Origin of the sequence: Streptomyces purpurascens (assembly GCF_045040895.1) — a bacterium.
GTDB lineage: Bacteria > Actinomycetota > Actinomycetes > Streptomycetales > Streptomycetaceae > Streptomyces > Streptomyces purpurascens.
In genome coordinates, this window is sequence record NZ_CP108341.1 from 4,097,854 (window position 1) to 4,323,121 (window position 225,268).

At 70.9% G+C, this 225,268-nt stretch carries 209 protein-coding genes, 1 tRNA gene, 4 pseudogenes and 1 riboswitch (2 of these 215 running past the window's edge); of the genes and pseudogenes, 103 read left to right on the forward strand and 111 right to left on the reverse strand.

All coding sequences use genetic code 11. The features are described 5' to 3' along the window. Together OHU35_RS18550 and OHU35_RS18555 are read left to right on the forward strand one after the other, a co-directional pair. Positions 1-470, forward strand: partial view of an enoyl-CoA hydratase/isomerase family protein gene (locus OHU35_RS18550; RefSeq protein ID WP_189726979.1) — the 3' portion only. Its footprint begins 316 nt before the window's first position; the window shows 470 of its 786 coding nt (coding positions 317-786); its start codon lies off the left edge, out of view; the stop codon is at positions 468-470. A gap of 42 nt (positions 471-512) precedes the next feature. Continuing rightward, on the forward strand, positions 513-1,142 hold the full coding sequence (locus OHU35_RS18555; protein WP_229873155.1) for a flavin reductase family protein: 630 nt from the start codon (positions 513-515) through the stop codon (positions 1,140-1,142). On the opposite strand, the gene OHU35_RS18560 is transcribed toward OHU35_RS18555, so the two are convergent. The 3 genes from OHU35_RS18560 to OHU35_RS18570 form a co-directional block, all read right to left on the reverse strand. Continuing rightward, positions 1,139-2,257, reverse strand: a complete 1,119-nt coding sequence (locus tag OHU35_RS18560; protein ID WP_189726980.1) for a class I SAM-dependent methyltransferase — start codon at positions 2,255-2,257, stop codon at positions 1,139-1,141. The genes OHU35_RS18555 and OHU35_RS18560 overlap by 4 nt on opposite strands. Before the next feature lie 133 nt (positions 2,258-2,390). Further along, positions 2,391-3,245 (reverse strand): alpha/beta fold hydrolase, encoded by an 855-nt coding sequence (locus tag OHU35_RS18565; RefSeq protein ID WP_189726981.1) that lies wholly within the window; start codon positions 3,243-3,245, stop codon positions 2,391-2,393. Between the two features lie 181 nt (positions 3,246-3,426). Next, positions 3,427-4,338, reverse strand: a complete 912-nt coding sequence (locus tag OHU35_RS18570) for an alpha/beta fold hydrolase (RefSeq protein WP_189726982.1) — start codon at positions 4,336-4,338, stop codon at positions 3,427-3,429. Positions 4,339-4,469: 131 nt separating this feature from the next. Between OHU35_RS18570 and OHU35_RS18575 the strand changes: the two genes are divergently transcribed. The 6 genes from OHU35_RS18575 to OHU35_RS18600 all read left to right on the forward strand — a co-directional run bounded on the left by OHU35_RS18575 (position 4,470) and on the right by OHU35_RS18600 (position 8,503). After that, the gene (locus tag OHU35_RS18575; protein ID WP_189726983.1) at positions 4,470-5,090 is read left to right on the forward strand and encodes a TetR/AcrR family transcriptional regulator; all 621 of its coding nucleotides are present in this window, start codon (positions 4,470-4,472) and stop codon (positions 5,088-5,090) included. After that, complete coding sequence (locus tag OHU35_RS18580; RefSeq protein WP_189726984.1) at positions 5,087-5,623, forward strand: GNAT family N-acetyltransferase; 537 nt, start codon at positions 5,087-5,089, stop codon at positions 5,621-5,623. The genes OHU35_RS18575 and OHU35_RS18580 overlap by 4 nt, the downstream gene beginning before the upstream one ends. A gap of 165 nt (positions 5,624-5,788) precedes the next feature. Further along, a complete protein-coding gene (cutA, locus tag OHU35_RS18585; protein WP_189726985.1) occupies positions 5,789-6,115 on the forward strand; it encodes a divalent-cation tolerance protein CutA in 327 nt (108 codons plus the stop codon). Between the two features lie 191 nt (positions 6,116-6,306). Beyond that, positions 6,307-7,557 (forward strand): helix-turn-helix transcriptional regulator, encoded by a 1,251-nt coding sequence (locus OHU35_RS18590; RefSeq protein WP_229873156.1) that lies wholly within the window; start codon positions 6,307-6,309, stop codon positions 7,555-7,557. Positions 7,558-7,649: 92 nt separating this feature from the next. After that, a complete protein-coding gene (locus OHU35_RS18595; protein ID WP_229873157.1) occupies positions 7,650-8,114 on the forward strand; it encodes a hypothetical protein in 465 nt (154 codons plus the stop codon). After that, entirely contained in the window at positions 8,111-8,503 is a 393-nt protein-coding gene (locus tag OHU35_RS18600; RefSeq protein WP_189726988.1) for a hypothetical protein, read from the forward strand. Before OHU35_RS18595 ends, OHU35_RS18600 begins: the two co-directional genes overlap by 4 nt. Here the strand turns inward: OHU35_RS18600 and OHU35_RS18605 are convergent. The 3 genes from OHU35_RS18605 to OHU35_RS18615 form a co-directional block, all read right to left on the reverse strand. Continuing rightward, positions 8,481-9,626: an RNA polymerase sigma factor gene (locus OHU35_RS18605; protein WP_189727083.1), complete on the reverse strand. Its 1,146-nt coding sequence runs from the start codon at positions 9,624-9,626 to the stop codon at positions 8,481-8,483. The two genes, OHU35_RS18600 and OHU35_RS18605, sit on opposite strands and share 23 nt — an antisense overlap. Before the next feature lie 8 nt (positions 9,627-9,634). After that, complete coding sequence (locus OHU35_RS18610; RefSeq protein ID WP_189726989.1) at positions 9,635-10,042, reverse strand: YciI family protein; 408 nt, start codon at positions 10,040-10,042, stop codon at positions 9,635-9,637. Between the two features lie 119 nt (positions 10,043-10,161). Continuing rightward, complete coding sequence (locus OHU35_RS18615) at positions 10,162-11,469, reverse strand: MFS transporter (protein WP_189726990.1); 1,308 nt, start codon at positions 11,467-11,469, stop codon at positions 10,162-10,164. 72 nt (positions 11,470-11,541) lie between these two features. On the opposite strand from OHU35_RS18615, the gene OHU35_RS18620 reads away from it, so the two are divergent. Further along, positions 11,542-12,564, forward strand: a complete 1,023-nt coding sequence (locus OHU35_RS18620; RefSeq protein WP_189726991.1) for a GlxA family transcriptional regulator — start codon at positions 11,542-11,544, stop codon at positions 12,562-12,564. Here the strand turns inward: OHU35_RS18620 and OHU35_RS18625 are convergent. The 3 genes from OHU35_RS18625 to OHU35_RS18635 form a co-directional block, all read right to left on the reverse strand. Further along, positions 12,554-13,603, reverse strand: a complete 1,050-nt coding sequence (locus OHU35_RS18625) for a Zn-dependent alcohol dehydrogenase (RefSeq protein WP_189726992.1) — start codon at positions 13,601-13,603, stop codon at positions 12,554-12,556. The genes OHU35_RS18620 and OHU35_RS18625 overlap by 11 nt on opposite strands. Then, the gene (locus tag OHU35_RS18630; RefSeq protein ID WP_189726993.1) at positions 13,603-14,751 is read right to left on the reverse strand and encodes an acyl-CoA dehydrogenase family protein; all 1,149 of its coding nucleotides are present in this window, start codon (positions 14,749-14,751) and stop codon (positions 13,603-13,605) included. The genes OHU35_RS18625 and OHU35_RS18630 overlap by 1 nt, the downstream gene beginning before the upstream one ends. A gap of 93 nt (positions 14,752-14,844) precedes the next feature. After that, positions 14,845-15,759 carry an SDR family oxidoreductase gene (locus tag OHU35_RS18635; protein ID WP_405506053.1) on the reverse strand — a complete coding sequence of 305 codons (915 nt, stop codon included), beginning with the start codon at positions 15,757-15,759 and terminating at the stop codon, positions 14,845-14,847. Between the two features lie 104 nt (positions 15,760-15,863). Between OHU35_RS18635 and OHU35_RS18640 the strand changes: the two genes are divergently transcribed. Next, positions 15,864-16,790: a cyclase family protein gene (locus tag OHU35_RS18640; RefSeq protein ID WP_189726995.1), complete on the forward strand. Its 927-nt coding sequence runs from the start codon at positions 15,864-15,866 to the stop codon at positions 16,788-16,790. Positions 16,791-17,258: 468 nt separating this feature from the next. Here OHU35_RS18640 and OHU35_RS18645 read toward each other — a convergent pair whose 3' ends face one another. From OHU35_RS18645 to OHU35_RS18660, 4 genes are all read right to left on the reverse strand, one after another. Next, the gene (locus OHU35_RS18645) at positions 17,259-17,741 is read right to left on the reverse strand and encodes an ATP-binding protein (RefSeq protein ID WP_189727084.1); all 483 of its coding nucleotides are present in this window, start codon (positions 17,739-17,741) and stop codon (positions 17,259-17,261) included. Positions 17,742-18,250: 509 nt separating this feature from the next. Then, complete coding sequence (locus OHU35_RS18650; protein ID WP_359893824.1) at positions 18,251-19,132, reverse strand: acyl-CoA dehydrogenase family protein; 882 nt, start codon at positions 19,130-19,132, stop codon at positions 18,251-18,253. A gap of 2 nt (positions 19,133-19,134) precedes the next feature. After that, on the reverse strand, positions 19,135-20,268 hold the full coding sequence (locus OHU35_RS18655) for an acyl-CoA dehydrogenase (RefSeq protein ID WP_189726996.1): 1,134 nt from the start codon (positions 20,266-20,268) through the stop codon (positions 19,135-19,137). After that, positions 20,268-21,464, reverse strand: a complete 1,197-nt coding sequence (locus tag OHU35_RS18660; RefSeq protein WP_189726997.1) for an amidohydrolase family protein — start codon at positions 21,462-21,464, stop codon at positions 20,268-20,270. The genes OHU35_RS18655 and OHU35_RS18660 overlap by 1 nt, the downstream gene beginning before the upstream one ends. An 89-nt stretch (positions 21,465-21,553) precedes the next feature. Here OHU35_RS18660 and OHU35_RS18665 point away from each other — a divergent pair, with 89 nt between their 5' ends. Next, positions 21,554-23,068, forward strand: a complete 1,515-nt coding sequence (locus OHU35_RS18665) for a class I adenylate-forming enzyme family protein (protein ID WP_189726998.1) — start codon at positions 21,554-21,556, stop codon at positions 23,066-23,068. 254 nt (positions 23,069-23,322) lie between these two features. Here OHU35_RS18665 and OHU35_RS18670 read toward each other — a convergent pair whose 3' ends face one another. Both OHU35_RS18670 and OHU35_RS18675 read right to left on the reverse strand, forming a co-directional pair. Then, the gene (locus OHU35_RS18670; RefSeq protein ID WP_189726999.1) at positions 23,323-23,835 is read right to left on the reverse strand and encodes an EF-hand domain-containing protein; all 513 of its coding nucleotides are present in this window, start codon (positions 23,833-23,835) and stop codon (positions 23,323-23,325) included. A 168-nt stretch (positions 23,836-24,003) separates the two neighbouring features. Further along, entirely contained in the window at positions 24,004-24,384 is a 381-nt protein-coding gene (locus OHU35_RS18675; protein WP_189727000.1) for an STAS domain-containing protein, read from the reverse strand. A 326-nt stretch (positions 24,385-24,710) separates the two neighbouring features. On the opposite strand from OHU35_RS18675, the gene OHU35_RS18680 reads away from it, so the two are divergent. Then, the gene (locus OHU35_RS18680; RefSeq protein WP_189727001.1) at positions 24,711-25,292 is read left to right on the forward strand and encodes a sigma-70 family RNA polymerase sigma factor; all 582 of its coding nucleotides are present in this window, start codon (positions 24,711-24,713) and stop codon (positions 25,290-25,292) included. Further along, on the forward strand, positions 25,289-26,578 hold the full coding sequence (locus tag OHU35_RS18685) for a zf-HC2 domain-containing protein (RefSeq protein WP_189727002.1): 1,290 nt from the start codon (positions 25,289-25,291) through the stop codon (positions 26,576-26,578). Before OHU35_RS18680 ends, OHU35_RS18685 begins: the two co-directional genes overlap by 4 nt. A 97-nt stretch (positions 26,579-26,675) precedes the next feature. Here the strand turns inward: OHU35_RS18685 and purU are convergent, their stop codons facing one another. Together purU and OHU35_RS18695 are read right to left on the reverse strand one after the other, a co-directional pair. Continuing rightward, complete coding sequence (gene purU / locus OHU35_RS18690) at positions 26,676-27,557, reverse strand: formyltetrahydrofolate deformylase (RefSeq protein WP_189727003.1); 882 nt, start codon at positions 27,555-27,557, stop codon at positions 26,676-26,678. 46 nt (positions 27,558-27,603) lie between these two features. After that, on the reverse strand, positions 27,604-28,104 hold the full coding sequence (locus OHU35_RS18695; RefSeq protein WP_189727004.1) for an SCO4402 family protein: 501 nt from the start codon (positions 28,102-28,104) through the stop codon (positions 27,604-27,606). Between the two features lie 117 nt (positions 28,105-28,221). Here OHU35_RS18695 and OHU35_RS18700 point away from each other — a divergent pair, with 117 nt between their 5' ends. Continuing rightward, positions 28,222-29,532 carry an ABC transporter substrate-binding protein gene (locus OHU35_RS18700; RefSeq protein WP_189727005.1) on the forward strand — a complete coding sequence of 437 codons (1,311 nt, stop codon included), beginning with the start codon at positions 28,222-28,224 and terminating at the stop codon, positions 29,530-29,532. A 37-nt stretch (positions 29,533-29,569) separates the two neighbouring features. Here OHU35_RS18700 and OHU35_RS18705 read toward each other — a convergent pair whose 3' ends face one another. Together OHU35_RS18705 and OHU35_RS18710 are read right to left on the reverse strand one after the other, a co-directional pair. Beyond that, positions 29,570-31,459: a hypothetical protein gene (locus OHU35_RS18705; protein ID WP_405506057.1), complete on the reverse strand. Its 1,890-nt coding sequence runs from the start codon at positions 31,457-31,459 to the stop codon at positions 29,570-29,572. A 201-nt stretch (positions 31,460-31,660) separates the two neighbouring features. Continuing rightward, positions 31,661-33,046, reverse strand: a complete 1,386-nt coding sequence (locus tag OHU35_RS18710) for a transcriptional regulator (protein ID WP_189727007.1) — start codon at positions 33,044-33,046, stop codon at positions 31,661-31,663. Positions 33,047-33,352: 306 nt separating this feature from the next. Here OHU35_RS18710 and OHU35_RS18715 point away from each other — a divergent pair, with 306 nt between their 5' ends. From OHU35_RS18715 to OHU35_RS18725, 3 genes are all read left to right on the forward strand, one after another. After that, on the forward strand, positions 33,353-34,015 hold the full coding sequence (locus OHU35_RS18715; protein ID WP_189727008.1) for a bifunctional DNA primase/polymerase: 663 nt from the start codon (positions 33,353-33,355) through the stop codon (positions 34,013-34,015). Between the two features lie 113 nt (positions 34,016-34,128). Next, a complete protein-coding gene (locus OHU35_RS18720; protein WP_189727009.1) occupies positions 34,129-34,920 on the forward strand; it encodes an ABC transporter ATP-binding protein in 792 nt (263 codons plus the stop codon). Continuing rightward, positions 34,917-36,509: a transporter gene (locus OHU35_RS18725; RefSeq protein WP_405506059.1), complete on the forward strand. Its 1,593-nt coding sequence runs from the start codon at positions 34,917-34,919 to the stop codon at positions 36,507-36,509. Before OHU35_RS18720 ends, OHU35_RS18725 begins: the two co-directional genes overlap by 4 nt. A 22-nt stretch (positions 36,510-36,531) precedes the next feature. Here OHU35_RS18725 and OHU35_RS18730 read toward each other — a convergent pair whose 3' ends face one another. Further along, the gene (locus OHU35_RS18730) at positions 36,532-37,485 is read right to left on the reverse strand and encodes an alpha/beta hydrolase (protein ID WP_359893435.1); all 954 of its coding nucleotides are present in this window, start codon (positions 37,483-37,485) and stop codon (positions 36,532-36,534) included. Between the two features lie 527 nt (positions 37,486-38,012). Further along, positions 38,013-38,705 (reverse strand): metal-dependent transcriptional regulator, encoded by a 693-nt coding sequence (locus OHU35_RS18735; RefSeq protein ID WP_189727012.1) that lies wholly within the window; start codon positions 38,703-38,705, stop codon positions 38,013-38,015. Positions 38,706-38,986: 281 nt separating this feature from the next. On the opposite strand from OHU35_RS18735, the gene OHU35_RS18740 reads away from it, so the two are divergent. After that, positions 38,987-39,742 carry an SIS domain-containing protein gene (locus OHU35_RS18740; RefSeq protein ID WP_359893433.1) on the forward strand — a complete coding sequence of 252 codons (756 nt, stop codon included), beginning with the start codon at positions 38,987-38,989 and terminating at the stop codon, positions 39,740-39,742. A gap of 37 nt (positions 39,743-39,779) precedes the next feature. Here the strand turns inward: OHU35_RS18740 and OHU35_RS18745 are convergent, their stop codons facing one another. Together OHU35_RS18745 and pdxH are read right to left on the reverse strand one after the other, a co-directional pair. Next, positions 39,780-41,240: a PAS domain-containing protein gene (locus tag OHU35_RS18745; RefSeq protein ID WP_405506061.1), complete on the reverse strand. Its 1,461-nt coding sequence runs from the start codon at positions 41,238-41,240 to the stop codon at positions 39,780-39,782. A 405-nt stretch (positions 41,241-41,645) separates the two neighbouring features. Continuing rightward, positions 41,646-42,314: a pyridoxamine 5'-phosphate oxidase gene (gene pdxH, locus OHU35_RS18750; RefSeq protein ID WP_405506062.1), complete on the reverse strand. Its 669-nt coding sequence runs from the start codon at positions 42,312-42,314 to the stop codon at positions 41,646-41,648. Between the two features lie 284 nt (positions 42,315-42,598). Here pdxH and OHU35_RS18755 point away from each other — a divergent pair, with 284 nt between their 5' ends. Continuing rightward, the gene (locus tag OHU35_RS18755) at positions 42,599-43,699 is read left to right on the forward strand and encodes a citrate synthase 2 (RefSeq protein ID WP_405506063.1); all 1,101 of its coding nucleotides are present in this window, start codon (positions 42,599-42,601) and stop codon (positions 43,697-43,699) included. Positions 43,700-43,779: 80 nt separating this feature from the next. Here OHU35_RS18755 and OHU35_RS18760 read toward each other — a convergent pair whose 3' ends face one another. From OHU35_RS18760 to OHU35_RS18795, 8 genes are read right to left on the reverse strand one after another with little or no spacing between them, the layout of a single operon-like run. Further along, positions 43,780-44,391: a TetR/AcrR family transcriptional regulator gene (locus OHU35_RS18760; protein ID WP_405506065.1), complete on the reverse strand. Its 612-nt coding sequence runs from the start codon at positions 44,389-44,391 to the stop codon at positions 43,780-43,782. Then, entirely contained in the window at positions 44,379-45,113 is a 735-nt protein-coding gene (locus OHU35_RS18765) for an enoyl-CoA hydratase family protein (protein ID WP_405506066.1), read from the reverse strand. The genes OHU35_RS18760 and OHU35_RS18765 overlap by 13 nt, the downstream gene beginning before the upstream one ends. Continuing rightward, complete coding sequence (locus OHU35_RS18770) at positions 45,110-46,678, reverse strand: 4-coumarate--CoA ligase family protein (protein WP_359893429.1); 1,569 nt, start codon at positions 46,676-46,678, stop codon at positions 45,110-45,112. The genes OHU35_RS18765 and OHU35_RS18770 overlap by 4 nt, the downstream gene beginning before the upstream one ends. Before the next feature lie 35 nt (positions 46,679-46,713). Further along, a complete protein-coding gene (locus tag OHU35_RS18775) occupies positions 46,714-47,841 on the reverse strand; it encodes an acyl-CoA dehydrogenase family protein (protein WP_405506068.1) in 1,128 nt (375 codons plus the stop codon). A gap of 56 nt (positions 47,842-47,897) precedes the next feature. Next, positions 47,898-49,748 carry a biotin carboxylase N-terminal domain-containing protein gene (locus tag OHU35_RS18780; protein WP_405509271.1) on the reverse strand — a complete coding sequence of 617 codons (1,851 nt, stop codon included), beginning with the start codon at positions 49,746-49,748 and terminating at the stop codon, positions 47,898-47,900. An 8-nt stretch (positions 49,749-49,756) separates the two neighbouring features. After that, the gene (locus OHU35_RS18785) at positions 49,757-51,355 is read right to left on the reverse strand and encodes an acyl-CoA carboxylase subunit beta (RefSeq protein ID WP_405506070.1); all 1,599 of its coding nucleotides are present in this window, start codon (positions 51,353-51,355) and stop codon (positions 49,757-49,759) included. Further along, the gene (locus OHU35_RS18790; RefSeq protein WP_189727021.1) at positions 51,352-53,019 is read right to left on the reverse strand and encodes an acyclic terpene utilization AtuA family protein; all 1,668 of its coding nucleotides are present in this window, start codon (positions 53,017-53,019) and stop codon (positions 51,352-51,354) included. The genes OHU35_RS18785 and OHU35_RS18790 overlap by 4 nt, the downstream gene beginning before the upstream one ends. Then, the gene (locus OHU35_RS18795) at positions 53,016-53,816 is read right to left on the reverse strand and encodes a TIGR03084 family metal-binding protein (RefSeq protein WP_405506072.1); all 801 of its coding nucleotides are present in this window, start codon (positions 53,814-53,816) and stop codon (positions 53,016-53,018) included. Before OHU35_RS18795 ends, OHU35_RS18790 begins: the two co-directional genes overlap by 4 nt. 191 nt (positions 53,817-54,007) lie before the next feature. On the opposite strand from OHU35_RS18795, the gene OHU35_RS18800 reads away from it, so the two are divergent. After that, complete coding sequence (locus tag OHU35_RS18800; RefSeq protein ID WP_359893422.1) at positions 54,008-54,961, forward strand: hypothetical protein; 954 nt, start codon at positions 54,008-54,010, stop codon at positions 54,959-54,961. 28 nt (positions 54,962-54,989) lie between these two features. Here the strand turns inward: OHU35_RS18800 and OHU35_RS18805 are convergent, their stop codons facing one another. Beyond that, positions 54,990-55,448 (reverse strand): PPOX class F420-dependent oxidoreductase, encoded by a 459-nt coding sequence (locus OHU35_RS18805; protein WP_189727023.1) that lies wholly within the window; start codon positions 55,446-55,448, stop codon positions 54,990-54,992. 63 nt (positions 55,449-55,511) lie between these two features. Here OHU35_RS18805 and OHU35_RS18810 point away from each other — a divergent pair, with 63 nt between their 5' ends. From OHU35_RS18810 to OHU35_RS18820, 3 genes and pseudogenes are all read left to right on the forward strand, one after another. Next, complete coding sequence (locus OHU35_RS18810; RefSeq protein ID WP_229873159.1) at positions 55,512-56,207, forward strand: formylglycine-generating enzyme family protein; 696 nt, start codon at positions 55,512-55,514, stop codon at positions 56,205-56,207. 90 nt (positions 56,208-56,297) lie between these two features. Continuing rightward, positions 56,298-56,456 (forward strand): annotated as a pseudogene (locus tag OHU35_RS18815) (GNAT family N-acetyltransferase); the annotation flags it as partial. A gap of 26 nt (positions 56,457-56,482) precedes the next feature. Next, positions 56,483-57,325 (forward strand): phosphotransferase enzyme family protein, encoded by an 843-nt coding sequence (locus OHU35_RS18820; RefSeq protein WP_189727025.1) that lies wholly within the window; start codon positions 56,483-56,485, stop codon positions 57,323-57,325. Positions 57,326-57,339: 14 nt separating this feature from the next. Here the strand turns inward: OHU35_RS18820 and OHU35_RS18825 are convergent, their stop codons facing one another. The 7 genes from OHU35_RS18825 to OHU35_RS18855 all read right to left on the reverse strand — a co-directional run bounded on the left by OHU35_RS18825 (position 57,340) and on the right by OHU35_RS18855 (position 67,110). Beyond that, on the reverse strand, positions 57,340-58,302 hold the full coding sequence (locus OHU35_RS18825; RefSeq protein ID WP_405506075.1) for an EamA family transporter: 963 nt from the start codon (positions 58,300-58,302) through the stop codon (positions 57,340-57,342). A 154-nt stretch (positions 58,303-58,456) separates the two neighbouring features. Further along, positions 58,457-59,593, reverse strand: a complete 1,137-nt coding sequence (locus OHU35_RS18830) for a lipid II:glycine glycyltransferase FemX (protein WP_405506077.1) — start codon at positions 59,591-59,593, stop codon at positions 58,457-58,459. A 128-nt stretch (positions 59,594-59,721) separates the two neighbouring features. Next, entirely contained in the window at positions 59,722-62,640 is a 2,919-nt protein-coding gene (locus tag OHU35_RS18835; protein WP_405506078.1) for an FAD-binding and (Fe-S)-binding domain-containing protein, read from the reverse strand. Between the two features lie 56 nt (positions 62,641-62,696). Then, the gene (locus tag OHU35_RS18840) at positions 62,697-63,539 is read right to left on the reverse strand and encodes a carbohydrate ABC transporter permease (protein WP_359893412.1); all 843 of its coding nucleotides are present in this window, start codon (positions 63,537-63,539) and stop codon (positions 62,697-62,699) included. A 7-nt stretch (positions 63,540-63,546) separates the two neighbouring features. Continuing rightward, positions 63,547-64,539, reverse strand: coding sequence for a carbohydrate ABC transporter permease (locus OHU35_RS18845; protein WP_189727030.1), 993 nt, complete (start codon positions 64,537-64,539; stop codon positions 63,547-63,549). 102 nt (positions 64,540-64,641) lie between these two features. Then, on the reverse strand, positions 64,642-65,982 hold the full coding sequence (locus tag OHU35_RS18850; protein WP_405506081.1) for an extracellular solute-binding protein: 1,341 nt from the start codon (positions 65,980-65,982) through the stop codon (positions 64,642-64,644). A gap of 108 nt (positions 65,983-66,090) precedes the next feature. Further along, positions 66,091-67,110: a LacI family DNA-binding transcriptional regulator gene (locus OHU35_RS18855; RefSeq protein WP_189727032.1), complete on the reverse strand. Its 1,020-nt coding sequence runs from the start codon at positions 67,108-67,110 to the stop codon at positions 66,091-66,093. Positions 67,111-67,318: 208 nt separating this feature from the next. Between OHU35_RS18855 and OHU35_RS18860 the strand changes: the two genes are divergently transcribed. Further along, complete coding sequence (locus tag OHU35_RS18860) at positions 67,319-68,668, forward strand: mucin-1 (protein ID WP_189727033.1); 1,350 nt, start codon at positions 67,319-67,321, stop codon at positions 68,666-68,668. Positions 68,669-68,741: 73 nt separating this feature from the next. Continuing rightward, positions 68,742-69,860 (forward strand): phosphoserine transaminase, encoded by a 1,119-nt coding sequence (serC, locus tag OHU35_RS18865; RefSeq protein WP_189727034.1) that lies wholly within the window; start codon positions 68,742-68,744, stop codon positions 69,858-69,860. A gap of 82 nt (positions 69,861-69,942) precedes the next feature. On the opposite strand, the gene OHU35_RS18870 is transcribed toward serC, so the two are convergent. The 6 genes from OHU35_RS18870 to OHU35_RS18895 form a co-directional block, all read right to left on the reverse strand. Further along, positions 69,943-71,541 (reverse strand): alpha/beta hydrolase, encoded by a 1,599-nt coding sequence (locus tag OHU35_RS18870; RefSeq protein ID WP_189727035.1) that lies wholly within the window; start codon positions 71,539-71,541, stop codon positions 69,943-69,945. 637 nt (positions 71,542-72,178) lie between these two features. Next, positions 72,179-74,359, reverse strand: coding sequence for a bifunctional polysaccharide deacetylase/glycosyltransferase family 2 protein (locus tag OHU35_RS18875; RefSeq protein WP_189727036.1), 2,181 nt, complete (start codon positions 74,357-74,359; stop codon positions 72,179-72,181). After that, positions 74,359-75,021 (reverse strand): hypothetical protein, encoded by a 663-nt coding sequence (locus OHU35_RS18880; RefSeq protein ID WP_359893405.1) that lies wholly within the window; start codon positions 75,019-75,021, stop codon positions 74,359-74,361. Before OHU35_RS18880 ends, OHU35_RS18875 begins: the two co-directional genes overlap by 1 nt. A 79-nt stretch (positions 75,022-75,100) precedes the next feature. Next, a complete protein-coding gene (locus OHU35_RS18885) occupies positions 75,101-76,618 on the reverse strand; it encodes a cellulase family glycosylhydrolase (RefSeq protein ID WP_405506085.1) in 1,518 nt (505 codons plus the stop codon). A 166-nt stretch (positions 76,619-76,784) separates the two neighbouring features. Next, the gene (locus OHU35_RS18890) at positions 76,785-77,603 is read right to left on the reverse strand and encodes an ABC transporter permease (RefSeq protein WP_405506086.1); all 819 of its coding nucleotides are present in this window, start codon (positions 77,601-77,603) and stop codon (positions 76,785-76,787) included. After that, a complete protein-coding gene (locus OHU35_RS18895) occupies positions 77,600-78,559 on the reverse strand; it encodes an ATP-binding cassette domain-containing protein (RefSeq protein ID WP_189727040.1) in 960 nt (319 codons plus the stop codon). The genes OHU35_RS18890 and OHU35_RS18895 overlap by 4 nt, the downstream gene beginning before the upstream one ends. A gap of 103 nt (positions 78,560-78,662) precedes the next feature. Between OHU35_RS18895 and OHU35_RS18900 the strand changes: the two genes are divergently transcribed. Next, positions 78,663-79,448 (forward strand): TetR/AcrR family transcriptional regulator, encoded by a 786-nt coding sequence (locus OHU35_RS18900; protein WP_189727041.1) that lies wholly within the window; start codon positions 78,663-78,665, stop codon positions 79,446-79,448. Between the two features lie 19 nt (positions 79,449-79,467). Here the strand turns inward: OHU35_RS18900 and OHU35_RS18905 are convergent, their stop codons facing one another. Next, positions 79,468-80,448 carry a WD40 repeat domain-containing protein gene (locus OHU35_RS18905; protein ID WP_405506088.1) on the reverse strand — a complete coding sequence of 327 codons (981 nt, stop codon included), beginning with the start codon at positions 80,446-80,448 and terminating at the stop codon, positions 79,468-79,470. Positions 80,449-80,594: 146 nt separating this feature from the next. On the opposite strand from OHU35_RS18905, the gene OHU35_RS18910 reads away from it, so the two are divergent. Continuing rightward, the gene (locus OHU35_RS18910; RefSeq protein ID WP_359893398.1) at positions 80,595-81,269 is read left to right on the forward strand and encodes an SGNH/GDSL hydrolase family protein; all 675 of its coding nucleotides are present in this window, start codon (positions 80,595-80,597) and stop codon (positions 81,267-81,269) included. Here OHU35_RS18910 and OHU35_RS18915 read toward each other — a convergent pair. After that, a complete protein-coding gene (locus OHU35_RS18915; protein WP_189727044.1) occupies positions 81,257-82,006 on the reverse strand; it encodes an aminoglycoside adenylyltransferase family protein in 750 nt (249 codons plus the stop codon). The two genes, OHU35_RS18910 and OHU35_RS18915, sit on opposite strands and share 13 nt — an antisense overlap. Before the next feature lie 189 nt (positions 82,007-82,195). After that, a complete protein-coding gene (locus OHU35_RS18920) occupies positions 82,196-83,794 on the reverse strand; it encodes an amidase (protein WP_405506089.1) in 1,599 nt (532 codons plus the stop codon). Positions 83,795-83,970: 176 nt separating this feature from the next. Here OHU35_RS18920 and OHU35_RS18925 point away from each other — a divergent pair, with 176 nt between their 5' ends. After that, positions 83,971-84,963, forward strand: a complete 993-nt coding sequence (locus tag OHU35_RS18925) for an aldo/keto reductase (protein ID WP_405506091.1) — start codon at positions 83,971-83,973, stop codon at positions 84,961-84,963. A 206-nt stretch (positions 84,964-85,169) separates the two neighbouring features. Here the strand turns inward: OHU35_RS18925 and thpR are convergent, their stop codons facing one another. After that, positions 85,170-85,742 (reverse strand): RNA 2',3'-cyclic phosphodiesterase, encoded by a 573-nt coding sequence (gene thpR / locus OHU35_RS18930; RefSeq protein WP_405506093.1) that lies wholly within the window; start codon positions 85,740-85,742, stop codon positions 85,170-85,172. A gap of 25 nt (positions 85,743-85,767) precedes the next feature. Here thpR and OHU35_RS18935 point away from each other — a divergent pair, with 25 nt between their 5' ends. Beyond that, positions 85,768-86,289, forward strand: coding sequence for a GNAT family N-acetyltransferase (locus OHU35_RS18935; RefSeq protein ID WP_405506094.1), 522 nt, complete (start codon positions 85,768-85,770; stop codon positions 86,287-86,289). Between the two features lie 31 nt (positions 86,290-86,320). Here OHU35_RS18935 and OHU35_RS18940 read toward each other — a convergent pair whose 3' ends face one another. Together OHU35_RS18940 and OHU35_RS18945 are read right to left on the reverse strand one after the other, a co-directional pair. After that, on the reverse strand, positions 86,321-87,685 hold the full coding sequence (locus OHU35_RS18940; RefSeq protein WP_405506096.1) for an MFS transporter: 1,365 nt from the start codon (positions 87,683-87,685) through the stop codon (positions 86,321-86,323). 26 nt (positions 87,686-87,711) lie between these two features. Then, positions 87,712-88,149: a MarR family winged helix-turn-helix transcriptional regulator gene (locus tag OHU35_RS18945; protein WP_184597761.1), complete on the reverse strand. Its 438-nt coding sequence runs from the start codon at positions 88,147-88,149 to the stop codon at positions 87,712-87,714. 155 nt (positions 88,150-88,304) lie between these two features. Between OHU35_RS18945 and OHU35_RS18950 the strand changes: the two genes are divergently transcribed. After that, entirely contained in the window at positions 88,305-88,487 is a 183-nt protein-coding gene (locus tag OHU35_RS18950) for a ribbon-helix-helix protein, CopG family (protein WP_189727050.1), read from the forward strand. Positions 88,488-88,500: 13 nt separating this feature from the next. Here the strand turns inward: OHU35_RS18950 and OHU35_RS18955 are convergent, their stop codons facing one another. Beyond that, positions 88,501-89,952, reverse strand: a complete 1,452-nt coding sequence (locus OHU35_RS18955; protein WP_189727051.1) for an NCS2 family permease — start codon at positions 89,950-89,952, stop codon at positions 88,501-88,503. 117 nt (positions 89,953-90,069) lie between these two features. Here OHU35_RS18955 and OHU35_RS18960 point away from each other — a divergent pair, with 117 nt between their 5' ends. The 3 genes from OHU35_RS18960 (at position 90,070) to OHU35_RS18970 (ending at position 94,003) form a co-directional block, all read left to right on the forward strand. Next, positions 90,070-90,354: a DUF2530 domain-containing protein gene (locus OHU35_RS18960; protein WP_189727052.1), complete on the forward strand. Its 285-nt coding sequence runs from the start codon at positions 90,070-90,072 to the stop codon at positions 90,352-90,354. Positions 90,355-90,630: 276 nt separating this feature from the next. After that, positions 90,631-91,476: a class I SAM-dependent methyltransferase gene (locus OHU35_RS18965; RefSeq protein WP_405506099.1), complete on the forward strand. Its 846-nt coding sequence runs from the start codon at positions 90,631-90,633 to the stop codon at positions 91,474-91,476. 133 nt (positions 91,477-91,609) lie between these two features. Beyond that, positions 91,610-94,003 (forward strand): HAD-IC family P-type ATPase, encoded by a 2,394-nt coding sequence (locus tag OHU35_RS18970; RefSeq protein WP_405506100.1) that lies wholly within the window; start codon positions 91,610-91,612, stop codon positions 94,001-94,003. A 56-nt stretch (positions 94,004-94,059) separates the two neighbouring features. Here OHU35_RS18970 and OHU35_RS18975 read toward each other — a convergent pair whose 3' ends face one another. The 3 genes from OHU35_RS18975 to OHU35_RS18985 form a co-directional block, all read right to left on the reverse strand. Further along, entirely contained in the window at positions 94,060-94,968 is a 909-nt protein-coding gene (locus OHU35_RS18975) for a hypothetical protein (RefSeq protein WP_189729226.1), read from the reverse strand. 171 nt (positions 94,969-95,139) lie between these two features. Continuing rightward, positions 95,140-98,304 carry a sacsin N-terminal ATP-binding-like domain-containing protein gene (locus OHU35_RS18980; RefSeq protein WP_405506103.1) on the reverse strand — a complete coding sequence of 1,055 codons (3,165 nt, stop codon included), beginning with the start codon at positions 98,302-98,304 and terminating at the stop codon, positions 95,140-95,142. Positions 98,305-98,777: 473 nt separating this feature from the next. Beyond that, positions 98,778-99,692 carry a DUF3027 domain-containing protein gene (locus OHU35_RS18985; protein WP_189729229.1) on the reverse strand — a complete coding sequence of 305 codons (915 nt, stop codon included), beginning with the start codon at positions 99,690-99,692 and terminating at the stop codon, positions 98,778-98,780. Between the two features lie 262 nt (positions 99,693-99,954). Here OHU35_RS18985 and OHU35_RS18990 point away from each other — a divergent pair, with 262 nt between their 5' ends. The 4 genes from OHU35_RS18990 to OHU35_RS19005 all read left to right on the forward strand — a co-directional run bounded on the left by OHU35_RS18990 (position 99,955) and on the right by OHU35_RS19005 (position 103,477). Further along, entirely contained in the window at positions 99,955-101,355 is a 1,401-nt protein-coding gene (locus OHU35_RS18990; protein ID WP_405509273.1) for an MFS transporter, read from the forward strand. 88 nt (positions 101,356-101,443) lie between these two features. Continuing rightward, positions 101,444-101,917, forward strand: a complete 474-nt coding sequence (locus OHU35_RS18995) for a DUF2771 domain-containing protein (RefSeq protein WP_229873357.1) — start codon at positions 101,444-101,446, stop codon at positions 101,915-101,917. Further along, positions 101,887-102,639: a futalosine hydrolase gene (locus OHU35_RS19000; protein WP_359893383.1), complete on the forward strand. Its 753-nt coding sequence runs from the start codon at positions 101,887-101,889 to the stop codon at positions 102,637-102,639. The genes OHU35_RS18995 and OHU35_RS19000 overlap by 31 nt, the downstream gene beginning before the upstream one ends. After that, entirely contained in the window at positions 102,629-103,477 is an 849-nt protein-coding gene (locus tag OHU35_RS19005; protein WP_189729235.1) for a 1,4-dihydroxy-6-naphthoate synthase, read from the forward strand. The genes OHU35_RS19000 and OHU35_RS19005 overlap by 11 nt, the downstream gene beginning before the upstream one ends. A gap of 4 nt (positions 103,478-103,481) precedes the next feature. On the opposite strand, the gene OHU35_RS19010 is transcribed toward OHU35_RS19005, so the two are convergent. Next, the gene (locus tag OHU35_RS19010) at positions 103,482-103,865 is read right to left on the reverse strand and encodes a cold-shock protein (protein WP_189729237.1); all 384 of its coding nucleotides are present in this window, start codon (positions 103,863-103,865) and stop codon (positions 103,482-103,484) included. 164 nt (positions 103,866-104,029) lie between these two features. On the opposite strand from OHU35_RS19010, the gene OHU35_RS19015 reads away from it, so the two are divergent. After that, positions 104,030-104,278: a hypothetical protein gene (locus OHU35_RS19015; protein WP_184599437.1), complete on the forward strand. Its 249-nt coding sequence runs from the start codon at positions 104,030-104,032 to the stop codon at positions 104,276-104,278. Here the strand turns inward: OHU35_RS19015 and OHU35_RS19020 are convergent. Together OHU35_RS19020 and OHU35_RS19025 are read right to left on the reverse strand one after the other, a co-directional pair. Next, positions 104,257-104,880 carry an HAD family hydrolase gene (locus tag OHU35_RS19020; RefSeq protein ID WP_189729239.1) on the reverse strand — a complete coding sequence of 208 codons (624 nt, stop codon included), beginning with the start codon at positions 104,878-104,880 and terminating at the stop codon, positions 104,257-104,259. The two genes, OHU35_RS19015 and OHU35_RS19020, sit on opposite strands and share 22 nt — an antisense overlap. Before the next feature lie 52 nt (positions 104,881-104,932). Further along, complete coding sequence (locus OHU35_RS19025; RefSeq protein ID WP_405506105.1) at positions 104,933-105,937, reverse strand: hypothetical protein; 1,005 nt, start codon at positions 105,935-105,937, stop codon at positions 104,933-104,935. 152 nt (positions 105,938-106,089) lie between these two features. Between OHU35_RS19025 and OHU35_RS19030 the strand changes: the two genes are divergently transcribed. From OHU35_RS19030 to OHU35_RS19040, 3 genes are all read left to right on the forward strand, one after another. Then, positions 106,090-108,639, forward strand: coding sequence for a helicase-associated domain-containing protein (locus tag OHU35_RS19030; protein WP_405506107.1), 2,550 nt, complete (start codon positions 106,090-106,092; stop codon positions 108,637-108,639). A 165-nt stretch (positions 108,640-108,804) separates the two neighbouring features. After that, positions 108,805-108,936 carry a hypothetical protein gene (locus OHU35_RS19035; RefSeq protein ID WP_267944178.1) on the forward strand — a complete coding sequence of 44 codons (132 nt, stop codon included), beginning with the start codon at positions 108,805-108,807 and terminating at the stop codon, positions 108,934-108,936. A 96-nt stretch (positions 108,937-109,032) separates the two neighbouring features. After that, positions 109,033-109,224 (forward strand): hypothetical protein, encoded by a 192-nt coding sequence (locus tag OHU35_RS19040; RefSeq protein WP_189729245.1) that lies wholly within the window; start codon positions 109,033-109,035, stop codon positions 109,222-109,224. Here OHU35_RS19040 and istB read toward each other — a convergent pair. Further along, positions 109,202-110,440, reverse strand: a complete 1,239-nt coding sequence (gene istB, locus OHU35_RS19045) for an IS21-like element helper ATPase IstB (protein WP_405506110.1) — start codon at positions 110,438-110,440, stop codon at positions 109,202-109,204. The two genes, OHU35_RS19040 and istB, sit on opposite strands and share 23 nt — an antisense overlap. A 164-nt stretch (positions 110,441-110,604) precedes the next feature. Between istB and OHU35_RS19050 the strand changes: the two genes are divergently transcribed. Further along, positions 110,605-112,248, forward strand: coding sequence for a DNA repair helicase XPB (locus OHU35_RS19050; protein WP_189729249.1), 1,644 nt, complete (start codon positions 110,605-110,607; stop codon positions 112,246-112,248). Between the two features lie 19 nt (positions 112,249-112,267). Here the strand turns inward: OHU35_RS19050 and OHU35_RS19055 are convergent, their stop codons facing one another. Further along, positions 112,268-112,456, reverse strand: a complete 189-nt coding sequence (locus OHU35_RS19055) for a hypothetical protein (protein WP_184599430.1) — start codon at positions 112,454-112,456, stop codon at positions 112,268-112,270. 282 nt (positions 112,457-112,738) lie between these two features. On the opposite strand from OHU35_RS19055, the gene OHU35_RS19060 reads away from it, so the two are divergent. After that, positions 112,739-114,784 (forward strand): HelD family protein, encoded by a 2,046-nt coding sequence (locus tag OHU35_RS19060; RefSeq protein WP_405506112.1) that lies wholly within the window; start codon positions 112,739-112,741, stop codon positions 114,782-114,784. A 4-nt stretch (positions 114,785-114,788) separates the two neighbouring features. On the opposite strand, the gene OHU35_RS19065 is transcribed toward OHU35_RS19060, so the two are convergent. From OHU35_RS19065 to OHU35_RS19080, 4 genes are all read right to left on the reverse strand, one after another. Then, positions 114,789-115,529: an SDR family NAD(P)-dependent oxidoreductase gene (locus OHU35_RS19065; protein ID WP_189729254.1), complete on the reverse strand. Its 741-nt coding sequence runs from the start codon at positions 115,527-115,529 to the stop codon at positions 114,789-114,791. Positions 115,530-115,556: 27 nt separating this feature from the next. Beyond that, positions 115,557-117,107: a BTAD domain-containing putative transcriptional regulator gene (locus tag OHU35_RS19070; RefSeq protein ID WP_405506113.1), complete on the reverse strand. Its 1,551-nt coding sequence runs from the start codon at positions 117,105-117,107 to the stop codon at positions 115,557-115,559. A 127-nt stretch (positions 117,108-117,234) separates the two neighbouring features. Further along, positions 117,235-117,933: a copper homeostasis protein CutC gene (locus OHU35_RS19075; RefSeq protein ID WP_405506115.1), complete on the reverse strand. Its 699-nt coding sequence runs from the start codon at positions 117,931-117,933 to the stop codon at positions 117,235-117,237. Positions 117,934-118,060: 127 nt separating this feature from the next. Further along, positions 118,061-118,738 carry a maleylpyruvate isomerase family mycothiol-dependent enzyme gene (locus OHU35_RS19080; protein ID WP_189729258.1) on the reverse strand — a complete coding sequence of 226 codons (678 nt, stop codon included), beginning with the start codon at positions 118,736-118,738 and terminating at the stop codon, positions 118,061-118,063. Positions 118,739-118,785: 47 nt separating this feature from the next. Between OHU35_RS19080 and OHU35_RS19085 the strand changes: the two genes are divergently transcribed. The 4 genes from OHU35_RS19085 (at position 118,786) to OHU35_RS19100 (ending at position 125,758) form a co-directional block, all read left to right on the forward strand. Further along, complete coding sequence (locus OHU35_RS19085; protein ID WP_189729259.1) at positions 118,786-119,457, forward strand: hypothetical protein; 672 nt, start codon at positions 118,786-118,788, stop codon at positions 119,455-119,457. Between the two features lie 36 nt (positions 119,458-119,493). Next, positions 119,494-119,829, forward strand: a complete 336-nt coding sequence (locus tag OHU35_RS19090) for a hypothetical protein (protein WP_189729260.1) — start codon at positions 119,494-119,496, stop codon at positions 119,827-119,829. Positions 119,830-120,000: 171 nt separating this feature from the next. Beyond that, entirely contained in the window at positions 120,001-124,665 is a 4,665-nt protein-coding gene (locus tag OHU35_RS19095) for a caspase family protein (RefSeq protein ID WP_405506117.1), read from the forward strand. Positions 124,666-124,699: 34 nt separating this feature from the next. Next, on the forward strand, positions 124,700-125,758 hold the full coding sequence (locus tag OHU35_RS19100; RefSeq protein ID WP_405509275.1) for a GNAT family N-acetyltransferase: 1,059 nt from the start codon (positions 124,700-124,702) through the stop codon (positions 125,756-125,758). Here the strand turns inward: OHU35_RS19100 and OHU35_RS19105 are convergent. Together OHU35_RS19105 and OHU35_RS19110 are read right to left on the reverse strand one after the other, a co-directional pair. After that, the gene (locus OHU35_RS19105) at positions 125,728-126,015 is read right to left on the reverse strand and encodes a DUF4031 domain-containing protein (RefSeq protein WP_189729262.1); all 288 of its coding nucleotides are present in this window, start codon (positions 126,013-126,015) and stop codon (positions 125,728-125,730) included. The genes OHU35_RS19100 and OHU35_RS19105 overlap by 31 nt on opposite strands. A gap of 7 nt (positions 126,016-126,022) precedes the next feature. Further along, complete coding sequence (locus OHU35_RS19110; RefSeq protein ID WP_189729263.1) at positions 126,023-126,406, reverse strand: hypothetical protein; 384 nt, start codon at positions 126,404-126,406, stop codon at positions 126,023-126,025. A 56-nt stretch (positions 126,407-126,462) separates the two neighbouring features. Between OHU35_RS19110 and OHU35_RS19115 the strand changes: the two genes are divergently transcribed. Then, on the forward strand, positions 126,463-127,443 hold the full coding sequence (locus OHU35_RS19115) for a MurR/RpiR family transcriptional regulator (protein ID WP_372498802.1): 981 nt from the start codon (positions 126,463-126,465) through the stop codon (positions 127,441-127,443). Between the two features lie 51 nt (positions 127,444-127,494). After that, the gene (murQ, locus tag OHU35_RS19120; protein ID WP_189729265.1) at positions 127,495-128,427 is read left to right on the forward strand and encodes an N-acetylmuramic acid 6-phosphate etherase; all 933 of its coding nucleotides are present in this window, start codon (positions 127,495-127,497) and stop codon (positions 128,425-128,427) included. A 103-nt stretch (positions 128,428-128,530) separates the two neighbouring features. Here murQ and OHU35_RS19125 read toward each other — a convergent pair whose 3' ends face one another. Both OHU35_RS19125 and OHU35_RS19130 read right to left on the reverse strand, forming a co-directional pair. Beyond that, complete coding sequence (locus OHU35_RS19125) at positions 128,531-129,784, reverse strand: SLC13 family permease (protein WP_405506120.1); 1,254 nt, start codon at positions 129,782-129,784, stop codon at positions 128,531-128,533. A 102-nt stretch (positions 129,785-129,886) separates the two neighbouring features. Continuing rightward, a complete protein-coding gene (locus OHU35_RS19130; RefSeq protein WP_405506121.1) occupies positions 129,887-131,008 on the reverse strand; it encodes a PrpF domain-containing protein in 1,122 nt (373 codons plus the stop codon). Positions 131,009-131,180: 172 nt separating this feature from the next. On the opposite strand from OHU35_RS19130, the gene OHU35_RS19135 reads away from it, so the two are divergent. After that, positions 131,181-132,173 (forward strand): LysR family transcriptional regulator, encoded by a 993-nt coding sequence (locus OHU35_RS19135; protein ID WP_189729269.1) that lies wholly within the window; start codon positions 131,181-131,183, stop codon positions 132,171-132,173. Position 132,174: 1 nt separating this feature from the next. Here the strand turns inward: OHU35_RS19135 and OHU35_RS19140 are convergent, their stop codons facing one another. Together OHU35_RS19140 and OHU35_RS19145 are read right to left on the reverse strand one after the other, a co-directional pair. Further along, complete coding sequence (locus OHU35_RS19140; RefSeq protein WP_189729271.1) at positions 132,175-134,214, reverse strand: hypothetical protein; 2,040 nt, start codon at positions 134,212-134,214, stop codon at positions 132,175-132,177. A gap of 134 nt (positions 134,215-134,348) precedes the next feature. Next, the gene (locus OHU35_RS19145) at positions 134,349-134,594 is read right to left on the reverse strand and encodes a hypothetical protein (protein WP_359893349.1); all 246 of its coding nucleotides are present in this window, start codon (positions 134,592-134,594) and stop codon (positions 134,349-134,351) included. 200 nt (positions 134,595-134,794) lie between these two features. Between OHU35_RS19145 and OHU35_RS19150 the strand changes: the two genes are divergently transcribed. The 4 genes from OHU35_RS19150 (at position 134,795) to OHU35_RS19165 (ending at position 138,119) form a co-directional block, all read left to right on the forward strand. Beyond that, positions 134,795-135,547, forward strand: coding sequence for a helix-turn-helix transcriptional regulator (locus OHU35_RS19150; RefSeq protein WP_405509277.1), 753 nt, complete (start codon positions 134,795-134,797; stop codon positions 135,545-135,547). Beyond that, entirely contained in the window at positions 135,531-135,743 is a 213-nt protein-coding gene (locus OHU35_RS19155) for a DUF397 domain-containing protein (protein WP_405506123.1), read from the forward strand. Before OHU35_RS19150 ends, OHU35_RS19155 begins: the two co-directional genes overlap by 17 nt. A gap of 254 nt (positions 135,744-135,997) precedes the next feature. Beyond that, positions 135,998-137,536 (forward strand): Uma2 family endonuclease, encoded by a 1,539-nt coding sequence (locus tag OHU35_RS19160; RefSeq protein ID WP_405506124.1) that lies wholly within the window; start codon positions 135,998-136,000, stop codon positions 137,534-137,536. A 13-nt stretch (positions 137,537-137,549) separates the two neighbouring features. Beyond that, positions 137,550-138,119, forward strand: a complete 570-nt coding sequence (locus OHU35_RS19165) for a hypothetical protein (RefSeq protein ID WP_405506125.1) — start codon at positions 137,550-137,552, stop codon at positions 138,117-138,119. Between the two features lies 1 nt (position 138,120). Here OHU35_RS19165 and OHU35_RS19170 read toward each other — a convergent pair whose 3' ends face one another. From OHU35_RS19170 to thrC, 6 genes are all read right to left on the reverse strand, one after another. Beyond that, positions 138,121-139,677, reverse strand: coding sequence for a carboxylesterase/lipase family protein (locus OHU35_RS19170; RefSeq protein WP_405506127.1), 1,557 nt, complete (start codon positions 139,675-139,677; stop codon positions 138,121-138,123). Positions 139,678-139,766: 89 nt separating this feature from the next. Then, positions 139,767-140,888 (reverse strand): NADH:flavin oxidoreductase, encoded by a 1,122-nt coding sequence (locus OHU35_RS19175; protein ID WP_189729283.1) that lies wholly within the window; start codon positions 140,886-140,888, stop codon positions 139,767-139,769. Positions 140,889-141,078: 190 nt separating this feature from the next. Next, a complete protein-coding gene (gene groL / locus OHU35_RS19180; protein ID WP_189729285.1) occupies positions 141,079-142,704 on the reverse strand; it encodes a chaperonin GroEL in 1,626 nt (541 codons plus the stop codon). Positions 142,705-143,240: 536 nt separating this feature from the next. Then, entirely contained in the window at positions 143,241-143,444 is a 204-nt protein-coding gene (locus OHU35_RS19185; protein WP_003949956.1) for a cold-shock protein, read from the reverse strand. A gap of 448 nt (positions 143,445-143,892) precedes the next feature. Further along, complete coding sequence (locus OHU35_RS19190) at positions 143,893-144,168, reverse strand: ubiquitin-like small modifier protein 1 (protein ID WP_189729287.1); 276 nt, start codon at positions 144,166-144,168, stop codon at positions 143,893-143,895. 128 nt (positions 144,169-144,296) lie between these two features. Next, positions 144,297-145,583: a threonine synthase gene (thrC, locus tag OHU35_RS19195; protein ID WP_405506129.1), complete on the reverse strand. Its 1,287-nt coding sequence runs from the start codon at positions 145,581-145,583 to the stop codon at positions 144,297-144,299. Between the two features lie 18 nt (positions 145,584-145,601). Then, a riboswitch (SAM riboswitch) is annotated at positions 145,602-145,758 on the reverse strand. Between the two features lie 155 nt (positions 145,759-145,913). On the opposite strand from thrC, the gene OHU35_RS19200 reads away from it, so the two are divergent. The 3 genes from OHU35_RS19200 (at position 145,914) to otsB (ending at position 149,178) form a co-directional block, all read left to right on the forward strand. Beyond that, positions 145,914-146,858, forward strand: coding sequence for a glucosyl-3-phosphoglycerate synthase (locus tag OHU35_RS19200; protein WP_359893331.1), 945 nt, complete (start codon positions 145,914-145,916; stop codon positions 146,856-146,858). Positions 146,859-146,931: 73 nt separating this feature from the next. After that, complete coding sequence (locus OHU35_RS19205) at positions 146,932-148,320, forward strand: trehalose-6-phosphate synthase (protein WP_189729293.1); 1,389 nt, start codon at positions 146,932-146,934, stop codon at positions 148,318-148,320. Positions 148,321-148,326: 6 nt separating this feature from the next. Beyond that, positions 148,327-149,178 carry a trehalose-phosphatase gene (gene otsB, locus OHU35_RS19210; RefSeq protein ID WP_405506132.1) on the forward strand — a complete coding sequence of 284 codons (852 nt, stop codon included), beginning with the start codon at positions 148,327-148,329 and terminating at the stop codon, positions 149,176-149,178. 70 nt (positions 149,179-149,248) lie between these two features. Here the strand turns inward: otsB and OHU35_RS19215 are convergent, their stop codons facing one another. Both OHU35_RS19215 and OHU35_RS19220 read right to left on the reverse strand, forming a co-directional pair. Then, on the reverse strand, positions 149,249-149,494 hold the full coding sequence (locus tag OHU35_RS19215; RefSeq protein ID WP_189729304.1) for a DUF3263 domain-containing protein: 246 nt from the start codon (positions 149,492-149,494) through the stop codon (positions 149,249-149,251). 33 nt (positions 149,495-149,527) lie between these two features. Continuing rightward, on the reverse strand, positions 149,528-150,781 hold the full coding sequence (locus tag OHU35_RS19220) for an ABC transporter substrate-binding protein (RefSeq protein WP_405506133.1): 1,254 nt from the start codon (positions 150,779-150,781) through the stop codon (positions 149,528-149,530). Between the two features lie 133 nt (positions 150,782-150,914). Here OHU35_RS19220 and OHU35_RS19225 point away from each other — a divergent pair, with 133 nt between their 5' ends. From OHU35_RS19225 to OHU35_RS19245, 5 genes are all read left to right on the forward strand, one after another. Then, complete coding sequence (locus OHU35_RS19225; RefSeq protein WP_405506135.1) at positions 150,915-151,856, forward strand: ROK family protein; 942 nt, start codon at positions 150,915-150,917, stop codon at positions 151,854-151,856. Next, positions 151,856-153,067 (forward strand): N-acetylglucosamine-6-phosphate deacetylase, encoded by a 1,212-nt coding sequence (gene nagA / locus OHU35_RS19230; protein ID WP_189729311.1) that lies wholly within the window; start codon positions 151,856-151,858, stop codon positions 153,065-153,067. Before OHU35_RS19225 ends, nagA begins: the two co-directional genes overlap by 1 nt. Positions 153,068-153,196: 129 nt before the next feature. Then, positions 153,197-154,126 (forward strand): 1-phosphofructokinase family hexose kinase, encoded by a 930-nt coding sequence (locus tag OHU35_RS19235; RefSeq protein ID WP_405506136.1) that lies wholly within the window; start codon positions 153,197-153,199, stop codon positions 154,124-154,126. Between the two features lie 332 nt (positions 154,127-154,458). Then, positions 154,459-154,686, forward strand: coding sequence for a hypothetical protein (locus OHU35_RS19240; protein WP_405506137.1), 228 nt, complete (start codon positions 154,459-154,461; stop codon positions 154,684-154,686). Between the two features lie 358 nt (positions 154,687-155,044). After that, positions 155,045-155,419, forward strand: coding sequence for an SH3 domain-containing protein (locus OHU35_RS19245; RefSeq protein WP_189729314.1), 375 nt, complete (start codon positions 155,045-155,047; stop codon positions 155,417-155,419). 85 nt (positions 155,420-155,504) lie between these two features. Here OHU35_RS19245 and OHU35_RS19250 read toward each other — a convergent pair whose 3' ends face one another. Together OHU35_RS19250 and cdgB are read right to left on the reverse strand one after the other, a co-directional pair. Beyond that, positions 155,505-156,458 carry a CBM35 domain-containing protein gene (locus tag OHU35_RS19250; RefSeq protein ID WP_405506138.1) on the reverse strand — a complete coding sequence of 318 codons (954 nt, stop codon included), beginning with the start codon at positions 156,456-156,458 and terminating at the stop codon, positions 155,505-155,507. 119 nt (positions 156,459-156,577) lie between these two features. Next, positions 156,578-158,239: a diguanylate cyclase CdgB gene (cdgB, locus tag OHU35_RS19255; protein ID WP_359893310.1), complete on the reverse strand. Its 1,662-nt coding sequence runs from the start codon at positions 158,237-158,239 to the stop codon at positions 156,578-156,580. 340 nt (positions 158,240-158,579) lie between these two features. On the opposite strand from cdgB, the gene OHU35_RS19260 reads away from it, so the two are divergent. Together OHU35_RS19260 and OHU35_RS19265 are read left to right on the forward strand one after the other, a co-directional pair. Then, positions 158,580-159,164, forward strand: a complete 585-nt coding sequence (locus OHU35_RS19260; protein ID WP_189729323.1) for a flavin reductase family protein — start codon at positions 158,580-158,582, stop codon at positions 159,162-159,164. A 49-nt stretch (positions 159,165-159,213) separates the two neighbouring features. Then, the gene (locus tag OHU35_RS19265; protein WP_189729325.1) at positions 159,214-159,681 is read left to right on the forward strand and encodes a GNAT family N-acetyltransferase; all 468 of its coding nucleotides are present in this window, start codon (positions 159,214-159,216) and stop codon (positions 159,679-159,681) included. Here the strand turns inward: OHU35_RS19265 and arfB are convergent. Further along, positions 159,678-160,115, reverse strand: a complete 438-nt coding sequence (arfB, locus tag OHU35_RS19270; protein WP_189729327.1) for an alternative ribosome rescue aminoacyl-tRNA hydrolase ArfB — start codon at positions 160,113-160,115, stop codon at positions 159,678-159,680. The genes OHU35_RS19265 and arfB overlap by 4 nt on opposite strands. Before the next feature lie 153 nt (positions 160,116-160,268). Between arfB and OHU35_RS19275 the strand changes: the two genes are divergently transcribed. Beyond that, entirely contained in the window at positions 160,269-160,844 is a 576-nt protein-coding gene (locus OHU35_RS19275; protein ID WP_189729329.1) for a TerD family protein, read from the forward strand. Positions 160,845-160,996: 152 nt separating this feature from the next. On the opposite strand, the gene OHU35_RS19280 is transcribed toward OHU35_RS19275, so the two are convergent. Then, entirely contained in the window at positions 160,997-162,388 is a 1,392-nt protein-coding gene (locus tag OHU35_RS19280; RefSeq protein WP_405506141.1) for a M1 family metallopeptidase, read from the reverse strand. Between the two features lie 38 nt (positions 162,389-162,426). On the opposite strand from OHU35_RS19280, the gene OHU35_RS19285 reads away from it, so the two are divergent. Both OHU35_RS19285 and OHU35_RS19290 read left to right on the forward strand, forming a co-directional pair. After that, positions 162,427-162,927, forward strand: a complete 501-nt coding sequence (locus tag OHU35_RS19285) for a hypothetical protein (RefSeq protein WP_189729333.1) — start codon at positions 162,427-162,429, stop codon at positions 162,925-162,927. 75 nt (positions 162,928-163,002) lie between these two features. Continuing rightward, positions 163,003-163,659: a hypothetical protein gene (locus tag OHU35_RS19290; RefSeq protein WP_189729335.1), complete on the forward strand. Its 657-nt coding sequence runs from the start codon at positions 163,003-163,005 to the stop codon at positions 163,657-163,659. A 16-nt stretch (positions 163,660-163,675) separates the two neighbouring features. On the opposite strand, the gene OHU35_RS19295 is transcribed toward OHU35_RS19290, so the two are convergent. Continuing rightward, complete coding sequence (locus OHU35_RS19295) at positions 163,676-164,371, reverse strand: pentapeptide repeat-containing protein (protein ID WP_405506144.1); 696 nt, start codon at positions 164,369-164,371, stop codon at positions 163,676-163,678. A gap of 135 nt (positions 164,372-164,506) precedes the next feature. Here OHU35_RS19295 and OHU35_RS19300 point away from each other — a divergent pair, with 135 nt between their 5' ends. The 11 genes and pseudogenes from OHU35_RS19300 to OHU35_RS19350 all read left to right on the forward strand — a co-directional run bounded on the left by OHU35_RS19300 (position 164,507) and on the right by OHU35_RS19350 (position 175,001). Continuing rightward, positions 164,507-165,667 (forward strand): NAD(P)-binding protein, encoded by a 1,161-nt coding sequence (locus tag OHU35_RS19300; protein WP_189729339.1) that lies wholly within the window; start codon positions 164,507-164,509, stop codon positions 165,665-165,667. A 66-nt stretch (positions 165,668-165,733) separates the two neighbouring features. Continuing rightward, positions 165,734-166,717, forward strand: coding sequence for a zinc-binding dehydrogenase (locus OHU35_RS19305; protein ID WP_189729341.1), 984 nt, complete (start codon positions 165,734-165,736; stop codon positions 166,715-166,717). Positions 166,718-166,784: 67 nt separating this feature from the next. Then, positions 166,785-168,287, forward strand: coding sequence for an MFS transporter (locus tag OHU35_RS19310; RefSeq protein ID WP_405506146.1), 1,503 nt, complete (start codon positions 166,785-166,787; stop codon positions 168,285-168,287). Positions 168,288-168,314: 27 nt separating this feature from the next. Then, complete coding sequence (locus OHU35_RS19315; protein ID WP_405506147.1) at positions 168,315-169,238, forward strand: aminoglycoside phosphotransferase family protein; 924 nt, start codon at positions 168,315-168,317, stop codon at positions 169,236-169,238. A 3-nt stretch (positions 169,239-169,241) separates the two neighbouring features. Beyond that, positions 169,242-170,327 (forward strand): DUF4037 domain-containing protein, encoded by a 1,086-nt coding sequence (locus OHU35_RS19320; protein ID WP_405506149.1) that lies wholly within the window; start codon positions 169,242-169,244, stop codon positions 170,325-170,327. 532 nt (positions 170,328-170,859) lie between these two features. Then, positions 170,860-171,024: pseudogene (locus OHU35_RS19325) on the forward strand (IS1380 family transposase); the annotation flags it as partial. A 995-nt stretch (positions 171,025-172,019) separates the two neighbouring features. Then, complete coding sequence (locus OHU35_RS19330; RefSeq protein ID WP_405506150.1) at positions 172,020-172,583, forward strand: hypothetical protein; 564 nt, start codon at positions 172,020-172,022, stop codon at positions 172,581-172,583. Beyond that, positions 172,574-173,077 carry a hypothetical protein gene (locus OHU35_RS19335; RefSeq protein ID WP_189729349.1) on the forward strand — a complete coding sequence of 168 codons (504 nt, stop codon included), beginning with the start codon at positions 172,574-172,576 and terminating at the stop codon, positions 173,075-173,077. Before OHU35_RS19330 ends, OHU35_RS19335 begins: the two co-directional genes overlap by 10 nt. 551 nt (positions 173,078-173,628) lie before the next feature. Then, positions 173,629-173,976, forward strand: a complete 348-nt coding sequence (locus OHU35_RS19340) for a GntR family transcriptional regulator (RefSeq protein WP_189729351.1) — start codon at positions 173,629-173,631, stop codon at positions 173,974-173,976. A 61-nt stretch (positions 173,977-174,037) separates the two neighbouring features. Next, positions 174,038-174,775: a DUF1648 domain-containing protein gene (locus tag OHU35_RS19345; protein WP_405509278.1), complete on the forward strand. Its 738-nt coding sequence runs from the start codon at positions 174,038-174,040 to the stop codon at positions 174,773-174,775. A 55-nt stretch (positions 174,776-174,830) separates the two neighbouring features. After that, entirely contained in the window at positions 174,831-175,001 is a 171-nt protein-coding gene (locus OHU35_RS19350; RefSeq protein ID WP_189729353.1) for a hypothetical protein, read from the forward strand. 127 nt (positions 175,002-175,128) lie between these two features. On the opposite strand, the gene OHU35_RS19355 is transcribed toward OHU35_RS19350, so the two are convergent. Further along, positions 175,129-175,202: transfer RNA gene (locus OHU35_RS19355), tRNA-Thr, on the reverse strand. A gap of 238 nt (positions 175,203-175,440) precedes the next feature. On the opposite strand from OHU35_RS19355, the gene OHU35_RS19360 reads away from it, so the two are divergent. The 3 genes from OHU35_RS19360 to OHU35_RS19370 all read left to right on the forward strand — a co-directional run bounded on the left by OHU35_RS19360 (position 175,441) and on the right by OHU35_RS19370 (position 178,031). Then, on the forward strand, positions 175,441-176,523 hold the full coding sequence (locus OHU35_RS19360; RefSeq protein ID WP_189729401.1) for an ABC transporter ATP-binding protein: 1,083 nt from the start codon (positions 175,441-175,443) through the stop codon (positions 176,521-176,523). A 219-nt stretch (positions 176,524-176,742) separates the two neighbouring features. Then, positions 176,743-177,198: a hypothetical protein gene (locus tag OHU35_RS19365; RefSeq protein WP_189729403.1), complete on the forward strand. Its 456-nt coding sequence runs from the start codon at positions 176,743-176,745 to the stop codon at positions 177,196-177,198. A 101-nt stretch (positions 177,199-177,299) separates the two neighbouring features. Further along, positions 177,300-178,031: a nucleotidyltransferase family protein gene (locus OHU35_RS19370; RefSeq protein WP_189729405.1), complete on the forward strand. Its 732-nt coding sequence runs from the start codon at positions 177,300-177,302 to the stop codon at positions 178,029-178,031. A 75-nt stretch (positions 178,032-178,106) separates the two neighbouring features. On the opposite strand, the gene OHU35_RS19375 is transcribed toward OHU35_RS19370, so the two are convergent. The 6 genes from OHU35_RS19375 to OHU35_RS19400 form a co-directional block, all read right to left on the reverse strand. Next, positions 178,107-179,795 carry a DoxX family protein gene (locus tag OHU35_RS19375; protein WP_189729407.1) on the reverse strand — a complete coding sequence of 563 codons (1,689 nt, stop codon included), beginning with the start codon at positions 179,793-179,795 and terminating at the stop codon, positions 178,107-178,109. Between the two features lie 128 nt (positions 179,796-179,923). Next, positions 179,924-180,859 (reverse strand): 23S rRNA (guanosine(2251)-2'-O)-methyltransferase RlmB, encoded by a 936-nt coding sequence (rlmB, locus tag OHU35_RS19380; protein ID WP_189729409.1) that lies wholly within the window; start codon positions 180,857-180,859, stop codon positions 179,924-179,926. 115 nt (positions 180,860-180,974) lie between these two features. After that, the gene (cysS, locus tag OHU35_RS19385) at positions 180,975-182,372 is read right to left on the reverse strand and encodes a cysteine--tRNA ligase (RefSeq protein ID WP_189729411.1); all 1,398 of its coding nucleotides are present in this window, start codon (positions 182,370-182,372) and stop codon (positions 180,975-180,977) included. Between the two features lie 135 nt (positions 182,373-182,507). Next, the gene (ispF, locus tag OHU35_RS19390) at positions 182,508-183,002 is read right to left on the reverse strand and encodes a 2-C-methyl-D-erythritol 2,4-cyclodiphosphate synthase (RefSeq protein WP_359893214.1); all 495 of its coding nucleotides are present in this window, start codon (positions 183,000-183,002) and stop codon (positions 182,508-182,510) included. Continuing rightward, complete coding sequence (gene ispD, locus OHU35_RS19395; protein WP_189729414.1) at positions 182,992-183,756, reverse strand: 2-C-methyl-D-erythritol 4-phosphate cytidylyltransferase; 765 nt, start codon at positions 183,754-183,756, stop codon at positions 182,992-182,994. The genes ispF and ispD overlap by 11 nt, the downstream gene beginning before the upstream one ends. A 287-nt stretch (positions 183,757-184,043) precedes the next feature. Further along, complete coding sequence (locus tag OHU35_RS19400; protein ID WP_003953493.1) at positions 184,044-184,526, reverse strand: CarD family transcriptional regulator; 483 nt, start codon at positions 184,524-184,526, stop codon at positions 184,044-184,046. 600 nt (positions 184,527-185,126) lie between these two features. Here OHU35_RS19400 and OHU35_RS19405 point away from each other — a divergent pair. Beyond that, positions 185,127-185,834, forward strand: a complete 708-nt coding sequence (locus OHU35_RS19405) for a DUF461 domain-containing protein (RefSeq protein ID WP_189729415.1) — start codon at positions 185,127-185,129, stop codon at positions 185,832-185,834. 76 nt (positions 185,835-185,910) lie between these two features. Here the strand turns inward: OHU35_RS19405 and OHU35_RS19410 are convergent, their stop codons facing one another. Both OHU35_RS19410 and OHU35_RS19415 read right to left on the reverse strand, forming a co-directional pair. Next, positions 185,911-186,591: a response regulator transcription factor gene (locus OHU35_RS19410; protein WP_030243122.1), complete on the reverse strand. Its 681-nt coding sequence runs from the start codon at positions 186,589-186,591 to the stop codon at positions 185,911-185,913. Further along, complete coding sequence (locus OHU35_RS19415) at positions 186,588-187,880, reverse strand: cell wall metabolism sensor histidine kinase WalK (protein WP_189729416.1); 1,293 nt, start codon at positions 187,878-187,880, stop codon at positions 186,588-186,590. The genes OHU35_RS19410 and OHU35_RS19415 overlap by 4 nt, the downstream gene beginning before the upstream one ends. Positions 187,881-188,144: 264 nt before the next feature. Here OHU35_RS19415 and phoU point away from each other — a divergent pair, with 264 nt between their 5' ends. From phoU to OHU35_RS19430, 3 genes are all read left to right on the forward strand, one after another. Then, positions 188,145-188,846 carry a phosphate signaling complex protein PhoU gene (gene phoU / locus OHU35_RS19420; protein ID WP_189729417.1) on the forward strand — a complete coding sequence of 234 codons (702 nt, stop codon included), beginning with the start codon at positions 188,145-188,147 and terminating at the stop codon, positions 188,844-188,846. Between the two features lie 144 nt (positions 188,847-188,990). After that, on the forward strand, positions 188,991-189,146 hold the full coding sequence (locus OHU35_RS19425) for a hypothetical protein (RefSeq protein ID WP_184599362.1): 156 nt from the start codon (positions 188,991-188,993) through the stop codon (positions 189,144-189,146). 148 nt (positions 189,147-189,294) lie between these two features. Next, positions 189,295-189,543, forward strand: coding sequence for an SCO4226 family nickel-binding protein (locus tag OHU35_RS19430; RefSeq protein WP_189729418.1), 249 nt, complete (start codon positions 189,295-189,297; stop codon positions 189,541-189,543). Here OHU35_RS19430 and OHU35_RS19435 read toward each other — a convergent pair. Then, positions 189,540-190,835 (reverse strand): serine hydrolase, encoded by a 1,296-nt coding sequence (locus OHU35_RS19435; RefSeq protein ID WP_229873370.1) that lies wholly within the window; start codon positions 190,833-190,835, stop codon positions 189,540-189,542. The genes OHU35_RS19430 and OHU35_RS19435 overlap by 4 nt on opposite strands. Positions 190,836-190,892: 57 nt before the next feature. After that, positions 190,893-192,188 carry an MFS transporter gene (locus OHU35_RS19440; protein WP_189729419.1) on the reverse strand — a complete coding sequence of 432 codons (1,296 nt, stop codon included), beginning with the start codon at positions 192,186-192,188 and terminating at the stop codon, positions 190,893-190,895. A gap of 149 nt (positions 192,189-192,337) precedes the next feature. Between OHU35_RS19440 and OHU35_RS19445 the strand changes: the two genes are divergently transcribed. Beyond that, positions 192,338-193,099 (forward strand): phosphoglyceromutase, encoded by a 762-nt coding sequence (locus OHU35_RS19445; RefSeq protein ID WP_189729420.1) that lies wholly within the window; start codon positions 192,338-192,340, stop codon positions 193,097-193,099. Between the two features lie 91 nt (positions 193,100-193,190). Here the strand turns inward: OHU35_RS19445 and OHU35_RS19450 are convergent, their stop codons facing one another. The 5 genes from OHU35_RS19450 to OHU35_RS19470 all read right to left on the reverse strand — a co-directional run bounded on the left by OHU35_RS19450 (position 193,191) and on the right by OHU35_RS19470 (position 198,894). Then, the gene (locus OHU35_RS19450; protein WP_405506156.1) at positions 193,191-194,414 is read right to left on the reverse strand and encodes a tyrosine-type recombinase/integrase; all 1,224 of its coding nucleotides are present in this window, start codon (positions 194,412-194,414) and stop codon (positions 193,191-193,193) included. A 571-nt stretch (positions 194,415-194,985) separates the two neighbouring features. Next, positions 194,986-195,225 carry a helix-turn-helix transcriptional regulator gene (locus OHU35_RS19455; protein WP_405506158.1) on the reverse strand — a complete coding sequence of 80 codons (240 nt, stop codon included), beginning with the start codon at positions 195,223-195,225 and terminating at the stop codon, positions 194,986-194,988. Positions 195,226-195,476: 251 nt separating this feature from the next. Further along, the gene (locus OHU35_RS19460; RefSeq protein WP_405506159.1) at positions 195,477-197,099 is read right to left on the reverse strand and encodes an ATP-binding protein; all 1,623 of its coding nucleotides are present in this window, start codon (positions 197,097-197,099) and stop codon (positions 195,477-195,479) included. Positions 197,100-197,158: 59 nt separating this feature from the next. Beyond that, a complete protein-coding gene (locus OHU35_RS19465; protein ID WP_405506160.1) occupies positions 197,159-197,857 on the reverse strand; it encodes an HNH endonuclease in 699 nt (232 codons plus the stop codon). Further along, positions 197,854-198,894 carry a sigma factor-like helix-turn-helix DNA-binding protein gene (locus OHU35_RS19470; protein WP_405506161.1) on the reverse strand — a complete coding sequence of 347 codons (1,041 nt, stop codon included), beginning with the start codon at positions 198,892-198,894 and terminating at the stop codon, positions 197,854-197,856. The genes OHU35_RS19465 and OHU35_RS19470 overlap by 4 nt, the downstream gene beginning before the upstream one ends. Positions 198,895-199,250: 356 nt before the next feature. Here OHU35_RS19470 and OHU35_RS19475 point away from each other — a divergent pair, with 356 nt between their 5' ends. From OHU35_RS19475 to OHU35_RS19500, 6 genes and pseudogenes are all read left to right on the forward strand, one after another. Then, entirely contained in the window at positions 199,251-200,024 is a 774-nt protein-coding gene (locus OHU35_RS19475; protein WP_405506162.1) for a GntR family transcriptional regulator, read from the forward strand. Continuing rightward, a complete protein-coding gene (locus OHU35_RS19480) occupies positions 200,021-200,572 on the forward strand; it encodes a GNAT family N-acetyltransferase (protein WP_405506164.1) in 552 nt (183 codons plus the stop codon). The genes OHU35_RS19475 and OHU35_RS19480 overlap by 4 nt, the downstream gene beginning before the upstream one ends. Positions 200,573-202,425: 1,853 nt before the next feature. Continuing rightward, positions 202,426-202,572, forward strand: a pseudogene (locus OHU35_RS19485) (DNA mismatch repair protein MutT); the annotation flags it as partial. A 721-nt stretch (positions 202,573-203,293) separates the two neighbouring features. After that, positions 203,294-205,636 (forward strand): M48 family metallopeptidase, encoded by a 2,343-nt coding sequence (locus OHU35_RS19490; protein WP_189729422.1) that lies wholly within the window; start codon positions 203,294-203,296, stop codon positions 205,634-205,636. 97 nt (positions 205,637-205,733) lie between these two features. After that, entirely contained in the window at positions 205,734-206,345 is a 612-nt protein-coding gene (locus tag OHU35_RS19495; protein ID WP_359893197.1) for a DinB family protein, read from the forward strand. Positions 206,346-206,412: 67 nt separating this feature from the next. Next, positions 206,413-206,832, forward strand: coding sequence for a nuclear transport factor 2 family protein (locus tag OHU35_RS19500; RefSeq protein ID WP_405506166.1), 420 nt, complete (start codon positions 206,413-206,415; stop codon positions 206,830-206,832). A 7-nt stretch (positions 206,833-206,839) separates the two neighbouring features. On the opposite strand, the gene OHU35_RS19505 is transcribed toward OHU35_RS19500, so the two are convergent. From OHU35_RS19505 to OHU35_RS19515, 3 genes are all read right to left on the reverse strand, one after another. Beyond that, positions 206,840-207,844, reverse strand: coding sequence for a hypothetical protein (locus OHU35_RS19505; RefSeq protein ID WP_405506167.1), 1,005 nt, complete (start codon positions 207,842-207,844; stop codon positions 206,840-206,842). Positions 207,845-207,900: 56 nt separating this feature from the next. Then, positions 207,901-208,593, reverse strand: a complete 693-nt coding sequence (locus OHU35_RS19510; RefSeq protein WP_405506168.1) for a hypothetical protein — start codon at positions 208,591-208,593, stop codon at positions 207,901-207,903. 101 nt (positions 208,594-208,694) lie between these two features. Then, positions 208,695-209,141, reverse strand: coding sequence for a DUF2000 family protein (locus OHU35_RS19515; RefSeq protein ID WP_405506169.1), 447 nt, complete (start codon positions 209,139-209,141; stop codon positions 208,695-208,697). Positions 209,142-209,190: 49 nt separating this feature from the next. Between OHU35_RS19515 and OHU35_RS19520 the strand changes: the two genes are divergently transcribed. Beyond that, positions 209,191-209,997 (forward strand): AraC family transcriptional regulator, encoded by an 807-nt coding sequence (locus OHU35_RS19520; RefSeq protein ID WP_189729434.1) that lies wholly within the window; start codon positions 209,191-209,193, stop codon positions 209,995-209,997. Here OHU35_RS19520 and OHU35_RS19525 read toward each other — a convergent pair. Both OHU35_RS19525 and mshA read right to left on the reverse strand, forming a co-directional pair. Beyond that, positions 209,994-210,503, reverse strand: a complete 510-nt coding sequence (locus OHU35_RS19525) for a YbjN domain-containing protein (RefSeq protein ID WP_189729436.1) — start codon at positions 210,501-210,503, stop codon at positions 209,994-209,996. The two genes, OHU35_RS19520 and OHU35_RS19525, sit on opposite strands and share 4 nt — an antisense overlap. Beyond that, positions 210,496-211,833: a D-inositol-3-phosphate glycosyltransferase gene (gene mshA / locus OHU35_RS19530; RefSeq protein WP_189729438.1), complete on the reverse strand. Its 1,338-nt coding sequence runs from the start codon at positions 211,831-211,833 to the stop codon at positions 210,496-210,498. The genes OHU35_RS19525 and mshA overlap by 8 nt, the downstream gene beginning before the upstream one ends. Positions 211,834-212,214: 381 nt before the next feature. Here mshA and OHU35_RS19535 point away from each other — a divergent pair, with 381 nt between their 5' ends. The 5 genes from OHU35_RS19535 (at position 212,215) to OHU35_RS19555 (ending at position 217,591) form a co-directional block, all read left to right on the forward strand. Next, a complete protein-coding gene (locus OHU35_RS19535) occupies positions 212,215-213,054 on the forward strand; it encodes a calcium-binding protein (protein WP_405506171.1) in 840 nt (279 codons plus the stop codon). Positions 213,055-213,162: 108 nt separating this feature from the next. Further along, complete coding sequence (locus OHU35_RS19540; RefSeq protein ID WP_359893178.1) at positions 213,163-213,774, forward strand: dihydrofolate reductase family protein; 612 nt, start codon at positions 213,163-213,165, stop codon at positions 213,772-213,774. A 62-nt stretch (positions 213,775-213,836) separates the two neighbouring features. Further along, a complete protein-coding gene (locus OHU35_RS19545) occupies positions 213,837-214,661 on the forward strand; it encodes a class I SAM-dependent methyltransferase (RefSeq protein WP_359893175.1) in 825 nt (274 codons plus the stop codon). A 212-nt stretch (positions 214,662-214,873) separates the two neighbouring features. Further along, positions 214,874-215,962, forward strand: a complete 1,089-nt coding sequence (locus OHU35_RS19550) for an NlpC/P60 family protein (protein ID WP_405506173.1) — start codon at positions 214,874-214,876, stop codon at positions 215,960-215,962. Positions 215,963-216,241: 279 nt separating this feature from the next. Further along, complete coding sequence (locus tag OHU35_RS19555; protein ID WP_189729446.1) at positions 216,242-217,591, forward strand: PP2C family protein-serine/threonine phosphatase; 1,350 nt, start codon at positions 216,242-216,244, stop codon at positions 217,589-217,591. 41 nt (positions 217,592-217,632) lie between these two features. Here OHU35_RS19555 and OHU35_RS19560 read toward each other — a convergent pair whose 3' ends face one another. The 3 genes from OHU35_RS19560 to OHU35_RS19570 form a co-directional block, all read right to left on the reverse strand. Beyond that, positions 217,633-217,965 (reverse strand): DUF2516 family protein, encoded by a 333-nt coding sequence (locus OHU35_RS19560; RefSeq protein WP_031107860.1) that lies wholly within the window; start codon positions 217,963-217,965, stop codon positions 217,633-217,635. A 125-nt stretch (positions 217,966-218,090) separates the two neighbouring features. Then, the gene (locus OHU35_RS19565) at positions 218,091-218,750 is read right to left on the reverse strand and encodes a hypothetical protein (RefSeq protein ID WP_189729448.1); all 660 of its coding nucleotides are present in this window, start codon (positions 218,748-218,750) and stop codon (positions 218,091-218,093) included. 89 nt (positions 218,751-218,839) lie between these two features. Then, a complete protein-coding gene (locus OHU35_RS19570; RefSeq protein ID WP_189729450.1) occupies positions 218,840-219,550 on the reverse strand; it encodes a helix-turn-helix domain-containing protein in 711 nt (236 codons plus the stop codon). Between the two features lie 156 nt (positions 219,551-219,706). On the opposite strand from OHU35_RS19570, the gene OHU35_RS19575 reads away from it, so the two are divergent. Beyond that, entirely contained in the window at positions 219,707-220,678 is a 972-nt protein-coding gene (locus tag OHU35_RS19575) for a GNAT family N-acetyltransferase (protein ID WP_189729452.1), read from the forward strand. 100 nt (positions 220,679-220,778) lie between these two features. On the opposite strand, the gene OHU35_RS19580 is transcribed toward OHU35_RS19575, so the two are convergent. Continuing rightward, on the reverse strand, positions 220,779-221,144 hold the full coding sequence (locus OHU35_RS19580) for a VOC family protein (protein ID WP_031103127.1): 366 nt from the start codon (positions 221,142-221,144) through the stop codon (positions 220,779-220,781). 52 nt (positions 221,145-221,196) lie between these two features. Here OHU35_RS19580 and OHU35_RS19585 point away from each other — a divergent pair, with 52 nt between their 5' ends. Beyond that, entirely contained in the window at positions 221,197-222,183 is a 987-nt protein-coding gene (locus tag OHU35_RS19585) for a YafY family protein (RefSeq protein ID WP_267944135.1), read from the forward strand. Here OHU35_RS19585 and OHU35_RS19590 read toward each other — a convergent pair. Further along, a complete protein-coding gene (locus OHU35_RS19590; RefSeq protein ID WP_189729454.1) occupies positions 222,180-222,773 on the reverse strand; it encodes a DUF6817 domain-containing protein in 594 nt (197 codons plus the stop codon). The genes OHU35_RS19585 and OHU35_RS19590 overlap by 4 nt on opposite strands. A gap of 178 nt (positions 222,774-222,951) precedes the next feature. On the opposite strand from OHU35_RS19590, the pseudogene OHU35_RS19595 reads away from it, so the two are divergent. Further along, positions 222,952-223,125, forward strand: a pseudogene (locus tag OHU35_RS19595) (LysR family transcriptional regulator); the annotation flags it as partial. Between the two features lie 73 nt (positions 223,126-223,198). Here the strand turns inward: OHU35_RS19595 and OHU35_RS19600 are convergent. Continuing rightward, positions 223,199-223,570 (reverse strand): VOC family protein, encoded by a 372-nt coding sequence (locus OHU35_RS19600; RefSeq protein ID WP_405506177.1) that lies wholly within the window; start codon positions 223,568-223,570, stop codon positions 223,199-223,201. A 176-nt stretch (positions 223,571-223,746) separates the two neighbouring features. Here OHU35_RS19600 and OHU35_RS19605 point away from each other — a divergent pair, with 176 nt between their 5' ends. Continuing rightward, a complete protein-coding gene (locus OHU35_RS19605) occupies positions 223,747-224,430 on the forward strand; it encodes a hypothetical protein (protein WP_405509280.1) in 684 nt (227 codons plus the stop codon). Positions 224,431-224,441: 11 nt separating this feature from the next. Here OHU35_RS19605 and OHU35_RS19610 read toward each other — a convergent pair whose 3' ends face one another. Then, positions 224,442-225,089 carry a class I SAM-dependent methyltransferase gene (locus OHU35_RS19610; RefSeq protein ID WP_405506179.1) on the reverse strand — a complete coding sequence of 216 codons (648 nt, stop codon included), beginning with the start codon at positions 225,087-225,089 and terminating at the stop codon, positions 224,442-224,444. A 114-nt stretch (positions 225,090-225,203) separates the two neighbouring features. Here OHU35_RS19610 and OHU35_RS19615 point away from each other — a divergent pair, with 114 nt between their 5' ends. Then, positions 225,204-225,268 carry the 5' end (the start) of a DUF2269 family protein gene (locus tag OHU35_RS19615; protein WP_405506181.1) on the forward strand. The gene runs 460 nt beyond the window's last position, so 65 of the gene's 525 nt are visible here — the first part of the coding sequence; it begins with the start codon at positions 225,204-225,206; its stop codon lies off the right edge, out of view.

Sequence of the window (225,268 nt, forward strand, 5' to 3'; positions counted from 1 at the left end):
ACGGCACGGCGGCCGGCCTCGGCGCCCATCTGGCGCTCGCCTGCGATCTCGTCCTGGCCGCGGAGTCGGCCCGGTTCATCGAGGTGTTCGTACGGCGAGGGCTGGTCCCCGACGGCGGCGGCGCGTATCTGCTCCCCCGCCTCATCGGCCCGCAGCGGGCGAAGGAGCTGATGTTCTTCGGCGACGCGCTCACGGCGACGGACGCCGAACGCCTCGGCCTGGTGAACCGGGTCGTACCGGACGGGGACCTGGACAAGACGGCCCGTGCCTGGGCCGAACGCCTCGCCGCCGGCCCGACCCGGGCCCTCGCCCTGACCAAGCAGCTCGTCAACGCCTCCCTGGACACCGACCGGACCACCGCCTTCGCCGCCGAGGCCGCGGCGCAGGAGATCAACATGACGACGGTGGACGCGCAGGAGGGGGTACGGAGCTTCGTGGAACGACGGAAGCCGACGTACAAGGGCCACTGAGTCTTCCAATCTGACGTACCGTCAGCTTCAATCAGGAGTGTGATGGGACAAGCAGGGATGGCGGAAGCCGCCGTCCGCTACCTCAGGTCGACCCGCACCCCGGCCGCACGGCCCGTGGAAGCGCTGCCGCGCCCGGAGTTGCGCTGCGTGGGCGACGACGAGCGCGCTCCGCTGGACCAGCGGGAGTTCCGTAGCGTCATGGGCCGCTTCGCGACGGGCGTGACGATCGTGACGGCACCCCCCGCCGCTCCCGAAACCCCCGACTCCGCCCCCGCCGGCTTCGCCTGCCAGTCCTTCAGCTCCCTCTCCCTCGACCCGCCGCTCGTGGCCTTCATGGTGGGCCGTACGTCGACGACCTGGCCGCGCATCGCCCGTGCGGGCGTCTTCTGCGTCAACGTCCTGGGCGCCGACCAGGCCGAGCTGTGCCGCTCCTTCGCGGTGAGCGGCGCGGACAAGTTCGCAGGCGTGGCCTACGACAGGACACCCGTCTCCGGCTCACCCCGCCTCTCCGGCGCGGTCGCCTGGATCGACTGTGCGATCCACGCCGTCCACACGGGCGGCGACCACCTGATCGTGGTCGGCCGGGTGAACGCCCTCGGCACGGGCACGGACGATCCGGACGGACCGCTGCTGTTCCACCGAGGGCGCTTCGCGCGGCTGACGGAGGACTAGCCGACGGCCAGCCGCCACAGTGACGTGACCTCGGCGGCCCGTACGGCGTGCAGCGGATCGTCCGTGTCCCGCGCACGGGCGTGGCGCGGGCGCGTGTCCAGCCGGTCGACCACCCGCAGCCCGGCACTCTCCACGGCGGTCATCAGCTGCTCCCGGCTGCGCAGCCCGAGCCGCTCGGCGAGGTCGGACAGCACGAGCCAGCCCTCACCGCCGGGTTCCAGCCGCTCGGCGAGCCCGCTCAGGAAGCCCTGCAGCATGCCGCTGCCCGCGTCGTAGACGCCGAGGTCGAGGTCGGAGGCGGGACGGCCGGGAATCCAGGGCGGGTTGCACACGACCAGGTCGGCGCGCCCCTCGGGATACAGCTCGGGCCCGGTCACCCGGACCACCTCCGTGAGCCCCAACCGCCCCACGTTGTCCCGCGCACACGCCCGGGCCCGGGCACTGACGTCGGTCGCCACGACCTGCCCGACGCCCCGCCGGGCCAGCACGGCGGCGAGCACACCGGTTCCGGTGCCCAGGTCGAAGGCGACGCGTACGTCACCGCCTCGCGGCAGCGGGGCCTGGGCGACGAGATCGACGTATTCGCTCCGGGTGGGCGCGAACACGCCATAGTGCGGGTGAACCGGCGCTTCCAGCGCCGGGACGTACACGCCCTTCTCCCGCCACTGCCGGGCACTGATCACACCCAGCAGCTCGGAGAGGGCGACGGCCACGGGCCCGTCGAACGCCCCGTACGCCTCGGCGACCGCCGGACGCACATCGGGCGCCCGGCGGAGGTCCAGTCCGTGATCCGCGTCCAGCAGGACCAGCAGCTTGCCGAGCACGCGCGCACGGTGGGCACGGAACCGGCGCTGCAGCCGGAAGGTCTCGGCCGTGGTGTCCGCCGCGCCGGGCGCGGTACGCCCGACACGACGGTCCAAGGCACTCAGCAACTGCCGCGCATTGTGAAAATCCCCGCGCCACAGCAACGCGGTGCCCTCACAGGCCAGCCGGTAGGCGACGGCGGCCCGCATCCGGTCGTCGGCTACGACGACCGTGCGGGGCAGGGGCAGTCCGGACTCAGAGTGCCAGCGGGCGGAACGGGGTCGAGACTCGGTCCAGTGGATCGTGGACACGGCGTACTCCTCGGAAGATCGGGCGTGAACGAGCGTGCTGAGTCACGACGTCCACGTCGCCGAGGACCATGCCGAGTGTCATCAACGGACCTCTCGAAGCGGCGAAGCAGCTGGGCTCAGTGTGCCGGATTTTTCAGTCGGGCAGGGCCCGAACGAACCCGGCGACCAGCGTCGCCACCGCCTCCGGAGTCTCCAGGATCATGGGATGGGTGGCGTCGATGCGCTCGACGCCGATCGTCGGCCGGGTGCGGGAGACCACGGCCAGCTCGTCGGAGACCTCTCGGGCGAAGCGGGCGCTGAACTCCTCGAACCACTCCATGCCCGGCGCGGGCGGCAGCCGTCGCCCGGCCTGCACCAGCAGCAGCGGGCGGTCCACGCCGTCCAGCCAGGCGGTGACACCGGGCGCGCCGAGCCGGTGGAGTTCGTCGACGATCTCCAGCGCCGCCGCCCGTTCCGGCAGCGTCTGCCAGGTGCCGTCGGGCAGCGGACGCGCCGCCGCGCGGGCAGCGGCCTCCGCACGGTCGGCGGGAACCCCGAACCGTGCGGAGTTGGCGATCTGCTGCTCGATGTACCCGTCCGGCGCGACCGCCCCGACCGACGCCAGCAGCCCCTCGGTCACCTTTTCGGCGCCCGGGTACTCGCGGCGCCACCAGAACCCGTCGAGGTTCACGGCGGCACGAGCTCGGTCCGGATACGCCCGTGCGTACTCGACGGCGATCAGCCCGCCAAGAGAGTGCCCCACCACGACGGCCTCGGTCACACCGTGCGCGTCGAGCGTGTCGGTGATGTCCCGCACCACGGCGGGAAGCGCCCAGGGCGAGATATCGGGAGAACGCCCGTGCCCGGGCAGATCGATGCCGAGAACCCGATACCCGTCGGTGAGCTGAGCCGCCGAGGCACTCCAGTCGGCCAGCGACCGCCCGAACCCGTGCAGAAGAACCAGTTGCGGGCCGTCGCCCCCATAGTCATGCGCATGCAGGAGAGTCATAGGGGCCTCACCGTAGGCCGACCCACCTCTCCTCGAACACCGAATTACGCCGCTGTGGCCCCGCCTCCGGTCTCACCCGCGCTGAGGGACAGCCCCGTGGCGGCCAATTCGTCGACGTCTCCGTGGCGTTGGCGCACGCGATCCAATCAGCCCCTGCCCGCCGACGGGCAGCTCGGAATTGTCAGTCGACGGAAGCCATGAAGTTCAGCATCCTGCGGTTGATCTCCTCCGCGTGGTCGATCTGCGGCCCGTGGCCCGTGCTGGAGATGATCTCGGCTCGGGCCCCGGGGATCAGACGCGGCACACGCTCCGCCTGCCGCTGCGGGTGTACGAGGAGGCTTCGCTTGCCGAGCACCAGGTAGAGCGGGGTCCGGATGGTGGACAGCTCCTTCTCGGGAAGGGGAAGCGGCGCCGGGCGGCGTATGCGGTAGGCGCGAACCGCCGTTCTGATCATCGCGCGCAGTTCCGGCACGACGAGGACCGGCTGTTCGAGCCAGGCCGCCAGTCGCGGGCGGAGCGCCTTCGGCGCGAAGGTCGCGAAGAGGCTGGCGAAGATCCAGACGAAGAAGCGCAGTCCCACCTTCTCCAAGCCGCCGGGGTCGAGCAAGGTGACCGAGGCGAGGCGACCGGGCCTGCGGTGCGCCTGGTTCAGGACGAGCCATCCGCCGTAGGAGGAGCCGACGAGGTGTACGCGGTCGAGGCCGAGTCCGGCGAGTGTCTCATCCAGCCACTGTGCGGCGCGTTCGGGCTGGTGGATGGGCTCGCGCTGCACGCTGCGGCCGGGATCGCCCGGGGTGTCGATCGCGTAGACCGGGCGGTCCGCGCTGAGGGCGGAGGTGTTCGGGTACCACATCGCGGAGCATGAGCCCGCCCCGTGCACCAGGACGACGGGGGTGCGGGATCGGTCAGCCTCGTTCGCGGGGCCGTAGCGGTAGACGTGCGTGGTGCCGAAGGACGTCTCCACGTCCTCTTCCGCGCGCGCGGGCGCCCCCAGCGCGTAGACCGCATCGCAGGCCGTGAAGTAGCGATCCCGCCAGGCATCGCTCACATAGCGGCCGACATCGGCCTGGGTTCGGGCAGCGGTCTCGGGCATGGCCACCTCCGGCGTATCGATTTCGTGATACGAACGTACCACGTTACTGGTACAGATGTATCATCAAAAGCCCATGGGAGCCGTAGAGCCCATGGGAGCCGTAGCGGGAACGACGAGCGGAGAACCGGCCGATGCCCAAGCGCGTGGACCACGCAGAACGGCGCACCGAGATCGGCGAGGCCCTCATCCGGGTCGCCGGCCGACGCGGGCTGCATACCGTCGGGATGCGCGATGTGGCAGCGGAGGCGGGCGTGTCACTGCGGCTGGTGCAGTACTACTTCCAGACCAAGGAGAAGTTGCTGTTCTTCGGGCTTGAGCTTCTGGCGGAGAGATTCGGGGAACGGGTATCCACCCGTGTACGGGCCGCCGGGGACAGTCCTGGTCCGCGAGAGATGGTCGAGGCGCTGTTGATGGCGGCGCTGCCGGCAGACGACGAGAGCCGCACCTTCCATCACCTCTACACGTCATACGCGGTTCTGGCCGTGAACGACCCGGCACTCGCAGCCCAGCCCTTCATCAAGAACCCTGACACCGCCGAAGACGCGCTGACCGAACTCCTCCGGCAGGCGCAGGAAGCGGCACTGCTCGAGCCCGGTGTGGACGCACGGTTGGAGGCAGCCGGCCTGCTCGCCATGTCCGCGGGACTCGGCACCGGCATCCTCGTCGGCCAGCGCAGCCCGGAGTCCGCGACCACAGTGCTGAACCACCACCTGAACCGAATCTTCCGCACCGGTGAGGTGGTCCTGCCATGAGTGACCGGAGCCCAGCAGCCGTGGAGCTGCGGACCGACCGGCTGTTGCTGAGACGCCCGACCACAGCCGATGTCGACGCGATCTTCGCCGTCCACCGCGATCCTGAGACCTGTGCCCACAACCCGTCCGACGCACTCGCCCGGCTTGAGGAAGCAGAGGCGCTCTACCACCGTTGGGACGATCAGTGGCAGCAGCACGGATACGGGTACTGGGTCGTCCGGCACCACGGCTCCGCTCAGCAGCTCGGATTCTGCGGAATCAAGCCCATGGAACTGCACGGGGCACCGGTCCTGAACCTCTTCTACCGTTTCGCCACCTCTGCGTGGGGCCAAGGCTTCGCCTCTGAAGCCGCAGCCGCGGTCGCCACCTGGGCATCCCGTCACCTGCCCGGCCTCCCGCTGATCGCCCGCGTGCGGCCGGCCAACCTCGCTTCTCAGCGCGTGGCGATACGCGCCGGGCTCAACCGAGCACCGCATCTCGACACCGAGGGATACGACGGCTTCGACTGGATCTACACGAAGCTCCCTGGTTGATGGGCGGCCGCACACCCCCAGTCGAGCCGATCTCATAGCCAAGGCGTAGCCATCACGGAAGCGCGGTCACAACCAACCAACGGGCCAGAGCCCGCAAGCGGACCCGGCCACCCGCCGCCCCGCGATGCCCCTCCTGAACATCTGGCCGCCGCCTACGCTCCCGGCATGGCTGACTTTCTCCAGGTATCGACCGCGACCCCGACTCATGACCAGGCCGTTGAACTCGCCCGTTCGGTCGTCGCCGAGCGACTCGCGGCCGGTGCGCAGATCATCGGCCCTGTTACGTCGGCGTTCTGGCACGACGGCGAGTTCGGCACCGGGGAGGAGTGGCAACTCCTGCTGAAGACCACCCGATCCCGCTACCCCGAGCTGGAGTCCCACCTGCTGAAGCACCACCCGTGGCAGAAACCGGAGATCGCGGCCGTCCCGATCGAGGCCGGCTCGAAGGGATGCCTGGAGTGGATCGCCGCGAACACCGCGCCGCCCGCGTAGCTCAACCGGGCATGTGCTCTGCTCCACGACCGACCTCGTCGACGATCAGGTACAGGACCGGCTTCGTCATGCACGGAGTCCACAGCACACAACTCGCCCCTCGCCTATGCGGAGCGTCGCAGAGCACTCACACACAAGTACCCCCGCCCCATACCCTGACAGTGGACGCTGAACAGAAAAGGGGCGAGACCGTGCCATCTGACGCTACCCCGGACCCCTACGCCGACCCGCTTGTCTTCGGGCCACGACTCCAGATCCTGCGCACCCGCAAGGGCCTCACCCGCGAGCAACTCGGCGGCCTCGTCGGCCGTTCCGGTTCCTGGGTCAAGGGCGTCGAGACGGGCCGTCTCAAGACGCCCAAGCTCGAAGTGATCCTCCGTATCGCCGAGGTCCTGCGCCTACGGGACCTCTCCGACCTCACCGGAGACCAGTCCATGCGGGTCGGCCTCTTCACCGGTCCCGGTCATCCACGCCTCCCTGAGGTGAAGTCGGCGCTCGACGCCTTCCCGCTCACCACCGAGCGCCAGGCGCCCCCTGCCGAGCACCTCCGCGCTCGCCTCGCACGCGCCTGGGCCGCCCGGCATTCTGCTCCGAACCACCGTGAGGTCATCGGCGAGTTACTGCCGGACCTAATCCGCGACGCCCAGGCCGCGGCACGGCAGGCGGACTCCGGACCGGAGCGGCGCGCGGCGCAGGCCGTCCTCGCGGAGGTGTACTCCCTCGCGCAGTTCTTCTGTGCCTACCAGCCCGACGCGGCGCTGCTGTGGCGCGTCGCCGACCGTGCCCTGATCGCCGCCCAGGAGTCCGAGGACCCGCACGCGATCGGCGTCGCCGCGTGGCTCGCCGCTCAAGCACACCGTGACAGCGGGCCCGCCCACTTCGACGCCGCCGACGCCGTGACGATGGGAACGCTGGCCTACCTCGAACCACTGTTGCCGAACGCGAGCGACGATGTCCTCGCGATCACCGGCGCCCTCACCTTCGAAGCCGGATACACGGCAGCCCGCCGAGGCGAGGCGGGCACAGCCTGGAGGCACTGGGACCTGGCCCGGGACATGGCGACCCGTCTGCCCGCCGCCTACTACCACCCGGTGACGTCGTTCTCGCGCGCCATCATGGGCGCGCACGCCGTGACCATCGCCGTCGAGACGCACGCCGGCGGGGAGTCCGTACGGCAGGCGGCCGCCGCCGACGCGGCGACGATCCCGTCGCGGCCGCGACGTGCTCGCCATCGCATCGAGGAGGCGCGCGGCTACCAGCTCGACGGGCAGCCGGACGTGGCCCTCGCGACGCTCAACCAGGCCTACGAGGCGGCCCCAGAAACGATCAAGTACAACGGCTACGCCAAACGCATCGTGCTGGAGGAGACCGAGGCGAAGTCCCCGGCGCGCAGGCGTCGCGCCTCGGGACTCGCGGTGAAGCTCGGCCTTCTCTCAGCGTGAGCAAGGGGGCACAAACTGTGCCCCTGTCGCGGTAGCAGCGCTTCTACGGTCACGGCGTGAAACGGAACGCACGTGACCGGGGAGGCCCCAGCATGCCGAGCAACCACAGCCACTCCGTCTTACCGCCCGTCGCAGCCGACCCCGGAGTGCTCGAACACCCCACCTCGGACCGGCGGTCAGCGGCGGAGCACCGGCTGCTGGCAACCCTTCCGCCCCCAAGCCGCGACCGAGCCCGCCTGGAATGGCAGCAGCACGCCGTAGCCATGCTCCCGCTCGGCATCGATTTCTCCGCCGTACGCATCCCCGGCCGCCTCGTGCTGGCCCTGGCGGACAGCACCGAGCCGTCGGAGCTCGACTGGCGGCCCCTGGACGTGGAGTGCCTGGGCCTCGGCAGCTATCTCGGAGTTCCCAGGGCGGACGCCCTGGAATGCACGCGCGCTCGCGTCACCTACTGGTCGGTGCCGATGGCCTCGGCCGCGACCCTGTGCAGACCCTTGAAGGTCGCCCGGCTGATCGCCGCCGCCAGGCAGTGCCTCGCCACGGAGCGGGAAGCATGAGCGATACGACGGCTCCGTTCGACGCGGCCCTGATCCGGCGCCGGTGCGAGGAAACGCTGTGGGGCCCCAGCGGGCAGCCGCCCGAGCAGCGGGCCCGCCTCCAGGAGATGGAGGGGTACGTACGGCTGCTGGCACCCGAGCTGTCAAAGCTCATGCCTCGGATGCGGGACGGGACGCAGGCCACCGCACAAACCGTCCTGCGGCATGCTGACGAACATCTCAACAGTGCTACGACGTCAGGTGACCTGGCCAGACGACTGCACGACGCCGGTGTCATCGCGCGTGCGCTCCTGGGCCTGCTCCAACGCCCCGGCGAGCTCACCCCCGACCAGGATCGAACAGCCGACACAGTCCACACGCGACCCCTCAGCACCCCCGCCCCGCGTTGAGCCGCGCCGCCTGCCGCATCAGATGATCGCGTTCGGCGAGGTTGGGGGCCCGCCGGGCCGCCTCGGCGTACAGCCGGGCCGCCGTGCCCAAGTCGCCGTCACGCTCGTGGAGGTACGCCGCCACCGCGGCGTGGCGGGGCAGGGAGGGATCCAGTTCCGCGAGCGCCGCCAGCCCGGCGCGCGGCCCGTCGGCCTCCCCCACGGCGACCGCGCGGTTGAGCCGGACGACCGGGCTGTCGGTCAGGCGTACGAGCTCGTCGTACCACTCGACGATCTGCACCCAGTCGGTCTCCTCGGCGGTGGGCGCGTCGGCGTGGAGGGCCGCGATGGCGGCCTGGGCCTGGAACTCGCCCAGCCGGTCACGGGCGAGGGCCGTCTGGAGGATCACGACGCCCTCGGCGATCGACGCGGTGTCCCACCGGCCGCGGTCCTGCTCGGCGAGCGGCACCAGGCTGCCGTCGGACGCGGTCCGGGCGGCACGCCGGGCGTGGTGGAGCAGCATGAGGGCGAGCAGACCAGCCACCTCGGGGTGGTCGATCGCGGTCGCGAGCTGCCGGGTGAGCCGGATGGCCTCGGCGGCGAGGTCGACGTCGCCGGAGTAGCCCTCGTTGAAGACGAGGTAGAGGACGCGGAGGACAGTGGCCACGTCCCCGGGCTGGTCGAACCGCACACCGGAGACCGTGCGTTTGGCCCGGCTGATGCGCTGCGCCATGGTCGCCTCGGGTACGAGGTAGGCCTCGGCGATCTGCCGGGTGGTGAGGCCGCCGACGGCGCGCAGCGTGAGCGCGACCGCCGATGCCGGGGTCAGCGACGGGTGGGCGCACAGGAAGTAGAGCTGGAGCGTGTCGTCCAGCGCGGGCGCCGGGCCGGGCGCCGGTTCCTCCTCGACGCGGTCCTCACGCCGGCGGCGGGCGGTGTCCGCGCGGGTCGCGTCGAGGAACTTCCGCCAGGCCACGGTGATCAGCCAGCCCTTGGCGTCCCGCGGCGGGTCGGCCGGCCAGAGGCGGAGCGCCTCGACCAGGGCGTCCTGCACGGCGTCCTCGGCCGCCGCGAAGTCGGCTCCGCGGCGGACGAGGACGGTGAGCACGCTCGGCGTGAGGCTCCTGAGCAGGGCCTCGTCCATCGGTGACGTCATTCCGTGATGGTGGGCTGCTCGCCGTAGAACGGGCGCACCTCCAGCCACTCGTGGATCGGCTTGCCGCCCGCCCCGGGGGCGGCGGACAGCTCCCCGGCCAGCTCGACGGCCCGCTCGTAGCTGTCGACGTCGATGATCATCCAGCCGGCGATGAGGTCCTTGGTCTCGGCGAACGGTCCGTCGGTGACCGGCGGGCGCCCCTCACCGTCGTAGCGGACCCACGCTCCCTCGGGGGCGAGCGCCTGGCCGTCGACGAACTCGCCGGTCTTCTCCAGGCGGGCCGCGAAGTCGTTCATGTACTGCATGTGCGCCGAGATCTCCTCGGGGCTCCACTGGTCCATCGGGACGTCGTTGACCGGAGCCGGGGCGCCGCGGTAGTGCTTCAGCAGCAGGTACTTCGCCATGATGGTCTCCTCGGTGCTCGTGCGACCCATTGTGGTCGCGTTCACACCGGGGACGGAGCGGGACGCGGGTTCTCGACATCCCCGTCCGACTTTTTTCGGGCTCCCGTGAGAATGACCTGTCACACCGTCGCCGCCACACCGCCCGCCCGCCGCCGGATCACCAGCGCCATCAGCGCCGCCACCGCGCACAGCGCCCCCGACGCGTACCAGACCACGTCGTACGAGCCGAACGCGTCGCGGGCGACGCCGCCGAGGAAGGCGACCAGGGCGGCGCCCACCTGGTGGGAGGCGAGGACCCAGCCGAAGACGATCGCGCTGTCCTCGCCGTACTGCTCGCGGCACAGGGCGAGGGTGGGCGGGACGGTGGCGACCCAGTCGAGGCCGTAGAAGACGATGAAGAAGATCATCGGCGGGTGGACCGAGGGCGCCAGCAGCAGCGGGAGGAACAGCAGCGACACCCCCCGCAGCGCGTAGTACACCGCGAGCAGCCGGCGCGCGTCGAAGCGGTCCGTGAACCAGCCGGAGGCGATCGTGCCGACGACGTCGAAGATCCCGATGACCGCGAGCAGCGAGGCCGCGGCCGTGATGGGCATGCCGTGGTCGTGGGAGGCGGGCACGAAGTGGGTCTGGACCAGGCCGTTGGTGGAGGCACCGCAGATCGCGAAGGTGCCGGCGAGCAGCCAGAACGGGCCGGTGCGGGCGGCGGAGAACAGGACGGACACGGCACGGCGCGCGGCGCCCACCACCGGTGCCGGCTTCGGCACGAACTCGGTCGCGCCGTACGGCTTCTGGCCCACGTCGGCGGGGTGGTCGTGGAGGAGGAGCCAGACGAAGGGGACGACCGCGAGCGCCGCGAGCGCGACCGTCACGGCCGCCGGACGCCACTCGTACCGGTCGATGATCCAGGACAGCAACGGCAGGAAGATGAGCTGGCCCGAGGCCGACGCGGCGGTGAGGACACCGCTGACCAGGCCGCGCCGTTCGGTGAACCAGCGGTTGGTGACGGTCGCCGCGAACGCCAGCGCCATGGAGCCGGAGCCGAGGCCGACCAGCAGGCCCCAGCACAGCATCAGCTGCCACGCCGCCGTCATCCACACCGTCAGGCCGGAACCGAGGGCGATGATCGTCAGGGCGACCGCGACCACCCGGCGGATGCCGAAGCGGTCCATCAGGGCCGCCGCGAACGGGGCCGTCAGACCGTACAGCGCGAGATTGACGGAGACCGCGGCACCGATCGTGCCGCGCGACCAGCCGAACTCGTCGTGCAGCGGGTCGATGAGCAGGCCCGGCACGGAACGGAAGGCGGCGGCGCCGATGATCGTCACAAAGGTGACGGCGGCGACGAACCATGCGCGGTGCACACGCCTGCGGGTCGGCTTGGGCTCGGGCTGGCGGACGGGTGCCGCGGCGTCGGCTGTCTGGGTCACGTCATAGAGCTTCCGATCCGCGCCCGGGACTCATCGAGTGGCCCAAGAGACAGCATTCGCTAGGATCGGGCCATGGCAGCGAGCGCAGCACACCCGGGCTTCCGCCCCCACCGCGTCGTCGTCCTCGCCCTCGACGGCCTGCTCCCCTTCGAACTGGGCATCCCGCACCGCATCTTCGGCCGCCCCAAGGACGCCCGGAGGCGGCACCTGTACGAGGTCGTGACCTGCTCGGTCCGGCCGCCCGGCCCGGTCGTGACGGACGCCGACTTCGACATCCACGTCGCCCACGGCCCGGAGGCCCTGGCCACCGCCGACACGGTGATCGTCCCGGCGTCGTACGAACTCGGCCCGGTCTACGAGGAGGGCGTGCTGACCGACGAACTCGCCGCCGCCCTCGCCCACCTCCGGCCCGGCACCCGGCTGGCCTCCATCTGCACCGGCGTCTACGTCCTGGCCGCCGCCGGCCTGCTCGACGGCCGCCCCGCCACCACCCACTGGGCCGACTCCGAGCGCCTCCAGCGGCTCTTCCCGCAGGTCAAGGTCGACCCGGACGTGTTGTTCATCGACGACGGCGATGTGCTGACCTCCGCGGGCGTCGCGGCCGGCCTCGACCTGTGCCTGCACATGGTGCGCCGCGACCACGGCGCCGCCGTCGCCAACGAGGTGGCCCGCCGTACGGTCGTACCGCCCCACCGCGACGGCGGGCAGGCGCAGTACATCGAGCGGCCGGTGCCCGATCCGCAGCAGGCGTCCACCACCGCCGCCCGCGCCTGGGCCCTGGGCCGCCTGCACGAGCCGATCCAGCTGCGCGACATGGCCGCCCAGGAGTCCATGTCGGTCCGCACCTTCACCCGCCGCTTCCGTGAGGAGACCGGCGTCAGCCCGGGCCAGTGGATCACCCAGCAGCGCGTGGAACGGGCCCGGCACCTGCTGGAGTCCACCGACCGCTCCGTCGACCAGGTGGCCCACGACGCCGGTTTCGGCACGGCCCAGTCGATGCGCCAGCACCTCCAGACGGCGCTCGGCGTCACGCCGACCGCCTACCGGCGGACCTTCCGGGCCGAAAAGGACCGGACGGCGGCCGTCAGAACGTAAGCACCCCCCGCGCCACCCGCCCCGCCTCCGCGTCCGCCGCCGCCTTCTCGAACTCCTCGACCGGATAGGTCCGGGTGACGAGTTCGTCGAGCAGCAGCCGTCCCTGGCGGTACAGGTCGGCGTACAGGGCGATGTCGCGCTGCGGGCGGGAGGAGCCGTAGCGGCAGCCCAGGATGGACTTGTCGAGGTACATCGACGAGACGCGGAAGGACGCCTCGGCCGCGGCCGGGGGCACGCCGAGGAGGATCGCCTGGCCGTGCCGGTCCAGCGCGTCGACGGCCTGGCGGATCAGCTCCACGCGGCCGACGCACTCGAAGGCGTGGTCCGCGCCGGTGGGCAGGACACCGCGCACGCCCTCGGTCGAGGTGAGGAAGTCCGTCGCGCCGAAGCGCCGCGCCACCTCCTCCTTCGCCGGGTTGGCGTCGACCGCCACGATCCGCAGGGCGCCCGCGAGCCGCGCCCCCTGCAACACGTTCAGCCCGATGCCGCCCGTCCCGATCACCAGCACACTGTCGCCCCGGTCCACCCGCGCCCGGTTCAGTACGGCACCCACCCCCGTCAGCACCCCGCACCCGATGAGCGCCGCCGACGCCATGGGGATGTCCTCGGGGATGCGGACGGCCTGCACGGCCTTCACCACCGTGCGCTCCGCGAAGGCCGAGTTCGCCGCGAACTGGTACACCGGCAGGCCTTCGTGGCTGAACGGCCGGCCCGGGCGCCCGATCGCCCCCCGGCACATCGTGGGCCGCCCCCGGTCGCACTCCGCGCACGTACCGCAGTTGGCCAGCGTGGACAGCGCGACATGGTCACCGGGCGCCACATGGGTGACGCCCACCCCCACCGCCTCCACGACCCCGGCCCCCTCATGGCCCAGCACCACGGGAACCGGGAACGGTATGGTCCCGTCCACCACCGACAGATCGCTGTGGCAGAGCCCGGCCGCCCGGATCGCGACCCGCACCTCACCCGGCCCCGGCTCCCGCACCTCCAGGTCCGTCACGACCCGGACCTGCTTCCCGTCGAAGATCACGCCTCGCATCACACGGCCCCCTTGGGCTCCCTGGGCAGGCCGAGCACGCGCTCGGCGATGATCGTGCGCTGGATCTGGTCCGAGCCGCCGTAGACGGTGTCGGCCCGGGAGAACAGGAACAGGTGCTGTGCCGCGTCCAGTTCATAGGGCGACGAGGCCGACCAGTCCGCCGGACCGACGCTCGCCGCCGCGCCCCGCACCAGCACCGCCAGCTCCCCGAGCCGCTGGTGCCAGCCGGCCCACAGCAGCTTCGCCACGCTCGGCGCCCCCGCGTCGCCCGAACCGCCCAGCGTGCGCAGGGCGTTCCAGCGCATGGTGCGCAGTTCGGCCCACTGCCGTACGAGCCGTTCCCGTACGACGGGATCGCGCGCCGCGCCCGACTCCACGGCCGCCCGCACGACGTCCTCGAGCTCCTGGGCGAACCCGATCTGCTGGGCCAGCGTGGACACGCCCCGCTCGAAACCGAGCAGGCTCATGGCGACGCGCCAGCCGTCGCCCTCGCTCCCGACGACCTGCTCCGCGTGCGCGCCGTCGAAGAAGACCTCGTTGAAGTCGCTGGTACCGGTCATCTGCCGGATGGGACGGACCTCGACACGGCCCGGCTGATCCATGGGGACGAGCAGGAAGGTCAGCCCGTGGTGCCGTTTCGACCCGGGCTCGGTACGCGCGAGCACGAAGCACCAGTCGGCCTCGTGCGCGAGCGACGTCCAGATCTTCTGCCCCGTGACGCGATACCCACGGCCACCCTCCTCGCGTACGGCCGCGGTACGGACCCCGGCCAGGTCCGAACCGGCACCGGGTTCGCTGTAGCCCTGGCACCAGAGTTCGTCACCGGCGGCGATCGGAGGCAGGAAGCGGGCCTTCTGCTCCTCGGTGCCGTGGGCCAGGAGCGTAGGCGCGAGCAGGTTCTCCCCGATGTGCCCGGAGCGCGGAGGCGCCCCCGACCGCGCGTACTCCTCCGCCCAGACGACCTGTTGGGTGAGGGTGGCCCTCCGATTCCCGTACCCGTCCGCCCCCCACCCGAGCCCGATCCACCCGGCCGCACCGAGCGTCCGCTCCCATGCGCGCCGCCCACTCTCACCCGTGGCGTGCGCCGCGAGCCATTCACGGACCTCGGCACGAAAGTCCTCGTCATCACGCGCGAACCCGAATTCCACGATCCCGCCTCACTCAAGGTTCCTCAGGGGCGCGGGGAACTGCGCGAACAACCACAACGCACCCGCACCCGCCACACCACACGCACCCCCGAGCTACTGGGCGTTGGGCCGCTCCCCCTCCCGAGCCGCCCTCTCCATCTCCCGCACCCGCTCCAACAAGGGCATCGGATCCACCCCCACCGACCCGGGCAAGAACTCCGCGATCCCCTCCACGGTCCAACCGCCGGAGGCATACGCCGCACGCAACTCCCGCGGCTGCGCCCACACCGCGATCTTCGCCCCCGCGACCGTGTACACCTGCCCGGTGATCCCCTCCCGGGACGCCGCGTCGGACAGCAGATACACCACCAGCGCGGCGACATCCTCCGGCTCCCCGATCTCCGCCAGCTCCATCGGCACACCCGCCGACATCCGCGTCCGCGCGACCGGCGCCACCGCGTTCGCGGTCACCCCGTACTTGTGCAGCCCCAGCGCCGCGCTCCGCACCAGCGAGATGATCCCGCCCTTGGCCGCGCTGTAGTTGGCCTGCGAAACGGACCCCTGGTGGTTCCCGCTCGTGAACCCGAGCAGCGTCCCGGCCCGCTGCTTCCGCATCACCGCCGAGGCCGCCCGGAACACCGTGAACGTACCCTTCAGATGGGTCGCGACGACCGGGTCCCACTCCTCCTCGGTCATGTTGAACAGCATCCGCTCGCGCAGGATCCCGGCCACGCAGACCACCCCGTCGAGCCGCCCGTACGACGCGAGCGCCACGTCGACGACCCGCTGTCCGCCCGCCATGGTGGAGATGTCGTCGGCAACGGCCATCGCCTCGCCGCCGGCCGCCTCGATCTCCTTGACCACGACCTCGGCGATCTCACTGGTCGGCGAGGCGCCGTCGACCGAGACGCCGTAGTCGTTGACGACGACCTTCGCCCCCTCGGACGCCGCCGCGAGCGCGACCGCCCGGCCGATGCCCCGCCCGGCGCCGGTGACGGCGACGACCTTCCCTGCCAAGAAGTTCCCCACGCCCGGCCCCTTCCCGTCCCACGGTTTCTGACGGACCGTTAGATTTCAGGTTCCCGAATTCTACGACCCGTCAGATACGGGAAGACAAGCCCCGGGGAGGACTCATGTCGCTGCCGGACGCGTTCCACGACATCGCCAAGCGCGTGAACAACTGGGGCCGTTGGGGGGCCGAGGACGAGCTCGGCACGCTGAACCTGATCACCGACGAGGTCGTACGGGAGGCCGCGGCCACCGTCCGCAGCGGCCGCCGCGTCCCTCTCGCGCTGCCCCTCGAGCAGAACGGCGTGCAGACGGGGATGATCCCGGGCCGCATCGACCCGCTGCACGTCATGGTGCAGATCAACCAGGAGCTGTTCGGCCCGGGCACGGTCGCGTGCAGCGACGACGCCGTGACCATGGGGCTGCAGGCGGCCACCCACTGGGACGCGTTGCCCCATGTCTCGCACTCGGGCCGGATCTACAACGGCCGCCCGGCCGGCTCCATCACGGCGCACGGCGGCGCCGGGTTCAGCGGCATCGGCACGGTCCGGCACCTCGTCTCGCGCGGGGTCCTGCTCGATGTCGCCCGGGCCCGGGGCACGGAGCGGCTCGACGGCGGGTACGCCGTCACCCCCGAGGACCTGGACGCCGCCGAGGAACTGGCCGGAACGCGGGTACGGGCCGGCGACATCGTGCTCGTACGGACCGGGCAGGTCCAGGTCTGCCTGGCCGGGGACCGGCACGCCTACGCCTACCCGTCACCGGGGCTGTCGATCCGGACGCCGGAGTGGTTCCACGCGCGCGATGTCGCGGCCGTCGCCAACGACACGCTGACCTTCGAGGTGTTCCCGCCCGAGGTGGACGGCCTGTGGCTGCCGGTGCACGCCCTCGACCTCGTGGAGATGGGGATGCCGCAGGGCCAGAACTGGAATCTCGAAAAGTTGTCCACAGCCTGTGGAGAAACGGGGCGCTACGCGTTCCTGCTGTCGGCGACGCCCGAGCCGTTCGCCGGGGCGACCGGGTCCCCGGTGGCGCCGGTCGCCGTTCTCTAGGGCATCGGCTGCCCAGGGTCCCGCTGAAGCTGGATGGCGGCGCCCCGCTGCTCGCCCCGAGCACGGCAGCGTGCGCCGCCACCCATCTCCGGCGCTCCCGCCCCGGCTCCCCTGGCCCTGAAGGGAGCCGACGCCGAATCACGACTCACACTCGCCGAGGGCTGCCGTCACCGAAGCCCTCGCCGTCCCCTCACGGCGAATCGCTGCTCACCAGCGTGAGCACACGGTCACGACGCGTCAACACCCGATTCGGTGATTTGTCGCTTATGCGGTATGTGCCGTAGGCGCGCACGGAAGCACATCCCGGCGCATCGCCGCATGCCATGACGGAACCGGCCGGCCTGCCTGCACCCGTGCCCCGGCTTCGCCGCAAGACCCCGCGGCATGTGCCCCCGTCCACCACGCCTCGCACTCCACGTGCCCGGCGGGCACGGACGAGCGAGGACGGGCAAGCCGAAGGACCGGGCCCTACACCGCCTCGTACGCCAGCCCCTCGAAGGACGTCCCGGCACCGCCGTACGCCGCCGCGCCCCCTCCGCACGACGCCGTGACCTCACCGGACTTCACGCACCGGTCCAGCTCGCACCAGATGCGCTTGCCGGTGCTCTCGACGCTCCAGCCCCAGCGGTCGGCGAGGCCGTCGACGAGGGCGAGGCCACGGCCGCCGGTCGCGTCGTCGTCAGCGCACCGGGGCACGGGGGCCCGGCCGCTGCGGTCGGCGACCTCGAGACGGACCGTGGCCTCGTCCGTCACCGCGTGCGGCAGGGACAGCAGCAGGACCGCGGGGCAGCCGGTGTGCACCACGGCGTTGGTGACGAGCTCGGAGACGAGCAGGATCAGCGTCTCGGCGAGCGGTTCGTCGGCCTGTATGCCGGACCCGGCCAGGCGCGAGCGGGCCCACCGCCGGGCACGCCCCACCTCTGCGGGGTCGGGCCGGATCTCCAGCTGCACTTGAAGCACCTGCACCGCTCACACCATCCGAACCGGCGGACACTTAGGCTCGCGCCTCACGAGGGCCACGATCGTAGCCATTTTCTGCATGGCCAGAACAACGGCCGGGACAAGGATCACGGAACGTGAATCCCTTGTGGGACAGCATGGTTGACGTACAGTCACCCCAACAAGCGCTTCGGGCATATTCCAGCGCGAAGGAGTACCCCTGCGGGATACTGTGCGACGCTCGCCGCGGGGAGTCGAACAGGCGGCGACGCGGGGCCGCGCTGACGGGCAAGCAGCGGCGCGCATCGCCGGATCCGCAGTCGCCCCGGGGGCGGCTGCGGCGCGGCGCGTGTTCAGAACCACTCGCATCTCACACAAGGTACCGGAGCGGACAGCCGACTCCGGGCTGTTACGAGTCACGCATCGGATACGACCCGATATCGACTCTCCGTAATTCCGGCATGCCACAATCCGCGACATCTTTACGGGACTCGTCGGCAATGTCGCAGCCAGCGGGCCTGTCAGGCCACTCCGGCCGCCAGATCGGCCGCGAGGAGTTCCTCACTCTCCGTGACTCCGCCCGCACGTTGCGTTCGAACCCATGCGCGTTTCAGATGCAGATGCACCTCGGACTCCCAGGTGAAGCCCATGCCGCCGTGCACCTGGAGACAGTCGCGGGCGCCGCGCACGGCGGCCTCGTCGGCGAGCAGGCGGGCGGCGGCGATGTCGACCGGGTCGGCGGTGACGGCGGCCGCGTACACCGCGGCGCGGGCCGTCTCCGCCCGGACCAGCATCCCCGCGCACAGGTGCGCCACCGCCTGGAAGGCCCCTATGGGCCGTCCGAACTGTTCGCGGGCCCGGGCGTGTTGCGCCGCCAGTTCGCAGACGCGGCCCGCCGTGCCGAGCTGCTCGGCGGCGGTGAGGAGGACGGCGACGGGGTCCGGGACCGTAGCCGCGCCGCCGGGCACGCGGTGCACGGGCGTCAGCGGGTCGAGGGAGCGCAGCGGCACGGCCGCGGCGGTGTCGCCGCGTACGACGTCGGCCTCCGCCAGCCACTCCGCGAGGCCGCCGTCGACGGCCGTCACGACGGTCTCCCCCGTGGCCGCGCCCGGCACGGTTCCGGCCGCGAGGTGGGTGGCGGCCAGCGGCCCGGGCAGCAGCGCCCGCCCCGCCTCCTCGAACACCAACACGGCCTCGGGCAGCCCCAGTCCGACCCCGCCGTCCGCCTCCGGCAGCCGCAACGCGAAGAACCCGGCGTCGCCCAGGGCCCGCCACAGCACCCGGTCCAGCCGCGCCGGGCCCCGCACGGCCGCCCGCAGCGCCTCCGCGCCGAAGCGCCGGGCCAGCAGCTGCCGCACCCCGTCGCGCAACGCCCGCTGGTCGTCCGTCAACCGGAAACGCACGGTCACCGCCCCTTCGGCAGGCCGAGGATCCGCTCGGCGACGATGCCGTGCTGGATCTGCGAGGTACCGGCCGCGATGGTGTACGAGAGGGACGAGAGGCGGTCGAGGGTCCAGGGCCGGTCCAGGTCGAGGCGGTCCGGGCCCAGGACGTCGGCGGCCGCGTCGTAGAGCTCCTGGCGGGCGTGCGAGTACCGCAGCTTGAAGACCGAGCCTTGGGCCCCGGGCACCCCGCCCGAGGCCTCCGCCGCGCTCACGTTCCACTGCGTGAGCCGCCACAGTGCCCGGAACTCGGCGTTGAGCCTGCCCAGCCGGCGCCGCAGCGCCGGGTCGTCCCAGCGGCCGTTCTCGCGGGCCCGGGCGGCCAGTTCGCCCAGGACGCGGCGGCAGGCGACCACCTCGCCGGCGAAGGCCGTGCCGCGTTCGAAGGACAGCGTCACCATCGTCACGCGCCAGCCGTCGTTCTCGTCCCCGACCCGGTTGGCGACCGGCACCCGCACCTCGTCGAGGAACACCTCGGCGAACTCGGCCGACCCGGCCAGTGTGCGCAGCGGCCGTACGGTGATGCCGGGCGCGTCCATGGGCATGGCGAGCCAGGTGATGCCCCGGTGCTTGGGCGCCGACGGGTCCGTGCGGACCAACAGCTCGCACCAGTCGGCGACTTCCGCGTGGGAGGTCCAGATCTTGGAGCCGGTCACCACGTAGTGGTCGCCGTCGCGCCACGCGCGCGTGCGCAGGGCCGCGAGGTCGGAGCCGGCCTCCGGTTCACTGAAGCCCTGGCACCAGACCTCCTCGCCGCGCAGGATCGGCGGCAGCCAGCGGGCCCGCTGCTCGTGCGTGCCCTCGGCGGCGACGGTCGGGCCTGCGTGCAGCAGCCCCACGAAGTTGGCGCCCACATAGGGCGCGCCCGCCTTCTCGGTCTCCTCCAGGAAGATCAGCCGGGTGGTCGGGGAGGCGTCCCAGTGGACGTCGGCGTATCCGGCGTCGTGGAGCCTGCGCTGCCAGCCGAGGTCGTACGCCCGCCGCCCCGGCCAGTCGTCGGGCGACGGCTTGGACGGCAGACCGGGGAGCACCCGCGCGAGCCACTCCCGCAACCGGGCCCGGAAGTCCTCCTCCTCGGGCGTGTACGACAGGTCCATCAGCGGTCGAGGTCCAGGTCCAGCATGCGGATGGCGTTGCCGCGCATCAGCTTGTAGACCGTCTCGTCGTCGAGGCCCTTGACGTGGTCGAGGGCGACCTCCTTGGTGTGCGGGAAGGTCGAGTCGACGTGCGGGTAGTCGGTCTCGAAGGTGGCGTTGTCGCGGCCGACGACGTCGAGCGAGGCCACGCCGTGCTTGTCTCGGAAGAAGCAGCAGAAGATCTGCCGGTAGTAGTACGTGGACGGCGGCTCGGGGATCGTGTCGCGGACCCCGCCCCAGGCGCGGTGCTCCTCCCAGACGTCGTCGGCGCGCTCCAGGGCGTAGGGGACCCAGCCCATCTGGCCCTCGGAGTAGGCCAGTTTGAGGCGCGGGAACCTCACCAGCACCCCACTGAAGAGGAAGTCCATCATCGAGGCCATCGCGTTGTTGAAGCTGAGCGAGGCCTGGACGGCGGGCGGTGCGTCCGGGGAGGCGGCCGGCATCTGGGACGAGGATCCGATGTGCATGTTGACGACCGTCCCGGTCTCCTGGCAGACCGCGAAGAAGGGGTCCCAGTAGCCGGAGTGGATGGACGGCAGCCCGAGGTGGGTGGGGATCTCGGAGAAGGTCACCGCCCGCACCCCGCGCTCGGCGTTGCGCCGGATCTCCGCGACGGCCAGCTCGACGTCCCACAGCGGGATCAGGCAGAGCGGGATGAGCCGCCCGCCGCTGTCCCCGCACCACTCCTGGACCATCCAGTCGTTGTAGGCGCGCACACAGGCCAGGGCGACCTCCTTGTCGTGCGCCTCGGCGAAGGTCTGGCCGCAGAAGCGCGGGAAGGACGGGAAGCAGAGCGACGCCTCGACATGGTTGAGGTCCATGTCCTCCAGGCGGGCCTTCGGGTCCCAGCAGCCGCGCCGCATCTCCTCCCTGGTGATGCCCTCCAGGGTCATCTCGTCCCGGTCGAAGCCGACGGCGGCGATGTTGCGCTTGTACGGGAACTTCAGGTCCTCGTAGATCCACCAGTCGGTGGGCGGGCCGTCCGGGTCCATCGTGATCCGGTACTTGCCGCCGACGTAGGCGAGTTCACCGATCCCGGCGGTCAGGGGCCTGGGTCCGCGGTCGCGGTACTTGGCCGGCAGCCAGGTGTCGAAGAGGTGGGCGGGCTCGATCACGTGGTCGTCGACGCTGATGATGCGGGGCAGTTCGGTCGCCATGGGTCCCCTCCGCCGGACGGTACTTATCTGATGCAGCGTCAGATAGCATCCCATCTGACGGTCCGTCAGCCAAGCAGCAGGGGGCAGTCGTGAACGAGACCCCGCACGAACTGAGTTCGTCCCGCACGCTGTGGGAGCTGGTCATCCGCCGCGCCGCCCTCACCCCGGACCGGCCGCTCTTCCTCCAGGACGACGAGTCCGGTGGGCGCACGCTGACGTTCGGCGCTCTGCGCGCACGGGCCGAGCGGGTCGCGGCCGGGCTGTACGGCATGGGCGTCCGCCCCGGCACGGTGGTCGCCTGGCAGCTGCCCACCCGGATCGAGACGGCCCTGCTGTCCTTCGCGCTGGCCCGCCTCGGCGCCGTGCAGACCCCGGTCATCCCCTTCTACCGGGACCGCGAGGTGGGCTTCGCGCTGCGCGAGTCGAGGGCGGAGTTCTTCGCGGTGCCGGGCGAGTGGCGCGGCTTCGACCACGCGGAGATGGCCCGGCGGCTGGGCGCGAAGGGCGCCTTCGAGGCGTACGGCGACCTGCCCGACGGGGATCCCTCCGTACTGCCTCCCCCACCCTCCGACGGCACCACGGTCCGCTGGATCTACTGGACGTCCGGCACCACCTCCGACCCCAAGGGCGTGCTGCACACGGACCGTTCCCTGATCGCGGGCGGCTCCTGCCTCGCGCACGCCCTGCGGCCCTCGGGGGACGACGTGGGGTCGATCGCCTTCCCGTACGCCCATATCGGCGGGCCCGACTACACGGTGATGCTGCTGCTGTACGGCTTCCCGGCGGTACTGTTCGAGCAGTTCGCGCTGCCGGACGCGCTGGGGTCCTACCGCCGGCACGGGGTGACCATGGCGGGCGGGTCCACGGCGTTCTACTCGATGTTCCTGGCGGAGCAGCGGAAACGGCCGGGGACCCCTGTGGTGCCGACGCTACGGCTGCTGGCGGGCGGCGGGGCGCCGAAGCCGCCGGAGCTGTACCACGCCGTCGTGCGCGAGATGGGCGTGCGGCTCACCCACGGGTACGGCATGACCGAGGTCCCCATGATCACCATGGGGGCGCCGGACGACACCCCCGAGCTGCTGGCGACGACCGAGGGGCGGCCGCCAGAGGGGATGGAGATCCGGATCGTGGACGGGGAGGTGCGGTTGCGCGGGGAGGCCGTGTGCCAGGGGTATCTGGATCCGGGGCAGACGGCGGAGGCCTTCGACGAGGAGGGGTTCCTGCGCACCGGTGACCTCGGGCACGTGACGGAGACCGGGCACCTGGTCCTCACCGGCCGGCTCAAGGACGTCATCATCCGCAAGGGCGAGAACATCTCGGCCCAGGAGATCGAGGACCTGCTGCACCGGCATCCGGCGGTCGGGGACGTGGCGGTGATCGGCCTGCCGGACGCCGCACGCGGAGAGCTGGTCTGCGCGGTGGTCGAACAGCCACCGGACGCCGAGCCCTTGACCCTCCCGGCCGCCACCGCCTTCCTACGCGCCGAGGGCCTGTCCGTGCACAAGCTGCCGGAACGGCTGGAGCTGGTCGACGCGCTTCCACGGGGCGAGACCCTGCGCAAGGTACTGAAGTACAAGCTGCGTGAGCGGTACTCGGGCGGGTGACGCGGCTCGGGCGTGTGACACGGCCAGGTTGGCTACGCGGCCGGGCGACGCGCCTCGGGCGGGTGACCCGACTCGGGCGGGCTACGCGCCTCGGGCGGGCTACGCGGCCGGGGTGGCTACACGGCCGGGCTACGCGCCTCGGGCGGGTGACACGCCTCGGGCGGGCGACGCGGCCAGGCGGGCGGCGCCGGGCGGGCGGCGCCGCTCGGGCCTGGGTACCGCCCGGGCCGACGCCGCCGCCCAAGCCAGTAGTTCTACTCCGGCACCGTGAAGTAGCGGGCGAAGGCCGGTACGACCTCGGGCTCTCCGACCTTGCCGTCCTCGTCCGCGTCCAGCGCGCCGGCGGCTGTGCGGGCGATGTCCTCGGGGGCGCCGAGGCACGTGAGCACCCGGGCCACTTCCTCGAGCGTCGCCGCGCCGTCACCATCCGTGTCGGCGATGTCCAGTGCCGCGTGCAGGAAGGGACGGGCGATCTCGGCGAACCGGTCCGGGTTGTCGCGCAGGCGCTTGACCGCGCCGTTGACGAACTCCTCGCGCGTGATGCGCTGGTCGCCGTCGCGGTCCGCGATGCCCGCCATGCCCTGCCAGAACGCCTCCGCGCCGCCGTACAGCGCCTGGCCCTTGTCGGACCGGGCCGCTACGGCGAACTCCGCGAGCAGCGCCTTGGCCGCCCCGTAGAAGTCCTCGCGGTCGATGTAGCCGTTGCCGTCCTGGTCGAAGGTGGCGAACCGGGCGGCGATCCTGCGCTCGTACTCGCTGCTGACCATGTCTCTTTCAGGCCGCCTTACGTCAGGTGGGGTGCGTCTCGCTCGGAGCGTACGACGGAGGGGGCCGTTCGGGCGCGGGAAAACGTCACTTGCGCCAAGACCGGGGGAATTCCGGGACAACAGCGTGTCAGAACGGCAACACTCGCCCTACCGTGCGTCATCGGCTCCTCACGCGGACAGGGGTTCGCCCTCGTCACCCAGGGCCGCGTCCACATCGCCGTACACGTCGAACAGCCTGCGCACGCCCAGCGCGCCGAGGACCCGGTTGACATGGGACCCGTCGGCCGCGCCCCGGGCGGGCAGCACCAGCCGCAGCCGGCCCTGGCAGGAGCGGATCAGACGGCGGGCGGCGATGAGCACGCCGACGCCGCTGGAATCGCAGAAGAACACATCGGACAGGTCGAGGACAAGACAGTGGTGCCCCTCGGCCACTACGTCGTGCACACGCTGACGCAGCACCGGCGAGGTCACCAGATCCAGTTCGCCGGACACCTGGAGCACGGCCCATTCGCCCTGCTCGCCGCCGGTCACTTTGAAGGTCACCACCACGCCCTTCGATCGCCAAAACGGAAGCAGTCCCTACGCTTCCTTGCAGCGCGGCTGCCCAGCGGCCGTTCCCTGAAACACAACGCGAAAAACGGACCCCCCGCGAATGAGGCTTGTTTTAGTCGGCTTCGATCCTGTTCGATCCCCTTCAGTCAGGTCTGATCGGAGGGCGGAGGGGTAGACGCCTCTACCACCTGCGGCCGGTCAGGGGGCGCACATTGCCACAAAGGGGCGTGCGCTACCGGACGTGCCGACTACATTCGGGGAGACATCAGGCACACGCTGGACAGGGCACGGGCGCGGACACGAACAGGGGGTGAGGGGGCCGCATGGCGAAAAAGGACGTACCGCCCCGCTGGGACCGCAAGATGCAGCAGCGGCTCGCCCGCGGGGAGGCCGCCGCCCTCGGTGAGCTCTACGACCGGTTCGCCTCCCTCGTGCACGGCCTCGCCCACCGCGTCCTCGGCGACGAGCGCGCCGCCGACGGCATCACCCGCGAGGTCTTCGTCCACGTCTGGGAACATCCGGACGCCTACGACCCCAGACAGGGCCCGCTGCGCACCTGGGTCGCCACGCTGACCCACCGCCTGGCCGTGCAACGCCTGCGCGCCACCGAGACCGCCGCCCTCGCCATCGACGGCTCCGGCACCGCGGAGGAACTGGAGCACCGGGTGCGCCGCGCCTCGGTCGCCGCCCGCGCCGACTACATCGTCCAGTCCATGCCGGTCCCGCTGCGCTCGGCCCTGGAGCGGGCCTACTTCCAGCGCCGCGACTACCGCCAGACCGCCACCGACCTCGGCATCACCGAGGACGAGGCCCGCCGCCGGCTGCGCCTGGGCCTCCAGCTCCTGTCCACCGCCCACGAGACCGAGCCACCCGGCGCACCGCACGGACACGGGGGTGCGGTGTGAGCGGGTCGGACCTCCCCTCGGGCCCGGGCGAGCCGGACGGGCCCGCGTACGACGACGGACAGGAGCCGGGGAAGCCGCCACGGATCCCCACGCCCCGGGCCTCCGTCGAGGACAGCGGGCTGCCGCTGCCCGCGCTGGAGGACCTCGGTGACGCGGCACTGCCTCCCGTACGGCCCGTGCTGGAGCACCCCGTGCTGAAGGCCCTGCTCGGCGCCTGGGCGCTGGCCGCCTGCTCGGCCGAGGAGGCCGTGGCCGTCGAGGAGCACCTCGGCGAGTGCGGGCAGTGCGCCGACGAGGCGCGGCGGCTGCGCGAGGCGGTCGGGCTGCTGCAACGGCCCGAGAGCCTCGACCTGGACCCGTCGCTGCGCACCCGCGTCCTGGATACCTGCCTGGAGCGGCGCCCGCCGCGCATCCCGGTGCCGGACTGGGCCGCCGCGTACGACGCCGAGACCGCGCGCCTGGACGCCCTGCTCCAGGACTTCGGCGACGCCGAGTGGCACGCGCCGGTACGGCTGCGCTGGTTCCGGGCCGACGAGTCGACGAGCCGCCGTACGACCGTCGCCGGGGTCATCGCGCATCTGCTCAGCGTCGACGGTCTGGTGGCGCTCGCGCTGGGCCTGGACGACCCGCTGGGCGACGTCACGTCCCGGCACCCGACGCCGGCGGCCCGCACCGAGGCGTACTGGCGCGCCTCCCACTTCCCGCCCACCCGGGCCGTGCGGGCGCCCTGGCGGGACCAGAGCCACAACCTCGTCCGCACGGTGTCCTTCACGGGCGGCAGCACCGGGAAGATGCCCGTGCCGTACGGCGACTTCGCACTGCCCCTGCACGACGCGATGCTCGACCGGGCCTTCGAGTGCTGGGTGCACGCCGAGGACATCGCGGACGCGGTCGACTACCCCTACGACCCGCCCTCGCCGCGCCATCTGCACCGCATGATCGACCTGGCGGCCCGCATGCTGCCGACGGCCCTGGCACACCGCCGCCGCGCCGGCCTCGCGGCACCCGCCCCCCACCGCCACCTCGTGGCGGCGGGCGAACCGGGCCGCAGCCTGCGCCTGGAGATCGAGGGCTCGGGCGGCGGCGAGTGGCTGATCCCCCTCGACTCCCCCGCGGCCAAGGGCTCCGCGGAACACGAGGTGGCCCACGTGGCCCTGGACGGCGTCGAGTTCTGCCGCCTGGCAGCGGGCCACGTACCCCCGCAGGAGGCGGCAGCGGGCCAGGTGGGAGACAGACAGGCGATCAGAGACGTCCTCTACGCCGCAGCCTCACTGAGCAGGATGTAGCCACGGGGCGTGCGGGCACTCGGTCAGGGGCGCGGGGAACTGCGCGAACAACCCCCACGCACCCGCGGCCGCCCACAAGACGGGACGCCCCGAGCTCCTAGGCGAAAATCACCGTCCGCCGCCCATTGGGCAGAATCCGCCGCTCGGCATGCCACTTGACCGCCCGGGCCAACGCCTGACACTCCACGTCACGCCCAATGGCGACAAGCCCCTCAGGCGTCACGTCATGCCCCACCCGCTCGACCTCCTGCTCGATGATCGGCCCCTCATCAAGATCGGCCGTCACGTAATGAGCAGTCGCCCCGATCAGCTTCACGCCCCGGGCATGAGCCTGGTGATACGGCTTCGCCCCCTTGAAGCTCGGCAGGAACGAGTGGTGGATATTGATGATCCGCCCGGAAAGCGCCTTGCACAGATCGTCCGACAGCACCTGCATGTACCGGGCGAGCACGACCAGCTCGACACCCTCCTCACGCACGAGGTCGAGCAGCCGCCCCTCCGCCTCGGACTTCGTGTCCTTCGTCACCGGAATGTGGTGGAAGGGGATGTTGTACGAGCCCACCAGCTCGGCGAAGTCCGTGTGGTTGGACACCACCCCGGCGATCTCCACCGGCAGCGCACCGGTCCGCGCCCGGAACAGCAGGTCGTTCAGGCAGTGCCCGAACTTGCTGACCATCAGCAGGATGCGCATCTTCCGGTCGGCCCGGTTGATCTGCCACTCCATCTGGAAGGAGTCACCGATCGCCGCGAAGCTGGCCCGCAGCTTCTCCACGGACACCGGGGCGTCCGCCGAGAAGTGGACGCGCATGAAGAACAGTCCCGTGTCGTGGTCGCCGAACTGCTGGCTGTCCTCGATGTTGCAGCCGGTCATGAACAGATAGCTCGACACGGCGTGCACGATGCCCTTCCTGTCCGGGCAGGAAAGGGTGAGGACGTACTGGTCGGGCGGGGTCTCGGCGGTGGTGGACTGCTCGTTCATGCAGGACAGGTTCCCACAGGCGACCGCACCGCCCGCAATCGTCCCGCTAGGCGGACCTGGTCATGATCCGCAGTACCTCCAGGCTGCGCGGCGGCGTGTCCGGCTCCTCGCCGTCGCTCACGGCGAGCCGCACATGCGCGTCCCGGGCCGCCTGGATCGCCTCCGGCCACGCCTGGTGCTCGAGATACGCGGCGACCGGCGCGTCCGGCCCGACCTGGTGCATGATCCGCAGCACCCGCAGCACGGCGCTGTCGACCAGGGCCGCCTCCTGCGAGTCGCGGAAGATCGTGCCCACGTACTTCTCGGCGGACCAGTGATCCAGCCAGGTGTCCTCGACCAGCCGGTACACCGCGTCGGTCACGTCGCCGTAGCCGTCCACGCCGGCCAGCCAGACGTCCCGCTGGAACCCGGGATCGGAGAGCATGTGCAGCGCCGAGCGCACGTTGCTGCGCCAGCGCCACCACGGCATGTCGTTGACAGGCATGCCGCCCATGGTGGATGAGCGACGGCCACGACGGGAAGAGTTCTCCGAAGCTTGCACGGTCATCGATCGTACGTTCCCCTCCACATCGGTCACACCGACCCCCGTAATTCACCTGCGCGTCACCCATTGTTGAGCCGCGATCACTCTCGGGTTGGTCATGTGGCGGAATCGTGCGGAACCATGACCGGCAGGCGACGCACCCGCAGCACATTCCTCCCCGGCCACCTCACCCGTCACGCCAGAAAATGCGTCCTCTCCGCGGGCACGGCGGCCGCGTGCGCGTCGCTCCTCGCCGGCTGCGGGGTCGTCCCGGGCACCACGGGGGATGCCGGGGACGATCCGATCACCGTCATGACCTGGGCGCCACAGGACACCAAGGCCACCAACAAGCCCGGCATGCCCGCCTTCGCCCACGCATACGCCCGCTGGATCAACGCCAAGGGTGGGATCAACGGCCGCAAGCTCAACGTGCTGACCTGCAACGACCACAACGACAGCGTGGCCGCCGCCAAGTGCGCCCGGCGGGCCGCCAAGGAGAACGCCGTCGCGGTCGTAGGATCCTACAGCCAGTACGCCGACTCCTTCTTCCCGTCCCTGGAGGGCGCGGGCATCCCGTACATAGGCGGCTACGGCATCACCAACGCCGAGTTCACCAGCCCCCTGTCCTACCCCGTCAACGGCGGCCAGCCCGCGCTGCTCGCCGGTCTCGGCAGGTCCCTGGCCGGCTGCGGTCCGGTCGCCCTGGTGCGGCCCGACACCATCGCGGGCGACCAGCTGCCTCCGCTGCTCGACTCCGGCCTGAAGGCGGGCGGGCACACGGCGGCGCGGGACCAGCGGGCGGCGGAGGACGCCACCGAGTACGACGGCCAGGCCGAGCGGGCGCTGGAGACGACGACCGCCGCCCCCGGGGACGAGGGATGTGTGGTGCCCGCGCTCGGGGACCGCAACGGCACCTTCATGGACTCCTTCCGGCGGGCCCGCGAGGACTATCCCGACGTACGGACGGCCACCGTGCTCGGCAGCGTCGACCAGACGGTGATCGACGCGACCGGCGGGGCCTCGGGGCCGTACGAGGGCTCGTACATCACCGGCTGGTACCCCGTGGCGAGCGATGCCCGCTGGGACGGGATGAAGCAGGTGATCAAGGAGGAGGCCTTCGGCGACAACCGCATCGACGCCGCGGACGCCGGAGTGCAGACCACATGGATCGCCTACACCGTGTTCAAGAAGGTCGTCGAGTCGCTCGGCGGCGGCGAGGTGAGCGCCGACACGGTGACGGAGGCCCTCGACGACGGCCTCAGGGTCAGCACGGGCGGGCTCACGCCGACGCTGCGGTGGCGGTTCCAGGACAAGCTCGCCGCCGTCGGCTTCCCGCGCCTGGTGAATGCGAACGTGACCCTTCAGGTGGTGCGGGAAGGGCGGCTGGTGTCGGCACGGAAGGGCTTCGTCGACACGACGAGGACGCTGCAGGACGCCGACGTGAACTACTGAGCCCCCGCTCAGTGGTTCACGTCCGGATCAGATCACGTCACAGCTGCGTCGGCTGACGCTCGGTCAGGCCGTACGTCTTCGCTATCGCGTTCCACAGCCCGGCCGCCTTGGTCTTCTCGGTGCTCGCGACGCCGCTGGCGCGGTTGCCGGCCTGGGTCTGGCCGGTGGCACGGGCCTGGCCCTTCTTGCAGCCCTTCTTGCCGGCGGTCTGGTCGGCCCAGGCGGCGTAGTGGTTGTCGGCCGACGCCGAGGCCTGCCACGCCTTGGTGAGGGCGGTGGTCAGCGCGGCGTGGTCGGGCAGCTGGTCGACCGTGATGCCGGAGAGCCGGGTGACCAGCCCGGTGCGCTGCTTGGCCGCGTCGCGCAGGTTCTTGGCCGCCTGGGGCAGGTTGTCGCAGCCCTTGACGTCGGCCACCGCGTTGATCACGGTGCTGCGGCTGTCGCCGCTGTCGGCGAGCAGCTTGTCCAGCTCGACCGCCTGCGCGCGGGCCGGGTCGGCGGAGGGTGAGGCGGAGTCGTCCGTCGCGGGCGCCGAGGCGGCCACGGTCTTGTTGTTGTCGCTGCCGTCGTCGTCACCGCCTCCGCCGGCGGCGAGCAGCGCGCCGGCGCCCACGCCGAGGACGGCGATGCCGATGCCGACGGCCGCGATGACCGGCACCCGCGAGCCGGTACGGCCGCCGCGGCCGGACCGCCCGCCGCCGGAGTGGCCGGGCGGGGCGTAGGAGGGCTGGGGGGCGCCGTGCGAGGAGTGCGGCTGGGGCTGCGGCTGCTCGAAGCGGGGCATCTGCTGCGTGGCCGCTGCCGGGCTCTCGGCGCCGTGGTCGCTGCGGAAGAGGTTGTCGAACTCGGCGGGCGGCTGCTTGTCCCCGCCGGGCACCGGCGCGATGTACTGCGTCGCCTCGGCGTCCGGATTCGAGGCGGGCGGCAACGGCCCGGCTCCGGCCCGGGGCGCGGTCCCCAGGAACGTGGTCGCTTCGGGGTCGTGACCGGTGGGCGTCTCGGGCGGCAGCGCACCCGGGCCCACCGGGGGTATGTACTGCGTCGCCCCCTCGTCGGCGGCCGCGGCGACGGGCGGCAGGTACTGGGTCGCCCCCTCGTCGGCGGGCGCGGGCAGCGGTGCGCCTCCGGCGCCCGTGGACGAGGAGAGAGACCCGTACCCGTCCGTCGCGGGCGGCAGCGGGGCGCCCCCGGCGGGAGCGCCGTACACCCCTGGAGCGGCCCCGTACGCGCCGGAGCCCGGCGCGGGAGACCCGTACGCGTCGGAGGCCGGGGGCAGACCGCCCCCGGCGGGAGACCCGTACGCGTCCGTGCTCGGCGGCAGAGGGGCGCCGGCGGGCCCGGCCTCGTGTCCACCGGCACCCGCCGGCGGCAGCTGGCCTCCCCCGGCCGGGGAGCCGTACCCACCCGCGGCAGCGGATCCGTACGCGTCGGAGGCCGGGGGCAGACCGCCCGCGGCAGGAGATCCGTACCCGTCCGTGGTCTGCGGCAGCGGGGTGCCGTACGAGCCCGGGGCCGGGGGCAGTTGGGAGGCGTCGGGCTGAGTGCCGTAGCCGGCGTACGGGTTGGGGGGCTGGGTGCCCTCCTGGGGGAGCGCGCCCGGGGCGGGGTGCTGGGCGTCCCACGCCGGAGGCTCCGGGGTGGCCCACTGCTGGGACTGCTGAGGCTGCGGGGACTGCCAGCTGTTGTCCTGCGGCGGGGGCGGGGTCTGCTGGTCGGGGCCCCACGGCTGGCCCCAGGTCTGGCCCCCGGCGGGAGCGGAGGCCGGGGCCTGGCCGGTCGGGGCCGGGCCGGGCCGGCGGCCGGCCGGGGTGTCACCGGGTCCGCCCGTCATCCCCGGCAGCAGGGGTTCGCCACCGTCGGAGGGCAGCACGATGCCTTCGCGCGCTTGGCGCGCCGAGGGCTCCTCGCCCTGTCCACTCTGCGTCACCGGGACTCCTACTTATGGGGGACCTTGTGAATCGTCGGGTCACGCTACCGGGTCCCCAGAGCCCCGTGCCACGCAGCACAGGGCCTGACCTCAAGCCCTGTGAGCGCGGTAACACAACCGGGTCACGACGCGCTGTTCATGTCACCTCCTGCGCGCGCGGCGGCCGTTTCCCACACGTTCACGCATCCGCAGACCCTGTGTTCACGCCGCGGCCTGCAGGTCCAGCCGCGCCCCGAACTCCCTGACCACCGCCTCGTCCCGGTACGGCTCCAGCCGCTGCTGGAAGTCCTCCAGATATTCGGCGCCCCGGTTGGACCGCAGCCCCTCCAGCAGTTCCACGGCCTTCATGCCCGTGTTGCACGCCTCTTCGACCTCGCGCTGCTGCACCTGCGCCGTGGCCAACAGCACATAACCGATGGCCCGGCGGCGCGCCCGCGTCTCGGGATGCCCGGCCAGCGACTCCTGCGCGCATCGCGCCGCCGCGTCGGCCTGCCCCAGGTCCCGGTGACAGTGGGCCAACTCGTCGGCGAGATAGGCCTCGTCGAAGTGCGCGATCCACACCGGGTCGTCCCCGGCGGCCGGGTCGGCCGCCTCCAGGGCGCTCACCGCGCGCCCGGCCGCCGACTGGGTGGCGCGCACGTCGCCCATCAAGGCGTGCCCGCGCGCCTCCGCCGCGTAGAACATCGACTCCGCACGCGGTGACACGCGCCCCCGCGCCCCCTCCTGCGCCGCCCTCGCCAACTGCGCGATCTCCCGCGGGTTCCCGAGCTGCGCGGCGAGATGGCTCATGGAGGCGGCGAGCACATACCCGCCGTAGCCCCGGTCACCGGCCGCCTGGGCCAGCCGCAGCGCCTGGATGTAGTAGCGCTGCGCCAGACCGGGCTGCCCGGTGTCCACGGCCATGTATCCGGCGAGCTCCGTCAGCCGGGCCACCGCGGCGAACAGGTCCCGCCCCACCGCCTCCCGGTACGACCCGGCCAGCAGCCCCGAGACCACGCTGTTGAGGTAGTGCACGACGACCGGGCGCACATGCCCGCTGCCGTACTGGTGGTCGAGATCCACCAGCGCCTGCGTCATGGCGAGGACCGCCTGCACGTCGGACTGCCCCACACGCGGTCCGGCCGAGCGCGACACCTGGCCGTCGGGTGCGGAGATCAGCCAGTCACGGCTGGGCTCGACCAGCGCGGACGCGGCGACGGAGGAGCCGGACAGGAAGTCCCGCCGCCCCACGTCACTGCGCCACAGCTCGCAGACCTGCTCGATGGCCCCCAGTACCGTCGGCGAGAATTGGAGACCCACGCCCGAGGCGAGGTTCTTGCCGTTGGCCATGCCGATCTCGTCGATCGTGACCGTACGGCCGAGTTTGCGGCCCAGGGCCTCGGCGATGATCGCCGGGGCCCGGCCCCGCGGCTGCTGCCCGCGCAGCCAGCGCGCCACCGACGTCTTGTCGTAGCGCAGGTCGAGGCCGTGCTCGGCACCGCACATGTTGACCCGGCGGGCGAGGCCGGCGTTGGAGCATCCGGCTTCCTGGATGAGCGCCTGGAGCCGTTCGTTCGGCTGCCGAGCGACGAGCGGCCTTGCGGCCATGGCGTACCCCCTGTGGCTGCGGTGCCTGCCCACGCACCGAGTTGACGTGTCTTCCGCGGCCGAACCCCTCACGTCCCAGCGAAAAGATCCGGCCGTGAAGATCAATGCCCCGCCGACCAGGCGAAAATGCGAGGCATGTGAGGAATGCCGGGGTAACGGCTGTTGCCGGCCCCACTCGTGGCTACCCAGCTCCGGCCACCGATCCTCCTGCGCGCCCCCGCACATGCACCCATGCGCCCCGAGGACAGGGGCGGTGCTCCTCCCCGCGCACGGCGGCGGGCGTAACCCCTGGTGACGACCAGAGTTGTGTTCATCGTGGAAGAGACGATCGCCGGCACCGAAGCCGCTCAGATCCCGAAGCAGCGCGGGGAATCGCTGCTGGAGACCGCTGTCCGCTACGCCGAGGAGCGCCACTGGGACGTGTTCCCCGGTACCTGGCTGGAAGCCGTCGACGGACGTCAGCTGTGCTCCTGCGGTGACGCCGCGTGTCCGGCACCCGGATCGCACCCGGCGCGCCCGGACTGGGCGACGCAGGCGACGGGCAGTGCGACCGTCGCGCGACGGATGTGGCAGAAGCAGCCGACGGCGTCGATCCTGCTGCCGACGGGTCGGACGTTCGACGCGATCTCCGTGCCGGAGACGGCGGGCTTTCTGGCCCTGGCCCGGATGGAGCGGATGGAGCTGACGCTGGGGCCGGTGACGCTCACGCCGGATCGGCGGATGGAGTTCTTCGTGCTGCCGGGGGCGGCGGTGAAGATCCCGGACCTGGTGCGCAAGCTGGGGTGGTCGTTGGCCTCGCTGGATCTGACCGTGCTGGGGGAAGGGGCGTATGTGGCGGCGCCGCCGACGCGGTTCGGGTCCCGGGGGGCTGTGCAGTGGGCCTGCCGGCCTACGCCTGCGAATCGGTGGCTGCCGGATGCGGAGGAGTTGATCTCGCCGCTTGCGTATGCGTGCGGCAGGGATCGATAGGCGCCCATTCGTCTGCCCGGTTGCCGTTGTGCGGCGGCTGCGGGCTGTCCGTGGTTGATCGCGCAGTTCCCCGCGCCCCTAAAGAAGGACGTTCCTCCACCGTAGGGTTCTACGTGACGGAGGGAGATGCGGTGGGATCCAGCGCTGTACGGGTGCGAGGGCTCTGGAAGCGGTTCGGGCAGCAGGTCGCTGTTGCCGGGGTCGATCTCGAGTTGCCCGCGGGCAAGTTCATCGGGCTCGTCGGGCCGAACGGAGCCGGGAAGACCACCACCTTGTCGATGGTGACCGGGCTGCTCAGGCCCGATCAGGGGACCGTCGAGGTGGTCGGGCACGACGTGTGGCGGGACCCCGTCGAGGTGAAGGCCCGGATCGGGGTGCTGCCGGAGGGGCTGCGGCTGTTCGAGCGGCTGTCGGGGCGGGAACTCCTGGCGTACAGCGGGCGGTTGCGCGGGCTGCCCGGTGCCGAGGTCGACAAGCGGGCCGCACAGCTCCTCGACGTACTCGATCTGGCCGGCAGCCAGCACAAGCTCGTCGTCGACTACTCGACCGGCATGCGCAAGAAGATCGGGCTCGCCACCGCCCTCCTCCACAATCCCGAAGTGCTGTTCCTGGACGAGCCGTTCGAGGGCGTCGACCCCGTCTCCGCCCAGACCATCCGGGGCGTGCTGGAGCGGTACACCGCCTCGGGCGCCACGGTCGTGTTCTCTTCCCACGTCATGGAGCTCGTCGAGTCGCTGTGCGACTGGGTGGCCGTCATGGCCGCCGGGCGGATCCGGGCCACCGGGACCCTCGCCGAGGTGCGCGGTGACGCGCCCTCGCTGCAGCAGGCGTTCCTCCAACTCGTCGGGGCGCAGGGCCGGGACGCCGGGTCCGACCTCGACTGGCTGGGCGGCGGGGCCCGGTGAGTGCCCCCGCCCTCACCCCCGTCGTCGTACGGCTGAAGCTGTCGCTGCTGCGCAACGGGCTGCGGCAGTCCGGCGGGCGCAAGGCCGCCTACATCGCGTCGGCCGTCCTCGCCCTGCTCTTCGCCGCGCTGCAACTGCTCGGTCTGATCGCGCTGCGCGGGCACGCGCACGTCGAGTCGCTGGCCGTGCTGGCCGTCGCGGTCCTGGGGCTGGGCTGGGCGGTGATGCCGCTGTTCTTCCCCGGTGGTGACGAGACGCTGGATCCGACGCGGCTGGTGATGCTGCCGCTGCGGCCCCGGCCGCTGGTGCGGGCCCTGCTCACGGCGTCGCTGGTCGGCATCGGGCCGCTGTTCACGCTGTGCCTGCTGGTGGGCTCCGTGGTCGCTGTCGCCCGGGGCGGGGCGGCGTTCGCGGTGGGGGTCGTCGCGGTCGCCCTGGCGCTGCTGGTGTGCGTGGCCTTCGCGCGGGCCGTCGCCGCCGCCAACGTACGGCTGCTGACCAGCCGCAAGGGCCGCGACCTCGCGGTGCTGAGCGGGCTCGTCATCGCCGTCGGGGCGCAAGTCGTCAACTTCGGCGCGCAGCGGCTCGGTTCGGCGGGGCTGGGCGAGCTGGACCCGGTCGCGAACGTGCTCCAGTGGGTGCCGCCGGCGTCGGCGATCGGCGCCGTGCACGCGGTGGGCGAGGGGTCGTACGGCCTGGCCGCCGTCCAACTGGCGCTGACCGCCGGTGCGCTGGTGGCGCTGCTCGCGGTGTGGTCCCGGCATCTGACCCGGCTGATGACCTCGCCCGACGGGTCCACCCTGCCCACCGCCGAGACGGCCGCCCGCCAACGGTCCTCGACCGGGCTCGGGCGGCTGCTGCCCTCCGGGCGCACGGGCACGGCCATGGAGCGCAGCCTGCGGTATGTGTGGCGCGACCCCAAGACCAAGGCCGCCTGGGTGACATCGCTGGCCATCGGGCTGATCGTGCCGGTGTTCAACGCCTGGCAGGGCACCGGGTCCGTGTACATCGCGTGCTTCGCCGCCGGGATGCTCGGCATCCAGATGTACAACCAGTTCGGGCAGGACACCTCCGCGTTCTGGATGGTCGCCATGACGATCTCCTCACGCCGGGACGCCTACGTCGAGCTGCGCGCCCGCGCCCTGGCCCTGCTGCTGATCACCCTGCCGTACGCCACGCTCGTCACCGTGGTGACGACCGCGATGCTCGGCGACTGGCGGCGGCTGCCCGAGGCGCTGGGGCTGTCCTTCGCGCTGCTCGGCGCGATGCTCGCGACCGGGGCGTGGACGTCCGTCCGCTTCCCCTACTCCATCCCGCAGGAGGGCTACAAGAACGTCGCCCCCGGGCAGACGGGGCTCGCCTGGATCTCCATCTTCGGCGGGATGATCGCCGCCGCCGTGCTGTGCGCGCCCGTCATCGCGCTCACGATCTGGCTGAACGTGAGCGCCGAGGGCGATGACTGGTCGTGGCTGCTGCTGCCGGTGGGCACGCTCTACGGGGCCGCGATCACGGTGATGGGGCTGCGGCTGGCCGCTCCGCAGACGGCCCGGCGGCTGCCGGAGATCCTGGGGGCGGTCAGCAAGGGGTGACGTGTCCGTCTCCGTGTGCGCCTCAGTTCGTGCTGAGGGCGTCCAGGAACGGCTCGATCGCCGCGCGCCAGGCCTCCGGCTGGTCGTAGTGCACCAGGTGGCCGGCGTCGGCGACCTCCGCGTACTGGCCGCGGGGCAGGACGCGGACCATCTCCTGGGCCTCGGCACGGCCCAGCTCGCCGTCGAGGCCGCGCACGACCAGGGCGGGGCACCGGACCTGGGTCAGTTCCTCCCAGTGCGCGTCGTACACCCAGGTCTCACGGGTGCGGAGCATCTGTTCCGGTTCGAAGACGGGGCGCCAGCCGTCCGGGGACTCGGCCATCACCTCGGCGTAGAACGCGCCGCGGGCTGGGTTGGGCCGCTCCACCCAGGGGTCGTCCTCGCCGAACCACTTGCGGACGTCGGCGAGCGTGGCGAAGGGCAGCGGCCAGGACCGGAACCACTGGTCCCACTCGCGCTGCGACGCCGCGCCGAGCGCGGAGGCCCGCATATCGCAGATGATCAGCCCACGGACCAGGTCCGGGCGCTTGGCGGCGAGCTGCCAGGCGGTCAGCGCGCCCATGGCGTGGCCGATGAGCACGACCGGGTCGAGCCCGAGCTGCTCCAGAGCGGCCTCGACGTCGTCGACGTAGGCGTCACGGGAGAAGGCCCCCTGCGGGGGCTTGTCGCTGCGGCCGTGGCCGCGCTGGTCGAGAGCGACGGCACGGTACCGGCCGGAGAGCCAGCGGGCGGTGGACGCCCAGTGCGAGGCGCGGCCCATCAGGCCGTGCAGTAACAGCACGCCGGGGGAGCCGTTCGCCGCGGTCCGCGCGCCGGGCGTGCGCTGCGGGTCGTGCGGGTGCTGTGCGTCGTGTGGGTCGTTCCTGTGCCGCGGGTCGTGCGGGTCGTGCGCCGGATCGGTCTTGGGCGGGTCTCCGAACTCCCAGGCCGCGAGGCGTACGCCGCCCGTCCCGGTCACGTCGATGCGTCGCGCCATGTCCTGGCACCCCCCAAGCTTCGCGCGGACCCGTGGCCGCCTCCGGCCGTTCGGTCCTGTGAACCGTGTTCTGCCTGCTGCGCCTTCTTGCTGTGCCGTGCATCACCCGCACACTATCGAATGCCCATTCGAGAATGCTGTTCTCGCGGGCAACACCCCTCGTTCGAGTGACCATCCGCAGGGATTGATCGCCGCTGCCGAGGGGAGATCTTCAGCGGGAGGCGGACCGCTCGGGGAAACCGGTCCGAGGGGGATGACCCTGAGAGCTCGGGGCTCCGGGTCAACACAGGGGAGGACAGGCCCCGGCGCCACCAGGCGCCGGGGCCCTCTACATCTCCACGGCACATCCTCCCGCCCCCTCCCCGGCCGGGCGACATCGCTGTCGAGCCACGGCCAAGAGCCCTCAGGTCATATGCCTCACGCGACAGCGTCGCACGGGAAGCGGACGAGCGCTGCCATTCGACGGACTGAATCCTGGATACGACGGGATCACGCCAACGCCACCGGCGCGGCCGTCCCGGCCGGGCTCAGGGCTTGGCGACGAACACGTGGGAGGCGACCTCCGACTCCAGCTCGGCCGCCTCGCCGCCGCTGCCCACCAGCACACCGCCCGCCGACTCGGTCACGCTGACCACCGAGCCGGGCTGCACGCCCGCCCGTCGCAGCGTGTACATCAGCTGCGCGTCCGTCTGGATCGGCTCGCCGATCCGGCGCACCACGACCGTCTTGCCCTCGGCGCCCGGGTCCAGAGTGGCCAGCGACACCATCCCCTCGTCCAGGAACGGGTCGGCGCCGTCCTTCTCGCCGAGCTCCTCCAGACCCGGGATCGGATTGCCGTACGGCGACTCCGTCGGGTGCCGCAGCAGCTCCAGCACGCGGCGCTCCACGGCCTCGCTCATCACGTGCTCCCAGCGACACGCCTCGGCGTGGACCTGCTCCCACTCCAGGCCGATCACGTCGACGAGCAGACACTCGGCGAGCCGGTGCTTGCGCATCACGCGCGTGGCGAGACGGCGGCCCTCGTCGGTGAGCTCCAGGTGCCGGTCGGTGGCGACGGACACCAGCCCGTCGCGCTCCATCCGCGCCACGGTCTGGCTGACGGTCGGCCCGCTCTGGTCCAGCCGCTCGGCGATACGGGCGCGCATGGGGACCACGCCCTCTTCCTCCAGCTCGAGGATGGTGCGGAGATACATCTCCGTGGTGTCGATCAGTCCGGACATACGTGCCCCTCGAGTGAGTTCTGCCGGAGGCTGGACGGCTCACCGGCGCGTGCGCTGGCCCTGCACCCAATTCTGCCGGATACCACCGACAACCGTGCCGCGGGAGGAAAAGCAGGGGATTATGCGGCCCGGCGGAAGGGTACGGACTACTCCTTCGAGGGCCCCGGAGCCCCGCGGAGCACCCTGGACCCGGCCGCCACGACCGTATTGACACCGCACTGGTCCAGACCGCACCGTATGCGCGACATGCGCCCACCGAGGCCATCCTGAAGGGACCCCGTATGAGCGACCGCGCGCCGGCCGGCCAGTTCCTCGACGCCGCGATCGACCTGCTGCGACGGGTCCGCGACGAGGAGGCCGACAGCATCACGGCCGCCGGCACGCTCCTCGCCGACACCGTGGAGAGCGGAGGCCGCCTCTTCGCCTTCGGCGCCGGGCACTCCTCCCTCGCCGCGCAGGACCTCGTCTACCGCGCCGGCGGTCTCGCCCTCATGAACCTGCTCGCCGTGCCGGGCGTCGTCGGCGTCGACGTCATGCCCGCGCCGCTCGGCTCCGCCCTGGAACGCGTCGACGGCCTCGCGAGCGCCGTCCTGGACAGCTCCCCGCTCCGCGCCGGCGACGCCCTCCTGATCATCTCCCTGTCCGGGCGCAACGCCCTCCCCGTGGAAATGGCCATGAACGCCCGCGCCCTGGGCGTACGGGTCATCGGCGTGACCTCGGTCGCCTACGCCTCGGAGACCAAGTCCCGGCACACCTCGGGGACGTACCTCAAGGACCACTGCGATCTCGTCCTCGACTCGAAGATCGCGGTCGGCGACGCCGAAATCACCCTCGACAACGTCCCGGCCCCCTTCGCCCCCGCCTCCACGGTCGTCACCTCGGCCCTCCTCCAGGCCGTCATGGCCACCACGGCCGCCACCCTCGCCGACCGCGGCCTCGAGCCCCCGCTCCTGCGCTCAGGGAACGTCGACGGCGGGCACGACTGGAACAGCCGCGTGATGGAGCGGTACCGGGACCGGATCTTCTACCGGCACTGACAGGATCCAGTCCCGGCACGAGACCACGCGGCCTGATTCACACCGCCTCGTCGGACAACCCCGCGAGATCCAGGGACGCCGCGATCCGCACCGCCACGTCCTCCGCGTACATCGCGTCGGACCGCTCGAACGCGCTGCGCCCGGCCCCCCGCAGGAACGTCACCACACCCAGCGTCCGCCCCCGGCTGCGCAGCACCGCGCACAGCGCGTGCACCGCGTCCGGCGGCCACTGCCGGGCCTGCGCCCACAGCCGGGCATCCTCGGGCGACGCGGACCCCGCACTCGCCCGCAGCGCGCCGACCCGCTCCACGCACTGCAGGGCCGGATGCCCCTCCGCGTACCGCGCGGGCAGCCCCGCGTGGCCCGAGAGCTTGCTCGGCCCCGGGGCGCCGGAGGGAGTGGCGGCGACCCGCACCAGCCGTACCGGACCCTCGGTCTGCGCGTCGACGAGCGGCCCGCCCGCCACCCGGTCGATCAGCGCGTGGTCGGCGAACCCGGCCAGGGCGAAGTCCAGGTGGACCGTCGCCGCCTCCGCCGGGTCCTCGCACTCGGCGGCGGCCCTCGAAGCCCGGTGCAACTGCTGCGTACGGAACCGCAGCAGCGACGCCTCCTGCTCGCTCTGCTTGGCCTCCGTCACATCCTGGAACAGCCACCCCACGCCCAGCGGAACCGGCTCCTCCGCGAGCGGCGAGGCCAGCCGTACGAAGCCGCTGCGCCAGCACCGCCGCCGCTCCCCCTCCGGCATGCGCACACCCACCCACACCTCGGCGGGCGCGGGCGGCGCACCCTCCGCCAGCACATGCTGCAGCGCGCTCTCCAGCTCCTCCACGCCCTGCGACAGCAGATCCCCGAGCGGTCGGCCGAGCACGGACGTACGACCCGTGCCCAGCGCCTTGGCCGCGTGCGCGTTCACCACGGCCGGCCGCAGGTCCACATCCACGAGCACGACGCCCCAGCTGGCGTCCTCGAACAGCGCCTCGCTCAACGCGATCGACCGCTCCAGATCGATCTGCGTGTGCACCTCGCTGAAGGCGCAGTACACACCCGCCGGCTTCCCGTCAGGACCCCGCACGGCCGCCGACTGGGTCCGTACGAGCACCCGCCCGCCGTCCTTCGTCAGCAACGCGAACTCGTGCACCTGCCGGCCCGGGGCGTGCATCGCGGACAGCAGCCGGCTCTCGACCTCCTCGGCGTCCGCGCTGCGCACGGCCCATCCGGCCAGGCCCCGCCGCCCCACGGCCTCGTCCGCGCTCCACCCGAGAATCCGCTCGGCCTCGCGGTTCCAGTGCGTCACGACACCGTCGGCGTCGAAGGCACACAACGCCGCGTCCATCCCGTCCAGCAAAGCGGCAAGCAGATCCGAACCATCCGAACTGTCCCGCTCGGGCTCGTCGGGCCCCAGCTCGTCGGTGGTCCCACTACGCCGGGAAGCACTCACCTGGACCCCCTGCAGGCTGCGTCCGCACGTACGGCACGTCGGTTCGCTACTTGCAATCATTCAACTGGAACGTGACCCAGCGCACACCGTGTTCCCACAACATTGAAGGAATCGTTGTACGAGGGCATTCCCCACTCCATCCGCTGACGAACACCCCGCCTCCCGCTCGGCCCGGAGTCAAGGTCTCAGAAAAACGGTTGATCCGAGGCCGATCGGTTTTTTAGGGTTCCAGGTACACGAGAGAGGAGGTGGTTCGGCAGATGTATGAGAACCGGACGCGTGAGGTGGCTGCGGGCTAGCGGCCCGACACCACACACAGTGCGGTGCCGGACCAGCGCGTGAGCGAAACGCGCAGCCGGCCCAATCTCCAGCAGTCACCCGACCCGCGAGCCGCCGGTACGTCCGGCCGGCCCTCCTCCGGAGGACCAGGCTCGCGGGTCGTCTGCGTTCGAGCCGCCTCCGACCTCAGGGGCTCAGCCGCTCCACCCGCCAGCTCCCGTCCGGCCGCTCGACGTAGCGCAACCGGTCGTGCAGCCGGTTCTCGCGGCCCTGCCAGAACTCCACCGTCTGCGGGGCCACCCGGAAGCCGCCCCAGTTCGGCGGTACGGGCACCTGCTCGCCCTCCGGATAGCGGGCGGCCAGCTCGGCGTACGCGCCGTCGAGGTCGGCACGGGTGGAGATCACGGAGGACTGGGCGCTGGCCCACGCGCCCAGCTGCGAGCCGTGCGGCCGGGTCCGGAAGTACGCCGCCGTCTCGTCCCGGCCGGTGCGCCGCGCGACACCGGTCACCAGGACCTGCCGGGCCATCGGATGCCAGGGGAACAGCAGCGAGACGTACGGGTTCTCCGCCAGGTCGCGGGCCTTGCGGGAGTCGTAGTTCGTGTAGAAGACGAAGCCCTGCTCGTCGAAGTGCTTCAGCAGGACGGTACGGGCGCTGGTCCGCCCCTCGGCGTCGGCCGTCGAGACGATCATGGCGTTCGGCTCGAACAGCCCGCCGTCCGTCGCGGCCTGCTTGAACCAGCGCGCGAACTGCTCGACGGGGGTGGCGGCCAGCTCGGTCTCGGAGAGCCCCTCGGCCCGGTACTGCTTGCGCATCGAGGCCAGATCGAAGGGGACGGCGTCGGGGTCGGTCACCCGGTCATCTTGCCGTATGGACGGTGTCCTTCGTCACTGCATGGCACTGAGTGCCGCGAACCCTCCCCAACGGTGGCACTCGGGGATATCGTTCTGATGCCGTTCGGGTTGGGTGACCGCCAGCCGCACGGGGCATCACAGGGGAGACCGGCCGGGACCGCGAGTAGCCGCAACGACCGTGGATCCACCGGACGGCCGCCCGCTGCGCAAGCTGACTGACACATGGTTCACACGTCTCACCCCACCAGACACCATCTGTCACTTACATCACGAGGAGCCGCCTGATGTCCGACTTCGTACCCGGGCTCGAGGGAGTAGTCGCGTTCGAGACGGAGATCGCCGAACCGGATAAGGAGGGCGGCGCACTCCGGTACCGGGGCGTCGACATCGAGGACCTCGTGGGGCATGTCTCCTTCGGCAACGTCTGGGGCCTGCTCGTCGACGGCGCCTTCAACCCCGGCCTGCCGCCCGCCGAGCCGTTCCCCATCCCGGTCCACTCGGGTGACATCCGCGTCGACGTCCAGTCGGCCCTGGCCATGCTGGCCCCGGTCTGGGGCCTCAAGCCGCTCCTCGACATCGACGAGGAGCAGGCCCGCGCCGACCTGGCCCGCGCCGCCGTCATGGCCCTCTCCTACGTCGCCCAGTCGGCTCGCGGGCAGGGCCTGCCCATGGTCCCGCAGCGAGAGATCGACAAGGCGCAGTCCGTCGTCGAACGCTTCATGATCCGCTGGCGCAGCGAGCCGGACCCCAAGCACGTGGCGGCGGTGGACGCGTACTGGACGAGCGCGGCCGAGCACGGCATGAACGCGTCCACGTTCACGGCCCGCGTCATCGCGTCCACGGGCGCGGACGTGGCGGCGGCGCTCTCCGGTGCGGTGGGAGCCATGTCCGGCCCGCTGCACGGCGGCGCCCCCTCCCGGGTCCTCGGCATGATCGAGGAGATCGAGCGCACGGGCGACGCCGAGGCCTATGTGAGGAACGCTCTCGACAAGGGCGAACGCCTCATGGGCTTCGGTCACCGCGTCTACCGTGCCGAGGACCCCCGCGCCCGGGTCCTGCGCCGCACCGCCCGCGAACTGGGCGCCCCCCGCTTCGAGGTCGCCGAGGCCCTGGAGAAGGCGGCCCTCGCGGAACTCCACGCCCGCCGCCCCGACCGTGTCCTCGCGACGAACGTCGAGTTCTGGGCGGCCATCGTCCTGGACTTCGCCGAGGTCCCGGCGCACATGTTCACGTCCATGTTCACCTGCGCCCGCACGGCCGGCTGGTCCGCCCACATCCTCGAGCAGAAGCGCACGGGCCGCCTGGTCCGCCCCTCGGCCCGCTACGTCGGCCCGGGCACCCGCGACCCCCGCGAGATCGAGGGCTACGGGGACATCGCCCACTGATCCGAGTCCTTGACGGCCGTCGCGCGGTGCTGTCGGCCCCGCGTGATGGCCACACCGGCCCCCCGCCGCTGACGGCCCCCTCAGCCCAGCGTCTCCTCCAGCAGCCCGGCCCACTGCGCCACCACCCGCTCCCGGCGGGGCGCGTCGTCGGTGAGGAGGTTGGCGAGGCCGAGGCCTCGGGCCATGTCGAGGAGGCCCTGGACGGTTTCGCGGACGCCGGGGACGGATTCGTCGGCGGCGAGGAGGTCGACCGCTATGCGGTGGGTCTCGCGGCCTACGCGGGATTCGAGTTCGGTGACGCGGGGGCGGAGCTGGTCCTCGTCGGAGGCGGCGACCCAGAGGTGGAGGGCGGCGCGGAAGAGGGGGCCGGTGTAGAGGTCGACCAGGGCGGCGACGACCGCGTGGCGGTCTCCGGACGCGCCCTCGGGGAACAGGGCGCGCAGGGCCGTCGAGCGTTCCTCGGCGACGTACTCGACGGCCGCCGTGAAGAGGTCCTCGCGGGTCGGGAAGTGGTGCTGGGCGGCGCCGCGGGAGACACCGGCGCGTTCGGCGACGACGGAGACGGTGGAGCCGGCCCAGCCGTGTTCGGCAAGGCAGGCCACGGCGGCTTCCAGGAGCCGCTGCCGGGTGGCCCGGCTGCGGTCCTGCTTGGGGACTCTCTCCGCACGGTCGACCGTGCTCACACCACCCATGCCGCATCCCGTCGTTCGAGGAAGGCCGTCATTCCCTCGCGGGCCTGCGGGGAGGAGAACAGCCGGGCCGAGAGCGCGGTCAGGTCGGCCGCGTCCCGGTCGAAGGTTTCCAGCACCCTAGCCGTGAGCAGCCGTTTCGTCTCGGTCAGGGCGTCGGGGGCGGATTTGCGCAGGCCGTCCAGGATGGGGGCGAGGGCTGTGTCGACGTCGTCGGCGTGTGTGGTGAGCAGGCCCGTGCGCTGTGCCTCCGCCGCGTCGAAACGCTCGCCCGTGAGGTAGTAGCGGGCCAGGGCGCGCGGGTCCGTGCGCGGGAGCAGCGGCAGGGAGATGACCGCGGGGGCGACGCCGATGCGGACCTCCGTGAAGGCGAAGGTGGCGTCGGTGGAGGCGGCGGCGATGTCGCACGCGGCCAGCAGGCCGAGGCCGCCCGCGCGGACGTGGCCGGTGACACGGGCGACGACCGGCTTGGGCAGTTCGATGATCTGCCGCAGCAGGCCGACCAGGGCGTCCGGGGGTGGTGGGTCCTTGAGGTCGGCGCCGGCGCTGAAGGTGTTGCCGGTGTGGGTGAGGACGATCGCGCGGACGTCGGTGTCCTTGCCGGCGTCCGTGAGCGCGTCGGCCAGTTCGCCGACCAGGGCCGCCGACAGGGCGTTGCGGTTGTGCGGTGAGTCGAAGGTGACGGTCTCGACCGCACGCGCGCGGGTGCGCGTCACGAGGTTCATGTGCTCTCCCTGAGCTGTCGGCGGAGGATCTTGCCGGAGGCCGCGCGGGGGACGCCGACGACGAAGGTGACGTGCCGGATCCGCTTGTAGGGGGCGACGCGTTCGGCGACGAACATCATGACCTCCGCCTCCGAGAGGCCGGTGGCGGACGGCTGGCGGACCACGTACGCGTGCGGGACCTCGTTGCCGTCGTCGTTGTACCTGCCGATGACGGCGGCGTCGGCGATGCCCGGGTGGGTGAGGAGGAGGGCCTCCAGTTCGGCGGGGGCCACCTGGAAGCCCTTGTACTTGATGAGTTCCTTGACGCGGTCGACGACGAAGAGCCAGCCCTCGTCGTCCACGTGGCCGACGTCTCCGGTGTGCAGCCAGCCGTCGGGGTCGATCATCGCGGCGGTGGCGTCGGGGCGGCCGAGGTAGCCCTTCATGACCTGGGGGCCGCGGATGAGAATCTCGCCGGACTCGCCGGCGGGGAGGTCCTTGCCGGGGTCGTCCAGGGAGACGATGCGCATCTCGGTGCCGGCGATGAGCTTGCCGACGGTTCCGGGCGGTGCGTCGCGCATCGCGTCCAGGGGCACGACGTGGGTGCCGGGCGACAGTTCCGTCATGCCGTAGGCCTGGCCGACGGGCGGCAGGCCGAGCCGCTCGGAGCAGGCGGCGGCGAGGCGCGCGTCCAGGGGTGCGGCGGCGCTGAGGATGTACTTCAGGGACGACAGGTCGTACCGCGCGACGGCCGGGTGCTTGGCGAGGGCCAGGACGATCGGCGGGGCGACGTACAGGCCGGTGATGCGGTGGTTCTGGATGGCCGCGAGGAACTGTGCCAGGTCGAAGCGGGGCAGGACGACGACGGTGGCGCCCTTTCTGAGGGGCGCGTTCATGAGGGCCGTGAGGCCGTAGATGTGGAAGAACGGCAGGACGGCGAGGATGCGGTCGCCGGGGCCCGCGGGTATCGCCCCGTCGAGCTGGGCGAGGTTGGTGGCGATCTGCCGGTGGGTGAGCAGCACGCCCTTGGGTGTGCCGGTGGTCCCGGAGGAGTACGGGAGGGCCGCCACGTCCTCGGCGGGGTCGATGTCGATCCGCGGCTCGGGGGCGGCGGAGGCCAGCATGTCGATCAGGGACCGGTGGCCGGAGGCGCTGTCGCACACGAAGATCTCGCGTACGCCGCCCGCGAGTTCGGCGGCCCTGCGCGCGATGTCGAGCAGGGGTGAGACGGTGACGATCCAGCGGGCCGCCGAGTCCGTCAGCTGCTTGGCGAACTCCTGGGCGGTGGCGAGCGGGTGGACGGTGGTGACGGTGGCACCCGCGCGCGTGGCGGCGTAGAAGGCGGTCGGGAAGGCGATGGTGTTGGGGCTGTGCAGGGCGAGGACGTCGCCCTTGCGCACCCCGGCCTCGGCGAGCCCGGCGGCGACGCGCCGGTGGAAGCGGTCCACCTGCTCGTAGGAGAGGGTGGTGCCGTCGGTGCCGTCGATCAGCGCCGGGATGCCGCCGAACTCCGCGGCCCGAGCCAGGACCGCTTCGTGGATGGGCAGGTCGACGAGCGGGACGTCTGCGTACTCGCTGCGGAACATGGTTCCTCCTCGCGCGCGGGCCGTCGCCGGCCGTCTCAGTACGACTTGGGCAGGCCCAGAGTCTGGTGGGAGACGTAGTTGAGAATCATCTCCCGGCTCACCGGTGCGATACGAGCCACGCGCGCGGCCGTTATCAGCTGCGCCAGGCCGTACTCGCGGGTGAGGCCGTTGCCGCCGAGGGTGTGCACGGCCTGGTCCACGGCCTTCACGCAGGCCTCCCCGGCCGCGTACTTCGCCATGTTGGCGGCCTCTCCGGCGCCCGTGTCGTCGCCCGCGTCGTACAGCCGGGCGGCCTTCCGCATCATCAGGCGGGCGAGTTCGAGCTCGATGTGCGCCTGGGCGAGGGGGTGGGCGATGGCCTGGTGGGCGCCGATGGGGGTCTTCCAGACCTGCCGGTCGCGGGCGTAGTCGACGGCTCGCGCGAGCGCGTAGCGGCCCATGCCGATCGCGAAGGCGGCCGTCATGATGCGCTCGGGGTTGAGGCCGGCGAAGAGTTGCAGCAGGCCCGCGTCCTCGTCGCCGACGAGGGCGTCGGCGGGCAGCCGTACATCGTCGAGGGTCAGCTCGAACTGCTTCTCGGCGGCGTTGAGTTCCATGTCGATGGGGCGGCGGCCGAACCCGGGGGTGTCGCGCGGGACGATGAACAGGCAGGGCTTGAGACTGCCGGTGCGGGCGTCCTCGGTGCGGCCGACGATGAGGGTCGCGTCCGCGATGTCCACGCCGGAGATGAAGACCTTGCGGCCGGTGAGGATCCAGTCGCCGGTGTCCTGGTCGCGGCGGGCGGTGGTGGTGATGCGGTGGCTGTTGGAGCCGGCGTCGGGTTCGGTGATGCCGAAGGCCATGAGGCGGGAGCCGTCTGCCAGGGCGGGGAGCCAGGTCTGTTTCTGGGCGTCTGTGCCGAAGCGGGCGATCACTGTGCCGCAGATTGCTGGTGAGACCACCAGCATCAGGAGGGGACAGCCTGCGGCGCCGAGTTCTTCGAGGACGAGGGAGAGCTCGGATATGCCTCCGCCGCCGCCTCCGTACTCCTCGGGGAGGTTGACGCCCAGGTAGCCGAGTTTTCCTGCCTCCGACCAGAGTTGTGCGGGGTCGCATCCGCGGCCGTGGCGTTTGCCGAGTGCGGAGACGGCTTCTCGTAGAGCCTTGTGGTCTTCGGTGTCCATGAGGAGTCCTTTCGGGTGCGGGCCGTATGTGGCTTGTCGCGCAGTTCCCCGCGCCCCTAAGGGGTCTCCGTCACGACCGCCAGTAGTGCGCCCGGCTCTACCTGTTGGCCTGGTACTGCGTGCAGTTCGCTCAGCGTTCCTGTGACCGGGGCCGTGATCTTGTGCTGCATCTTCATCGCCTCCAGCCAGAGGAGGGGGGCGCCGGCCTTTACGGGCGTTCCTACGGTGAGGCCGTCGGCTACGCGGACGACCGTGCCGGGCATGGGGGCCAGGAGGGAGCCCGGGGCGTGCTGGGCGGCCGGGTCGGTGAAGCGGGGCAGGGCCGTCAGGGCGGTGGTGTTGACGTGGAGCTGGTCGCCGTAGCGGGCCACCTCGAACCTTCGCCGTACGCCGTCCACTTCGAGGATGACCAGACCGGCGTCGGCGTGCACGACGCTCACCCCGTCCGCCTCCAGGCCCGTGCGGGTGTGCCGGTAGTGGACCTCGTGTTCCTCGCCCGCCATCTCGTAGCGCTTGACCTGCGGCTGTGAAGGGACGTTGCGCCAGCCGCCGAAGCGGGAGCGGGAGCCGGTGTGGGCGTCGGCGAGAGCGGCGGCGAGGGGGGCGTACGGGTCGGTGGTGGGGGCGGTCAGTTCCGGCAGGTGGCGGTCGTAGAAGCCGGTGTCCATGCGGGCCGCGGTGAACTCGGGGTGGCGCAGGGAGCTGACGAGGAGGTCGCGGTTGGTGACGGGGCCGTGGATCACGGTCCGTTCCAGGGCGGAGGCGAGCTTGCGGAGGGCCTCCGCGCGCGTGGGGGCATGGGCCACGACCTTGGCGAGCATGGGGTCGTAGTGGACGCCGATGTCGTCGCCGTCGGTGTAGCCGGTGTCCAGGCGGACGCCTTCCGGTACGGACAGCCGGTGCAGGCGGCCGGTCTGCGGGGCCCAGTCGCGGGACGGGTCCTCGGCGTACAGGCGGGCCTCGACGGCGTGGCCACGCGCGCGTGGAGGGTCGTGGTCGAGGGGGTGGCCTTCGGCGACACGGATCTGCTCCGCGACCAGGTCGAGGCCGGACACCGCCTCCGTCACGGGGTGTTCGACCTGGAGGCGGGTGTTCATCTCCAGGAAGTGCGCCCTGCCGTCGGCGACGAGGAACTCGACCGTGCCGGCGCCCACGTAGTCGACGGCTCGGGCGGCCCGGACGGCGAGAGTGCTCAGCTCCTGCCGGAGTTCCTCGGGGAGCCCGGGTGCCGGGGCCTCCTCGACGACCTTCTGGTGGCGGCGCTGGAGGGAGCAGTCGCGGGTGCCGAGCGGCAGGATCGTGCCGTGGGTGTCGGCGAGGATCTGGACCTCGACGTGGCGGCCGTTCTCCACGTACGGCTCGACGAAGACCTCGCCGTCGCCGAAGGCACTGGCGGCTTCGGCGCGTGCGGAGGCCAGTTCGGCGTCCAGGTCAGCGAGTCGTCGTACGACGCGCATGCCGCGTCCGCCGCCGCCCGCCGCCGCCTTCACGAGCACGGGCAGGTCGGCTTCGGTGACGTGGGTGAGGGGCTGGATGCCCATGAGCTGCTTGGCGCGGGTCTTGGACGCCATCGCCTCGATGGCCTCGGGGGGCGGGCCGATCCAGAGCAGGCCCGCGTCCTGGACGGCCCGGGCGAAGTCGGCGTTCTCGGAGAGGAAGCCGTATCCGGGGTGCACGGCGTCCGCGCCGGCCGCGACGGCGGCCTTCACGATCAGGTCGCCGCGCAGATAGGTGTCGGCGGGCGCCTCCCCCGGAAGTCGTACGCTCGCGTCGGCCACGCGCGCGTGGAGGGCGCCCTCGTCCGCGTCGGAGTGGACGGCGATGGTGCGGATGCCCAGCTCGCGGCAGGTGCGGAAGACACGGCAGGCGATCTCGCCGCGGTTCGCCACCAGTACAGAAGTGATCATCATCAGCCTCACATCCGGAAGACGCCGAAGCCACCGCGCGCACCCTCGTACGCCGCCGTGTGGATGGCCGACAGGCACAGGCCGAGGACGGTGCGGGTGTCGCGCGGGTCGATGACGCCGTCGTCGTACAGCCGCCCGGACAGGAACATCGGCAGGGACTCGGACTCGATCTGCTGCTCCACCATCGCGCGCAGGGCGGCGTCCGCCTCCTCGTCGTACGGCTGTCCCTTGGCGGCGGCGGACTGGCGGGCGACGATCGACAGCACGCCCGCGAGCTGCTGGGGGCCCATGACGGCCGACTTGGCGCTGGGCCAGGCGAAGAGGAAGCGGGGATCGTAGGCCCGTCCGCACATGCCGTAATGGCCGGCGCCGTAGGAGGCGCCCAGCAGGACGGAGAGATGGGGGACTCGGCTGTTGCTGACCGCGTTGATCATCATCGCGCCGTGCTTGATGATGCCGCCCTGCTCGTACTCCTTGCCGACCATGTAGCCGGTGGTGTTGTGCAGGAAGAGCAGCGGGATGTCGCGCTGGTTGGCGAGCTGGATGAACTGGGCGGCCTTCTGGGACTCCTCGCTGAACAGCACGCCCTGGGCGTTCGCCAGGATGCCGACCGGATAGCCGTGCAGGGCGGCCCAGCCGGTGGTCAGGCTCGTCCCGTAGAGCGGCTTGAACTCGTCGAAGTCGGAGGCGTCGACGATACGGGCGATGACCTCGCGCGGGTCGAAGGGGCTCTTCAGGTCGCCGGGGACGATGCCGAGGAGTTCGTCGGCGGCGTACTTGGGGGGCTCGGCCGGGCCCGGATCGTCGTACGCCTTGCGGTGGTTGAGGCGGGCGACCACGCGCCGGGCCTGGCGGAGCGCGTCGGGCTCGTCGACGGCGAAGTGGTCGGCGAGGCCGGACACGCGCGCGTGCATCTCGGCACCGCCCAGGGACTCGTCGTCGCTCTCCTCGCCCGTGGCCATCTTCACCAGCGGCGGGCCGCCGAGGAACACCTTCGCCCGCTCCTTGACCATGATCACGTGGTCGGACATGCCGGGGATGTAGGCGCCACCGGCGGTGGAGTTGCCGAAGACGACCGCGAGGGTCGGGATCCCCGCGGCGGACAGCCGTGTCAGGTCCCGGAAGATGGCGCCCCCGGGGATGAAGATCTCCTTCTGGGACGGCAGATCGGCTCCCCCGGACTCCACCAGGCTGATGCAGGGCAGCCGGTTGGCGAGGGCGATGTCGTTGGCGCGCAGGGCCTTCTTCAGCGACCAGGGGTTGCTCGCTCCCCCGCGCACGGTCGGGTCGTTGGCGGTGATCAGGCACTCCACTCCCTCGACGACACCGATGCCGGTGACGAGGGACGCGCCGACGGTGTAGTCACTGCCCCAGGCGGCCAGCGGGGACAGCTCCAGGAAGGGGGTGTCCGGGTCGAGGAGCAGCTCGATGCGCTCACGGGCGAGGAGCTTGCCGCGCTCGCGGTGCCGCGCCACGTACTTCTCGCCGCCGCCCGCGAGGGCCTTGGCGTGCTCGGCGGTCAGCTCGTCCAGCTTGGCGAGCATCGCCTCGCGGTTGTCCCGGTAATCGGGGCTCTTGGGGTCGAGCGCGGAGGTCAGGACGGTCACAGCAGGGCCTCCGGTATGTCCAGGTGGCGGGAGCGCAGCCATTCGCCGAGGGCCTTGGCCTGCGGGTCGAAGCGGTGCTGGGCGGCGACGCCCGCGCCGAGGATGCCCTCGACGACGAAGTTGAGGGCGCGGAGCCGGGGCAGGAGGTGCCGGGTGACGTTCAGCTCGCGGCTCTCGGGGATCAACTGCCGGAATCGTTCGGCCGTCAGCTCGTGCGCGAGCCACCGCCAGGCGTCGTCCGTGCGGGCCCACACCCCGACGTTGGCGTTGCCGCCCTTGTCGCCGCTGCGGGCGCCCGCGACGAGGCCGAGGGGGGCGTGCCGGGTGGGCCCGGGGGCCGGCGGCTCCGGGAGGGGCGGCTCCCCTACGTCGTCGAGTACGGCGGTGTCGTGGGCCGGTGGCACGGGAATCCGGCGCCCGTCATGGAGGACCGCCACATGGTCGACTCCGCCATGGGGGACGTACACATCCTCGAAGACCCCATAGGGCGAGCCCTTCCCCGGTGGTGCCAGCACATGGAAGCCGGGGTAACTGGCGAGCGCCAGCTCCACGGCCGCCCCGCTCAGCGCCCGCCCGACGACGCCCTGGTCCGGGTCCCGTACGACGAGCCGCAGCAGCGCGCTCGCCGTCTCCTCGGTGCTCGCGTCGGGCCGGTCGGTGCGGGCCAGCTCCCAGCGCACGTCGGCGGCCTTGCCGAGGGCGGGTTCCATCTGGTCCCGCACGAGGGCGGCCTTGGCCTCGATGTCGAGGCCGGTGAGCACGAAGACGACCTCGTTGCGGAAGCCGCCGAGCTTGTTGAGCCCGACCTTGAGGGTGGGCGGCGGAGCCTCTCCGCGCACGCCGTCGATCCGCACCCGGTCGGGCCCGTCCTGGCCGAGCCGTACGGTGTCCAGCCGGGTGGTGACGTCGGGCCCCGCGTACCGGGCACCGGCCGTCTCGTACAGCAACTGGGCGGTGACGGTGCCGACGTCGACGAAGCCGCCGGTGCCGGGGTGCTTGGTGATGACGCAGCTGCCGTCCTCGTGGAGCTCGGCGAGCGGGAAGCCGGGGCGGCGGACATCACCGTCCCGGAAGAAGGCGTAGTTGCCGCCGGTGGCCTGCGCCCCGCACTCCAGGACGTGCCCGGCGACGACGCCCCCCGCGAGCCGGTCGTAGTCCGTCCCCCTCCACCCGAAGTGGGCGGCGGCGGGCCCGGTGACGAGGGCAGCGTCCGTCACCCGCCCGGTGACGACGATGTCCGCGCCCTCCCGCAGACACGCCGCGATGCCGAATCCGCCGAGGTAGGCGTGGGCGGCGAGGCTGCCGGGGTGGCGGGCGGTGAGGTCGTCGCCCTCGACATGCGCGACGCGGACGGGGATGCCGAGCCGGTCGGCCAAGTGCCGTACGGCGTCGGCGAGTCCGGCCGGGTTGAGCCCGCCGGCGTTGGTGACGATTTTGACGCCCCGCTCGTGGGCGATCCCGAGGCAGTCCTCCAACTGCCGCAGGAACGTGCGCGCGTATCCGGCGGCCGGGTCCTTCAGCCGGTCGCGGCCGAGGATCAGCATCGTCAGCTCGGCGAGGTAGTCACCGGTGAGGACGTCGAGTTCGCCGCCGGTGAGCATCTCGCGCAGGGCGTCGAAGCGGTCGCCGTAGAAGCCGGAGGCGTTGCCGATGCGCAGGGTCACCCGGCTTCCCCCTTCGGCTTCGGCGTACGGCCGCTTCCCGGCGGTCCCGCGAAGGCCTGGGCCAGGTCCAGCCAGCGGTCGGCGTCGGGGCCTTCGGCGCGCAGGGCGAGGTCGGAGCGGTGGGCGCGCTGGGTGACCAGGAGGCAGAAGTCGAGGGCGGGGCCGGTGACGCGTTGCGAGGCGTCCTCGGGGCCGTATGCCCAGAAGTCACCGGACGGTGCCCGGAGTTCGACGCGGAAGGGGTCGGCCGGTGGGGTCAGCCCGTGCGCGCCGTAGGCGAAGTCCCGGGTCCGCACCCCGAGCCAGGCCACATGCCGCAGCCGGTCGGTGGGTGGGCGCACCACACCCAGGGTGTCGGCCACGTCCTGTCCATGGGCCCAGGTCTCCATAAGACGGGCCGTCGCCATGGAGGCGGCCGACATGGGTGGGCCGTACCAGGGGAAGCGCGCCTTGGGCGGGGCGGCCCGCAGCGCCTTCTCCAGCGCCGTACGACCCTCACGCCAGCGTGCGAGCAGTTCGGCGGGCGGGAGTACCGCGCCCTCCTCGGCGCCCTCGTCGACGAAGGACGCCGGGGCCGCGAGGGCCTTCTCGACCAGGGCGCGGAAGCCGTCGGCGTCCGTGACGGCGAACAGGGCCGAGCGGTCGGTCCAGGCGAGGTGGGCGATCTGGTGGGCGACGGTCCAGCCGGGGGCGGGGGTGGCGAGCGCCCAGCGCTGTGTGCTCAACCCGGCCACGAGGCGGTCGAGTTCCTCGCTCTCCTCGCGCAGGTCGTCGATCACGGACGTCGGATCGGACACGGGCGCTCCCTGGGGCACGGCGGTGTGCGGGGTGGTGCGGGGTGCTGAGGAGCATGGCAGCGAGGTCAGAAACAATCAAGCATGCTTGCATGAAAATGTGGGGGTGGCTGAAAGCGTGCTCTTTGGCGGCGCGATCAATACACTCCCAGTCGCGCTCGTTCCATTGGTCGGACTTCGGGGGAGAAACCAGAATGAGCACCTGGAATCCGGGCGGGCAGCCGCCGTACGACCCGCACGGCCGGCCTCCGCAGCCGCCGGGCGCCGGGTATCCGCCACCGGGCCCTGGTCACCCGCCACCGGGCGCCGGTTACCCGCCCCAGGGTGGCCATCCGCCCCACATCCCCCACCCCTACACACCCCACTCACCCCACCCGATGCCGCCGCAGGCGCCACCCCCCGGTCCCTTCACACGGCTGCGGCGGCGGATCGGCCCCATCAACACCGCGCGCCGGGTCTTCAAGCCGTCCCGGCCGGACCTCGTCGAGGACGCGTTCATCGCGCGGATGCAGAAGATCCGCACGCTCGTGGGGCTCGGCGCGTTCGTGTACGTGTCGGTGGCCTACAAGATCACCGACTCCGTCGGGGACGCCGCGAACGACCGCCTCGACCAGTCGTGGATCAGCGTCCTGATGCTGTCGGTGACGTTCCCGGTGGCCGTCGGCATCCTGCTGGCCCTGACCGCCCCGTCGGCCCGCCGGGATCTGCTGCGCCGGGCGGCGCGGCCGTTCGGCGCGATCGTGGCTCTCGTGGCCGGGGTCTTCGTCTTCCCGGCGTCCGTGCTCACCGGCTTCGTCGAGGGAAAGTTCGCCACCAACCCCGTGATGTCCGTGGTCACTTGGGTGACCACCGTGTTCACCTTGGTGTGGGTGCTGCCGTTCGTCATCTGGGGCATCGGTCTCGCCCTGGTCCACGTGTTCCGCACCGCCGACATCCACCAGACCATGCCGCCGCTGCTCGCGATGACGCTGGTGTGGGAGATGACCCTGATCGACGTGTTCACGGGGGCGTACGCGGGCGTGCCGGGGCCGGTGCGAGTGGTGTTCCTGCTCGGGGCCCCGGTGTCCGTGACGGCGGTCGGGTTGTGGGAGCTGCGTCGGCTGCGGGTGCATTACGGGATCACCGTGGGCGGGATCCTGACGCGCTGAGGTGGCTCGGGGTGGGGCCCCGGCCGGTCTATCCGGTGATGTCGAGAGCCGTCCCGTACAGCCGGTCCACCTTCAGCCGGACGACCACCCGGCGCTCGGCGACCAACTCCTCCAGGAACGCGTCCTCGTCCTCCGGCTTCGCGGCCTGCGGGATCATCCCGAGCAGTTCCCGCCCGACCGCGTCACCGGGAACCGCCGTGACCTCGGAGACCTCGGCCTCGCCCTCCGCGACGGCGAACGACCACACGTCACCGCCCTGCACATGCAGTGCCGCCCGCGGGTCGCGTCTCAGATGCTTGACCTTGATGCGCTCGGCCGTCGTCGAGAACCGCACGATGCGAGCCTCGGGGTCCCAGCTGTAGACCATGGTGGTCAGATGGGGGCGGCCATCGCGCTTGACACTGGCGAGCGTGCCGAACTGCTGCTTGCCGAGGAGGTCGGAGAGGGCTTCGTCGGACAGGGGGCGGGGGCCGGGGCGTTGAGTCATGGACGGATCAACTTCGGTGTGGGCTTGGATATTTCACGGCGGGCGCCAATAGGCTCACCCCGCATGGGAGTTGGCGTGGGCGTGGAGAACGAGATGGTTGCCGTCCCGGCCGGGGCGGTGACGCTGTCCGACCGGCGGACGCAGCGGAGTTGGACGACCGAGGTCGCGCCCTTTCGGATGTCGGCGTTCCCCGTCACTCAGGAGTGGTACGCCCAGGTCACCGGCGAACGGCCGAGTGCCGCTCGTGGCGAGCGGCTGCCGGTCGAGGGTGTGTCGTGGTGGGACGCGGTCGCCTTCTGCAACGCCCTCTCGGTGGAGGAGGGTCTGACACCCGCGTATCGCACGGGCGTCGAGGCCGAGGCCGTCGAGTGGGACGCCTCCGCCGACGGGTATCGGCTGCCGACCGAGGCCGAGTGGGAGTACGCCTGCCGTGCCGGCAGTGCCGGGCCGCGTTACGGTCTGCTCGACGAGGTCGCCTGGTACCGGGGGAACTCGGACGAGCGGGTCCACACCGTGGGCGGCAAGCAGCCCAACGCGTGGGGCCTGTACGACATGCTGGGCAACGTCTGGGACTGGTGCTGGGACCTCTACGACGCCGAGGTCTACGGCACGTACCGGGTGTTGCGGGGCGGCGGCTGGTCCGACGAGCACTGGAGCTGCCGGGCCTCGGTGCGGCGCCGTAGCCATCCGACGTTCCGGATCGACGACGTGGGGTTCCGCGTCGCGCGCTCAGCGGCCTCGTTGAGCCGCGGTCGATAGGTTGCCGCCATGACAGAGTCAGGACCCGGCACCTGGCCGCCTGCCCCGAGCATCGGCGGGCCTCGACCGCGTGAGGAGCTCGAACGCGCGGCGCTTCCCGGCGAGCCGGTGGTGCTCTGCACCCGGACCGGCAACGACCGCGCGATGCGCCTCGCGGCGAAGCTGGGGTTCACCGAGGTGGAGCGGTTCGAGGAGTACGGCGCCGAGCAGTGGTTCGGCGTGTGGCCCTCGGTCACACCGTCCGGTTGAGCTCAAGGGAGAGGGTCCGAGCGACGATGCAGGTATCAGAGGTCCGGCGTGCGATGGCCGCGGCCGTGTCGACCGCCTCAGCACTCGGCCTGACAGCCGACGACGCGATCGTTCTTCACGACTCGAACAAGCTCACTCTGCGGCTGCTGCCCTGTGATGTCCTGGCCCGGGTGGCGCCGGTGGCGGATCAGGTCGCCCGGTTCGAGGTCGAGCTGGCTCAGCGGCTCAACGAAGCCGGGTGCCCGGTGGCCGCTCTCGAGCCGCGAGTGGAGCCACGCGTCCATGAGCGTGACGGCTTCGTCATCACGCTGTGGACCTACTACGAACCCGTGACGCCTCGCGAGGTCCCACCGGCCGACTACGCCCACGCACTCGATCGGCTGCATGCCGGCATGCGCGCACTCGACGTCCCGACGCCGCACTTCACGGATCGGGTCGAGCAGGCACAACAGCTCGTGGCGAACCGCGACCGCACTCCGGCGCTCCCCGACGCGGACCGGGAGCTGCTCGGCGACACACTGCGACGCATGAGGCGAGTGATCAGCGAGCGCGGCGGCGCCGAGCAGTTGCTGCACGGCGAGCCACACCCGGGCAACCTGCTCACCACGGAGAACGGGCTGCTGTTCATCGACCTCGAGACGTGCTGCCGTGGGCCCGTCGAATTCGACCTCGCCCATGCGCCCGAGGAAGTCGGCGAGCACTATCCGGGTGTCGATCAGGATGTGCTGCGCCAGTGCCGGATCCTCGTGCTGGCGGTGATCACAGCGTGGCGCTGGGATCGAGGCGACCAGCTCCCGAACGGGCGCAGGCTGGCTACGGAGTGGCTCGGCCAGATGCGAGCGGCACTCGCTCGCGAGTCCTGGTCCTAGCCCTAGCCCTGGTCCTAGCCCTCCAGGCCCGTACTCTCCAACGCCGCCGTCTTCTTGCGCCCGCGGCCCACCTGCGTGCGCACCGCCCCCATGCTCGCCGCGACGACGAGGGCGATCGCGGCGGCCTCCATGGCCGAGAGGGCCTGGTCGAGGATGAGGAAGCCGGCCGTCGCGGCGATGGCCGGCTCCAGGCTCATCAGGATCGCGAAGGTGGAGGCGGGCAGGCGGCGCAGGGCGAGGAGTTCGAGGGTGTAGGGCAGGACCGAGGAGAGCAGGGCCACCGCCGCGCCCAGACCCAGCGTCACCGGGTCGGCCAGCTTCGTCCCCGACTCGGCGATGCCCAGGGGCAGGAACAGCACCGCGCCGACCGCCATCGCCAGGGCCAGCCCGTCCGCCTGCGGGAAGCGGCGGCCCGTACGGGCGCTGAAGACGATGTAGGCCGCCCACATGGCGCCGGCGCCCAGGGCGAAGGCCGCTCCGGTGGGGTCGAGGCCGCTGAAGCCTCCGCCGCCGAGGAGGAAGACACCGGCGAGGGCGAGTGCCGCCCACACCAAGTTGATCGCGCGGCGGGAGGCGAGGACCGAGAGGGCGAGCGGTCCGAGGACCTCCAGCGTGACCGCGGGGCCCAGCGGGATACGGGCGACGGCCTGGTAGAAGAGGCCGTTCATCGCGGCCATGGTGATGCCGAAGACGACGACCGTGCCCCAGTCGGTGCGCGAGTGGCCGCGCAGGCGCGGACGGCAGACCAGCAGCAGGACGACCGCCGCCACGAGCAGGCGCAGCGCCACCACCCCGAGGGCACCCGCCCTCGGCATCAGGGTCACCGCCAGCGCGCCGCCGAACTGCACGGAGATGCCGCCCGCGAGCACCAGGCCCACGGGCCCGAGGGATCCGAGGCGGCCGGGGCCGCCGCCGGCCGGGGAGGGTGTGGCGGCCGTCGCGGACTGGGGCGTGGTGGCACTGGCGGGGGTGGTCACGGGCGGTCCTGTGCTGGTCGGCTCGGGGTACGGGCTGTGCGTACACCGGCCTGCACTCCGCGTACATCCCGATGTACTTCTCAGTCCAGAGTAATAGACTCAGTCAGGTGCGTGAAGCCCTTTTACCGCTGTCTTGGTCAGTGAGACGCGTTCCTCAGCGCCGGGAGAGGTAGAGGCCGAACGCCTTGTACAGCAGCCGGTTGAGGGGGTACTCCCATTCGCCGAGGTACTCGACGGCCTCGCCGCCGGTGCCCACCTTGAAGCGGAGCAGACCCAGCAGGTCGCTGGACTCCTCAAGGGTGTCGGTGATGCCACGCAGGTCGTAGACGGCGGCGCCGAGTTCATGGGCGTCGGTCATCATGCGCCACTGCACGGCGCTGCTCGGCTGGACCTCGCGCCGGCGGCTGGTGGAGGCGCCGTAGGAGTACCAGACGTGGTCGCCGACGGTCAGCATGGTCGCGGCGGCGAGCACCTCGCCGTCGTGGTACGCGAGATAGAGCCGCATACGGTCCGGGTGCTCGGCGGTGAGCGCCCTCCACATGCCCTGGAAGTAGGACAGCGGGCGCGGGATGAACCGGTCCCGCTCGGCGGTCTCGCCGTACAGCTCGTGGAAGGCCGGCAGATCCTCCAGGTCGCCGCGTACGACCTTCACGCCGGCCTTCTCCGCCTTCTTGATGTTGCGCCGCCACTGCTGGTTCAGGCCGCTGTGGATGTCGTCGAGCGACCGGCCGGCGAACGGCACCTGGAAGACGTACCGGGGCTGCCCCGCGGCGAAGCCGCCCTCACCGCCGGCCTCGGTCTGCCGCCAGCCCATGCGGCGCAGATCGCCCGCGATCCGGCCGGCACTCGGGTCGTACGACGTCGCCCGCACGTCGTTCAGCCGCCCGGCGGCCGGGTCCGCGATCCCCGCCTTGACCGCCTCGGCGCTCCAGCGGCGCACCACGACCGGCGGGCCCATCCGCACCGCGAAGGCGCCCCGCCGTCTCAGGTGCGCGAGCATCGGCTCCAGCAGCCGCTCCAGGCCGGGCTCGTGCCAGTCGACGAGCGGGCCCTCGGGCAGATACGCCAGGTATCTCCGCAGCCCGGGCAGCCGCGGCCCGGGCAGCGGGCGCAGCAGGACGAGCCCCGCGCCGACGAGCCGCCCGACCGCGTCGAACCAACCCAGGCTCTCCGCCTGCCAGTCGGGCTTCACCTCGCCCCAGGACGGGACCTGGGTGTGACTGGCGGAGGGGCGGGCCGCGACGAACGCGAGGTGCTCGTCACGGGTGATCGGTTTGACGCGGATGCTCATACGCGGGCTCCTTGGAGTGGCTGGTCCCGCGAGCCTAGGAGCGGCCTGGGCCCACCTCCGGCTCAGACACTCGGGTCCGCCCGTCGCGTGGTCCGAACGCCTCAAGCGCCCCCGCTTCACCCCTCGTCCTACGGTTCGATCCCTCCCCCTCCGGCCTCATCCCCCACCCCCTCCAGCGCCGCCGCCAGCACCTCCGCCAGATGGCTCCCCCGCACCCCCGCCAGCTGTTCCAGCTGTGTGCGGCAGGAGAAGCCGTCCGCCAGGACCACCGTGCCGTCCGGGGCGTTCCGTACCGACGGCAGGAGGTGTTCCTCCGCGCAGGCCGTGGACACCTCGTAGTGGCCCTTCTCGAAGCCGAAGTTCCCCGCGAGACCGCAGCAGCCGCCGCTCAGTTCGCCGGAGAGCAGAGCGGCCTGCCGCAGCCGGCGGTCGGCGGCGTCGCCCAGCACCGCGTGCTGGTGGCAGTGGGTCTGGCCGGCCACCGGGCGGTCCACGCGCGGCGGCGTCCAGTCGGGGGCGTGGCGTTCCAGCGTCTCCGCGAGGGTGAGGACCTTCGCGGCGAGGCGGGCCGCACGCGGGTCGTCGTGCAGCAGCTCGGGGACGTCGGTGCGCAGGGCCGCGGCGCAGCTCGGCTCCAGGACCACGACCGGGGCGTCGGTCTCCAGCACCGGTTCCATCAGGTCGAGCGTGCGGCGCATGACCGCCCGGGCGCGGTCCAGCTGGCCCGTCGACACATACGTCAGCCCGCAGCAGACACGGCCCCGGCCGCGCAGCACCGACAGCGGATCCATCGCGACCGTCCGCCCGTCACCCACCGGCGGTCTCACCAGCCGCAACGTCGGCGGCAGCCCCACCCGCAGCCCAGCCGCCTCCAGCACCCGCACGGCGGCCTGCCCGACGGAGGGCGAGAGGTGCTCGGTGAAGGTGTCGGGCCACAGGATCACCAGGGCGCCGGAACCTGCGGTCGCCTCACCCCGCCGCCGCTCCCACCACCGGCTGAACGTCCGCCGCGCCACCCGCGGAATCTCCCGCTCGGGTGCGATCCCGCCCAGTCGTTTCGCCGCCCACGCGAAGGGCCGTACCGCGGAGAGCGCGTTGACCAGCCATGCCGTGCGCGTGCGGGACACCGCCCGGAGCCACACCGGCAGCCCGCCCATCGCGTAGTGCGCGGCCGGACGGCGTCGCCCCGCGTAGTGGTGGTGGAGGAACTCCGCCTTGTACGTGGCCATGTCGACCTCGACCGGGCAGTCCGAGCGGCAGCCCTTGCAGGACAGGCACAGGTCCAGCGCGTCCCGTACCTCGGTCGAGCGCCAGCCGTCGGTCACCACCTCGCCCGCGAGCATCTCGTGCAGCAGCCGGGCCCGCCCGCGTGTGGAGTGCTCCTCCGCGCCGGTCGCCCGGAAGGACGGGCACATGACGGAGGAGCCGGACACCGACGTCGTACGGCACTTGGCGACGCCCACGCAGCGCCGGACCGCCGCCGAGAAGTCACCGCCGTCCGAGGGGTAGCCGAAGGCGACGTCGACCGGTTCGCGGGGCAGGACGGAGAAGCGCAGGTCGGCGTCGAGGGGGGCGGGGCGCACGAGCATGCCGGGGTTGAGCAGGTCGTCCGGGTCCCATACCCCCTTCGCCCGCTCGAACAGGCCCACCATCTCCTCCCCGTACATCCGGGGCAGCAGCTCCGCCCGCGCCTGTCCGTCCCCGTGCTCCCCGGACAGTGACCCGCCGTGCGCCACCACCAGCTCCGCGAGCTCCTCCGAGAAGCGGCGGAAACGGGCGACACCCGCCTCCGTCAGCAGGTCGAAGTCGATCCGGACGTGGATGCAGCCGTCCCCGAAGTGGCCGTACGGCGTGCCGCGCAGCCCGTGCGCGGTGAGCAGTCCCCGGAAGTCCCGCAGATACGCCCCGAGCCGGGCGGGCGGCACCGCACAGTCCTCCCACCCCGGCCAGGCCTCACTGCCGTCCGGCATCCGCGTCGCCGTACCGCTCGCGTCCTCCCGGATCCGCCACAGCGCACGCTGCCCCGCCGGGTCGGTGACCACGAGGGCGTCCACGACGTCGGCCGCCCGCACGATCGCCTCGGCACGCGCGCGTGCCTCCGCGGCCGACTCCCCGCCGGTCTCCACGAAGAGCCAGGCCGCGCCCTTGGGCAGGGCCGCCGCGGACGGCACCAGGTCCGCCGACATGCCCTCCACCGTCAGCGGCCCCAACGGCAGCAGCCCGGCGGCCGCTTCCGCTGCCGCGCTCTCGTCGGCGTACGCCAGCACGGCCAGCGCACGCGCGCGGGGCGCCTCGACCAGTCGTACGACCGCCTCCGTCAGCACGCCCAGGGTGCCCTCGGAGCCGCAGAAGGAGCGGGCCACGTCGGCGCCCCGCTCGGGCAGCAGGGCGTCCAGCGCGTACCCGGAGATGCGGCGGGGCAGCTCCGGGAAGCCGGTGCGCAACCGGGCGAGCTCGCCGTCCACCAGGGCCCGCAGCCCGTCCGGCGCCCCGGCCCAGTCCTGTCCGAGCCGCAGCCGCCGCCCCCGCGCGGTGACCACGTCCAGCTCGCGCACGCTGTCCGCTGTGGTCCCCCACGCCACCGAGTGCGAGCCGCACGAGTTGTTGCCGATCATGCCGCCGAGCGTGCACCGGCTGTGCGTGGACGGATCAGGGCCGAAGCGCAGCCCGTGCGGTGCGGCGGCCTCCTGGAGCCGGTCGAGCACCAGCCCCGGCTGCACGACGGCCGTACGCGCCTCGGGATCCAGCGACACCAGCCGGTTCATGTACCGGGTGAAGTCCAGCACGACACCCGTGCCCGTCGCCTGCCCCGCGATCGACGTCCCGCCGCCTCTCGCCACGACCGGCACCCCGCGCTCCCGGCACACCTCCAGGACGGCCGACACGTCGTCGGCGTCACGGGGAGCGACCACACCCAGCGGCACGCGCCGGTAGTTGGAGGCGTCCATGGTGACCAGCGCCCGGGAGGTGACGTCGAAACCCACGTCACCCCGGACGACCCGGCTCAGCTCGGCCTCAAGGGCAGGGAGTTCCCCGGCATCCGTCATGCGTCCAGCATGCACCCGATCACTGACAGTGACGGGTCGGGGCGCCCTCTGCGGCCTCAGCCCTTGACGGCGGAGCTGGCCACGCCCTCGACGAACCAGCGCTGGAAGAACGCGAAGACGATCAGCACGGGCAGTACCAGCAGCACGCCGAAGGCGAGGATCTGGCCCCAGTCCGGGGGCTGCTGCCCCTGGAAGACGCTCATCTCCAGGGGGAGGGGACGCACCGACGGGTCGGACACCATCAGCACCGGCCACAGGAAGGAGCCCCACTGGATGAGGAAGGTGAGGATCGCGACCGAGGCGAACACCGGCCTGGACATCGGCACGATGATCGCGAAGAAGGTGCGCCAGGGCCCCGCGCCGTCCAGCCGGGCCGCTTCCTCGATGCTCGGCGGGATCTTCTTGAAGAACGTGTGGAACTGGTAGATGGCGAAGGCGTTGGCGACGAACGGCAGCCCCTGGACGAACAGGGTGTTGCGCTGGCCGTTGAACATGTAGAACAGCGGCACCGCCACCGACTCGAACGGGATCAGCATCAGCAGCAGGACGAGGGTGAACACCGCGTTCTGTCCCCGCCACTTCAGCCGCGTCAGACCGTACGCGGCCATCGAGTTGACGATCAGTCCGCCCGTCACCACGACGAACGACAGCAGCACCGACACGCCCATGAACTGCCAGAAGTAGCCGGTGCTGTCGGAGCTGAGGCTGTCGAGGACGGCGGTGTAGTTGTCGAAGGAGAGATGGGTGGGCAGGAAGCCGGACAGGCCGTTCAGGACCTCGTCGGACGGCTTGAGGCTGCCGAGGAAGAGGTAGAGCGCGGGGAGGGCGAAGACGAACGCCAGGACGCTCAGGACGGTGTAGTCGAGGACGCGGCGTACGGGCGTGCGGGTCATGGCCATGGTGGAGTCAGTCCTCGTTGTCGGGCCGGACGACGCGGCGCTGGACGATCGTCAGGGCGACGACGATCAGGAAGAACACCACCGTGACGGCCGAGGCCTGGCCGATGTTGTTCTGGTCGAAGGCCGTGGTGACGGCCTGGTACATCACCGTCCGGGTGGCGTCCTCGTCCAGGCCGCCGCCGCGGATGAGGATGTACACCTGGTCGAAGACCCGGAAGGACAGCACCGAGGTCAGCATCGCGACGAAGACGAGGGTGCCGCGGATGCCGGGCAGGGTGACGTGCCGGAACTGCTGCCAGCGCGAGGCCCGGTCCAGCTCGGAGGCCTCGTAGAGCTCGCCCGGGATCTGCTGGAGGCCGGCCAGCAGGATGACCATCTGGAAGCCGACTCCCTGCCACACCGACAGCACGATGATCGAGCCCATCGCGGTGAGACCGTCGCCGAGCCAGTCGAAGGCACCCCAGTTGCCGAACGTCACCGTGTCCAGCAGGGAGTTGAGCATGCCCTGCTCACTGCGGGCGAGGATCAGCCGCCAGATCACGGCGACCAGCGCCATCGGGAAGACCACCGGCATGAAGAAGAAGGACCGGAACAGGCCGATGGCCTTCAGCTTGCGGTTGAGCAGGATCGCCAGCGTCAGCGCCAGACCCGTCTGGAGCGGTACGACGACCGCGGCGAACGTCAGGTTGTTCAGCAGCGCCCGCAGGAACGGGCCGGACAGGTCGGGGTCGGTGAACAGCCGCCGGTAGTGCTCCACGCCGAAGAAGGTGGGCTCCAGCGGCGAGCCGAGGCGGACGTTGTAGAAGGAGAGCACCACGGCGTAGCCGAACGGGATGCCGACGAAGGCGATCAGCCCGCCGACGGCCGGGGCGGACATCAGCAGCCCGTGCAGCCAGTCGCGGTTGCCGCGCGACGGACGCGAGGGCTTCGCGGAGGGCGTGGACGAGGCGGCCTGCGCCCGGCCAGGGGCCGCGGGGTGCGCGGGTTCCACGGTTTTCACGGGAGGGTCCTCTTCCCGGCGGGGCGGGCTCGGTCGGTGGGTGGCTGCGCCGTTGCGTCGCCACGTCGCCGACGGCCCGCCCGGGCCGATGCGTCCTGCGGGTTACGGGATCTCGTAGCCGGCGTTGTCGGTGAAGTCCCGGTCGATGGCGCGGGCGGCCTTCTGCAGGGCTTCCTTGGGGTCGGCACCGCCGTAGATCGAGTTCACGGCCGTGTTGAACTTGGCGGTGACCGTGGGGTATCCGGCGGTGACCGGGCGGGTGACGGCCACGCAGGAGGCGCTGATGTCACTGTCGCCGCAGGGCTGGGCGAGCTGGTCGGCGAAGAGCTGGAGCGGGCCGCCCTTCTTGTACAGCTCGCTCTTGGCGAGTGCGGACTTGGTGGCGGGCACCGCGCCGTTGGCCTTCGTCATCGCGCCGACGTTGGTGTCGTTCAGCAGGTAGTCCAGGAAGACGCCCGCGGCCTTGCCGTTCTTGCCGGCGGCGCCGATGCCCCAGGCCCACGAACCCTGGCCGGTCTTGGGACCCTTGCCGAAGTCCGGCAGCGGCAGGACGACGAGGTCGTCACCGAGCGCCTCGCTGTACGCGGGGTAGTTCCAGTGGCCGACCCAGCTCAGCGCCACCTTGCTCTTGGCGAAGGCGTTGCCGTCGGTGTTGGGGTCGACGTACGTCTTCCAGGACTGGAAGGTCTTCATCGCGGAGACGACGTCCGGACTGTCGAGGGCGCCCTCCGCCTTGCCGTCCTTCAGCAGGCCGCCGCCGGCCGACCAGACGATCGGGGAGAAGCCGAAGGTGCCCCACTCGGTGGCCAGGCCGTACTGCTCCGATATGTCGAGGACCTTGCCGTCGGAGTCCTTGCCCTTCAGCGCATCGAGGGCCTTGCCGAACTCCTCGGCCGTCCAGGCGTCGTCCACGCTCGTCGGGTACTTCACGCCGGCCGCGTCCAGCAGCTTCTTGTTGGCGTACATGCCGAGCCCGGCGTCGAACATGCCCAGGCCGTAGTGCTTGCCGTCGATCTCGCCCTGCGCCTTGATCGCGTCGGTGACGTTGCCGAGGGTCTTGGCGGAGACGTGGCCGTCGACCGGGGCGAGCTTGCTGTTGTAGACGAAGTTCGCCATCGTCGGGCCGTCGAACTCCAGCACGTCCGGCAGTTCGGAGGCGTCGGTGGTGGTGATGGTCTTGGTGTAGTCGTTCTCGGGGATGAGCTTCAGCTCGGCCTTGACGTCGCTCTGCGAGGAGTTGAAGGACTTCACCGCGTTCTGCAGCGCGGCCGCCTCGTTCGCCTGGCCCTGGTGGGCCCAGACGCTGATGGTGCCCTTGCCGCTGCCGTCTTCGGCGGAGGTGTCGCTGCCGCCGCCCCCGCCACAGGCGGCCAGCGCGGCCAGGGGCAGCAGAGCGAGGGCTGTCAGGCCCGTACGACGGTGCTTTCTGTTACCGATGATCATGGTCATGCCTCCGTGCGGGGTGTGCGGGTGGGTGCGCGGACGGTGGGGAGGGGCCGGGGGCCGGAACGGCGCTCCCGGCTGCGGGCGGGGAAGGGGACGGGGGGGGAGCTATCGCTGCCGGCCGGTGTGCGGCGGAGCGGTGGTCTCGCGGAGGACGAAACGGATGGGCATCTCGACGGGGGGCGGCGGCCCGGCGTCCGGGCCGTCCAGCCACGCCAGCAGCAGCTGGGCCGCCTCCCGGCCCTGGGCCGCGACCGGCTGGGCCACGGTGGTCAGCCCGACCACCTCGGACAGCTCGTGATCGTCGAATCCGACGACGGACACGTCCTCCGGAACCCTCAGCCGGTGCCGACGCAGGGCGCGCAGCGCGCCCATCGCCATCTCGTCGGACTGGGCGAACACGGCCGTCGGCGGGTGGCGCAGCGCCAGCAGCTCGGTCATGGCCCGCTCGCCGCCCTCGACGGTGTAACCGCCGTCCGCCTCCAGGGCGGGGTCGGGCTCGATCCCGGCGTCGGCCAGCACGTCCAGGTAGCCCTGCCGGCGGTCGAGGGGCGTGGTCCAGTGCAGCGGCTCGCTGGCGCCGGAGATCATGCCGATCCGCCGGTGGCCGAGGTTCACCAGATGCCGTACGGCGCTCTCCGCCCCGCCCCGGTCGTCGATGCCGACCACCGTGAAACCGGGCCGGGCGCCGCCGACCGTGGTCGCCAGCGGCACGCCAAGGGAGCGCAGGGCGGCGGCCTCCTCCAGGTCCGGGATCAGCAGGGACAGCACGGCGTCGACCCGCTTGCGGATCGGCAGCTTGGTGAAGAAGCGCTTGCGGGCCTCCGGTGAGCCGAGGTTGTACAGCAGGACGTCGTAACCGGCGGCGCTGAAGACCTTCTCGGCGGAGTCCAGCACGGTGCCGAAGAACCAGCGGCCCACGTACGGGACGACGACGCCGATGGTGTAGGTGCGCCCGCTGGCCAGGCTGGACGCCGAGCGCGAGGCGGTGTAGCCCAGCTCGGCGGCGGCCGCGACGATCCTGGCCCGCATCTCCTCCGACACTCCGGGACGGCCGCGCAGGGCGCGGGACACGGTGGATGCCGAGACCCCGGTGGCCTCTGCGACATCGGTGATGCTGACCGTCACGGGACGCTCCTTGATCGGGTGCACGCCGCGGGTCAGGGGGCCCGGAAGCACGTCGGCGTGAGGGGGAGTGACGAGACCGTAAACCCGCCCCTCCTGTTGCGCAAGCGTTTGCGTTCAGATTTACTTCGGCTGACTCTCAGAGAAACTCTCGCCAGCTAGAGCACAGCGCACGCGTTTGAGTGCCGCTGTCGGCAGACAGGACCTGTCCATGCGATACGCGCCGCCCGGCCTCTGTGTGAACGACTTCGACCTCCTGCGCCACGCGGACGGCACCTACACCGCGCTGCACCTGCAGGGCCCGTGGACGGCCGAGTTCGACCACCTGCGCATGGAGACGTCCTACGGCCGGGCCACCTCCACCGACCTGGTCCACTGGGAGCCGCAGGGCACGGCCTTCGGCAACGGCCTGCCGGGCCGCTTCGACCAGCAGGCGGTGTGGACCATGCACGCCTTCCCGCACGGCGCCGGCATGGCGATGCTCTACACCGCCGTCTCCGGACTCACCCCCGACGGCTGGCCCCTGCAGTCGGTCGGCCTGGCCCACTCCGACCGCGCCGACGGCACCGGCTGGCGGCGCCACGGCACGGGGCCGGTCGTGGAGGCGGACGGGCGCTGGTACCGCACGGGCGAACGCATGGGCTGGCGCGACCCCTTCGTCGTACGCGACGACGAGTCCGACGGCTGGGTCATGGTGGTCTGCGCCGCCGACGCCGCCCTGCCGGTCGAGGCCGGCGGCTGCGTCGCCTGGGCCACCTCCGACGACCTGGAGCACTGGACCGTCCACCCGCCGCTGATCTCCCCCGGCGACGTCGACGAACTGGAGTGCCCGGTCCTGGAACGCCTCGACGACGGCGGCTGGCTGCTGCTCGGCTCCATCGGCGCCACCCGGGGTTTCGAGGCGTGGACCGCCCCGCGCCTGCGCGGCCCGTGGACCCGCCGCGGTCCGCTCGGCCCGACGGGCGCGTACGCCCCGCGCGTCGTCACCGCCCCCGACGGCTCCCGCGTCGTGCTGCACACCACCCCCCGCCGCGTCGGCCTCACCGACACCGGCGACCACTGCCGCGGCATGCTCGCCCAGCCCAAGTCCCTCGTCGTGAGGGACGATGCGGCGCCCCGCCTGGAATGGTGGCCGGGCCTGGACCCCTGGCTCGGCGAGGAGACGTACGACGCCCCCCTGCACGCGGTCGGTGACGTCGACCTCTCCGGCCGCACCGAGATCACCCTGCGCACACATGTCTCCGACGAAGGCCGGCCCGCGCTCACGGTCGGCTGCGACGGCAAGAACCTCCGGGTCACCGGCCCCGAGGGCACCCTGCTCGGCGAGACCCTCCTGCCGGACCCCGCCGCCGCACTGCGCATCCTCACCGTCGGTGAGTACGTCGAGGTCTACGCCGACGGCGTCTTCGTCCTCACCACCCTGTGCTACTCCGGCCGCCCCGGCCCCTGGACGGCCGCCTCCGAGGGCCGCGTCCGCCCTGTTCCCGTCCGCCCGGTCCGGCTGCCGGCCCCGCACCGCGACGACGCCTCGGCCGTCTGGCCCGGCCCGTCGCCGCACTGACGGCTGCCGGAACCCCGTCTCACCCGACGGACCACGTTTCGCCCAGGTTTCCTCACCGGCTAACCTCCAGAGCGTGGCTGAGATCCAGATTCCCGCTGACATCAAGCCCGCCGACGGACGTTTCGGCGCGGGTCCCTCCAAGGTGCGGACTGAGGCGCTGGACGCCCTCGCCGCCACCGGTACCTCCCTCATGGGCACCTCCCACCGGCAGGCCCCGGTCAAGAACCTGGTCGGCAAGGTGCGCGAGGGCGTCCGTGAGCTGTTCCAGCTCCCCGACGGCTACGAGGTGGTGCTCGGCAACGGCGGCTCCACCGCGTTCTGGGACATCGCGACGCACGGCCTGATCGAGAACAAGTCGCAGCACCTCACCTTCGGCGAGTTCTCCTCCAAGTTCGCCAAGGCCTCCAAGCTCGCCCCCTGGCTCGCCGAGCCCAGCGTCATCTCCTCCGACCCCGGTACGCATCCGGAGCCGCAGGCCGAGGCGGGCGTCGACGTGTACGCGTTCACGCACAACGAGACCTCCACCGGTGTCGCCGCCCCCGTCAAGCGGGTGCAGGGCGCGGACGAGGGTTCCCTCGTCCTGGTCGACGCCACCTCCGGCGCCGGCGGCCTGCCCGTCGACATCGCCGAGACGGACGTCTACTACTTCGCCCCGCAGAAGTCCTTCGCCTCCGACGGCGGCCTGTGGATCGGCGTCTTCTCCCCCGCGGCGATCGAGCGCGCGGAGCGCATCCACGCGTCCGGCCGCCACATCCCGGAGTTCTTCTCGCTGCCCACGGCGATCGACAACTCCCGCAAGAACCAGACGTACAACACCCCGGGCCTCGCCACGCTGTTCCTCCTCAACGACCAGCTGGAGTGGATCAACGGCCAGGGCGGCCTGGACTGGTCGGTCCGCCGCACGGCCACGTCCGCGCGCACGCTGTACGGCTGGGCCGAGGACGTCAAGTACGCGAACCCGTTCGTCACCGACCCGGCCAAGCGCTCCCAGGTCATCGGCACGATCGACTTCACCGACGACGTCGACGCAGCCGCCGTCGCCAAGGTCCTGCGCGCCAACGGCATCGTCGACACCGAGCCCTACCGCAAGCTCGGCCGCAACCAGCTGCGCGTCGCGATGTTCCCGGCGATCGACCCGGCGGACGTCGAGGCGCTCACGAAGTGCGTCGACTACGTGATCGAGAAGCTGTGACCTTCTCCCGTACGTGACTGAGGGCGCCCCGCGTGTGCGGGGCGCCCTTCTTTCACATGAGCCAAGGCTCAGACAGGCATGTTCAGCCGCCGTGGCCCAGGATCCCGCTCAGGGTCTTGCCGACATGGGCGACGGCCGACTTGGCCGTGCTCGGCGTCTTCTCCGCAGCGGCCTGCGGCTTCGGGTCGGCCAGCTTCTTGCAGACGGCGTCGGCCGTGCCGCTGCCGTGCGGCACCTTGCCGTTGGTGAGGTACGTCGCCAGGTGCTTGTCGAGGCAGGCGTTGCCGCCCAGCGTGATGCCGTGGTTGCCGCCGCCCTGCTCCACCACCAGGCTGGAGCCCTTCAGCAGGCGGTGCATGGTGACGCCGCCCTGGTACGGGGTGGCCGCGTCGTCCGTCGCCTGGAACAGCAGGACCGGCGGGAGCTTGGAGTTGGCGACGTTCACCGGCTTCTGCGACGTCGTCGGCCAGAACGCGCACGGCGCGTTGTACCAGGCGTTGTTCCAGGCCATGAACGGGGCCTTCTCGTACACGGCCCAGTTGTCCTTGCGCCACTGGTTCCAGTCGCGCGGCCAGGAGGCGTCACGGCACTGCACGGAGGTGTAGACGCTGTAGCCGTTGTCGCCGGAGGCGTCGATGGCGGCGATGTCGTCGTACGCCTTGACCAGCGCAGCGGTGTCGTGGCCGTTGACGTAGGCCGCGAACGTCTGGGCGAGGGTGGGCCAGTAGGCGTTGTTGTAGCCGCCGGGTATGAAGATGTCCTCCAGTTCGGAGGCGCCCACCTTGCCGCCCGCCGGCTTCTTGGCCAGGGCCGCCCGCATGGCGTACCACTTGGCCTCGATCTTCTTCGGGTCGGTGCCGAGCTTGTACGTGGAGTCGTACTTGGCTATCCACGCCATCAGCGCCTTGTGACGCTTGTCGAAGGCGTAGTCCTGCTGGATGTTGTCGTCGTACCAGACCCCGGTCGGGTCGACGATCGAGTCCAGCACCAGGCGCCGCACCCGCTCGGGGAACAACTTGGCGTAGACCGCGCCGAGATAGGTGCCGTACGAGTAGCCGAAGTAGTTGATCTTCTTGGCGCCGAGGGCCTTGCGGATCGAGTCCATGTCCTTCACGGCGCTGACCGTGTTGATGTACGGCAGGACGTCCTTGTACTTCGTGCCGCAGGCCTGGGCGAAGGACTTGGCGCGCGCGAGGTTGGCCTTCTCGATCGCGGGCGTGCTGGGCACGGAGTCGGGGCGCACCGGGTCGAAGTGGCCCGGCTTGCAGTCCAGGGCGGGCTTGCTCGCGCCCACGCCGCGCGGGTCGAAGCCGATGACGTCGTACTGGGCCGCGACCTCCTTGGGCAGGGAGGACGCGACGAACCCGGCCAGCGACAGGCCGCTGCCACCGGGGCCGCCGGGGTTGACCAGCAGCGGGCCCTGGTACGTCGAGGCGGTGTGCGGCACGCGGGACAGCGCCAGCGTGATCTGCTTCCCCTGCGGCTTCGCGTAGTCGAGCGGCACCTTCACCGACGCGCACTGGAGCGTCGGGGAGTCGTCCGTGGCGCACTTCTTCCACGTGACCTTCGCGGCCTGGGCGGTGTTCGCGGAGTACGACGCGTCGGCGCTGGCGGGAGCGGCGGTGAGGGTCCCGGCCAGGACGACGGTCGCGCCGCACAGTACGGCTGCGCTTCTTCTCATGGAGTTCTCTCAGAACGGTGAGGGGGGTCAGGCCCGCGTGTCACACGGGCCGTGCCGCATCGTTTCGGAAGAGCACGCCATGCACATACATATTCGACCAAGACTTGACCGAATCGAGTCACCGCATGCGCCCAAACTCCTTTAAAAGAGAGGCATTTGGACCTTCGGTAACCAAACGCCCCTCTCGTCGCATGGGGCAGGGCCCACAAGGAGCGGTCAGGAGCCCGAGAGGGGCCTCAGGAGGCCTCTGGTTCCCCCCTGCTCCCCCTCCGCCGCGTCGCCGTCGCACCGGGTCTCCGTCGTGGTCTTCTGAGGCCCGAACAGGGCAGACCAGACGATGGCATCGAGTCCCTGGCTCTGCTTGCGGGACGAGTAGCACGAAGAACTCTGACCTTCGTCACGGTCAGGCGGCGGCGCGGTGTGGGCCGCGACGGGAGCGGTGGAGGTCAGGACCGCCGCGAGGACGATGACGGTCGCACCGGCCGAGTGCGCGAGAGATCGGTGCATACAGTGCAATCGCGGAGTTTTCATGATCACACCTTGGGCGGGAAAGCGCCCAGGAGGAAGGCTGACGACCCCTCGGTCGGGCAACTGAACCCGAACGGCCGCCCGCACCGTACGCCGCCGCCGCGGCCGCTCACGTCCGGCGCGTCGAGGGCTGCGGAGGCAGCACCACGTCCCCACTGCGCTTGAGCCGCTGCCAGGGCAGCCGGTAGCCGTTGATCGCGGTCAGACAGGCCTGGGTGAGGACCAGATACATCACCTGGCGATAGACGACCTGTTGAAGAGGGAGCGCCCACAGGGGCCGGAGCCGCTCCCCGTCGAGGTGGAAGGCGTACGCGGCACAGACGGCCTGCACCGCCAGCACGCCGCACCACGCGAGCACGGTCGTGACCGGGTTCCCGAACACCAGGCCGTACAGGGCCAGGATGTCGATCAGCGGGGCGAGCAGCGGGGTGAAGATCTGGAAGACGGCCAGCAGGGGCAGACCGAGGCGGCCGAACCGGCCCGCGGGACCCCGCTCGAGCAGCGCATGACGGTGCTTCCACGCGGCCTGCATCGTGCCGTAGCTCCACCGGTAGCGCTGGCGCCACAGCTCCCGCAGCGAGGACGGCGCCTCGGTCCAGGCCAGCGCGTCCGGCACGTAGCGGATCTCCCACCCGGCCCGGTGCAGGGCCATGGTGAGGTCGGTGTCCTCGGCGAGGGTGTCCGCGCTCACCATTCCGGCGTCCCGCAGGGCCTCGGCGCGAAAGGCCCCCACGGCACCGGGAATGGTGGGCATGCAGTGCAGCAGGTCGTACATGCGGCGGTCGAGGTTGAAGCCCATGACGTACTCGATGTGCTGCCACCGGCCGAGCAGCCGCCGCCGGTTGCCGACCTTGGCGTTGCCCGCGACGGCGCCGACGCGGGGGTCGGCGAACGGCTGGACGAGGCGGCCGACGGTCGAGGGGGCGAAGACGGTGTCGGCGTCCAGCATGACGACGAGGTCGTGGGAGGCCCGCAGGACACCGGTGTTGAGGGCGGCGGGCTTGCCGCTGTTGGGCTGCCGGACGACGGTGACGTTCTCGAGGGCGAGTGACTCCGCGAGGTCGGCGGTGCCGTCGCGGGAACCGTCGTCCACGACGATGATCTCGACGGGGTGGTCGCTCGCGGCGAGGGAGCGGAGCGTCTTGGGGATGCACAGCTTCTCGTTGTAGGCGGGGATGACGACGCTGACGGGCCGGGTGACGGGCCCGTGCCCGCCGGGGTCGGGGCGCCGGCGGCGGGCGTGGTGACGGGCCAGGACGATCAGCAGCACACACCGGGCGAGGACGAGCGAACCGACCACCAGCAACAGCACGCTGACGGCCGTGACCGCTGTCGCCGACACGGTGACGGCGGCCACGAAGATCCGGCCGCTCCACAGGTCCACCCGGTCGACGGGGCTGGTGAGGGTGTCGGCGCCGACGAGCTCGGCGAGCGTGGTGAAGCGATAGCCCTGGGCCTGCAGCCGGGGGATCAGGATCTCGAGGGCCTCGACCGTCTGCGCCCTGTCTCCTCCCGCGTCGTGCAGGAGGACGACCGCGCCCCTGCCCCCGGTCGGTGTGGCCGCGTCGGCGATCTTCCGGGCGCCCGGCCGCCGCCAGTCGTTGGTGTCCTGGTCGATGAACGCCAGGACGTAGCCCTTCTCGCCCAGGCGCCGGGCCAGGGACCACTCCGGGGTGTCGAGGGCGGAGGGGATCGAGGAGTAGGGCATCCGCATCAGCGAGGTGTGGATGCCCGCGGCCCCGGCGAGGGCGAGTTGGGTCAGCGACAGCTCACGGTCGACGTCGCTCGCGGACCGGGTGGTCAGGTCCGGGTGGGAGAAGGTGTGCACGCCGATCTCGTGGCCGGAGCGGACCACACGGCGCAGCACGTCCGGGTACCGGGCGGTCTGCTGCCCGGTGACGAAGAAGGTGCCGGGCGTGCCGTAGCGGTCGAGAACGGCCTGGATGCGGGGCGTCCAGGTGGGGTCGGGGCCGTCGTCGAAGGTCAGGACGATCGTCTTGTCCGGCGTGCGATAGCTGCGCAGATGATCGTTGGTGGTGTCGACGACCGGGCCGCCGCCCGCGATCGAGCGGGGGACTCCACTGGCCGATCGCCCGCCGCGCCCTTCCTGGTCACCGGCGAAGCCCCTGGTGGTGTAGCCCTCGACCAGGAGGACCGAGGCGACGAACGCCAGCAGGACCAGGGGGACGACGATGCGGAAGCGATGCCGCGGCGCCAGGGTCGCTCGCGTCCGCCGCGGACCGGACGGCCTCGATGAGCGGTCGGGTGACCGGTCGGGGCGCCGCCGCATCAGGGGGCCTCGGCCACCGAGGGGTCGGCGGGCGGGGGCGGCTCGGCGACACCGGACGGCGCCGAGGGGCTGGGCGCCGGCGCTGTGGGCTCAGGTGCCGGTGGGGCAGTGGTGGGCGGAGCGGGCGAGGGCGGGGCCGGAGGCGAGGGCGTCGTGGTGCCCGTGCCCGGTTCAGGGGCGGGAGCGGCGGGATCGTCGGGGTCGGCGGGCTGCTCCGGTGAGGGTGGCTCCTGTGTCGGTGGTGCCTGCGGTTCTGGTGTGTCGGAAGGTGCCGGTGCGCCGGGCGGGGGGCTCCCGGGCACGAGGGGCGGGTCGAGGGAGGGGCCGGGCGCGGCGAGCCCCGGGACGAGCAGGGCGCCGGGACCGGCCGCGTCCGAGGCGTCGCCGGGCGGTGCCAGGGGCGTCCCGCCCGGGGCCTGGGCCCTCGGGGCGGCGGGCGCCGCCACGTCGCCGGGCAGCAGCGCCCCCGGCGCGAAGGGCGTCGCGCCCATCAGGCTCAGCCCCAGCACCGCCATGTAGGCCGCCGCACATCCGGCCAGTCCGTAGCCGGCCCGCCGGAGATTGCGCGCACGCCGGCCGGAGGAGTCGACGAACACCGGGAGGCGCGGATCGCTCGACGGTTCCTGCCCTGTTTGCTCCCTCTTGGCACGGTACGGCGCCATAAATGTCAGCGTACGCCGCCGCGGAGCCGTCGGTCGGACGAGGCGCCCGGCGAGCACCGGGCGCCCCCTCACGCCGACGTCAGGTCGCCGTACAGCTCACACTCGGCACCGCTCCGCCCCCGGGAGCGCCGCCGAGGCCGAGGCTCGCCGAAGCCCCCACCGGCACGCTCCCGTTGTGCGCGGCGTTCACAGCCGTCACGCTCGCCCCGCTCTGCGTGTACGAGGCGTTCCACATGCTGGTGACCTTCTGCGCGCCGCTCCACGTCCAGGCGACCTTCCACGACGTCAGCGGCACACTGCCCGTGTTGGTCACCTTCACCTCGGCGTTGAAGCCGCCGCCCCAGTCGCTGCTCACCGTGTAGGCGGCGGTGCAGGCGGCCGGTCCGCCGGGGTCACCCGGCCCGCCGGGGTCGGGCCCGGAACCGCCTCCCGCGAAGCCCGGCGCCTTGATCGCCTTGAGGTAGCCGTCCTTCGCGGTGTCCACGGTCTGCCAGTCGTCCTTCAGGATGCCTCCCGTGTCGCCGGAGTTGGGGTTCCAGGACCAGAACGTCCAGTGGAAGCTGTCGGCGCCGTCCGTCGACGTCGACCGCAGGTACGTCACCAGCGCGGACAGCCACCTCTGGTCCACCGTCGACTGGAGCGTCGTACCGAACTCGCCGAGCCACACCGGGGCGATGTTCTGCTTGAAGATGTAGCCCCAGTACTTGTCCCAGATCCCCGGCAGGTTCGCGGGGAAGGACGGGTCGCCGAACCACGGCTGCTGGGCCACCGACGTGGCGTAGTCGTGGGCCGAGTACACCAGCCGGTTCGGCACGTCCAGCTGGACCGGGTACTGGGCCACGCCCATGAGGTTGCCGCCCCACCAGCCGTTCGTGCCGTTGTACGACTGCACGCCCTCGACCATGATCAGCAGCTCGGGGTTGACCGACAGCACCGCGTTGCCCGCGCGCTGGGCGGCCAGGCGCCAGTCGCGGGACGTGTCGCCGCAGCCCCAGCAGGCCGGGTCGTGGGGCTCGTTGTGCAGGTCGATGCCGACGACGGTGGAGTTGCCCTTGTAGCGCGTGGCGAGGGCCTTGAGATTGGCGATCCAGGTCGACTCAGGGACCGACGCCGTGTACCAGAGGGCCGACTGACCGGCCGCGTCCGGGCGGTGCCGGTCGAGGACGATCTTGAGTCCGGCCTGTCCGGCGTACGCCACGATCTTGTCCAGGACCTGGAGCGAGGTCAGCCCGCGCAGGTCGGTGTTCTTGCCGTCGTGATTGACACTGTCGGGCATGGTGCCGGACTTGAGGATGTCGTCGCTGTAGGGCATCCGGATGGTGTTGTAGCCCAGCGACCTCATCTGGTCGATCATGCTCTTGTAGTCGCGGGCCCACAGGCCGTGGACGACGTGGTTGGCGGTCTCGAAGCCGAACCAGTTGACGCCGGCGATCCGGACGGGCGCTCCGGCCGCGTCCAGGATCTGGCGGCCGCTGGTGTGCCAGTAACCGGCGCCGGCGGCCTTCGTACCCACGTCGGCCTGTGCCGACTGCGTGCCGGCCAGCGGTAACAGGAGCGCCGCGGCAACACACAGCGCTCTGCGCAGAGTGCGGAACATGTGGCTGCTTCCCTTCGGGGGGAGGCGCGGCCCCGGAATCGAATGGGAGCGCTCCCATAACGCCGCGCACCTCCCAGGAAACTGACGCACCATGAGCACGTCAAGAGTCCGGGAGGTGTGCGTCGCTCCCGCTACCGCCTGAGCTTCTTGAACCGTCGCCGCACCACTACCGGCTCAGCTTCTTGAACCGCCGTACCGCGAGCGGCAGGAAGATCACCGTCAGGATCACCGGCCACACCCCGGCCATCAGCAGCGCGTGCTGCTCGACCCAGGTGTCACCGCCGACCGGCGTGCCGAACAGCTCGCGGGTCGCCGCAGCCGTGGAGGAGATCGGGTTCCAGACCGCCACCCAGCCCAGCCAGTCGGGCATCAGCTGCGGCGCGACGAAGATGCTGGAGATCATCGTCAGCGGGAAGGCGACCGCGAAGAGACCGCCCGCCGCCTCCGGGTTGGGCACGATCAGGCCGAGCCACACGCCGATCCAGATCAGCGAGAAGCGCAGCCACAGCAGCAGCCCGAACGCGCCGAGGAAGCCCAGTCCGCCGTCCGGACGCCAGCCCATGGCGAGCGCGGTGAGCATCATGATCGCCAACTCGGCGCAGGCCACGATCAGATCGGTGACCCCGCGCCCGGCCACCACCGCCGAGGACGCCATCGGCATGGAGCGGAAGCGGTCGATGACGCCCTTGGTGGAGTCGTAGACCACGACGGTCGCCGTGTTGATGAAGCCGAACGCCATGGTCATCGCGAACATGCCCGGCATCAGGAAGTCCTGGTAGTCCCCGCCGCCCGGCACCTTCATGGCGCTGCCGAAGACATAGCCGTAGAGCAGCACGGACAGGATCGGGAAGCCCAGTTGCCAGGCGATGTTGACGGGCTGGCGCTGGTAGTGGGTCAGGCCGCGGCGGACGATGTTCCAGCAGTCGGCGAGCAGCCAGTACACGCGTCCGCGACCGCCCCGCGCGGTCAGGTCGAGGGTGGTCACTCCGACGCCTCCTTCTCGGTGCGGTGTCCGGTCAGGCGCAGGAACACGTCGTCGAGGCTCGGCCTGCGCAGCCCGATGTCCTCGACGCGGACGCCCTCGTCCTGCAGGGTCCGCGCCACCTCGGTGAGCGCCGTGACCCGGTCGGCGACCGGGGCCTGCACCCGCAACTCGGTCTCGTCCGCCTCGGGTTCGCCGTCCGTGACCCGGGCGACCACCTTCACCACCCGCGGGATCTCGGCCCGCTCGGCGACCACGACCTCGATCCGGTCGCCGCCGACCAGGTTCTTCAGCCCGTCCGGGGTGTCGTCGGCGATGGCCCGCCCCTGGTCGATGACGGTGATGTGCGAGGCCAGCTTGTCGGCCTCCTCCAGATACTGCGTGGTCAACAGCACCGTCGTGCCGCCCGCCACCAGCGCCCGTACGGACTCCCAGACCTCGCCCCGGCTGCGGGGGTCCAGGCCCGTCGTCGGCTCGTCGAGGAAGAGCACGGCCGGCGCGAGGATCATCGACGCGGCGAGGTCGAGGCGGCGCCGCATACCGCCGCTGTACTTGCCCACGCCCTTGTCGGCGGCGTCGGCCAGGTCGAACTGCTCCAGCAGTTCGCCGGCCCGGACCCTGGCCCGCTTGCCGCCCAGGTGGAAGAGGCGGCCGAACATCTCCAGGTTCTGCCGGCCGGTGAGCACCTCGTCGACCGCCGCGTACTGCCCGGTGAGCCCGATCCGGGCCCGGACCTCGCGCGGCTGCCGAGCCACGTCGAGACCGGCGACCGTCGCCCCGCCCCCGTCCAGCCGGATCAGCGTGGACAGGATGCGGACGGCGGTGGTCTTGCCCGCCCCGTTCGGCCCGAGCAGACCGTGCACCGTGCCCTCGCGTACGGCCAGGTCGAAGCCGTCGAGGGCGCGTTTCTCGCCGTACCGCTTCTCCAGCCCCTCGGCCCGTACCGCGTATCCGTCCATGCCGCCCCTCCCGTGCCCGTCTTGCCGACCTTGAACTGGGTACAGCGTACCCGATTACGCGTACAACGTACCCAGTTTTTTGAACGGCCTCTAAGCTGGGCCCATGACGAGCGGTACGAGTGGTGCGGGCAGTACGGAGACCAGCGGCAGCGGCGATATCGCCCGCACCCTCGAACTGCTGTGGGACACCGGCCGGCGCCCCAGCCGGGGCCCCAAACCGACCCTGACCCTGGACCGGATCGTGGAAGCCGCCGTCCAGGTCGCGGACGCCGAGGGACTCGGCGGGCTGTCCATGCGCCGTGTCGCCGCCGAACTCGGCACCGGCACCATGTCGCTGTACCGGTACGTCCCCGGCAAGGGCGAGCTGCTCGACCTCATGCTGGACCGGGTGCAGCGCCGCTCCGACAACCCGTCCGACCTCGGCGACGGCGGCTGGCGCGCGGCCTTGGAGGCACTGGGCCGAACGACCCTCGCCCTCTACCGCCGCCACCCCTGGCTGCTCCACGTCAACCAGTCCCGCCCGGTTCTCGGCCCGAGCGCCGTCGACGGCATGGAGAAGATCCTCACCCTGATCCGCCCGATGGGGCTGACCGACCCCGAGCTGGTCTCCGCGGTCATCATGATCGACGGGTACGTCGTCGGAGCCGCGCGCACGCAGCTGTACGAGCGGGAGGCGGAGCGCCGGACGGGCCTGACGGACGCCGAGTTCTGGCAGGCGCAGGTGCCGGTCCTGGAGAAGGCCATGGCCTCGGGCCGCTACCCGGTGATGGCCTCGCTCTCCGAGGACAGCTTCGGGTCCGACTTCGACCACTTCGAGTTCGGGCTGCAGCGGATCCTGGACGGGCTTGAGGTCCTGGTGGAGCAGCGCGGCGCCGCGGCGGACCGATAGCCCGGCTCGCTCTGGTGGCCTACCTCCGGCGTCGCCGCAGCCCCCGCAGCCCGAACAGCGCGGCGCAGGCCACGGCGACGGCGATGGCGCCGGTCTTGAGGTTGCCGGTCAGCCCGTCGCCGCCGGCACCGTCGGAGGCGGCCGAACTGCCGCTGCCGGAGGGCGAACCGGACCCGCCGGACCCGGGAGCGTCCTGCGGCTCCACGGGGCTGTCGGCCCCCTCGGCGCCGTACATGAGCTTCTTCCCGTCGGCGGTGTAGGTGACGGACTCCCCCTGCCCGAGGAACGGCACGCCGAGCCGCTCTCTCTTCTTGATCTTCCCGCCGTTCCAGTCGTACGCGATCGCCCCGAAGTAGCTGCGTACGACGAGGTGTTCGGCGTCCGGGGAGAGCGTGGCGTCGGTGGCTTCCAGGTCGGGGACGGCCGCGACGGGCTTGAAGACGTTGCTCCCGGTGGGAGAGAGCTCGGCCGGACCCTCGTACAGATGCCCGCCCTTCTCGTTCTTGTCGACGATGTAGACGCGGCCGGTCTTCGGGTGCACGACGAGCGACTCGGCGTCCCGCGCGCCGTCGGAGTACTTCACGACGTACTGCGTGGCCCGGACGGTCTGGTCGCGCAGGTTCTTCGGCTCGGGCAGCCGGTAGATCCACACGTACGGCCAGGTGCCGCCGAGGTTGTCGCCGATGTCGCCGACGTAGATCTGGTTGTCCGGCCCGATGGAGATGGCTTCGACATCGCGCGGGCTGCCCACGCCGGCCATGGTGATCGTGGCGACCGTCTCGCCCGTCGCGCTGTCGACGGCGTAGAGATACGCCCCGTCGTCGCTGTCGTTGTGCGTCCAGTAGATGCCGGGGTGCAGGCGGGAGGCCGCCAGGCCGCTGGACTCGGTGATGCGCGGGTCCTTGATCGTGAACTCCTCGTCCCCGTCGGCGGCGGAGGCGGGCACGGCGAAGGCGCCCACGAGGAGAGCCGCGGCGAGGAAGGCGAGGGGTCTGCGCATGCCCCAAGACTGCCATCCCGCTCCGCGGTTCAGCGCGCGGTTCAACGGGCGTGACGGATCACGGCCGATGGCCGGAGAACGGCGCGTGGTCCGACTCACACCCCGTCCGGCGGCTTGATCCCGGCTCGATCCTCCATGATGAGCGGATGCTCAGGTTCATGCCCGTAGGTGACTCCATGACGATCGGAAGCACGGGCGAACACACGTGGCGCTACCGGATCTGGCAGCACCTGTGCCGTTCCTACGGCGGCCCCTTCACCCTCGTCGGCCCGCGCGAGACGCTCTACGACAAGCTCGACGAGGCCCCGACGTCGTACGCCTACGCCGAACCGGACTTCCCGCGCGCCCATCTGGCCGGCTGGGGCGAGGGCTGGCTGCACATGGCCCCGCTGATCGGCGAGGCGGTGCGCAAGCACCGCGCCGACGTTCTCCTGGTTTCCCTGGGCCTCATCGACCTGGGCTTCTACACCAACGCGGAGCAGACCGCCGAGAACGTCCGGGCCTTCACGGCCGAGGCACGGGCGGCGAACCGGCGGGTGCGGATGGTGTGGCTGCCGGTGACCCCGAACGTGCGGGCCGAGACGGACGCGGCGTTCGCAGGCGAGGTCGCCCGCTTCAACGAACTGCTGGCCAAGACGGCCGCGGACCTCGACGAGCCCGGCTCCCCCGTCCTCCTGGCCTCGACCCCGCCGTCGTACGACATCCCCACCGACACCTACGACGGCACGCACCCGGGCACGAGCGGCGAGCACAAGATCGCGGCGGCCTTCGCGGAGGCGATGTACCAGGCCTGGGACCTGGGCGAGCCCTACGAGGAGTAACTCCCGGTGATCTCCCGGACCAGGAACTCCGCGCAGGCCCGGGGCGCCAGATCGTCCCAGCGCTCGTCCTCCTCCCCGAGATGGACGGCCCGGGCACGGGCGAGGACGGGCCGGTGTTCTGCGGGCAGGCGCCCCAGCGCCCACTCTGCCGCCGCGTCCTTGGAGCGGATGGCCCCGGTGGTGAGGGTGGTCCAGATCCGGGCGAGGGTGAGCAGCACGTTGCGGGTGTCGGAGTCCACCTCGTCCATGAGCTCCGGCACACCGGCGAAGACGGCCCGCCTGAGGTCCTCGTGCGGGACGGGATCGAGAAGTTCCGCGGGCGGCGGCCCGTACAGCGGGGCATCAGCGAGCAGGACCATGGTCAGCAGCGGCGCGAGATCGGGGCTGGGCTCCGGGCTCGGGATCATCCCGCGCTCGTACTCCTCCCGCAGCCAGTCGCCGTAGAGGAAGTCGCAGGTGGGCGGGTAACGCCAGGGCCGTACGTCACCCTGCACGACGACGATCAGCTCGACGTACCGCCGCCCGTCCACACCGGACACGGTGAGCAACTCCTCGACCAGTTCCCGCCGTTGGGCATGCGTCACGGACTCCCGCACGACGGCCAGGACGTCGATGTCACTGTGCGGGCGCAGACCGCCGAGCGTGGCGGAGCCGTGCAGGTGGATGCCGAGGAGGGTGTCGGGGAGGGTGCGGCGGAGAAGCCGGACGAGGTGCTGGGTGTCGGGCTCTTCTGGCATGTGCGCGCTGCTCCGTGTCGTGGTCACCGTGCGTATCGTTGTACCGCGCGGCTGCCCACGTCCATGGGGCGGCCGGGGGACTTCCCCGGGCATGAGAACGGCTTCTGCCCGGACGTGGCCAAGCTCAGCACCTCCGCGGCGAAGGGCCTCAAGACCGACGAGTCCCCCCGCGACTGACACCCCACCCCGTCAGAACCCCACATCAGCCGGCCGATGAGCCGGCGGCCGCCGCACCCTGCTGGCCCGCTCATACGCATAAGCCAACCGCAGCAACACCGGCTCACTCCACGCCGTCCCCATGAACGTCAGCCCCACCGGCAGGCCGAAGGCGAAGCCCGCCGGGACGCTGATCGCCGGGTAGCCCGCGAGGGCCGCGGGCGTGGACGCGCCGCCGCCGTGCGCGTCCCCGCGGATCAGGTCGATCTTGGCGGGCGGCCCGGTGGTCGGCATCACCAGGGCGTCCAGGTCGTGCTCGCGCAGCACGGCGTCGATGCCCTCGGCGCGGGACAGCCGGTGGTTGGCGGCCAGCGCCTCCCGGTACTCCCGCTCGGTGAACTCCAGCCGCTCCACCGCCTCCAGGCCGTCCTGCCGTACGTAGCGCAGCTCCCGGTCGGCGTGCGCCCGGTTGAACTCGATGAGCTCGGCGAGGCTGCGCGGATGGTCGCCCGGCGCCGCGGCGAGATACGCGTTCAGCGCGCGCTTGATCTCGTAGACCTGGACGACCATCGAGCCGGGCAGGTCCTCCAGTCGCTCGGCCGTGGGGATGTCGGCCGGGTCGACGATCGTGGCTCCGGCCTTGCCGAGCACGGCGATCGCGCGTTCGGCGATCTCGTCGGCGTGGTGGCTGTAGCCGAAGTAGACCGAGCGCGGCACGCCGATGCGGGCGCCGCGCAGGCCGTCCGCGTCCAGGAACCGGGTGTAGTCGCGGTGGAAGCGGCCGCGGCTCGCCCGCGTCGCCGGGTCGCGGTCGTCGACGCCGACCAGGGTGCCGAGCAGGATCGCCGCGTCGCGGACCGTGCGCGCCATCGGGCCCACGCTGTCCTGGCTGGGCACGCCGGGGATCACCCCACCACGTCCGACCAGCCCGACCGTCGGCTTCACACCGACGACGCAGTTCGCCGAGGACGGGTCGATGATCGAGCCGTTGGTCTCGGTGCCGATACCGGCGACGCACAGGTTGGCCGCGACGGCGACGCCCGTACCGGAGCTGGACTCGCTCGGGGAGCGGTCCAGTTTGTAGGGGTTGCGGGTCTGGCCGCCGCGGGCGCTCCAGCCGGCGTGGTGCGTGAGCGACATGCCGCCGGCCCACTCGCTCAGGTTGGTCTTGCCGAGGATGACGGCACCGGCCTCGCGCAGCCGGGCCGCGACCGTGGCGTCCGCCGCCGGCCTCAGGCCCTCCAGGGCGAGCGAACCGGCCGTGGTGTGCATCCGGTCGGCGGTCTCCACCAGGTCCTTCAGCAGGACGGGCATGCCGTGCAGCGGTCCCCGGGCGCGCCGTTCGGCGTCCCGTCGGCGGGCCTCGCGCAGGGCGTCGGGGTTGACCTCGATCACCGCGTGCAGCAGCGGGTCGAGGCGCTCGACGCGCTCGAGGTAGTAGCGGGTGAGGCGTTCGGCGTCGAGACGCCCGTCGGCCATGCGGCGGCGCAGCTCGGTGATGCCGAGCTCGTCCAGTTCGCCGGGGTCGGTGCCGGGCGACGCCGAGGCCGTGCCGAGCCAGGGCGTGGCCGCCGCGGCGGTGCCGAGGGCGAGCACGGTGCGGCGGGTGGTGGATGACGCGGGAGTCCTCATGACCAGCACGGTAGAAGCGTGAGCGGCTCGATTCGCTGAGGCTGTCACCCGAATCGGCCCGGGAGTCCGCCCCCTGTCCGCCCGGGGGCGAACCCGCGGTTCACCCCGGCGTGACAGCACGCTGACGCGAGAGAGTGCTTGCCTTGAGCGCACTTCAAGACGTTGGCTTGGTCACCATGAAGTACACGCAACTCGGACGCACGGGACTCAAGGTCAGCCGGCTCGTCCTCGGCACCATGAACTTCGGCCCGCAGACCGACGAGGCCGACAGCCACGCCATCATGGACGCGGCGCTGGACGCGGGGATCAACTTCTTCGACACCGCCAACGTGTACGGCTGGGCCGAGAACAAGGGCCGTACCGAGAGCATCATCGGCAACTGGTTCGCCAAGGGCGAGGGACGGCGCGACAAGGTCGTCCTCGCCACGAAGGTGTACGGCAACATGGGCGCCGACGGCCCGGCCTGGCCCAACCACGACAAGCTCTCCGCGGTGAACATCCGGCGGGCCGTGGACGCCAGCCTCAAGCGGCTCCAGACCGACTACATCGACCTCTACCAGTTCCACCACATCGACCGGGACACCCCGTTCGATGAGATCTGGCAGGCGATCGACGTCCTGGTCCAGCAGGGCAAGATCCTCTACGTCGGATCGTCGAACTTCCCCGGCTACAAGATCGCCCAGGCCAACGAGATCGCCGCCCGGCGCGGCGGGACCATCGGGCTGGTCAGCGAGCAGTGCCTGTACAACCTCGCCGAGCGGCGTGCCGAGATGGAGGTCATCCCGGCCGCGCAGGAGTACGGCCTCGGTGTCATCCCGTGGTCGCCGCTGCACGGCGGTCTGCTGGGCGGCGTGCTCAAGAAGGAGGTCGAGGGCGGACGACGTGCCTCCGGCCGGGCGGCCGACGCCCTCGCCGACCCCGCCTCCCGCGCGCGGATCCAGTCCTACGAGGATCTGCTCGACAAGCACGGCATCGAGCCCGGCGAGGCGGCCCTGGCCTGGCTCCTCACCCGCCCGGGTGTGACCGGCCCGATCGTCGGCCCGCGCACCGCCGAGCAGCTCGGCTCCGCCCTGCGAGCGGCCGACCTGGACCTGTCCGAGGAGCTTCTGACCGGCCTCGACGAGATCTTCCCGGGCCCGGGCCCGTCACCGGAGGCCTTCGCCTGGTAGCGCCCTGGAAGGGGCGCGGGGCTGTATCCGATCTGCGGCTGCGCCGCGAGGGCGCGACCGGCCGCCACCGGCGCGCAGCCGGAAAGCAGCGGGCAGTCCCCCGCCCCTACCTGCCCAGCGCGGAAGCCAGGGCGACGACGAGAAACATCAGCACGAGCACACCGGCCATGATCCGGTTACGGGTTTTCGGGTCCACGGCACCGAGCCTAACCGGCGCCCCCGAGCGCCCACCGACCGACCGCCTCATACCGGGGCTGCTCACCGGGAACCCCCGACGTCGGCAGATTGCTCCGCACCAGCGCCAGCTCGCCCACCGTCCAGGTCCGGCCCGTGAACCCGGCCAGGGCGTCCAGATGCGCCCGCACGTCCCGCGCCTCCCGGCTCCTCGCGATCGTCAGATGGGCCTTGTAGCGCCGGTGCTCCCCCATGGGCACTCCCGCCTTCCGCGCCGCCGCCTCGGCCCGGTCGGCCAGCAGCCGCAGGGTCGCCAGGTCACCCTCGGCACCGGCCCACAGCGCCCGGCCGTGCCCGAACTGACCGCCGCCCCGCACGGCCAGCGGAAAGGCGTCGGTACGGCGAGCGACCCGCTCCAGCCGGGCCGACAGCTCCGGCAGGAGGCCGTCGTCGACCTCCCCGTAGAAGGCGAGCGTGAAGTGCCAGCCGGCCCGGCCGGTCCAGCGCATCCCGTCCGCTCCGGGCAGCTTCCGCAACGCGTCCACGACGGCGCCGAGTTCACGGGTCGCCTCGTCGGGAGGCAGTACGGCGGCGAAGACTCTCATGGGGACAGCCTGGCACCATGAGGCCATGGAGATCACCATCAGAGAAGGCGGTCCGGACGACATTCCCGCGATACTCGGGATGCTCGACAGCTGCGTGGAGTGGCTGGTCGCGCAGGGGCGCACGGGGCAGTGGGGGACGCAGCCCCTGTCCCAGAGCCCCAAGACGGTGGAGTCGGTCGGCCGGTACATGGGCGAGGGCAGCGTGTTCCTGGCCGAGGCCGACGGCGTCCCGGCCGCCACCCTCACCCTCACCGACTCGCCCGGCGCCTACCTGGCCCACCTCTCACCGCCCGGCGAACCCGAGCGGTACATCCACTGGCTGGCCTCCGACCGCCGCTTCAAGGGCCACGGCCTGGGCAGCGCGCTCCTCACGCACGCCGCCGAGGAGACCCGGCAAGCGGGGGTGGGCCTCCTCCGGGTGGACTGCTACGCCGGCGACGACGGCAAGCTCGTCCACTACTACGAGGCCAACGGCTTCACCCGCACCGAGGCCTTCACGGTCGGCGAGAACAGGTGGCCGGGTCAGCTGCTGGCCCGGAGGGTGTAGGCCCCGCACGGACGCCCGCTCCGACGCCCTCCTACGCCGCCGGAGCCAGCGCCTCCTGCTGCTCCCTGGGGACGAACCGCACCCGCGGGTGACCGTGGTGCCAGCCCACCGACAGGCGCAGATTGCCGACGCGGGCCAGGATCAGGCCGATCACGGCCGCGGCGGCCGCCGCCACGGCACCGCCGGCCGCCAGGCCGACCCGGGCGCCGTAGGTGTCGGTGATCCAGCCGACTATCGGGGCGCCGACCGGGGAGCCGCCGAGGAAGACCATCATGTAGAGGGCCATGACACGGCCGCGCATGGCCGGGTCCGTGGACATCTGGATGCTGGTGTTCGTCGTGACGTTGACCGTCATGCCGAACAGGCCCAGCGGGACCATGAGCAGGGCGAACATCCACAGCGTCGGGGTCGTCGCCGCCACGATCTCCAGCGCGCCGAAGACCACGGCGGCGGCGATCAGCAGCCGCAGCCGGGCGGTGCCGCGCCGCGCGGCGAGCAGCGCGCCCGCGACGGAGCCGACCGCCATCAGCGTGTTGAACATGCTGTAGGCGCCCGCGCCCGCGTGGAACACGTCGTCCGCGAAGGCCGAGAGGTAGACGGGGAAGTTGAAGGCGAAGGTGCCGACGAAGCCGACCAGGACGATCGGCCAGATCAGCTCGGGCCGGCCGGTGACATAGCGCACGCCCTCCCGCAGCTGCCCCTTGCCGCGCGGGGCGCGTTCCACGACATGCAGCTCGCGGGCGCGCATCAGCAGCAGGCCGGCCAGCGGCGCGACGAAGGACAGGCCGTTGAAGAGGAAGGCGTAGCCGGTGCCGACGCCGGTGATCAGCAGACCCGCGACGGCGGGGCCGACCAGCCGGGCGGACTGGAAGTTGGCGGAGTTCAGGCTGACCGCGTTCTGCAGCTGCCCGGGGCCGACCAGTTCGGAGACGAACGACTGCCTGGCCGGGTTGTCGACGACCGTGGCCAGACCCACCGCGAAGGCGGCGACGTACACGTGCCACACCTCGACCTGGCCGGTGAGGGTGAGGACGGCGAGGGCGATGGCGGTGAGGCCCATCGACGTCTGGGTGACGAGCAGGGTGGGCCGCTTGCGCAGCCGGTCGACGAGGACACCGCCGTAGAGGCCGAAGAGCAGCATCGGCAGGAACTGCAGCGCGGTCGTTATGCCGACGGCCGCAGAGGAGCCGGTGAGGCTGAGGACCAGCCAGTCCTGGGCGATGCGCTGCATCCAGGTGCCGATGTTGGAGACGACCTGCCCGAGGAAGAACAGGCGGTAGTTCCTGACCTTCAGGGAGGAGAACATCGAGGACTTGCGCGGGAGTGTGTCGGAGGTGGGCGGGGAATCGTGGGGATCAGGTGCGGGGACGGAAGCTGCTCCGGGTCCCGAACTCAAAGGGTTCGCCTCCTTGCTGCGACGGCTTACAGGTGCGCGAGCTTCTCCAGCACGGGGGCGGCGGCGCGGAGTTTCGCCCACTCGTCCTCGTCGAGGTCCTCGACCAGCGTGGCCAGGAACGCGTTCCGCTTGCGGCGGCTCTCCTCGAGCATCGCTTCGGCCTGCTCGGTGCGCGTCACGACCTTCTGGCGCCGGTCCTCGGGGTGCGGCTCCAGACGGACCAGCCCCTTCGCCTCCAGCAGCGCCACGATGCGGGTCATCGACGGCGGCTGGACGTGTTCCTTGCGGGCGAGCTCGCCCGGCGTGGCCCTGCCGCAGAGGGACAGGGTGCCGAGCACCGACATCTCGGTGGGGCTGAGCGACTCGTCGACACGCTGGTGCTTGAGCCGACGGGACAGCCGCATCACGGCGGATCGGAGGGAGTTCACGGCGGCTACATCGTCGCCATGGCTGAGGTCCGGCATGTTCTTTAGCGTAACTCATTACTCTCGCTAAGGAACACCACGGACACGCGAGAACGCCCGTGACTCTGGCCACTTACCCGTGACATCACTCATATGGGTGATCCGACGACGGAACGCGACCCGCCACACCGAAAGATGCCGCGACCCTCATGCCCATGGGGACCAGCGTGCTCAGCCTGCGAATAGACCACGACCTGCTCGACCGGCTCCGGCACCATGCCGCGAGAAGGGGAATGAGCGTCCAGGACTATGTCGTCCGGACGCTCATTCGAGATGACTTCGACGAACGGTTCCAGTCCGCCGTCGAGGAGACGGAGCGGTTCTACGGAGTCACCTGAGGACCCCGTCCGATCAAGTCAGCCCCAGCGCCGGCATCAGGTAGTAGAACGCGAACACCGCCGCCACCGCGTACATCGCGGTCGGAACCTCCCGGCCCCGACCGGCCGCCAGGCGCAGCACCGCGAAGGTGATGAAGCCCATGCCGATGCCGTTGGTGATCGAGTACGTGAACGGCATCATCAGCATCGTCACGAAGGCCGGGACGGCGATCGTGTAGTCCGCCCAGTCGATCTCCTTGACCGAGCCGGAAAGGATCAGGAAGCCGACCGCGACCAGGGCCGGGGTGGCCGCCTGGGACGGCACCATCGTGGCGACCGGCGTCAGGAAGAGCGCGAGGGCGAAGAGGCCGCCGGTGACGACGTTCGCGAAGCCGGTGCGGGCGCCCTCGCCGACACCGGCGGTGGACTCGACGAAGGCGGTCGTGGCCGAGGAGGAACTGGCACCACCGGCGGCGACGGCAAAGCCGTCCACCAGCAGCACCTTGTTGATGCCGGGCATCTGCCCCTGCGCGTCCGTCAGCTTCGCCTCGTCGGAGACGCCCATGATCGTGCCCATCGCGTCGAAGAAGCACGACAGCAGCACGGTGAAGACGAAGAGCACGCCGGTCAGCATGCCGACCTTCTCGAAACCGCCGAACAGACTGACCTGCCCGACCAGCCCGAAGTCGGGGCTGGCAACGGGATTGCCGGGCCACTTCGGAGTGGTCAGCCCCCAACTCGGCACGTCGACCAGGGCCTCGATCACAACGGCCACAACAGTCATGGCGACGATCGAGATCAGGATCGCGCCGGACACCTTGCGCACGATCAGGGCGAGCGTCAGCAGCACCCCCAGCACGAAGACCAGCACCGGCCAGCCGTTGAGATGACCGTCGCCACCCAGCTGCAGCGGCACAGTCGTCTGCGCGACATCCGGGATACGCGAAACGAACCCGGCGTCGACCAGCCCGATCAGCATGATGAACAGGCCGATACCGATGGAGATGGCCTTGCGCAGCCCGAAGGGCACGGCGTTCATGACCCGCTCGCGCAGCCCCGTGGCGACCAGCAGCATGACGACGAACCCGGCGAGAACCACCATGCCCATCGCGTCCGGCCAGGACATGCGCGGGGCGAGCTGCAGCGCGACGACGGAGTTCACACCGAGCCCGGCGGCCAGCGCGATCGGCACATTGCCGATGACACCCATGAGAAGGGTGGTGAGGGCCGCCGTGAGGGCCGTAGCGGTGACCAGCTGCCCGTTGTCGAGCTGGTGACCGTACATGTCCTTCGCGCTGCCGAGGATGATCGGGTTCAGCACGATGATGTAGGCCATCGCGAAGAAGGTGGCGAGACCGCCCCGGACCTCGCGAGACAGGGTGCTGCCCCGCTCGGAGATCCGGAAGAAGCGGTCGAGTGCGCCGTACGTGGGCCCGGCTCCCGGCTGTTCAGGGGCGGGGACCTGGGCGGGAGCCGAGGACGACATGTGTTTGTTGTTTCCTACGAAGAGAAGTGGTCAGACACAAACCGTTTCAGTATGAACATATAACCCCCCGATCGACCATCTCCGCGCGTAGACCTGATCGCCTCGTAAGCTGTCCCCATGGCGAAGTGGACCCCCAGGCACGAGGCGCCGGAGCCCCTGGAGGGCCCCGTGGTCGCCACCATCATCGGCGGCACGATTCTGTGGTTCCTCCTCTTCCTGATCCAGCTCCCCTTCTATGGCTGGTTCGACGACCACGGCCACACCTGGTGGCTGTGGACCTGCCTGGCCGGCGGCGGCCTGGGCCTGCTGGGCATCTGGTACGTCCGTAAACGCGACGCCGCGATCAAGCGAGCGGCAGCACAGGACCAGACAGCCACTCCCTCGACCCCCTCGGCCCAGTAAGAGGGACCACGACGCCCCCGCACCCGCGCACGGCGAGAAGGGGACGTGTCGGGGGGTGTCCGCCCGCAGCTGGTTGGCGCGTCAACGCCAGTCAGTCGGCGTCCAACCCCATCGCGCCGTTCCGAGGACGGACACCCCCCGACACGTCCCCGACCCACCACCCGGCGCAAGGCGCAGACGCGCACCCACCCCCACGCTCCGGCGAGACACAGCCCCACCCCCTCCCTACGCTCAAGAGGAGGCGGCAAACGCCCGCAACCGGTGAGGAGCGCAGCCATGACGATGCAGAACAGCGCGGTCGAGGCGGACCGGGCGCTGAAGGCCAAGCACCGGGCGATGTGGGCCCAGGGCGACTACCCGTCCCTGGCCGCCGAGGTCATCCCCGGCCTGGGAGCGGTCCTGGTCGAAGCCTGCGGGGTGCGCCCAGGCCAACGCGTGCTGGACGTGGGCGCCGGCAGCGGCAACGCCGCGATCCCGGCCGCCCAGGCCGGCGCGGACGTCATCGCCTCCGACCTGACCCCGGAACTGTTCGGGGCCGGCCGGCTCGCGGCCGAGCAGCAGGGCGCGACTCTGAGCTGGCAGGAGGCCGACGCCGAGGCCCTGCCCTTCGGCGACGCGACGTTCGACACCGTGCTGTCCTGCGTCGGCGTCATGTTCGCCCCGCACCACCAGCAGGCCGCCGACGAACTCGTCCGGGTCTGCCGTCCGGGCGGCACCATCGGCCTGCTGAGCTGGACACCCCAGGGCTTCATCGGCCGCATGTTCGCCACGATGAAGCCGTACGCGCCCCCGCCCCCGCCGGGCACCCAGCCACCCCCGCTGTGGGGAGACGAGAACCATGTGCGCGCACTCCTCGGCGACCGGGTCACGGACGTGCGCGCCGAGCGCCGGACCGTCAGAGTCGACCGCTTCGCGACGCCCGAGGCGTTCCGGGACTACTTCAAGGAGCGCTACGGCCCGACGATCACCGTGTACAAGATCATCGCCGACGCCCCCGACCGTGTCGCCGCCCTGGACCGCGACCTGGTGGACCTCGGCCGCGACGGCGACCTGGGGACGGGCCCGGGCGGGACGGCCCTGGAGTGGGAGTACCTCCTGCTCACCGCCCGCCGAGCAGGCTGACACAGCCGCGCGGCACCAGGTTCCGAAGGCGTACAACTGCCGTACGACCAGGGCACGACGCCCATCCTCCCCAGGTCGGATCTTCCCCGCATTCAGCAGGTGAAGCGGCAAATCCGCACGTACCGTCGAATGCATGACGCATCTCGACGCGGGTGCCCGGCTCGACTCCGCGCGGCCGGCGACGGTCACCTCACCCGTGACCGGCCTGACCGGTGCTCAGGTCGCCGAACGCGTGGAGCGCGGGCAGGTCAACGACGTGCCGGTGCGCAGCAGCCGCTCCACCGTCGACATCGTCCGCGCGAACGTCTTCACCCGCTTCAACGCGATCATCGGCATCCTGTGGCTGATCATGCTGGTCGTCGCCCCGATCCAGGACAGCCTCTTCGGCTTCGTGATCCTCGCCAACACCGGCATCGGGATCGTCCAGGAGTGGCGGGCCAAGAAGACACTGGACTCCCTCGCGCTGATCGGCGAGGCCAGACCGACCGTACGCCGGGACGGGGAGGCCGGGCAGGTCAGCACGTCCGAGATCGTCCTCGACGACCTGATAGAGATCGGCCCCGGCGACAAGATCGTCGTCGACGGCGTCTGCGCGGAGGCCGACAACCTCGAGATCGACGAGTCGCTGCTCACAGGCGAGGCCGACCCGGTCGTCAAACGCCCCGGCGACCAGGTGATGTCGGGCAGCTTCGTGGTCGCGGGCGGCGGGGCGTTCCAGGCGACGAAGGTCGGCCGAGAGGCATACGCCGCCCAGCTCGCCGAGGAGGCCTCGCGCTTCACCCTCGTCCAGTCCGAGCTGCGCTCCGGCATCTCCACGATCCTCAAGTACGTCACGTGGATGATGGTCCCGACCGCGATCGGCCTGATCATCAGCCAGCTGTTCGTGAAGGACAACCCCTTCAAGGACTCCGTGGCGCGCACGGTCGGCGGCATCGTCCCCATGGTCCCCGAGGGACTGGTCCTGCTCACGTCCGTCGCCTTCGCCATCGGCGTCATCCGCCTGGGCCGCAAGCAGTGCCTGGTCCAGGAGCTGCCCGCGATCGAGGGGCTGGCCCGGGTGGACACCGTCTGCCTCGACAAGACCGGCACCCTCACCGAGGGCGGCATGGACGTCACCGAGCTGCGCCCGCTCCAGGACGCCGACGAGACGTACGTACGGCAGGTCCTCGGCGCCCTCGGCGAGTCGGACCCGCGCCCGAACGCGTCCCTGAAGGCGATCATCGACGCCTACCCGGACGGCGAGCACTGGCGCTGCACCCAGGCGCTGCCCTTCTCCTCGGCCCGCAAGTACAGCGGCGCCGCGTTCGCGGAGGCCGACGGGGAGACGAGCACCTGGCTGCTGGGCGCGCCGGACGTCCTGCTGCCCGACGACGACCCGGCACTCGCCGAGACCGGGCGGCTGAACGAGCGGGGCCTGCGGGTGCTGCTGCTCGCCCGGGTCGCACGCGACCTCGACGACGCCGAGGTGACCGAGGGGGCGAAGCCCACCGCCCTGGTCGTCCTGGAGCAGCGGCTGCGGCCGGACGCGGCCGACACTCTGAGCTACTTCGCCGACCAGAACGTCCGGGCCAAGGTCATCTCCGGCGACAACGCCGTGTCGGTCGGCGCGGTCGCCTCCAAGCTCGGGCTGTCCGGCACCACCGTGGACGCACGCCGGCTGCCCGCCGACCAGGACGGCATGGCCCGGGCGCTCGACGACAACACGGTGTTCGGGCGGGTCACCCCGCAGCAGAAGCGGACCATGGTGGGCGCGCTGCAGTCCCGTGGGCACACGGTCGCGATGACGGGCGACGGGGTGAACGACGTTCTCGCCCTGAAGGACGCCGACATCGGCGTGGCGATGGGCTCCGGCTCGGAGGCGACCCGGGCGGTGGCGCAGATCGTGCTGCTGAACAACAGCTTCGCCACGCTGCCGTCGGTGGTGGCCGAGGGCCGCCGGGTGATCGGCAACATCACGCGTGTGGCGACCCTGTTCCTCGTCAAGACGGTCTACTCGGTGCTGCTGGCCGTCCTGGTGGTCTGCTCACAGGTCGAGTACCCGTTCCTGCCGCGCCACTTGACCCTGCTGTCGACGCTGACGATCGGCATCCCGGCGTTCTTCCTCGCGCTCGCGCCCAACAAGGAGCGGGCGCGGCCGAACTTCGTCCGGCGGGTCATGCGGTACTCGATCCCGGGCGGGGTGGTGGCCGCGGTGGCGACCTTCGCGACGTATCTGATCGCCCGGGAGCACTACACGGGCGCGGGTGCGCTGGACGCGGAGACCAGCGCGGCGACGCTGACGCTCTTCCTCATCTCGATGTGGGTCCTGGCGATCATCGCCCGCCCCTACACCTGGTGGCGCATCGCCCTGGTGGCGTCGATGGCCGGGGCGTTCCTGCTGGTCCTGGTGGTGCCGTGGCTCCAGCACTTCTTCGCGCTGAAGCTGGTCGGCATGACCGTGCCGTGGATCGCGGTCGGCATCGCGGCGGTGGCGGCGGCCACCCTGGAACTCGCGTGGAGATGGGTGGACCGCCGCGTTCCCGCATAGGCGCGCCGCCGTTGGGGCCGGTCGCGCGGTTCCCCGCGCCCCTTTCGGGGCGCGTTCTACTTCACGTCGACGAAGTCGCCCGCCGCGTTGACCGCGGGGGTGGTAGTCGTGCCCGCGAAGGAGTAGCGGAAGTAACCGTCGGCCGACGCCTTGACCGTGGTCTTCAGCTCACCCGTGGAGTTCGACTTGATGGTCTTCACCGTGGTGTAGGTGTTGGAGTTCTTCTTGCGGAACTGCAGCTTCACCGACTGGTTGGTGTAGCCGTGGTACTTGTTGTCGTCCCAGTTGGCGCGGGACAGCTTGCCGGTGACGGTGATGGTCTTGCCCTTCTTCACCGGCTCGGGCGAGGCGTTGACCGTCAGCTTGGAGAAGCGCTGGAGCTTGAAGGAGTTGGTCGGGTCCGTCACCGCGACACCGACCTTGTCCAGGTTCGGGTTCTCCGGGTCCTCGCCGTTGAACGCGACCGCGAAGCCCGCGGCCTTCCAGGAGCCGGCGTCCTCGTTCAGCAGCGCGAACGGGTCGATCTCGACGGTGGCCTTGCAGTTGGCGACGGTCGCGGAGGAGTCCGTGCAGCTCGCGTCGTTGCTGTCGAAGTAGAAGACCGACTCCTCGAACGAGGCGCCGCGGTACAGCTCGATGCCCGCGAAGAAGTCGGCCGCGTGGATGTCGACGTCCGCGCCGTGCGTCAGCTTGAAGGAGACGGGCACCTTCACCAGGTTGGTGGTGCCGGCGGAGATGTTCTTGCCGTTGTTGACCTTGACCGAGGAGAAGGTCGCGTTCAGGGCGTACGGCGTGCCCTCCGCGGCGGCCGCGAGGGCCGACCGGCCGGAGCCGGCGTGGACGACCTCGCTGGCGGCGGCGATGTCCGCGGGAACCTTCGGCTCGGCGGCCTGCGCGGCCGGCACGGCGAAGGCGGAAAGGGCCAGGGCGCCGGTGACGGCGGCCACGGTGGCTCGGATGCGCATGCGTTCTCCAGGTGGAGAGGGGCCCCGGCGCTCGTCGTCGGCTCCTGGGGCCCAAGTGATCGTGGAGTCTGTTGACTCACGTGATCAGATGCCCGAGGGGTCCGCTTGGTTGTACGACCGGTGAAAAATTTGTGCGGGAGTTTTCACGAGCCGCCGGGGCGTCCCTGAGGCTCAGTCGAACCAGCGGTCCCGCTCCAGTTCCTCCGTCCGCGACGGATCCTCCAGCAGCGCCGCCACCTCGAACCGCCGCGGCCACTGCCCGGCCGCCCAGGCCAGCCCCGCGGCGACGCCCTCCAGGGTGGCGGCGTGCAGGACACCGTCGTTGGTCAGGCGCCAGTCGATCTCCACGCCGTCGACGACGAGTTCCTCGTGTTCGACGTAGGAGGCCGGGGTCAGCCGGCCGAGCAGTACCCGCACCGGCTCCGGTACGTCGTGCTCGACGCCCTCGGAACCGACCTCCCCGGTGACGGACTCGCTCAGCCGCCGCACCTGGAACAGCTCGGCCAGATCGGCGGCCCGGGAGGGGCGCACCGGGAGCAGCGGGACGCCCGAGGTGAAGGGCAGCAGGTCCGGCGAGTCGACGACCACGGCGTCGGCCGCGTCCACGACCTCCACCCGGCCGTCGACGACCGCGCGCAGCTCGTCCGGCAGGGTCACCTGCTCCGGGTCCAGCTCGGCCAGCGCGCCGTAGAGGGCGTGCAGTTGGGCGTCCGCCACCTCGCGCTCGGGCTCGGCGAGCCGGTCGAGCAGCTCGGCGGCCCCGCCGGGCTCGTCCAGCAGCGCGGCGACGGACGTGCGAACCCCCAGCGCGCGCAGCACCTGTTCGTCTTCGAATCCGGTGGCGTCGGCCTCGTCGTACAGCCCGCGCAGCAGCGGGTCACCGCCGGCGGCGCGCAGACCGGCCGGGCGACGGCCGTCGAGCACCGGGTTCCCGCGCAGCCACCAGGCCGCGTACGGCCGTACGACCTCGTGCGTCCCGTCGTGCAGCAGGATCCGCACGGGCTGGACGATCGCGTCCCGGAAGGGCGGCTGCGACAGCAGGGCCAGGGCCTGGGCCCACTTGTCCTCGTCGACCAGGTCCAGGTCCCGTACGGCGATGATCTCCGTCGCGACCGGCGGGACCGGGCTGTCCGGGAAACGGTCGAGGATGTCCTCGCACCACACGTCGACGGCGTCCAGCAGGCCCGCGTCGTCGGGCTCGGCGAAGTCGCCCTCGCGGGGCTCCAGTTCGTCCGGGTCGAGGACGACATCGGTGGCGCGGACGAGCGCGAAGTTGGCCAGGACCCCGCAGGCGGCGAGCGGCTGCTCGCCCCACCGGCCGGCCAGCTCGGCGTCCACGGCGGCGAGTTCGCCCTCGCGCATCACCTGGGCGAAGGGGCTGCCGGGGAAGACGAGTTCGCAGGCGGGGGCCGGTTCGCCGTCCTCGTCGGGCAGGGCGAGGGCGCCGAGCCAGGGCTCGTCGCCGGGCTCCAGGCCGGCGTCCCGCACCAGCGCGAGCACGGTGTCGGCCAGTTCGTCGGCGTCGAGGGTGTCCTCTTCCCAGTTCACACCGCCCTCGTCGTCCAGGGACGCGGCGACGGCGGCCCGTACCTGCGGGGTGGTGAGCACGGCACGCGGAGTGGCCGGCAGGGCGCCGAGCTTCTCCAGGAGCGGGTGGGCGGCGTCCGGGTGGGCGACCTTCAGGCCGAGCCGGGCCAGCACCTCGGGGTCGAGACGGGCGGCCTCCGCGCTGGGCAGCAGGACCTGCCGGGGGCCGATCGTCGTACGTCCTCCCCCAGTGCCGAAAGCCTGGGAGGTGCCCCCAGCGAGCGGCACGGGGAGGCCCGACAGCCGGTCGGGGTCCACCCCGGCGAGGCTGTCGTAGAGCCGCCGCCACCAGCCGGGGTCCTTCTCGAGCCCGGCCAGCCGGTCGATGGCGTCGGTGAGGGGGACACGGGAGACGCCCAGGGTCCGCAGCTCCGCGCGCCGCTCCAGCCCGCCGGGCAGCAGGGTGGGCAGCACCTCGGCGAGGACCCGCACGGTGTCCGCGCCCGCGCCCTCGACGATCTCGGCGTCACGGGGCCGCAGGGAGTCGGGCAGGTCATCGTCGCCGTCGTGCTCGCCTGGCTCGGCGGCGGGCGGCAGGAAGGAGGTGCGGGGCAGCCGCTCCAGGATCGCCTGGCGCAGGGCGCCGTCCAGCTCGCCCTTGCCGAGCGGGCCGGGCACGAGGCCGATGATCCCGGCGGTCACCGGTCGCCAGTCGCCGAGGAGTTCGGCGTACGCGTCGGCCGCGCGCTGGACGAGGTAGTCGGTCAGCGGTCCCGGGGCGGCGTGCCGGCGGGTGGAGTCCAGTGGGAACGAGGCGATGAGCAGGGCCGGGACACCGAGCGGCTCGTCGCTCGGCGTGGGGGCGTGCACGACCGGGCTGGTGTGGGGCCGGGCCGGGCTGCCGTCGCTGTCGACGGGGACGGCCCAGGTGACGGACCACCGCGGACGCAGCCGCTCCTCGACGGGCCGGTCGGCGAGCAGGTCGGGGGTGAGCGGGCCGTGGGCCTCGGTGGTACGCCAGTGGGTGACGCCGTCGCCGGAGTCGTCGATGACGATGAAGGGGCCGTCGGTGCGGCGGGTGATCGTGCGCGGCGTCTCACCGTTGACCTCCACGACGACCTCTTCGAGGCCGGGGAGGGCGAGCAGCAGCGCGTCGTCGACGGCGTGCAGGAGCCGCTCGGCGAGGTCGGTGGCGGGGTCGTCGCGCAGCGGCAGGATGACGGCGGTGTCGTACGGGTCGGGGGCGGTGCCCTCGGCGGCGAACGGCAGCCGCAGCAGCGGTACGTGCCCGTCACGCCGCCGGACCTCGTCCCCGAGCCCGGGGCTGTGCCGGGCGACATCGGCGGCCAGCTCCCGCGCCTCGGCGAGGGACCAGCGCACCCCGCCGTGCCGGCCGACGACGGCGGGCTCGTCGGTGACCGCGAGGACGGCGGCGAACCCGACGCCGAAACGCCCGACGGCCCGCTCGTGGCTCTCCCGCTTCGCGGAGGCACGCAGCGTGGACAGCGACTCCACGCCGGCCGCGTCCAGCGGGGCGCCGGTGTTGGCGGCGACGAGGACCCCGTCGCGGAGGGTGAGCCGCAGACGTCCCGGCACCCCCGCCCGGGCCGCCGCGTCGGCGGCGTTCTGGGCGAGCTCGACGACGAGCCGGTCCCGGTAGCCGCCGAGGACGAGGTCCTCCTCGGCGTTGGCGTCCTCACGGAACCGGGCGGGGCTGGTGGCCCAGGCGTCCAGCACGCCGCGGCGCAGGCGGGCGGTACCGAACGGATCGGCCCCCTCAGCGGCGGGCCGCACGAACTTGCTGCTCACGTTCCGTACCTTCTCCTCGTCGACGTGAGGAGACGGTACCGCTTGGGCAGCGGGGCCGCGTGCCCCGCCCGCCCCCGTCAGCCCCGGGCCGCTCTCCCCCGGGCTCGGTCGCCCACTCGAGTGAACGTCATCAACTGGGCTCCATCTGTGAGCAGTTGGCTTCTACGCTCGGCCAAAGCCCTTTCCGCATGTGCCACAGGCATGACCGCACCCGTAAACAAGCCCCCCCACCCTCACAGGAACCCGCATGGTCAGCTCGCCCCACGAGGCGATGCACCGCATCTTCCAGGACCACCCCGGACTGTTCTCCCGGGTCTCCGAAGTTCGAGGCGGTCCGCGAGCGCGTCGTGAGCTGCGATGACCCCGAGACCCTGCGCCGCTGGCACCGACGCGCCGTGATCGCGCCCACTGCCGACCAGATCTTCTCGGACGAGCAGGACACGTAGCTGATCAGCGGCCGGGCCAGGACACGGCTACGAGTGGCCCAGGTCCTCCGTGCTCTCGTCCGCCGTCGCCGCCACCGAACCCGAGTCCGGCGCCGGGCGCAGCGGGAACGGGTCGACGCGGGTCTCGTCGATGACCGGGGAGGGCGGCTGCGGGGGGCGGGGCATGACCGCGGCCTCGGAGTGGCCGCCGCAGCCGTAGGCCAGGGAGACGACCCGCCCGTCGGCCGGGGAGAACTCGTTGGCGCAGACGCCGAAGGCCTGGCCGAGGGAGCCGCCGATCCGGGCCAGGAAGCCACAGCTCACGCAGGCCGCGGGGGCCGCCTGCGCCATCGGGGTCTTGGCGCCGAACGCCTCCTCCCAGCGGTCGGCGGCGATGTGCAGGCCGAAGCGGGAGAGCACCCGGGCGCGGCGCACACCGAGTTCCTCGGCCACTGCCGCGATCGAACCGCGCGCCGGGACGGCCAGGGGCCCCGCGGTGACGTCCGCGTCCTCGGCTTCCGCCAGGGCCGCCATGTCGTCGGAGACGACGGAGTTCGGCGGGGGCTCGTCCTCGCCGCTCCAGCCGGGCTCCAGACGCAGATCCTCCGCGTCCGTGGGCAGCAGATCGCCCGGCCCCATGTCGCCGGGGCGCAGCCGCTCGCTCCACGGCACCCACTCGGGCGCGAGCACCGCGTCCGGGCCGGGCAGCAGCGCCGCCTCGTCCACCGTGACGATCTTCGCCCGGGAGGCCCGGGCCACCGTCACGGCCCAGCGCCAGCCCCGGTACCCGAGCTCCCGGCACTCGAAGAAGTGTGTGACAACGCGGTCCCCCTCGGAGACCGTCCCCACGTGTTCGCCGACGATCCCTGGCGCCGCGGCCTCCTCGGCTGCGGCGCGCGCGAGGTCGACGGCCTCTGCGCACAGACGGTCAGGGGTGCGGCTTCGCGTTGTCGCTGCGCTCACAGGTATCGCTTCTCTCCATACGCCGTCTGACGAGTGCGCCACTCCCAGCGCGGGGGCGGACGGAGCGGACCGGGGGACCGCGTCGACGTCCTTCATCCATTTTGCGGGATGGCTGAGATACGCACGCTACCCTTCCGCCCCACTTCGCGTACACCGACGGTGCCATGACCCGACGACCGGACCGTCAGCCGGCAGTCACCCCAGAGGCCCTATACAAGCGCCAATGGCACTACCCACAGCCTTCTCGGGGCACTATGACGTCGTGGCAGCCGCGAAGACGCCCGTCAAGGGAAGCAGCCGACTGAGCGGACCGGGCCGTATGCGCGGCTCCCTCCGCGCGGTCGGCCGTGCCCTGCACTTCCCGGTCACCGGAACCGCCCGCGGCATCCGCAAGGCCACCCACGCGCACGGCGCCGGCGAGTCCGGCCTCGGTAAGCTGATCGAGCTGCACGGCGTGAACGGCGCCGGCGATGTCATGGTCACCGTCGCCCTCGCCTCGACCGTCTTCTTCTCCGTCCCCACCGACGAGGCCCGCGGCCGCGTCGCGCTGTACCTCGCCATCACCATGGCGCCCTTCACGCTCCTCGCGCCGGTGATCGGCCCCCTCCTCGACCGCATCCCGCACGGCCGCCGGGCGGCCATGGCCGGCGCGATGCTGGCCCGGGCGCTGCTCGCGGTCGTCCTGTCCGGGGCCGTCGTCACCGGCGGGATCGAGCTGTACCCGGCGGCGCTCGGCGTCCTCGTCTCGTCGAAGGCGTACGGGGTGGTCAGAAGCGCCGTCGTGCCCCGGCTGCTGCCGCCCCGCTTCTCCCTGGTGAAGGCCAACTCGCGCGTCACCCTCGGCGGGCTCCTCGCCACCGGCATCGCCGCCCCGATCGGCGCCGGACTCCAGCAGATCGGGCCGCGCTGGCCGCTCTACGGCGCGTTCGTGCTGTTCATCGCGGGGACCGTCCTGTCGTTCACGCTGCCGCCCAAGGTCGACTCCGCCAAGGGCGAGGACACCGCGCTGCTGGCCGCGGACGAACAGCATCTGCACGGCCCGCACCGCCGGCCCGTCAAACGCCCCGGGCTGCGCACGGTCGGCCCGGCCGTCACCCACGCCCTGGCCGCCAACGCCTCCATCCGCTGCCTCACCGGCTTCCTGATCTTCTTCCTCGCCTTCCTGCTCCGCGAGCACCCGGTCTCCGGCCAGAGCGCCGCCGTGTCCCTGGGGATCGTGGGCGTCTCGGCGGGCGCGGGCAACGCGCTCGGTACGGCGGTCGGGGCGTGGCTGCGCTCCCGGGCACCGGAGATCATCATCGTGACGGTCGTGGCGTGCGTGCTGGGCGTGGCGATCACGGCCTCGGTGTTCTTCAGCGCGGTCCTGGTGGCCTGTCTGGCCGCGGTGGCCGGCTTCGCCCAGGCCCTGGCGAAGCTGTCCCTGGACGCGCTGATCCAGCGGGACGTGCCCGAACTGGTCCGGACCTCGGCCTTCGCCCGCTCCGAGACACTGCTGCAGATGGCCTGGGTGCTGGGCGGTGCGATCGGCCTCGCGCTGCCGCTCAACGGCACGGTCGGGCTGGCGGTGGGCGCGGCGATCGTCGGCGCCGGGTGGCTGACGACCGTACGGGGACTGATCGGCTCCGCCCGGCGCGGCGGTGCGACGCGGGCGCGTGTGGCGTAGGGCCCTTCTGATGGATCTCCCGACGGATCTCGGTGGGAGCCGTACCCCGCGTGGGCGGTCCGACCCGCGTGCCGGATAACCTTCGCCCATGAACACGTTGCAATCCGTAGTGCGACGCCGCCGCGCCGTCGCTGTCGCCGGTGTCGTATCCGCCGGACTGCTCGTCCTGTCGGCCTGTGACAAGCCGACGCCGATCGCCACGGTCACCGTGGGCAGCGACTCGGTGAACTCCGAGGCCACCTGTGGCGGCGAGGGCGACGCCCTGAAGCCCGCCGACCTCACGCAGTGCCTGAAGGACAAGGGCATCAAGACCATCTCGGTCGACCCGGACGAGACCGTGCGCTTCGGTGTCGACCCGGAGATCGCCGACAAGGGCTGGACGATCCTGATGAACGGTCAGCCGCTGACCGACGCCAGCACGAAGACGTACCGCACCATCCCGGGCAGCGTGTTCTTCAACGCCCAGTACGGCGCGCAGGGCGACTCGACGCTGGTCTCCATCAAGGAGGGCGAGAAGGACACGTCCGGCCTGTGGAACTTCAAGCTGGAGAAGGACGCGTAATCGCTGCCGCGGGGCTTGGCAGGGTGCTTGTCGCCACCGCCGTTCCTGTGGAGAGGGACGCGGTGGCGAAGGCCTTCGGCGGGTTTTCGCCGGGGTCCGATGACGAGTCGCTCGGCGCTACCGCCCACGGCTGGACCGATGTGATCGCTGTGGGCGTCGGGCCGGCTCTCGCCGCCGCCTCCACCGCCTCCGCTCTCACCGCCGCCGCCCTCCGGGGCACCCCCTACGACCTCGTCGTCTCCGCCGGGATCGGTGGCGGTTTCCAGCCGGAGGCGCCCGTGGGGGCGCTCGTCGTCGCCGATGAGATCGTCGCGGCCGATCTGGGGGCCGAGACGCCCGACGGGTTCGTGTCGGTCACGGAACTCGGGTTCGGGACCGTACGTCACCAGCCGCCCGAGGACCTTCTGCGGCGGGTCGCCGACGCCGCCGGGGCCCGTACGGGGGCCGTGCTCACCGTCTCCACCGTGACCGGGACGGCCGCCAGAGCCACCGCGCTCCGCGAGCGGCACCCCACCGCTCTCGCCGAGGCCATGGAGGGCTTCGGTGTCGCCGAGGCCGCCGGCGCGCACGGGGTGCCCGTGCTGGAGATCCGGGCGGTCTCCAATCCCGTCGGGCCGCGTGACCGCGCCGCCTGGCGCATCGGGGACGCCCTGGCCGCCTTGACCGAGGGTTTCGGGAAGCTCGTGCCCGTACTGGAGAGTTGGAACCGGCATGACCAGTGACCAGTTGCAGATCGCGTACTCCCCCTGCCCGAACGACACCTTCGTCTTCGACGCCCTGGCCCACGGCCGCGTCCCCGGCGCCCCCGACCTCGACGTGACCTTCGCCGACATCGACGTCACCAACGGCATGGCCGAGCGCGGCGAGTTCGACGTACTGAAGGTGTCGTACGCCGTGCTGCCGTACGTCCTCGACGAGTACGCGCTGCTGCCCTGCGGTGGTGCCCTGGGGCGGGGCTGCGGGCCGCTGGTGCTGACGCGGGAGGCGGACGTCGACCTCGCCGGGCGCACCGTCGCCGTGCCCAGCGAGAAGTCCACCGCCTATCTGCTGTTCCGGCTGTGGGCCGCGGACACCCTGGCCGACGGGGTCGGCGAGATCGTCGTCATGCCGTTCCACGAGATCATGCCGGCCGTGCGGGACGGGAAGGTCGACGCGGGGCTCGTGATCCACGAGGCGCGCTTCACGTACGGCGGCTACGGCCTGCACAAGCTCGCCGACATGGGCGAGCACTGGGAGCACACCACCGGGCTGCCGATCCCGCTGGGCGCGATCATCGCCAAGCGGTCGCTGGGCGAGCAGAAGCTGCGGCTGCTCGCCGACTCCATCCGGACGTCCGTGCGCGCCGCCTGGGACGACCCCGAGGTGTCCCGCCCGTACGTCATGGAGCACGCCCAGGAGATGGACCCGGCCGTCGCCGACCAGCACATCGGGCTGTACGTCAACGAGTTCACGGCCGCTCTCGGCGAGGACGGCTACGCGGCCGTACGCGGACTGCTGACCCGCGCGGCGGCCGAGGGACTCGTACCGCCCCTCGGCCCGAACGCGCTGCGATTCCCCTGAGAGGTCAGACGTCCAGCTGGTCGGCGACCGCGCGCAGCAGGCCGGCGATCTTCTTGCCGGAGGTCCGCTCGGGGTAGCGGCCCCGCTCCAGCATCGGGGTGATGTTCTCCAGCAGGGTCGTGAGGTCCTGGACGATCGAGGCGAGTTCGTCCGGCTTCTTGCGCGTCGCGGCGGCGACCGAGGGGGTCGGGTCCAGAATCGTCAGGGACAGTGCCTGGTCGCCGCGCTGCCCGGCGACCACCCCGAACTCCACTCGCTGTCCGGGCTTGAGCGTCTCGACTCCGGCGGGGAGGACCGAGGAATGGACGAAGACGTCACCGCCGTCGTCGCGGGAGAGAAAGCCGAAGCCCTTCTCGCTGTTGAACCACTTGACCTTGCCGGTAGGCACGTCTGTCCTCGTCCTCGTACTCGTCGGAAAACTGCTTCTGGAAACGGCTCTTGATAGCACTCGGGCGGGCCGCACGGACCCGCCGGTACCAAGGCTAATGCTCTTCAGGCAGGTGACAAGACGTCACCGGGTTGTTCCTTCGGGCTGGGAACTACCCTGGTCCGGTGCCTGACAAAACCCAAACGAATTCCGCCGCGCCCGGTGACCGTCTGGTCCGTGCCGGTGCCATCGTCTTCTTCATCGGTGCCGTGGCCACACTGGTCACGGTCGCCCCGCTGTTCCTCGGGACGACGCCCTTTCCGACGTACATGTTCGGATTGAGCATGCTCATGGCAGTCGGTTTCCTGATGGCCGGCGCGGGAGTACTGCGTTCCGTGGCGGCCGGCCGCCGTCAGGCGCGCGCGGGGCGGTAGTCCGAAAGCCACCCGGGGAATTCGGTCAGGTCGCCGAGGACGACGTCCGCGCCCGCCGCACGCAGTTCCTCCGGGGGGCAGGGGCCGGTGGCCACCGCGACGGACAGCGCGCCGGCCGTCCGGGCACCGCGCACGTCCCCGACGTGGTCGCCGACGTAGACGGCCGCGTCGTGCTCGCGCAGCGCCTCCGCCTTCTGTTCGGCCCACAGATTGCCGATCACCGCGTCCGGCTCCATGCCGAGGTGGGCGAGGTGCAGCTTGGCGTTGGGCTCGTACTTGGCGGTGACGACTATCGCGCGCCCGCCGGCCTCCCGTACGGCCGCGATGGCCTCACCGGCGCCGGTCATCGCCGGGGTCGCGGCGATGGCGATCGACGGGTACATCTCGCGGTACAGGTCGGCCATCTCCCCGACCTCCTCGGCCGGGAACCAGTTGATCAACTCCTCGGCCAGCGGCGGCCCGAGCCGCGTGACCGCCAGCTCGGCGTCGATGTACGTCCCCGTCCGCTCGGACAGCGCCTGGTAGCAGGCGCGGATGCCGGGGCGGGAGTCGATGAGGGTCATGTCCAGGTCGAAACCGACGGTGAGTGCCATATGGGCCATTGTGCCCAGGGCGTATGGCCGACAGGCGTCCCGGGGGTGCCCAGGATGTGGGCTACCTCTGCCGCTGGGAGCGCCACACCAGGAACAGCGCCGACGCCACCGCCGCGCCCCGGACCACCCAGGGCCAGGTCTCGGAGACCGCGTCGTTCATGTGGCCCTCGGCGATCGGAGTGCCCCACCGGCCGTTCATCCTGCCCCAGAGCCAGACCAGGCCCGATGTGACGGCGAGCCCGGGCAGGACCATGACCGCCCACTTCGTCTCCGCCTGGGTCAGGCGGCGCGAGGCGTACGCGATGAGCCAGCCGAGGAGGAGCACGAACCAGTTGCCGAGCACGGCGCCCGCGACGAGCAGACCAGCGGCGGCGAGGAGCAGCGGGTTGCTCCAGTTGCCGCCGGAGGGCAGACGGGGGAGGCGGCGGCGACGGGTGCCGGTCCCGGCCGCTTCCTCGACGGCCTCGGCGGCAGGCTCGGCCTCCTCGGCCGCCGGCTTCTCCTGCTGCGGCTTCCTCGGCTGCGGCGGCTTCAGCAGGTCCGGCAGTTCCACGCCGCCCACGAAGCCCGGCACCTCCTCGCCCACACCGAACGGGCTGCTGTCCACCCGCCACCAGTCGGGCTGGACGACGCTGTCCCCGAGCTCGTGCCCGGCGGCCAGGTGCGGCGGGGCCGGGCCCTCGGCGGGCGCCGGGTGCGACTCCTCGGCGGGCCGCGCCGGACGGGGCCGCGGTACGACGCGCCGCAGCACCCCCTTCGCCCGCTCCTCCGGCTCGGCGTCGCGCTGCACCGGGACGGAGGCGGGGGCGGTGCTCCGCGGCACTGCTCCGCCGCCGGTGCCTTCCGCTGCCGCCGCCACGATCTCGTCGGGGCTGCCCATGCGGGTCAGGATGCGGCGGACGGCGGCGGGCGTGTCGACGGTGGCTTTCGCGCGGCGCCGGTCGATCTCGTTGCGCAGGTCCGCGACCAGGCGCATCCGGGTGGCCGAGGACAACTGCCGCTGCTGGGCCACGTCGCCGACACGGCTCAGATACTCGTAAACGACCTGGTCGCTCTCAATCCCCACGAAGTCCCCTCCGGGGCGGGTGCGTTGGCTGACGCCGTCGCACGACGGTATCGCGAGGACCAGCGGGTCGGCCAAAAGACCGTCCGGCGAGCGAGGGTGAGCCGGCCCGCAGTCGGCCCGGCCGCCGGAGGCGACCCGCTACCGTGGACCGGATGAGCACCGAGGACAGGCCCCCGGCCCCCCGCTCCCTCGCGGAAGCGCTCCGCGCGCGGGGCGATGCCGCGCTGGGCGCGCTCCTGCGCAGCCGCCCGGACCTCATCACGCCCGTGCCGACCGACCTCACCCAGCTCGCGACCCGGGCCGGCACCCGTGCCTCGGTCGTGCGGGCCCTGGAGCGGCTGGACCGGTTCACGCTGCAGACGGCGGAGGCGCTGGCCGTGGCGGCTGAACCGGCGACGTACGACGAACTGCTCGGGCTGACCGCCGGGGACGACGCCGACCCGGCCGTCGTCGCCGCCCTGCCGCACGCCCTGGACATCCTGCGCGAGCAGGCCCTGGTCTGGGGCGGCGACGACCGGCTGCGGCTGGTCCGCACGGCACGTGAACTGCTGGCGCCCTCGCCGCAGCACCCCTCGCCGACCGGTCTCGGCCCGACGGTCCAGGAGGCCACCGCCGGGATGTCCCTGGGGCGGATCCAGGAGATCGTCACGACCGCCGGGCTGTCCTCGACCCATGACTCGGTCTCCGCGGTGACCGCCCTCACCGGCCTGTTCACGGACCGGACCCGGATGGCCGCGCTGCTCGCCGACGCCCCGGCCGACTCCCTGGACGTGCTGGAACGCCTGGTGTGGGGGCCGCCGTACGGGCAGGTCACCCCGGACCCGGCGGCTCGGCTGCGCTGGCTGCTGGACCGGGGGCTGCTGCTGCCGACGGCGCCGGGGACGGTCGTCCTGCCGCGCGAGGTCGCCCTGCATCTGCGGCGGGGGCTGGCGCACCGGACGCCCGAGCCCGTGCCGCCGGTGGTCGAGGCCGTCGCCGTGCGTCGTCCACAGGTTGTGGACAGTACGGCGGCCGGGCAGGCGTACACCGCGCTGGCGACCGTCGAGGAGCTGCTGAAGGACTGGGACGAGGGCGGGCCCGCGGTGCTGCGGGCCGGTGGGCTGAGCGTGCGGGACCTGAAGCGGACCGCCGTCGCCCTCGACGTGCCCGAGCCGGTCGCCGCGTTCTGGGTGGAACTGGCGTACGCGGCGGGCCTGATCGCCTCGGACGGGGAGGCCGACGAGCGGTACGCGGCGACCCCGGCCTACGACGAGTGGCTGGAGGCGCCCGCCGCCGAACGCTGGTCGCGGCTGGCCACGGCGTGGCTGGCGGCGACCCGGACGGCCGGTCTTGTGGGCGGGCGGGACGCCAAGGACCGTACGTTGTCGGCGCTCGGGCCGGGCCTGGACCGTTCGGCGGCGCCCGAGGTACGGCACCGGGTGCTGGCGCTGCTGGCCGGGCTGCCGGAGGGGGCCGCTCCGGACGCCGAGTCGGTGCTCGCCCGGCTGCGCTGGGAGCGTCCCTTGCGCGGCGCGCAGCGAGAGGACGATCCGCGCAGCCGCCTCGCCCGGTGGGCCCTGTCCGAGGCGGAGCTGCTGGGCGTCACCGGCCGGGGCGCGCTGTCGGCCCATGGCCGGGCCCTGCTGGGCGCGGCGGCGGCCGTACGCCACCCCGAAGCGGAGGGCTCCGGCCCGGGAGACAGCGGTCCGGGAGACAAACTCCCCGTCCACCACCACCGCCCCGTCCCGGTCGTCCCCCTCTCCCCCGCCGAACAGGCCGTCGCCTCCGCCGCCGCGGCCCGGCTCCTCACGCCCCAGCTGCCCGAGCCGCTGGACCACGTGCTGCTCCAGGCCGACCTGACCGCGGTGGCGCCCGGGCCCCTGCGGCGCCCGCTCGCCGACATGCTCGGGGTGCTGGCGGACGTCGAGTCCAAGGGCGGGGCCACCGTCTACCGGTTCACGCCCGGGTCGGTGCGCCGCGCGCTCGACGCCGGGCAGGCAGCCTCCGACCTGCACGCCTTCCTCACCGCGCACTCCCGTACGCCGGTGCCGCAGCCGCTCGCCTACCTGATCGACGACGTGGCCCGCAGACACGGCCATCTGCGGGTCGGCGCGGCCTCGGCGTATGTGCGCTGCGACGACGACGCCGTACTCAACGAGATCCTCGCCGACAAGCGGGCCGCGGGCCTGGGGCTGCGCCGGCTCGCCCCGACCGTGCTGGCCGCGCAGGCCGACCCCGCGGGGCTTCTCGAGGGCCTGCGGTCGATGGGGTTCGCGCCCGCGGCCGAGTCCGCCGAGGGCGATGTGCTGATCACCCGCGCCCTCGCCCACCGCACCCCGCCCCGTACGGCACCCGAGCCGGTGCCGGACGGCCCGCCGGTCCCCGACGACGTCCTCCTCACGGCGGCGCTGCGCGCCATCCGGGCCGGCGACCTCGCCTCCACCACCCCGCGCAAGCCCGGCACGGCTCCGGAGGTCAACGGCGAGCTGCCCCGCACCGGTTCCGCCGAGACCCTCGCCACCATGCAGGCCGCCGTCCTGACCGGCGAGGCCCTGTGGATCGGCTACGTCAACGCCGAGGGCACCGCCAGCCAGCGGGTCATCGCCCCCATCCGCGTCGAGGGCGGCTTCGTCACGGCGTACGACCACACGGCTGACGAGGTCCGTACGTATCCCCTGCACCGGATCACCGGGGTCGCGGAGCTCGCCGACGACGCGGGCTGACGGCCGGGCGTTGTCTCACCCGTTCGGGTGCACGCCGGCGTTCATGCACGCCACGCCGGGGATGTCCCACCCTTGGGCGACCTTGCCGGGCGTGCCGCATCACGCGCTGTGCCCGGGGGCAGCCACCGGGTGTTCCTGTGAGCACCGTCGAAAGGAAGTCCCAGCATGCGCGCTGTCCGTCGAGTCTCCGCCGTCCTGGCCACCGCCGCCCTGATGATGTTCGGTGGTCTCGCCACCCCGGCCGCGGCGGTCGGCATCGATGTCGCCGGCCTTGTCATCGAGACGCCGCAGATCTGATCCGCCTCCGCACACCTGTCGGGGCCGACCCCGCGTTCCGGGCCGGCCCGCGGTGCTGTGTCCCTCACCGCTCAGCCTGTGAAAGGCCCTGCCGCCATGCGTGAAAAGCTTCCCGCCGTCGTACTCTCCGCCGCCGCCCTCGTGGCCGTGCTCGCGCCCTCGGCCGCGGCTGCCCCGCCCGCGCTGCCGCTGCCGATCCCGGCGGCCCACGCTGAATCCCTGGTGGGCGAAGGCGTCTCCGTCGAGGGCCCGCTGGTCAACACCATCAGTCTGTCCACACTGCGGTAGCGCGGCGCGTCCGGTAACTGTCGCCCTCCAGCCGGACCGCCTCGGCGTGATGGGCGAGGCGGTCCACCATCGCGGGTGCGGAGGTACCGAACACCTCGTCCCAGCGGCCGAGCGGGCGGTCGCTGGTCACGATCAGCGAGCCACGCTCGTAGCGGTGCGCGACCAGCTGGAAGAACAGGCCCGCGGTGGCCGCGTCGAAGGGCGTGTAGCCGATCTCGTCGACGATCAGGAGGGGGTGTTCGTCGAGGGCGGCCAGCTCCGCGTCGAGCCGGCCGGCGGCCCGGGCGTCGGACAGCCGGGCGGCCCACTCGGCGGCGGTCGCGAACAGCACCCGGTGCCCGGCCTGGCAGGCCCGCACGCCCAGGGCGATGGCCAGGTGCGTCTTGCCGGTGCCGGTCGGGCCGACCAACAGCACGTTGCGCCGGGCCGCGACGAAGTCCGCCTTGCCGAGCCGGGCCACGGTCTCCCGGTCGAAGCCCCGGGGGTGCTGCTGGTCGAAGTCCTCCAGCAGCTTGCGGGCGGGGAAGCCGGCCGCGCGGATCCGGGCCTCGGCGTCGGCGTCCGGTTCCGACAGGGACACCGGCTCCGGCTGCCGGGGACGGGGCAGCGTGGCCGCCGGGGTCTCCTGGCCCGGCTGCGGGCGCGTGACCTGCGGGTGCCCGGCCGGCTCGCGGTCGGCGTGTCCGCGGTCGGCATGTCCGCGATCGCTCTGCGCGGCCATCGGGCCCGACATGTACGCGAGGATCGCCGCCGAGGCGATGAACGCCATGTGGATCACCGTGCCCCACATCAACGCGTGGTGGGAGGTGTGGTGGACGTCCACGAACATCTGGAGCAGATGCACCGAGGAGATGCCCACGATCGCGGTGGCGAGCTTGACCTTCAGTACATTGGAGTTGACGTGCGAGAGCCATTCCGGCTGGTCGCGGTGGCCCTGGAGGCCGATGCGCGAGACGAAGGTCTCGTAGCCGCCGACGATCACCATGATCAGCAGGTTGGCGATCATGACGACGTCGACGAGCTTGAGCACGGCGAGCATCACGTACGTCTCGGTGGCGTGCCCGCTCACGCACATGAGAATTAAGGTCCAGAGTTCCTTGAAGAACTTGTAGACGTAGACGCCCTGGGCGGCCACCAGCCCGAAGTACAGCGGGGCCTGGAGCCAGCGGGTGGCGAACAGGGCGTATCCGAGCGTGGTCGTCGGCGTATTCTGCACGGTTCGCCATTCTTCGGGGCCACCGCGGAAAAACTGAATTCACACCACACGTTGGGATGAAAAGGCATTCTGTAGGACCGGTGTCGTTCCAGCAGCGCAGATCACACCCTCGGGGGGCGTCGATCAGGCACACTGGACGTTTGGCCGCAGAAAGGTTGCCGCGCGTGAATGGTCCGCTGATCGTCCAGTCCGACAAGACCCTGCTCCTGGAAGTCGACCACGAGCGGGCCGACGACTGCCGTCGCGTCATCGCCCCCTTCGCGGAGCTGGAGCGGGCGCCGGAGCACATCCACACCTACCGGGTGACCCCGCTGGGCCTGTGGAACGCGCGCGCGGCGGGCCACGACGCCGAGCAGGTCGTGGACGCGCTGGTGGAGTACAGCCGCTATCCGGTGCCGCACGCGCTGCTCGTCGACATCGCCGAGACGATGGACCGCTACGGCCGGCTCACCCTGTCCAAGCACCCGGCGCACGGCCTGGTCCTGACGAGCACCGACCGGCCGGTGCTGGAGGAGATCCTGCGGTCGAAGCGGATCACGCCGCTGGTCGGCGCCCGGATCGACCCGGACACCGTCGCCGTGCACCCCTCCGAGCGCGGACAGATCAAGCAGACCCTGCTGAAGCTGGGCTGGCCGGCCGAGGACCTCGCCGGGTACGTCGACGGCGAGGCGCACCCGATCGAGCTGGCCGAGGACGGCTGGGCGCTCCGGCCGTACCAGAAGCAGGCGGTCGAGAACTTCTGGCACGGCGGCTCCGGCGTCGTCGTCCTGCCCTGCGGCGCCGGGAAGACGCTGGTCGGGGCCGGGTCGATGGCGCAGGCGAAGTCCACGACGCTGATCCTCGTCACGAACACCGTCTCCGCCCGGCAGTGGAAGCACGAGCTGGTGCGGCGGACCTCCCTCACCGAGGAGGAGATCGGCGAGTACAGCGGGACGCGGAAGGAGATCCGGCCCGTCACGATCGCCACGTACCAGGTGCTGACGACCAAGCGGAAGGGCGTCTATCCGCACCTGGAGCTGTTCGACTCGCGGGACTGGGGCCTGGTCGTCTACGACGAGGTCCACCTGCTGCCGGCGCCGGTCTTCAAGTTCACGGCGGATCTGCAGGCCCGTCGCCGTCTGGGACTGACGGCCACCCTGGTCCGCGAGGACGGCCGCGAGTCGGACGTGTTCTCGCTGATCGGGCCCAAGCGGTTCGACGCGCCGTGGAAGGAGATCGAGGCGCAGGGCTATATCGCGCCCGCCGACTGCGTCGAGGTCCGGGTCAATCTGACCGACTCCGAGCGGCTCGCGTACGCCACGGCCGAGACGGAGGAGAAGTACCGCTTCTGCGCCACGACCGCGACCAAGCGGAAGGTCACGGAGGCGATCGTCCGCCGCTTCGCCGGGCAGCAGATCCTCGTGATCGGCCAGTACATCGACCAGCTCGACGAGTTGGGTGAGCACCTGGGCGCGCCCGTGATCAAGGGCGAGACGTCGAACGCGCAGCGCGAGAAGCTCTTCGACGCCTTCCGCGAGGGCGAGATCAGCGTGCTGGTGGTCTCCAAGGTCGCGAACTTCTCGATCGACCTGCCGGAGGCGACGGTCGCGATCCAGGTGTCGGGCACCTTCGGCTCCCGTCAGGAGGAGGCCCAGCGCCTCGGCCGTGTGCTCCGCCCCAAGTCGGACGGCCACCAGGCCCACTTCTACTCCGTGGTCGCCCGGGACACCATCGACCAGGACTTCGCGGCCCACCGGCAGCGCTTCCTGGCGGAGCAGGGGTACGCGTACCGCATCGTCGACGCGGACGAGCTGCTGGCGGACAGCTGAGACCGGCGGGTCCGTCGGCTCACTTGCGGCGGACCACGCCGACCTCCTCGCCGTACTGGCCGAGGACGATCACGTCGAAGGCGGCGCCCGCGAAGACCTTGACGGCGCGCAGGGCGTCGCCGAGGCGGTGGCGGTGGCTGCCGGTCACGGCGGTGGCACCCGGCGGCCGGCCCGGTGCGGGGGCAGGGGAGAGGGTTGCTGCGCTCATGTCTCCATGGTGCGGTTTCACCCGTAAAGCCCGCGTCGGCCTGGGGACCGAACCCGCGCCCTCCGTCCGTACGCCTGCGGACCGACTCCTGCCCCTCAGGGAGGAGGGCCTCGTCCCCTAGGGGACGAGGAACAGGGACGGGAAAAACCGTTGGCGGTCGCCTCCCCGGCTCCTCTAAGATCTCCGCTCTTGCCCGCCTCCCCCATGGAGCGCCGCCGACCGGACGGAAACCGGCCGGTATCTCACCGCCATCTCTTCAGCAGGTCCTCCGGAGGCACCCCCTTGTCCACGCCCGTCGACGACCCGCTCTCCCGTGAGCGCTCCCACCTCGCCTCGTCCCGTTCTGCCCTGCGCGCCATGCGCGAGGACGTCGAGGCCCTCGACATCAGCGACGTCACCGCGAACTGGGTCAACGCGGAGGCGCTGCACCACCAGATCGAGAAGCGCATCAAGGCGCTGGCCGACCTCAGCGACACGCCGCTGTTCTTCGGGCGGCTCGACTATCTGCACACGCCCGGCGCCGAGCAGGCGGAGGGGGCGGAAGGGGAACGCTTCTACATCGGGCGGCGGCATGTGCACGACGCCGACGGCGACCCCATGGTGATCGACTGGCGCGCACCGGTCTCGCAGCCGTTCTACCGGGCCTCCAAGAAGGACCCGCTGGACATCGCGCTGCGCCGCCGCTTCGGCTACACGGGCGGCGACCTCACCGCGTACGAGGACGAGCACCTGTCGGACCCGACCGAGGCGGCGAAGACCAGCAGTCTCCTCCAGCAGGAGATCGAGCGTCCGCGTGTCGGCCCGATGCGGGACATCGTCGCGACGATCCAGCCCGAGCAGGACGAGATCGTACGGTCCGGACTCTCCGGCACGGTGTGCGTGCAGGGCGGCCCGGGCACCGGGAAGACCGCCGTCGGCCTGCACCGGGTCGCCTACCTCCTCTACGCCCACCGCGAGCGCCTCGCCCGCACCGGCACCCTGGTCATCGGGCCCAACCGGTCCTTCCTGCACTACATCGAGCAAGTCCTGCCCACGCTCGGCGAGTTGACCGTCCAGCAGGCCACCGTCGAGGACCTGGTGGCCCACGTCGAGATCAAGGGCACGGACGACGCGACGGCCGCGGTCGTCAAGGGCGACGCCCGCATGGCACAGGTGCTGCGCAGGGCCCTCTACGCGCACGTCACCCTGCCCACCGAACCGGTCATGGTCGTACGCGGCTCCCGCCGCTGGCGCGTCGCGCAGTACGAACTGGATGACATCGTCCGGGAGTTGCTCGACCGCGACATCCGCTACGGCGCCGCCCGCGAGGCCCTGCCGCAGCGCATCGCGCACGCCGTGCTGGTGCAGATGGAGCGCTCGGGCGAGGCGCCGGACGACCGGGTGCAGGACGCGGTGGCCCGCAACAGCGCGGTCAAGGCGGCCGTCAAGGTGATCTGGCCGGCCGTCGACCCGGCGAAACTGGTGCTGCGCCTGCTGTCGGACGCGGACTTCCTCGCCGAACACGCCGAGGGGATCCTCGGCGAGGAGGAGCAGAAGGCGGTCCTGTGGACGAGGCCGGCGCGCAGCGTCAAGTCCGCCAAGTGGGCGACCGCCGACGCCGTCCTCATCGACGAGGCCACCGACCTGATCCAGCGCACGCACTCCCTCGGGCATGTCGTCCTCGACGAGGCGCAGGACCTCTCCCCCATGCAGTACCGGGCGGTCGGCCGCCGCTGCACCACCGGCAGCGCGACCGTCCTCGGCGACCTGGCACAGGGCACCACGCCCTGGGCGACGCGCGGCTGGCAGGAGGCACTGACCCACCTGGGCAAGCAGGACGCGCTGGTGGAGGAGCTGACGGCCGGTTTCCGCGTGCCGACGGACGTCATCACCTACGCCTCCCGGCTGCTGCCGCACATCGCCCCGGGCCTCACCCCGGTCGTGTCGATCCGCGAGAACCCGGGCCACTTCGAGGTCCGGACGGCCCCCGCGACCACCGACGTGGTCGAGGCCTGCCGCGAGCTGCTGCGCCACGAGGGCTCGACGGGCCTGATCGCGGCGGACGCCCGGGTCCCGGAGCTGGCACGGGCCCTGGCGGAGGCCGGGATCCCGTACCTCGGCCCGGGCGAGGAGACCACGCAGGAGACCCGCCTGACCCTGGTCCCGGCGTCACTCGCCAAGGGTCTGGAGTACGACTACGTGGTCCTGGACGAGCCGCAGGCGGTGGTCGACGGCGAACCCGACGAACGCACCGGCCTGCGCCGCCTGTACGTGGCGCTGACGCGAGCGGTGTCGGGTCTGATCGTCACGCATGCGGCCGCGCTGCCGCCGCAGCTGGCATCTCCCTGACCGCTCAGGTCGCGACGTAGCCCCCGTCGGCGGCGAGCACCGCGCCGGTGATGTAGCTGGCCTTGTCGGAGGCCAGGAACGCCACGGCCTCGGCGATCTCCTCGGGCTCGCCGGCGCGGGTGAGCGGTGTGTTCTGGCTGAACTCGTCGAACATCTCGCCCACCGTGCCGACGGCCATGTCGGTGCGGATCGGGCCGGGCGCCACGGAGTTGACGCGAACGCCCGCCGCGCCGAACTCGACGGCCCACGACCGGGTCAGCGCGTCCATAGCGGCCTTGGAGGCGTTGTAGACGGAGCCGACCGGGGTGCCGATCTGCGCGGCGACCGACGAGACGTTGACGATCGCACCCTTCTTCCTGGCCACCATGGCCGGCACGAGCGCGGCCGTCAGGAAGTAGGTGGCACGGACGTTGATGTCGAACACCTGCTCGTAGCTGTCGAGCGGCTGCTCGGGGGTCGTCGAGAACGGGAAGACGCCTGCGTTGTTCACGAGCACGTCCACCTCGCCGACCTCCTCGGCGAGCTTGCGTACGTCGTCGATGTTCGCGACGTCCGCGACGACGAAGTGGCCCGTCCCGCCCGCCTGCTCGATCAGCTCGACGGTCTCCTTGCCGAGCTCGGCCCTGCGCCCGGTCACGTAGACGGTGGCACCCGCCTCCGCGAGCTTGACCGCGATCGCGCGGCCGATGCCCGACGTGGCGCCGGTGACGAGTGCCTTCTTGCCCTGAAGTTCCTTGGTTGTCATGTCTGCCAACTTGGCCGCGCCAGATCGTCAGAGCATAATTTCGGCATATACGGCCTGGTCAGGTCGCGAGGAGGCCGCCGCCCGCAGCCCGAAGCAGAGGCGCACGAACCGCGGCAGCCGGTAGCGGCCGAGTACGAGCGGCTCGATCAGGTGCACGCCCGCGAGCGACTCCAGCACCAGCTCGATCTCGCCGGCGTCGACCCCGGACATCTCCGCCGCCTGGTGACTGTCGATCACCTCGGCGTCCTGGCGCGCGAAGCACATGAGCATGCGCCGTTCCGGATCGCTCAGCTGCTTCTCGGCCGCGATCAACGGGGCCATCATCGCGGCGCAGTCGGACGGGATCACGTCGGTGAGCCTGCTGTCCCGCTCCATCTGCAGCAAGACCATCTCGATCGTCCAGTGAGGACGCGAGCTGAGCTTGCCACCGATCACCCTGATCGGGTGCGGCAGTCGCGAAAGGCGTTCCAGCAGCGCCTCGGCCTGCTCGGGTTCCGCGTCCGCGCGTACCGGGCCGAGGGCCTTGCGCAAGAACTCCCGCGCCTCCGGCTCGGTCAGCCCGGCGATCTTCAGCCAGGTCACCCCCGGCAGCTCGTGCAACCGGCGGACACTCGTGAGAATCATCGCCGAGCCGGGCGTGGCGAGATCGCGCACGGTCGCCGCGTCCTGCACGTCGTCGACCACGACCAGGAACCGCTTGCCGCGCGCCTTCTCCCGCCACAGCGCGGCTTTGTCGCCGACGGGGTTCTCCACGCCGACCGCGCGCAACAGCTCGTTGGCGACGTCCCTGCCCCTGACGAAGATCTGCCCGTCCGGGAAGCGTCCTTTGACGAGGTGGCCGATCCGGGTGGCCAGCGCGGTCTTGCCGCTGCCCCGCATACCGGTGATGCCCACGGTGCCCGGCAGCGTCCGGAGCGCCTGCGCGATCTCCTCGGCGCGGCCGGTGAAGTCGATCAGATCCGGCACCAGCTGCTCCGGCCTGCGCGGCAGGGTGAGGTCGCCGTTGAGGATCTGCGCGTGGACCTTGCGCAGCTCCGGACCTGGTTCGAGGCCGAGCTCCTCGACGAGGAGTGCGCGCACCTGGTGGAAGTGGTCGAGTGCTTCGCCCTGCCTGCCCTCCAGGTAGAGCGCGCGCATCAGGAGGGCGCGCGGTCGTTCCCTGAGCGGGAAGGCGGCGACGTGCTTCTGCAGCTCCAGCACGTCGAGCTCGCGTTCGAGGCAGTCCTCCCGGGCCTTGAGCCGGTAGTCGCCGAGCCGCACCCGTTGCGCATCGAAGTAGGCGCTCCGGAGGCCCTCCAAGGGCTCGCCGCGGCAGTCGTCGACGATCTCCGCGCGGACCGTGTACCCGCCGTCCTGGGACTTCAGGTTCAGCTCCGGAAGCGTCTTGCGGATCTTGTACACGTATGTCCGCAGTGCCATCACCGCGCTCGGCGTCGGGTCGTCCCAGACCATGCCGATCAACTGGTCGTTGCTCAGCCGGATGCCGTTGTTCAGCAGCAATGCCGCCAGCACCGCCCGCTGCTGGCGCGGCCCCAGTTCGATCTCCTCTTCGTCGCGCCAGGCTCGTACCGGACCCATCAGTGAGAAGCGCAGGCTCATGCAACAGCACAACGCACGGGCACATGCCCTGCTTCCCCGTATCTCCCGAAGGCCCGGCAGGCACGGCCGGTTGACCGAACTCGGTGAACGGGTCCGACGTCCGGGGTCACGCGGGGGCGGCGTCCAGGGCGGTCCGCCACCGCGCGACGGCCTCCGCCGACACCGGCGCCTCCCAGCCCTCCGGCCGGGCCGCCCCGCCGATGTGGAAGCCGTCGACCCCGGCCGCCAGCAGCGTCGGCACGTGGTCGAGCCGCAGCCCGCCCCCCACCAGCAGGTGCTGCTCGTACCCCGGCTCTCCTCGGCGGGCCGCCTCCGCGAGCAGGACGGAAAGCCCGTCGTCGACCCCGTCGGCCGATCCGGCGGTGAGGTATGTGTCGAGCCCGGGCATCCCGTCCAGCTGCTTGCGCAGGGCGTCCCGGTCGGCGGCGCGGTCGATCGCCCGGTGGAAGGTCCAGGGGCAGCCGTCCAGCGCCGCGACGACTCGCTCCACCGCCGCCAGGTCCACGCCGCCGTCCGCGTCGAGGAACCCGAGCACGAACTCCTCGGCCCCGGCCTCCCGCAGCTCGCCCGCCACCCGGACCAGCCGGTCGGCGTCCCCCGCCGCGAAGCCGTCCGTGAGCCGGAGCATCACCCGCAGCGAGATGTCGACGGCCCGGCGGATCCCGGCGACGGTCCCGGCCGACGGGGTGAGCCCGTCGGCCGCCATGTCGGTGACCAGCTCGAGGCGGTCCGCGCCTCCCGCCTGGGCGGCGACCGCGTCCTCGACCCCGAGGGCGATCACCTCCAGGACTGCACGCTTGCTCATGGGGCCCCATTCATCGGCGTCGAGGGCGGCCGCAACCCACCCACAGGTCTAGTCCAATCCAGACTACTTCCCGTGGGCCGGCCCCTTCACCCCTCCCCTCGGGTCTTCTCTCGGGGTCTTCTCCCGGTCATCCGAAGATGTTCAGCTCCTTCGCCTCCACCCCGGCCAGCTCGTACGCGCCCCCGTCGACCGGGCGCCCCGCGTACAGCCGTACGAGGGTCGGCCCGTCCCCGATGAAACGACCCGGGGGACGCTCCCCGCCGCTCTCGCCCAGCCGCAGCGGCTCGTCCAGGTCGTCGAGGTCGGCGTGCAGCGGCACGTGGCCCCGCTCCCGGGTGATCCGGGCGAGCAGCGCGAGCGCGTCCGGCAGCCCCGCCCCGCCGTACGCCCCCGGCTCCCCGAGGGCCTCACGCACGTCCCCGGCGTGCACCCACTCCCCGAGCGCGAGGCCGTCCAGCTTCCCGTCCGCCCCGGCGATCACGGACCCGGCCTCGCCCAGCCCGCGCTCCAGCTCGTCAACGACCCGGCCGTTGCTCCAGCCCTCCCGTTCGGCGATGTCCTGGTCGTTCGACTCGGGCGAGAACACGCCCGCCTCGAACCTGCCCTCCGCCACCCGCGTCAGGGCGGACGAGCAGTGCGCCAGCACGTGTCGCACCGTCCAGCCCGGACACGCGGCCACGGGCCGTGCGAAGTCCTCCTCGGCCCTGCCCCGCAGCAGCGGGATCAGCGCGTCACGCTCGATCGTGAGCAGCCTCCCGGGCTGCTCGGGGTCCCGTACGTCGTGCACATCAGCAGGAGTCGTCATGGAACCCACGCTAGGTCCCACCCCCGGGTCAGCGGGAGAATGACGCCATGGCCGATCCCGACACCCTGCGCACCCGCTTCGCCCGCGCCCTGGAAGGAGCCCGGGGCCCGGCCGGCGGCCCCGACCCGGCGCCGTACGCGGACAACCTGCTCACCCGCTGGCAGGAGCCCCAGCGCCGCTACCACACGGTCGAGCACCTGACGGCGGTCCTCGATCACATCGACGTACTGGAGCGGCACGCGCACGACCTGGACGTGGTGCGCCTGGCCGCCTGGTTCCACGACGCGGTCTACCTCCCCGACCGCTCCGAGAACGAGGAACGCTCCGCCCGCCTCGCCGAACGCGCCCTCGCGGAGGCCGGTGTCCCCGCCACCAAGACCGCCGAGGTGGCCCGCCTGGTCCGCCTCACCGTCACCCACGACCCCGCCGACGACGACCCCGACGGCCAGGTCCTGTGCGACGCCGACCTGGCGATCCTCGCCTCGCCCCCGTCGGCGTACGCGGCCTACACCACCGCCGTCCGCGAGGAGTACCACTTCGTGCCGAACGACGCCTTCCGCACGGGCCGTGCCGCGATCCTGCGCCAACTCCTCGCCCTGCCGAAGCTGTTCAGGACCCCGCACGGAGCGAGTGAGTGGGAGGCGACGGCCCGCTACAACCTGCGGTCGGAGCTGGAGCTGCTCGAGGATTCGCCCTCCGGGCCGGCCTCCGAGTTCTAGGGTTGGCCCCACCGCACCACAGGGAGGGGAACACGGATGGACAACGTCACCGAGCCCGAGGTCATCGAGCCGAGCCTGCCGTTCTGGGTCACCGTCACCGAGGAGGGCGACGACGACTCCATGGGCCTGTTCGGCGGCGGCGAACCCGCCCTGCGGTCCGTCCCGCTCGGCCCCCTGCGCAAGAACCTCGCGGAGACCGTCGACGCTCTCCAACAGCTGTTCGAGGACGCCGCGGCCCGGGGCGGCACCCTGCCGCTCGCCGAGGCCCAACTCTCCTTCCAGGTCACCGCGAGCGGCGGCATCCAGCTCCTCGGCACCGGCCAGGTGCAGGGCACCCGCGGACTGACGCTGGTCTTCAAGCGGCCTTCCTAGCGCCTTCTCGGGCTTCCTGAGGGGACGCAACAACCCCTTTGTGAACTAAAGTTGTCGGACGAACGGCCGAGGGTCAGGGGGACGGCATGAGCGGCAGCGCGGCGAACCGGAACACAGGGGCGGCGACGACCGCGGGAGCCGCATCCCTCCGCGCCGCCTGACCCGCCGCGCATGCCCCAGCACAAGGCGCTCCTCATCGGAGCGAGCGAGTACGACGACCCGCGTATCCAGGACCTGCCGTTCGTCCGCGACGACCTCCAGCGGATCCGGGACGTGCTCGTCGAACGCGGCTTCCAGGCAGCGGAGATCGTCGAGAGCAAGCGCGGCATCACACCCAACACGGTCAACGGCCGCATCCGCGGTTTCCTGCGCGACGCCGGCCGGGGCGACACGCTGCTGATCCTGCTCAGCGGGCACGGCCAGCACTTCGAGGGCAAGGACTTCCTGATCCCGGAGGACGCCACCTTCGACGTGGGGGTGTTCGCCGAGAGTTGCATCGAGATCGGCTGGGAGCGGGAGCTTGAGGACTCCCCGGCGGGTCATGTCGTCTTCCTCGTCGACGCCTGCCGCGAGGGCATCGACCGCGACACGATGGCGGCGCTGCCCGGCGTCCAGCCCTGGCCCCGGCGCAAGGTCGCCGACGCGCTGCGCCGCAAGGTGGCGTACGTGCATGCCTGCAAGGCCCCGCAACTGGCCCTGTTCGTCGGCGAGAAGGAGACGGTCCGGCCGGGCTTCGCCCCCGGCACCCAACCGGGCGAGTCCTTCAGCCTCTTCTCCCGCGCCCTCGCGGACACGATCGCGGCGGACCCGCATGCCCTGCGCCTGCACGAGTTCGCGGCGCGGGTGCAGAAACGGGTCGGGGAACTCCACCGCGCCTACGGCAAGACACGGCCCGTGCAGGAGATCACCGTCGTCACGGAGACCGCGGCCACTCCAGGCGGCGAGGATTTCCCGCTGCTGCCCGGCCCTGACCGGCGCACCGAGGCGCACCCGTGGATCCGTTCCGCCGAACAGCACCCGATCTGGCAGCGCACGCCCGACGGTCCCGCCCGCCGACACCTCCAGGAGACCTGCGCCGCCCTGGCGTCCCGGCTGGCCGCGGCGTACGAGAGCGCGGCCCACGCCCTGCGCGACGACCCCTGGCACGACGCCGAACTGGCCCGGCGCACCCACATCAGACTGGACTTCCTCACCAGCCGGCTGGCCGACGACGTCGCTCTGTCCCCGACCGAGGCCGCGTTGGCGGTCCTGATGCCCCTGGTCGAGCAGGCCTTCTGGACCCAGGAGGCCGCACAGCGCGTCGGCGTACTCGGTACGGACCTCTGCGCCACCGGCCCCGACCACACCCGCTTCCGCAAGTTCGGCCAGGGCTTCCCCCGCCTCAAGCGCCGGCTGCGCACCCTGTACGACCAGGCCGCGGCCCGCGGCTCCGTGGAGCGCATCCGCTGGTGGCTTTTCCACCGCTGGCTGATCCAGCAGCCGGAGCTGTACGCGGCGGAGAAGCTCAAGTCCCTCCTCGGCGAGGTGACGGGCGGCTCCGACCAGCCGCCGTGGGTGACCGACGCACTCTCCGCGGACCGTCTGATGCGGCTGCTGAAGGAACACCGGACGGCTCCGTTCTCCGTCCGCCGGGCCACCGGCCGCCCTTCCGGCGCCCTCGACGACCACGACGTCATCGCCGCCACCACCGGCGACGAGCACGAGGTGCGCCCGCCCCTGGTGTCCGCCCTGCTCAAGGCGGCCTACGCGATGGCCGTCGACCCCGTCGACCTGCCCGAGATCGTCGTGGAGCACCTCGGCATCTACGACAGCGTCGACCTCGGCGAACTCATGGTCACCGTGCGCCGCTCCGACTGGCGCCACTCCGGTGTCGGCCGCTCCCTGAACGCGGTGTGCACCCACCCGGCCGTCCAGATCGCCCTGCGGGAACACGCCACCCGCGTCGACACCCTCCTCCGCGAGATCAACCGGGACGACAACCCCGCCCTGGCCCCGCTCGGCGCCCTGCCGCCCTACGCCGACGGCAGCCGGGTCCGCCTCGACGGCAACACCCCCGACCAGCTCTCCGACGGCATCCGCTTCCAGCTCGCCGAGGACCGCGTCCAGGAACTCCTCATGGGCGAACAGCTCTACGGCGACCGTGAACTGGCGGTCCGCGAGCTGTACCAGAACGCGTTGGACGCGCTGCGGTACCGGGACTGCCGCACGCAGTACCTCCAGCGCACCGGCCGCCCCACCTCGTCCTGGGAGGGCCGGATCGAGTTCGTCCAGAGCGTCGGCTCCGACGGCCGCCCCTACCTCGAGTGCCGCGACAACGGCATCGGCATGGGCCTCACCGAACTCGGCAGCGTCTTCTCCCAGGGCGGCACCCGCTTCGTCGACCTGCCCGAGTACATCGAGGAACAGGTCGCCTGGAGCGAACTCCCGGAGCCCAAGCTCCGCCTCTACCCCAACTCCCGTTTCGGCATCGGCGTCCTGAGCTACTTCATGCTGGCCGACGAGATCGTGGTCCGCACCTGCCGCATGGGCCGGGACGGCCGACCCGGGCGGTTGCTGCAGGTGACGATCGCGGGGCCGGGGAATCTGTTCCGGGTCGAGGATCTGGGGGAGGGGACCGAGCCGGGGACGACGGTGCGGCTGTTGCTGTCGCGGCAGGGGAAGCATGTGTCGTGCGTGGATGCGCTGCAGCGGTTGTTGTGGGTGGCGCCTTATCGGACTTCGGCGGTGCACGGGTCTCGGGGGCACGAGTGGGTGCCGGGGGAGTTGTCCGTCACGGCGCTCGCGATCGAGGCGTCCAGGCATACGCCGAGCCTCCGAGAGGCGAGTTACATCTGCCTGGCGTCGGACTCACCGGACCTGTGGTGGATCGACCGTCAGGGCATCGCCCTGTCGGACGGCCTGCTGACGGAATCCGACTCGGCGTTCCACGCGGTGCAGCGGTTCCCCTACGGCGTCGTGGTGAATCTGCACGGTGAGCACGCACCCGTGCTCACCGTGGACCGGAAGAAGGTACGTTCCCTCGACCGCGATCATGTGCGAGCCGTCATCACCACTGCCGCGCCCAGCCTGACGCGTGCCGGCCTCCCCCTTCCGACGGTCGGCTGGCTGACCGAGGCCGGCTCGACCGCCCCGTGGTTCGGCGACCTCGTGGCGGAGCATGCGCGGCGTGCCGATCTGAAGTGGAGGATCAGGGAGGTCTCGGTGCCCTTCCGCGCGGTCGGCTACTTCCTCCCGGACGCCGATCTTCTTCCCATGGTCACTGGCGCCTACCCGCACGGTCCGCGGTCCGACTACGCCCGCTTCTTCTACAACATGCCGCCCGCTGTACTGCGTTGGCGCCTACGAGCGCTGTACCGCGCCGGAGTCGGTGACCGGGTGTCGCCGACGCCGGAGTCGTGCCCGTCCGACGAGTTGTGCGCACGGCCGTCGGACATGTTGCTGCTCACCAGGACTCGGTACAGCCGCTGGGACACGTCGTACCGGGACTGGCGGCGGCAGTCGGTGCGAGGGCACGCCATGGCGGTTCTCGGCGGGCTCTTCGACTGGCGCGACCCCGCCCAGGCGCTCAGCGCCGTCCAGGTCTTCAAGCTGAGCGACAGGTCGGAGCGCCCGCCCGCGGATGTCACCGCCCGGCTCACCGCGCTCGGATACCGGGTCGAGCCCTTGGGGGGCTGCGCCGCCGCCGGCTGTGAAGATCTTCCGCTGCTGCTGCGGATGGGTGCCCCGGCGGACCGGTTGGCTCCAGGTTCCGCGCTCTCCGGGCCGCAGATCTGCTTCAGTGCGGTGCAAGCCGACTGCTCCACCGTGCAAGCCGCAGAACGTCTGCGGGAACTGGGCTACTCCGTGCCGGCGGACCACGCGGTCCGGGAGCGCTGGACCGACGAGGAGAAGAGCATCCTCAGGTCTCTGTGGCTGGCGTACGCCACACCACCGTCGCAGGAAGCCGCTCTGCGCATCTCGCCCGCCCAGTTGGCCTCGGTGGCCAACCACACGGACACGACAGTGCCCCGCGTCATGGAGTTCCTGTCCGAGTTGGGCTTCCACCTGCCCGCGAACGACCCTGGACTGACGGAGGACGACCGGTCGCTCCTTCTGTACAAGGCTCAGCGTCCTTGGGTGGACCAGGAGGTCTCGCTTCTCTACATGACGGCGGTGGCCCGCCATCTGCACAGGCCGGTACGGGCCGTCGCGGCACGGCTGAGCGAACTCGGGTACGCGGTGGCATCCGTCCCCGACGAGGAAGACCAGCTGCCCACAGCACTGCAGACCGCTCTCGTCAACCACAGCGTCCGTCTGAACGCGAACCGTCCCCTCCCCGTGCGGGATGTGGCTCGCAGCGCACAGCAGGTGGGGATCTCCCTGTCCCAGGCCATCGCGAGCTACGCCGCGTGGGGCTTCCGCTGTTCTGTCACCGCCGAGGGCGCCTCCCGTGTCGGGGACGTCGACGGCACGCTGTTCACCTACGGCCCGTTCTACGACCCCGTCGCCTTCGGCCCGGTGTCTCCGGCCGTCGCGCGGGCGGTGGGCGACCGAACCATCACCTCCCTCGCCGACTGCGGCTACGACGTCGTCCCCCCGTCCGAAAGCTGGCACAGAGAACGCCAACTGGAAAAGACCTTGCTCCACGCACTCACAGCCTCGGGCCACTCCACGTGGTCGCCCCGCCCCGACGACCCCCCACTCTCCCTCCTCACCCTGGCCGTCGTAGCCCTCTCCGCCGCCACCACACTCCGCGAAACCGCCCTCAAAGCCACCGAACTCGGCATGCGTCACGAGATCGAGGACTGGTTCCCCGACCCGGAAAACCCGTCGCCCGAACCCCCCACACCCTCATAGCCTGCCCGGCATGTGGACAACGGGCGCGGAACAGGTGGAGCAGGCCGTCGACGAGTGCGTGGGCCTGTTGGGGGAAGTCACCGACCGGGACTGGGAGGGGACACCGGCCGGGCGGGTGACATGGAGCTGTCGGGAGACGGCCGTGCACATCGCCGAGGATCTCATCGCGTACGCGGGGCAGTTGGCGGGGCGGGAGTCCGAGGAGTACACGCCGTTCGAGATGTCGCTGGAGGAGGGGGCCGGCAACGCGGGTGCGGTGCGGGTGATCAGGACGATGGGGGCCCTGTTCGCCGCGGCGATCCGGACGACGCCGCGGCAGGTGCGGGCCTTCCATCCGTATCCGTTCCGCAGCGCGAACCGTGAGGGCTTCGCGGCGATGGGCACGGCCGAGGTGCTGCTGCACACGCACGACATCGCCGAGGGCCTGGGCGTGGCGTACGAGCCGGACTCCGAGCTGTGCGACTTCGTCCTCAGGCGGATCTTTCCGCATGTCCAGCCCGGACCGACCCCTTGGCAGACCCTGCTGTGGGCCACCGGCCGGGGCGAGCTGCCGGGGCGGGCGCCCGTCACCGAGTGGCGGTGGAACAACAACCTGGTGATCGACACCGAACGGCTCACCCTCGAGGGCGTCACCCCGGCGGTGGCCGACGACCTTGCCACGGTCGGTGACGGCGGCTGCTTCGAGTGGCTCGGGGGCGGCCCCGCCGAGGGCACCCGGGTGGGCTGCGGGCTGGTGTTCAAGCAGTACGAGGACGGCGTCCACCGCCCGGAGTGGGGCACGTACGTGCTGGTCCGCCGCGAGGACGACCAGGCGCTCGGCGCCATGGGGTTCCACGCCGTTCCCGACGAGGCGGGCCGGGTGGAGATCGGCTACGACCTCGTCGAGGCGGCCCGCGGGCACGGCTACGCCACCGAGGCGCTGCGCGCGCTGTCGGCGTGGGCCCTGGCCCGGGACGAGGTGCGGATCGTGGTCGCGAACGTCGAGCCGGACAACGCGCCCTCGCGGGGCGTCCTCACCCGCGCCGGCTTCACGGCCGTCGCGGAGGACACCGAGCAGGTGACCTACGAGCTGCGGGAACCCGGCGACCGGTAGAGGCCCTTGGGCCGCCGCAGCCCCGCCCCGTACAGCAGCCGCACCACCTCGCGGCTGCTGACCTCCACGGCACCGGCGTCGACCGCGTCGGTGTACCGCTGGGCGGGGATGTCGTAGTGGTCGCGTTCGAAGGCCCGCCGGGGCACGCCGAGGCGTTCGGCGAAGGTGTGCAGTTCGTCGTACGAGACGTCGCTGATCAGGTGGGACCACATGCGGCCGTGTCCGGGCCAGGCGGGCGGGTCGATGTAGATCGTCACCAGGGCCTCACGAGGACGCCGCCCCGCCGATGGCCTCGCTCAGCGACCCGACCGCCGCGACCTTCACGCCCGCCTCGCCGCACACCCAGTGCGGGTCGGCCCCCAGCACCGGATCCACGTCCAGCGCGTGCGGGTCGCCGGTGCCGCACACCGGGCACAGCGGCCAGCGGCCGTACCGCTCCAGCAGGGCGTCCTGTACGTCCTGCGCGACCAGACCGGCCACGTACGGCGCGCCCTCGGGCCACTGCTCGACCCACCACCGCCGCTGCGTGACGGCCTCCTCGACGAGGGACACGACATCCGCCTCGGCGACGCGTCCCGCGACGAGGTCGGCCAGCACGAGGGCGCGGGCGGCGTGCAGCGTCTGCTCCAAGGGTGTGATGGGCTCCATGCCCCCCATTGTGCGCACTCTTGACCCCGGCACCGAGCCGAAAATATCTTTCAGTGGTGACCCGTAGAGTGAAGGAAATTTTCGCCAGCGATCAGGGCGCCCCGAGCAGCACAGGCGGCACGGGCGGCACCGGTGGCCCGAGTGCCATGGTCGGGACGCTCGGCACCCCGCCCGCCCCCGCCGCCCTCGCGGCCAAGGTCCGCACGCTGGCGCCGTCGATGACGCGTTCCATGCAGCGGGTCGCCGAGGCCGTCGCGGGCGACCCGGCCGGCTGCGCGGCCCTCACGGTCACCGGCCTCGCCGAACTCACCGGCACCAGCGAGGCGACCGTCGTACGCACCGCCCGGCTGCTCGGCTATCCGGGCTACCGGGACCTGCGCCTCGCCCTCGCCGGCCTCGCCGCCCAGCAGCAGTCCGGCCGGGCCCCGGCCATCACGACGGACATCGCGGTCGACGACCCGATCGCCGACGTGGTCGCGAAGCTCGCCTACGACGAACAGCAGACCCTCGCCGACACCGCCGCCGGCCTCGACACCGTCCAGCTGGGCGCCGCCGTCACCGCGCTGGTCGCGGCCCGCCGCACCGATGTGTACGGCGTCGGGGCGTCCGGTCTGGTCGCCCAGGACCTCACGCAGAAGCTGCTGCGCATAGGGCTGATGGCCCACGCCCACAGCGACCCGCACCTGGCCGTGACGAACGCGGTGCAACTGCGGGCCGGTGACGTGGCGATCGCCATCACGCACTCGGGGTCGACCGGGGACGTCATCGAGCCGCTGCGGGTCGCCTTCGAGCGCGGCGCGACGACGGTGGCGATCACGGGCCGCCCGGACGGCCCGGTGACGCAGTACGCCGATCATGTGCTCACCACGTCCACCGCGCGGGAGAGTGAACTGCGTCCGGCGGCGATGTCGTCGCGGACCGGTCAGCTCCTTGTGGTGGACTGCCTGTTCGTAGGGGTGGCGCAGCGGACGTACGAGACGGCGGCGCCGGCGCTCTCGGCGTCGTACGAGGCGCTGGCCCACCGGCACCGTCCCTGAGCGGGCCCCGGCCGGCAGCGAAAGACACGGGAAGACACGGAAAGAGCCGTCATGACCTCCACCTCCGACCCCCGGGACCTCAGAACCGAGTTGGAGTCCCTGACCACCGAGGCCTTCCGGCCGGAGCTCGCGGACATCGACCGGCTGCCCACCCTGGACATCGCACGGCTCATGAACGGCGAGGACGCCACCGTGGCCGGGGCCGTCGCGGCACGGCTGCCCCAGATCGCCGCCGCGATCGACGCCGTGGCGGAGCGGATGGCCCGGGGCGGCCGCCTCGTCTACGCGGGCGCGGGCACGGCGGGCCGGCTGGGCATCCTGGACGCCTCCGAGTGCCCGCCCACGTTCAACACCGACCCCTCCCGGGTCGTCGGCCTGATCGCGGGCGGCCCCGAGGCCATGGTCACCTCGGTCGAGGGCGCGGAGGACTCCCGGGAGCTGGCCCGGGCCGACCTGGAGACCCTGGGCCTGACCCCGGACGACACGGTGGTCGGCGTCTCGGCGTCCGGCCGCACCCCCTACGCCCTCGGCGCGGTCGCGCACGCCCGCACCCGCGGCTCCCTCACCGTCGGCCTCGCCTGCAACCCCGGCAGCCCGCTCGGGGCCGCCGCCGACCACGGCATCGAGATCGTCGTGGGCCCCGAACTGCTCACCGGCTCCACCCGCCTGAAGGCCGGCACGGCACAGAAGCTCGTCCTCAACATGCTCTCGACGATCACGATGATCCGGCTGGGCAAGACCTACGGAAACCTGATGGTCGACGTCCGCGCGTCGAACGACAAACTCCGCGCCCGCTCCCACCGCATCGTCGCCCTCGCCACCGGCGCCGAGGACAAGGAGATCGAACAGGCCCTGACCGCCACCGACGGCGAGGTGAAGAACGCGATCCTCACCCTCCTGGCCGACGTGGACGGCCCTACGGCGGCCCGGCTGCTGGAGGAATCCGACGGGCACTTGCGGGCGGCCCTCGACTCACGCTCCTAGGGCGCGTGTCGACGCGTGATCGATCCCGGCAGTGGGACGGGAGGGCCGCTGAGAACGTTGATCGCGCTCAGTGGCCCTCCGTCGTCCCGTCGCCACCCGTGCGCTACGACCAGGGCAGGACCAGCGCACCCCAGGCGACGACGGGGCCGAGGGCGACGATGCCGCCGGTGTAGCCGATGACCTGGCGATAGAAGCGGCGAGCGTCGACACCACGGGCGTTGGCCAGGACCAGGGCGCCATTGGTGGAGAAGGGGGAGGTGTCGACGATGGTGGTGGACACGGCGAGGGCGGCGATCAGCCCGGCGGCGCTGAGGTGGCTGGAGAGCAACAGCGGCACGGCGATGGGAATGATCGCGGTGAGGATCGCGGTGGACGAGGCGAAGGCCGAGGTGACGGCCACGGTGAAGCACAGGAACAGGGCGACGACGAGCGGCGCACCCAGGTTGGCGGCGTGCTCGGAGATCTCCTCGATCACCCCGGCCTTCTCCAGCATGGCGATGTACGTCATCATGCCCGCGACCAGCAGCAGCGTGGCCCAGCTGATGCCGTCGACGGCCTTCTCCTGCCTCTTCATGTCCACCAGCGCCAGCAGGGCGCCCGCGACCAGGGCCAGGAAGCCGATCTCCAGCTGGAAGCCGAGCGCGCCCACGACGAGGCCGAGCAGACAGGCGAGGGTCAGCCACTGTCGCCAGTCGGGCCTGCCGGACACGGCGGGGTCCTCGTCCTCGTCCGCCGCCTCGTCCTGGTCGAGCAGCGGGACCGGGCGTTTGGCCAGCAGCACGTACGTAAGGAGCGACAGCACCAGGTTGATCACGAAACTGGCCGTGAACAGGGCGACGGGAGAGACGTGCAGCCCGGTCTTGTCGACCATGCCGAGCACCAGCGCACCGGAGACGGCGAGCGGCGAGAACGCGCCGGCGTGGCCGCCACTGATCACCATCATGCCGACCACGAGCGGGTTCAGCTTGTAGCGGTAGGCGAAGTTCATCGCGACCGGCACGAGGATCGCCACGGCGGCGGGGGTGAACGTGCCGAACGCCGTCAGCAGTGCGGCGACCAGGAACAGCACCCAGGGGATGAGCGCGACCTTCCCGCGGACCAGGCGCACTCCCGCCGCGACGAGCAGATCGATGGTGCCGTTGCGGCGGGCGACGGAGAACAGGTAGGTGACTCCCACGATCGTCAGGAACAGCTCCACCGGAAAGCCCTCGAAGATCTCGTCCTCGGTGAGGCCGAGTGAGGCGGTTCCGACCGTGAAGGTCGCGACGAAGGCGAGAATGCCCAGGTTGATCGGGAGCACGGTACCGACCACGAACATCACCAGCAGTGCGCCTATGGAGATCACTTCAGGAGACATCTTTGTCCTTGGTGCGGGGAGGGGACGGGAGGGCGCGCCCCAGGGGCGCGGGGCTGCCCCGGGGCGACGGCTGGGGGACCGTCCGGGGCGATTCATCCCGGTTCAGGCAGCTTTGCGTGCTCCTGATTCCGGTACATAGATACGTGCGTCGGCGAGCAGCCGGGCAGCCCGCTGCACGGTGACGCGATCCGGGACGCCGTCGCGCGGGTCCGAGCAGCGGACGGCCACGACGCCGGCGGGGGTGCCCAGGCGCAGCCACTCACCGGTCGGCCCGCCCGCGGCCCGGGAAACCACGGTGTCCTTCAGCAGGCCCGCCGCCGCGACGGCGACCGCGGAGGTGAGGCCGATCGCCGGATGGGGGGCGTTCATGGTGAGCATGCGTACCGAGACGTCGTAGTCCTCGGCGGCGACCGGCTCGCCCAGCGTGGTGGTGTACGGCACCGGGGGTCCGACCAGGCCCACCTTGGGCACCGCGTCACCGGGCTCCTGGCCCGGGGTGAGCAGTCCCATCAGCGGCGCGGCCGCGTGGCGGACCGCGCGCAGCCAGGGCACGTCGGCACGGACCTGCTCCAGGGACTCGGCCCCGGAGCGGCCGGCGCCGCGGGCGTCCACGAGGACCACGGGGGCACCCGCGTCCACCATGGTCACCTGGTGCGGCTCCGCGGTGCCGAGCCGTAGCTCCTCGGCCGCCCGTCCGGTGGGCAGCAGGGAACCGGTGGTGCTGCCGGCCGGGCTCAGGAAGGTAAGGCCGACCGCCACGCCGCCGGCCCGTGTGCCGGGCACGGTCTGGTCACCGAAGTGATGTACTACACCGCCGGTGGTGTCCACCACCCCTTCCATGACGGCGCCGGTGTTGCTGTTGCGCATCACCACGCGAGTCCGGTCACCGCTGATGGGCACCAGCCCTTTCGCGACGGCGTACAAGGCGATGCCGGTGGCGCAGTTTCCGCAGTTGCTGGTCCACTCGATCGTGCCGGTGCCGATGCCGATCTGCGCGAACAGGTAGTCGACATCCACACCGGGCGCGGGGGAAACGCCGACGACGGCCGCCTTGGAAGTGGTGGGTGTCGCTCCGCCCACCCCGTCCAGTTCCACGGGGTCGGTGGAGCCGTACGCGGCGACCAGCAGCTTCTCCAGCGCACTGCGGTCGGTGGGGACATGGACCTGGCTGAACAACCAGCACTTGCTGGTGCCGCCACGGACCAAGGTCGCGGGAATGTGCACAGCTGAGGCTCTTCCTGGGTCACAAAGCGAAGGGGAAGGCCGGGGCGGACGGTTACGGGTGCGTTGCGCCCCGGTGAACCGCTCCGGCGATTGCGAAGACCTTCGCAGCCGCGAGACTTGGGCACAATGGCAGTTTTCTTCACCTCACTTAAGTGCAGCTAAACTCGCAGGCATGCTCAACGTACGCCGCCTGCTGCTGCTCACCGAGGCCGCCGAGCGCGGCTCGCTCACCGCCGCCGCGGAGGCGTTGGGCATGACCACGTCCGCCGCCTCCCAGCAGATGTCCCAGCTGGAACGGGAGGCCGGACAGCCCCTCATCGAACGGTTGCCGCGCGGCATCCGCACCACCCCCGCGGGTGCCGCCCTGGCCGAGCGCGGTCAGACCATCCGCCGCGAACTGAGGGCCGCGGAAGCCGACTTGGATGCCTTCACCGACCTGGACCAGGGCACGCTCAGGCTCGGATCGTTCCCCACCGCCAGCGCCTCGCTGCTGCCGCTCGCCCTCACCCGGTTCAGTCGCCGCTACCCCGGAGTACGGACCGTCGTACGCGCCGGGGTCCTCGACCAGCTGCGCGAGATGCTGCACACGGGAGAGGTCGAGAAGGCGCTGCTCTGGGACTACGAGTGGAACCGCGTCAACGACGACGCCCTCGCTCTCACCCACCTCCTCGACGACCCCACCGTCCTGGTCGTCCCCGCCGACTCCCCGCTGCGCACCCTGCCCTCGCTACGCCTCAGCGATCTCGCCGACCAGGAGTGGATCACCCGCGCCGACAACCACCCCGTCGCCGATGTCCTGCGCCGCAGCTGCCACCGGGCCGGGTTCGAACCGCGCATCGCCTACGCCTCACACGACTACCAGGAAGCCCAAGCCATGGTCGCGGCCGGCCTCGGCATCGCCCTCGCACCCCGGCTCGCCCTCACCAGCCGCCGCAGCGACGTCCGCCTGCTGCCGTTCGGGTCCGACGTTCCCGCCCCCACCCGCCGCATCCTGCTCGCCCGCGCCGCAGCACGCGAAGCCACACCGCCCGCCCAAGCCATGGCCGGCGTCCTGCGTGCCGTGGCACAGAAGTTCACCGGCGCCGACCTGGACCGTACCCAGCTCGGCGCGGTGCGACGGGGTGGGCAGGGGCGCCTGACGCGGCCCGACCCCGGGGACACCTGATCTACGCCGCCTCGTCGGACACCCCCACCGCCACCCGCTGCCCGTCCCCGAGCCGCTCGTCCTGTTCCGCCGCCGACCTCTCGGCCAGGGCGTTGACCGCCGCATTGAACCGCTCCATGGAGGTGGGGCGGTCCGGGCCGAGGACGTAGTCCTTCAGGACCCGGCGCTCGGATGCCATTGGGTCATGGAGCGGGGCGCGGACCGAGTCGAGGATCTCCGGCAGCCGGGCACAGGACCGGTCCAGCAGATACGCGCCCCCGGCCGTGGTGTAGGCCGCCCGGAAGTCCTCGTCGGGCAGATCGTTCGCGTTGGTCAGGACGTACGGCTTGAGGCTCGCCACGAAGTCCGCGACCACGGACGAGACATCGCTGATGAGGATGTCGGCCTGGTCGAAGCACTCGTAGAGCGTGGGCAGTTGCCCGAGAACGACGTTGTGCCGGGCGGGGCCCCGGCTCTCCCAGAAGATCCGGTGCCACTCGGCACGCAGCGCCTGCCACTCGGCCTCCCCGCCCGCCTCGGGGACCCGCGCCTCGCGCGTCTGCTGGGCGTCGTCACCGGCCAGCCGCCCGGACAGTTCGCCGAGCCGGGCCTGGATCTCCGCGAGCCGCGGCCGGGCGGCGGCGACCGCGGCCTCCGCCCACTCGGCGTCACGCCGCTCGTTGTCGGCGCGCAGCAACGCGCGTACGGCCCGGTCGGCTTCGGCCGCCGCCCGCGAGCGCTTGCCGGTGAGGGGATGCGGCTTGTAGACGACCCGTACGTTCTCCGCGAGGAGCCTCTCCACCAGCGTCACGCCCATCGGGATCAGCGACGTGTGGCAGTCGTCGTCGCTCCAGCCCTCCCAGGTCGGCGCGTACAGCACCGTCGGCAGCGGCCCCGGCACCTGGTCCGCGTGCAGCCGGATCGACGACAGCTGCGGACGGCCCACCTCGACGATCGCCTCGTCACTGATGGCGTGCCGCACCCGCTGGTAGCGGTCCCGCCCGGCCCGCCCGGCCACCCAGATCTCGTCGTACACCTTGCTCACCCGGTTGCTGCTGGCGAGCTTGTCGCTGTCGCCGTGCCCGATGAAGACGTGCTTGGCCTCGGCGACGCGCAGCATGTGCACGTTCTTTCCCGCGTTGCCGGGATACAGCACGACCCGGAGCTCGGGCAGCTCCAGCTGCGCCACATCGTCCGCCTTCGGCACGCACACCACCGGAATCCGCGTACGGCCCAGATAGCGGAACGAGGCCCGCTCCCGCAGGATGATCAACGGCCGCCGGTCGAGCTGCTCCAGCGTCTCGATCCACATGTTGACCTGGTACATGAAGTCCCGGGACACGGACGCGAAGCTGAAGTACAGCGCCACCTCGGGCCGGTACCCGGCCAGCTGCCGGTTCACCTCGCCGATCACCTCGTCCCCGGACGGCATCCGGCGGGCCCGGCGCAGCTGCCCCAGCAGCGCCACCACGGCCGCCGCGGACAGCCCGGCCGTGAGCACGAAGCCGACGCCCGCGGGGGCCCATGTCCCGACCGCCAGTGCGACGAGCAGCCCCGCGTGCGCGGGCACGTCGAGATGCAGCAGCTTGCGCAGGAAACGCCGGTAGAGGAAGGCGGGCGGGGACTGCGGAACGCCCGCCCCGCTCATGTCGAGGTTGCGCACCACCACCGGGAGCGTGCGCCGCCGCCGGATGGCGTGATGCACGGCCGTGTACAGGATCACCAGGGTGAAGTGGGCGCTGAGCACGGCCAGCGCGGCCACCAGCACCGCGGCCGGAGCGTTCATCCGGTCGGCGAGGGCGAGCAGCATCACCGTGCGCACGGCGAACCGCATCGTGCGGGTCAGCTGCAACGCGGCCAGCCGCCGCACGAAGGCGGGCGAGCGCGTGTGCAGCACCTCGTCCACGGCGTAACTCACCGCCGAGGCGACCGCGAAGCCCCACAACGAGGGCATCAGCGCGAACACGGGCAGCGCGGCGAAACCGGCGGCGAACAGCAGCACGAGAAAAAGGTCGGTCTTCCCGCGCACGCGCAGGACACCGCACCACCAACGGAACGTCATGAAGAGGCTTCCTCTGGGGAAAGGACGTGTCTTGTGGGGTGGCGTGCGGTGGGGCGTACGCCGCTGTATGCGCGATACGCCAGTTCGACGGCGATGCCGGGTGAATGGTTGTACACCTGCCGGCCACCATTACTTCACCGTGACTTCGGCTCCCGGTTGACCTGCCGCACGCGAGCCCGCAGCGTCTCTTTCACGGGCAACGACCGCAGTACGTCGGTCAGATGCTCGGCCGTCCGTACGTTGCACCGCCCCAGATCGACCAGGGCGAACGGCTCGTCGCTCGCGCCGGTCACCGGGTCGACGCCCAGCGACGGCAGCACGACGCCGACTCCGGCGAGGGCGTCCCGCAGCGATTGCACGATCTCTTCGGTCGAGCGCACCTTTCCTACCTCCACGCTGAGTTGGTGATTCACCACACAGCGTGGCCGACACGCCCCTAACCTGGCCAGATACGGCGACCCAACAACCCGATGTGTACGACAGGGAGTTGCCCATGCCCGGATCCAGGGACCTCGACCCGTCCTCCTCCCCTCGGGCCCTCCTGGGCGCCGAACTCCGCCACGCCCGCGAGTAGGCCGGCCTGAGCCAGGAGGAACTGGGGCAGCGGCTGTTCGTGAGCGGGTCGTTCATCGGACAGTTGGAGGCGGGTACGCGCAGGATGCAGCGGGAGTATGCGCGGTTGCTGGACGAGGCGCTGGGGACGGAGGACTTCTTCCAGCGGAACTGCGGGGCGGCGGCGAAGTCGAAGTATCCGGAGCACTTCGCGGAGGCGGCGGAGGCGGAGGCCGTGGCTACGGAGATCCGGCAGTTCGCGCCACTCCTCATCCCCGGGATCCTGCAAACTCCCGCGTATGCACGAGCCGTGTTCCGCGCGTACCGACCCACCGCGCCGGAGGCGGTGATCGAGGAGTTGGTGACGGCCCGGATTGACAGGGCCCGCCTGCTCGACGATCCAACAAGCCCCTTGTTGTGGATGGTGATTGACGAGGCCGCACTGCGCAGGCAGACCGGCGGCCTGGAAGTCATGGCAGAGGCGCTGCACCACGTCGCCGCCCTCATCCGCCGGAACCGGATCGTCGTACAGGTTCTGCCGTTCGACGCGGGCGCCCATGCGTCGATGGAGGGCTCCATGAAGCTGATGGACTTCGAGGACGCCCCTCCGTTGCTCTACTTCGAGGGGGTCGGCACCGGGCGGCTGGAAGACGACCCGGCAACGGTCCGCTATCAGCGGCGCACCTTCCAGTTCCTCACCGCGTGCGCCCTCTCCCCGGAAAGGTCCCTGGCTCTCATCGAGGACATCGCGCAGGATTGCGGCCATGAGGAGCATCCCTGAGCACGACCTGGACGGCGCGACCTGGCACAAGTCCAGTTACAGCGGCGGCAGCGGTGGCGACTGCCTGGAAATAACCGACGGCCACCCCACCCTCATCCCCGTCCGCGACTCCAAGACCCCCCACGGCCCGAAGCTCGTGTTCCGGGCCACGGCCTGGGCGGCGTTCGTCGCGAACCTCAAGGACGAAACGGCCTGAGCTTCGGGATCCGAGCTTCGAGCCCTCTTTTCAAGGAACGGGCGGAGGGCCTCAACCCACCCTCCCACCCGGCGAGTTGACGCGACGCGTCCGGCTTGCCACGGACAGTCACGTACCTCTAACGTTCCTGGACAAGCAACAGCCCCCGCCCGGTGCGCCAACACCTTGCGGGGGCTTAACCATCGAGATCGAAAGACGCTGTCGATCCCATGGCTGAAGCCAACTTTAGTGCTGCCTCCCCGTCCGCGCACCCCATGGCGAACCCGGGCTACGGCAAACGCACCACCCCCGACCAACACCCCCGTACGAACGACGACTTCGCACACCTCCCACCCCGCGAAGCCGCCATCGCCGCCTACCTGGACCGGCTCCCCGACGGCGCCGACATCTCGGTAAAGACGCTGGCCAAGCACCTCCCGTACGGACAGTGCGCCCTCGGCACGGCCCTCAACCGCATCCAGCAGGCAGGCCACCTGCGCCGAGGCCGGGAGTGCGTGACGGCCGACGACGGCAGCTCCCGCTGGATCACCCGATCGTGGTTCACCCGCACCGCCCGGGACGACGACTGGTGGGCCGCCTTCACCCACGGCGACGCACCACGGCCACAGGCAGCGCGCCCTACCCGCTCCCGCGCCCACATCCTGCTCGCCGCCCTCGGCCGCACAGCCTCCGTCCTGTCCCTCTCCGAGAGGGACTGCGCGACGCTCGCCCCACTCGTGGCGGACTGGTTCGCGCGAGGGGCGTCGGAGGGCGACGTACTGCGGGAGCTGACATCCGGCCTGCCGACTCCCGTCCACCACGCCGCGGCCCTGGTCCGCAGCCGCCTGACCAGCAAACTCCCACCCCCACCCGCCCCGCGCCCGCCCCTACGGGTCCTGGAGTGCGCGAACTGCGGCGCCCCGGGGCGTCCGGAAACCCTGCCAGGGGGCCGTTGCAGCGCCTGCCGGGGCGAACACGCCCCCGCACAACCCCCTGCACCCCTTTCCGCCCCCACGGTCCAGGCCCACGCGGCCGGTATCCGCGCCCTCGATGTCCCAACGACGACAAGAGAAGGCATACGCATGACGGCTCCTACGGTGCGACGTCACTCCCCCAGGGCACGATGGAAGGGAGGAGGCACCATGACCCCTGGTACCGCTGACCGCCCGCTGATGCCCATCGAGGACTTCGAGGGTCTTGCCGACGCGGCCCCGGACCACGTGCGGCTCGAGTACGTCGACGGGCGCGTCCGCACGAAGGACCCGCTCAGCGTCGAGGACTTCGAAGAGCTGGAACGCCGGGCCCCGGAGACCGTGCGGCTTGAGTACATCAACGGAAAACTAGAGGTCAAGGCCATGCCAGACGGCAACCACAGCGAGATTCACATGTGGCTGCTCGAGCAGTGCCTGCACCATCGGCCCGACCTGCGGCTCCATCACGAGCGTGGAGTCCGGACCGAGGCCTACCGCAAAGGCCGTGCCCGGGCCGACGGGGCTCTCGTACGACGGGGGCACTTCAAAGGGCACGGCGAGTGGTCCGCCGCCAACGGCGTCCTCATGGTCGTCGAGATCACCTCCCACGACCGTGACACCAACCAGCGGGACCGCATCGACAAGCCCGTCGGATACGCGGCAGTGGACATCCCCGTCTACCTGCTCATCGACCGCGACCACAACACGGTCGTCGTGTACAGCGAGCCCGAGGACGGCCGGTACCAGCAAAAAACGTCGCACTCCTGGGGCACCCCGGTCGAGCTGCCCGAGCCTCTCGGCTTCACGCTGGACACCGAAGAACTCAAGGACTACGCCGACTGAGGACAATGGGCGTATGAACCACGCCCAGCTGACCGCCCTAGGCCGTGCCCTCCGAGTCCTCGGCGAGCATGGCGAGGCCCTCACCTCCGACACCCCGGACGCCAAGCTGCACGAGGTCAAGGCCGACCTGAAGCGCGCGCTGGACCTGCTGGACGAGAGCGTCACGGGCGCCGCGCCCAGCACGCGCTGCCCCGAGCATCCGAACGGCCCCGTCGACAAGAACGCCCCCGACCTGTGCCTGCTGTGCGAGACCCGGCGCAGGACGGCCCGCCGGAACGAGTTCAACGGGCCCGCGCCGCAGCAGCCGCAGACCGACCCCGTCCAGTCCCGCTACGGCGTGAGCGGCGACCGCCCCCAGCCCCAGCAGCGCTGGCTGCCGGAGCTGTGGACCGGCCAGACGTGGCAGCTGTGCGGCACCCCGCGACGGGACCGCCGCGAGGCCGAGCTGTTCATCGCCGCCCAGCGCAAGGCTCCCCGGGCGGCCATGGCGTACCGGCTGGTGCACGAGTTCACCGACTACGAGGTGCTGCGGGTGTGGGGCACGCCGGTCAAGGTCGACATCGAGCCGATGGGCAACCTGTAGTTCACAGCAGGGGCAGGGCGGGGAAGCCGTAGCCCTCCCACAGGCGCCGCGACGTCTCCTCCGGGTAGGCGCCGACCACCGGCTCCGCGTCCAGCACCTGCACCAGCCGCCGCTCGTCGTCGTACGCCGGCCAGCCCGGGCGCCCCGACCGCGCGAAGGCCGTCCAGGACGAGCGGAAACGGGACGACAGCGCCACGGCCTCCTCGGACGGCTCCGCGCCCGCGAACAGCAGGGCCCCGAGATCCGCCCCGAACGTGCCGAACAACAGCGGAATGTCCAGGCCGTGACAGGCGCCGAGCGCACCGCCATTGCCCGGGGCCGCCCAGGTCAGTTCATAGACGTGCGCACTGCCACCGCCCGCCCGCTGCGCCTCGGCCAGGTGCAGGGAGGGCATGTTGAACAGCCAGTCCGTCTGGACGCGTTCGTAGAGCTCACTCGGTGAGGCGTCGGGGAAGGCCGCGCGGTAGGCCTGCTCCCCGTCCGGGCCCGGGGCGAACAGGCGCAGGGCCGAGGTCGCCTGCTCGTCGGTGATCTGGCCCAGTCGGCCCGACATGGCGATGAAGAGGCGGAACTCGTCGCGGTTGTGGCCGACGAGCAGGTCGACGTCCTTCGCCGAACCGGCCGCCAGCGCCTGCCAGGGCGTGGTCGGCAGGACCTCGCCGTCGACCACCGGGGAGAAGGGCGTGACCGTGGGCGCCGCCTGGCCCCAGCGGTCGACGTACTGGAGCATCTTGGCGCTCAGCGTCTCGCCCGCCGACGTCAGCCGGTGCGGAGCGATCGTAGAGAGGTCGGCGACCGTGGGGCGCAGCCCCAGCTCGGCGGCCAGGGCGAGACCGATGTCACGGGCCAGCGCGTCGGAGAAGAACGTCCCCGGCACGCTCTGCGCGATCGCCCGCCGGAAGAGACCCGCTGCGCGCGGCATGGAGAGCAGCGAGGCGACCGAGCCCGCACCCGCCGACTCTCCGAAGACCGTGACCTGGTCCGGGTCGCCACCGAACGCCTCGATGTTGTCCCGCACCCACTCCAGCGCGGCGACCTGGTCGAGCAGACCGCGGTTGGCGGGCGCGCCCTCGATGGACGCGAAACCCTCCATGCCCAGGCGGTAGTTGAGGGAGACGACCACGAGGTCACCCTCGGTCGCGATGTGCCGGGCGTCGTAGCCGGGGCTGCCGGTGTGGCCGAGCTTGTAGGCACCGCCGTAGATCCACACCATCACCGGGCGGCGGGCCGCCGGGTCGGGTTCCGGGGTCCAGACGTTGACCGTGAGCCAGTCGTCGCCCTCGGGTACGTCGAGCAGGCCCGGGCCGCCCAGGCTGCCGACGTCCTGCGGGGGCGGCGGGCCGAAGGCGTGGGCGTCGCGTATGCCGTCCCAGGCGTGGGCGGGGCGCGGTGCCTGGAAGCGGGCCTCGCCCACCGGGGGCGCGGCGAAGGGGATGCCGCGGAAGACGGCGAGTCCCTCCTCCGTTCGGCCGCGTACCGCACCGGCGGTCGTACGGACCACCGGTGCGGGCTCATCCGAAGGGCCACCCTCCGCCGGGCGGGACTCGGTCGTCGTCATCTGGATCTCCTCACGAAATGGCAGGTGAACAGGCGCTCAGTCAGTGTCCTTGACTGACGCAAGCAGATCCAGAGCCTCAGGCGACGAGGTCAGCTGAGGGTCTTCAGCGCCGCCGGGTCGTACGGGGCCGTGTCCTCGAAGCGGCCGGCCAGGACCTTGGCCGCCCACTGCGGGTCCTGGAGCAGCGCGCGGCCGACGGCGACCATGTCGAACTCGTCGCGCTCGAAGCGGTCCAGGAGGTTGTCGAGGTCGTTGACCTCGGCGCCCTGGCCCTGGAAGGACTTGAGGAAGTCGACGCCGTTCAGGCCGACCGAGCCGACGGTGATGGCGGGCTTGCCGGTGAGCTTCTTCGTCCAGCCGGCCAGGTTGAGGTCGGAGTCCTCGAACTCGGGCACCCAGTAGCGGCGGGTGGAGGCGTGGAAGGCGTCGACACCGGCGGCCGCGAGCGGCGTCAGGATGGCCTCCAGCTCCTCGGGCGTCTCGGCGAGGCGGGCGTCGTAGGCCTCCTGCTTCCACTGCGAGTAGCGGAAGATGACGGGGAAGTCGGCGGACACGGTCTCGCGGACCGCCGCGACGATCTCCTCCGAGAGCTTGGCGCGGGCGACCCGGTCGCCGCCGTAGGCGTCGGTGCGGCGGTTGGTGCCCTCCCAGAGGAACTGGTCGAGCAGGTAGCCGTGGGCGCCGTGGATCTCCACGCCGTCGAAGCCGATGCGCTCGGCGGCGGCCGCGGCCTCGGCGAACGCGCCGATGACGGCGTCGATGTCGGCCTGGGTCATGGCCTTGCCGGTGGGCTCCGTGGCGCCGATGCGCAGACCGGAGGGGCCGACGGCCGGGGCGTTGGCGACCGGCGGCTCACCCTGGTTGCGGACCATGCCGATGTGCCAGAGCTGCGGGACGATCGTGCCGCCCGCGGCGTGCACCGCCTCGGCGACCTTCGCCCAGCCCGCGAGCTGCTCCTCGCCGTGGAACCGCGGCACGCTGTCGCTCTGCCCGGCCGACTCGTGCCCGACGTAGGTGCCCTCGGTGACGATCAGGCCGACTCCGGCGGCGGCACGGCGGGAGTAGTAGGAGACGACGTCCTCGGTGGGGACACCGCCCGGGGAGAACATGCGGGTCATCGGCGCCATCGCGATGCGGTTCGGGACGGTCAGGCCGTTGAGCGTGACGGGCCGGGACAGGATTTCGGCGGCGCGGGAGGCGGCGACGGTCACTCAGGGGCTCCTTCGGATACCGGACAGTATGTGCATACGCATAGGACGTACGCTTCAACCATCCGGCCCGCCCATGCCATCCCGCCCGCACTGTGACCCCGCACACGCCCGAGGGCGGCACCCCCTGTCGGAACAGGGAGTGCCGCCCTCGGCAAGACCGTTGATCAACCCGGGGAATCCCAGGGGTCGATCAGAAGTCCATGTCACCGCCCGGCATGCCGCCGCCGGCCGGGGCAGCGCCCGCCTTCTCCGGCTTGTCGGCGATGACGGCCTCGGTGGTGAGGAACAGCGCGGCGATGGAGGCGGCGTTCTGCAGCGCGGAACGGGTCACCTTCGCCGGGTCGATGATGCCCTCGGCGATCATGTCGACGTACTCACCGGTCGCGGCGTTCAGGCCGTGGCCGACCTGGAGGTTGCGGACCTTCTCCACGACGACGCCGCCCTCGAGACCACCGTTGACGGCGATCTGCTTCAGCGGGGCCTCCAGCGCGAGCTTCACGGCGTTGGCGCCGGTCGCCTCGTCACCCTCGAGCTCCAGCTTCTCGAACACCTGGGAGGCCTGCAGCAGGGCCACGCCACCACCGGCGACGATGCCCTCCTCGACGGCCGCCTTCGCGTTGCGAACGGCGTCCTCGATGCGGTGCTTGCGCTCCTTGAGCTCCACCTCGGTGGCGGCACCGGCCTTGATGACGGCCACGCCGCCGGCGAGCTTCGCCAGGCGCTCCTGCAGCTTCTCGCGGTCGTAGTCCGAGTCGCTGTTCTCGATCTCGGCGCGGATCTGGTTGACGCGACCCTGGACCTGGTCGGCCGAGCCGGCACCGTCGACGATGGTGGTCTCGTCCTTGGTGATGACCACCTTGCGGGCCTTGCCCAGCAGGTCGACCGTGGCGTTCTCCAGCTTGAGGCCGACCTCCTCGGAGATCACCTCGCCGCCGGTGAGGATGCCGATGTCCTGCAGCATCGCCTTGCGGCGGTCACCGAAGCCCGGGGCCTTGACGGCGACGGACTTGAAGGTGCCACGGATCTTGTTGACGACCAGGGTCGACAGGGCCTCGCCCTCGACGTCCTCGGCGATGATCAGCAGCGGCTTGCCCGACTGCATGACCTTCTCCAGGAGCGGGAGCAGGTCCTTGACGTTGGAGATCTTGGAGTTCGCGATCAGGATGTACGGGTCGTCGAGGACGGCCTCCATACGCTCCATGTCGGTCGCGAAGTACGCCGAGATGTAGCCCTTGTCGAAGCGCATACCCTCGGTGAGCTCCAGCTCCAGACCGAAGGTCTGGGACTCCTCGACGGTGATGACGCCTTCCTTGCCGACCTTGTCCATGGCCTCGGCGATGAGCTCGCCGATCTGGGTGTCGGCGGCGGAGATGGAGGCCGTGGAAGCGATCTGCTCCTTGGTCTCGACATCCTTCGCCTGCTCCAGCAGGGCGGCGGAGACGGCCTCGACGGCACGCTCGATGCCGCGCTTCAGGGCCATCGGGTTGGCGCCGGCGGCTACGTTGCGCAGGCCCTCCTTGACCAGGGCCTGGGCGAGAACGGTCGCGGTGGTCGTACCGTCACCGGCGACGTCGTCCGTCTTCTTGGCGACTTCCTTGACCAGCTCGGCGCCGATCTTCTCGTACGGGTCCTCGAGTTCGATCTCCTTGGCGATGGAGACACCATCGTTGGTGATCGTGGGGGCGCCCCACTTCTTCTCGAGGACGACGTTGCGGCCCTTGGGGCCGAGCGTCACCTTGACGGCGTCCGCGAGCTGGTTCATGCCGCGCTCGAGGCCGCGCCGCGCCTCCTCGTCGAACGCGATGATCTTGGCCATGTGAAGTGGTCCCTCCAGGACTGGGGGTGATTACTTCGGACCGCGCCCGCGCCCGCGACGGACGGCTCGCCAGCCTCGTGGTTCCTTCCCCACCCGGCCTGCGGGCCTCACCGACCCGGTCCTTACGTTGTCACTCTCACCTTCAGAGTGCTAACGCAATGATTAGCACTCGGCCTAGGCGAGTGCAAGCGCCTCTCGGGATACGGAGGCGCACTCAGCCCCCGGCGAACGGGGCGCGCCCGGCTCGTCCGCAGGCCGCGGACAGCGCCGCGGCGGATCGCCCGAGGCCGGGAAACGCCTGGGCCCACGGCCCGCGGCGGCGGCCGAGCGGCCGACGCGAGCGGGTCCGGAGCGCGAAGTCGCCGCCCCCGCACCGGGGTGGGCATCGGGGCACCCTCGGGCGCGGCGGACTTCTACGAGCCCCCCGCCGACCCTTCGCCCCGGCCGGCCGCCGGACAGGCCGAAGGGCCCGCACCCCGGGGGGTACGGGCCCTTCAGAGAAGACCTGCCGCTTGCGGTTTGTCGTGGTCGCGCGTTCAGGCAGCGACGCGAACCATGTCGGCCTGTGGACCCTTCTGACCCTGCGAGATCTCGAACTCGACCCGCTGACCCTCTTCAAGGGTGCGGTAGCCGTCCATCTGAATCGCGCTGTAGTGGACGAAAACATCCGCACCACCGTCGACCGCGATGAAGCCGTACCCCTTCTCCGCGTTGAACCACTTGACGGTGCCCTGAGCCATGCCTAACTCCCCTATTACTGGCCCTTGCACAGACCCGCACTTCGCGGATCCGGGTCAGACCTCACCCCCCACGGATTGGGGGCGTGCGCCGGAACGCGTCGACCGCGGCCGAATGTATCTGTCCAACTGCCCTCTGCAACAGGTCAATCGGACGAGAATTCTGGACGCGCAGGATCCGGAATGTGGGGAGAATTCGCCTGACTTCAGGGCAAGTCGGGCCACGCAAAGGGAACAAAAGCCACGAAAGACGCACACACTTTGGCTACATCTTGTCGGGCGCGCGGCAGGAATTCAGGGTGCCCGATCAGGGGATCGGGATCGCGTTCCCCAACTGTACCGCGCTCAACCACACAGAATTGCCCCCTCCGTTTCTCTCACGGAGGGGGCAATTCGATGGACTCTCAGTGACGGCCGTTACCGATGGTAATAATCAAGCCGGTCGACCGGTTCAGCCACCGGCGACGGCCGGAATGATCGACACACCGGCACCGTCCGGCGTCGCCGTCTCAAGACCCTGCTCGAAGCGCACGTCGTCGTCATTGACGTACACGTTGACGAACCGGCGCAGCTTGCCCTGGTCGTCCAGCACCCGGGCGGCGATCCCGGTGTGGTTCTTCTCCAGATCGGAGATGACCTCCCCGAGGGTCGCCCCCTCGGCAGCCACCTCGGCCTGGCCGCCGGTGTAGGTACGCAGGATGGTGGGGATTCGAACGGTGACGCTCATCGGAATATGACCTCCGGTTTTGATTGAAGCTACGGCTGGGGCGCGCCCTCAGGGGCGCGGGGCTGTGCCGATCTGCGGCTCCGCCGCGTGGGCGCGACCAGCCCCCACCGGCCCGCAGCAGGCAACGGTCAGACGAGTCCGGCGTCCCGGAACGAATCCAGGTTGGGCCGGATGGTCGCGGTCAGCCCGGTACCGGCCACCGCATCCAGCGTCTTCAGCCCATCGCCCGTGTTCAGCACGACCGTGGTCTTGGCAGGGTCGAGAAGCCCGTTCTCCAGCAGCTTCTTCGCCACCCCCACCGTCACCCCACCGGCGGTCTCCGCGAACACACCCTCGGTCTTCGCGAGCAGCTTGATCGCCTCGACGACCTGCTCGTCGTTCACGTCCTCCACCGCACCGCCCGTACGACGCGCGATGTCGAGCACGTACGGACCGTCCGCCGGGTTGCCGATCGCCAGCGACTTGGCGATGGTGTCCGGCTTCTGGGGGCGTACGACGTCGTGGCCGGCCTTGTACGCCGTCGACACCGGCGAGCAGCCCTCGGCCTGCGCGCCGAAGATCTTGTACGGCTTGTCCTCGACCAGACCGAGCTTGATCAGCTCCTGCAGACCCTTGTCGATCTTCGTGAGCTGCGAGCCGGAGGCGATCGGCACCACGAGCTGGTCCGGCAGCTGCCAGCCGAGCTGCTCACAGATCTCGTACGCCAGCGTCTTGGAGCCCTCGGCGTAGTACGGCCGCAGGTTGACGTTGACGAAGCCCCAGCCCTCGCCGGCCGGGTCGCCGATCAGCTCGGAGCAGAAGCGGTTCACGTCGTCGTAGTTGCCCTCGATGCCGACGAGCTCGCCGCCGTAGATCGCGGCCATGACGACCTTGCCCTGCTCCAGGTCGTGCGGGATGAACACGCAGGAGCGGAAGCCGGCGCGGGCCGCGGCGGCACCCACCGCACCGGCGAGGTTGCCGGTGGAGGAGCAGGACAGGGTGGTGAAGCCGAAGGCGCGGGCGGCCTCAAGGGCCTGGGCGACGACGCGGTCCTTGAAGGAGTGCGTCGGGTTGCCGGAGTCGTCCTTGGCGAAGAGCTTGCCGGCGTCGACGCCGAGCTCACGGGCCAGGTTGTCGGCCTTGACGAGCTTGGTCCAGCCGGGGTTGATGTTCGGCTTCTCCGCCACGTCGGCCGGGACCGGCAGCAGCGGGGCGTAGCGCCAGATGTTCGCGGGACCCGCTTCGATGCGCTTGCGGAGCTCTTCGGTGTCGTAGGCCGAGAAGTCGTAGGCGATCTCCAGCGGGCCGAAACACTCCTGGCACGCGAAGACCGGTCCGAGGGGGACGCGGTGACCGCACTCGCGGCAGCTCAGGGCGGCGGCGGGGCCGAGGTCTACGGTGGATTCGGTGGTGCTTGCAACAGTCTGCGCAGCCATGTGAGGCGAGGCCCTTTCTCCTCATCTTCCTCACGACGCATCTCGCCGTGAGACGGATTTGGCACCTTCCCGAGCCGGGAGCCTCGCGCGTGTGGTCGACAGTGACCTACGAGAACCGACTGGAGGGTTGCCGGGACTTCAACGGGCCGTTTCCCTCTGTCCCTCTGGATGAGCTGTATTCGGTTGTCGACGTGGGTTGACCCCGGACATGCGATGGTCACCCGCGTTGTTCAAGACTGTAACCGACGACCAGGACAGTTGAGATAGTCGTCCGAACCGCGAGATGGCTCACAGTCCGTCCCGCCGAGAGCACGCAGAGGAGCCGCCACGGTGCTGGAAGAAGTCGAGCGCTGGCTGAGCACCCGTTCCTGGTCCGCGACCGATCGCCCCCTCCACCAGATACTCGCCGCCAAGCAGCGCACGGGCCAGACGGTCAGTGTCGTGCTGCCCGCGCTCAACGAAGAGGAGACGGTCGGCGACATCGCCGCCGTCATCCGCCACGACCTGATGCGGCAGGTGCCGCTCGTCGACGAGCTCGTCGTCGTCGACTCCGGCTCGACCGACCGTACGTCGGAGGTGGCCGCGGCCGCGGGCGCGACGGTGGTGCACCGGGACGCGATACTCCCGCGGCTGCCCGCGGTGCCCGGCAAGGGCGAGGTGCTGTGGCGCTCGCTGCTCGCCACCCGCGGGGACATCGTCTGCTTCGTCGACGCGGACCTGAGGGACTTCTCGTCCGACTTCGTCTCCGGGATCGTGGGCCCGCTGCTCACCGAGCCGGGCGTGGACCTGGTGAAGGCCATGTACGACCGTCCGCTCGGCGCCGCCGCCGGGCAGGGCGGCCGGGTCACCGAGCTGATGGCACGCCCGCTGCTCAACATGCACTGGCCGCAGCTGGCCGGCTTCGTGCAGCCGCTCGGCGGCGAGTACGCGGCCCGCCGCTCGCTGCTTGAGCAGCTGCCGTTCCCCGTCGGGTACGGCGTCGAGCTGGGCATGCTGGTCGACGCCCTGCACCTGGCGGGCCTGGACGCCCTCGCCCAGGTCGACGTCGGGGTGCGCAAGCACCGGCACCAGGACGGGCAGGCTCTGGGCCGGATGGCCGCCGCGATCTACCGCACGGCCCAGCTGCGGCTGGCCCGCGGGCATCTGATCCGGCCGTCCCTGACGCAGTTCGAGCGGGGCGGGGACGGCTTCGAACCGCGGACGTACTCCGTGGACACCGAGGAGCGTCCGCCGATGGTGGAGATCGCCGAGTACCAGGCGCGGAAGGCCGCCTGACCGGGGCTGTTTTCGGCCGGGTACGGCAGGTCCGTACGTTTGAGCGTTTCCGGGCCGGGCTAGGTTGAGGGCTATGGCTTCAACGTTCGGTGCTGCACAGGTGCTGGTGGCCTCCAACCGCGGCCCGGTCTCGTACACGGTGGGCGAGGACGGTTCGCTGAACGCCAAACGGGGCGGCGGCGGGCTGGTCTCGGGGCTCTCCGCGATCGGCTCGGACGCGGACGCGCTCTGGGTCTGCTCGGCGCTGTCCGACGGCGACCGCGAGGCGGTCCGGCGCGGTGTCGGCGAGGACGGCGTACGGATGCTGGACATCCCGGCCGACGTGCACGCCGACGCGTACAACGGCGTCGCCAACTCGGTCCTGTGGTTCGTCCACCACATGCTCTACCAGACTCCCCTGGAGCCGGTCTTCGACGCGGAGTTCCGGCGGCAGTGGACGTCGTACGAGACGTACAACCGGGCGTTCGCTCGGGCGCTGGCCGAGGAGGCGGCGCAGGGTGCGGCCGTGGTCGTGCAGGACTACCACCTGACGCTGGTGCCGGGCATGCTCCGCGAGCTGCGGCCGGATCTGAGGATCGGGCACTTCTCGCACACGCCGTGGGCGCCGCCCGAGTACTTCCACATGCTGCCGGACGACGTGGCCGGGCAGGTGCTGCGCGGCATGCTGGGCGCGGACCGGCTGGGCTTCCTCACGCAGCGCTGGGCGGACGCGTTCGTCGCGTGTGCCGAGCGGTTCGCCGACGGGCTCGGGGGCACGCGGGTCGGCGTGCACGGGCTGGGGGCCGACGCGGACTTCCTGCGCAAGCGGGCGCACGAGCCGGACGTCGAGGAGCGGATGGCCGCGCTGCGGGAGCAGATCGGCGAGGGCCGCCGCACCATCGTCCGGGTCGACCGCACCGAGCTGTCGAAGAACATCGTGCGCGGCCTGCTGGCCTACCGCACGCTCCTCGACTCCCACCCCGAGTGGCGCGAGCGCGTCGTGCACGTCGCCTTCGCCTACCCCTCGCGGCAGGACCTCGCCGTGTACCGCGACTACACGGCCGAGGTGCAGCGGGTCTCGGAGGAGATCAACGCCGAGTACGGGACCCCGGGGTGGACCCCGGTCGTACTGAACCTCAAGGACGACTTCGCCCGCTCCCTGGCCGCGTACCGGCTCGCCGACGTGGCGCTCGTCAACCCCATCCGCGACGGCATGAACCTCGTCGCCAAGGAGGTCCCGGTCGTCTCCGACGCGGGCTGCGCGCTGGTGCTGTCGCGGGAGGCCGGGGCGTACGAGGAGCTGGGCGAGGACGCGATCACCGTGAACCCGTACGACGTGACCGGCACGGCGGCCGCCCTGCACGAGGCGCTGTCGATGCGCCCGGAGGAACGCGCCGAGCGCGGCAAACGGCTGGCCGCGGCGGCGACCGCGCTGCCGCCTGCGCAGTGGTTCCTGGACCAGCTCGACGCGTTGAGGGGCTGAGCGGTGATGAGCCCGGAGGCATTGCCGACACCCGTCACCAAGGCCGGGCAGGAGGGTCTCGACGCCCTCCTCGCGCGGCCCTCCGAGGCGCTGATCGGGCTGGACTTCGACGGGACGCTCGCGCCGATCGTGGCCGATCCGGAGCTGGCCAGGGCCCATCCGGAGGCGCTGGCGGCGCTGGCGGCGCTCGCGCCGAAGGTGGCCGCCGTGGCGGTGATCACCGGCCGCCCGGCCGAGGTCGCGGTCCGCAACGGCGGCTTCGCGGACGTACCCGGTCTCGAACACCTCGTCGTCCTCGGGCACTACGGTGCCGAGCGGTGGGACGCCCGCAGCGGCGAGATCAGCGCCCCCGCCCCGCATCCCGGAGTCGCGGGTGTCCGCGGGGAGCTGCCCGAACTCCTCGAACGGCTCGGGGCGTCGCAGGGGACCTGGATCGAGGAGAAGGGCCGGGCCGTGGCCGTGCACACGCGCCGGGCCGCCGACCCGCAGGCCACCCTGGACCTGCTGCGCGAGCCGCTCACCGGCCTGGCCGGCCGCCACGGCCTGATCGTGGAGCCCGGCCGGCTGGTCCTCGAACTGCGCCCGCCCGGCATGGACAAGGGCGTCGCCCTCACCGAGTTCGCCCGGGAGATCGGCGCCGGTTCCGTCCTCTACGGCGGTGACGACCTGGGCGACCTGCCCGCCTACTCCGCCGTGGACCGCCTCCGCGCGGACGGCACCCCGGGCCTGCTGGTCTGCAGCGGCAGCGACGAGGTGACGGAACTCCGGGACCGGGCGGACCTGGTGGTGGACGGCCCGGAGGGCGTCGTACACCTGCTGGGCGCACTGGCGGACCGCCTCGGCAGAGGCGCCCCCTAGGGGCGCGGGGAACTGCGCGACCAGCCACGGACGCACCCGCACCCCGCCACGGCCGGACACCCCACGAACCTCAGCGTTCCGCCCGCCGCCGTTCCCGAACCCGCCGCAGCCGATTCACCGTCACCGGGTCGTGGGCGAGAGCCCTGGGGTCGTCCAGCAAGGCATTGAGAAGCTGGAAGTAGCGCACAGGGGCGAGCCCCAGCTCCTCCCGCACGGCCCGTTCCTTCGCGCCGGGCCCGGAAAAGCTCCGGCGTTCGAGCGCGAGAATGTCCCGCTCCCGGCGCCCGAGCCCCTGCTCACCCGTGTCCTCGTCCATGCCCGGCACCGTAGCGCCCGCCACCGACAGCGCCTACTCCGCGTTCTCCGCCCGGGACGCCTCCGCCTGGAGCTGGCCCAGGACGGCCGAGGGGCTGCCGCCGGGGGCGACGGCCTTGCCGATGCGCTGCTTGATCTCGGCGCTGACGTCGGCCCACGAGGTCTTGCCGACCGGGTAGAGCTCGGAGGTCAGCAGCTCCTCCAGGAACGGCCTGAGGTGCCGGTCCTGGTCGGAGACGGACATGGTCCCGGACGCGGAGGTGGTGACCGGCAGCAGGTCGTACTCGCGGGAGAAGGCCAGCACGTTCTTCTCGCTGTAGACGAAGTCGAGGAAGTCGCCGACCTGGTCGCGGTGGCCGTTCTTGCGGAAGGCCGTCATCCAGTCGGCGACACCGAGCGTGGACTTGCTCGTGCCTTCCTTACCCGGCGTCGGCACCATGCCGTACTTGACGCCCTTCTTCGCGGCGATGTTCATCAGCGACGGGTGCCCGTTGACCATGCCGACCTCGCCCTTGGCGAAGGCGGCGAACGCGTCGGCCCGGTTGAGTTCCCCGGGCGCGACGGGCCCGGTCAGACCCTTGCCGACCAGGTCGTCCTTCAGCCAGGAGAAGGTGTCTACGTTCTCCGGGGCGTCGATGCCGTAGCTGTCGACGGTGTCGGTGTAGCCGCCCCCGCCGCTGAGCATCCACTGCATGGTCTCGGCCGGCGCCTCCTCCGGGCCGAGGGGCAGCGCGTACGGGTAGGTCACGCCCTCCGCCTTGAGCGCCTCGGCGTCGTCGGCCAGGTCGTCCCAGGTCTTGGGCGGGGTGATGCCGGCCTCGGAGAAGAGGGTCTTGTTGTAGAAGAGCACGCGCGTGGAGGAGGCGAACGGCATGCCGTACTGCACGCCCTTCACCTGCCCCGCGGAGGCCAGCTGCCCGACGAAGTCGGCCTGCACGGGTATGGAGAGCAGCTCGTCGGCCTTGTAGAGCTGGTTCTGGGCCGCGTAACCGGCGTACGAGCCGATCTGCGCCATGTCCGGCGGGTCACCGGCGGCGACCATCTCCCTGACCTTGCGGTCGACGTCGTTCCAGGAGTAGACGCTGACGTCGATCTTGATGCCGGGGTGGTCGGCCTCGTACTCCTCGACGAGCTTGTCCCAGTACTTCTGGGAGCTGTTGGCGTTGCTGTCGCCGTAGTCGGCGGCGACCAGCTTCAGGGTCACGTCGCCCGAGCCGCCCGTCACACCGCAGCCGCCGAGGACCGCCGTCATGCCCAGTGCGGACACCGCCGCGATCGTTCCTGCCATCCGCCGCCGCTGCACCGCTGCACTTCCCCAACCCTGGCGTCACCGCCACCGAAAACTTTCGATATTCGGAATAAGGTCTACACCACGTGAGTGGACTAGACCTCTTGCGGGTCCCCGGGTCACACTGTGTTCCGTGAGACATGTCATCGCCCTGGACGTGGGCGGCACCGGAATGAAGGCCGCCCTGGCCGGGCCCGGGGGCGAGGTGCTGCACCGGGCCCGGCGGGCCACCGGCCGCGACCAGGGTCCGGACGCCGTCGTCGCGGGCATCCTCGACTTCGCCACCGAGCTGCGCGCCTACGGCGCCGAGCACTTCGGCATGCCCGCGGCCGCCGCCGGCGTGGCCGTCCCCGGCATCGTCGACGAGGCGGAGGGCGTCGCCGTCTACTCCGCGAACCTCGGCTGGCGCGACGTCCCCCTGCGCGACGCGCTCGCGGCACGGCTGGACGTCCCGGTCGCCCTGGGCCACGACGTACGCACCGGCGCCCTCGCCGAGGGCCGGGTCGGCGCGGGCCGCGGCGCCGACCGGTTCCTGTTCGTGGCGCTGGGCACCGGCATCGCCGGCGGCATCGGCGTCGAGGGCCGGGTCGAGTCGGGCGCGCACGGCTTCGCGGGCGAGATCGGCCACATCGTCGTACGGCCCGGAGGGGCCCCCTGCCCGTGCGGGCAGCGCGGCTGCCTGGAGCGCTTCGCCTCGGCGGCGGCCGTGAGCGAGGCCTGGGCCGCGGCCTCGGGCGACCCGGACGCGGACGCGGCCGACTGCGCGAAGGCCGTCGAATCCGGCGACCCGAAGGCCCGGGCGGTCTGGCAGGACGCCATCGACGCCCTCGCCGACGGCCTGGTCACGGCCCTGACCTTGCTGGATCCACGCACTTTGATCATCGGTGGTGGCCTGGCGGAAGCGGGGGAAACCCTCTTCACACCCCTGCGGGAAGCGATCCGTAGCCGCATCACCTTCCAGAAACAGCCGTCGATCGTCCCCGCGGCCCTGGGTGACGCGGCCGGTTGTCTGGGCGCGGGCCTGCTCGCCTGGGATCTCCTCGACCGGACCGACCGTATGGAGGTAACGCCCTGATGACCGATGCCCCAGGGGCGCGGGGAACTGCGCGACCAGCCACGCACCACCCGCACTCCGCACCATCGGGAACCCTCACGGTCCTCACCGGCGCGACCGTGGTCCTCCCCACGGAGACGGTCACAAACGGCCGGGTCGTCATCAACGGCACCCGCATCGCCGCCACAGCCCCGGAAAACGCCCAGGTCATCGACGTAACCGGTCACTACGTGATCCCCGGCTTCGTCGACCTCCACAACCACGGCGGCGGCGGAGCCTCCTTCACCTCCGGCTCGGCCGAGGACATCCTCAAGGGCATCCACACCCACCGCCTGCACGGCACGACCACCCTGGTCGCCTCCACCGTCACCGGCGACATGGACTTCCTCTCCCGACGCGCCGGCCTGCTCAGCGAACTCGCCGAACAGGGCGAGATCGCCGGCGTCCACTTCGAGGGCCCGTTCATCTCCCCCTGCCGCAAGGGCGCCCACGCCGAGGGCCTCCTGCGCGACCCGCACCCCGCGGACGTCCGCAAGCTGATCGACGCGGCCCGGGGCCAGGCGAAGATGGTCACCCTGGCCACCGAACTCCCCGGCGGCCTGGACTCCGTACGCCTCCTGGCCGAACAGGGCGTGATCGCGGCGATCGGCCACACGGACGCGACCTACGAACAGACCATCGAGGCCATCGACGCGGGCGCGACGGTGGCCACCCACCTCTTCAACGCGATGCCACCCCTCGGCCACCGCTCCCCCGGTCCGATCACCGCGCTCCTCGAGGACGACCGCATCACCGTCGAGCTGATCAACGACGGCACGCACCTGCACCCCGCCGCACTCCGGCTGGCGTTCCACCACGCCGGAGCGGACCGCGTGGCGTTCATCACCGACGCGATGGACGCGGCCGGTTTCGGCGACGGCCGCTACTGGCTCGGCCCGCTGGAGGTGGAGGTCGCCGACGGCGTGGCCCGCCTGGTCGAGGACGGCACCATCGCGGGCTCCACGCTCACCCTGGACCGCGCCTTCAAACGCGCGGTCACGGTCGACGGCCTCTCCGTCGAGGACGCGGTGACGGCCCTGTCCGCCAACCCGGCCCGCCTGCTCGGAATGGCCGACACGATCGGCTCACTGGAGCCCGGGAAATTCGCCGACCTGGTGCTTCTGGACTCCGCGTACGACCTCAAGGGTGTGATGCGCCGGGGCGAATGGGTGATCGGTCCCCAACTGCACTGATCCATCCCGCAGTCGAGCGACGGTGGCCGAGTCCAGGACTGGGCCGACCGCCGTCTCTTTGACATGATCAGGCTTCCGGAAAGTTCACGGCAGCAAGCGCATGTCTCTGTATCGGGGGAGGTCGACCAGGTGATCCTCACGGTCACACTGAACACCGCTCTCGACATCACCTACCGCGTACGGTCCCTCCGGCCGCACACCTCCCACCGCGTCTCCGAGGTGACGGAACGCCCGGGCGGCAAGGGCGTCAACGTGGCCCGGGTCCTCGCGGCCCTCGGCCACGAGGTGACGGTGACCGGTTTCACGGGCGGTGCGACGGGACGGGTCGTCCAGGAGCGACTGGCCTCGGTCCCGGGCGTGGTGGACGCGCTGGTCCCGATCACGTGCGCGACCCGCCGCACGATCGCCGTGGTCGACGACCGGTCCGGCGACACCACACAACTCAACGAACCCGGCCCCACCGTCACCCCCGCCGAATGGTCCGCCTTCCAGGAGGCCTACGAGGCCCTGCTCCCCACCGCCTCCGCCGTGGCCCTGTGCGGCAGCCTCCCCCCGGGCGTCCCGGTGGGCGCATACGCCGGCCTGGTCCGCACGGCCAGGTCCGCCGGCATCCCGGTCCTCCTCGACACCAGCGGCGAACCCCTGCGCCGAGGCGTCGCCGCCCGCCCCGACCTCATCAAGCCGAACACCGACGAACTGGCGGAACTGACCGGCTCCCACGACCCCGTGCGAGCCACCCAGGACGCCCGCCGCCGGGGCGCGGGCGCGGTCGTCGCGTCCCTCGGCCGCGAGGGCCTGCTCGCAGCCACCCGAGACGGCCGCTGGCGCGCCACCCCACCGGCCCCGGTACACGGCAACCCGACGGGCGCGGGCGACTCGGCGGTAGCGGGCCTGCTGTCGGGCCTGATCGAACACCTCCCCTGGCCGGACCGCCTGACCCGGGCGACGGCCTTGTCCGCGGCGACGGTGGCAGCACCAGTGGCCGGGGAGTTCGACCAAGGGGCATATGAGGAGCTGCTGGGGCAGGTGGTGGTTTCGGGGGAGGCCAGTGCGGCCTAACCCGTGCGGTTGTGCCCGCATGCCTCCAGCCCTCGTATCACATTCAGACACTATCGGAGCATTTTAGCCATTTTGCCACCCCTTCACCCTCAACTGTGATCGACCAATTAGATTGACGATGCACAGTCAAATTCGAACAAAGGGCGAATGTGAAAAAGAGGCATCTGGCAACCTGCACTGGTGCAGCGGCTCTTCTGCTGACCGCCTTCGCTACCAGTCCAGCAACAGCCGCTCCTACGGCTTACGCAGGGTGTACGACTACCGGGGCTTCGGGTGCCATCAAGATCACCAACTGGTACGACCCCACGGCCAAGGTCGGCCTGGAGTTCAACTTGAGTGACATCAGCCCAGACAACCACCACGTGCGAATGAGGCTGGTCAGCGAGCAGTACAACGGCAAGAGAGTGAACTGGCCCTGGAGGAAGAACTTCGACGGATCGGGAACGACCAAGACTTGGACCAGCAGCGCTTCGGACGATGCAGGGCTCCACGAAATCGGCGTGCAGGTGGCCAGATTCGAAGGTGACACCCTGCTCAATTCCTGCACCGACTGGGCCTGAGGAACAGCCCGCATACAGGTCTCAACACCCTCGGGTCGCCGGGAGCCGACGGTGTCTTCCTAGCCTAGTCCTTGACCTGGCCGGCCTTCAGCCACAGCTGATCCAGCAGACGTCGGCATCTTCCCCGGCACCCGGCCGGTGCGGCTGTGGATCGCGGAACCGGTTGCCGCCTTGTCGGCGGCGACGGTCGCGGGGGAGTTCGACCGGGGCGTGTACGAGGAGCTGCTGGGGCGGGTCACGGTGACGAGTGAGGCATCTGCGGCGTAGGGCACAGGTGACCGAAATCCTCTGGCCGATTCGTCTCTCCCCCACCTAAGATCGCGAACGACCAAGATCGACCTTGTTACTGGGGGAACAATTGAACAAGATCACGAGGCTGGCCATGGTCGGCATCGCCTCCGTGGGCCTCATGGCCACCATGAACTCCGGCGCTTCGGCGGCCCCGGAGATCAAGGCCGGTCCCGCGGCCGCGCAGGAATGGGGCGGCGGCTGGAGCGACGTCCGGGACGTCAGCATCCGTGAGAAGCCCAGCACCACCGCACGGAAGGTCGGCACCCTGAAGAAGGGGAAGATCGTCAAGTGCTGGGTCGCCGGGTGCAGCGGTACGCACAACGGCGGCGCCTACAAGTGCTCAAGCAGCTCGCCGACCGAGAAGGACTGGCACGAGGTCCGGTGGAACGGCAAGAAGGCGTGGGCCGCGAGCCGTTGCCTGGAGTGGGGCCGGGTCGAGTGAGCTGAGCTCGTTACCGCTCGTACGGCGGCGGCCGTCCCCCACGGCGTGTGAGGGACGGCCGCCGTCGTCGTATCAGCCTGTCCGGCTAGCTCGGCGCGATGTAGAACTGGTCGAGGACCGCATCACACTGGTTGCCCTCGTTGCAGGCGAGCTCGATGGTGTTGGTGCCCTTGGTCAGGGTGACCGGAGCCCAAGAGGTCTGCCAGCCCTTTTCCCAGTCACCCTTGGGGGAGCCGATGAAGTTCTTCAGGCCCATGGGCTGGGTGTTCGCCTTGCCGTTCACCAGAAGCGTCGCATTGGCGTCGACGCCAGGGATGCTGTATCGGGCATACAGCCGGTAATCGCCGGCCTTCTTGATGCCGTCGACCGACCAGGTCACCTTGGAACCGACCTGATTGAAGCCTGTCACGTAGACGCCGCCGTCGGCCTTCGCGCCCTTGAAGTCCGATGCCGTTGTCAGACCTGCCCCGAGCCGCATCGCCTTCGCGTCGACCTTCGGAAGCTCGGTCTTGCCCGCCGCGCTCTTGCTGGCCGACGGACTCGGCTCGGTGCTCTGGGACTGGTCCTGGCCGGAGCCGGCCTGGTCGTCGGCCTTGTTGTCGTCCTTGTCGCCGCCCAGCATGGCCACGCCGATGCCGATGACGACCGCCGCGACCACCGCGATCGCGCCGATCAGCAGGCCCTTGGTGTTCGGGCCGCGGCCACCGCGGCCGCCTCCGCCGCCGGGTACCTGGTGCTGGGGGGCGGTGGTGGCTCCGCCGCCGCCGGGCAGCGTCTCCGGTGCCGCGTAGTGCGCGTTCGGCCGGCCGTAGCCGCCCTGCTGCTGGGGGGCCTGGCCGTACGCCGCGGTCTGGCCCGCGCCCGCCTGCGGCTGCTGGCCGTAGGAGCGGGTACCGACCGCACGCACCCGGTTGACCGAGTTCGGGTAGCCGTAGCCACCGGACGGCGGCTGGGCTCCGTTGGCCTGCCCGTCGGCGTAGAGATAGCCGAACGGGTCGTCGTCCTCGGGCGTGCTCGCGCCGTTGTTGCCGGGCGTCATCCCTTGGTCTCCTCAGTCAGGTGCGGTGCAATGCGGTACGGGTCGTGAGAGAGCGAGCCTACCCGCTCCCAGTGACCCAAACGGGTGACTCAGACCGCATCCACTCGCTGACCTCGGGTTCACCCAGCGCGTCTGTGTTGTTTGGGACGAGATCGTTTCTCGACGTACATCCGCTCGTCAGCGGATTTCAACACTTCGTCCGCCGTCATTCCACAGTGTGCCCATCCGATGCCGAAGCTGGCGCCGACCCGGACGGCACGCCCCTCGGCGCGGATGGGCTGGATGATCTCGTTGCGGAGGCGGACCGCGAGGTCCTGCGCGTCGGCCCGGCCGAGTCCGTCGGCGAGGATGACGAATTCGTCACCCCCGAGCCGGGCGACCGTGTCGCCGTCGCGGACGCCGCCGCTCAGCCGCCGGGCGACCTCGATGAGAACCGCGTCACCCGCGTTGTGCCCGAACCGGTCGTTGATCGACTTGAAGCCGTCGAGGTCGCAGAAGAGGACGGCGAGGCCCTTCGTGCCGTCGTCGTGGTCGCCGTCCGGGGCGACGGTGTGCACATGGTGGTCGTAGGCGTCGTACGGCTCGGCGGCCTGCCGGAAGTCGAAGCCGGGGCCGACGACGTCGAAGGCGGGGTGGCCGTAGGCCGCGTCATGGGACTCGGCGACGGCGGAGTGCGGGGGCGCGGCGCGCTGGCAGAGCCGCGCCGACAGGCGGGAGCGCAGCTCGGCGGAGTTCGGCAGGCCGGTGAGCGAGTCGTGCGAGGCGCGGTGGGCGAGCTGCAGCTCGCGGCGCTTGCGCTCCTCGATGTCCTCGACGTGGGTGAGGAGGAAGCGGGGCCCGTCGGCGGCGTCGGCGACGACGCTGTTGCGCAGCGAGACCCAGACGTAGGTGCCGTCCCGGCGGCCGAGGCGGAGTTCCGCGCGGCCGCCCTCCGCCGAGGTCCGCAGCAGGGTGCCTATGTCCTCGGGGTGGACCAGGTCGGAGAAGGAGTAGCGGCGCATCGCGGAGGCGGGGCGGCCCAGCAGCCGGCACAGGGCGTCGTTCGTGCGCAGGATCCGGCCGTGCTGGTCGCCGCCCATCTCGGCGATGGCCATGCCGGACGGGGCGTACTCGAAGGCCTGCCGGAAGCTTTCCTCGCTCGCCCGCAGCGCCTGCTGCTCGCGCTCCAGCCGGACGAGGGCGCGCTGCATATTGGCGCGCAGCCGGGCGTTGCTGATCGCGATGGCGGCCTGGAAGGCATACATCTGGAGGGCCTCGCGGCCCCAGGCGCCGGGGCGGCGGCCGTTGCGCGGGCGGTCCACGGAGAGTACGCCGATCAGCTCGCCGCAGGCCGCGCTGCCCTGCGGCCCGGGCGCGTACATGGGCGCGAAGAGCCGGTCGGCCGGATGCCACTCGTCCTCGAAGCGGGGCGCGGGGCCGTCGGTGTACCACTGCGGGACGTCGTCGTCGTCGAGGACCCAGCCCTCGGTGTGCGGTATGAACACCAGGTCGCCCCAGTGCTCGCCCATGCCGAGGCGGCGTTCCCAGGAATCGCGCGAGCCGACACGGCCGGTGATGAGGGCCTCGGCGGCGGGGTTCCCGGCGAAGGCGGCGACGACGAGATCGCCGTCGGGGCGTACGAGGTTCACGCACGCCATCTCGTACCCGAGAGCGGCGACGACGCCCTCCGCGACGGTCTGCAGTGTGTCCGCCAGGCTGCGGGCCGTGTTCATGTCGGCCATGACCTGGTGCAGTTGTCGCAGGGACGCAAGGCGGACGTAGGGCTCCGACTCGGTCTCCATGCTCGCCCTCCCCCCGAGACCTCGCAGCGAATCAAGGGTTCTCATCGGCGTATCGTCCTGGCAGCTTCCCCGCCACTGAATCACAGCGCGCTGCTCACTCGGTACACAGGGTCAACAATTCCTGCCCCTTGTGACTCAAGTCACAGGCAAAGCTGAACAATTGCCTGGAGTTTCTGCGTTCTTCACGTGCGTCTATCGAACGCAAACTTTGTCAGGTTGCGCCCAGGTATTTCCCCAAGGCACGGCGAACCGGCCTTCGGGAATCCGTTGCGAGTCCTAAGACCCAGCTCAGGCGGGAGCCCGATGCGCGGCGCGCGGGGCGGAGATTAGCGTTTCGGGTGTGCCGAACACTCCCGCTGCCACGTCCCCGATCATTCCGTCACCCGCCTCCGGGCATGCTGAGGGGGTGAGCAACGACGAGTTCCGCGCCGCCATGTCCCGGCTGGCCTCGGGCGTGGTCCTGGTGACCGCGCAGGAGCCGCCGCTCGACCCGGACGACCCCTCGGCGCCGGGCAGCGAGGACGTGGGCATGACGGCCACGGCCTTCATGTCGGTGTCCCTGGACCCGCCCATGGTGCTGGTGAGCCTGCGCGAGGGCTCCCGCATGGACGAGCTGCTCGACGAACAGCCCCACTGGGCGGTCTCGGTCCTGTCCGAGAGCCAGCGGCACATCGCGGGCCGGTTCGCCATGAAGGGCCGGGTCAGCGACCGGCTGCTGTTCGCCGACATCCCGTACACGCGCGGCGAGTACAGCGGGGCACCCCTGGTGGGCGGCGCCCTGGCCGTCCTGGAGTGCCGCACCGAGCAGCGCGTACCGGCCGGTGACCACACGCTGGTCATCGGCCGTGTCCTGACGGCCCGTGTGCCGAGCGCGGAGGGCGGACCGCTGACGTACTTCCGGGGGCGGTACCGGCAGTTGGGGTGAGGCGGAAACCCGGTGGCCCGGGGTTGATCGCCGACCCTAGGGTGCGCGCATGACGACGACGGGCCTCCACCTCGAAGAGATCACCGCCGGGAACCTCGACGCCGCCCTCGGCATCCGCGTCCGCCCCGACCAGGAACACGCGGTCGCCCCGGTCGTGAAGTCGCTCGCCGAGGCGTACGCGCACGGCGCCATCGCATGGCCCCGCCTCATCGTCGACGGCGACCGCCCGGTCGGCTTCCTCATGGCCTGCATCGGCATCGACTGGTACGGGGACGGCAGCGACATCCGCTCGGGCCTGTGGCGGCTGAACATCGCGGCCGGGGAGCAGGGCAAGGGGTACGGCCGTTTCGCCGTCGAGTCCGTCGCCGCCGAGCTGCGCCGGCACGGCACCAAGAAGTTCTACGTCACATGGCACCCGGGGCCGAACGGCCCTGAGGGCTTCTACCTGGGGCTCGGCTTCCGCCCGGACGGGGAGAACAGCGGCGGCCAGACCGTGGGGCTACTGGAGCTGGACTAGTTCCAGCCCTGTGCCGACCGGCCGCGCTTGGTCTCCGAGCGCTGCTTCTTCTCGCGCAGCCGCCGCTCGTTGATGCCCCGGGGGATCCGGGTCTGCCTGCGGGGCTTGGGCGGGGGTGCGGTGGCCTCGGCCAGGAGGGCGGCGAGGCGTACGGCGGCGGACTCGCGGTTGCGCCACTGGGAGCGGTGCTCGGAGGACCGTACGGTGACGACCCCGTCGACCAGGCGCCCGGCCAGCCGCTCCAGCGCCCGCTGCTTCCACACCTCGGGCAGCGCCTCGGTCTTCGCCAGGTCGAAGCTGAGCTCGACCTTCGAGTCACTGGTGTTGACGTGCTGTCCGCCGGGCCCCGAGGACCGCGAGAAACGCCACATGAGCTCGGCCTCGGGAAGGGAGACGGAGCCGCGGATGACGTGGGGACCAGACATGCCCTCCATGTTCCCGCTTCTGTCCGGTCCACGTCATCCCAATAATCGCGAGTAAAGAAAGTAAAGGAGCTGGAACCTCGCGTACCCCTCTCTACGTTCAGGGGGTAGCTGTAGCTTCTTTGCCGTACTGCCGTACGTAAACGAGGGAAGGGACTCCCAACAATGGCTGTAAGCCTGTCCAAGGGTGGCAACGTCTCGCTCACCAAGGAGGCTCCGGGCCTGACCGACGTCACCGTGGGCCTCGGCTGGGACGTCCGCACCACCACCGGCACGGACTTCGACCTCGACGCGTCCGCGATCGCGGTCAACACGCAGGGCAAGGTCTTCTCGGACGCCCACTTCGTGTTCTTCAACAACAAGCAGACCCCGGACAACACGATCGTCCACACCGGCGACAACCGCACGGGTGAGGGCGCCGGCGACGACGAGGCGATCAACGTCAATCTCGCCGCCCTCCCGGCCGACATCGAGAAGATCGTCTTCCCGGTGTCCATCTACGACGCCGAGAACCGCTCGCAGAACTTCGGCCAGGTCCGCAACGCCTACATCCGCATCGTCAACCAGGCCGGCGGCGCCGAGATCGCCCGCTACGACCTGTCGGAGGACGCGGCCACGGAGACGGCCATGGTCTTCGGCGAGCTCTACCGCAACGGCGCGGAGTGGAAGTTCCGCGCCGTCGGCCAGGGCTACGCCTCGGGCCTGGTCGGCATCGCCCAGGACTTCGGCGTGAACGTCTGACGGACGTCCCGCTCGCTGTGACGGCGGAGCCCCCTGGCCTTGTAAAAGGGCCGGGGGCTCCCCCTTTCAGGGGCGCGGGGAACTGCGCGACAAGCCACAACGAAACCGCAGCCGCCCATGGCACCTGAGCGTCCACGGCGCTCCGGCCTCCCTCACGGCCGCTCCGGCTTCCCCTCCCCGTACAGCCAGTCCTCCCAGATCCCCTCGAAGTCCTCCCCGGGCGCCTGCTCCTCGACGTACGCCGTGAACTCGGCCGTGTCCGCGTTCCCGTGGCGATGGTCCGTCGCCCATCCCCGCAGGATGGCGAAGAACCTGTCGTCGCCGACGGCCTGGCGGATCTTGTGGAGGACCATCGCGCCCCGCTGGTAGACGGGGTCGCCGGAGATGTTCGCGGCATCCGCGGGCTTCGCGGGCGGGAAGGCCCAGAGGTCCTTGTACGTCTTCTCCCCGTCCTCGTACAGCGCGTCGAAGGACTCCTGCGCGCTCTCCCCGCCGTGGTCCTCCCGCCACAGCCACTCCGCGTACGTCGCGAAGCCCTCGTTGAGCCACATGTCGCGCCAGCTCTCCGGAGTGACGGAGTCGCCGTACCACTGGTGGGCGAGTTCGTGGACGAGGAGGGTGATGCCGGGGGCGCCGGGGAAGACGGGGCGCGTCTGGGTCTCCAGGGCGTAGCCGACCTCGGCCGCGCGGTCGACGATCGCGCCGGTGGAGGAGAAGGGGTAGGGGCCGAACCGCCGCTCCGCCCAGCGCAGGATCTCGGGGATGCGCGCGAGCACCGCGCGGCTCGGCTCCTGCTCCGCCGGGTCGACGGCCGTGTACACGGGCAGACCGTCCCGGACGGTGGAGCGGCTGATGTCGTAGCGGCCGATCGCGAGCGTGGCGAGGTAGCTCGCCATGGGCTCGGCGGAGTGCCAGCTGAACGTCGTACGGCCGCCCTTCGCGGTCGTGACGGTGCGCAACTCCCCGTTGGAGACCGCCCGGAGCCCCCGCGGCACGGTCACCGTGAGGTCGTACGACGCCTTGTCGGACGGGTGGTGGTTGCCGGGGAACCACGCCATCGACCCCGTCGGCTCGCCCAGCGCGAGCACCCCGTCCGCGGTGCGCAGCCAGCCCTCCTGGGAGCCGTCGGGGTCGGTGACGGTCTCGGGCGCCCCGGAGTAACGGACGGTCACGCGGAACGTCTCGTCCTGCCCGAGGTCCTTGAGCGGCCGGACGGTGAGCTCCTGCCCGGCCCGGTTCCAGCGGGCCGTCTCGCCGCCGACGGTGACCTTGCCGACCTCCAGGCCGATCAGGTCGAGGTTGAAGGCGGAGAGGTCCTTCGTCGCCCGCGCGGTGAGCGTGGCCGTGCCGGTGAGGTGATGGGCGTCCGGGTCGTAGGCGAGGCGCAGGCCGTAGTGGGTGACGTCGTAGCCGCCGTTGCCGGCCTTCGGGAAGTACGGGTCGCGTACGCCGGAGCCGCCCGGGGTGCCGTGGACCCCGCCGCAGGCCGTGAGGGCGAGAGCGGAGACGAGCAGGGCAGGGACAAGACGTACGGACCGGGCCACGACCTCGATCCTATGGGGGGCATGACAGCATCACCCCCGTGCTCGACATCGGCTACGCCCTCTCCAACCGCTTCCCGGACCCTCCGCAGACCGACTACCGCCGCGCGGACGTCCGCGCCCTGCGGCACGACCTGTTCTGCGGTGACGTCTACTTGGCGGACACCAAGACGGACCACGAGGTGTCCACAGCCTGGGGATGGGTGCCGGTGCTCGACTTCGCGTGGGCGCTGTGCGACATCGTGGAGCGGATCGACCGGGACCCGGCCGGCTCGCGGGCGTCCCGGCCGCAGCGGGCGGAGCTGGACTTCACCGAGTCGACCGACCGGATGCTGTTCGAGCGCCGCTTCGGGTGGGTGGACATCGAGGCCGACTGGATGCGCGCGGAGGAGCCCCCGCTCACCGTCTCCCACACGGAACTGCGCCGCGAGTCCCGGGACTTCCTGCACGACCTGCTCGCCGACCTCACCGATCTGCACGACGACCTCGCCGAGAACCCGGCGATCTGGACCCTCCAGGCCCGCTTTCCCCGGGTCTCCTGACAACGGTCCGCCACCGGGCTGACACGATCGCCCTTCGAACGGCAGCGATACAGCGGACACGGGGAGAACGGCGACATGAGCCAGGGGCACGTGACCTACGGCCTGAACTACAAGATGACGCCACCGGTCATCGTCAGCGGAGAAGGGCTTGAGCGGGGCACCATCGTCCGGCTTCACCGCGACCCCGACAGCCCCGCCCCGGACCGGCTCCGCTCACTGCGGGCCTTCCATCTGCGCGCGGAGGACTGGGCGCCGGTCGCCCGGGTGGTGACGGAGCAGCCCCTGGGGTCACGGCTGAGCGGACGCCCGGCGGTGTACCACGTCCTCGATCCCCACGGTGCGCCGCTCGGGCGGATCAGCCTGCGGCGGCGCCGCGCCTTCCGGTGGGGTCGCGAACGCTGGACCGTGGAACCGGCGGCGGGGCCGGTCCTGCACGGGTACGTGGGCCGACTGGTGTGGTGGGCGCTGTGGTGGCCCTTCGGGCTGCCGGTCTACCTCCTCTTCCTGCTCCTGGCCCTGATGGCGGAGATCGACGACGGCTTCCGTCCACCCCGGCGCATCACCTGGCGGGACGGCTCCCACCGCGCCCATGTCGTCTTCCGCGCGGTGGCCGAGGACTACCGGCTGCAGAGGCACGAACTGGACCCCCGTCTGGTCCACGCCCTCATAGCGCTGCACCAGTCCTATGACTGGCCGGAGCAGGCGGGGGAAGGTGGCTGGTACGAGTACTGAGGGTGAGCGTGCGGGGTCAGCCCTCCACCCTGATCCCCCACTCCATCGCCAGCACCGGTGCCAGATCCAGCAGTTGTGCCGTACTGATCACCGCCCCCGACAGCCGGTCAAGACCTCCGCTGATCTCCAGCGACGCGGCCCCGCGCAGGTCGACGTCCGTGAGGGTCGCCGCGTGAAGGTCGACGCCCTTCAGGGCGCAGTCCACGAACTCCACCCGCTCCAGGCGGGCGCCCCCGAAGTCCGGCTCGACGAGGACACAGCCCTCGAAGACGACGTCTCTGAGCCGGGCCGTGCGCAGATTCAGATAGTCGATCTTGCCGCCGCGGATCAGCACCCGCTCCAGCACCGCCCCGTGCAACTGCGGCCCGCCGAGGCGGGCGTCGGTCAGCTCCACGTCCCGCAGGGTCGCCTCGGCGAGGTCGGTGCCGACGCCCCGGACGCCGGTGAGGGCCGAGTCCAGGAACCGGGCATGCCGCAGCCGCGTCTCGTCCAGCGCGCACCCCTTCAGCGCGCAGTCCATGAAACGGGCCCCCGCCCCGTCCTGCCCAGTGAGCTCCGCGTCCCGGAACTCCAGCCCGTCGTAGTCCCCGTCCGGCTCCAGCCCACCGCCCCCGTACGGCTCCAGCGGCGGCAGCCGCACCTCCGGTCGCCGCGCGCCCTTCACACCCGTACCGCCGGCCACACCCGTACCGCCCGCCGCTCTCCTCGCCATGTCCCCATGCTGCACCCCACCACTGACAACACCCCCTGACCTGCGCGTACACGGGCCATGTCACATTCCGGCCCCCGCGAACGGTCGTAATCCCGAAGGCGATTGTCGACCTCAGGCCTCAGGGAGATCCCAGCCATGCACCGCATCACCGTCATAGGCGGCGGCTTCGCCGGACTGACCGCCGCCATCACCGCCGCCGAGGCGGGCGTCAAGGTCACCCTCCACGAAGCCCACCACACCCTCGGCGGCCGGGCCCGCACCGCCGAGGGCCCGTACCGCACGAACGAGGGCCCGCACGCCCTCTACAGCGGCGGCCCGCACTGGGCCTGGCTGAAGCAGCGCGACCTCATCGGCCCGCTCGCCCCGATCCCGCCCCTGGAGGGCGCCCGGCTACGGCTGCGGCACCACGGCGTGCTGCGCCGCACCCCGCCCTTCCCGATGCTGAAGCTGCTGCGCCGGACCGCCCGGTGGGCGCCCGTGGACGTCGACTTCCTGACCTGGGCGACCGGCATCGCGGGCGAGGAGGGCGCCCGGGCCGCCGCCCACTACTCGGCCGTCGCCCTCTTCCACCACGATCCCGGCTCCCTGTCGGCCGCGTTCGTGCTGGAACGCCTGCGCCGGGCCACCAAGCTGCCGCCCGAGGCCCAGTACCCGCGCGGCGGCTGGGCCGGCCTCATCGACCGGATGGCCGCCCGGGCCTGGAACCTGGGCGTCCGGATGGAGACCCTGTCCCGCGTCGACACGCTCCCCACCGACACACCGGTGATCGTCGCGACCTCCCTGGACGCCGCCCGGAGTCTGCTCGACGACACCTCCCTGACCTGGCCGAGCGGCCGTACCACCCTCGTCGACCTGGCCGTGCGCACGCGGCGCGGCGACGCCTTCGCGGTCTCCGACCTGGACGCGCCCGGCTGGCTCGAACGGTTCACCGCCCAGGACCGCAGCCTCGCCCCGGCCGGCGAGCAGCTCGTCCAGGGGCAGATCCCCATCGCCCCGCACGAGTCCAAGGCCGACGGCACCGCCCGCGCCGAGCAGCTGCTCGATCTGGGGTTCCCGGGCTGGCGCGAGCGCGTCACCTGGCGGCGCGACTCCGTCGCGGCGGGCCGTACGGGCGCGGTCGACCTGCCCGGCACCAGCTGGCGTGACCGGCCCGCCGTGGACCGGGGCGACGGTGTCTACCTGGCCGGCGACCAGGTCGCGGCCCCCGGCGTGCTCTCGGAGGTCTCCTTCAACAGCGCCCTGACGGCGGTCTCCCTGGCCCTCGGCCGCCGGGAGCTTGACCTCAAGCAAGCTTGAGGTTGAAGGCTGGGGTCCATCCGGCGCCCCGCCGGCGCCCACCCGGCGATCCCACGAGGAGCTCCCATGCACGCCATCCGCCTGCACGCCTTCGGCCCGGCCGAGAACCTCGCCCACGAGCAGGTCGAGGACCCCCTGCCGGGCCCCGGACAGGTCCGTATCGCCGTACGGGCGGCGGGTGTCCACCTCCTGGACGCCGCCCTGCGCGAGGGCATGCGGGGCGGACCGGCGGGCGAGCCGGCAGCCCTGCCCACCGTCCCCGGCCGCGAGGTCGCCGGTGTCGTCGAGTCCCTGGGCGAGGGCGTCGCGGACCTGTGGCTCGGCAAACGGGTCGTCGCCCACCTCGGCTTCGTCCCCGGGGGCTACGCCGAGCTGGCCGTCACCGACGTCGAGCGGCTGCACGAGATCCCGCGCAACCTGGACTTCGCCGAGGCCGTCGCCATGATCGGCACGGGCCGTACGGCGATGGGGATCCTCCAGTTCGCCGACCTCGGACCCGGCTCGGTGGCCGTCGTCCCGGCCGCCGCCGGAGGCATCGGCACGCTTCTCGTGCAGTACGCCAAGAACGCCGGCGCGACCGTCATCGGCCTCGCTGGCGGGCCGGAGAAGGTCGCCCGCGTACAGGCGAACGGTGCCGATCTCGCCGTCGACTACCGGGACCCGGCCTGGCCCGCGAAGGTCCGCGCCCACCTCGGCGGCCGCACCGCGACCGTCGTCTTCGACGGCGTCGGCGGCGACGTGGCCCGCGAGGCCGTCGCCCTCCTCGGCCCCGGCGGCAGGCACATCGTCTTCGGCTGGTCCGGCCAGGGCATCCTCGACGGCGAGCCCTACCTCGTCGACGGCGTCTCCGAGCAGGTCCTCGGCCCCGCGATGCTGGGGAAGGCCGGCGGCCCCGACCCCCTGCGCACCCTCGAACTGCGCGCCCTCACCGAGGCCGCCGCCGGCCGGCTCACCCCGGCCGTACAGCGCTTCCCGCTCCGCGAGGCGGCGGCCGCGCACCGGGCACTGGAGAGCCGGGGCACGATCGGAAAGGTGGTCCTGGAGCCATGACCCGACACCCACCAGCGGCGACGAACCCGCGGATGCAGCCCGCCCCGATCCATGGTCTTCTGGCCGGATGAGCGTCACCCGGACGGGCGGAGACGGCCCTGGCGCGGACACCGACCCCCGTCGCTGGTGGGGACTGGTCGTCATCGCCCTGGCCCAGCTGATGGTCGTACTCGACGCGACCATCGTGAACATCGCCCTCCCCTCCGCACAGGCCGACCTCGGCATGTCCGACGGCAACCGGCAGTGGGTGATCACCGCCTACACCCTCGCCTTCGGCGGACTGCTCCTGCTCGGCGGGCGGATCGCCGACCTCGTGGGCCGCAGACGCACCTTCGTCATCGGGCTGGTCGGCTTCGCCGCGGCCTCCGCGCTCGGCGGCGCCGCCACCGGAGCGGGCATGCTCTTCGGCGCCCGCGCGCTGCAGGGCGCCTTCGCCGCCGTCCTCGCCCCCTCCGCGCTGTCCCTGCTGACCACCACGTTCACCGACCCCAAGGAACGCGGAAAGGCCTTCGGCATCTACGGCGCCCTGGCCGGCAGCGGATCCGCGATCGGTTTCATGGTCGGCGGGTTGCTCACCGAGTACCTGAACTGGCGCTGGTGCCTCTACGTCAACGTGCCCATCGCCATCGCCGCCGTGCTCGGCGCGCTCGCCCTGCTCCACGACCGCCCCGGCCACGCCGGAGCCCGCCTCGACGTCCCCGGCGTCCTGCTCGGCTGCGGCGGCCTCGTCGCGATCGTCTACGGCTTCAGCGAGGCCGAGTCCCGGGGCTGGAGCGACGCGAGGGTGCTGTCGCTGTTCGCCGTCGGTGTCGTACTCCTGGCGGCGTTCGTGTGGTGGCAGTCCCGGGCGCCGATGCCGCTGCTGCCGCTGCACATCATCCGCGACCGCGACCGCGCGGGCTGCTTCCTGACCATGGCGCTGGCCGTCATCGGCATGTTCGGCCTCTTCCTGTTCATGACGTACTACCTCCAGGCCGTCCTCGCGTACTCGCCCGTCAAGACGGGCCTGGCCTTCCTCCCCCTCACGGCCGCGATCATCATCGGCTCCACCCAGATATCCGCCCGGCTGCTCCCCCGCGTGCCTCCGCGCATGCTGATGGTCCCCGGCATGCTGCTGGCGGCGGGCGGCATGCTGATCCTGACCCAGATGACGACGCACTCCTCCTACGCCACCGAGATCCTGCCCGCGCTCCTGCTGCTCGGCCTCGGCATGGGCCTGACCTTCATGCCGGTCTTCTCCACCGCCACCGCGGGCGTCGCACCCCAGGACTCGGGCGTGACCTCGGCGACGGTCAACACGTCACAGCAGGTGGGCGGTTCCATCGGCACGGCTCTCCTCAACACCATCGCGACCACCAGCACCGCCACATACGTCACGGCCCACCTCACCGACCCGTCCGACCGCGCCCGGGTCATGCGGGAGGGCGTCGTCCACGGCTACACCGTCGCCATCTGGTGGGCCGCCGGCATCATGCTGCTGGCCGGCCTGGTCGCGGGTCTGATGGTGACGACCAAGGGACCGAAGCACGGGACACCGGTGGACCGGCCGGTTCCGGAACCGGCGGCCTGACGGACGAGAAGCCCCCGGCTAATTCACATGACCCGCCCGGCATGCCCCACTACCGTGCCGAGAGTGATCGACATTCCACGCGAACTGGCAGCATCACAGGAGAAGTTCAACGGCGAAGCGGGCCGCGCCTTCATCACCGGACTGCCTGAACAGACGGCCCGCTTCCTCGACCACTGGAAACTGAAACCCGACGGACCTCCCATGCACGGCGTCTCCGCCCTGGTCCTCCCGGTCCTCCGCCCCGACGGCACCCCAGCGGTCCTCAAGCTCCAGATCCTCGACGAGGAGAGCGAAGGCGAACCGGTGGCGCTGCGCGCCTGGAACGGCGACGGAGCCGTCCGCCTCCTCGACCACGACGAGCCGACCGGCACCATGCTGCTGGAACGCCTCGACGAGACCCGCATGCTGTCCCACGTGCCGGACACCCACCAGGCCGTCGTCACGATCGCGGAGCTCCTCGCCCACCTCGCCTCCTTCCCCGCCCCGCCCGGCCTGCGCCGCCTCGGCGACATCGCGTGGGCCATGCTCGACCAGACCCCGTGGGCCCTGGGCCGCATCCCCGACCCCGAGGCCCGCCGCCTGGTCGCCGACTGCGCGGCCGCCGTACGCGAGGTCGTCGACGAGCCGGGCGACCGCCTCCTGCACTGGGACCTCCACGACGAGAACGTCCTCGCGTCCGACCGCGCCCCCTGGCTGGCGATCGACCCCAAGCCCCTGGCCGGCGACCCCGGCTTCGAACTCTGGCCGGCCCTCGACAACCGCTACGACCCCGACGACATCCTCTGGCGCTTCGACGCCATGACCGACATCCTCACCCTGGACCGCCCCCGGGCCCGCGCCTGGACCCTCGGCCGCCTCCTCCAGAACACCCTGTGGGACATCGAGGACGACCGCCCCCTCGACGACGCCCAACTCGAGATCGCCCGCCGCCTCCGCAGCCACGGCAACTGACCGATGCAACCGTTCCTGCCCGGCCTGGAACTCTCCCGCCGCTTCTACACCGAAGCCGTACGCCCGCTCCTGGACGAGGCCCTCCCCGGCATCCCCCACTCCGCCGCCCGCCTCGGCAGCGGCTCCGAGGTCCTCGGCTACGACACCCCACGCTCGGCCGACCACGAGTGGGGCCCACGCCTGCAGCTCTTCCTGCGCCCGCAGGACGCCGGCCACCACGGCCCCCGCCTCACCGCCCTCCTCTCCCACCGCCTCCCGAAGACCTTTCTCGGCCACCCCACCCACTTCGCCCTCACCGGCGAAGACCCGGGAACGGACATCCGCGTCATGACCAGGACCGACGGCCCGGTCCACCACCGAGTCGACATCACGGACCCGGGCACCTGGTTCACCGCCCACCTCGGCTTCGACCCGTCCGAGACCGTCACCACCACGGACTGGCTGGCCACGCCCACCCAGCTCCTGGTCGAAGCCACCGGGGGCGCGGTCTTCCACGACGGCCTCGACCGGCTCACCCCGGCCCGCACAGCCCTCCGCTGGTACCCGCACGACATCTGGCTGTACGTCCTGGCCTGCCAGTGGAAACGCATCTCCCAGGAGGAGGCCTTCGTAGGCCGCTGCGGCGAGGTGGGTGACGAACTCGGCTCCGCGGTCGTCGCCGGCCGACTGGTCCGCGACCTGATGCGCCTGTGCCTCCTGATGAACCGCCGCTACCCGCCCTACAGCAAGTGGCTGGGCACCGCCTTCGCCCAGACCCCCCAGGGCTCGGCCCTCACCCCCACGCTGACGGCGGCCCTCACCGCCCCGGACTGGCCCACCCGCGAACGCCACCTGACACGGGCCTACGAAGCCCTCGCCACCCACCACAACGCCCTCGCGCTGACGCCCCCGGTCGACCCCACCACCCGCCCTTACCACGGCCGCCCCTTCCAGGTCCTCCACGCGGAACGCTTCACCGCGGCCCTACGCGCCCGCATCACGGACCCGGACCTGCGCGCACTGCCGGACACCGGCGCGATCGACCAGTTCATGGACAACACCGACGCCATGCAAAAGCCCAGGCCCGGAGAGGTCCGGCCTGGGCGGTGAAGAGCCCCCTGTCGGATTCGAACCGACGACCTACGCATTACAAGGGCCTGCAGGGTCGTGACGACTGGTACTCCATGATCACGCTGGATCCTGTTTTCCCTGATCAGCGACCTGCAGGCTGATCCATGCCTGCCGCTGAATCCATTTGGTGCCGCGCCATCCGCTCACGCATCGCTCACGCACAGCAGGCGGCCGACCAGCGCTCCCCCAAGGAGCCGGAGTAGCTCTTCGCACGCGTGCGGGGCCTGCGGTAACCCCGGCGAAGACATGCCGTGCCCTCCAGCGCAAGACCACTGCAGCCGGCCCTTGCCGCGGAAGGCACGGAAGACCAAGGCGACCACACCGACGGTGGCGAGCAGGGGCATGCCCGATGCAGCCAGCACGAGCGATGCAGACGCGTCAGGCGTTAGCCTCGCGCTTTCATGAAGCGTGCTGTCCGGTAGGTGGTCAGGAAAGCAGAAAGTGCCTCTGACCAGCAAGAATGAGGATTGTCGAGGTCCTTGTTCCTGCCACCGCCGGAGGCACTTCCCAGGTGAAGCACTCTATCGGGTTGTACCCCCGTGTCCGTGTCCAGTGCGACGGCCGCCAGGTCGTCTCCCAGGCCGGCTCGGTCCTGCTCGTCGACACGGTCCGCAAGACCGGTCTTGACCAGGCCATACCCCAGGCCCTGGCTCCGTGGCGCAACCCACGGAGCCTCCGCACGAGGGTGGATGCGTCGATGGGGCGGATGGGACCGCTCCCGAAGAAAAGACCGACCGGTCACTCGCACGCGTCGATGCCGGCGCGGTCTCTGCGCCAGGGACTGAGTCAGCTGCCGTTGTTCTGCTCTGCCCGGAAGTACCGCCAGGCTGTCTTCGGGCTGCTTCCGAGCAGCAACGCGTGCAACTCCTGCGCTGTCGCGGTGATCCGGCCGACGATCAGGCTCCGCTAGGCGGAAGAGCATCGGCTCAATGCGATGCGCGGCGGGCTTGATGGCCCAAACGGCTCAGGCCGCAGCGCCGATACCTTCGGCAGGTGTCACATTCCCGTCTCTCCCCGTCTCGGCGCAAGGGGAGGAACGCGGTCGTATGCGGCGCTGCATCAGCAACACTTGCTCCCCCGGGCGGCACACGGAGACCGGGTTGGTGAGACCAGGTCGCCTGAGTGCAAGGTCAATGTAGACACGTGGCACCGACGGAAATAGGCACTGGTCGGGGACATAGCAGAAAGAGGGTCGTGCTGAGGAAGTGTCCGGACACGGCGTGCCTCGACTCCTGATCAGTGATTTTCCTGTGCAGTGGAACGGAGCGGGCCGGACGTCGCGCTTCGGTACGTTGGCCGATTCCGGCCTCTCCTGAGCCGTCATGTGCGAACCGTGGTGCGTCGGCCGGTTTTTCCTCACCCCGGGGCTGACCCGCACCTACCGCCCTCACAGAAGAGTTCGGGAGCAGGCAACCGCCCACGACCAGTACGAGTGCAAGAACGTCGGCTGACACCAGGCCAAGTGACCTGCGAATTCACAGTGGCCGATTTTCAGTGTCCGAAAACCAACCCATCTGCGGCGTAAGGAAACTGATGGCCTACCGGCCAAGGAAAGGGGAGATGTCGTTCCGTATTTGCGAAGCTCAAAACAAGCTCAACAGACTATTGCAGGACAGCCGAAGGGGATACAGTCGCACCCGTTTCCAATCGAGAGCATGACAAGGGAGCTCCATGTTCACGCGTTCCGTCATACGTACCACCATCGTCGCCGCAGCCCTGGCCCTGACCGCCGTCACCGCTACAAGCGCTAGCGCTAACGCCGCCGCCAACTTAGGCGTCAAGGACCCGAAGATCGTCGAACTCAGAGACAGCAAGGGCCTCAAGATGATCGAAGGCGCTGGTGGCAAGGCGCTTCTGGAAGCCAACGCGCCTATGGCTGCGGCTGCCGCCAACGTTTGCGGCTCCGGCTACACCATCTCCGAGGGCGCTGCACGATACGGCACGAACGCCACCCTCTACCTGTGGTGGAACGGCAAGTACAGTGGCTCCAACAAGCTGTACGACAAGTACATCTGCGGTGTCCTCTTCAACGACACCGGCTCCGCGCGTTCCATGGGCATCCGCCTGAAGGACAACTTCACCGACACACCTCACACCGAGGACTTCGGTACGTACAGCACCTACGCCGGGCCCGTCTACCAGAAGCGCGGCGGCTGCGGCGAGGCGTACTCCTACATGAAGTCCGGGAGCCAGGTCGTCGTCGACAACACCTACAAGATGTCCGGATGCAACTGACCTCCATTCGTGGCGGGCTGCGTCGTATCGCGTACGGCGCAGCCATCGCCGCCACCATCCTCAGCGCCGCTGGATGCACCGCCAGTAAGACCGTTCCGGACAGGGCCACGGAATCTGTGACCGTCCCGCCGTCGTTGGTCCCGCCGTCGCCGGTGGTCGAACAGACCGGTGAACCCACGCATGATCCGACGCCGGTGATCAGTTACCTCGGTAAGACGAAGATCGTCACCTCGGACAATGTCGAAGTACGGGTCACGCCCGGCGAGTACGGGATCAATGTGGCCTGCAACGTCACCAATGACACGGGGAGAGCTCTCCGGTACCAGACGCAGATCACTGTCAGCTCCGAAGGCGTCTCATACAGCGCGGAATTCGACTTCGGTTCCATCTTGCCCGGAGCCGTCGGCCAGCAGTCCAAGGCCGTGGGATCCAACACCACTGAAGTGCGCCAGGAAGATATCAAGGTGTACATCGACTCCGTCATCACTTACTGACTTCGGAAGCGCGATGTCGTCTTGGTGCGAGCGCAAGTCCGGTTCCAGTGATGCAGCCGTCGAGGACTTGATGGCTGTACTGGAGTTGGCGTAGCCCGGCGCCTGATGGGGACGCCGGTTCTGGGACACGCCCGGTGGGTCCCGGGCGCCAGATGGGAGATGACGTTATGCGGCTGAGTGCAGGCATCCTGCGTGAGGGTTCGTCCGCTTGCTGACGGACCCTTTCGGCTCATTCGAGGGCGGTCGTTTCTGCAGGTGGGCAGGCTGGTCGCCCTGAACCGCCCCGCCCGCCGCACGGTCGCCGATCTGGACGGAGCGGACTTCTTCGACCACTCCGGCCTGCACCCCTTGGCTACGCCTCCTGCAACTCTCCCCGCCCACCGATCCGCTCTCTATCCGTCCCGCCCTCGGCGGCACTTTCAGGCGAGGTTGTTCCACCCGCCGGTGCTGGCGGCAAAGCCGCTGCTCGCCGCGGGCTGCATCTCGGTGATCACAGTTGACACCGAACGCCACAGCAGAATCAAACTAATGGTGCTATTTTCTTTAGCACCATGCTGCTAAAGCTGAACTCTTCAGACAACCGCCTCCTCCACGAGCAGGTGGCCGGTGCAATCCGACGCGCCATCACCGAAGGGGAGTGCGTGCCGGGTGACCGGCTTCCCCCTGCACGGGACCTCTCCCAAGTTCTGGGAGTGAACGTCAACACCGTCCTGCGCGGTCTTCGAGCGCTTCGCGACGAAGGGGTACTGGAGTTCCGGCGAGGCAGAGGCGTAACAGTGACCCACGGGGCGGCCGAGCGCTCTGCACTACTGGATCGCGTACGCGACCTCGTGGCCGATGCGGCGCACCTCGGATACAGCAAGAGCGACCTCATCGACATGATCAGGGAGATTCCGTGACCAACCATGCGGGCCGTAGGCGGCGTGGGGTGTCGCCGGCTGGGCCTCGGGGGTCTTCGTCCTGCTCGCCGCCCTGCCGCTGGCTGCCAGCAATCGATTACCGGACCGGCTGGCGACGCACTGGGACGCCGGCTCCGGCAAGCCCGACAGTTCCATGCCTCTGTGGGCCGCGTCGCTCTTCCCGGCGCTGATCTGGGGAGTGATGGCGACGACTGTGGCACTGGTGCTGTGGCGGGCCCGCGCCACTTCGAACAGTGGAGCACGGGGGTGGGTTGGCGCGACGCTGGGGTCCGGGGGCGTGCTGCTCCTGGGCGGACAGGCCGCTGTCGTTCGGGCGAATCTGGACCACTCGGACTGGCGCGAGGCGGACACGGTTACAGGCTGCCGGTGTCACAGCAGTGGCAGCCGTCGTGGCGGCACTGGGGGGGGCTTGATCGGGGCTGAGGCTGCGTTGCTGGCCGGGCCGTTCGCTCTTGCCTCTGTCTTGGTATTCGGCTTCGCGTCGGTGCAGGCACGGGTGACTGAGAGGGGTCTGGAGGTGGCCTTCGGGTCTCTGGGCTGGCCGGCCCGACGCTGGCCTACTGACGCCATTGCGGCTGCCCGCGTCGAGGCACGCACACCTGCCCAGGTCGGCGGCTGGGGATACCGACTGAGCGGGCTGGGCACCACGGTGATGCTCCGCAGTGGGGAGTGTCTGGTTATCCGCACCCACACTGGCAAGGACTTTGCCGTCAGCGTGGACGATGCTGAGCGCGGGGCTGCCCTCCTGGATTCCTTGAACACTCAACGTTCAAGTTGACGTGCGGGTGGTTCTAGCAGGGCGCCAGCCGCACCGGGCGGAGCGTTCCTTCCCGGTGAGGCCGCGGCGCCTGAACGCCGCCGCCAAACTGGTCCCACCCCAACGCAAGGCGGAGGCCGAAGAGGCCGCGCGGAAGGCCGAGAAGGCCCGGGAGAAGGCCAAGCGCGCCAAGAAGGCCCAGGCCGAAGGCAAGAAGAAGAGCCGGCGGAAGAAGCCCAAGAGGTAGGGACGATCGCCCTCCGCTCACGCATCGTGCACGCAAGCAGAGTCACGACGTCTCGGCCGTGTGACACGCCCCGCCCCGAGCAACAGAAAACCCCAGGTCACGGGCTATGTGACCTGGGGCCCAAGGGAGCCCCCTGTCGGATTCGAACCGACGACCTACGCATTACAAGTGCGTTGCTCTGGCCATCTGAGCTAAGGAGGCCCGTACGGGTGTGCACCCGCACGTGCCCGAGCAGTGTACCCAGGTCCCCGACGGGCCCCGTCGAAAATTTCCGCGAAGTTCACAGGCCCGGAGGTACTGACAGACCAGGTGAACGCCAGGTACGGTCCTGAGCCAGTTCACACGCGTGGACTACACCACAACGGAGTTCCCGTCGTGGCACCGCCTTCCTACTCGGATCGTCCGGCACGTTCCTGCCGGTAGAAGGGGTTCACTCATCATGGCCACTGTCTCGTTCGACAAGGCGACCCGGATCTACCCGGGCACCGACAAGCCCGCTGTTGACGCGCTGGAGATCGACATCGAGGACGGCGAGTTCCTCGTCCTCGTCGGCCCGTCCGGCTGCGGCAAGTCCACCTCGCTCCGCATGCTCGCGGGGCTCGAGGACGTCAACGCCGGCGCCATCCGCATCGGCGACCGCGACGTCACGCACCTGCCGCCGAAGGACCGGGACATCGCCATGGTGTTCCAGAACTACGCGCTCTACCCGCACATGACCGTCGCCGACAACATGGGCTTCGCGCTCAAGATCGCCGGCGTCAACAAGGCGGAGATCCGGCAGAAGGTCGAGGAGGCCGCGAAGATCCTCGACCTCACCGACTACCTGGACCGCAAGCCGAAGGCGCTCTCCGGCGGTCAGCGCCAGCGTGTCGCCATGGGCCGCGCCATCGTGCGTGAGCCGCAGGTGTTCCTCATGGACGAGCCGCTGTCCAACCTGGACGCCAAGCTCCGCGTCAGCACCCGTACGCAGATCGCGAGCCTGCAGCGCCGCCTCGGCATCACCACCGTCTACGTCACCCACGACCAGGTCGAGGCCATGACGATGGGCGACCGCGTGGCGGTCCTCAAGGACGGTCTGCTCCAGCAGATCGACACCCCGCGCAACATGTACGACAAGCCCGCCAACCTCTTCGTGGCCGGCTTCATCGGCTCCCCCGCGATGAACCTGGTCGAGGTGCCGATCACCGACGGCGGCGTGAAGTTCGGCAAGTCGGTCGTGCCGGTGCAGCGCGACGCGATCGCCGCCGCCACCGACAAGACCGTCACCGTCGGTGTCCGCCCCGAGCACTTCGACGTCTCGGACGCCGAGCAGGGCCTCGCGGTCACCGTGAACGTCGTCGAGGAGCTCGGCGCCGACGCCTACGTCTACGGCACCGCGAAGGTCGGCGACGACTCCAAGGACCTCGTCGTCCGCGTCAGCGGCCGTGACGTCCCGGAGAAGGGCAGCCAGCTGCACATCGTGCCCCGCTCCGGCGAGACCCACGTGTTCTCGACGTCGACCGGCGCGCGCCTGTCCGACTGACGGCAACCGCAAACACCCAACCCCGGGTAATTCACCCAGGTTGACGAAGAAGGCCCCGCAGAGCGCTGCGGGGCCTTTCTCGTTGTCGACAAATACCCCGGCAGACCGGACGTTTCGAGCAGTGTGCGTCAACCCCCTACCCAAAAATGGGCCCCTGCTCATCCCCCGAACCGGTGACTAAATGTCTACAAACCATTACCCCGCGCTACCCTCACACGCGTGAAGCACTCCACTACCCAACAGACGCGACGCGGCCGGGGCCCCGCCCGGCGAATCGGCCGCACCCTCGCTTTCGTCCTGCCCGTCGTCCTGGTGCTCTCCGGGACCCTCGCGGTGAGCCGAGTCAACTGGTCGGGGGGCTCCTCCGACCCGGTGCTCACCGCAGCGGACACCGCCATGTCCGCCGGCGCCCCGCGTGCCGCCAAGCGTGCCCCGCAGGACGTCCTGCGCGACAGGCTGCTGACCGAGCTGCAGGAGGAGAACCCGGGCGTCGCCCTCACCCACCTCCAGCAGGCCGTCGACGACCGCCCGTCGCTGGCCCGGCACTGCGCCTCCCTCGCCCGCGCCCTGGGCCAGGCCGCCGTCCGGGTCTACGGCCCGACGCGCGCCCAGTCCTACGCCCGCCCGGTCTGCGACACCGCCTTCGCCTCAGGCGTCGCCGCCGCACACAGCTGAGCGCACCGCCCTGCCACCGGGTGGGCAGTCCATAACGGCAGACGCCAGAACCTCTCGTCCGCCGCAATCCGCGGGCGGGACGCCCCGTACAGTTCGGTCTCATGAGCGATCCGAGCGCCGCGTCCCGCCCCGTTCAAGCCGTCGTTCTGGCCGGAGGCCAGGGCTCCCGGCTGCGTCCGTACACGGACGACCGGCCCAAGCCGATGGTCGAGATCCCTGGGACGGGGACGCCGATCATCGGCCATCAGCTGTCCTGGCTCGCCGAGGAGGGCGTGACGGACGTGGTGGTCTCCTGCGGCCACCTCGCCGAGGTACTGCAGACGTGGCTGGACACGGCCGATCTGCCCGTCTCCGTCACCACGGTCGTGGAGTCGGAGCCCCTCGGCCGCGGCGGCGGCCTCAAGTACGCCGCGGAGCGCCTTCCCCACCCGGACCAGCCCTGGTACGCCACGAACGGCGACATCTGGACCCGGTTCTCGCTGCGTGACATGGCCGACTTCCACGCCGAGCGGGACGCGATCGCGACACTCGCCCTGGCCCGGCCCCGCCTGCCGTGGGGCGCGGTGAAGACGGACGGCTTCGGCCACATCACCGACTTCATCGAGGCCCCGCCGTCGACCTTCGAGATCAACGCGGGCGTCTACGTCTTCTCCCCCGAGTTCACGGATCTGCTGCCGCAGCGGGGTGACCATGAGCGTACGACGTTCCCTCGCCTGGCCCGCGAGCAGCGGCTGGCCGGATTCACGATCCCTCAGGGGTCCTACTGGCGTGCCATCGACACGGCGAAGGACCTGACGGAGGCTGCGAAGGAACTGGCCGCTACGGGCCGTTGAGAGCGCGCACAGGAGAGGGGCCCCGCACCGTGACGGTGCGGGGCCCCTCTCCTGTTTCCTGCTTCGGTCGGCCGGCTAGCCCAGCAAGCCGCCCACCAGGCCCGGCTGGCCCGAGGAGGAGCCGTCGCCGGTGCCGCCGGTCGAGCCGGAGCCGCCCGTGTCGGAGCCGCCGGACGTGGGGCCGGAGGTCGTGCTCGGTGCCTCGTCGGCCGGGGAGGACTGCCGGGGCGGGGCCTGGCCCGCGCTGCCCTGGGTCTGGCTGGGCGAGCCGCCGGTGACGGTGCCGCTGCCCCGGGTGGCGTCCGGCCGGGTCGTGGTGCCCGCGCTGGGGCTGGCCGAGCCGGCCGTGGCGCCCTGGGTGGGCGACGTGGAGGCCGACGGGGTCCTCTTGTCCTGCCGCTTGCCGGGTTCGCCCGGGAGCGGGGAGCCCGGCAGCTCGTTGCGCGGGGCCTCGCCGGGGCCGGGGACGACGACCCGGTCGGCGTCGCGGACGGCGCCGCCCAGCAGCGAGCCGACGAGCAGGGTGAGTCCGGCGGTGATGGCGGTGACGAGGGCGCCGCGCCGCAGCACGTAGCTGCGCAGGTCCCAGATGTCGGCGCGGGGCCCGAGGCGGCGCCAGGCGCTGCCGGCCAGCCGGCCGTCGACGGAGTAGACGGGGGCGCCGGCGATGATCAGCGGGGACCAGGCGGCCAGGTAGATGATGTCGGGGGTCTCGTAGGCGGGGACGCTCTTCCAGCTGACGGTGACGAGCAGCGCGGCCGAGAGCAGGGCGCCGAAGGCGGCGGCGACACGCTGCCAGCAGCCAAGGACCGTCAGGACACCGACGATGACCTGGGCGAAGGCGATGACCAGCCCGGAGCCGACCGGGTGCTGCAGGGCGAACTGGCGCAGGGGCTCGGCGACTTCCCAGGGGTGCAGGGTGTTGAGCCACGTGACCATGGAGCCGCGCTTGCCGCCGTCGAAGTAGACGGGGTCGCACAGCTTGCCCATGCCGGCGTAGATGGAGATGAAGCCGAGGAACACGCGCAGCGGGAGCAGGACGACGCCGAGGTTCATCCGGCGGCCCGGATAGTAGGCGTGCCGCGCCGGGTCGTCGCCGTGACGCCTGGAGGCCCGCCCGGCCTCGTCCGTGTCGGCGGTGAGGTCCTCGAAGTCCTCTTCCGCGTAGGCGGGTTCGTCGTAGGCGCTGCCGACGGTGCGCATGGGGGGCAGCAGCCGGGTGCCGTCGGAGTGGGTGCGCTGGGGGCCGACGACGGGGGTCTCGACCGTCTGGTCGAGGTCGTCCTCGTATCCGGCGCCGTAGCCGTCGCCCTGGTATCCGGTGCCGCCGTAGCCCGTGTTCCCGTGGCCGGTGGCCGGGCGGGAGATGACCTGGGTGGCTCCGGCGTCGGAGGCGGGCTCCTCGGTGTGGCGGATGCTCTCGTGCCGCACGGCCTGGAGGAGCCGGTGGGCGCCGGTGTCGTCGGGCGCGGATCTGCCGCTCCAGACGACGGGCCGGCGGCGGGCGGTGGCCCCGTCCGCCCCGCCCCCGGCGGTGGCGACGGGGATGCGGGCGGTGTCCTCGCTGGCGGTCAGGTGCCGTGCGACCCGAGGGGACTGGACGCGACGCGTCGAGACGCCCAACTGCACGCGGAAACTCGCGTGATTGACGATGACCTGCGCCGGGTCGCTCGGCACCTTCACCATGCTCAGCGCGGGAGCGTCGTCGAGTCCCGACGAGCGGTCCCCCGTGGGAGTGCGGGGTGTTCTGGTGTCCACACTCATCTAACCGAGTGACGTCGCGATAGGACACTGCTTTGACCGGCCGGATCTGTCCGGACCCCGTCAAGCTTGTCCTTGTCGCCCCGACACCTCCGGAATTACCCCGTACGGGTGAAGTTCCGGATGCCTGTTCAGCGACGCCGGCGCGCCGCCTCGTACAGCACGATCCCCGCCGCCACACCGGCGTTGAGCGACTCGGTGCCGCCCGGCATGGGGATCCGCACCCGGTAGTCGCACGTCTCGCCGACCAGCCGGCCCAGTCCCTTGCCCTCGCTCCCGACGACGATGGCGACAGGCCCGCCCAGGGCCTCCAGCTCGCCGAGTTCGACCTCACCGTCCGCGGCGAGGCCGACGACCACGATGCCGGCCTTCTTGTACGCCTCCAGCGCGCGCGTCAGGTTGGTGACGCGGGCGACGGGCGTACGGGCGGCCGCGCCGGCGGACGTCTTCCAGGCACCCGCCGTCATCCCGGCGGCCCGCCGCTCGGGTACGACGACGCCGTGCCCGCCGAAGGCCGAGACGGACCGGACGACCGCGCCGAGGTTACGCGGGTCGGTCACACCGTCGAGCGCGACGATCAGCGGGTCCACGCCCTCGTCGGCGGCGGCGCGGGCGAGGTCCTCGGAGTGGGCGTACTCGTACGGCGGGACCTGGAGCACGAGCCCCTGGTGGTTCAGCCCGTTCGTCATCCGGTCGAGCTCGGGGCGCGGCGCCTCCATGAGGTTGATGCCCCCGCGCTCGGCGGCGAGCTGCAGGGCCTCGCGCACCCGCTCGTCGCTGTCGATGAACTGCTGCACGTACAGCGTGGAGGCCGGCACGCCCTCGCGCAGCGCCTCGACGACGGAGTTGCGCCCGACGACGAGTTCGGAGGTGCCCTTGGCGCGCGGGCCCTTGGTGCGGCTCTGGGCGCGGCGCGACTTGGCCTGTGCGGCGCGCTGCTTGGCGTGCCCCTTGCGCGCCTCGGCGGGCGGCGTCGGCCCCTTGCCTTCCAGGCCCCGGCGCCGCTTGCCGCCACTGCCGACCTGCGCGCCCTTCTTGCCGGACATGCGGCGGTTGTTCGCGGCCATGAGCTACCCGTCTCCGTGATGTGGTTCGTACGTACGTCTGCGTACGTCTGTTACGTCTCTGCAGTGTGCCGTCCGGAGGCCCGGGCGGCACAGTCGATCAGCCGTGGGCCTTGTCTCAGCGGGGGCCGAGGCTCCAGCGCGGACCCTGCGGGCTGTCCTCGATGACCAGGCCGGACTGCCCCAGCTGGTCGCGGATGGCGTCCGCGGTGGGCCAGTCCTTGCGGGCCCGGGCGGCCTCGCGCTGGTCGAGGACCATGCGCACCAGCGTGTCGACCACGCCGTGCAGGTCCTCGCCGCGGTCGCCCTCCCCGGCCCACTGGGGGTCGAGCGGGTCGAGGCCGAGGACGCCGAGCATCGCACGGACCTCGGCGAGCCGGGCCACGGCGGCTTCCTTGTCGTCGGCGGCCAGCGCGCTGTTGCCCTGCCGGACGGTGGTGTGCACCACGGCCAGCGCCTGGGGCACGCCCAGGTCGTCGTCCATGGCCTCGGCGAAGGCGAGCGGCACCTCGGCGGAGGGCTCGACGACGCCGGCCTTCTCCACCACGCGCTGCACGAAGCCCTCGATCCGCGCGAACGCCGACTCGGCCTCGCGCAGCGCCTCCTCGCTGTACTCGATCATCGAGCGGTAGTGCGGGGTGCCGAGGTAGTAGCGCAGCACGATGGGCCGCCAGCGCTTGACCATCTCGCTGACCAGGACCGAGTTGCCGAGCGACTTGGACATCTTCTCGCCGCTCATGGTGACCCAGGCGTTGTGCACCCAGTACCGCGCGAACGCGTCGCCGTAGGCCTTGGCCTGGGCGATCTCGTTCTCGTGGTGCGGGAAGACCAGGTCGAGGCCGCCGCCGTGGATGTCGAAGGCGGTGCCGAGGTACTTGTGCGCCATCGCCGAGCACTCCAGGTGCCAGCCCGGGCGGCCGCGGCCCCACGGCGTCTCCCAGCTGGGCTCGCCCGGCTTCGCCGCCTTCCACATGGCGAAGTCACGCGGGTCGCGCTTGCCGGTCTCGCCGGCGCCGGACGGCTGCTGGAGGTTGTCCAGCTCCTGGTTGGACAGCTCCAGGTAGCCCGGGAAGGAGCGCACGTCGAAGTAGACGTTGCCGTCGGCCTCGTAGGCGTGCCCGCGCTCGATGAGGCCGCGCATCATCTCGACCATCTCGGTGATGTGGCCGGTGGCACGCGGCTCGTAGGTCGGCGGGAGGCAGCCGAGGGCGTGGTAGCCGTCGTTGAACGCGCGCTCGTTCTCGTAACCGATGGACCACCAGGGGCGGTTCTGGTCGGCCGACTTGGCGATGATCTTGTCGTCGATGTCGGTGACGTTCCGCACGAACGTGACGTCGTAGCCGCGGTAGTCGAACCAGCGGCGCATGATGTCGAAGTTCAGGCCGGACCGGATGTGGCCGATGTGCGGGGCGGCCTGCACGGTGGCACCACACAGGTAGATCGAGACACAACCCGGCTGGAGCGGGGTGAAGTCACGGATCTGCCGGGCGCTGGTGTCGTACAGGCGAATAGTCACGACACCAGGGTAGTAGGCCGTGGGGCGTGCGTGGGGCAGTCCCTTGTTTGTCGGGGGCGGGTCGGTGGGGGCTTTCGCGCCCACGCGGCGGAGCCGCACATCAGACACAGCCCCGCGCCCTGACAGTCGGACCAGTCATCCCCGCTTCACGACCAGCGCCGTTGCCACCGCCATGAGGCCCTCGTCCCGTCCGGGGAAGCCGAGGCCGTCCGTGGTCGCGCCCGACACCGATACCGGTGCCCCGGCCGCCTCCGACAGGATCTTCTGCGCTTCGTCCCGCCTCTTGCCGATCTTCGGACGGGGACCCACGACCTGCACCGCGATGTTGCCGATGCGGAAGCCGGACTCGCGGACGATGCGGGCCGCCTCCGTCAGCAGGGCGACTCCCGACGCGCCGGACCACTCGGGGCGGCCGGTGCCGAAGTGCTGGCCGAGGTCGCCCAGGCCCGCCGCGGAGAAGAGCGCGTTGCAGGCGGCGTGGGCGACGACGTCCGCGTCGGAGTGGCCCGCGAGGCCCGGTCCCTGGCCCTCCCACTTCAGGCCGGCGCACCACAGCTCGCGGCCCTCCTCGAAGGCGTGGATGTCGGTGCCGATGCCGACCTGGGGAAGCGGGATCTCGTCAGAAGCCATCGTTGAGCCTCCTGCGGGCCAGGACCGCCTCCGCGAGGACCAGGTCCAGGGGCCGGGTGACCTTGAAGGCCTCCTCGTGCCCGGGCACGGCCACGACCGTGAGGCCGAGCTGCTCGACCATGCCGGCGTCGTCGGTGACCTCGCCGGTCACCGTCTCGTGCGCCCGGACCAGCGTGGCCCGGTCGAAGCCCTGCGGGGTCTGCACCGCGCGCAGCAGCGCGCGCTCCGGCGTGGCGACGACCGGCTCCGGCTCGCCGGGGGTCCCGGCGGGCTCGACCTGCTTGACGGTGTCGGCGAGCGGCAGCGCAGGGACCACGGCCGGGGCGCCGTCCCGTACGGCCTCGATCACGGCGTCGACGGTGTCCACCGGTACCAGCGGGCGGGCCGCGTCGTGCACCAGGACGATGTCGTGGCCGGACGGCAGCGCCTCCAGGCCGAGCTTCACGGACTCCTGGCGGGTCTGCCCGCCCGGGACGACGAGGAAGTCCGTCCGCTCGGGCAGCGCGTACGCGTCGAGCAGCGACCTGACCTCGGCGGCACCGTCGGGCGGGGCCACGACGACGACCAGGGAGACGGCACGGGAGGCGGCCAGCGCGCGGACCGCGTGGATGAGCATGGGGGTGCCGCTCAGTGCGCGGAGCGCCTTGGGGGCGCCCGGGCCGAGCCGTACACCGCGGCCGGCGGCCGGGATCACGGCCGCCGTACGGGCTGCCGCGGGGGCGGCCGGCGGCGAAGGGCGTGATTCGTCAGACATCGGTTCCTGTCAGGTTTGTGTGCTGGCCTGGCGTGGGTATGGCCTGGAGGAGTGCCGGGCGCGACGCGCTCGACCGGACCCTTCCGTGACGCTGGTCGAGCCGGCTGCCCGGGCCCGGCACGCCAAAGCAACCGGGTCGTGAGTGATAACACATCCCGGGGTGGCGGTGCACCGGCATCCGAGTACGAACATGCCGCAGCGCCCGGCGACAGGAAATTCGTCATCGGGCACCGCGGCATTTCGATGTGCAGCGTTGATCAGCAGAGTGCTGAGCGACGGGCTTCGCCTCAGGAGGCGAGTACCTCGTCGAGCAGGGCCTCGGCCTTGTCCTCGTTGGTGTTCTCCGCGAGGGCGAGTTCGCTCACCAGAATCTGGCGGGCCTTGGCGAGCATGCGCTTCTCGCCTGCGGAGAGTCCGCGCTCGCGCTCACGACGCCACAGGTCACGCACGACTTCCGCGACCTTGATGACATCGCCGGAGGCGAGCTTCTCCAGGTTTGCCTTGTATCGACGGGACCAGTTCGTGGGCTCCTCGGCGTACGGCGCGCGCAGCACCTCGAAGACCCGGTCCAGCCCGTCCTGACCGACCACATCACGCACGCCGACGAACTCCGCATTGTCCGCTGGCACACGTACCGTCAGGTCGCCCTGGGCGACCTTCAGCACCAAGTAGGTCTTGTCCACGCCTTTGATCTGGCGAGTTTCGATAGCCTCGATCAGCGCGGCCCCGTGATGGGGATAGACCACGGTGTCGCCAACCTTGAACGTCATGTGACAGGTACCCCTTCCGTGGCTATCCAGGGTAACACGGAAACTGCGGGTTCTGAATGGCGTTTTCGCAGGTCAGGGCATATCTCGGGGCTTGACAAGTCCAACAGGAACGTGCTTCGCCCAGGGGATGGAAGAAGGTATTCGCAGGTGAGAGCGGCTGTCCGGGGTGAGCGAAACGCGTACGTTACACGTATCCGAAGCCCCCTCCAGACGGCCGAACATCCCGATATGTCCCGTTCCGTATGATCGACTTCCGCTACTCCGTTCGGAGGCCCGAGCCGGGTTCCGGTCGAATCCGGAATTGATCACGAGACCTCCGGGCGGGCCGTGGGTGATCAATTCCGAGGCGGTCCGCGCATTCCTTCACGGAAATTTTGCGGTACCGCGCGGGACTCTTATGTGAATGCCGGACGAGCACTCCGGCAATGTGACCCAGGAGTCACATGTGATGCGGGAATCAGTTGTGACGCAGGTGGGATCAGAGGTACCGGGGGGTCGGGTGCGGCCGTGCGGGAACGGCTCGGTAACCTGAGGCCTGCTGACACACACTTAGGGCGGCTTTATCGGCCGCTCTGCTCGAGTCAAGGAGTTGCCGCCGCCGTGAGCAGCAGCCTTCGACGTGGCGCCCTCGCCGCTGCCGCCGTCGCGTTCTCGATCGCCTCGCTCGCCGCGTGCGGCGCCGGCAACAACGCCCAGACACTGGAGATCAAGCCGGACAACGCGGCGACCAGCGTCGGCGACATCAAGATCCAGAACGCCGTGGTGATCACCCAGCCGGACCTCGAGTCGACGGGCCCGGCCGCGATCTCCGCGACCTTCTTCAACTCCGGCAAGACCGCCGAGACGCTGGAGTCCATCACCATCCCCGGCACCGGCAAGACCGCCGAGCTCAAGCCCGCCAAGGGCGGCAGCCTCAGCATCCCCGCCGGCGGCTCGCTGATCCTCGGTGGCAAGGACAACGCCACCGCCAGCCTGCCGAGCAGCCGCGAGGCCGTCCAGGACGGCAACGCCCAGAAGGTCACCTTCACCTTCAGCAAGACCGGTGACGTGAGCCTGCGCGCGTTCGTCGTCCCCGCCAAGCACTACTTCACCGAGTGGGGCCCGACCGAGGTCCCGGCCGCGCCGGGCGCGTCGGGCGCCCCGTCCGGTTCGCCGTCGGGTTCGCCGGCCGGTTCTCCGGCCGAGGGCGAGTCGGGCGCGCCGGAGAGCCCCGCCGGCGGTGAGACCCCGGGCGGTCACGAGTCGCCGGCCACGCCGACCGACGCGGCTTCGGCGAGCGCGACGGGCGGCGCGGGCGCCGGGCACTGAGCGGCCGCGGCAGTCGTGGAAGGGGCGGGACCTCCTGGAGGTCCCGCCCCTTCTGTTTCCGTCGCCGGCGTGCGGCTTACGGCTCGAACTTGTAGCCCAGGCCGCGGACCGTCACCAGGTAGCGCGGGGCGCCCGGGTCCGGCTCGATCTTGGCGCGCAGGCGCTTGACGTGGACGTCGAGGGTCTTGGTGTCACCGACGTAGTCGGCGCCCCAGACCCGGTCGATGAGCTGCATGCGGGTCAGGACGCGCCCGGCGTTGCGCAGCAGCATCTCCAGCAGGTCGAACTCCTTGAGCGGCAGGTCGATCTTGGTGCCGCCGACGGTGACCACGTGCCGGTCGACGTCCATGCGGACCGGACCGGCCTCCAGGGCCGCCGGGGTGACCTCCTCGGGCTCGCCGCGGCGGCGCAGTACGGCACGGATACGCGCGACCAGTTCGCGCGAGGAGAACGGCTTGGTGACATAGTCGTCGGCTCCTATCTCCAGGCCGACGACCTTGTCGATCTCGCTGTCCTTGGCGGTCACCATGATGACGGGGACGTTGGAGCGGCCGCGCAGCTGGCGGCACACCTCGGTGCCCGGCAGGCCGGGCAGCATCAGGTCGAGGAGGACGAGGTCGGCGCCGTTGCGCTCGAACTCGTCGAGTCCGTCGGGGCCCGTGGTCGCGACCGCGACCTCGAAGCCCTCCTTGCGGAGCATGTACGACAGGGCGTCGGAGAAGGACTCCTCGTCCTCGACGACGAGCACTCGGGTCACGGAAGGACCTCCGGGGCAGGAAGCGTTTCGTACGCGGTTGATTCGGGGGATGTGGGGGTGGACCGCCCGGCCTCCTCGTCGAGGCCCGCGCCTCCTGCGCGTTCATCTCGGGCGGGCTGCTGATGTGCGCGGTCGCGGACCGCACCGGCCTCCGGCAGCCGCAGGGTGAAGGTGGAGCCCTGGTTCTCGGCGCTCCACACGGAGACCTCCCCGCCGTGCGAGGCGGCCACATGCTTCACGATCGCCAGCCCCAGTCCCGTACCGCCGGTGGCACGGGAGCGAGCGGGGTCGACGCGGTAGAAGCGCTCGAAGATGCGCTCCTTGTCCTTGTCGGAGATGCCGATGCCCTGGTCGGTGACGGCGATCTCGATGTGTTCCCCGCCGGACGCGTTCACCCTGCGGGCGGCTATGCCGACGCGGGTACGGGCGGGCGAGTAGTTGACCGCGTTCTCGACGAGGTTGCCGAGGGCGGCGGCGAGCTGGCCGCGGTTTCCCCATACGCGCAGGTCGGCGGTGCCGCCCGCAGCCATGTTGATCTGTTTGGTGCCGGCCTGGTGCCGGCAGCGGTCGATGGCCTCGGCGACGAGTTCGTCGACGCGGACCGGCTCGGCGTCCTCCAGCGGGTCGTCGTTCTGCACCCGCGACAGGTCGATGAGCTCCTGCACCAGGCTGGTCAGCCGGGTGGCCTCGATCTGCATGCGTCCGGCGAACCGCTCCACGGCCTCGGGGTCGTCGGAGGCGTCCATGACGGCCTCGGAGAGCAGGGAGAGGGCGCCGACCGGGGTCTTCAGCTCGTGACTCACGTTGGCGACGAAGTCGCGCCGGACCGCCTCGATCCGGCGGGCCTCGGTGAGGTCCTCGACGAGCAGCAGCACCAGCCGGGAGCCGAGCGGCGCGACCCGCGCGGAGACGGCCAGGGCCTCACCGCGTCCGGTACCGCGCCTCGGCAGGTCCAGCTCCACCTGGCGTATCTCCCCGTCGCGCCTGGTGTCCCGGGCCATCTGCAGCATCGGCTCGACGGCGAGCTTGCCGCCGCGGACCAGCCCGAGGGCGTACGCCGCCGAGCTCGCCTTGACCACGGCGTCCGCCTCGTCGAGCACGACGGCGGAGGACCTGAGGACCGACAGGACGGTGTCCACGCCCGGCGGAAGCACCGGGTCCGTGTGCAGGGAGGTACGCGTGGGGCGCTTCTGCTCGCGCTCGCTCCACCGGAACGCCAGCATGGCGATGACACCGGTGAGTACTCCGGCGATCGCTGCCACTGCGGCGACCGCCGCGTTCACGTCCATGCACCCAGGTTAGGCATGGCTCGGGCACGGGCCACAGCCGTCGGACTGCGACCTCGAACACTCGTCGCCCAGAGTTCACCTTGGAGCCAGTATTGGTTCATTTGGGATGACGGAAACGGACGCGTACAGGCCGGAACGTGGGAGCGTGGGGTTCGGACCGTTGGTAATACGACGGTCGTACCGCCGGTTGTTCGGTGGGTCCCGGCCTGTTCGCTGGGCCCCGGCCCTTGAACCCCCGACACAGACGCACGAGAGGGAAGCCTGATGCGGGACGCGTACCACGAGGAACTGGACTCGATCAGCGACAGTCTGGTGGAAATGGCCCGGCTGGTCGGATCGGCGATCGGGCGCGCCACCACCGCCATGCTCGACTCCGACCTGAAGCTGGCCGAGAACGTGATCGAGGCCGACCAGAAGGTCGACGAGCTGCAGCACGACCTGGAGGCCCGGGCCATAGCCCTGCTGGCGCGGCAGCAGCCGGTGGCGACGGACCTGCGCATCGTCGTCACGTCGCTGCGCATGTCGGCCGACCTGGAGCGCTCGGGCGACCTCGCCCAGCACGTGGCGAAGCTCGCGCGGCTGCGCTACCCGGACCGCGCGGTCCCGAGCGACCTGCACGCCACCATCCTGGAGATGGGCCAGCTCGCCCAGCGCCTGATGGCCAAGGCCGCCGAGGTGATCATCACCAAGGACGTCGACCTGGCACTCCAGCTGGAGCAGGACGACGACGAGATGGACCTGCTGCACCGCACCCTCTTCCAGCACCTGATGGACGACCGCTGGAAGCACGGCATCGAGACGGCCGTGGACGTCACGCTGCTGGGCCGTTACTACGAGCGGTTCGCCGACCACGCGGTCTCGGTCGCCAAGCGCGTGGTGTACCTGGTGACGGGCGAGCACGCCGACGAGCTCCAGACGGACGTGCAGCCGGAGATCCAGGCGGTGTCGGAGGCGGAGAGCGCCTGAGCGGGGAGTGGGTCGGGATCGGCTGAGGCCGGGCTGGGGGCGGGTGAGGATCGGCCGGGGCGCGCGCAAGCCTCAGTGCGCCGTTGATGCGCCCAGCGGAACGGGCATCCAATGGGCACAGGCACCAGCCTCAAGGAGGAACCCATGGCCGATTCCCCCAGCACCACGCCCGACCCCACGCAGGAGCGCGAGACCGAGCAGCCCGCCGAGATCAGGAACCTGACCCTGATCGCCGCGTGCGGCTGCGGCTCGGGCTGCGGCTGCGGGTGTCAGTCGGGCAGCCCCTGCCAGTGCGGCTGACGCCGGCACATGTTCGTACGACCTGTAGGGCTCCGGCGGTCGCCGGGGCCCTGCGGCGTTTCCATCACGGTCGGCCACGGGGTCGCCGCCCTGTCCGTACAGGCGGAGCATGGAAGGGGAAGGTACGTACCGAAGGAGGCGCGTGGCCATGGCGAAGTTCATGGATGTCCACCACAGCATGAAGGGCATTACGGAAGAGCAACTGCGCGAGGCTCACAACGCGGACCTCGCGATAGAGGGGGACGAGCGCGTCCACTTCGAGGCGGCCTGGGCGGACCCGGAGTCCGGCCTGGTGTACTGCCTTTCCGAGGCGCCCTCGGCCGAAGCCATCCAGCGCATTCACGAGCGCGCCGGGCACAAGGCCGACGAGATCCATCCGGTGCCGCTGTCGGTCTAGTGAGGTCGGGTGGGTGATCGGCGGCAGAGCTCGGTCTCGACGGCGGCGTCCTCCAGCCGCTGCTCCCCCCAGTCGCCGTTGCGGTTCATCGTCATGACCTGCCGTCCGTCCGCCGAGGCGAGGGCCCGGGTCGCGGAGCCGGGGATCATGCCGCCGTGGCCCCAGGCCCAGCAGCCCTCCGCGAGCCTGAAGTGCCGTAGGCCGAGGCCGTAGACGTCCTGCGGACCGCCGTGTCCCTTGTCCCCGTCGACGGGGACGGCGTCGAGCAGTTGCCGCTGCTGTGCGGGCGGCAGCAGCTCACCGGCCAGCAGCTTGGACAGAAAGGTGTTCACATCGCCGACGGTCGAGATCATCTGCCCCGCGGAGAAGGCGACCGTGGGGCTGAACTCGGTGACGTCGCGCACCTTCGCCTCCGGCCCGTCCTCGAAGAGCGTGGAGTAGTGCCGGGCGTGAGGTGAGGGCAGTCGGGGCGAGCTGCCCGGGACGCTCGTGCCGCGCAGGCCGAGGGGCCGTATGACGAGGCGCTCGACCGCGTGCGCGTAACCGCGGCCGGTGGCCTTCTCCACGACCATGCCGGCGAGGACGTAGTTGGTGTCCGAGTAGTCCCACTTGCCGGGTCGGCCGGGCCTGCTGCCCTGCTCCGGCTGGAAGTTCGGCGGGTGGGCGAGGGCGATGTCCACCAGGTCCTCCGGGGACCACTCGACGTGCCGGTTGCGGTCGAACTCGTCGCCCGCGTACTTGGCCCGGAAGCCGGCGTCCATGTTGTAGTCGAAGATCCCGCTCGTGTGGTTGAGCAGGTGCCGCACGGTGATGTGCCGGGGCCGGTAGCCCTTGCCGCGCACCACCCCCGGCAGCCACGTGGCCACGCTGTCGTCCAGCGACAGCTTCCCCTCGGCTTCGAGCTTCAGGAGCACGGTGGCGGTGAAGGTCTTGGTCACGCTGGCGATACGGAACCTGTCGTGGGTGCTGCGCGGCAGCTCGGACCCGAGCTTTCGGACACCGGCCCGGCCGTCCCACACGCCGTGCCGGTCGCGCACCTGGGCGATGACGCCGGGGGTGCCCCGGGCGACGATCTCGTTCAGTACGGCCTGGGTCTTCTGATGTGCGGCATGAGTCCTCTGATGTGCGGTCTGGGTCTTGTGATGTGCTGCCTGGCCGCCCTTCGCCGGTAATCGGGGCGGAGGGGGGTGGGAGGGACCGGCCAGGGCGGTGGTGGCGACGGCGAGCGCGGCAAGGGCGGCGAGGGCGTTGAGGCGGAGAGGCGACGACTTCCGCTGTCCGTGGTGGGCCATGGAAACAGCTCATCAAGCGCCGTATCCGTAGACCATCGGGAACATCCCGGAACGGGATCAGGGGCCGGAGGCGGAACCCTCCGGGACCTGCCCTAGGGCCTCGGCAGCGGGCTCCCCCTGCTTCTCCTCCGTCGGCTCTTCCGGGAGTCGCCGCATCAACGCCCCGTATCCCAGCCCGGCCACCGTCCCGACCACCGCGCACAGCCCCCACAGCCACTCCGCCCCGACCCGGTCGATGACGAAGCCGGACAGCAGCGGGGCGACGAGGGCGGCGACGGACCAGGACATCGTGTACATGCCCTGGTAGCGGCCGCGTCCGTGCAGCGGGGACAGCCGGACGACCAGGCCGGTCTGCGTCGGGGCGTTGACGATCTCGGCCAGCGTCCACACGCACACCGTGAGGGCGATGACGCCGACCGACCCGGCGAAGGCGGTCAGCCCGAAGCCGTACCCCGCGAGGAGCGAGGAGAGGACGAGCAGCCGGCGGGGGTCGCGGTGCTCGATGAACCGGGTGACGGGGATCTGCAGGACGACGATCAGTACGCCGTTGACGGCGATCGCCATGCCGTACTCGGCCGGCGTGAACCCGGCCTCACCCATCGCCACAGGCAGCCCCACCGACCCCTGCTGGAAGATCAGCGCGACGAGGAAGGACAGCCCGACGACGCTCATGAAGCGCTTGTCGCGCAGCACGGTGCCGAGGCTGACGGAGTCGTCCCGGACCGCCTTCGCACTCCCCGTCTCGGCCGTCTCGGCCGGCTTCGATTCCGGCAGCCTCAGGAAGACGAGGATCGCGCAGGCCATCGTCATACAGGCCTCGATCAGGAACCCGGCGCGGTAGCTGACCTCGGCGATGAACCCCGCGGCCATGGAGGAGACGGCGAAGCCGAGGTTGATGGCCCAGTAGTTCAGGGAGAAGGCGCGGATCCGGTCCTCGGGCCGGACGATGTCCGCCATCATCGCCTGCACGGCCGGCCGGGAGGCGTTGCTCGCCATGCCGACGAGGAAGGCGACACCGGCGATCGCGACCGGGTCGCGCACGAATCCGAGGAGCGCGACGGACAGGGCGGTCGAGGCCTGGGCGATGAGGAGCGTCGGCCGCCGGCCCAGCCGGTCGGTCATCACCCCGCCGCCCAGCGAGGAGATCACTCCGCCGAGCCCGTGCAGGGCGGCGACCAGACCGGCGTACGTGGCGGAGTAGCCGCGGTCGAGCGTCAGGTACAGCGCCATGAAGGTGGCGACGAAGGCGCCGAGCCGGTTGACCAGCGTGCTGGTCCACAGCCACCAGAACTCGCGGGGCAGCCCCGAGACGGTCTCCTGGACAGCACGTCTGGCGCGGACGGCGTACGGCATGGACTCCCCCGGGGCGTAAGTGGCACACGCAGGAGTCACACGTTACGAGCGGCTGTTTGACGGCGGCCACTCAATTAACGGATCCGGTCAAGCGTCCGCCTGCCGGGCAGCCACGCGAACGGGCGAATGCGTGGATTACGCTCTGGGGCATGGCCGACGCACCGTACAAGCTGATCCTCCTCCGCCACGGCGAGAGCGAGTGGAACGAGAAGAACCTGTTCACCGGCTGGGTGGACGTCAACCTCACCGCGAAGGGCGAGAAGGAGGCGACGCGCGGCGGCGAGCTGCTCAAGGACGCCGGCCTGCTCCCCGACGTCGTGCACACGTCCCTCCAGAAGCGCGCCATCCGCACGGCGCAGCTCTCCCTGGAGTCCGCCGACCGCCTCTGGATCCCGGTCCACCGCAGCTGGCGCCTGAACGAGCGCCACTACGGCGCCCTGCAGGGCAAGGACAAGGCGCAGACGCTCGCCGAGTTCGGCGAAGAGCAGTTCATGCTGTGGCGCCGGTCCTACGACACCCCGCCCCCGGCGCTGGACGTCGACGCCGAGTACTCCCAGTTCTCCGACCCGCGCTACGCGACCCTCCCGCCGGAGCTGCGCCCGCAGACGGAGTGCCTCAAGGACGTCGTCAACCGCATGCTCCCCTACTGGTTCGACGCGATCGTCCCGGACCTGCTGACGGGCAAGACGGTCCTGGTCGCAGCCCACGGAAACTCGCTGCGCGCCCTGGTCAAGCACCTCGACGGCATCTCCGACGAGAACATCGCGGGCCTCAACATCCCGACGGGCATCCCGCTGTCGTACGAGCTCGACTCGGACTTCAAGCCGGTGAAGCCGGGGGGGACCTACCTGGACCCTGAGGCGGCTGCGGCTGCCATTGAGGCGGTCAAGAACCAGGGGAAGAAGAAGTAGAGTTTGTGATCATGCCCCCGAACTGCGCGAATGGCGCGGGTCGGGGGCATTTTCACGGCCCGGGCCCACTGTGGGCCCTCAGTGCCGGTGATCAGTCAGGCCGAAGAGCCTTGCCGAGTGCCTTCCGCGCACGGTCCCGGCTGGTGGGCATCAGGTGGGCGTACACCTTGAGCGTCAGCCCCGGATCGGAGTGCCCCAGGTACTCGCTGACGGCCTTGATGCTCTCCCCGGCGTCCAGCAGCACGGACGCGTAGAAGTGCCTGAGCGCGTGCATGCCGTGCTCACGCGCGGCGGCATGCTCCCGGCTCTTCGCAGCGGGGATGACGCCCACCTTGGCGAGCGCGGGCTTCCAGTGGTCCTCGTTCAGCGACGTGCGCCAGACGTGTCCACCGAGCGGGCCGGTGAAGATCAGGCGCTTGGTCACGGGCGGGCCGCCGGCGCGCATCCACGGCAGCGTGATCTCTATCGGGCGGAAGAGCTTCATGTGCGCCTTGAGCGCGTCCGCCACAGGGTCGGGCAACGGCACGTCCCGCAGCTTGCCGCCCTTCGGCGGGGCGAACACGGGTGTACTCAGGCTCAGCTTGAGCTGTTGGACGACGTGCACCGTGGCGTTGTCGAAGTCCAGCTCTTCGACCGACAGCCCGAGGATCTCGCCCTGTCGGAGACCACACCCGGCTCCCACGTCGACCATGGGCCGGAACCGCTCGACCAGGGCGCCGCGCATCGCGAAGACCCGTTCCGGCAGCCACGGGACCACACGGCGCGCGCCCATCTCGGGGAGCGTCACCGTACGGGAGTTGCAGGGGTTCCGGGGCAGATAACCGTCCTCTACGGCCGCGCTCAGGATGGCGCGCACGTTGGAGAAGATCACGCGGGCGTACGACCCGGACATGCCGGAAGCTTCGAGCTGGGTCACGAACTCGCGAATGTGGCTGGGCTGGAACCCACCCAGAGGCCGGGCCCCGATGCGAGGGAAGGCGTGAAGCTTGAGCTGAGACTGCATCGACGCTCGGGTGTTCGGGTCGCCGCTCTGGCTCTCCAACCACTTCTCCGCGAAGTCCTGGAACGACGTCTTGGCCGCGTTCGGGTCGATGTACTGCCCGCGCGCCACGTCCGCGCTGATGTTGCTGAGCCACTGCTCAGCGAGACGCTTCTGTCCGTCGGCGAACGACTTCGACTTGCGCTTGCCGTCGGGCGCGAAGTAGCGGGCCCGGTACCTCAGGCCGGTGCCGTGACGCTCGGTCTTGACGCGGACGGTCTTGCCGCTGGTGCTGGTCTCGGTCCTGAACCAGCGGTCTTGAATGCTGCCTGACATGTGACTCTCTTCCTCTGTAGCAGGACACGGCGGGGCCTGGTGAGGCCCGTCCGGCCGGTTTCGGGGTGTGCTGGGTCGGGCCCGCTACTCGCTACGGGCCTGATCAGTTGGGGTTTGGGTTGCTAGCGGGGTTGCTACCGGTAGTGGGTGGGGGTGCTACCGGTAGCAGCGTCGGGCGGGGGCTCAGGGAGGCTGGGACAGGGGATGTCGGGTGGCGTTCGGAGGGGGTTTTCGGGGGTGCCGGGGGTGTGCCTCCCTGCCTCCCTGAGGGGGTGTCCGCGCTGGTCAGGCAGAGGGAGGCGGGTCAGGGAGGCGGTCAGGGAGTTCTCCCTGCCTCCCTTAGCCGGGCGGGCGTCCCTCCCTGTCCATCGGGGCTCGGCGGGGAGGCGGAGGCAGGGGCTCGGAGAGGCTTCAGGAGGGGGTTTTCGGGAGGGTTCCGGCGGTGCCTCCCCGCCTCCCCGAACGGGTCTTTGCGCTGGTCACTACGGGGGATGCGGGCCGGGGAGGCGGTGGGGGAGTTCTCCCCACCTCCCCGGCCCGGCGGGCGGTGCCTCCCCGTCGGCTGGACGGCTCAGGCCGCGTCGCCGAGGGCGGTCCGTTCGGCCTCCCACGCCTGTACGGCGGCGGGGTTGAAGCGGAGATAGCGGCCGACGCGGAAGCCGGGCGGTCCGATGCGCTTGCGGCGCCACTGATAGACCGTCTCGACGCTCGGGAGGCTGAACATGGTGACCAGGTCTTCGGGGGTCAGGTAGCGGTCGGGGAGGCCGCCGCGCAGGAGGGCGCGCGGGTCGGTCGGCTGGTCGGTGGCCATGATGGTGGTAACTCCTCGTGTCCGGGGTGCGGTGCGTGGGAGTGGTGCCGGGCGGCCGTTCTAGAGAGTTGGTGCATTCCAGCGTCCGCAGCGCCCCAGCGTCCGCACGGTCGCGTTATGGCAGGCCAGTGGGGGTGAGGGGTGTGGACGCTAGGGCGGACGCTGTGGACGCTGGACGGCTGTAGCGTCCGCAGCTTCGACGTGTCCGGGCCGCTGGTGTGCGGCCCGGCCCGGTGGGCATTCCGGCTACGTCAGTGCTGGTCGGGTTGGGTTCTGCCGTGCCCCGGCGGGGCGACCTCCGGCCAGAGGGAGGCTTGTTCGGGTGTGGACGCTGACTCGTCTTCGTCGGGTGCGCGGGAGAGGGTGAGGAGTCGGTGTCGGTGCCGGTCGCGGCTACGTTGTGTGTCGTCGACGGTGATCCCGATAGACCGCAGCAGCGGGGCGAGGCGCTTGACCCTGCCGCTTGCGCGAGTGGCGTCCTTGGGCCAGTTCGGCGGACGCACGAGCGGGGCGGGGAGGACTTCGAGCAACTGAGCGGCCGTGCCCTGCCACGTGCCCGCCTGGTCGACCAGGGCGGCAATGGCCATGGCGAACTGGTCGCCCTCCATCGCGTCCGTGGCGACGTTCGCCGACGTGGCGAGGTAGTCGCCCAAGGTGTTCCAGCCCTGGGTCTGGTCGACGGCCGCCAGGACGCGGGCGAAGTCGGCCATGCGCGGCATGGACTCCAGCCGCACGTCGGGAAGCACCGCGAGCGCGCACGCCAGCACATCGAACAGAGCCCCGAGCACGGCCGGACGGACCGCCTCAAAGGTGGCGTCCAACTCCTCCTCCGAGCGGCGCCGGGTGGAGTCGATGAGCTGCAAGTCCAGCAGCAGCACCCGTTCGGCGAGGTCCCCGGCGAGAGCTCCCGCGTCGATGGTGGTCATGGCCAGCACCCGCTTGAAGGTGAGGACCACCACGTCGTCGTCGGTGTACAGGGCCCGGTCGACTACCCCGTCTCCGGTCACGGCCTTGCACAGCGTGTCCGAGAGCCATGGCGGGATCGTGCTGATGTTGTCCAGGCAGAGCGCCCATGAGCTGAACGCCTGCCGGGACCACGCCTTTTCGTCCCGCGGCTGACTGCGCTTGGCGGCCGGGGAGGGGTCGACCAGGTTGATGAACATCTGCGCGGCCTTGGACTTGCCCGTGCCCTGCTCGCCCTTGCACACCAGCGCCGGGTGGGGGATGTCCGGAATCCAGGCCGCGACCAGCCAGCCCACGAGCTGACGGAACGCGGACTCGTCCATGTTCAGCAGCGCGTGCAGCTTGGCCAACCCGTCCCCGTCCACGACGGGTTCGGGCATGGGCGCCATGGCGCCGGATCGGCGGAAGAGCACCGGGGCCCGGTCGACCACGTTCCAGCCGACACCGGTCACGACGACCGCGCGGCCGTCCGCGCTGCCGAGGTCGACCACGATGGCGCCGGCGGGGTCGCGGCCCACCCGCAGGTTCACCGTCACCGGGTCGGTGTCCTCGGCGATGCCCTCCAGCACGGTCATGGCATCCGCGAGGGCGGACTGTGAGGCGACCTCGCCGGGGTAGGCGTCCGCGAATTGCCGGGCCAGCCGCTGACGCACACCGGCCCGGCCCCGCAGAGGGAGCGCGATGTTCGGACCGTCCAGGGCGACCGCGTAGGGGCGGCCGTCGGTGGACGTCACGAACCGGTACTGCTCACGCGCCATGTTCACGATGCGTGCGGCGGCGGGCGGTGGCTTGCCGTCTCCGTCCGTGTGCGGGGGCCGTGCGGGTGTGCGACCTGCCCGTGTGGACGTGCGGTCGGGCCGTGCGGGGTCGGTGTGCGGATCGGTGTTCACGGCGGCGTTCACCGTGTTCACTGGTCGGGCTGTTCCGTTCACGGGTCGGGGCGATCCGTTCACGGGGGTGTTCACCGCGTTCACGCGGGCACCGCCTCTCCGGTCGGGCCCGCGCACGTCCGCACCGGTCGGGGCGCGCGCAGGCAGTTCGGTCGGGCCGACGGCCGCTGTTCACGGCGGCCGTGGCAGGTCGATTCACGCCGGTCAGGGGTCGACCGTCGGGCGGTCGAGTCGGGCGACCACACGGCCGCGAAAGTCGGCTGATGGGTGTGTGCGAGTCGGGCCAGCAACCGCCACGCGGCGAGCGTGAACGGCGCCGTGAACACGTCGTGAGCGACCGTGAGCGCGGGGCCGTCGACGTGAACAGTCGGGGCGTCGACGGGCCGCTTGACGGGCGTCGAACCCGCATCGTCCCGGGGCGTGACGGTGGGTGTGACGCGGGTCGTCACGCTGGTGAGAGACGTGCCGCTGTCCTGCGCGTCGACGGGCGTCGAAGCGTCATTGACGCCCGTCGACGGGAACGTCGCGCACAGCAGCAGCGCGAGCGAGAGCGGGAGCCGGTTGGCCTTCGCGTCGTTGCACGACCGGCAGGCCAACACGAGCGCCGATGCCGACCAGGTGCGCCACAGGCTCACCGGGACGATGTGGTCGGCGGTGGCTTCCCGGAGCTCCCGGAACGGGCGGCGGCAGTAGTAGCACTGCTGCCCGTCGCGGGCGGCGAGCCGCTGCTTACGGGCTCGCCGCCGGTGCGAGTTCAGATGCGGCGGACGCTTGCTCACGCCGCCTGCCTCATGTCGTCCTGGGAGCGGGCGACGGTGTAGCCGTACGCGCCGTTGGCCTCGATCAGCCCCTCACCGCGCAGCACGGCCCACGCGTTGTCGATCGTGCGGCTGCCGACCCCGAAGCGCGCCATCAGATCCACACGGCGCGGGAGCCGGTCACCGGGCCGCATGGCCTTGATGTCCTTGCGCAGAGCGTCTGCGACCTGGGCGAACTTCGAGTTCGCGCGCCGCCCGGTGCTCTTGGCCTTCGGCGCGGCCTTGGCGCCGGGGGCCGACACGCACCGCACGATGGCTGCGGTCGCGTCGTGGCTCAGGCCCAGCCTCTTGACGATCTCGCGCTTACTCAGGCCCTGGTGCTTGAGCAGCAGCGCCTGACGCGTCGTCGACTCCAGCCGCAGCAGCGCCGCCCGACGCTCCGGGCTCAGCTCCGACAGCGCCTCCCGCTCCCACTGGGGAAGCGACTCCAGCGCTACCGGCTCACGCGAGAGCTCCGGGTTGTCGATCTGGAGCATCAGCACGGCCGACTCAGCCATTCGCACGGCCGTCGAATCGCCGCACCCGAGCTGTTCGGCCATCGAGCGCGGGTCCAGCCCATCCAGCATCAGCAGCAGCGCCGCGCGCTCCTGCTCGGGCAGCGCCTCGACCATCGTGGCCAGGTAGACGGGCAGTTCGACCAGGGCGCAGCCGCTCGGCATCAGCGGGCACAGCCAGTTGCAGGTCACCGGGTCGGCGAAGTCCACCACGACTTCACCAGCCGCCCGGCCGCTGACGTAGCCGAGAACCTGGTGCTTGGTCTTGTAGAACAGCAGCGCACGAACCGAGTCCTCCGACAGCGACTCGTCACCCAGCAGCGGACCGCGAGCGCCGTCACGGGCCACCTGCACCCACATCCCCTGAGCGATGTCCTCCGCAACCGTCCACGCACTCGCGCTGTCGTACCCACGCCGCTTGAGCTGCGAGTACGAGTAGCGCACCATCCGGGCCCCGTACTGCTCGTACAGCGAGCCCAGCCGCGCCGACTGCTCAGCCGTCATCGGTACGACCTCCCCGTTACGGGTCTTTCCTCGGATCGGCTCGTCGCCCTGGGGTCCGGGCCGGTCGGCCGCATGTTCCACGCTGGTTCCAGGCATGATTGATGCACCCCTTATGGGTCGGGGAGCGGCTGACTGCTTGGCGGTAGGTGGCCGCTCCCTGTTACGGAGCCCCGGTAAGCCCTGTGCTGCCGGGGCTTCCCTATGGGCACAGGTGGGCACACTTAGGCGCGTTGGTCCACCTGCTCAACTTGTTGGTACAAGCTGATGTAGTGATGCTGCACCGACGGAGCGTGAGACGTCAAGAGGTGAGGAACGACATGTACCAACAAGTTGACCGAGTGCGTCATGATGGAGTCATGAGCAAGCAGCCGAAGTACCACCAGGTGGCCGATGCCCTTCGCCGCGACATCGTGGGCGGTGCGTACCCGCCGGGGGCCCGCTTGCCCTCGGAGAACGACCTCCAGGCCCAGTTCGAGGCGTCCAGGAACACTGTGCGCGCTGGTCTGAAGTTGCTGGCCAGTGAAGGGCTGATCTCGTCCAGTCAGGGACTCGGGTACGAAGTACGGAAGCATGAGGTGTTCGAGCTGAATGCCTCTCGCTTCGAAAATCTGACGTTCCCGCAGAACGGCGACTCGTACAACACGGACGTCACGAACGCGGGGCGCCGGCCGCACCAGACCTTCCGGGTTGAGATGACTCCGACGCCGGACTACATCGCTGAGCGGCTGAAGGTGGATAAGGGCTCCACCTCGGTACTTCGCTTCTGCCATCGCTTCGTGGACGACGTCCCATGGTCGACGCAGGCCACGCACTATCCGGACTGGCTCATCTCGAAGGCCCCCCGCCTTACCGAACCGGGTGATATCGCCGAAGGCACGACCCGCTACATGGCGGGGTTGGGCATCGAGCAGATCGGCTACTACGACGAGATCGCTACGCGCATGCCAACGCCGGATGAAGCCCGTTTGCTGGAGATCGGGGCAGGGGTACCGGTGCTGTTGTGGACGCGGACGGGCTACTCATCCGAGAGGCCCATCCGATGCACGGTCACGACCTTCAGGGGTGACCTGAACCGGATGAACTATGAGATCGGCGACCTGTCCGCCAGAAATGAGGACGACCCTAAGTGAAGATCACTCTTGCCCGGCCGGAAGACTTGCCCAAGCTGCTTGCCTTCCGGCAGGAAGCGGCCGGGTGGCTCAGCGAGTTGGGGTCTGACCAGTGGAGCCGTCCTTATCCGGCCGACCGACTCTTGGCGACGATCGAATCCGGAACCGTGTTTATGGTGCGGGACGGAGAGGTGACCTCAGCAACCATCACCCTGACGCCGGAAGCGGAAGAGGGGTTGTGGACTGAACAGGAACTGAGTGAGCCGTCTCTGTTCATAAACAAGCTGACGGTTGCCCGGACGCACGCCGGGCAGAACCTCGGCGGTCGACTGCTCGACTGGGCCGGAGACACGGCGTTTCGGTCCTCAGTGAAGTGGCTGAGGCTTGACGCCTGGACGACGAACGAGGCGCTACAGCGCTATTACCTGCGTCAGGGCTTCGAGCACGTGCGGACCGTCCGGGAAGGGGTCGCGGTGAACGGCGGGCCCCGTGTCTCGGGATGGCTTGCCCAGCGCGCCACGCAACCGGCCGACCACGGGTTCGTCGACGAGACGTCTGCTGTGAAATGAGAAGAAGGTGCGGCTACGGCCGCGCGACCCTTGGCAGCGAGCTGCGCTCGCGCGCGACGGCCGCCGTGCCTGCTGGGCTCCGTCGCGCGCGTTCGCTGGTCTGCCCGAAGTGTGACGCTGGCCGGTGGGCGGGTGTGATGGCCCAGTGTGAGGTGGTGTGACGCCCGCGTCACAGCGGGTCTGCCTAGGGGTTTGGGTGTGACGCAGCCGTCACGTGTGACGGTGTGACGGGAGCTCCCGAGTGCTCAGGCGCCGACCGGTGGCTTGTCGCGTTGCTTGTCGTCTCGCTTGTCGTGTGGCTTGTCGCTTGTCTTGTCTTGTCGCTTGTCGCATCCCAGGTCAGAACGCGTTTTCCGGCCCTGGGAGGGCCGGAGGTGCCGCTCTCGCCTGGCACACGACAAGAAGAGCACCCCGCACGTGGCGCGTGCTCTTCTTGTCGTGTGCCAGCAGCGGTGTCCGACTTGGCGTGTGCCAGGACGAAGAGACCACCCGGCGGCGGAGGTGGTCTCTTCTCGTCTGGCCAGTGTCCACAGCGTCCGCACCCGCCCCTTACTAAGAGCGGGCTGTGACCTGCGGAAATCGGCTCTTAGTAGCGGAGGGTGGCCGGACGCTGCGGACACTGGCGGACGCTACACATTTTGTTTAGCGTCCACAGGAAAAGTGCAGGTCAGAGGGGGTAGGGGAGGACCGGCGGACACTGCGGACGCTGTCTCCCCTCAACTCTCTAGGAGGAGTAGGGACGGCTTTTCCGGCGGGGGCAGGAGTGCGGTGGGCACGGCCGTCCTGCCCCCTGCGGAAACGCCTCCAGAAGCCACCCGGAGCGGCATCGGCCGGACGGGGCCCGCCTGGTCTGCCGTCTGCCCCTTGGAAGGCCCCGACGACGGCATTCCAGGGCGGGGCGGTGGGGAGTCCCCCGCCCTGGATTGCCGTCTCCGGACGCGTACGGCGTGGGGTGTCAGAGCCGGGTGTCAGAGGGTGTCAGCGTCAGGTGTCAGAACGGGTGACACCCGCGCCTGCCTAGGGGTTTGGGTGTCAGAGGGGTCCTGACTGTCAGGAGGTGTCAGGCAGAGACTGCGTCCGGATAGCCGCCCACGGTCGTGGGGCCCTGATTGGGGAGGCGGCCGAAGAACGTCCGCCCGAAGGGCGGTCCTTCTCGGTCTCTGCTGTGGCCCGAGCCGGGCCCCCTGTGGGCCCTCCGAGAGCGACAGCCAACGACAGACAACGACCACCAACGACGGCTCGATGGCAGGTCAGTTGGGGTGCCTACCCCTCTGACCAGGCCCGGAAAACGGGCCCCCCAGACCCAGGGGAAGAAGAAGTAACTCGACGCCAGTGAGCCCCCGGCCTGCGGTTTCTTCGCGGGGTGGGGGCTTTTTGGTGGGGGTGGGCCGTGTCTGGGCCGTCAGAGGCCACTCCCGAGGACCCGCTCACCATGGATCTGTGGGTTGACGACGACAACCGCACGGGTGCCCCGGCGTCGCACCGCCTTCAAGGCCGCCGACATTCCGGGAGAGGACCGTACACGCCTTGCGGCCGGCACTGCGGCAGGCGAAGACGGCACGGGCGGTCGGCCCGGAACTGGTCGGCCTGTACGCCCGCGGACCTGCCGGTCTCCGTGTTCATCGACGTGATCGCCGCAGCACGTGAACGCATCGACGTCCTGATGTACGCGACCGTGTACCTGCATGAGGCGTACTCCCGCCTCAACGACTTGCTACGCGAGCGGGCAGAGGCCGGCGGCACGATCCTCATCGCGCTGGGGGACGCTGACTCCCTCAACGTTCAACATCGGGGCTCAGAGGATCAGTTCGGCCACGGCATCGAGTCACGTTGCCAACTGGCACTCATGCACGATCAGCAGTTCTGGGGACCTAGCGGCCCGCACCGAGTACTACGACGACCCCGCAGCCCCAACCCCCAACAGCCTCGTCGTGGCCGCATCGGCAGTCGTCACCGACGACCAGGGCCGCATCCTGCCCTCCGACCTGGACGCCCTACCCATGCACCACACCCAGCGCCTACGGCTCCAACACTTCCTCGAAACCGCCCGACGCCGTATCTGGGGTAGGCCCGGGACTCGGCTGTTCCGATCCGCCGTCCACCAGGCAAGGCGGCGGCTCGCTCCGCTCACTGCGCGCGGCACGGACAGCAATCAGTCGTCTGCGGCCAGGAGTGGGTCCACCCATACCACTTCAAGGCCGACGGAACGCCATTCCTCCTGTGTACCGAGTGCGACTCGCTCTCGTGCCCGACGGGAAGGTGAGCGTGGTCCGAATGCGGTGGACCATGACACCGGCAGGTTGCAATCATTCACTTGGAGGAAATTGACCATTCATCAATAGCATGCTTGAAACGAGACGCCATCATGTGTCTGCGTCGGCGCCAAGGTGCGAGCTGAAGCAATGCTTCTTAGACTCGTTAATAGAGGTTGCCTGGGCGGCATACGCTCACTCCGTTCTGGAGGCACTCATGTCTCGGAGGAGCCGAAATCAAGGCTACTGGGCCGAGGCTACCGTCCCCAAGCCTCGACCTACACTGTGGCTGTCTCTCTGCATAATCGCAGCTGTGGCCGTACTCTGTGGAGTGTCGGCCTTTTGGGCCGACTTCACAAAGCGGGAAGGAAACTGGATTCTGCAGATCCTATGGCATTTGCGACCCTTCAGATTCTTTATCCTTGCCATCTTCTTCCTGATAGCCATCTATTGCTGGCGAAGGTTTAGCATGGCCCTGAAAATCAACACACCGGGGCCCATTTCCGTGACACCGCTCAGGGATGAGACGATCAGACATAATCTGGCAACAGACAGACTGACCACCTACTTCCGCGAGAGGCTCAACGAGGTAAACATTCAAGCCCCGGCACCGATTCCAGGAGGAGCGCAGCAAATTGATTTTGCGGAGGTGTTGCGCAGTCCGACGGTGGACACAAGGAACGTCGGCGCGAGCTTGGCTATAAACATCGGAAAACTACTGGCTGCAGGAAACATCAGTTACGCCTATCAGGTTAACGGTGCTCTCTTCAACAGTGAGGACGGGAAGCGCGGAGTGACCGTACAGGTCATGGTGCTGCCTAAGTGGGCCAGCCAGCCCATCACCTGTACAGATGAGACCTGGGAACTGGCCATAGACAAAGCGGCGTACGACGTATGCGCTTTCATCTTGCCGCTGACAAAACTCGTAGACAAACCGCCATGGCAGGCATGGCGGCGGCTTGCCATCCCGGGCCCACTTTTCAAGATTGTCCAACAAGCACAGCAATGCAAGGCGGAGAGGCGCTTCGACGAAGCACTTGGGCACTATTACGAGGCTTTTAATCTCGACCCTCGCAATCCATACCTTCGACTTGAGGTCGGCCTGCTTCAAGAGCAGCTTGGACTTTATCTCGATGCACTTGTCACATATGAAGGCGTAATTGACCTCGCCCCCTCGAATATGGACCTGAAGATTTACCACGCTCTCATGAGGAAGCCAGTTTATTTCCGCAGGAAAGGTATATCTATTCGCAGGGGCTGGTGGAGGGTTCCCCTACTCATGGCTCGATATCGGCAGGCGATCCTGCTGGGTATGGGTGAGCGCTTGAGCGGGGATTGGTCGCCACCTTACGAGCTTTCCGGTCCACGAGCGAAAGAGCGCACAGACCTTCGTGGTCAAATTAAGGAGATCTTCACAAGTGACTTTGAAGGTTTCCAGCTATACCTTTGTGATCACGAAGGGAAGTCAAACGACCATGAAATTGACGGAGTGCTCCCTGGCGGGTCTCTCGGAAAGGACCCAGAGAGGCTACTTCAGCAAGAGTTCTTCCAATTCCTGGGGCAAGTCAAGGCGCAGCAATTGAGTCGAGCCTACTTCTTCCCGCGGAGCATCCCAGAGCGGAAAATTCCACGAGCCGCTCTACGCCTCTTGTTGTTGTGTAACCCGGTCCGGCGGTGTTGGACCCGGAACCTTCGCCTTGGGGGAGCAGCCGATTCCCGCGGCCTTAAGTACTTGGCAGCCTACAGAGTCATCAAGAGGCCAGCCATCGCGAATGCGATCTGGCAAGCGATACGCACGTTCGAGTTTGCGCATGGATCGGTGAGAATGCACTGGCCTATCGACGCACAGGAGGTATCACGCCGAGTATCGTTCGGCCGTCACGGCATGAGGCTTTCCCGCCTGTCTCCGCATTGGCAGGACTTCTACGATGTCGCCTGTATTTATGCCGTCTGCATAACCCCGACCAAGCCGGGCTCGTCTGACAACCATTCCCCTACCGCGGAGAAGGATGAGGATTTTGCCGACAGATCTGTGAAATCACTTGAAAAATCTTTGCGACTTCAGGACAGTGGATTTGCCAGCTCAATTCGCTCATGGGTTACGGAGGATGACCCCGATCTTGTCGTTCTTCACAGAAGGCCAGAATTTTCCCACTGGGCAAAACGGCACTTCCCCACGACATGTCCGAACCAACCTCGCCCTGACAATGTTCAAGATATAGAACTGCTGTATTACGAGCAGCTACTTATCGAAAAGTCGGCCTCCATGGCTGCCGCCGTATGGGATTACCGCAGCGCGCGCACCTCGAATGGGAGCCTATCGCAGAAGAGGCTCCATGAGTGGCTCAGGAAGGAAAAGGAAGGGTGGGATCTGGTAGCTGAATTGATTAATAACCGGCGACATTGGCAGACGCGCTACAAATTCATCAACGCGATGCGTCAATTCGGGCACGACTCCTCACCGAATGACGTGGCGTACGAATTTGCAATTCCCCATCCCTCTTTCAGTGACGACCCGTTGATCGACCTATATGGCGATGACGCCCGCGACTGCTCTACCGAATTGACGCACGTCCTCAAAGAGAGAGAGCAGCGAATCAAGGAATTGGCAAAAATTCTTGCAGAGCGTCGGAAATGGTGCATGGGAAATTTGCCAAGTTCGCCATCTGCGGATGACATATCGAAGCTCTGCACGCAACTGGCAAACAGGTGGGAGACCTTGGCAAAGGCATTCCATGAACAAACGGATCGTGGCGATTTCAGACCTCTCGTCCCGGTTGGGGAGGTAGGCAAAAAGCCAGACGTCTTTTAGGGATGACCCGTGCCGACCAGGCATGCGGGCCCTCCGCCGGATCTGGGAAGCCCGATATCCAGTGGCGGAACCTTCTCGCCCCGTACACCATGCCCCCATGGTCTCGGATGAGCACACCAATGAACGAGCCGTGGCTCGATGGACGCAGTCGACCGTCTACCCCGACATGTGGGTCGATCCGGACGATGATCCGCGCGAGAGCGACACCGAAGTCGTCGATGAGCGCAGCACCCTGCTCGAGAACCTGCGCCACTACCGACTGACCCTGGAGATGAAGTGCGCGGGCCTGGACGCCGAGCAGATGGCTCTGCGGTCCGTGCCGCCGTCGACGATGTCGCTGCTCGGGCTGGTGCGGCACCTGACGGAGGAGGAGCGGCATTTTCGGCGGGTGATGGCCGGTGAGGACGCGCCGAAGCTGTATCGGACCGAGGAGGATCGTGACGGCGACTGGAACGGGGCGGTCGCCGACCCGGTGGTCGTGGAGGATGCCTGGCGGCAGTGGCGGGTGGAAGTGGAACTCACCGATCGGTACCTGGCCGGCGTCGGCGATCTCGCCACCCGGAACGCCGGGTTCTCCGACCTCGGGCCCGAACCCGGTGGACAGCTTCAGCTGCGCGATGTCCTGGTGGCGCAGATCGGGGAGTACGCGCGGCACTGCGGTCACGCCGACCTGCTGCGTGAGCTGATCGACGGTCGCGTGGGGCAGTGATGGACGCCGACTCTCCTTACCTGGGACGTAATCGACGCTCCTGCGGTGTCCCGGCACTCTGGGCTTCATGACGCCTACCACCACCGCCGACGCGACCCGGGCCACCGTTCAGAAGTTCCTCGAGCTCCGTCTCGCCGGGGACATCGAGGGGCTCACCGCGCTCTTCGCCGACAAGGTCGACTGGGTGCTCGCCGAGAATCCGGGAGTGCCGTGGATACGTCCGCGGTCCAGCGCTGCGGAGTGTGCCGCGCAGGCAGCGGAGTTGATGGAGTACACCGTGCCCGAAGACGCCCGCGCTTCCGTCGACACGTTTCTCGTCGACGGCACCGACGCCGTCTTGATGGGGCATCTCGCAGGGACCGTACGGGCGACGGGGAAGTCCTTCGAGGGGCCGTTCGCGCTGCGGCTCACCGTCGAGGGCGGGCGGATCACGCGGCACCACCTCTACGAGAACAGCCTGTCGATCGCCGAGGCCTGCGCCCCGTGACCGCGATCTAGCCCTCGGCCAGGACGTTCGTGGACTCCGGGTCGAGGGCGACTCCCGAAGGTTCGTCCGGGTCGGAGGGCCACCAAGGGGCCGAGACCGCCGCGGACAGGGCCGCGGCGAGTTCGCCGGTGTTCTTCGACGTGGCTCCGGTCGGCAGAGCGATGCGAATGCGGACCGTGCGGGATTCCCCGGGCGCGAGGGCGAACTCGTCCGTCTCGACGTGCGCCCGGCCCGTCAGGTCGGCCCAGCTGCCCCCGCGGTCGATCGCCCAGTGCGGGCGGCTGACCGACTGGCCGACCGCGCCGGGGCTGAGGGTGATCGCGATGCGCAGGCCGGAGCGTGTGCGTTTGCCCGCCTCGTTGCGCACCCGCACCTCCCACTCCACGGGTGGACCGCCTTCGGTCGCCTTGAGCAGTTGCGGAACCTCGACGGCGAGGTGAGTGGGATCGACCGGAAGGCGCACACGTGACGCGGACGCCGCCGGGTGGGTATCCGGAACCCAACCCTTCCGGGCCGGGGCCAGTTGCGCGGCGATGGTGTCGGCCACCGCAGGCACCTGGCCGTCCACATAGCTGCGCCGCTGGTCGGCGGTGAAGAGCCGGAACTCGATCTGCTTGCGCGCCTTGCCGCGGTGCGCGAGCGGCAGCACGGCAGCGAACTCCCCGTCGTCGTCCTGCTCGTTGGTCCACTGGAGCGGCACATCGCGCCACGTTCCGTCTTCGCGGATCTGGAGCCGGTCCGGGACCGTGCCGATGTAGAGCGCCAGTACGCGCCGGGCGGCCTGCGTCTCGGTGAGGCCGGCGACAGTGACGCGGAAGGGGAGCGGCGGTCCGCCGGGGACCAGTGCGCGATCGCCGTCCGTGCCGAGGTGGATGGCCGGGCGAGGTACCGATGCGGCCGGAGAGTGTCCCCTGTCAGGGGCCGTGTCCGGGCCCCGGCCCGCGCAGCCGGCAACCGCCGCCGTGGCGACGAAGAGTATGAGCAGGGCACGTAAGCCGGGTATTCGGGTCACGGGCATCCCTCCCGCGGCGGATTTTATCGCTGCGAGGGGCCCGGGCGCCCTGCGCGTCAGGCCCGCCCGACCAGCCGCCAGTACTGCCGCTGCTCCTCGTCCCGTACGACCACGCCGAGCCGCAGCAGTTCACCGCGCAGCTCTCGGGCGTCGTCGGCGTCGTCCGAGTCCTTTCGGGCCCGCGCGCGTGCCCTGAGCAGGGCGTCCGCGCCCTCGGGGAGGCCGGGGGTGCCGGGGACCCAGCGGCGGTAGTCGGCTCGGTGCGGGTCCTCTTCCGCCCAGGGGTAGCCGTGCGCGGAAAGCGCCGCGATGAGGCGTGGCCAGGACAGACCGCTGTGCTCCCGGGCCAGTTCCGTGCTGTCCTGGGCCAGGACGACCAGGTGCTTGCCGTCCCTGAACAGCACCGCGATCTCCTCGCGGGCGAACTCCCGCGTGCTCTCCCTGATGGTGAGGGTCAGGTGTGTGGCGGAGATGCTCACCGACAGGGACTCATGCACGGCGACGAAGCCCAGCAGCAGGCCCGCGAGTACGCCCACCGCGACCGTGCCCAGGGTGAGGGCGGGTTCCGGGATCGAGGTCAGCAGTTCGGCCGGGCCCTCCAGTGGTGCCCACGGGAGCATCAGCAGCCAGCGGGCGAGGAGAGGGAGCAGGGCGCCGGCGGCGGCACCGCAGCCGACGCAGAAGAACACGATGGCCCAGGTCGATTCCGCGAGTTCGGCTCCCATGCGGTCCTTCTTGGCTTCCTCCATGGGAAAGAGTCTCGGGACGTGCCGTCCGTCCTGTCATCAGCCGTTGGTCTACGTGCCCCCGACTTTGGTCGCTCCGCCGACGCGACGGCACGGCCCAAGGGTCACGGGTGCATCCGCGCCCCCTTCACCACCTTGTCCACCGCGTTCCTCGGGCCGTAGACCGCGAGGCCGACCAGGTCCAGGTCCGCCGTCGGCACCGCCCGTACGGCCGCGCGGTTGTCGCGGTCGTTGCCCGTCGAGAACAGGTCGGACGTGAAGAGCGCGCGGGGCAGGGAGCGGGACAAGGCCCTGCTGTGGGCCGTGGTCAGGGTTTCCTTCGTGGCCTCGAAGACCATGACCGGCTGGCGGAACATCGGCAGGTAGGGCACGCCGTCCGCGTCCTCGTACGGTTCGCCGATCACCTCGGGAAGCTGCGTGCCCAGGCCGCTGACCAGGAACGATGTGACGTTGAGGCGCTGCCACTGCTCGAGGTCCTCACGCAGCAGCACGGCGATCTTCGTGTCGAAGCGGATCGGCTCGACCGGCTCCGTGGATGGTTCGGTGTTCATGATGCGAGCGTGCCGGGCGGCCCACGCCGGGGTCTTGTACGTTTTTTGCATGGCCTCCGAGTCCTCCCGGACCGTCTCCGCCTGGCGGCCCCCTGTCGCGGGTGTCGTCGAGGTCTTCCACGCGCGGTTCACGGAGTACGCGTATCCGATGCACGTCCACGAGGCCTGGACGCTGCTGATCGTCGACACCGGCGCCGTACGGTACGACCTCGACCGGCACGAGCACGGCACGCCGCACGACACCGTGTCACTGCTGCCGCCGCATGTGCCGCACAACGGCTCTCCCGTCACCGCGGAGGGCTTCCGCAAGCGGGTGTTGTATCTCGACGGGACGTATCTCGGTGACGAGCTCATCGGGGCCGCCGTCGACCGGCCCGACCTGCGCGATCCGCTGTTGCGGCGGCGCGTCGGGCAGTTGCACGGCACGCTGGTGCGGCCCGGAGAGGAACTGGAGGCCGAGAGCAGGCTGTTGTTCGTCGGGGAGCGGCTGCGCGGGCATCTGCGGGGCGACCCCGCTTCCCCACGGCCTGCCGATCCCGCCCTCGCACGCCGGCTGCGCGAACTGCTGGACGAGCGGGTCGTCGAGGGGGTGGAGCTCCGTGAGGCGTCGGCGCTCGTCGGTGCCCATCCGGCCCATCTGGTACGGGCGTTCAGTGCCGCTTACGGCATCGCCCCGCACCAGTACCTGACGTCCCTGCGCGTGGGCCGCGCCCGGCGGCTGCTGCTCGAGGGGCGGACACCGAGCGAGGTGGCGGTGGCGACCGGGTTCTACGACCAGTCGCACCTCACCCGGCACTTCCGGAGGCTGGTGGGGGTGCCGCCCGGGCGGTATCGGGAAGGGCCTGACCGGAGCTAGCGCTCCGGGCGTTGCGTGAGGTGCGCGAACGCGTCCAGGTTGCGCGTCGACTCGCCCCGGGACACCCGCCACTCGTACTCCTTGCGGATCGCCGAGGCGAAGCCCAGCTCCAGGAGGGTGTTGAAGCTGCCGTCCGCCGCTTCCAGGACCTGGCCCAGCAGGCGGTCCAGCTCGTCGGCGGTGACGGCGGACAGGGAGACCCGGCCGGTGACGTAGACGTCGCCGTGCTGGTCGACGGCGTAACTCACGCCGTAGAGCTTGAGGTTGCGTTCCAGCAGCCAGCGGTGGACGGCCGGTTCGTTCTCGTCGGGGTGGCGGATGACGAAGGCGTTCAGGGAGAGGGAGTGGCGGCCGACGAGCAGGGAGACCGTGGTCTTGAGTTTGCGGGTGCCGGGGAGCTGTGCGACGTAGGTGCCGGGCTCGGGGCTCTCCCACTCCAGGTCGGCGTCCTTCAGCACTCCCTCGATGACCTGTGCCGCGCGCTGTTCCTGACCGGTGTCACCCATGGTGCGAGCGTACGCGACGGCGGTGCGCCTGCATCGCGGCCGTGTAGACGTCCGCCGTGGTGGCGGCCGCGGTGTCCCAGCCGAAGGACTGGGCGTGGCGGGCCGCCTGCGCGCCCATGCGGGGCGCGAGTTGCGGGTCGTCGGCGAAGTCGCGCAGCACGCGCGCGTAGTCGGCGGGGTTGTGGCCGCTTACGAGGAAGCCGGTGTGTCCGTCGTCCACGGCCACCGGCAGGCCACCGACCGCCGCCGCGAGGACCGGGGTGCCCGCCGCCTGGGCCTCTATGGCGACCAGTCCGAAGGACTCGCTGTAGGAGGGCATGACCAGGAGGGAGGCGGCGCGGAACCAGTCCGCGAGCTGTTCCTGGCCGACCGGCGGGCGGAACCGTACGACGTCCGCGATGCCGAGGCGGGCGGCGAGCTTCTGCAGGCCCTCGGGCTTGGCGAGGCCGCTGCCGCTGGGGCCGCCGACGACGGGGACGAGGATGCGCGAGCGGAGTTCGGGGCGCTCGTCGAGGAGGACGGCGACGGCCCGCAGCAGCACGTCGGGGGCCTTCAGGGGCTGGATGCGGCCCGCGAAGAGCGGGATCAGCGCGTCCTGGGGCAGCCCGAGGCGGGCGCGGGCGGCGGCACGGCCGTCGGCGGGCGAGAAGCGGGTCAGGTTCACGCCGGGGTGGACCACGGCGAGCTTGTCCAGGTCGGCGGCGTAGTGCTGTGCCAGGTCGTCGGCCTCTTCGGTGGTGTTGGCGATGAGGCGGTCGGCGGCGGCGACGATCTGGGTCTCGCCGATGACGCGGGCGGCGGGCTCGGGGCTGTCGCCGTCGGCCAGGTTGGCGTTCTTGACCTTGGCCATGGTGTGCATGGCGTGCACCAGGGGGACGCCCCAGCGCTGGGCGGCGAGCCAGCCGACGTGGCCGGAGAGCCAGTAGTGGGAGTGGACCAGGTCGTAGTGGCCGGGGCGGTGGTGGGCCCATGCCTGCATGACGCCATGGGTGAAGGCGCACAGCTGGGCGGGGAGGTCCTCCTTGTTGAGGCCCTCATAGGGGCCGGCGTCGATGTGCCGGACGAGGACGCCGGGGGCCAGCTCGACGGTGGGCGGGAGGGCGGCCGCGGTCGCGCGCGTGAAGATCTCGACCTCGATGTTGATCGCGGCGAGGCGCTGCGCGAGTTCCACGATGTAGACGTTCATGCCGCCGGCGTCGCCGGTTCCTGGCTGGTGGAGCGGGGAGGTGTGCACGGAGAGCATGGCCACCCGGCGGGGCCTGCGGTGCAGCCTCAGTCGCGCGGGCGCGGACGCGGAGCGCCGCCCGAGCCTGCCGATGTACTGGCTCACGTGGCGTTCCTCCTCGCTCCGGGCATGCCTCGCGCAGGACGCGCTGTGCCCTGCACGGGGGTGAACACCGGAAGGGGGCACTCCATTTCCCCGTTCGTGTCCCTGTTCGCGACTTTTACCGAATCATTACCGCTCACCGCTCAACCGTTCGAGGGTGAAGGGCTCCCTAAGGGCTCATTTGCCCGCCGGGCCCGGGAGCGTGACAGGCAGGTGAACTCGATCGGAAATCGCAGGTCACGGGCGTTGTCCCCGTCGTGAAAAGGCTGTCGATTCCGGTTCCGCGGACAACCGGGCTCCTGCCCCGCCGGTCACAACCAACAAAAGGATCGACCACTGCCTCACGGAGGTTCTGCAATGCCCTCTCGCCTCATCGGCCGCCGGATGTTACGCGCGGCGACGGTTCTGACGCCCCTTCTCGGCACAGCCCTGGCCGTCCCGATCGCCCTGGCGGGCCCGGCCGGGGCCGCGCAGCCGACGGCCACCGCCTCGGTGAACGAGTACGGCTGGCACCTCACCTACACCGCCGCCCCCGGGCAGGCCAACAAGGTGGCCATCACCCAGTCCTTCACCGGCGACCGCTCCCGGTTCACCTTTGTGATCGACGATGTCGTCCCGATCAGCGCCGGGAACGGCTGCGGCCATCCCGACAGCGCGGACAAGACCAAGATCTCCTGCACGGTCGAGGCCCCCGAAAGCCAGTCCCCGCTCAACTCCATGGAGATGGACCTCGGCGACGGCGCCGACACCGCCTCCTTCGACAACGTCACCGACCAGGTCTACTACTTCAACACGGTCGAGCTGGGCGACGGCGCCGACCGATGGACCGGCGCCACCGGCAGCCGCGTCGACGGCACGTCGGTGCAGGGCGGCGCGGGCGACGACACCATCCGGGCGGGCGCGCTGGGGTACGCGGGCGGCGGTACCGGCGACGACACCCTCTACGCCGGCATCGACGGCGAGATCGTGGACGGCGGCGCGGGCGACGACGTCCTGCACGGCGGTGCGGGCGACCAGATCCTGCGCGCCGACGACGGTGACGACACGGTCTACGGCGGGGCCGGCGACGACGAGATCTACGGCGGCAGGGGCAACGACATCCTGCACGGGAACGGCGGCGCCGACCGGATCTGGGGGAACAGCGGCGACGACGAGCTGTACGGCGGCCCCGGCGCGGACACGCTCTCCGGCGGCCCGGGCAGGAACATCGTCCGCCAGGACTGACGGACCTCCTTTCTTGGACTGACAGTTCTCCCCTTTCGAGGGGGGACGGGACCGATGAGTTTCCGCGTCCCGGGGCGTCTGACTCACTGAGGAGAGGAGAGGGTCACGATGAAGCTCGTGGTGCAGGAGTTCCTGACGCTCGACGGTGTCTCCCAGGGACCGGGCGCCCCGGACGAGGACACCAGCGACGGTTTCGAGCGGGGCGGCTGGTTCGTGCCGCATCTGGACGAGGAGTTCGAACGGCTGGTCGGCACCTGGCTCGGTGAGGCGGACGCGCTGCTGCTCGGCCGCCGCACCTACCAGAACTTCGCCCGGGACTGGCCGACGATGACCGACCATCCCGCCGCCGCCGTACTGAACGGCCTGCCGAAGTACGTCGCCTCCCACAGCCTGACCACGGCCGGCTGGAACCCGACCACGATCCTGTCCGGCGACGTCCCCGCCCGGGTGGCGGAGCTGAAGCGGCTGCCCGGCCGGGAGATCCAGATCCACGGGAGCGCCCGGCTCGCGCAGTCCCTGCTGGCCGCCGGGCTGGTCGACACCCTGCGGCTGGCGATCGCCCCGGTCGTGGTCGGCCAGGGCCGCCGCCTCTTCCCGGACGGCGGGGCCCCGGCCGGGCTGCGGCTCACCGACCACCGGACGACGCCGGGCGGGCTGTCGGTGCATGTCTTCGAGTCGACGGGGGTTCCCGAGTTCGGGACGTACGGGGGCGGCGCCTGAGGACACCCGGGGAGCCGCTCCAGCCGCCAAGCGGCTCCTGAAGGCCGCATACCCTCGTACGCATGACATCCCGCGCAGCGACCCACCCCCGCATCGTGGGAACGGTGACCCGCGGGACGACCAACCCCAACCGCCTGCGCCGGATGGACCGCTGGATCGCGGCCACGCACGGCGCGGAGCTGCGCCGTGCCGCCGACCCCGTGACGGTCGACCTCGGGTACGGCGCCGCCCCCTGGACGGCCGTCGAACTGCTGCACCGCCTGCGTACGGTCGCGCCACGCGCGCGCGTGGTGGGCGTCGAGATCGAGCCCGCCCGGGTCGCGGCGGCGCTGCCGTACGAGCGGGCGGGGCTCGTGTTCCGGCATGGCGGCTTCGAGATCCCGGTCCCGCAGCGGCCCCTGCTCGTCCGGGCGGCGAACGTGCTGCGGCAGTACGAGGAGGGCGAGGTCGCGGCCGTGTGGGAGCGGCTGTGCGGGCGGCTCGCCCCGGCCGACCCGGCCACCGGCGCGCGCGGCGGACTGCTGGTCGAGGGGACCTGCGACGAGATCGGGCGCCGGCACGTGTGGGTCGCCCTCGGCCCGGAGGGGCCGCGCACGGTCACCTTCGCGACCCGTCTCGGCTCCCTGGAGCGCCCCTCGGACCTGGCGGAACGCCTGCCGAAGGCGCTCATCCACCGCAATGTCCCGGGCGAGCCGGTGCACGCCTTCCTGCGCGACTTCGACCGCGCCTGGGCGGCCGCGGCGCCCTACGCCTCCTACGGCGCCCGGCAGCGGTGGATCCGGGCGGTTCGGGACCTGACGGCGGACTGGCCGGTGGCGGACGGTCCGGTGCGGTGGCGGCAGGGCGAAGTGACGGTGCGGTGGGAGGCGTTGGCCCCGCGAGGCTGAGCTCACCGGCATCGCCCGTCGGCTGGCTCGGCATGGCTCGCCGGGAACGATCTCTTTGAGTCGTTCGTCACACAGGCGGGGAGATCGTCATGCCGGGGGCATACCGGTGCGGGGGTGGCGGGAAGCACTACCTCTGTCGCTTTGGGCGCCGGCATGGCAGCATCCCAGACGAACCGGATGTTACTGACGGTTAATCAGTTGGGGGCTGAGGTATGGGAACGGGCAAGCGTGGCCTGATCGCGACGGCAGTGACCGTGGTCTGCGCGATCACCGTGCTGGCGGCACCGGGCACGGCGTTCGCCAGTCCGAGCCCCTCCCCCACTCCTAGCGCGAGCCCAACGCCCGGGCCCAGCAAGGACCTCGAGGCCGTACGCAAGAAACTCGACAAGCTCTACCGCGCCGCGGGCCGTGCCACCGACGAGTACAACGCCGCCGAGGAGAAGGCGGACAAGCAGTCCGCCGAGATCGTCGAACTGGCCAAGAAGATCGTCAAGGGCAAGGAGAAGCTGGCCAAGCTGAAGGACCGGGCCGGCGCCTCGGCCGCCGCGCAGTACCGCGGGGGCGGACTGCCGCCCGAGGCCCATCTGACGCTCAGCGACGACCCGCAGGAGTTCCTCGAAGGAGCGGTCCGGGTCCGCCAGGGCCAGCACGCGGCCAAGGGCCTGATCGGCGAACTGACCCGCACGCAGGAGGACCTGGAGCAGTACTCCAAGGACGCCTCCGCGCAATGGAAGAAGCTGGAGGCGGGCCGCAAGGCCAAGGCCGCCGCGCAGAAGAAGATCGAGAAGCAGATCAAGCAGGCGGAGAAGGTCGAGTCCGAGCTGCAGAAGGACGAGCAGAAGCGCCTCGCCGAGCTGGAGAAGGAGGCCGCGGCCGAGGCACAGTCCGCCTGGCTCGGCTCCGGCGTCCTCGACGAGATCAGCGGCAAGGCGTCCGAGCAGGGCAAGAAGGCCGTCGAGTACGCCACGGCCCAGATCGGCAAGCCGTACCAGTGGGGCGCCGAGGGGCCGAAGACCTACGACTGCTCCGGGCTGACCTCACAGGCCTGGATATCCGCCGGCCGCGGCATACCGCGCACCTCGCAGGAGCAGTGGAAGCAGCTGCGGCACATCGACGTCCAGGACATGCGGCCCGGCGACCTCATCATCTACTTCGACGACGCCAGCCATGTCGCGATGTACATCGGCGACGGGGCGATGGTGCACGCCCCGCGGCCCGGGCGGGACATCACCATCGCGGGAGCGGGATCCATGCCTATCCTCGGGGTGGTAAGGCCGGATCCCGGCACCGACGCCGGGTGAACATATCGGGCATCAGGCACGTTTGGTGACCCGACCCACGTGACCCACCGCACGCCGGGCTCACCGGCAAACGCGTGTCGGCGTGACGTTCGTCATCTCCGCGGCATCTCCGGCCTGTCCAACTGCGGTACATATCGCGGCATATGACACTGGCCGATGGCGCAGCGGCGTGGCTCACACCATTCCTATGCGGCGCCGACACCCGCTATGGTCCCCGTCGGTGGGTCGAGGTCCCTCGCCCCCGCCATGCCCTCGGGGGGAGGGAAGGAACCCAAGACAATGCCCGTACCCATACCGCGGCAGAGAGCGATCCCGGCCGTGGAGAGTGGTCAGGCGCAGGCCGCGTCCCCGTGCGGCGGCTCCGCCGAGAACTCCGTCACGGACGCCTCGGCCGCGGCCCCGCGCACGCCGGACACCGCCGGGAACACCACGGACAAGGTGGAGATCAACACCGCTCACACCAACCTGACGCTGCTGCTGATCGAGGACGACCCGGCCGGTTCGCCGATCGTGCCGGACATGCTCGACCAGGCAGGCAAGCCGATCCGCGTCCGCACGGCCCGCAATCTGACCGAGGCCGGGCGGCTGCTGACCGACGACGTCCACTGCATCCTGCTGGACCTCGCGCTGCCGGCGCCGGGCCACAGCGACTCCGAGGACGAGCTCGCCGTACTCAAGCACGTGCTGGAGCTCGCGCCCCGGCATGCCGTCCTGGCGCTGACCGCGTCGGGTGACGCCGAGCGCGGCGCGGAGGCGGTGCGCGTGGGCGCCCAGGACTACCTGTTCCGCGACGAGCTGGACGGCCGGCTGCTGAGCCGCGCGATCCGCTACGCGGTGGAGCGCAAGCGTTCCGAGTCGGCCGAGCGCCGGCTCGCCGAGGGCCGCCTGCGGGCCCAGGAGAACCGCCGCCTGGAGCGCGGTCTGCTGCCGACCCCGCTGCTGGAGGGCTCTCCGCTGCGGTTCGCCGCCCGCTACCGCCCGGGCCGCTCGCGCGCCCTGCTCGGCGGTGACTTCTACGACGTCGTGCGCACGCCGGACGGCACCGTGCACGCGATGATCGGTGACGTGTGCGGCCACGGCCCGGACGAGGCCGCCCTCGGGGTGGAGCTGCGGATCGCGTGGCGCGCGCTGACGCTGGCGGGCCTGTGCGGCGACCAGCTGCTGGGCACGCTCCAGCAGGTGCTGGAACACGAGCGGGCCGACGACGAGATCTTCGCGACCCTGTGCACGGTGGACATCGCGCCGGACGGGCGCCGCGCCGGCCTGTGCCTGGCGGGACACCCGTCGCCGCTGCTGGCCCGTCCGGGCAAACCGGCCCGCCTGCTGCCGTACGACAACAACGGACCGGCCCTCGGGCTGCTGCCGGGTGCCCGCTGGCCGCGTATGCAGGTGGAGCTGGGTGCCGAGTGGAGCCTGATGCTCTACACCGACGGCCTGATCGAGGGCCATATCGGCCGGGGCCGGGAGCGGCTCGGCCAGGACGGCATGACCGAGATGATCCGCCGCCAGTTCGCCGAGGGACTGCGGGGCGAGCGGCTGCTGCGGGCGGCGGTGAACGAGGTGCGCGACCTCAACGGTGGCGAGCTGACGGACGACGTGGCGGTACTGCTGCTGGACCGGGTGCCGTAGCCCCCGGGAGCAAGCGCTGCCCAGGGGGCGCCGACCGGGGTTTACCGGCCGCCGTTCCAGGGGCCGTACGGGCCGTCGCTGCTGGAGCCGCGCTGGCTCCGGCCGCCGCCGGGGAGCGCGCGGATGGCCGGGCGGACGTCGACCATGTACACGATCGTCGCGATGAGCCCGATGATCGGCAGGAACGACAGGATCGGGAAGAGCAGGTTCACCACGAAGGCCAGACCGAGGATGATCAGCCAGAACGGCTTGGTCTTCTTGTCGGCCGCGCGGTACGCGTCCTCCCGCCGCACGGCGGCGTCGAACAGCGCGAAGCCGCTGAAAATGATCAGGGCCATGCTCAGAAGCCACATCAACCCTGTGAAGCCCTGCATCAGCACAACATCCACCACCAGACTCGGCTCGTCCCTACGCGGTCACCGTACCCGTACAACGGGCCGGGCACCCCCAGGGTGCCCGGCCCGCGTGCGTTGCCGCCCTTGATCCGGCGGCCGCCGTCCTACTTGGCCGGCGGGGTGGTCTTCTTGGCCGTGGTGGTCTTGCGCGCCGGAGCCTTCTTGGCCGGGGCCTTCTTCGCCGGGGCGGCGGCGGCCGGCTTCGCCGGCTCCTCCTTGACCTCGACCGGCTGGGGCTTCGGCTCGACGGCCACGGCCAGCTCCTCGACGCCTTCGGCGACGTCCTCGATGCCCTCGGCGGCCTCGCCGCGCCAGGTGCGCACGGCCTGCTCGCCGTGCTCGGCGACCTTCTCGTAGGTCTCCCGGGCCTTGACGGCGTACTCGGCGGCCACGCCGACCCCGCGCAGCGCGAAGTCCTGGGCGTTCTCGCCGAACTTCTTCAGGTCCGCGTCGAGGTTGCTGCCGAGCTTCTTGAAGTCGGCGTCGAGGGAGCCGATGAACCCCGTGACCTTGGTCTGCAGGGTCTCCTGCGTCTCCTTGACGCGGGCGGAGGCCTCCTTGGCCCGGGCGGACGCCTTCTCCTGGACGGCCTTGGTGTCGGTGTTGCGTACGGCGTCGATCCGCGCCGGAGCCTCGGCCCGCAGCTGCTCCACCAGGGCCGGCACCTTCTTCGCCTGCTGGAGGGCGAGGTCGGCGGTGCCGGCGGCGAAGTAGAGCGGAGTCGGGTCGCTGAGGGTCTTGCGCAGGTCGTCGGTGATGGCCATGGTGAGGGTCCTCCCGGATTCTGTCTCGCTTGAGGGTTCGGCTGAGGGTGGTGTGATCCGCAGCGGAGCGGCCGGTGCCCTGGTCCGGCTCAGCCGGCCGTCTGCTGCGGGTCGGTGTCACTGCCGCCGGTGGCCTTGCGGGTCCGGCGGGTGGCGGACGTACCGTCGGCGTTCTTGCGGGTGCGGCGAGCGGCGGACGTACCGCCGGTCTCCTTGCGGGTCCGGCGGGTCGCGGACGTACCGCCGGATTCCTTGCGGGTCCGGCGGGTGGCCGACGCACCGCCGTCCTTCTCGTGGGTTCGGTCCTCGGCGGGCGGGCCGCCGTCGGCCGTGCGGGTCCGTCTGCGTATCTCGGTGCCGCCGTCCGGGGCGATTCCGTCCGCATCCGCCGCGCCTTCACCGACCACGACCTCGACGACAGCGGCGCCGTCGTCGGAGCCGTCGCCGGTCCCGAACCCGTTCTCCTTGCGGAAGGACTCGTAGATCTGCAGCAGCACCTGCTTCTGCCGCTCGTTCAGCGTCGGGTCCGCGAGGATGACGGCACGCGTCTCCACCTCGTCCCGGTCCCGCTCGGCGTCGAGAATGCCGGCGCGGACGTACAGCGTCTCGGCGGAGATCCGCAGGGCCTTGGCGACCTGCTGCAGCACCTCCGCGCTCGGCTTGCGCAGCCCGCGCTCGATCTGGCTCAGATACGGATTGGACACCCCGGCGGCATCGGCGAGCTGCCGCAGCGACAGCTGCGCGTTGCGCCGCTGCTCGCGCAGGTAGTCACCGAGATTGCCGACGTTGAGCGATGCCATGCCTCCACAGTGCCGCACCCCGCTAACTATTGCAAGCACCCGCTTGCAAAAGTGCGCCACGCCACGCGGCCGCGGTCGGGGCAGCCCCGCTCTGACCCACCTCGCCTGCGGCGCACCTCCGTGGTGCGATGGAACGGGGGCAGGAAGGAGAGAGTGATGGTCCTGCCAACAGCGGAGCGCGAGAGCGGCGCGGCCCCGGTATCAGTCCGCCCGCTGGATGAGGCGGACCTGGATCGGGCCGATGAGATCTGCGGGGCCGCCTTCGGGGCCTTCCTGGGGGCACCTGATCCGTTCGGGACCGTCGACTACGTCCGCACCCGCTGGGCGGCCGATCCGCAGGCGGCGTTCGCGGCGACGGTCGAGGGCGAAGTGGTGGGATCGAACTTCGCCGCCAACTGGGGCAGCGTCGGGTTTTTCGGACCGCTGACCGTACGCCCGGATCTGTGGGACCAGGGCATCGGCAGGCGTCTGATGGAGCCGGTCATCGACTGCTTCGACACCTGGGGGAATCGCCACCTCGGCCTGTTCACCTTCGCGCACAGTCCCAAGCATCTTGAGCTCTACCGCCGGTACGGCTTCTGGCCTCGATTCCTCACAGCCATCATGAAGAAGCAGGTCACAGACGGTGCCACGGTCCCCGGCCGGGTGCTCTACGGCGAACTGCCCGCCGTCGAGCGGCCCGACGCGCTGAGCCTCTGTCGCGCACTGACCGGAGCCGTGTACGAGGGCCTGAGCCTGGAACGCGAGATCGTGGCCGCGCACGCGCAGGGACTCGGTGACACCGTCCTGCTCCATGGCACCGGCTTCGAGCTCGACGGCCTGGCCGTCTGCCACTGCGGTGCCGGGTCGGAGGCCGGCACGGACGTGTGCTTCGTCAAATTCGGTGCCGTACGTCCTGGTCCGGAGGCCGCCGACCGGTTCGAGCGACTGCTCGACGCGTGCGAGCGGCTGGCCGCCGAGCGCGGGCTGGGGCAACTGGACGCCGGCATGAACCTGGGCCACCCGGACGCCTACCGGCGCATGATCGACCGCGGCTTCCGCACCTGGTTGCAGGGCGTGACCATGCACAGGCCCAACGAACCCGGGTACAGCCACCCCGACGCGTATGTGATCGACGACTGGCGTTGATTCTCAGATTGCCTGAGACGCCAGGTCGCGTCACAGCACCACGTCTGCGCGACGGCCCCTCGACCGTGTGCGGCGTGCGATGAGTCGGAGCAGCCTGTGGTCAGTCGACGGGGGCGACTCGGATCAGGTTGCCGTCCGGGTCCGCGACGACGAACGTGCGCCCGAATACCTCATCGCGCGGCTCGCTGACCACTCGAACCCCCTTTTCCACCCACCTCGCGAACTGGCCGTCGATCGCCTCGGGCCCGCCAGGCAGGGCCAGACAGACCTCGCTGGTGCGTGGCACCGCGGGGGTCAAGCCGTCCAGCTGCCCGCTCCAGAGCGCGAGGTCCACGCCCTCGCCGAGGTCGAAGGCGATGTAACCAGGGGTCTGGAAGCCGGGCTTGATCTCGAGGAGGTCCGCGTAGAAGCGGGCCGCTTCGGGCGCGTCGTTGACGTAGACGATGAACACGATCGAGGACGACATTGCTCGCTCCTTGGGTCGGTCTCACTGAACGACCGGAGCCTGCACGTCATTCATGACGGATCCCGTCAGGTTTTCTGAGATTCTCGATCTCGTGACTCCGGATCGCTTCTTCTCGCTGCTGCTGGCGCTGCAGTCGCGGGAGACCACGACGACCGCCGAGCTGGCGGCCCAGGTCGGGGTGTCGGTCCGTACCGTCCTCAGAGATGTGCAATGGCTGCAAGAAGCAGGCTTCCCCCTGCTGGTCCGACGCGGCCGTTGGGGCGGGGTGACTCTTCTACCCGGCGGGTTGCTCGACACGTCACGGCTCACTCCGAACGAACGGGACCACCTCGCGCTCTACGGCCTCGACGACATGCAGCGCGAACAGCTGGGAGCCATGGCCGACACCCAGCGCGCGCACCAGAAGGTGCGATCGACGCTGCGTCCGTCGAGCACCGGTGCGCTGCCTCTGAGCGCGGTCGTGACCACCGACAACAGCCCCTGGTTCTCCCGGGACGCCGAGGGCCTGCCTCCGGCAGCGCTGGTGGGCGATCTGCGGCGCGGGGTGCGGTTGCGTATCTGCTACCGCCGGTCCGAGGAGACCGAGCCCACGTGGCGGATCATCGACCCGTACGGCCTGCTGGCCAAGGGCGGCAGGTGGTATCTCGTGGCAGACTCCGCAGGTCGTCCGCACCTCCACGCGCTGGAACGGCTCGTCGACTGGGAACCGATGCGGGCAGTTCGCCGGCTGCGGCCGGGCGCGACCCTGGACGGTGTCGCGGCAGAGCTGACGGCGCGCTGGGAGAACCCGAACACCTTCCGGATCCATGCCGAGCTCGACCTGGACCAACTAGGTAGGGCGAGGCGCATCCTCGGCCGTCGACTGACTGTTCGGGACGCTGCGGGAACGCGACGCGTGAGCATCGCGGTCACCGGCCAGAATGTGGAAGTCGTGCGCCTGCTCCTGCAGTTCGGCGACAGCGTCACCGTGACCGACCCCGTGGAAGCCCGCGAACATATCCGACAGCTCACCAGGCAGATCCTTCAGAAGTACTCCTAGAGGGGTGCTCCCTCTGAAGCTCCCACACCGGGTGCCGACCTCGTCCGGAGCACCGCCTGGCAGTCCGACCAAGCGGGCTCGCTCAGCAAGGGCCGGAAGCGGGTGAACAGGGCAAGGAGTTCGGCTCCCCACTTCTCGCGAAAGGCGGAGTCGATGCGGGCGAGGTCGAGTTCGTTGGCGGCGGACAGTTCGGCGAAGTCCCGTCGCTGCTGCGGCTCCAGAGTGTGGAGTCGGCCGGTGAACCGGTTCCGGAAGGCCCCGTCGGCATCAGCGAGCGTCGGATACGTGGCCTTCCGGTCACAGGAGGCGTAGAGATACACGATGGCCTCGGCCTCGGCACCGATCACCCCTGCGAGTTCGGTGCGGCTGTCCGGGGACAGCAGGGCGGTGGGAAAGCCGTCGGTGCCGTAGAAGGCATGGCACAGGCCCGCGAGCCGGAGGGCGGGTCGGGCTCCCCAGACGGCGAGTCGGCCCTGGACGCGCTGGAGATGGGCGACGAGGGTGCCGCCCGGGTGGTCGATATCCGCAGCTCCGAGCGTGTGCAGCAGCGCGATGGCCTGGTCGGCGGCGACAGGAGGAGAGGCAGGCACGGGTCGGTGTCCTTCCTTCACTGGAGGTCGGCACCCGTCCGCCGCCTCCGCCCAGGGTCCGGATCCCGCGAAGGCGTCGGACGGGTTGCCGCCTGGGCCCTGTACCGATCTTCGTAGCCGTGTAAGCCCCAGTCAATCCTATGGATTTCTCGCCATACCCAAGCTGAGACTTGGGGCCATGGCTCTGGAGGACCTGCGTGTTTTCGTGGCCGTGTGCCGGGCGGGAAGCCTCAGCGCCGTCGCGCGAGAGCTGGACTGCACTCAGTCGGCCGTGAGCCAGCATGTCAGGCGGCTGGCGCGAGAGGCGGGTGTGAGCCTCCTGGAGCGTCAACCACGAGGTGTCGTGCCCACACACGTCCACGCGGCCGCCGACCTCTTCCGCGTGATCTGACACCGGTCACGACAAGCCGGTCATGACCCGCCGGTCACAACAAGCCCCCGACGATGCAGAAGGGATGCCCGGCCGGATCCGTGAGGACCCGCCATCTGTCCTGCCGCGGCTGATCCGGTTTACCCGCCCCCAGCTCCAGCAGCCGGGCCTCGGCCGCATCGACATCCACGACCCTGAAACAGCAGTGCAGTTGCTGCGGTACGACCTGGCCGGGCCAGCTCGGAGCTCGGTAGTCGTCGACCCGCTGAAACCCGATGTCGAACCCGCCCTCACCGTCCAGCGCGGCGAACTCGGCGTCCGACTCGGCGTGGAGTCCAAGTCCGGTGGCTTCCTGGTAGAACGCCGCCAGGGCGAGCGGATCAGGGCAGTCCAGGGTGATCGCGCTCAGCTTCATCAGCGGGGTCATGGCGCCTCCGGGCGGCTCTCTGGGGACTCCGGTCCCGCACACCCTAGAAGCGGTCGGTCGCTAAACCGTTCGACGAGTCGGGGTGGACACCGTCATGATCCGCACTCGTGACGACGACTTCGCAGCAGTCCCTGGTCCGCGCCGCCGCCCGGAACAACGCCGAGTGGTGCGCGGCGATGTGCCGGGCGCACGGGGTGAGGGGCGAGTTCGGGGCCGAGGCCTGGGCCGCGGCCGTGCGGACGCCGCTCTACTACCCCGACGCGGTGACGCTGGAGCCGGACGCCGACCGGGACGCGCTCGTGGCGCGGATCGACACCGCCTCGCCCGGCGCCTCGGTCAAGGACGGTTTCGCCGACCTGGAGCTGGCGGAGGCCGGGTTCCGGGTGCTGTTCGAGGCGCAGTGGATCCACCGTCCGGCCGGTGCACCCGCCACCGAGCCGGGCCCGCCCGACCTCGTGTGGGACGTGGCGGGCGACCCGGACACGCTGCGTGCCTGGGCCCTGGCCTGGGACGGCGGGGCCGGAAACGCGGACCTGTTCCGGCCCGGTCTGCTCGCCGAACCGGAGACCTTCGTGATCCTGGGACGGTCCGCAGACGACACCGATCGCGACACCGACACCGACGGCCGGGTGGTCGCCGGAGCGGTGGCGAGCCGCAGCGAGCACGTGGTCGGCGTCTCCAACGTCTTCGCGCGGGACGGCGGACCCGACGCGGCCTGGCCGGTCGTCCTGCACGCACTCGCCCGGCTCTTCCCCACCCTGCCCGTCGTCGGATACGAGCAGGGTGACGATCTGGCGGTCGCTCTCCGGTACGGCTTCGAGCCGGTCGGCCCCTTGCGGGTGTGGATACACAACGGCTGACCGGCCCGCGGCTACCGCGGCTTGTACGCCAGGAAGGTGCCCGCCTGCCGCTTCACCCCGTCCTCCGGTTCCTGCACCACACGCGTCGTGACCACCAGCCCCGCCTGCTGGAGCAGTTCCCCGATCCGGTCCGGCGGCAGCAGATGCGACTCGTAGGACACCGGATGGTCGCCGTACGCGCGCGTCGGGCGCAGGTGCTCGCCGTTGCCCACATGGCCCGCCAGCATCAGCCGGCCGCCGGGCGCGAGGGTGCGGTGGAACTCGGCGAACACGGTCGGCAGCCACTGCGGCGGGGTGTGGTGGGTGGTGTAGTACGCCAGGATGCCGCCGAGTTCGCCGCTGCCGACCTCCAGCGCGGTCATCGAGCCGACGGTGAAACGGAGTTCCGGATACGCCGCCCGGGCCAGTTCGATCATCCTCGGTGACACGTCCACGCCGAACACGGGCACTCCCAGGCCGGCCAGGTGGGCCGTCACCTTGCCCGGACCGCAGCCCAGGTCGGCGACCGGCCCGAGAGGCCGTGCGAGTTCGGCGAAGGCGGCCAGCATCGCGCGGGACACCGGGTCCAACTCGGCCGGTTCCTTGACGAGTCGGACGTAGTCGGCGGCGACGGTGTCGTAGGACTCCCGGACCGCGGTGAGGTACGAGGGCTCGGTCATGCCGCGAAGCTAGACGACGGCACTGACACCCCCCCCCCGTACGCCGACGCGAGTACGCCGGTTTACTCCCGCTGAAAGACGACCTCACCCCGCCGCCCCGGCAGCGTGTTCCCCATGAACCCGAAACTCAGCCGCCCCGCCCGCCGGACCGCGCTGGTCGTCCACGTCATCGCCTCCGC

Coding starts and splice junctions, on each gene's coding strand:
- OHU35_RS19495 (WP_359893197.1), top strand. CDS start 205,734: ATGGTCTCGGATGAGCACACCAATGAACGAGCCGTGGCTCGATGGACG.
- OHU35_RS19445 (WP_189729420.1), top strand. CDS start 192,338: ATGGCCGACGCACCGTACAAGCTGATCCTCCTCCGCCACGGCGAGAGC.
- rlmB (WP_189729409.1), bottom strand. CDS start 180,859: ATGGCCGCGAACAACCGCCGCATGTCCGGCAAGAAGGGCGCGCAGGTC.
- phoU (WP_189729417.1), top strand. CDS start 188,145: ATGCGGGACGCGTACCACGAGGAACTGGACTCGATCAGCGACAGTCTG.
- OHU35_RS19095 (WP_405506117.1), top strand. CDS start 120,001: ATGCCCCAGCACAAGGCGCTCCTCATCGGAGCGAGCGAGTACGACGAC.
- OHU35_RS18945 (WP_184597761.1), bottom strand. CDS start 88,149: ATGCCGGACCTCAGCCATGGCGACGATGTAGCCGCCGTGAACTCCCTC.
- OHU35_RS18935 (WP_405506094.1), top strand. CDS start 85,768: ATGGAGATCACCATCAGAGAAGGCGGTCCGGACGACATTCCCGCGATA.
- OHU35_RS18760 (WP_405506065.1), bottom strand. CDS start 44,391: ATGGGTGGTGTGAGCACGGTCGACCGTGCGGAGAGAGTCCCCAAGCAG.
- OHU35_RS19475 (WP_405506162.1), top strand. CDS start 199,251: ATGAGCAAGCAGCCGAAGTACCACCAGGTGGCCGATGCCCTTCGCCGC.
- OHU35_RS19290 (WP_189729335.1), top strand. CDS start 163,003: ATGAGCCAGGGGCACGTGACCTACGGCCTGAACTACAAGATGACGCCA.
- OHU35_RS19450 (WP_405506156.1), bottom strand. CDS start 194,414: ATGTCAGGCAGCATTCAAGACCGCTGGTTCAGGACCGAGACCAGCACC.
- OHU35_RS19300 (WP_189729339.1), top strand. CDS start 164,507: ATGCACCGCATCACCGTCATAGGCGGCGGCTTCGCCGGACTGACCGCC.
- OHU35_RS18580 (WP_189726984.1), top strand. CDS start 5,087: ATGAGTGACCGGAGCCCAGCAGCCGTGGAGCTGCGGACCGACCGGCTG.
- OHU35_RS19525 (WP_189729436.1), bottom strand. CDS start 210,503: ATGGGTGACACCGGTCAGGAACAGCGCGCGGCACAGGTCATCGAGGGA.
- groL (WP_189729285.1), bottom strand. CDS start 142,704: ATGGCCAAGATCATCGCGTTCGACGAGGAGGCGCGGCGCGGCCTCGAG.
- OHU35_RS18955 (WP_189727051.1), bottom strand. CDS start 89,952: ATGTCGTCCTCGGCTCCCGCCCAGGTCCCCGCCCCTGAACAGCCGGGA.
- OHU35_RS18875 (WP_189727036.1), bottom strand. CDS start 74,359: ATGCGGCGGCGCCCCGACCGGTCACCCGACCGCTCATCGAGGCCGTCC.
- OHU35_RS19610 (WP_405506179.1), bottom strand. CDS start 225,089: ATGACCGAGCCCTCGTACCTCACCGCGGTCCGGGAGTCCTACGACACC.
- OHU35_RS18835 (WP_405506078.1), bottom strand. CDS start 62,640: ATGACGGATGCCGGGGAACTCCCTGCCCTTGAGGCCGAGCTGAGCCGG.
- OHU35_RS19085 (WP_189729259.1), top strand. CDS start 118,786: ATGGCCGATCCCGACACCCTGCGCACCCGCTTCGCCCGCGCCCTGGAA.
- OHU35_RS19110 (WP_189729263.1), bottom strand. CDS start 126,406: ATGGAGCCCATCACACCCTTGGAGCAGACGCTGCACGCCGCCCGCGCC.
- OHU35_RS18910 (WP_359893398.1), top strand. CDS start 80,595: ATGCTCAGGTTCATGCCCGTAGGTGACTCCATGACGATCGGAAGCACG.
- OHU35_RS19600 (WP_405506177.1), bottom strand. CDS start 223,570: ATGACCCCGCTGATGAAGCTGAGCGCGATCACCCTGGACTGCCCTGAT.
- OHU35_RS19125 (WP_405506120.1), bottom strand. CDS start 129,784: ATGTCTCCTGAAGTGATCTCCATAGGCGCACTGCTGGTGATGTTCGTG.
- OHU35_RS18810 (WP_229873159.1), top strand. CDS start 55,512: ATGGGAGTTGGCGTGGGCGTGGAGAACGAGATGGTTGCCGTCCCGGCC.
- OHU35_RS18885 (WP_405506085.1), bottom strand. CDS start 76,618: ATGTTCCGCACTCTGCGCAGAGCGCTGTGTGTTGCCGCGGCGCTCCTG.
- OHU35_RS18850 (WP_405506081.1), bottom strand. CDS start 65,982: ATGATCATCGGTAACAGAAAGCACCGTCGTACGGGCCTGACAGCCCTC.
- OHU35_RS18570 (WP_189726982.1), bottom strand. CDS start 4,338: ATGCCCGAGACCGCTGCCCGAACCCAGGCCGATGTCGGCCGCTATGTG.
- OHU35_RS18770 (WP_359893429.1), bottom strand. CDS start 46,678: ATGTTCCGCAGCGAGTACGCAGACGTCCCGCTCGTCGACCTGCCCATC.
- OHU35_RS18780 (WP_405509271.1), bottom strand. CDS start 49,748: ATGATCACTTCTGTACTGGTGGCGAACCGCGGCGAGATCGCCTGCCGT.
- OHU35_RS19360 (WP_189729401.1), top strand. CDS start 175,441: ATGGCCACTGTCTCGTTCGACAAGGCGACCCGGATCTACCCGGGCACC.
- OHU35_RS18905 (WP_405506088.1), bottom strand. CDS start 80,448: ATGCGCAGACCCCTCGCCTTCCTCGCCGCGGCTCTCCTCGTGGGCGCC.
- OHU35_RS19500 (WP_405506166.1), top strand. CDS start 206,413: ATGACGCCTACCACCACCGCCGACGCGACCCGGGCCACCGTTCAGAAG.
- OHU35_RS18745 (WP_405506061.1), bottom strand. CDS start 41,240: ATGATTGCAAGTAGCGAACCGACGTGCCGTACGTGCGGACGCAGCCTG.
- OHU35_RS19455 (WP_405506158.1), bottom strand. CDS start 195,225: ATGGCCACCGACCAGCCGACCGACCCGCGCGCCCTCCTGCGCGGCGGC.
- OHU35_RS18640 (WP_189726995.1), top strand. CDS start 15,864: ATGTCGCTGCCGGACGCGTTCCACGACATCGCCAAGCGCGTGAACAAC.
- OHU35_RS19265 (WP_189729325.1), top strand. CDS start 159,214: ATGACGACGACGGGCCTCCACCTCGAAGAGATCACCGCCGGGAACCTC.
- OHU35_RS19250 (WP_405506138.1), bottom strand. CDS start 156,458: ATGACGCCCGGCAACAACGGCGCGAGCACGCCCGAGGACGACGACCCG.
- OHU35_RS19580 (WP_031103127.1), bottom strand. CDS start 221,144: ATGTCGTCCTCGATCGTGTTCATCGTCTACGTCAACGACGCGCCCGAA.
- OHU35_RS19080 (WP_189729258.1), bottom strand. CDS start 118,738: ATGACGACTCCTGCTGATGTGCACGACGTACGGGACCCCGAGCAGCCC.
- OHU35_RS19185 (WP_003949956.1), bottom strand. CDS start 143,444: ATGGCTCAGGGCACCGTCAAGTGGTTCAACGCGGAGAAGGGGTACGGC.
- OHU35_RS18600 (WP_189726988.1), top strand. CDS start 8,111: ATGAGCGATACGACGGCTCCGTTCGACGCGGCCCTGATCCGGCGCCGG.
- OHU35_RS18565 (WP_189726981.1), bottom strand. CDS start 3,245: ATGACTCTCCTGCATGCGCATGACTATGGGGGCGACGGCCCGCAACTG.
- OHU35_RS19520 (WP_189729434.1), top strand. CDS start 209,191: ATGGCCTCCGAGTCCTCCCGGACCGTCTCCGCCTGGCGGCCCCCTGTC.
- OHU35_RS19065 (WP_189729254.1), bottom strand. CDS start 115,529: ATGACAACCAAGGAACTTCAGGGCAAGAAGGCACTCGTCACCGGCGCC.
- OHU35_RS18965 (WP_405506099.1), top strand. CDS start 90,631: ATGACGATGCAGAACAGCGCGGTCGAGGCGGACCGGGCGCTGAAGGCC.
- OHU35_RS19215 (WP_189729304.1), bottom strand. CDS start 149,494: ATGGACGAGGACACGGGTGAGCAGGGGCTCGGGCGCCGGGAGCGGGAC.
- OHU35_RS19040 (WP_189729245.1), top strand. CDS start 109,033: ATGCGTGAAAAGCTTCCCGCCGTCGTACTCTCCGCCGCCGCCCTCGTG.
- OHU35_RS18765 (WP_405506066.1), bottom strand. CDS start 45,113: ATGAACCTCGTGACGCGCACCCGCGCGCGTGCGGTCGAGACCGTCACC.
- OHU35_RS19295 (WP_405506144.1), bottom strand. CDS start 164,371: ATGGCGAGGAGAGCGGCGGGCGGTACGGGTGTGGCCGGCGGTACGGGT.
- OHU35_RS19545 (WP_359893175.1), top strand. CDS start 213,837: ATGACATCCCGCGCAGCGACCCACCCCCGCATCGTGGGAACGGTGACC.
- OHU35_RS19135 (WP_189729269.1), top strand. CDS start 131,181: ATGCTCAACGTACGCCGCCTGCTGCTGCTCACCGAGGCCGCCGAGCGC.
- nagA (WP_189729311.1), top strand. CDS start 151,856: ATGACCGATGCCCCAGGGGCGCGGGGAACTGCGCGACCAGCCACGCAC.
- OHU35_RS18950 (WP_189727050.1), top strand. CDS start 88,305: ATGGGGACCAGCGTGCTCAGCCTGCGAATAGACCACGACCTGCTCGAC.
- OHU35_RS18960 (WP_189727052.1), top strand. CDS start 90,070: ATGGCGAAGTGGACCCCCAGGCACGAGGCGCCGGAGCCCCTGGAGGGC.
- OHU35_RS19605 (WP_405509280.1), top strand. CDS start 223,747: ATGTGCCGGGCGCACGGGGTGAGGGGCGAGTTCGGGGCCGAGGCCTGG.
- ispF (WP_359893214.1), bottom strand. CDS start 183,002: ATGGCTTCTGACGAGATCCCGCTTCCCCAGGTCGGCATCGGCACCGAC.
- OHU35_RS18680 (WP_189727001.1), top strand. CDS start 24,711: ATGGCGAAAAAGGACGTACCGCCCCGCTGGGACCGCAAGATGCAGCAG.
- OHU35_RS19510 (WP_405506168.1), bottom strand. CDS start 208,593: ATGGAGGAAGCCAAGAAGGACCGCATGGGAGCCGAACTCGCGGAATCG.
- OHU35_RS18620 (WP_189726991.1), top strand. CDS start 11,542: ATGGCAGCGAGCGCAGCACACCCGGGCTTCCGCCCCCACCGCGTCGTC.
- OHU35_RS18755 (WP_405506063.1), top strand. CDS start 42,599: ATGTCCGACTTCGTACCCGGGCTCGAGGGAGTAGTCGCGTTCGAGACG.
- OHU35_RS19555 (WP_189729446.1), top strand. CDS start 216,242: ATGCCCGTACCCATACCGCGGCAGAGAGCGATCCCGGCCGTGGAGAGT.
- OHU35_RS19170 (WP_405506127.1), bottom strand. CDS start 139,677: ATGACGACGACCGAGTCCCGCCCGGCGGAGGGTGGCCCTTCGGATGAG.
- OHU35_RS19310 (WP_405506146.1), top strand. CDS start 166,785: ATGAGCGTCACCCGGACGGGCGGAGACGGCCCTGGCGCGGACACCGAC.
- cdgB (WP_359893310.1), bottom strand. CDS start 158,239: ATGGAGACCGAGTCGGAGCCCTACGTCCGCCTTGCGTCCCTGCGACAA.
- OHU35_RS18595 (WP_229873157.1), top strand. CDS start 7,650: ATGCCGAGCAACCACAGCCACTCCGTCTTACCGCCCGTCGCAGCCGAC.
- OHU35_RS18555 (WP_229873155.1), top strand. CDS start 513: ATGGGACAAGCAGGGATGGCGGAAGCCGCCGTCCGCTACCTCAGGTCG.
- OHU35_RS18775 (WP_405506068.1), bottom strand. CDS start 47,841: ATGGACACCGAAGACCACAAGGCTCTACGAGAAGCCGTCTCCGCACTC.
- OHU35_RS19090 (WP_189729260.1), top strand. CDS start 119,494: ATGGACAACGTCACCGAGCCCGAGGTCATCGAGCCGAGCCTGCCGTTC.
- OHU35_RS18870 (WP_189727035.1), bottom strand. CDS start 71,541: ATGAGAAGAAGCGCAGCCGTACTGTGCGGCGCGACCGTCGTCCTGGCC.
- OHU35_RS18830 (WP_405506077.1), bottom strand. CDS start 59,593: ATGAGCATCCGCGTCAAACCGATCACCCGTGACGAGCACCTCGCGTTC.
- OHU35_RS19330 (WP_405506150.1), top strand. CDS start 172,020: ATGTTCACGCGTTCCGTCATACGTACCACCATCGTCGCCGCAGCCCTG.
- OHU35_RS18670 (WP_189726999.1), bottom strand. CDS start 23,835: ATGGTCAGCAGCGAGTACGAGCGCAGGATCGCCGCCCGGTTCGCCACC.
- OHU35_RS19035 (WP_267944178.1), top strand. CDS start 108,805: ATGCGCGCTGTCCGTCGAGTCTCCGCCGTCCTGGCCACCGCCGCCCTG.
- OHU35_RS18915 (WP_189727044.1), bottom strand. CDS start 82,006: ATGCCAGAAGAGCCCGACACCCAGCACCTCGTCCGGCTTCTCCGCCGC.
- OHU35_RS18975 (WP_189729226.1), bottom strand. CDS start 94,968: ATGCGCATCCGAGCCACCGTGGCCGCCGTCACCGGCGCCCTGGCCCTT.
- OHU35_RS19440 (WP_189729419.1), bottom strand. CDS start 192,188: ATGCCGTACGCCGTCCGCGCCAGACGTGCTGTCCAGGAGACCGTCTCG.
- OHU35_RS19205 (WP_189729293.1), top strand. CDS start 146,932: ATGGCTTCAACGTTCGGTGCTGCACAGGTGCTGGTGGCCTCCAACCGC.
- ispD (WP_189729414.1), bottom strand. CDS start 183,756: ATGTCTGACGAATCACGCCCTTCGCCGCCGGCCGCCCCCGCGGCAGCC.
- OHU35_RS18900 (WP_189727041.1), top strand. CDS start 78,663: ATGACGAGCGGTACGAGTGGTGCGGGCAGTACGGAGACCAGCGGCAGC.
- OHU35_RS18805 (WP_189727023.1), bottom strand. CDS start 55,448: ATGACTCAACGCCCCGGCCCCCGCCCCCTGTCCGACGAAGCCCTCTCC.
- OHU35_RS18700 (WP_189727005.1), top strand. CDS start 28,222: ATGACCGGCAGGCGACGCACCCGCAGCACATTCCTCCCCGGCCACCTC.
- OHU35_RS19070 (WP_405506113.1), bottom strand. CDS start 117,107: ATGGGTCCGGTACGAGCCTGGCGCGACGAAGAGGAGATCGAACTGGGG.
- OHU35_RS19515 (WP_405506169.1), bottom strand. CDS start 209,141: ATGAACACCGAACCATCCACGGAGCCGGTCGAGCCGATCCGCTTCGAC.
- OHU35_RS19335 (WP_189729349.1), top strand. CDS start 172,574: ATGCAACTGACCTCCATTCGTGGCGGGCTGCGTCGTATCGCGTACGGC.
- OHU35_RS19315 (WP_405506147.1), top strand. CDS start 168,315: ATGACCCGCCCGGCATGCCCCACTACCGTGCCGAGAGTGATCGACATT.
- OHU35_RS19370 (WP_189729405.1), top strand. CDS start 177,300: ATGAGCGATCCGAGCGCCGCGTCCCGCCCCGTTCAAGCCGTCGTTCTG.
- OHU35_RS19140 (WP_189729271.1), bottom strand. CDS start 134,214: ATGACGTTCCGTTGGTGGTGCGGTGTCCTGCGCGTGCGCGGGAAGACC.
- OHU35_RS19565 (WP_189729448.1), bottom strand. CDS start 218,750: ATGGCCATCACCGACGACCTGCGCAAGACCCTCAGCGACCCGACTCCG.
- OHU35_RS19425 (WP_184599362.1), top strand. CDS start 188,991: ATGGCCGATTCCCCCAGCACCACGCCCGACCCCACGCAGGAGCGCGAG.
- OHU35_RS18735 (WP_189727012.1), bottom strand. CDS start 38,705: ATGTCCGGACTGATCGACACCACGGAGATGTATCTCCGCACCATCCTC.
- OHU35_RS18740 (WP_359893433.1), top strand. CDS start 38,987: ATGAGCGACCGCGCGCCGGCCGGCCAGTTCCTCGACGCCGCGATCGAC.
- thrC (WP_405506129.1), bottom strand. CDS start 145,583: ATGGCTGCGCAGACTGTTGCAAGCACCACCGAATCCACCGTAGACCTC.
- OHU35_RS19585 (WP_267944135.1), top strand. CDS start 221,197: ATGACGGATCCCGTCAGGTTTTCTGAGATTCTCGATCTCGTGACTCCG.
- OHU35_RS19435 (WP_229873370.1), bottom strand. CDS start 190,835: ATGGCCCACCACGGACAGCGGAAGTCGTCGCCTCTCCGCCTCAACGCC.
- OHU35_RS19550 (WP_405506173.1), top strand. CDS start 214,874: ATGGGAACGGGCAAGCGTGGCCTGATCGCGACGGCAGTGACCGTGGTC.
- OHU35_RS18660 (WP_189726997.1), bottom strand. CDS start 21,464: ATGGCGACCGAACTGCCCCGCATCATCAGCGTCGACGACCACGTGATC.
- OHU35_RS18880 (WP_359893405.1), bottom strand. CDS start 75,021: ATGGCGCCGTACCGTGCCAAGAGGGAGCAAACAGGGCAGGAACCGTCG.
- OHU35_RS19005 (WP_189729235.1), top strand. CDS start 102,629: ATGACCAGTGACCAGTTGCAGATCGCGTACTCCCCCTGCCCGAACGAC.
- OHU35_RS18800 (WP_359893422.1), top strand. CDS start 54,008: ATGAGCACCTGGAATCCGGGCGGGCAGCCGCCGTACGACCCGCACGGC.
- thpR (WP_405506093.1), bottom strand. CDS start 85,742: ATGAGAGTCTTCGCCGCCGTACTGCCTCCCGACGAGGCGACCCGTGAA.
- OHU35_RS19575 (WP_189729452.1), top strand. CDS start 219,707: ATGGTCCTGCCAACAGCGGAGCGCGAGAGCGGCGCGGCCCCGGTATCA.
- OHU35_RS19340 (WP_189729351.1), top strand. CDS start 173,629: ATGCTGCTAAAGCTGAACTCTTCAGACAACCGCCTCCTCCACGAGCAG.
- OHU35_RS19165 (WP_405506125.1), top strand. CDS start 137,550: ATGAACCACGCCCAGCTGACCGCCCTAGGCCGTGCCCTCCGAGTCCTC.
- arfB (WP_189729327.1), bottom strand. CDS start 160,115: ATGGAGGGCATGTCTGGTCCCCACGTCATCCGCGGCTCCGTCTCCCTT.
- OHU35_RS18920 (WP_405506089.1), bottom strand. CDS start 83,794: ATGAGGACTCCCGCGTCATCCACCACCCGCCGCACCGTGCTCGCCCTC.
- OHU35_RS19470 (WP_405506161.1), bottom strand. CDS start 198,894: ATGACGGCTGAGCAGTCGGCGCGGCTGGGCTCGCTGTACGAGCAGTAC.
- murQ (WP_189729265.1), top strand. CDS start 127,495: ATGACCTCCACCTCCGACCCCCGGGACCTCAGAACCGAGTTGGAGTCC.
- OHU35_RS19415 (WP_189729416.1), bottom strand. CDS start 187,880: ATGGACGTGAACGCGGCGGTCGCCGCAGTGGCAGCGATCGCCGGAGTA.
- OHU35_RS19220 (WP_405506133.1), bottom strand. CDS start 150,781: ATGGCAGGAACGATCGCGGCGGTGTCCGCACTGGGCATGACGGCGGTC.
- OHU35_RS19055 (WP_184599430.1), bottom strand. CDS start 112,456: ATGAGCGCAGCAACCCTCTCCCCTGCCCCCGCACCGGGCCGGCCGCCG.
- OHU35_RS19155 (WP_405506123.1), top strand. CDS start 135,531: ATGAGGAGCATCCCTGAGCACGACCTGGACGGCGCGACCTGGCACAAG.
- OHU35_RS19430 (WP_189729418.1), top strand. CDS start 189,295: ATGGCGAAGTTCATGGATGTCCACCACAGCATGAAGGGCATTACGGAA.
- OHU35_RS19375 (WP_189729407.1), bottom strand. CDS start 179,795: ATGAGTGTGGACACCAGAACACCCCGCACTCCCACGGGGGACCGCTCG.
- OHU35_RS19320 (WP_405506149.1), top strand. CDS start 169,242: ATGCAACCGTTCCTGCCCGGCCTGGAACTCTCCCGCCGCTTCTACACC.
- OHU35_RS18605 (WP_189727083.1), bottom strand. CDS start 9,626: ATGGACGAGGCCCTGCTCAGGAGCCTCACGCCGAGCGTGCTCACCGTC.
- OHU35_RS18695 (WP_189727004.1), bottom strand. CDS start 28,104: ATGACCGTGCAAGCTTCGGAGAACTCTTCCCGTCGTGGCCGTCGCTCA.
- OHU35_RS18730 (WP_359893435.1), bottom strand. CDS start 37,485: ATGGCGCGACGCATCGACGTGACCGGGACGGGCGGCGTACGCCTCGCG.
- cutA (WP_189726985.1), top strand. CDS start 5,789: ATGGCTGACTTTCTCCAGGTATCGACCGCGACCCCGACTCATGACCAG.
- OHU35_RS19075 (WP_405506115.1), bottom strand. CDS start 117,933: ATGAGCAAGCGTGCAGTCCTGGAGGTGATCGCCCTCGGGGTCGAGGAC.
- OHU35_RS18610 (WP_189726989.1), bottom strand. CDS start 10,042: ATGGCGAAGTACCTGCTGCTGAAGCACTACCGCGGCGCCCCGGCTCCG.
- OHU35_RS18655 (WP_189726996.1), bottom strand. CDS start 20,268: ATGGACCTGTCGTACACGCCCGAGGAGGAGGACTTCCGGGCCCGGTTG.
- OHU35_RS18625 (WP_189726992.1), bottom strand. CDS start 13,603: ATGCGAGGCGTGATCTTCGACGGGAAGCAGGTCCGGGTCGTGACGGAC.
- OHU35_RS18995 (WP_229873357.1), top strand. CDS start 101,444: ATGAACACGTTGCAATCCGTAGTGCGACGCCGCCGCGCCGTCGCTGTC.
- OHU35_RS18710 (WP_189727007.1), bottom strand. CDS start 33,046: ATGGCCGCAAGGCCGCTCGTCGCTCGGCAGCCGAACGAACGGCTCCAG.
- purU (WP_189727003.1), bottom strand. CDS start 27,557: ATGAACGAGCAGTCCACCACCGCCGAGACCCCGCCCGACCAGTACGTC.
- OHU35_RS18895 (WP_189727040.1), bottom strand. CDS start 78,559: ATGGACGGATACGCGGTACGGGCCGAGGGGCTGGAGAAGCGGTACGGC.
- OHU35_RS19160 (WP_405506124.1), top strand. CDS start 135,998: ATGGCGAACCCGGGCTACGGCAAACGCACCACCCCCGACCAACACCCC.
- OHU35_RS18840 (WP_359893412.1), bottom strand. CDS start 63,539: ATGGCCATGACCCGCACGCCCGTACGCCGCGTCCTCGACTACACCGTC.
- OHU35_RS19275 (WP_189729329.1), top strand. CDS start 160,269: ATGGCTGTAAGCCTGTCCAAGGGTGGCAACGTCTCGCTCACCAAGGAG.
- OHU35_RS19535 (WP_405506171.1), top strand. CDS start 212,215: ATGTTACGCGCGGCGACGGTTCTGACGCCCCTTCTCGGCACAGCCCTG.
- OHU35_RS18575 (WP_189726983.1), top strand. CDS start 4,470: ATGCCCAAGCGCGTGGACCACGCAGAACGGCGCACCGAGATCGGCGAG.
- OHU35_RS19190 (WP_189729287.1), bottom strand. CDS start 144,168: ATGAGCGTCACCGTTCGAATCCCCACCATCCTGCGTACCTACACCGGC.
- OHU35_RS18970 (WP_405506100.1), top strand. CDS start 91,610: ATGACGCATCTCGACGCGGGTGCCCGGCTCGACTCCGCGCGGCCGGCG.
- OHU35_RS19570 (WP_189729450.1), bottom strand. CDS start 219,550: ATGGCATCGCTCAACGTCGGCAATCTCGGTGACTACCTGCGCGAGCAG.
- OHU35_RS19490 (WP_189729422.1), top strand. CDS start 203,294: ATGGCCCTGAAAATCAACACACCGGGGCCCATTTCCGTGACACCGCTC.
- OHU35_RS19540 (WP_359893178.1), top strand. CDS start 213,163: ATGAAGCTCGTGGTGCAGGAGTTCCTGACGCTCGACGGTGTCTCCCAG.
- OHU35_RS18820 (WP_189727025.1), top strand. CDS start 56,483: ATGCAGGTATCAGAGGTCCGGCGTGCGATGGCCGCGGCCGTGTCGACC.
- OHU35_RS19305 (WP_189729341.1), top strand. CDS start 165,734: ATGCACGCCATCCGCCTGCACGCCTTCGGCCCGGCCGAGAACCTCGCC.
- OHU35_RS19400 (WP_003953493.1), bottom strand. CDS start 184,526: ATGACGTTCAAGGTTGGCGACACCGTGGTCTATCCCCATCACGGGGCC.
- otsB (WP_405506132.1), top strand. CDS start 148,327: ATGAGCCCGGAGGCATTGCCGACACCCGTCACCAAGGCCGGGCAGGAG.
- OHU35_RS19020 (WP_189729239.1), bottom strand. CDS start 104,880: ATGGCCCATATGGCACTCACCGTCGGTTTCGACCTGGACATGACCCTC.
- OHU35_RS19030 (WP_405506107.1), top strand. CDS start 106,090: ATGAGCACCGAGGACAGGCCCCCGGCCCCCCGCTCCCTCGCGGAAGCG.
- OHU35_RS18860 (WP_189727033.1), top strand. CDS start 67,319: ATGCGATACGCGCCGCCCGGCCTCTGTGTGAACGACTTCGACCTCCTG.
- OHU35_RS18925 (WP_405506091.1), top strand. CDS start 83,971: ATGAAGTACACGCAACTCGGACGCACGGGACTCAAGGTCAGCCGGCTC.
- OHU35_RS19560 (WP_031107860.1), bottom strand. CDS start 217,965: ATGCAGGGCTTCACAGGGTTGATGTGGCTTCTGAGCATGGCCCTGATC.